The sequence below is a fragment of the Paracoccus pantotrophus genome (assembly GCF_008824185.1).
Taxonomy (GTDB): Bacteria; Pseudomonadota; Alphaproteobacteria; order Rhodobacterales; family Rhodobacteraceae; genus Paracoccus; species Paracoccus pantotrophus.
Window position 1 is genome coordinate 1,138,956 of sequence record NZ_CP044423.1, and the last position, 222,249, is coordinate 1,361,204.

The following is a 222,249-nucleotide window of genomic DNA, read 5'->3' on the forward strand; positions in this document are numbered from 1 at the left end:
CTGTCTGTTGGGTGGCGCCTGATTGGCCTTTCGCCGCCGGCAATGCAAGCCAACAAGGCCGTGACCGCGCCGCGGCCGTCAGGGCTTGGGGCGGTCGTCCCATTCGGAGCTGAGGATCCGCTCGGCATCGCCTTTCGGATCGTCGTATTGCCGGCCGCGCAGCGACCAGATGAAGGCCAGAAGGCCAAGCCCGCCAAGGCCCAGGGAAACCGGAATGAGAAGGCCCAGGATTTCCATGCTTCCTCCCTATCGCAGCCGCAGCGCGTTCAACGTCACGCTGATCGAACTCAGCGACATGGCCAGCGCCGCCATCAGCGGCGTGGCAAAGCCGGCGATGGCGATGGGCACCGCGACGATATTGTAGATCAGCGAGATCGCGAAATTCTCCTTGATCCGGGCGCGGGCGCCGCGGGCCAGTTCCAGCGCCTCGGCCACCGGGGCCAGATCGCTGCCCATCAGCACCATGTCCGAGGCTGTGCGTGCCGCATCCAGCGCCGAAGCGGGTGAGATCGAGACATGCGCCTCGGTCAGGGCGGCGGTGTCGTTCAACCCGTCGCCGACCATCAGCGCATGCAGGCCCTCTTGCCGCAGCTGGCGCAGGGCATCGGCCTTTTCGACGGGCGTGACGCCGGCCCGCCATTCCACGATGCCCAGCCGCTGCGCCAGATCCCGGACCACCGGCGCCGCATCGCCCGAAAGCAGCATCACCCGCCGGCCCGAGGCGAGAATCCGGGCCACGCAGGCCTCGGCCCCCGGCCGCAGCCGGTCCGAAAACTCCAGCCGGATCGGCGCACCCTGCCCCCCCTCATCACCCAGCGACAGCCAGCTTGCCGACAGGGTCGCCTCGCCATGCCGGGCCCCCAGCCAGTCGGCCCGGCCCAGCCGCAACTCGCGCCCCTGCCAGATCCCGGCGATGCCATAGCCCGGCACCTCGCGCAGATCCTGCAATGCGGCAGGTTCGGTGCCGGCCTCGCGCAGCGCCTGGGCCAGCGCCTGCGACAAGGGATGCCCCGATCCCTGCGCCAGCGCCAGCGCCAGGGGCCGCGCCGCAACCGGGATCGGGTCCAGCGAGACCAGTTGCGGCACGCCCATGGTCAGGGTGCCGGTCTTGTCGAAGACCACGGCATCGACCTCGGCCAGGCGCTCCAGCGCGGTGCCGTCCTTGATCAGCATGCCGCGCCGGAACAGCCGCCCCGAGGCAGCCGTGACCACCGCCGGCACCGCCAGGCCCAATGCGCAGGGACAGGTGATGATCAGCACCGCCGCCGCGACGTTCACCGCCAGCCGCAGGTCATGCGTCGCGAAATACCAGCCGAGAAAGCTGCAAAAGGCCAGCAGATGCACCAGCGGCGAATAAAGCCGCGAGGCGCGGTCGGCAAGCCCGGTGTAATGCCCGCGCGCCGATTCCGCCGCCGCGACCAGCGCCGTCAGCCGCGCCAGCGAGCTGTCGCGCCCGGCGGCCGTCACCCGCATGACCAGCGGGCCGGTCAGGTTCACCTCGCCCGCCGAAAGCGCGACGCCCGGACGGGCGGGAACCGGGATGCTTTCTCCGGTCAGCAGCGAGCGGTCGATCTCGCTGCTGCCCTCGGCGATCTCGCCATCGGCGGGGATGCGGGCGCCGGGGCGGATGCGGATCAGGTCGCCGGGGCGCAGCTCGGCCACCGGCACCGGCTCGTCACCCGCAGCAGTGACGCGAAAGGCGCGCGGCACCTCCAGCGCGGTCAGCTCCTCGGCGGCGGAGCGGGCGACGGCGCGGGTGCGATAGTCCAGATAGCGCCCGATCAGCAGGAAGAAGCACAGCATCACCGCCGCGTCGAAATAGGCGTGATGGCCCGATTGCGCCGTCTCATAGACCGAAATCGCACTGGCCAGGACCAGCGCCAGCGAGATCGGCACGTCCATGCCCAGCCGCCCATGCCTGAGCGCCCGCCAGGCGCTGGCAAAGAAGGGCTGGCCGGCGAAGGCCAAGGTCGGCAGGGCGATGGCGCCGGAAATCCAGTGGAACATGTCGCGCGTCGCGGCCTCGGCCCCCGACCAGACCGCAACCGACAGGATCATGATGTTCATCATCGCAAAGCCCGACACGCCGATGCGCATCAGGATGTCGCGGCCCTGGCGGTCGGCGGCGCTGGCCGACAGCGCGGCGGGGTCAAGCTCATGCGCCTCGTAACCGATGCCCTCGACCACCGGGATCAGCTCCTCGGCACTCATGCCGGGCGCGTCCACGGTGACGCGGCGCAGCGTCAGGTTGACCCGCGCATCCCTGACGCCGGGATGGCGGTTCAGCACCCGCTCGACATCGGTGATGCAGGTCGCGCAATGGATCGTCGGCAGGGACAGGACGATGTCCTCCTGCCCGCCCCCACCCGCGGCGATACGCTGCGCCAGCGGCGCCGCGTCGCAGGCCGGACAGGCCGAGAGTCGGGCGTCGTGGTCGTGCAGCGCGGCGTCGGACATCTCAGTTCACCCGGTTGCCGTGGTAATGGTCGATGCGCTGGCGGAAGACCGTGCCGTCCGGCGCGGTCGCGGCCAGATGGATGTTCCAGGTTCCCGGCTCCAGCACCAGCGGCGCGCGGAACAGCCCGCCGGAATAGGTGAACTCGGGCCGCTGGTCGTCGCGCACATGGGTCGGGCGGCCCACCGTCACCTCGAGCCCCTGCACCGGCGCCGGAAGACCCTGCCCGTCCCGGATCGCCAGCACCAGCTCGCGGCCGTCATATTCCGGCGTCACCGTCCAGTTCAGCGCCGCCTGCGCGTCGCGGTCGCGGTCGAAGCTTTGCGAGGCGACATAGCTGTTCTTGACCTCGAGCCCGGGAAAGGTCCCCACGGCCTTGAAAGCCATGAACAGGTTGACGGCGATGATGGTGCCAAAGGCGCCCAGGGTGACGATCAGCACATGGCGGCCGGTCAGTTCGCGGGGCATCTATTCGCTCCTTCCGTGGAAGACGGTGTCGATACGGGACTTCCTCCCATCGGTGGCATCCTCGACCCAAAGCGTCAACTCGCTCTGCGCCGCCTCGGCCAGGGCCGAGCCCTTTTCGGCGGTGATATAGACGCGCTGGGTATGGGTGCTGTCCGCCGCCACATGGACATGGGCATCGGGGAGCCCTTCCAGCGTCAGGTCCACGCCCGCCGGCACGGTGCCGTCGGGACCGACGACCGAGACGGTGAAGTCGCGCTCGGCCCCCTGCTTGTTGCGCAGCCGCAGCGCATAGGTGTTGCGGATCGCGCCATCGGCCATGGTGACGTAAAGCGGGTTCCTGACCGGCGTCACGTTCAGGTCGAAGGGCGAGCGCAGGAACAGCGCCACCACCAGCGCGACGCCGATCCCGGCCCAGAGGGTGAAATACAGCATCGTGCGCGGGCGCAGGATATGCTTGAGCACCGGCTTCGGTGTCTCGCCCGCCCGCTCGGCGGCCTCGTCCTTCAGCGCCATGTAGTCGATCAGCCCGCGCGGCTTGCCGATCTTGTCCATCACCTCGTCGCAGGCGTCGATGCACAGCGCGCAGGTGATGCATTCCAGCTGCTGGCCGTCGCGGATGTCGATACCCATGGGGCAGACGTTCACGCAGGCCATGCAGTCAATGCAATCGCCCTTGGCGCCGCCGTCGGATTTCGTCGCCTCGCCCTTGTGCAACTTGCCGCGCGGCTCGCCGCGCCATTCGCGATAGGCGACGGTCAGCGTGTCCTCGTCCATCATCGCGGCCTGGATGCGCGGCCAGGGGCAGGCATAGACGCAGATCTGCTCGCGCGCGAAGCCGCCGAAGACGAAGGTGGTCGCGGTCAGGATGCCCATGGTGATATAGGCGACCGGATGGGCCTGGCCGCGCAGAAGATTGCCCAGGAGCGTCGGCGCATCGGTGAAATAGAAGATCCAGGCGCCGCCGGTCGCCAGCGCGATAAGCAGCCAGATCGTCCATTTCGTCAGCCGCAGCCGCAGCTTGCGCAAGTCCCAGGACGCGTTCCACAGCCGCAGGCGGGCGTTGCGGTCGCCCTCGACCCAGCGTTCGGTCAGAAGGAAAAGGTCGGTCCAGACCGTCTGCGGGCAGGCATAGCCGCACCAGACCCGCCCCAGGGCCGAGGTGAACAGGAAAAGCCCCAGCCCCGCCATGACCAGAAGGCCGGCGACGAAGTAGAATTCATGCGGCCAGATCTCGATCCAGAAGAAATAGAAGCGGCGGTTGGCCAGGTCGATCAGCACCGCCTGGTCGGGCATGGCCGGACCGCGGTCCCAGCGGATCCAGGGCGTGACGTAATAGATCGCCAGCGTCACCGCCATGATGATCCATTTCAGGTTGCGAAACCAGCCATGGACCCGGCGGGGAAAGATCGGCTCTCGGGCAGCATAAAGGCGTGGCGGGTCGATGTCGGGATGCGACATGATTGGCTCCTGTTGCGCGTGGCTCGGGTATAGAGCCTGGCGGCGGCGACGCATTGATCTGCGTCAAGCGCGGGCTGACCGAGCATAGCGAGACGGGATGCGGGGAACATGGGCCGAATTGTCGCATCCGCATAAGAAAACCGGCCCGGCCGGGCTTGCGCCGGAACCAGGCCCTGCGTTTGATAAGAACACCGGCCCCCCTTGGAAACGCGCGAACAGGACGGGGGGCCGGTGCCACCGGGGCCGGTTTCCCGGCCACGGATCTGAATATCCGTTACTCGCCACCGCCGAGGCTGTGGACATAGGCGGCGACGGCGACAATGTCGGCATCGGACAGGCGCCCGCTCCAGGCCGGCATCACGCCGAAAGGTCCGTCGCGCACGATCCGGGTGATCGTCGCCGGGTCCGAACCATAGAGCCAGACCGCATCGGTCAAGTCCGGCGCGCCCTGCGCGCGGTCGCCGGTGCCGTCCTCGGCATGGCAGGACGAGCAGTTGTCGGCGAACAGCTCCACCCCCTCGGCCGCCAGCGCCGCGTCATGAGGCAGTCCGCCCAGTTCCAGCACGTGATGCACCACCTGGCTGATCTGGGTGTTGTCCAGCAAGTCGTCGGTGCCGAAGCGCGGCATCTCGGAATAGCGGGTATCGCCGTCCTTGGGATCGCGGATGCCATGCATGACGGTGGTGTGGATCTCTTCCAAGGTTCCGCCCCAGAGCCAGTCGTTGTCCAGCAGCGAGGGATAGCCTGCGGCGCCCCCCGCGCCCGAGCCGTGGCATTGCGCGCACCAGGTGCGGAAGATCGCGGCGCCGGCATTGGCAGTATAGTTTGCCAGTTCCGGGTCGGCGGCGATCTCCTCCAGCGGCGTCTCGACCAGCTTGGCCTGGATCGGGGCATTGGCATCGTTGAAACGCTGGATCTCGGCCGCCACGTCGGAGCGGTAGCTTTGGCCCAGAAGGCCGCGGGTCGCACCGTTCACCAGCGGAATGGCGGGATAGGCGATGAAATAGAACACCCCCCAGATGATGGTGGCATAGAAGGTCCACAGCCACCAGCGCGGCAGCGGGTTGTCATATTCCTCGATCCCATCCCAGCTGTGCCCGGTCGAGGGCACTTCGACCACCCTGCGCCCACCCTTGCGGTCGCGCACGACGCGGGTGGCGCCCGGCCGAGGCGTGACCGGAGGATGCAGCGGCCCCTCGGGGCCCTCTGGCGGATGGGCCAGGATCTCGGCCTTGTGGGCCTTGTCGGCGGCCTGGCGTTCCAGCTCGATCCGGTTGTCGGGATTTTGCGGGCTGGTGTGCTCGTCGTCGCTATCGGCCATCACTCGACCTCCTTCTCGCCCGCCGCTGCGGGTGTCGTCTCGTTGCGGAAGATGCTTTCGGCCGCATCGCGATGCAGCGGGCGCGAGCCCGGCCTGAGGGCGAAGACGATCGTCCCCAGGAAGAACAGCACCAGCAGCAGCAGAACCCAGCTGTCGGCCAGTTCGCGCAGGAAGGAATACCTGTCCATGGCCGGCCTCAGCGGTTCGGATCGGGTTCGAAGGTCGAGAAATCGACCATCGTGCCCAAGACCTGGAGATAGGCGATCAGGGCGTCCATCTCGGACACGCCGGGACGGCGGTCGAAATTGCGCTGCTGCGCCCCCGGATAGCGTTCCTCCAGCCCCGAGGCATCGGCATCGGGGTCGGCCTGGGCGGCGAAATCGCTGACCGCCGCGGCGATCATCTCGTCGTCATAGGGCACGCCGACCAGCGCGTCGGTCTTCAGCCGCTGCGCCATGTTCGAGGGGTCGATCTGGCGATCCAGCAGGAAGCCGTATTTCGGCATGATCGATTCCGGCACCACCGCCTGCGGGTTCACCAGGTGGTCGATATGCCATTCGTCCGAATAGCGGCCGCCGACGCGGGCCAGGTCCGGCCCGGTCCGCTTGGAGCCCCATTGGAACGGATGGTCGTACATCGATTCGGCCGCCAGGCTGTAATGGCCGTAACGCTCGACCTCGTCGCGCATCGGGCGGATCATCTGGCTGTGGCAGACATAGCAGCCCTCGCGGACATAGATGTCGCGGCCCTTCAGCTCCAGCGGCGTATAGGGCCGCATGCCCTGCACCTTCTCGATGGTGTTCTGCAGGTAGAACAGCGGCGCGATCTCGACGATGCCGCCGATGGTCACGACAAGGAAGGAAAAGACCAGCAGCAGCGTGGCGTTCTTTTCCAGAACCTTGTGCTTTTCAAGAATGGCCATGATCCGTCCTCACTCTGCCGGGACCGCGACCGTGGTCGCATGGGTCTTGGGTTGCTTGGCGACGGTAGCCCACAGGTTGTAGCACATGATCAGCGCCCCGATCAGGTAAAGCACGCCGCCGGATGCCCGCACCACGTTCATCGGGAATTTCGCGGCCACCGTGTCGGCGAAGGCGTTGACCAGGAAGCCCTGGGCGTCGACCTCACGCCACATCAGCCCCTCCATGATGCCCGAGACCCACATCGAGGCCGCGTAGAGCACCAGCCCGATGGTGGCGAGCCAGAAATGCCAGCTGACCAGGCCCGTCGAGTAAAGCCGCTCACGCCCCCAAAGACGCGGCACCAGATAGTAGAGCGCGCCAAAGGTGATCATGCCGTTCCAGCCGAGCGCGCCGGAATGCACGTGGCCGATGGTCCAGTCGGTGTAATGGCTCAGCGAGTTCACCGCCTTGATCGACATCATCGGCCCTTCGAAGGTCGCCATGCCGTAGAAGCCGACGGCCACCACCATCATGCGGATCACCGGGTCGGTGCGCAGCTTGTCCCAGGCGCCCGACAGCGTCATCAGCCCGTTGATCATGCCGCCCCAGCTGGGCATCCACAGGATGATCGAGAACACCATGCCCAGCGTCGAGGCCCAGTCGGGCAGCGCGGTATAGTGCAGGTGGTGCGGACCGGCCCAGATATAGAGGAAGATCAGCGCCCAGAAGTGGATGATGGACAGCTTGTAGCTGTAGACCGGGCGTTCGGCCTGCTTGGGAATGAAGTAATACATCATGCCCAGGAAGCCCGCCGTCAGGAAGAAGCCCACCGCGTTGTGGCCGTACCACCATTGCGTCATCGCGTCCTGCACGCCCGAGAAGAGCTGCACCGACTTCGAGCCGAAGGGACTGACCGGGATCGCCAGGTTGTTGACGATGTGAAGCATGGCGATGGTGACGATGAAGGACAGGTAGAACCAGTTCGCCACATAGATATGCGGTTCTTTCCGCTTCAGGATCGTGCCCAGGAACACGGCCAGGTAGACGACCCAGACCACGGTCAGCCACCAGTCCACATACCATTCGGGTTCCGCGTATTCCTTGGACTGGGTGGCACCCAGGATATAGCCGGTCGCGGCCAATACGATGAACAGCTGGTAGCCCCAGAACACGAACCAGGCGGCATTGCCACCCCAGAGCCGCGCCGCCGAGGTACGCTGCACCACGTAGAACGAGGTGGCGATCAGCGCGTTGCCGCCGAAGGCGAAGATCACCGCCGAGGTATGCAGCGGCCTGAGCTTGCCGAAATTGGTATAGCCCACGGTAAGGTCGCTGAGATTCAGCGCCGGGAAGGCCAGCTGAAAGGCGATGATCACCCCGACCAGGAAGCCGACCACGCCCCACAGCGCGGTGGCGATCACGCCGGCCCGGACCACGTCGTCCATGTATTGCGTTTCGGGATGCGGCTCGAGCGAGGGTTGCTCGTTGCCCATCTGGCGCAGCACCCGCAGAAACATGATGCCCGCCGCCAGCATGACGATCAGGGCATTCACGAGATAGGCGGGATCATCGGGTCGCGCGTAATTGGCGCCGATCGCGGCCAATACCGCGATCGTGCCAAGCGCGATCAGCTTGATGGTGTCCAACATTAAGTTCGTGTCCTTCATCCTGCGCCGAAGGCGGCCGATTCGCATCGCATGCGACGGGCCGCGGCTTCGACAGCTTTCCTCTTAACGTCACACGGTTTCGTGAGACTTTGATCTGCGTCAATCTGTCCGTTCTGGATAGGTGTAAAATTCCCAAATATCCGGACAGGATGTCGCAGCCGGCCGCCGTCAGCGATTGCGATCCCGCCGGATGCAGGTGAAACTCGCCGCCGAACCCCGAAAGGAGAGGGCCCATGGGCTACAAGACCATCCTGACCGTTCTGACCGATGCCAATCAGCACAAGCAGCTGGATTCGGCCATTGCCATGACCCGGCGCGAGGATGCGCATCTCGACGTGTTCTGCATGGGTGTGGATCACACCCAGAGCGGCTATTACTATGCAGGCGCGTCGGCCTATGTGTTCCAGGAATCCATCGACAAGGCCGTGGCCGCGGCCGGCGAGCTTGAAGAAAGGGTCCGCGACCGGCTCGACCCCGAGGACATCCGCTGGTCCGTCGATTCCGCGGTGGCGCAGGTCGGCGGGCTTTCGACGCTGGTCGGCATGCGCGCGCGCTATTCCGACCTCGTGGTGCTGAACCGCCCCTATGGCGAGGGCGCGCCCGCCGATGCCGAGGCCGTGACCGAAGCGGCGCTGTTCGAGGGCGCGGCCCCGGTGCTGATCGTGCCCGAGGCGCTGAAGGAACCCTTCGGCCGGAAGGTCATGATCGCCTGGAACCAGTCCAACGAGGCCCTGGCCGCCGTGCGCCGCGCCCTGCCGCTGCTGATCGCCGCCGACAGCGTCGAGATCACGGTGATCGACCCTTCGCCCAGCGGCCCCGAGCGATCGGATCCCGGCGGGGCGCTGTGCCAGATGCTGACGCGCCACGGCGTCAGGGCGGAAATCGCGGTCCTGGCCCGCACCCAGCCCCTGGTCAGCGACATCCTGAACCGCCGCGCCACCGAGATCGGCGCCGACATGCTGGTGATGGGCGCCTACGGCCATTCCCGCTTCCGCGAGGCGATCCTGGGCGGCGCGACCCGCAACATGCTGGAAAAGGCGCAGCTGCCGGTGCTGATGGCCCGTTGACCGGCCCGGCCGATGCCCCGGATCCCCTCCGGGGCACAACCCTCGGGGACACGGCCGCGGGCGCCCCCTAGCTCAGCGGCCCACCGTCCGAATCGTCGCCGCTTTCCGTGACCAGCCGCACGAAGGAGGGCACGATCACCCGGCGCTTGCCGTCCAGTTCGATCACGCCTTCGCGCTTCAACGCGCTCATCTGCCGGCTCACGGTCTCCAGCGTCAGGCCCAGGTAATCCGCCATCGCCTCGCGCGTCAGCGGCAGTTCGATGGCGATGCGGCCTTCGGGCCGGCGCTTGATCAGCGCGGCCTCGCGCCGGGCCAGGATCACCAGAAGCGAGGCGATCTTCTCGCGCGCCGACTTGCGGCCCAGCAGCAGCAGCCAGTCGCGGGCGGCGTCCAGTTCGTCCAGCGTCATCTCCAGCAGCCGGCTGGCGATGCGGGGATTGTCGATCAGCAGCTTTTCAAAGGGCTTGCGCCGGAAACAGCACAGCATCAGGTCGCTGGTCGCGGTGACGGTATAGGCCGCCATCTCGCGCCCTGGACGGCCCAGGAAGTCGCTGGGCAACAGCAGGCCGACCATCTGCGTGCGCCCGTCCTCGAGCTGCTGGGTCAGCCCGGCCATGCCGGCGATCACCGAGGCCACGAAATCCAAGCGGTCGCCGGCCCAGACCACGACCTGCCCCGCCTCGTAGCGGCGATAGAATTTCATGCCCTCCAGCTCGGCCAGCTCGTCGCCTTCGCAATGCGCGCAGACGGCCCGATACCGGATGGGGCAGATTTCGCAGGGCTGCTGCGTCGCACAGAGGGCGGCGTCATGTGGCATTTGATTTGGGTCAAGGTTCCGGCGCGTGTTCACGGCTAGGTATAGCAACATGGAACAACAATCGCAACTTGAGCGGCTGGGACTGTTTGACGCGCGCGTGCCGCGTTATACCAGCTATCCGACCGCGCCGCATTTCACCCCCGCCGTGGGCGAGCCGCTCTTCCGCGACTGGATCGCGGCGATCCCCGCCGGCGCCGCAATCTCGCTCTACATGCATGTGCCGTTCTGCCGGCGGCTGTGCTGGTTCTGCGCCTGCCGCACCCAGGGCACGCAATCCGACGAGCCGGTGCGCGCCTATGCCAAGGCATTGCTGGCAGAGCTCGACATGCTGAAATCCGCGCTGGCCCCCGGCGTCCGGTTGTCGCGCCTGCATTGGGGCGGCGGCACGCCCACGCTGATGCCGGCCGAGATGATGCGGCTGGTCGCCGGCGCGGTGCTGAACACCTTCCCGCTGGCCGAGGGCGCCGAGTTCTCGGTCGAGATCGACCCGAACGAGATCGACGAGGCCCGCATGGACGCCCTGGCCGAGGCCGGGCTGACCCGCGCCTCGATCGGGGTGCAGGATTTCGACCCCGAGATCCAGAAGGTCATCGGCCGCGAGCAGAGCTTCGAGGTGACGAAACGCGCCGTGGACATGATCCGCGACCGCGGCATCGCCAGCCTGAACGCCGACATCCTTTACGGGCTGCCGCATCAGGATCCGCACCGCATCGCCGAATCGGTGCAGAAGCTGCTGGCGCTGTCGCCCGACCGGGTGGCGCTTTACGGCTATGCGCATGTGCCCTGGATGGCCAAGCGGCAGGTGATGATCCCGTCCGAGGCCCTGCCCGATCCCCATGGCCGGCTGCGGCTGTTCGAGACGGCGCGCGCGCTGTTCCTGGCCGACGGCTATGACGAGATCGGCATCGACCATTTCGCCCGCCCCGGCGACGGGCTCGCCCGCGCGCAAAAGGCCGGGCTGCTGCGCCGCAACTTCCAGGGCTATACCGACGACCGGGCCGAGGTGCTGGTGGGGCTGGGCGCCTCGTCCATCTCGCGCTTCCCGCAGGGCTATGCGCAGAACGCCCCGGCCACCGGCGCGCATCTGGCCAGGATCCGCGACGGGCGCTTCTCGACCACGCGCGGCCATGCCTTCACGCCCGAGGACCGCTGGCGCTCGCGCATGATCGAGGCGCTGATGTGCGATTTCGAGATCCGGGCCGAGGAATTCATCCGCGACCACGGCTTCGACGCCGAAGGCCTGGCCCAGGTCTTCGCCCCCGTCGCCGCGCATTTCGGCGAGATGGTCGAGGCCGATGCCGCGGGCCTGCGCATCACGCCCAAGGGCCGGCCGCTGACCCGGATGATCGCGCGCATGTTCGACGGCTACGACATGGCGGCCTCGGGCCATTCCGCCGCGATCTAATGCGGATGATGGCCCTGGCCGTCATCCCGGTCGCCGCAGGGCTCGCCCTCGCGCTCGGTCTCGATGGTGGCATGGCCGATGCCGAAGTCGCGCCGCAGCAGCGCCTTGACCCGGCGCACCGCCTTGGCCGGATCGGCCCCCTTGCGCAGCACCAGATGCGCCGATAGCGCGTTGCGCCGCTCGTCGATCTGCCACAGGTGCAGGTGATGGGCACCCGCCACGCCCTCGACCCCGGCCATGGCACGGACCAGCGCCGCGTGATCCACGCCGGCCGGCGCGGCCAGCATCAGCATGCGCATCACCGGCCCGATCTCCTGCCCGATATGCCACAGGATCACCGCAGAAATCAGCAATGTCAGGATCGGGTCGGCGATCTGCCAGCCGAAGGCCCAGATCAGCGCGCCCCCCAGGATCACCGCGACCGAGACCGCGGCATCGGCCAGGTTGTGCAGGAAGGCCGCGCGGATATTCACGCTCTCCTTCGCGGCCCGCCAGACCAGCGCCGCGGTCAGCGCATCCACGACCAGCGCGAAAGCCGCCAGCGCCATGACCAGCCCGCCCGCGACCTGCGGCGGATCGACCAGCCGCGCCAGCGCCTCGATCCCCAGCCAGACCGAGATGGCGATCAGCGCGATGTAGTTGACGAAGGCCGCGACGATCTCGGCTCGGCCCCAGCCATAGCTCATCTCGGGGCTGGCGGGACGCCGCGCTAGGCGCCGGGCGCCAAAGGCCAGCACCAGGGACAGCGCATCGGAAAGGTTATGCACCCCGTCCGCGATCAGCGCCGTGGAATCGGCGACATAGCCGCCCAGGATCTGCGCACCGGTCAGCGCCAGGTTGATCACCACCGCGATCAGGATGGTGCCATCGCCCACCCCGCCCGGCAGGTGCGCATGCCCCTGCCTGCCGTCATGCGCATGCGAATGGCCCATCCCGTTCCCTCGCCGGCTTCTTCGTTCCCCAAATACCCATGCGGCCGCGCAATCCACGCGACCGGCGGCCCTCAATGCGCCTCGGCCCAGTTCAGCCCCTGCCCGGCATCGACGATCAGCGGCACGTCCAGCCGGACCGCGGGATCGGCCGCGCCCTGCATGACGCCGCGCGCCGCCTCGATCAGCTCGGCCACCGCGCCCTCCTCGACCTCGAAGACCAGCTCGTCATGCACCTGCAGCAGCATCCTGGCCGGCAGATGCGCGATGGCCTGCGGCATACGGATCATGGCGCTGCGGATGATGTCGGCGGCCGCACCCTGGATCGGCGCGTTGATCGCCGCGCGCCGCGCCCCGCCCGCCGCCGGTCCCGACTGGTTGATGCCCGGCGTCATGATCCGCCGGCCGAACAGCGTGCGCACGAAACCGTCCTGCTTCGCCTCGGCGACGGTGCGGTCCATATAGGCGCGGATCTCGGGGAAACGCTCGAAATAGGTGTCGATGAAGCTCTGCGCCTCGGCGCGTGGAATGCGCAGATTGCGCGCCAGGCCAAAGCCCGAGATGCCGTAGATCACCCCGAAATTGATCGCCTTGGCGCGGCGGCGGATCATCGGGTCCATGCCCTCGACCGGCACGCCGAACATCTGGCTGGCGGTCATGGCATGGATGTCGATGCCGTCGCGGAAAGCCTGTTTCAGCGCCGGGATCTGCGCCACATGCGCCAGGATCCGCAGCTCGATCTGGCTGTAGTCGAGGCTCACCAGCCGCATCCCCGGCCCGGCGACGAAAGCCTCACGGATGCGCCGCCCCTCCTCGGTCCGCACGGGGATGTTCTGCAGGTTCGGATCGGTCGAGGCCAGCCGCCCGGTCTGTGCCCCGGCGATGGAATAGCTGGTGTGCACGCGCCCGGTCTCGGGGTTCACATGCAGGGGCAGCGCATCGGTATAGGTCGATTTCAGCTTCGAGATCGCCCGCCAGTCCAGCACCCGCGCCGGCAGCTCATGCCCCTCGGCGGCCAGATCCTCCAGCACCTCGGCGCCGGTGGAGAAGGCGCCGGTCTTGCCCTGCTTGCCACCGGCCAGGCCCATGCGCTGGAACAGGATCTCGCCCAGCTGCTTGGGGCTGCCGACGTTGAAGGGACCGCCGGCGAGTTCGTGGATCTCGGCCTCCAGCCCCGCCATCTTCTGGGCAAAGGCGTTGGACATGCGCTTCAGATGCTCGGAATCGATACGGATGCCGGCCATCTCCATATCGGCCAGAACCGCGATCATCGGCCGCTCCAGCCGCTCATAGGCGGTGGTCACATGGTTCGGCGCCAGCTTGGGGCGCAAATGATGCCAGAGCCGCCAGGTCACCTCGGCATCCTCGGCGGCATATTCGCTGGCCTTGTCGATCGCCACCTGCGAGAAATTGATCTGCGCCTTGCCCGAGCCGATCAGATCCTTGATCGGCAGGCAGCGATGGCCCAGATACAGGTCCGCCAACTCGTCCATGCCATGGTTATGCGCCCCCGCGTTCAGCGCATAGGACAGCAGCATGGTGTCGTCCAAAGGCGCCATGCGGATGCCGTGGCGGGCCAGCACCTTCCAGTCATACTTGATGTTCTGGCCGATCTTCAGCACCGAAGGATCCTCCAGCACCGGCTTCAGCATCGCCACCGCCCGGTCCAGGTCCATCTGCCCCTCGGCCCGCGCACCCGAGCCGAAGAGGTCGGCGGCGCCATCGACATGGCCCAGCGGCAGATAGGCCGCCCGCCCCGGCCCGGTGCAAAGCGAGACCCCGACCAGCTCGGCCTGCATCTCGTCCAGCCCGGTGGTCTCGGTGTCGATGGCGACCACGCCCTTTTCGGCGATCTCGGCCAGCCATTCGGCCAGCATGACCTCGTCGCGGATGGTGACGTAAAGGCTGCGGTCGATGGCCGGCAGTTCGACGGCCGGCGCGGCCGCGGCACCGGCGACGGCGGCCGGCACCGGCGCCGCCTCGGCCATGGTCGGCGCCTCGGCGCCGAAACGCTCGGCCACGCGCTTGGTCAGGGTGCGCAGCTCCATCCGGGCCAGGAAGTCCAGCAGCGCCTCGGGATCGGGCTCGCGGATCTCCAGGCTCTCCAGGCTGAAATCCAGCGCCATCCCGCAATCCAGCTCGACCAGCCGCTTCGAGATGCGGATCTGCTCGGCATGGTCGATCAGGGTCTGGCGGCGCTTGGGCTGCCGGATCTCCTCCGCCCGCGCCAGCAGGCTCTCCAGATCGCCATATTCCTCGATCAGCTGCGCGGCGGTCTTGATGCCGATCCCCGGCGCGCCCGGCACGTTGTCGACGGAATCGCCGGCCAGGGCCTGCACGTCCACCACCCGCTCGGGACCGACGCCGAATTTCTCGCGCACCTCCTCGGGGCCGATGGGCTTGCCCTTGATCGGGTCCATCATCTCGACCCCGCCGCCGACCAGCTGCATCAGGTCCTTGTCGCTGCTGATGATCGTCACCCGCCCGCCGGCATCCCGCGCCTGGCAGGCCAGCGTGGCGATGATGTCGTCGGCCTCGAAGCCCTCGGTCTCGATGCAGGCGATGTTGAAGGCGCGCGTCGCCTCGCGGGTCAGCGGGAATTGCGGTCGCAGATCTTCGGGCGGCTCGGGCCGGTTGGCCTTGTAGAGCGGATAGATGTCGTTGCGGAATGTCCGCGCCGAATGATCGAAGATCACCGCCGCATGGGTCGGCTGGTCCGAGCCCTTGCCGTCCTGCAGATACTTCCACACCATGTTGCAAAAGCCGGCCACCGCGCCGATGGGCAGCCCGTCCGAGCGACGGGTCAGCGGCGGCAGCGCGTGATAGGCGCGAAAGATGAAGGCCGAGCCGTCGATCAGATGCAGGTGATGGCCCTTGCCGAATCCGTCCGTCATCTGCGCCTCATCCTTCTGCCAGCGTCCAAGGCCCCTTACTGCCACGAAGCGCCGACCGGGCCAAGACCGCCCCCGCCTTCACTGTTTCACAAATACCCCCGCCGGAGGCGCGGCAACCGCGCCGCCCCCCGAACCAGGCCGCCATGGCGCGCGATCAGTGATCCTCGTGCGCGTGCTCGCGGTCGATGACGAAGCGCTTGTCGCAATAGCCGCATTCGACCCAGCCGGTATCGCGCGGAATGGCCAGCCAGACGCGCGGATGGCCCAGCCCCCGCTTCTCGTCGCCGTCGCAGGCGACCTTCCAGGAGGTGACGGTCTGGATCTCGGGGGCCGGAATGGTCATGGCGGTTCCTTGAGCTCTGACGACAAACGGGGTTAAACCGGCGGCGATCATAATGAACGCGAAGAGCCGATGCCAGCCCCCGAGCAAAGCCCGAACGCCATCGAAATCAGCGGCCTGACCAAGACCTATGCCGCCGCGGGCAAGGCGCCCCCGAAACAGGCGCTGAAGGGGCTGGACCTCGCCATCCCCGCCGGCTCGATCTTCGGCCTGCTCGGACCCAACGGCGCGGGCAAGTCCACCACGATCAACATCCTGGCCGGGCTGGTGCGCAAGACCGCCGGTCAGGTGACGATCTGGGGCTTCGACCAGGATGTGAACCCGCGCCAGTCCCGCGCCGCCATCGGCGTCATGCCTCAGGAACTCAACATCGACCCCTTCCTGACGCCCCGCGCCAGCCTCGAGGTGCAGGCGGGGCTCTACGGTGTGCCCCGCCGCGAACGCTGGACCGACGAGCTTCTGGAACTGGTCGGGCTGACGGATCAGGCGGAAAGCTATTCGCGCCACCTCTCGGGCGGCATGAAGCGGCGGCTGCTGCTGGCCAAGGCGCTGGTGCACCGGCCGCAGATCCTGGTGCTGGACGAACCGACGGCGGGCGTCGACATCCAGCTGCGCGAAATGCTGTGGCGCAACGTGCGGCGGCTGAACGACCAGGGCATGACCATCATCCTGACCACGCATTACCTGCAAGAGGCCGAGGAGATGTGCGACCGCATCGCCATCATCGACCACGGCCAACTGATCCTGTGCGAGGATACCGCCGCCCTGCTCGGCCGGGCCGATTCCAAGACGCTGGTCGTCGATACCGGCCCGGCCCGCACCCTGCCCGCCCTGCCCGAGGGCGTGCGGGCCGAGCGGCGCGGCGACGGCCGGCTCGCGCTCAGCTATGCGCCCTCGCGCATCCCCACCGACGGGCTGATCGACGCGCTGCGCGCCGCGGACCTGCCGATCCGCGACGTGGCGGTCGAAGCGCCGGACCTCGAGGATGTCTTCGTCCAGCTGACCTCGCGCCCGGCGTCTCAGCCCGGCTGAACCATGCGCCCCATCGGCCGGCCGCCCAGGATGTGCATGTGGAAATGCGGCACCTCCTGCACGCCGTCCGGCCCGGCATTGGTGATGGCGCGGAAACCCTGGCCGCCGTCCAGCGCCACACCCAGATCGCGGGTGACTTTCGCCACGGCGCGGTGGAAATCCACGATCTCGGCATCCGAGGCATTGGCGGCGAAATCGTCGTAGCTGATATAGGCGCCCTTGGGGATCGCCAGCACATGCACCGGCGCCTGCGGCCGGATGTCGCGAAAGACCAGCGTATGCTCGGTCTCCAGCACCGTGTCGTTGGGTATCTCGCCGCGCAGGATGCGGGCGAAGATGTTGCTGTCGTCATAGGCGGGCATGGCTCTCTCCTCAGTCGCTGAACAGGTGGTCGGTCCCGGCAAGCGCCAGCGCGGCCTCGGCGGGCAGGTCCAGGAAACGCGCCAGTTGCACGGCATTCTCCGCGGCCGGCCGCCAGGGCGCGATGGAATGGAAGCCGGGAAAATCCATGTCGCGCAACCGCTCGGCCTCGTGTTCCAGGTCGGCGCGCACCATGGGCAGCAGCCGTTCGATCACCTCGGGGGCGGTTTCGCTCCCGGCCAGTCCCACGCGGGCGATATGGCCGCGCAGGTAATCGTCGTCGAATTCGGAATCCACCAGCAGGATGCGGGTATCGGCCTTGTCCGAGGTCAGATCCTGGATCAGATACAGCGCCGAGGGGTCCAGGCACAAGACCAGCCGGTTCGATTCGAAATGCTGGAACAGCAGCCGGATCAGCGCGCGCCGGTGGCGGTCGCGCTTTTCCACCGTGGTCTCGACCCCGCCCAGATCGGGCAGATGCGCCTCGGGCTCGTTGAAGACGTAATCCACCGCCGGAATCGGCGTATGCGCCCGGATCGCCGCGGTCAGCCGCTTGGCGACATGCCATTTCTTGGCCACCACCAGCAGCAGCGTATTGTCACGGCCCAGGCTGCCCTCGGCCTCCCAGAACCGCTGGCCGAAGCGCCGCCCGGCCCGGCCCCGCCCGGTCAGGAAGTGAAAGAGGCCGGTCGCCTCGTTCGAGATCGGGAAATGCACGCCCTTCGCCGCCCAAAGCGCGCCCAGCCGCTCGCGCAGGCGGATCGCCTCGGGGCTGATCTTGCGGGCGAACAGGTAGTTCTGGCCCATGAGCAGGTCGTAATGGTCGTTGTAGAAGGTCACCGGCATGCCGTAATCGGTGAAGATCAGGTAGGTCAGCGTGCGGGTGCGGATCTCCTTCCTGGGCACGACATGGGGCACGACGGTCTGGAAGAAGGTCTCGTCCGGGATCCAGGTGGTCGAGAAAAAGCGCATGACCTCCGGCCGGCTGGCGCAGAAATCCAGCACCTTCTCGACGGTCAGGCGGCGCAGGCACCACCATTGCGACCCGATCATGACCTGGATGTCGGCCGGCACCCTGCGCCTCAGGCCGAATCGCTTCTGCAGGTCGTAGCTGGCATAGAACAGCCATTTCTGCCTGCGCTCGTTGAACCAGTGCCGATAGATCAGCCGCTCTTCCTTGAAACCGGTCTTGATCCAGTCCGATTCGAAGAAATCGAAGCTCTCGATATAGTCGCAATCCTCTGCGTCCAGCAGGCCATGGGCGTATTCGGCCGACTTGATCGGCATGCAATCGCCCGAGAGCATGTAGAAATGCGTGGCCCGCGGAAAGGCGGCGACGGCGGCGCGCACTACCTCCAGCGTGGCGCCGACCAGCGACCATTCGCCCCAGCCGCATTTCCAGCGCCGCTGTGCGAAGGCGACCGAAGGGTTGTCGGCCAGCGCCGCCCGGATCAGCGCGTAATCGCGTGAATCGGCCCGGCCGTCGAAATGGATCGCCACGTAATCGCCCGAGGCGGTCAGCCGGCGGGCCTGCGCCACCACGCTCTCGGGATCCTTGTGGCACAGCAGAATAAAGGCGATACGCGCCATCTCGTTACCCATCCGGCCCGCCTTGCGCGGGCAATGCTCACACTGGTTGAATCTCTGCCGGCGATTTGCATTGTGTCCTTACCGATTTTGGCCGAAGGGGCAAGCCGCCGCGGCCGGCACGGTTCTTGTGAAGGGAAAGAGAGTTATGGGTTTTCCAGGAACGTGGATGACGGAAAGCGAAAGCATGGTCTATCGCGTCGTCCCGAAATGCGCCTGCTCCTCGATCGGGCAGATCATGTTCTACTCCGACCACGGCCGCTATTTCGACGGCGACATCCACGACGCCACCAGCGGGCTGCACAAGTGGAACCAGCCCGACAGCCAGCCGCTGATCGAGGCGAACGTCACGGCCCACAAGGCGCTGGCCTTCACCTGCGTGCGCAACCCCTACGCACGCATCCTGTCCTCGTTCTTCGACAAGATCGCGGGGATCCAGCGGAACGGCAAGCGCTACCGCGGCAACCTGGTGCCCGAGCTGATGCAACGCTACGGCGTCGATGTCGGCAGCCCCGAGAACGGCTTCGAGTTCGACCAGATCGCCAGCTTCCGCCGTTTCCTGCTGTTTGCGCGCGACACCATCCGCTGGCGCCGGCCGATGGAGCCGGACATCCACTGGTCGGCCATGTCAGGCCATATCTCGACCTTCATCGTGAACGGCGGCCGCTACGACCAGATCTTCTTCACCGAGAAATTCAACCAGGGCATGCAGAAGGTGCTGGACGCCGCGCCGACCCCGGTCAGGCTCGACGTGAACGACGTGCCCAAGTTCAACGAATCCGAGGGGCACGGCCCCAAGCGCGCCCACAAGGTCAGCGCCTATTTCGACGACCTGTCGCGCCACCTGATCTGGGAAATCTACAAGAAGGACTTCCAGCTCTTCAAATACGACTTCGACAACCCCGACAACAAGCTGCCGAAGAACGAGATCGACCTGGACGAGATCCACGCCAAGCTCGGCCGCTGAACCCGCCGGGCCCTCCCGGCGCCCGGCTTCTTTCTTGCCCAAATATCCCCGCCGGAGGCAGCGGCGCGCATGCGCCGCTTCTCTTGCAGATTTCCCTTGCGCAATGCGGAAATCCCGCTATTTTGCCGCCTTCATTCGACCGGCGGGGGAATCCCGGACCGCGGCCCCCGCTTTGCGAGCAGTTTTCGTGACTTGCGGCCAACGCTCCAGTGGCCTATGCCCGCCCCAGATACGAAACACCGAATCCGGGGCCGCCCAGCCGGGTTGCCCCCCGAACCACTTGAGGTTGAGACATGGCCGTCCCTCAGAACCGAGTTACCCGCTCCCGCCGCAACATGCGCCGTTCGCATGATGCGCTCGTCGCCGGCAACCCGAACGAATGCCCCAACTGCGGCGAGCTGAAGCGCCCGCATCACGTCTGCCCGTCCTGCGGCCACTACGCCGACCGCGAAGTCGTGGCGCAGGCCAATGAGGTCGACCTGGACGAAGACGCGGCCTGAGCGGACCGACCGCGGATATGGCTTCGGCAGATTCCAGCATTCTGCCTCGTGCCCCTGGCGACGGGGGCGGCGTGGTGATCTCCGTTGACGCGATGGGCGGCGACCGCGGCCCGGCGACGGTGGTCGCCGGCATGGCCGAAAGCGCCGGGAAGAATCCCGACATCCGCTTCATCGTCCACGGCCCGCGGGCCGAGCTGGAACGGCTGATCGCCCGCCGCGGCGATCTGGCGCGGCGTTGCGACATCCGCGACGCGGCCGGCGTCGTGACCATGGACGACAAGCCCAGCCAGGTGCTGCGCAAGGGCGAGGGCACCTCGATGTGGTCCGCCCTCGAATCGGTGCGGCAGGGTGAGGCGACCGCCGCCGTCTCCTGTGGCAATACCGGGGCGCTGATGGCGCTTTCGATGCTGCGGCTGCGCAAGCTGCCCGGCGTGAACCGCCCCGCGATCGCCTGCCTCTGGCCCTCGCGCAATCCGCAGGGCTTCAACGTCATGCTGGATGTGGGCGCCGACATCCGCGCCGATGCGCAGGACTTGCTGACCTATGCGCTGATGGGCGCCTCCTATGCCCGCAACGGTTTCGGGCTGGAACGGCCGCGCGTCGGTCTGCTGAACGTCGGGACCGAGGACCACAAGGGCCGGCCCGAGCTCAAGCAGGCGCATGAACTGATCCCCACCACGGCGCAGGCGGCGAATTTCGACTATGTCGGCTTCGTCGAGGGGGGCGACCTGCCCTCGGCCCGCGTCGATGTGATCGTGACCGACGGCTTCACCGGCAATGTCGCGCTGAAGACCGGCGAGGGCACCGCGAAGCTGGTGGGCGAACTGCTGAAGGAAGCCTTCGGCAAGTCGGTGATGTCGAAATTCGCGGCGCTTCTGGCCATGGGCTCGCTCAAGCGGCTGCAAAAGCGCATCGACCCGCGGCGCGTCAATGGCGGCGTCTTTCTGGGGCTGAACGGGACGGTGGTGAAATCGCACGGCTCGGCCGATGCCACCGGCGTCTCGGCGGCGATCAAGCTGGCCTTCCGGCTGGCGCAATCCGGCTTTCAGGACCGGCTGGCGGCGCGCGTGGCGCAATCCGTCGCGGCGGCCGGCCAAATCAACGGCAGCAAGGAAAGCGAGGCGTCCTGATGCGGCGTGCGATCGTCCGGGGAACCGGCCATTACCTGCCCGAGCGCGTGGTCGAGAACAGCTGGTTCGAGGATAAGCTGGACACCAGCGACGAATGGATCCGCGCCCGCACCGGGATCGAACGGCGCCATTTCGCCGCCGAGGACCAGGGCACCAGCGACCTGGCCATCCGGGCCGCGCAGGCGGCCCTGGCCGATGCCGGCATCGAGGCCGGACAGATCGACGCGGTGATCGTGGCGACCTCGACCCCCGACCTGACCTTCCCCTCGGTCGCGACCATGGTGCAGGCCGGGCTGGGCATGCGCCGGGGCTTCGCCTATGACCTGCAGGCGGTCTGCGCCGGCTTCGTCTATGCGCTGGCCAATGCCGATGCGATGATCCGCGCCGGGCTTGCAGATCGCGTCCTGCTGATCGGGGCCGAGACCTTCAGCCGGATCATGGACTGGAGCGACCGCTCGACCTGCGTGCTCTTCGGCGACGGCGCCGGCGCCATGGTGCTGGAGGCGGCCGAGGGCCAGGGCACCTCCGCCGACCGCGGCATCCTCGCGACCGACCTGAACAGCGACGGGCAATATCGCGACCTGCTCTATGTCGACGGCGGCGTGGCCAGCACCGGCACCGCCGGCCATCTGCGCATGCAGGGCAACCTGGTCTTCCGCCACGCGGTCGAGAAGCTGGCCGACACCGCGCATCGCGCGCTGGACCGGGCCAGCCTGACGCCCGAACAGGTGGACTGGCTGGTGCCGCACCAGGCCAACCTGCGCATCATCGAGGCCACGGCCAAGCGCATGCACCTGCCGATGGAAAAGGTGGTGCTGACGGTGGCCGACCACGGCAATACCTCGGCCGCATCGATCCCGCTGGCGCTTTCGGTGGCCAATGCCGAGGGGCGCTTCAAGCCCGGCGACGTGCTGGTGGCCGAGGCCATCGGCGGCGGCCTCGCCTGGGGCTCGGTCGTGCTGCGCTGGTAGGCAAGCCCCTTATTTCAGCTGCGAATCCTTCGATCCGCGCCGGTTGATCCCGGCGCTGGGTCGCCAGGCCCGGTTGCGGCCCGACTGGCAGTCCACGCACAGCCGGACACCGGGAATCGCCTGCCGCCGCGCCTCGGGGATCGGCTCGTCGCATTCCTCGCAGATGCGGGCGCTTTCCTGCGCGACGCGCTGCGCATTGCGTAGCCGCATCCGCTCGATCGCCTCCTGCGTAGAGACCTCGATCTGCTCGTTCACCGCATCGTCGCGCGCCCAGCCACCGGCCATATCCGCTCCGTCCCGCCTGCCCTTTCCCCTTCAACATAGGCGCGGATTGCCGCGGCTCCAAGCGGGTCGCAGGCGGCCATGCGCGGGGTCTTGCAGGTAAGGCGCGAATAACGCGGAACAAAATCGTCCGATGAGGGAACGGAATCGGGCCGGGGTTGTTGACTCGGCGCCGTAAAGAAATCATCCTTCGCACCATTCAAGAGGTTTCCGAGATGAGCGACTCTACCCTGACCCGCATGGACCTGGCCGAGGCCGTGTTCCGTGAGGTGGGTCTGTCCCGCCACGAATCGGCCCAGCTTGTCGAAAGCGTGCTTGGCCATATCTCCGATGCGCTGGTGCGCGGCGAGCAGGTCAAGATCTCGTCCTTCGGCACGTTCTCGGTCCGCGACAAGAACGAACGCATCGGCCGCAACCCCAAGACCGGCGAGGAAGTGCCGATCACGCCGCGCCGGGTTCTATCCTTCCGGCCATCGCATCTGATGAAGGATCGGGTGGCGGCGGGGAACAGGCGCAAGGGCTGATGAGCAAGTCGCCCGACGCCTTCAGGTCCATCGGAGAGGTCTCGCGCCTCGTCGGCGTCGCGCCGCATGTGCTGCGCTACTGGGAATCGCAATTCACGCAGCTTGCGCCGGTCAAGCGCGCCGACGGGCGCCGCTATTACCGGCCCGAAGACGTGCGGCTGGCAGCCGGCCTCTGCCAGGTCATGCGCGAGGAGGGGCTCAGCATCCGCGGCGCCAAGCGGCTGATCGCCGCGGATCGCGGCGCCGCGCTGCGCGAGATCGGCGCCGCCCGCCTGGGCGAAACCCTGGGCGAGGCCGGCGCGGTGGAACATCCCGGCCCGGCCGTGCGCCTGGCCCTGCCCGAGCGCGACGCCATGCCGAGGGACGCGAAAGCGGTCCTCAGGCCAGCCCGGCCGAACCGCCCCGAACAGCAGGCCGAATCGCTGCCGCTCTTCGCCGCGCTCGATCCGGGGCGCGATCCCGCGCCGGACTGGCTGGGCCGGCTGGTGGCGACCGCGCTGGCCCTGCGCCAGTTCGAACTGCAGGGCAAGCCCCTGCCCGCGCAAGCGAAAACCCTGCGCGACGCGCTGACCGGCGCACGCTGACGCGCATGGCCGCCCGCTTTCCGGCCCCCGCCGGCCGACTATCCACAGCAATCGAGATTCTTGCCGAAATTTCCGCCCCTGGCCCCTTGTGCTGGCCGCCCGCTTCGCTCTATATGCCCCTCGTCGGGCCGTGGCGCAGCCTGGTTAGCGCGTCCGTCTGGGGGGCGGAAGGCCGCGAGTTCGAATCTCGCCGGCCCGACCATTCCGAAAACGCCCATCCCCGTCCGGGGGTGGGCGTTTCCTTTTGCCGAAAGGGTTTCGCGTGAACGGTGTGCTTCCCGATACGTCCCTGCGTCAGCTGATCGCCAGCGGCGCGATCTCGGCCGACCAGCCGATCCGGCCCGAACAGGTCCAGCCTGCCAGCCTTGACCTGCGCCTGGGCGCGACGGCATGGCGGCTGCGCGCCTCGTTCCTGGCCGGGCGCGGGCGCCGGGTCAGCGACCGGCTCAAGGATTTCGAGATGCACCGCATGGATCTCACCGAGGGCGCGGTGCTGGAAAAGGGCTGCGTCTACCTGGTGCCGCTGATGGAACGGCTGTCGCTGCCCCAGGGCCTCGACGCGGTCGCCAATGCCAAAAGCTCGACCGGCCGGCTCGACCTTCTGACCCGGCTGGTCACCGACGAGGGCACCGAATTCGACCGCCTGCCCCAGGGCTATGACGGCCCCATCTATGCCGAGATCTGCCCACGCAGCTTCTCGGTGCTGGTGCGGCCCGGCATGCGGCTGAACCAGCTGCGGCTGCGCCGGGGCCAGGCGGTGCTGACGGATACCGCCTTGCGTGACCTGCACGCATGCGAGCCGCTGGTGACGGGCGAGGCGCTGATCGACGACGGCCTGGGCTTCTCGGTCGATCTGCGGCCCGCGCGCGGCGACCTGGTCGGCTACCGGGCCCGGCCGCATAGCGGGGTCATCGACCTCGACCGCATCGGCGCCTACCAGGCCCGCGACTTCTGGGACGAATTGCGCACCACGGATGGCCAGCTGATCCTCGACCCCGGCGCCTTCTATATCCTGGTCAGCCGCGAATCCGTGGCGATCCCGCCCGATTACGCCGCGGAAATGGCACCCTACCTGGCCATGGTGGGCGAGTTCCGCGTGCATTACGCCGGCTTCTTCGACCCCGGCTTCGGCCATGGCGCCGCCGGGCAAGGCGCGCGCGGCGTCCTCGAGGTGCGCTGCCACGAGGCCCCCTTCGCGCTGGAGCATGGCCAGGTCGTCGGCCGGCTCGTCTACGAACGGATGGCAGCCCGCCCCGAACGGCTCTACGGCAGCGGCATCGCCTCGAACTACCAGGGCCAGGGCCTCAAGCTGGCCAAGCAATTCGCCTGAGCCTGGCCGCCCGGCCAGCGTTCTTCCTGCCCAAATATCCCGGGGGAGTCGCGCGGCAGCGCGACGGGGGCAGAGCCCCCTATCGCATCCGCCGGGTGATGCGCGCCGCCTGGCGGGCGTGCTTGACCGCTTCGCGCATGGTCTTTTCGCGGCCCTGCTGCCGAGACGTCCGGCGCGCGCCCGACTTCGGCGCATGCATCCGCCGGAGGCCCCAGCGCAGCAGCCGGTTGACGGCCACGCGCGTCAGAATAGCAATTAAGCGATTTATATTCATCGGGTTGCAACCCGTTCTTCACTCGTCTTCGAACAAATCCTCGGCCATGGCTTCGGCATCCTCCTCGCCGGCCTCGCCGAACAGGCCGGGCGCCAGCCCCTCGCCCGGCGGGCGCGATTCCAGCAGGCCTGCCGCGCGCAGCTCGGCCAGCCCCGGCAGGTCGCGGGCGCTTTCCAGCCCGAAATGATCCAGGAAGGCTTCGGTCACCACGAAGGTCACCGGCCGGCCGGGGGTCTGGCGGCGGCGGCCGATGCGGACCCAGTCCAGCTCGATCAGCTGGTCCAGCGTGCCGCGGCTGACGGCGACGCCGCGGATCTCCTCGATCTCGGCGCGGGTCACGGGCTGGTGATAGGCGATGATCGCCAGGGTCTCGGTCGCGGCCCGCGACAGGCGGCGGCTTTCGACCACGCTTTCCTGCATCAGGAAGCCCAGGTCGGCGGCGGTGCGAAAGGCCCAGGCATCGCCCACCCGCGCCAGCTGCACCCCCCGCCCCTCATAGCGGGCGCGCAGCGCGCGCAGCGCCTCGGCCGTATCGCAGCCGGCCGGCAGGCGGGCGGCAATCTCGCGCTGGCTCATCGGCTCGGCCGAAGCGAAGAGGATCGCCTCGACCATGCGCTCCTGCTCGGGCAGGGGCGGCGGCGGGAAATGCTGGGAATCAGGGGCGATATGGTCCTGGCTCATTCTGGACGCCTGCGGATGGAGATCGGGGCGAAGGTGCCGGCCTGGCTGATTTCCACCGCACCCTGCCGCGCCAGTTCCAGCGTCGCGGCAAAGGTCGCCGCGGTGGCCGAGCGGCGGCGCTGCGGATCGGCCTCCCAACCCTCGGGCAGAAAGGCCGAAAGCGCGGTCCAGTCCCCGGCATAGCCGATCAGCCCGCGCACCCGGTCCAGCGCCTGCTCCATGCTCAGCACGTCCCGGCGGTCGAAGGCATAGGGGCGAAACTCGTCGCGGGTGCGCAGCCGGGCATAGGCGCGCATCAGGTCGATCAGCCCGGCCTGCCAGGCGACCTGGCGCTGGCGGGCGACGGTTTCGGGCGCGCCGCGGGGGAAGCGGTCCTGTCCCAGCCGGTCGCGGGCCATCAGCCGCGCCGCGGCCTCGCGCATGGCGTTCAGCCGTTCCAGCTGGAAGGCCAGATGCGCCGCCATCTCTTCGGCGCTCGGCCCCTCGGCCTCGGGGTCGGGCGGCAGCAGCAGGCGGGATTTCAGATAGGCAAGCCAGGCGGCCATGACCAGGTAATCGGCGGCCAGCTCGATACGCAGCGCGCGGGCCTCCTCGACGAAGGCCAGATACTGATCGGCAAGCTCCAGCACCGAGACCTGCATCAGATCGACCTTCTGCGTGCGCGACAGCGTGAGCAGCAGGTCCAGCGGCCCCTCGAAGCCCGAGACATCGACGACCAGCATCTCCTCGGCGCGGCGCTCGGCCACGGCTTGCGGGCCCAGCCCCGGCAGATGCGGCGCCGGGTCCGGTTCGGGGTCCGGCACGGGGGTCAGGTAGGGCACCTTGGTCATGTCGCGTCCAGGCAAGGGAACCTGCGCAGAATCCGCGATAGACAGGGCCTAGTCAACCGATCAGGCCGCCAGCCCGCCAAGCGCCGCCAATTCGGCCCGCAGCGCGGCGGTGTCCTGCTGCACCGGCGCGCGGCGCAGGGCCAGCGCCGCCTCGGCCCGCAGGGCGGCGCGGGGGGACATGGCTCCGGCGGCCGCCACGATCTCGTCCATCTGCGCCAGGGTCTCGTTGCAGGACAGCACCAGGTCGCAGCCGGCGGCGATGGCGGCGGCGGCGCGCTCGGCCGGGCTGCCGGACAGCGCCTGCATGCCGATGTCGTCGGACATCAGCAGCCCGTCAAAGCCGATCTCGCGCCGGATCATCTCGATCACCGGGGCCGAGGCGGTGGCGGGCGCATCGTCGATGGCGGTAAAGCGGATATGCGCCGTCATCGCCATGGGCAGGTCGGCCAGCGCACGGAACGGGGCGAAATCGCTGGCGCGAAGCTCGTCGAGCGAAGCCTCGACCACCGGCAGATCCTTGTGGCTGTCCACCCGCGCCCGGCCATGGCCCGGCATGTGCTTGACGACCGGCAGCACCCCGGCGGCCAGCATCGCCTGCGCCGCGGCGCGGCCCAGGCGGATCACCGTTTCGGCATCCGAGCCGAGGCAGCGGTTCTTCAGGAAGGGATGCGTCTCGTCGCGGGCGATGTCCAGGACCGGGGCGCAATCGGCGTCGATGCCGACGGCGCGCAATTCCTGTGCCAGCAGGTGATGGTGCAGCCAGACGGCGCGCTCGCCCCGTCCGGCCTGGTCCAGCGGCGCCGGCCAGTCGGTCCAATGCGGCGCGCGCATGCGCTGGACGCGCCCGCCCTCCTGGTCCACCAGCACCGGGGCGTTGCGGCCCACCGCCTCGCGCAGCTCGGCCGTCAGCCGGCGCAGGCGGTCCGGCGTATCGACATTGCGCGCAAACAGGATGAAGCCCCAGGGGTCGGCGGCGCGGAAGAAATCGCGCTCGGCCCGGCTCAGCTCCGGGCCGGCGATGCCGCCGAGGATGGTGGCGCCTGCCATGTCAGCGGCTCATTTCGCCATGGCGGGGATGCAGTCCACGCCCTCGGCGATCAACGCCGCGCAAAAGCGCCGCGCCTCGTCGCGCGATTCGAAACCGGCGGCGCGCAGGCGCCAGAAGCTGCGGCCATTGGCCTTGTGTTCCTGGACCACCATGCCCTTGCCGGCGAAAAGCGCGCCGAACTTGCCCGAGACGCGGTTCCATTCGCCCCGTGCCAATGCATCGCTGTCGAAGGCGCCGATCTGCACCAGGGGCGCGCCCGAGGCGACCTGCACCGGTGCCGGGGCAGCGGCCGGGCGGCTTTCGGCAGCGGCAGGTGCGGGGGCCGGCGCGGCATCGCTGGCGACCGCCGGCGCGGCGGCGGCGACGCGGCGCGGACGCGGCGCGGGACGCGCCGATTGCGCGATGGCGCCGGGGGCCGGCAGGGCGCCGGCCTCGGCCAGCGCGGTGGTGATGGCCATGTCGCGCGTCTCATTGCCGGCAAGGTCGGTCACGGCCTCGTTCACCGGCGCATCGGCGGCGGGCGCGTCCGAGATCACCGCGCTGGCGACGCTTTCCGCCGCCGTGTCCGGCTGGGCCAGGGTCTCGCCGTCGGGACGGGCGATGACGCGGGCGGCTTCCTCGAACAGCGGCGCATCAACCGGATGCGAGGGCTCTTGCGCCGTGGCGCCCAGTTCGCCCATGGGCACGTCCTGGCCGTCAAGCGGCGTGGCAGCGGGCGCAAGAGCCACGCGGTCCACCGCCCCGGCTTCGGCCCCGGCAGCGACCGAGTTCACCGCAAGGCCGGTGCGCTGGGTCAGCTCGCCGCCCGGATTGTCGGGCGCGGTGCGGGCCTCGCCCTCGATGGCGCGGATCACCGGCACGCCCGAGACGTCGCGCACCACCAGCTTGTAGCCCCAGACCGCCAGGATCACGATCAGCCCGACCGAGACCAGCGCCCCGAGGTAATGCGTCAGCCGCGTGATCCGCCCCAGGAGCGAAGGCGATTCGGCCAGCGATTCGGCATGGGGGTAATGCTGTTCGTCCCAGCCGCCATCCTGCCAGTCGTCCTGATAGCCCTGCTGCCCCTCGGCATGGGCATAGCCCTGCGACAGCCTGTGGGGCTGCGACCCGTCAAACCCGCCCGAAGAGCGGAAATCTACTACCGTCATTCCTGCCTGCCTGCCGGTTGTTCCGACGCTGCTCGTTTATCTGCTCGTCCCCCGGCAGGGCGCCGTTTTTCAGCGCATTTCTTTGGCCGGAGTCACCCCCAAGATACCAAGACCGGCCGAAATGACAACGCCGACGGACCGTGCCAGCGCGATTTTCGCTGCCGTGGCCGCCGCATCGCCCTCTTGCAGGAAGCGCAGGGCGGGCTCGTCATTGCCGCGGTTCCACAGCGAATGCAGTTCCGAGGCAATATCGTAAAGGAAAAACGCGATCCGGTGCGGCTCGTGCGCGCGGGCGGCGATTTCGACCGTGCGTGGCCATTCTGCAACTTTGCGGGCCAGTTCCAGCTCGGCCGGATGCGAAAGCTGCGCCAGATCCGCCTGCGCCAGCGCCGCGTCCGAGGTATCGACCCCCATCGCCGCCGCCTTGCCCAGGACCGAGTTCACCCGCGCGCTGGCATATTGCACGTACCAGACCGGGTTGTCCTTGGATTGCTCCAGCACCTTGTCGAAGTCGAAATCCAGCGCCGCGTCGTTCTTGCGCGTCAGCATGTGAAAGCGGGTGACGTCCGCCCCCGCCTGCTCGACCACGTCGCGCAGGGTGACGAAGGTGCCGGCGCGCTTGGACATCTTGAAGGGCTCGCCGTTCTTGAACAGCTTGACCAGCTGGATCAGCTTGACGTCCAGCGGCACACGGCCGTTCGACAGCGCCTTCACGGCGGCGGTCATGCGCTTGACATAGCCGCCATGGTCGGCGCCGAACACGTCGATCAGTGCATCGAAGCCGCGCTCGATCTTGTCCCAGTGATAGGCGATGTCGGGCGCGAAATAGGTCCAGGAGCCGTCGGATTTCTTCACCGGCCGGTCCACGTCGTCGCCATGGGCGGTGGACCGGAACAGCGTCTGCTCGCGCGGCTCCCAGTCCTCGGGGGTCTTGCCCTTGGGCGGCTCCAGCACGCCTTCATAGATCAGGCCCTGCTGGCGCAGCCGCTCGATCGCGGCCTCGATCCGGCCGGTGCCGTAAAGCGCCTTCTCGCTGGAGAACACGTCCATATGGACGTTGAGCAGCGCCAGATCCTCGCGGATCATGTCCATCATCGCCTCGGTGGCGAAGCTGCGGATCTCGGCCAGCCATTCCGATTCCGGCTTGTCGAGCAGGCTGGTGCCGTATTTCGCCTTCAGCGCCTCGCCCACCGGGATCAGGTAGTCGCCGGGGTAAAGCCCCTCGCGGATCTCGGGCTCCAGCCCGTTGGCCTCTCGATAGCGTTCATAGGCGGACCGCGCCAGCACATCGACCTGCGCGCCGCCGTCGTTGATGTAATATTCGCGGGTGACCTCATGGCCCGAGAAATCCAGAAGCGCCGCCAGCGCATCCCCGAAGACCGCGCCGCGGGTGTGGCCGACATGCATCGGTCCGGTCGGATTGGCGCTGACGAATTCGACGTTGATCCGCTGGCCCTTGCCCATCTCCGAGCGGCCGTAATCCCCGCCCTCGGCCAGCGCGGCGCGCACCACGCCCTGCCATTCGGCGGGCGCCAGGCGCAGGTTCAGAAAGCCCGGCCCCGCCACCTCGGCCGAGGCGATGCGCGGATCGGCGGCCAGGCGGGCGGCCAGCGCCTCGGCGATGTCGCGCGGCTTTTTCCCGGCGGGCTTGGCCAGCACCATGGCGGCATTGGTGGCCATGTCGCCATGCGCGGCGTCCCGCGGCGGCTCGACCGTCACATTGGCGGTGTCGAGACCCGTGGGCAGCGCGCCCGCCTGTTCCATCTGCGCCAGCGCATCAAGGACCAGCGCGCGGATATCCGAGAAAAGGTTCATGGCTTCCATCCGTAAGATCGCCCGGGGATAGCGCCTGCCCGAGGGGGCCGTCAACCGGCCCACGGAACAGCAGACGCGCATCAGATTGACGAAGAGCGGGTTTTCGGCTAGGCCCGCCCTGTCTGCATCCGGCAGGCAAGGCGAGGGGCGTGCGGAAATTGCGTCCCGACCCGCCGCGACAATCCGGTTTCTCCGGAAGCGGCGATGGACGCAAGCACGGCGCGGGCTGTCCCGCGCATTTGATACGAAAGCCCTGAATGACCAAGTTTTCCGATCTGAAGCTGGACCCCAAGGTTCTGAAAGCCATCGCCGAGGCCGGCTATGAGACGCCCACGCCGATCCAGGCCGGGGCGATTCCCCCGGCGCTGGAAGGGCGCGACGTGCTGGGCATCGCCCAGACCGGCACCGGCAAGACCGCCAGCTTCACCCTGCCGATGATCACCCTGCTCGGCCGCGGCCGCGCCCGCGCCCGGATGCCGCGTTCGCTGGTGCTGTGCCCGACGCGCGAACTGGCCGCCCAGGTGGCCGAGAATTTCGACATCTATGCCAAGCACACCCGACTGACCAAGGCGCTGCTGATCGGCGGCGTTTCCTTCGGCGAACAGGACAAGCTGATCGACCGCGGCGTGGACGTGCTGATCGCGACGCCCGGCCGGCTGCTGGATCATTTCGAGCGCGGCAAGCTTCTGCTGACCGGCGTGCAGATCATGGTGGTGGACGAGGCCGACCGGATGCTCGACATGGGCTTCATCCCCGATATCGAGCGCATCTTCCAGCTGACGCCCTTTACCCGGCAGACGCTGTTCTTCAGCGCCACCATGGCGCCCGAGATCGAGCGCATCACCGACACCTTCCTGCATGCGCCCGAGCGCATCGAGGTCGCACGCCAGGCCACCACCAGCGAAACGATCACCCAGAAGCTGATCGAGATCACCCCGACCCGCCGCGACCAGACCGCGAAGCAGAAGCGCGAGTTGCTGCGCGCCCTGATCCGGGCCGAGGGCGAGGGGCTCAAGAACGCCATCATCTTCTGCAACCGCAAGACCGAGGTGGACATCGTCGCCAAGTCGCTCAAGGCGCATGGCTTCGACGCCGCGCCGATCCACGGCGACCTGGACCAGCGCCACCGCATGGCGACGCTGGACGGGTTCCGCGAGGGCACCTTGCGCTTCCTGGTCGCCTCGGACGTGGCGGCGCGCGGGCTCGACATCCCGGCGGTCAGCCATGTGTTCAACTTCGACTTGCCCAGCCATGCCGAGGATTACGTCCACCGCATCGGCCGCACCGGCCGCGCCGGGCGGCTGGGCACCGCGATCTCGATCGCGACGCCCGCGGACGAGAAATACCTGGGCGCCATCGAATCGCTGGTCAAGCAGACCCTGCCCCGCGCGCCGGTGCCCGAGGGCTTTGCCCTTTCCAGCGCCGCCCAGGGCGCGCCGCGTCCGGCGCGCGAGACCGGCCGCAAGGAACGCGGGCGCGACCGCGACCGCCGCGGCCGGCGCGACGACAGCGAACAGCGCGCCCAGGCGCCCATCCAGGCCCACGAGCCGCGCGCCGAGGCCAGGCCCGCCGAACAGGCCGAGCGCCGGCACGACCGGGCGCCCCGCGAGGAGCGCAGGGATGAACGCCGGGACGAGCGCCGCGAACGCCATGGCGAGCGTCACGACCGGCGCGAGGACCGCCGCACCGACCGCCATCCGGTCATGGGCATGGGCGAGCATATGCCCGAGTTCCTGACCCGCAGCTTCCGTCCAGGCTTCCGCGACCCCGTCGAGGAATCCGCCATCGAGGAAACCGCCGCCGAGCCACCGCGCGAGGATGTCGCACCTGAGCAGGCCGCCGAGCGCCCGTCCGCCGAACGCAAGCCCGGCAAGCGCCGCCGGGGGGAATCCGCCCGCACCAAGCCGGCCGCGCAGCCTGCCGAGGCCGCGGCCGCGGAGCCGACCGCCGAGCCCGGCCCCGTGCCCGCCGAGGCTCCGATCCCGGCCCCGGCCGAAGCCTTGGCCGAACCGGCGATCCAGCCCGCGGAACCGGTAGCGGAACCGGCACCTGAACCGGAAACGGCCCCGGAAGCCGCGCCCGGGGAGGCCGCCTCCGCCGAACCGGCGGCCGAGCCCGAAGCCAAGGAAAAGCCTGTGCGCAAGCGCAAGCCGCGCACCCCCAAGGCCAAGGCCGACGCTGCCGCCGACGCCGACGCTGCGGCGATCCCGGCAGAGGCGGAACAGCCCGCGCCCGAACAGCCGGAAGCCGAAGCCGAAGCCAAGCCGGCCCGCAAGGCGGCAAAGAAGCCGGCCAAGCCCCGCGCGCCGCGCAAGCCCAGGGCCAAGGCGGCCGAGGCCGAAGCGATCACCCCCGGCGACGCAGCCGGCACCGATGCGGCGCCGAGCCCGGACGATACCACCGCCGGGGCCTGAGCCGGTTCCATGGCCCCTCCGGCCTGCACATCGCCATCGCGACGCGGGCGCCCGTCCTGGGCGATGCTCGCCCTTGGCGCGGGGCTGGGGGCCATGGCCGCGCTGGGTCAGGCGCCCTGGGATCTCTGGCCGCTGACCCTGCTGGCGCTGGCGCTGCTGTGCCGGCAGGTGGCGCGGGCCGAAACGCCCCGCGCCGCGGCCTGGCACGCCTTTGCCGCCGGGCTGGGCCATTTCGCGCTGGCGATGTCCTGGATCGTCGAGCCCTTCCTGGTCGAGCCCGAGACCTATGGCTGGATGGCCCCCTTCGCGCTGGTGCTGACCGCGGCGGGCGGGGCGCTGTTCTGGACTGCGCCGGCCTGGCTCGCCGCCCGGCTCGCGCCGGGCTTTCCCCGGCAGGGGCTGGGCTTCGCCGCCCTGATGGTGCTGTCGGACTGGATGCGCGGCTGGATCTTTACCGGCCTGCCCTGGGCGCTGACCGGCCATGTCTGGATCGACACCCCCGCCGGGCAGGTCGCGGCCACGCTTGGCGCGATCGGGCTGTCCGGCCTGACCATGCTGGCCGCCGCCCTGCCCCTGTGCTTTCGCCGGCCCGGCCGGTTGCCGGCCCTGCCCGGCACGGTGCTGGCCCTGCTGGTCGTCGCCACCGCCTGGAGCGCGGGGCTGGCGCGGCTGGCCCACCCCCTGCCGCCCGATACCGGCTTGCGGCTGCGGCTGGTCCAGCCCGACGCCACCCAGGCGCTGAAATGGGATCCCTGGTGGTCCGAGGTGTTCTTCCGCCGCCTGCTCGACCTTTCGGCCATCCGCGACCCCGACATGCCGCCGCCGGATGTGGTGATCTGGCCCGAAACGGCGGTGAACTTCCTGCTGGAACAATCCGGCACCGCCCCGCAGGACATCGCCGCCTATGTCGGCGCCCCGGTCGTGTTGGGCATCCAGCGGGTCGAGGGCAGCCGCTATTTCAACAGCCTGGCCGAGTTCTCGGCCCAGGGCATCGGCCCGGTCTATGACAAGTTCCACCTGGTGCCCTTTGGCGAATACACGCCCTGGGGCGATGTGATGGCGCGGTTCGGCATCCGCGCCTTTGCCGCGCAGCACGGCTTCGGCTATTCGGCCGGGCCGGGACCGCAGGTCATGCGCCTGCCCGGCCTGCCGCCGATGCAGCCGCTGATCTGCTACGAGGCGGTGTTCTCCCATCACCTGATCGCCGGGGAAGACCGGCCGGGCTGGCTTTTGCAGGTCACCAACGACGCCTGGTTCGGCCAGCTCTCGGGGCCATGGCAGCATCTGGCGCAGGCCCGGCTGCGCGCCATCGAATCGGGCCTGCCGCTGATGCGGGCGGCCAATACCGGCGTCTCGGCGGTGATCGACGCGCGCGGGGGCTTGCGCGCCACGCTGGGCCTGAACCGCGCCGGGCGCATCGACGCCGCCCTGCCCGGCGCGCTGCCGCCGACGCCCTGGTCGCGGCTGGGCGACTGGCCGGCCGTGGCGCTGGCGCTGGCGGCCTTCCTGCTGGCCGCCCTGGGGCGGCGGCGCAAGTTGCGCAGTTGACGGCGGCGGGCAGGTCCACTAACGCTTCGCCTGACCGTCACAACGGCTTCCTGGCGTGGCGGCGTCATTTCAACGGAGCATCTTCATGGCCAGACAGGACTATGTGTTCACCTCGGAATCCGTCTCCGAGGGCCACCCCGACAAGTTGTGCGACCAGATCTCGGACGCGGTGCTCGACGCGCTGCTGGCCGAGGATCCGGCCGCCCGCGTCGCCTGCGAAACCTTCGCGACGACCGGCACCGTGGTCATCGGGGGCGAGATCGGCCTGACCGACCAGAAGAAGCTGGGCGAATACATGGGCCGCATCAGCGAGATCGCCCGCGAGACGATCCGCGACATCGGCTACGAGCAGGAAAAGTTCCACTGGAACACCTGCCATGTCCACAACTACCTGCACGAGCAATCCGCCCATATCAGCCAGGGCGTCGACCGCGACGGCGCCGGCGACCAGGGCATCATGTTCGGCTATGCCGTGGACGAGACGCCGGAACTGATGCCCGCGCCGATCCAATATGCCCACGCGATCCTGCGCCGCCTGGCCGAGGCGCGCAAATCCGGCGCCGAGCCGACGCTGGGCCCGGATGCGAAGTCGCAGCTGAGCCTGCGCTACGAGAACGGCAAGCCGGTCGAGATCACCAGCCTGGTGCTGTCGCACCAGCACAAGGACGAAAGCCAGAGCTCGGATGACATCCGCGCCATCGTCGAGCCCTATATCCGCGAGGTGCTGCCCGCGGAATGGCTGACCGAGAGCACGGAATGGTGGGTGAACCCGACCGGCACCTTCGTGATCGGCGGGCCGGATGGCGACGCCGGGCTGACCGGGCGCAAGATCATCGTCGATACCTATGGCGGCGCGGCACCGCATGGCGGCGGCGCCTTCTCGGGCAAGGATCCGACCAAGGTGGACCGCTCGGCCGCCTATGCCGCGCGCTACCTGGCCAAGAATGTCGTCGCGGCCGGCCTGGCGAAACGTTGCGTGATCCAGCTGTCCTATGCCATCGGCGTGGCAAAACCCCTGTCGATCTATGCCGACACCTTCGGCACCAGCGAGATCCCCGAGGCCGAGATCGAGCGCGCCGTCTCGCGGGTCATGGACCTGACGCCGCGCGGCATCCGCGAACATCTGGCGCTTTGCCGCCCGATCTATCGCCGCACCGCCGCCTATGGCCATTTCGGCCGCAGGCCCGATGCGGATGGCGGCTTCTCCTGGGAGCGGACCGATCTTGTCGAGGCCCTGAAGCGCGAGTTGTAAGGCCGCAGGGGGGGCTTTGCCCCCGCCGCGCCGGCGCGCGGCTCCCCCAGGATATTTGGACAAGAAAGAAGCCCAGGCCCCGGCTGCTTCTTCCTTGGGCAAATATCCTGCGGGGGAAGCTCGCCGGGCCTGCCCGGCGGGCGCGGGGGCGCAAAGCCCCCGTCCTTCAGTCCTTGAAGCTGCGGCTGTCCTTGATCTGGTCCCAGGCCCAGACCACCTCTTGCAGCCGATCTTCGTCCGAGCGGTCGCCGCCATTCATGTCGGGATGAAGATCCTTGACCAGGGACTTGTATTGCTTGCGGATCTCGGCGCGGGTCCAGCTGTCCTTGGCCTCGAGGATCTCCAGCGCCCGGCGCTCGGTCGGCGGCAGCTTGCGCGCGCTGCGGGTGCGCAGTTCGGGATTGGTGCCGTTCGCCCCCAGGATCTCCAGCGGATCGTCGATGCCGTGGCGCGCCCATTTCTGTTCCTGCGCGGCGCGGCCGAAGGGCTTGGTCGGGCGCTCCCAGACCGTGGCATTGTCCAGGAATTCCTGGAACTCGGCCTCGGACTGGCCCTGGAAATAGTTCCAGTTCAGGTTGTATTCGCGCACGTGCTCCTTGCAGAACCAATAGTATTCGTCCAGCGCGCGCGGCGATTTCGGCGCGCGGTACTGGCCGGGCTGGTCGCAGCCCTCCTTGTCGCATTGCCGCGTCGAGGTTTCGAAGGCGCCGGACATGCCGCGCCGGCCCTTGGCCCGGCGTTTCTTGTCCGAGGCCGCGGAAATGTCGAATCCGAACGGGTCGCTGTTGCTCATCTGCCTGCCTTGTCCTGAACGGGACAGGCAGTTTAGGCTATTTCGCGGGACATGAAAGGGGGCAAGCGCATGATTGCCGACGAGATGCGGAAAAGACTGGCCGAGCTTCAGCCGTCGCGGCTGGACATCATCGACGAAAGCGAAAGCCATCGCGGCCATGGCGGCTGGCGCGAGGGGGGCGAGACGCATTTCCGCATCCGCATGGCCAGCGCCCGCTTTGCCGGGCTGGGCCATGTCGCGCGGCACCGGCTGGTGCATGCCGCATTGGGCGACATCGTGCCGCGCATCCATGCGCTTGCGCTGGAACTGGCGGAAAACTGACCCGTTAGCGCGCGCAGGCTTGCCGGGCCGAGGCCCCGGGCGTAGAAGCCCGGAAAGCCGGTAAGCACAAGGAATTTCCCGATGACCTCGCCCAAGGATTTCAACGATCGCATGCTGTCGCTCGGCCTTGCCCGTGTCAGCGAGGCCGCCGCCCATGCCTCGGCGCGGCTGATCGGCCGCGGCGACGAGAAGGCCGCCGACCAGGCGGCCGTCAACGCGATGCGCGACCAACTGAACATGCTCGACATCAAGGGCGTCGTCGTCATCGGCGAGGGCGAGCGGGACGAGGCGCCCATGCTGTTCATCGGCGAGGAGGTCGGCACCGGCCAGGGCCCGGCGGTCGACATCGCGCTGGACCCGCTGGAAGGCACCACGCTGACCGCCAAGGACATGCCCAACGCCCTGACCGTCATCGCCATGGCGCCGCGCGGCACGCTGCTGCATGCGCCCGACGTCTACATGGAAAAGCTGGCCATCGGCCCCGGCTATCCCAAGGACGTGGTCAGCCTGGACATGACCCCGTCCGAGCGGGTGCGGGCGCTGGCCAAGGCCGGCGGCGTCAAGGACAGCGACATCACCGTCTGCATCCTGGAACGGCCCCGGCACGAGGATCTGGTGGCCGAGGTGCGCTCGACCGGCGCGGCGATCCGGCTGATCACCGATGGCGACGTGGCCGGCGTGATCCATTGCGCCGAGGCCGAACTGACCGGCATCGACATGTACATGGGATCGGGCGGCGCGCCCGAGGGGGTGCTGGCCGCCTCGGCGCTGAAATGCATGGGCGGGCAGATGTGGGGCAAGCTGCTGTTCCGCAACGACGATGAAAGGGCGCGCGCCGCCAAGGCCGGCATCACCGACCTGGACCGCGTCTATTCGCGCGACGAAATGGTCACCGCCGACGTGATCTTTGCCGCGACCGGGGTGACGAACGGCTCGATCGTGGCCGGCGTCAAGCGCGAGCCGCATTACCTGCAGACCGAAACCATCCTGATGCGTTCGAAGACCGGCTCGGTGCGGCGGATGATCTATCGCAACCCGATCAGGTAAGCCTTGGCGGACGGGGTTGAACCGCGGGCGGTCATGGGGGATGAAGCCCGCATGACCGCCTTTCTTTCCGTAGAATCTTCGCTGACCGGCCGCCTCTGGCGCGGTCCCGATGCCATGCTGGAACGCGCCGCCGAGGCGCTGGCCCAGGACAGCCGCCTGCCGCTGCCCGTCAGCCGTGTGTTGGCCGCGCGCGGCGTGCCCGCGCATGAGGCGCCGCTTTACCTCGATCCCAAGCTGCGCGACCTGCTGCCCGACCCCTCGGACCTGCGCGACATGGACAAGGCCGCCGAGCGGCTGGTCGCCGCGGTGCTGGCCGGCCAGCGCATCGCCATCTTCGCCGATTACGACGTGGATGGCGGCGCCTCGGCCGCATTGCTGCTGGACTGGCTGCGCCGGCAGGGGCGCGACGCCACGCTCTATATTCCCGACCGCATCGACGAAGGTTACGGCCCGAACGCCCCGGCCATCGCGGCGCTGTCGCGAGATCACGACCTGATCGTTTGCGTCGATTGCGGCACGCTCAGCTTTGATGCCTTGGCGGCCTCGACCTGCGACGTGATCGTGCTGGACCACCACCAGGGCGGCGAAACCCTGCCGCCGGTACTGGCGGTGGTGAACCCGAATCGCGCCGACGAGGATGGCAGCCTGGGCCATCTCTGTGCCGCCGGCGTGGTGTTCCTGACGCTGGTGCGCTGCAACGGCCTGCTGCGGCGGGGCGGCCATGCGCAGCCCGACCTGATCCCGCTGCTCGACCTGGTGGCGCTGGCGACGGTGGCCGACGTGGCGCCGCTGGTGGGGGTGAACCGCGCCTTCGTGCGGCAGGGGCTGCTGATCATGGCCCGGCGCGAGCGCCCCGGCCTGGTGGCGCTGTCGGACGTGGCGCGGCTCGATTCGGCGCCGAATGCCTTTCACCTGGGCTTCCTTTTGGGGCCGCGCATCAATGCGGGCGGCCGTGTCGGCCGCGCCGACCTGGGGGCGCTGTGCCTGTCCTGCACCGACAGCCGGCAGGCCGAGCGGCTGGCGGCCGAGCTGGACGCGCTGAACCGCGACCGCCGCGCCATCGAAGCCGCCGTGCGCGACGAGGCGCTGGCCCAGGTCGAGGCCCGCGTCAGCGACGGCCTGGTCGCCTGGGCGGCGGGCGAGGGCTGGCATCCCGGCGTCGTCGGCATCGTCGCCGCGCGGCTGAAAGAGGCGACCGGCTTGCCCGCGGTGGTGATCGGGGTGGATGGCGGCATCGGCAAGGGCTCGGCCCGCTCGGTGCCCGGCGTGGACCTGGGCCGCGCCATCCAGCGCCTTTCGGCCGAGGGGCTGCTGCTGAAGGGCGGCGGGCATGCCATGGCGGCCGGGCTGACCGTCGAGGAGGCCAGGATCCCCGCGGCCATGGAGCGCCTGTCGCAACTGCTCTCGCGCGAGATGGCCGAGCGTCCCGGCGCGGGCGAGCTGCGTATCTCGGGGCTTCTGGATCCCGCGGGCGCCACGGTCGAGCTGATGCAGATGCTGGAGCGCGCCGGCCCCTTCGGCCAGGCCGCGCCGGCACCGCGCTTTGCCTTCGCCGAGCAGCTGATCGACAGCACCGGGGCGATGGGCGACAGCCACCTGCGCCTGCGCTTCCGCAGCCCCGGCAGCCCGGTCCTGGAGGCGGTAGCCTGGGGCGCGATGAACGGCCCGCTGGGCCCCGCTCTGCTGGGCGCGAGGGGGCGTCGCTTCCACCTGGCGGGCAAGCTGGAACTCACGCAATGGGGCGGGCGCGAGCGGGTGCGGCTGCGCCTGGATGACGCCGCGCCGGTGGGCTGAGCCCCCGCCGCCGGCCAGGAAAAAACTTTGGCATGATGTGATTTTTCCGCTTGCAGCCCCGCGGCAGAGAACCTAAATACCGCCCCACGCCGCAGGGCAAGACCCGGCGGATACAGAAAAAGTGGCCCGTTCGTCTATCGGTTAGGACGTCAGGTTTTCAACCTGAAAAGAGGGGTTCGACTCCCCTACGGGCTGCCACTTCCTCTTTTCATCAGCATGGCTTTCCAACCCTGGGGCGGACAAGGCGCCGCGCCGCGACCGCGATGAGCGTTCGGTCGTGCACAGGCCCTGCCAAAACTGCGATCCCAAATCCCAGGGCCCTGCTGCGCGTTCCCGCGACGGCAGGTCCATACGGCCCCTCCAACAGGTTGCCGACAAAGGATCTTGCGCCCGTTCGGTGAGGGAATTGGTCCCCAATCTGGCCCAACTCGGCCGGAAATTCGGGTTTTCCGGGCCATTTGGAGGCGCGTTTCCCGGCTTCCAAAGCCAGGTCGCGATACTCGGGCGATTTTTCAGCGGCCTGTCAAACCGCCAGGTTGCGGATCGTCCGCGCGGGCGGCCGCGGCGACCGTATCAGGCAATGGATGCCCAGGCCGAAGGTTTGCCACCCCTGCCGATCCGGCCTGGACGAACGCGCGATCCCGCATCTGTGCTGCGGAGCCGCGCATGATCCCGCTCGGCAAGCTGGCCGAGTGGCCACCGGCACTCCTGCCCGGAAAGGCCGGGCAGCGGTCGTGTTAGGGAACCGGGGGCAGCATGAGGCCCCCGAACAACCCCATCCCGGCGCTAGGCCTGAAGCGACCTCACCCCGACTTCGCCTTCGCCGCGCGACTTGATCGCCGCGACCGCGGCGATGCTGCCGGCGGCGGTCGTGTAATAGGGGATCTTGTCGTTCAGCGCGACCGCGCGGATCTCGCGCGAATCGGCGATGGCCTGGGCGCCCTCGGTGGTGTTCAGCACCATGGCGATCTCGCCGTTCTTCAGCCGGTCCACGATGTTCGGGCGGCCCTCATAGACCTTGTTCACCAATTCGGTCTCGACCCCCGCACCGCGCAGGAACTCGGCCGTGCCGCGGGTCGCGACCAGCTTGAAGCCCATGGCGGTCAGCTCGCGCGCCGCTTCGGCCAGTTCGGCGGTCTTGTCGGCATCGCGGACCGAGACGAAGACCAGCCCGGCCTCGGGCAGCTGCGTCCCCGCCCCCATCTGCGCCTTGAGGAAGGCGCGCGGGAAGCTGCGGTCCCAGCCCATGACCTCGCCGGTCGAACGCATTTCCGGGCCAAGCAGCGTATCGACGCCGGGGAAACGGGCAAAGGGCAGCACCGCCTCCTTGACCGAGAACCAGGGCGTGTTCGGATCGGCCAGCGTCAGCGGATCGGCAAAGGGCAGCGGATCGTCGGGGCCGACGCCCTCGGGATAGGCCGCGCGGGCGGGGAAGTTCGACATCGGCTCGCCCGCCATCAACCGCGCGGCGATGGACGCAATCGCGCTGTCGGTGGCCTTGGCGACGAAGGGCACGGTGCGCGAGGCGCGCGGGTTCACTTCCAGCACATAGATCGCGCCGTCCTTCAGCGCGAATTGCACGTTCATCAGCCCGACGACGTTCAGCGCGCGGGCCATCGCCTCGGTCTGGACCTTCAGCTCGGCGATGGTCTCGGCATCCAGCGTATGCGGCGGCAGCGAGCAGGCCGAGTCGCCGGAATGCACGCCCGCTTCCTCGATATGCTCCATGATGCCGGCGACATGCACGGTCTTGCCGTCGGACAGCGCATCGACATCGACCTCGATGGCGCCCGAGAGATAGCTGTCCAGAAGCACCGGGCTGTCGCCGGAAACCTGCACCGCCTCGCGGATATAGCGGTTGAGCTGGTCCATGTCGCGCACGATCTCCATCGCGCGGCCGCCAAGCACATAGGACGGGCGGATGACCAGCGGGAAGCCGATGCGCTGCGCGATCTCGATGGCCTCGGCGTCGGAATGGGCGATGCCGTTGATCGGCTGCTTCAGCCCCAGGTCGTTGAGCAGCTTCTGGAAGCGCTCGCGGTCCTCGGCCAGGTCGATGGCGTCGGGCGTGGTGCCGAGGATCGGGATGCCCTCCTCCTCCAGCGCATTGGCCAGCTTCAGCGGCGTCTGGCCGCCGAACTGGACGATGACGCCGTGCAGCGTGCCGTTCTCCTGCTCGACCGCCAGGATTTCCAGCACATGCTCCAGCGTCAGCGGCTCGAAATACAGCCGGTCCGAGGTGTCGTAATCGGTCGAGACCGTCTCGGGGTTGCAGTTGACCATGATCGTCTCGTAGCCGGCCTTGGTCAGCGCGAAACAGGCATGGCAGCAGCAATAGTCGAACTCGATGCCCTGGCCGATGCGGTTCGGGCCACCGCCCAGGATCACCACCTTCTTGCGGTCGCTGGGCCGGGCCTCGTTTTCCACGTCGCCCATCGCCGGGGCTTCGTAGGTCGAATACATATAGGGGGTCTGGGCCTCGAACTCGGCCGCGCAGGTGTCGATGCGCTTGAAGACCGGGTGCAGGTCATGGGCGCGGCGGGCCTGGCGCACCTCGGCCTCGGCCTTGCCGGAAAGCTTCGCCAGCCGGGCATCCGTAAAGCCCATCATCTTCAGCCGCCGCAGGCCCTCGGCATCCTCGGGCAGGCCCTCGGCACGGACCCCGGCCTCGGCATCGACGATCTCGCGCAGCCGGGCCAGGAACCAGGGGTCGAAACTGGTCGCGTGCTGGATCTCGTCGTCGGAAAGCCCGTGGCGCATGGCCTGGGCGATCAGGCGCAGCCGGTCGGGGGTCTGCTGGCTGATCGCCTTGACGATGGCCGCCTTGTCGGGCGCGCCGGGGATCTCGATCTCGTCGAGCCCGGTCAGCCCGTTCTCCATCGAGGTCAGCGCCTTTTGCAGCGATTCGTGGAAGCTGCGACCGACGGCCATGACCTCGCCCACCGATTTCATCGCCGTGGTCAGCTCGGGCTTGGAGCCGGGAAACTTCTCGAAGGCGAAGCGCGGGATCTTGGTCACGACATAGTCGATCGAGGGCTCGAAGCTCGCCGGCGTGACCTTGGTGATGTCGTTGTCCAGCTCGTCCAGCGTATAGCCCACCGCCAGCTTGGCGGCGATCTTGGCGATGGGGAAGCCGGTGGCCTTCGAGGCCAGCGCCGAGGACCGCGACACGCGCGGGTTCATCTCGATCACCACCATGCGGCCGTCCTTGGGATTGATCGCCCATTGCACGTTCGAGCCGCCGGTCTCGACCCCGATCTCGCGCAACACGGCGATGGAACCGTTGCGCATGCGCTGGTATTCGCGGTCGGTCAGGGTCAGCGCCGGGGCGACGGTGATCGAATCGCCGGTATGCACGCCCATCGGATCGACGTTCTCGATGGAACAGACGATGATGGCATTGTCGGCGCGGTCGCGCACGACCTCCATCTCGTATTCCTTCCAGCCCAGCAGGCTCTCGTCCACCAGCACCTGCGCCACCGGCGAGGCCTCCAGCCCCGAGCGCACGATGCGCTCGTAATCGTCGCGGTTATAGGCGACGCCGCCGCCGGTGCCGCCCAGGGTGAAGGCGGGGCGGATGATGGCGGGCAGGCCGATCTCCTCCAGCGCCTCCATGGCCATCGAAACCCCGGCCGCGATGTCATAGCGGCCGTTCGGATGCTTGGGCGCGGCGACGATGGTGGCGCGCGGGTTCTCCAGGCCGATGCGGTCCATGGCCTCGCGGAACAGCTTGCGGTCCTCGGCCATCTCGATGGCGGCGCGCTGCGCGCCGATCAGCTCGACGCCGTAGCGGTTCAGCACGCCCATGTCGGCCAGCGCCAGTGCGGTGTTCAGCCCGGTCTGCCCGCCCATGGTCGGCAAGAGCGCGTCCGGCCGCTCCTTGGCGATGATCTTCTCGACCACCTCGGGGGTGATCGGCTCGATATAGGTCGCATCCGCCATCTCGGGATCGGTCATGATCGTGGCGGGGTTCGAGTTCACCAGGATGACCCGGTAGCCCTCTTCACGCAGCGCCTTGCAGGCCTGGGCGCCGGAATAGTCGAATTCGCAGGCCTGGCCGATGACGATGGGACCGGCACCGATGATCAGGATGGATTTGATATCGGTTCTTTTCGGCATGGCGGTCCCCAGGGCTAGCGGCTGATAAATCGTCCGGGGTTATAGCCATGGCGGGCGAAGTCGCAAGGGTCCGCGCCGCCCGCCCGGCCAAAAATCCGCGGCCATGGCAAGGGGCAGCGCCGATCCTGCGCCGCCCTGCCCTTCTTCGTTCCCCCAATACCCATGCGGCCGCGCAGCCGGCCCAAGGGTTCAGGCCTGGGACGCCTTGGCCTTCTTCAGCGTCTTGCCATGGCTCGCGATCCAGTCCATCGCCGCCAGCAGCACGCCCGAGACCACGAAGACCAGGTGGATCACCACCATCCAGCGGATCTGTTCAGGGGCATATTTGCCGACATCCATGAACACCTTCAGCAGGTGGATGCCCGAAATCGCCACGATCGAGGCCACCAGCTTCAGCTTCAGCGCCGAGAAATCCACCTCGCCCTGCCACTCCGGCCGGTCCTCGTGTTCGCTCAGGTCCATGCGGCTGACGAAATTCTCGTAGCCGGAAAAGATCACGATCAGCAGAAGGTTCGCCGCCAGGCTCAGGTCGATCAGCGCCAGCACCCCCAGCACCGCATCGTTGACCGTCATCACCGGCAGGATGCCGATCAGATGCCAAAGCTCCAGCGCAAAGACCCAAAGCAGGATGAGCAGCGACAGCGCCAGACCGACATAGATCGGCGCCATCATCCAGCGGCTGGCGAAAAGGCTGCGTTCGAGAAGGCGTTCCATGAATGCTCCTGAATGGATGGTCGGCCCGCGCTATACAGCCAGGACCGCACCGGCCAAAAGGGGGCACGGGCGCGCACCCCGGCCCCGAGCCCGCCGTTTCACCGTTTCTGAATATCCTCCGCACTCGGCGGGGCCGGCGCTCAATCCGCCAGCTGGTCTTCGGCCTTCTGCGCCAAGGCCTCGGCCCGCGCGGCAAGTTCGGCCATGGCCTCGCCCAGGCTTTCGGGCACTACCGGCACCTCGACGCGCTGCGGATTGGCCTTCAGCCGCGCCAGTTCGCGCTCCAGCGAGGCCAGGCGATCCTCCAGCGCCGAGGTCCGATCGGCCAGCATCAGCCCCGACAGCAGCAGAAGCCGCGGCTCGGGCATCCGGCCTGCCTGCTCCAGAATCACCCGCGCCTCGGCATCCAGCAGGCCGGCGGCGCGCTTGAGCAGCCGCTCCTCGCCCTCCTGGCAGGCCAGGGTATAGGACTTGTGCCCGATCGAGAAATCCACTTCCGCCATGGTTCAGCCCCTTTCTCCGTCCAGCCCCGCATCGGCATGCTCGGCCATTCCGGTCGGGCCCGGCGCCGGCGTATCCCCCGAAACGCCCGCGTCGGAGGCGGGGGCTTCGATCATGCGGTCCAGCGCATCGACGATCTCGCCCATCTGCGCGACCTCGGCAGCGCGGGCGGCGCGCAGCGATTCGATCTCAGCCTCCAGCGCGCGGCGGGCCTCGTCCGGTGCCCCGTCCCCCTGCCGCGCCGCGATCAGCGCGCGGTTTGCCTCGGTCAGCGCCTCGTTGGCGGCCGAGAGCCGCGCGGCCTCCTCGCCCGCCTCGACCAGGCGCCGATGCGCCTCGGCCAGCCTCTGCTCGCAGGTGGAAAGCGTGTCGGACTGGCGCGCGTGCAGGGCGGCAAGCTCTTGCGAAAGGCGGCGGTTTTCGGCCTGGAGCTCGTGCAGCTGCAAGGCGGCATCCGCATCCGCCGGAACGGGCTGCGGGGCTTGCCGGGCCGCGGCGCGGTCCAGGAACTGGTCGATCCGGTCCAGCGCCGCGATCAGCCGCTTTTCGCTGAGGTTCAGGTCATCTCTCATCGGCCAGGATCCTTTCGGGTCGCTTGTCCTCGGGGCTCGCCTTCCACTTTTCGCATTGCCCCGGCCATATGACAAGAACGGGCGGGAGGCGGCGGGGTTTCCCGCCGGGGCCTGCGGCGCCGCATCGGCTTTTCAGCCGCCGGAACGGACCCTATAAGGCGGCAAGCCTGCATGAGGAGAGGACGCGATGCGCCGCGCAAAGATCACCCGCGAGACGGCCGAGACGCAGATCGAGGTCGAACTGGACCTTGACGGCAGCGGCCGCTACGACAACCGGACCGGCGTCGGGTTCTTCGACCACATGCTGGACCAGCTGGCCCGGCATTCGCTGATCGACCTGGCCGTGCGCGCCCAGGGCGACCTGCATGTCGACGACCACCACACGGTCGAGGATACCGGCATCGCCATCGGCCAGGCGCTGACCCAGGCTCTTGGCGACAAGCGGGGCATCCGGCGCTACGGCGCCTTCCACCTGGCCATGGACGATGCGCTGGTGCGCGCGGCGCTGGACCTGTCTGCGCGGCCCTATCTGGTGTGGAACGTGGATTTCCCGGCGCAGAAGATCGGCAGCTTCGACACCGAGCTGGTGCGCGAGTTCTTCCAGGCGCTTTCGACCCATGGCGGCATCACCCTGCATGTGGACCGGCTGCACGGGCTCAACGCCCATCACATCGCCGAGGCCAGCTTCAAGGCCGTGGCCCGCGCCCTGCGCGAGGCGGTCGAGCCCGACCCGCGCATGGCCGGCGTGCTGCCCTCGACCAAGGGGGCGCTGTGATGCGGGTGGCGCTGGTCGATTACGACAGCGGCAACCTGCATTCGGCCGAGAAGGCCTTTGCGCTGATGGGACGCGAGGCGGGGGCCGAGGTGATGGTGACCTCCGACCCCGAGACGGTGGCCCGCGCCGAGCGCATCGTGCTGCCGGGCGACGGCGCCTTTCCGGCCTGCCGGGCGGCGCTGGACGCCGTGCCCGGCATGGTCGAGGCGCTGCACGAGGCGGTGATCGCCCGCGCCGTGCCCTTCATGGGCATCTGTGTCGGCATGCAGATGCTGGCCGAGGTCGGGCATGAGTATCGCGACACGGCCGGCCTGGGCTGGATCGGCGGCGAGATCGACGCCATCGACGCCCCCGGACTGAAGGTGCCGCATATGGGCTGGAACGACCTCAGGGTGCTGCGCCCGCACCCGCTGCTGGACGGCATCGCCACCGGCGATCACGCCTATTTCGTGCATGGCTGGCAGTTCCGCGTCGCCGATCCCGCGCATCTGCTGGCCACCGCCGATTACGGCGGGCCGGTGACGGCGGTGGTCGGGCGGGACAATATCGTCGGCACCCAGTTCCATCCCGAAAAATCGCAAGCCGTGGGGCTGCGCATCATCGGCAATTTCCTGCGCTGGCGCCCCTGAGCCGCCTTGGCGCCGGGGGCTGTCTGCCCCCGGACCCCCGAGGATATTTGGACAAGAAAGAAGCCGGGACCGCTATTTGACCTTGATCCAGCGTTGCGTCTTGCAGAACACCGCCACGCAGCCCGAGACGTTCAGCGTCTTGCCGTCGAGCTGCATCTTCGACTTGTAGGTCTTGTCGGCGCCGGGATCCCAGATCGTGCCGCCCGAGAACTTGCCGCCGCCCTCGTCGGTCATGCCGGCGACGATGTTCTTGCCCTCATGGGGCGACTTGATCTGCTTGCCCGCCTTGTCGAAGCTTCTGACCAGCCGGCCGCAATACTTGCCGCCGCAGTCGTAGAACTCGACCATGCCGACATTGCCGTCGTCATTGGCCTGGGTCTGGAAGATGCCGCCGATGCCCTGGGCCTGCGCGGTGGTGCCCGCAAGCGCGAGCAGCGTGGCAAGAGCCAATGTCCTCATGGTGATTCCCCCCTCCCCAGGGTTATGGTCCGGGCCGCAGGATGGGCGCGCCCCGGGCCGTCGATCAAGCCTGACGTGAGGTCGCAGCGGCCGGCGCGGGGCCTTTCGGATCGGCGCGGCCTGTGGCAAAGGGGCGCCACGCTATCAGGAGAGATGCGATGATCCTTTATCCCGCGATCGACCTCAAGGACGGCAATTGCGTGCGCCTGCTGCGCGGCGACATGGAGGCGGCGACCGTCTTCGGCACCGACCCCGCCGCGCAGGCCCGCGCATTCCAGGATGCCGGGGCGGAATGGCTGCATCTGGTCGACCTGAACGGCGCATTTGCCGGCAAGCCGGTGAATGCCGCCGCGGTCGAGGCGATCCTGGCCGCCGTCGCGGTGCCGGCCCAGCTGGGCGGCGGCATCCGCGACATGGCGACCATCGAGGCCTGGCTGAAGCGCGGCCTGGCGCGGGTGATCCTGGGCACCGTGGCGGTCGAGCAGCCCGGCCTGGTGCGCGAGGCGGCAATGGCCTTTCCCGGCCAGATCGCGGTCGGCATCGACGCGCGCGGCGGCCGGGTGGCAACGCGCGGCTGGGCCGAGGAGACCGACGTGATGGCCGTCGACCTGGCGCATCGCTTCGAGGACGCCGGCGTCGCCGCGATCATCTATACCGATATCGACCGCGACGGCGCCATGGCCGGCCCCAACATCGCCGCGACCGAGGCCTTGGCGCGGGCGGTCAACATTCCGGTCATCGCCTCGGGCGGGGTGTCCTCGATGCAGGATCTGATGGCGCTGCGCGCCACCGGGGTCATCGCCGGGGCGATCTCGGGCCGGGCGCTTTACGACGGCGCCATCGACCTTCACGCGGCGCTGAAGGCGCTGGCCTGAGCGCGGCGGGCGAGGTAACAAGGCATATGCTGAAGACCCGTGTGATCCCCTGCCTGGATGTCGCCGATGGCCGCGTGGTCAAGGGCGTGAATTTCGTCGATCTGATCGATGCCGGCGACCCGGTCGAGGCGGCGCGCGCCTATGACGCCGCCGGCGCGGACGAGATCTGTTTCCTCGACATCCATGCCACGCATGAGAATCGCGGCACCATGTACGACCTGGTGACGCGCACCGCCGAGGCCTGCTTCGTGCCGCTGACCGTCGGCGGCGGCGTGCGCAGCCACCAGGACGTGCGGGCGCTGCTGCTGGCGGGTGCCGACAAGGTCAGCTTCAACTCGGCCGCCGTCGCCGACCCCGACGTGATCGCCGAGGCTGCCGACCGTTTCGGCAGTCAGTGCATCGTCTGCGCCATCGACGCCAAGACCGTGGCCCCGGGAAAGTGGGAGATCTTCACCCATGGCGGCCGCAAGCCGACCGGCATCGACGCGGTGGAATTCGCCCGCACCGTCGCCGCCAAGGGCGCGGGCGAGATCCTGCTGACCAGCATGGACCGCGACGGCACCAAGTCGGGCTTCAACATCCCGCTGACCCGCGCCGTCGCCGATGCGGTGAGCGTGCCGGTCATCGCCTCGGGCGGGGTCGGGATGCTGGAGCACCTGGCCGAGGGCGTGCTGGAAGGCCATGCCTCGGCGGTGCTGGCGGCCTCGATCTTTCATTTCGGCACCTTCACCGTGCGCGAGGCCAAGGAACACCTGGCCGCCGCCGGCATCCCGGTGCGGCTGACATGAGCGGCCCCGCGCAGACCGGCCTGCACCGCCTGGCCGAGACCATCGCGGCGCGCAGGGGCACCGATCCCGAGACCAGCTGGACCGCCAGGCTGCTGGCCAAGGGCCCCGAAAAATGCGCCGAGAAATTCGGCGAGGAGGCCGTCGAAGCGATCATCGAGGCGGTCAAGGGCGACCGCGAGCGGCTGATCTCCGAGGCTGCCGATACGCTTTATCACCTGCTGGTCATGCTGGCAGCGCGCGACGTGACGCTTGCGGACGTGGAAAATGAACTCGACCGGCGCGAGGGGCGTTCGGGGATCGAGGAAAAAGCGTCTCGAAAGTGACAATATGCTGGACATGCTGGCGGGCGAGTTCTCGCGCCCCATGAGCCTGCCCGCCGGCGTGGTCGCCCTGCGGCTGACCATGGCGGTTCTGCTGGGCGGGGTGATCGGCTGGGAGCGCGAGGTGAAATCCCGCGCCGCCGGGCTGCGCACCCATATGCTGATCGCCTTGGCTGCGGCCTGCTTCACGCTGGTCGCGCTGGAGCTGGTCGATTTCAGCCCGGCAAGCGAGGGCCAGCAGCGCACCGACCCCTTGCGGCTGATCGAGGCGGTGACGGCGGGCGTGGCCTTCCTGGCCGCGGGCTCGATCGTCATCAACAAGGGCAATGTGCGCGGCATCACCACCGGCGCCTCGATGTGGCTTTGCGGCGCCGTCGGGCTGTGCTGCGGCACCGGCGACTTGCGCCTGGCGCTGATGGCCACCGCCATGGCGCTGGTGGTGCTGTATCTGGTCCGGATCGTGGTCAGCCCCGCCGCCCGCAAAGCGGCGGAGGCGGACGAGAATTAAGGGGCCACCGGCACCACCTTGACCGCACCGCCCTGGGCGGAAAGCGCGATCTCGCCCGCCGCCAGCCGCAGCGCGTCGCGGCCGAAGACCTCGGCCCGCCAGCCATGCAGCGCCGGCAGGTCGCGTGCGCCCGAGGCAATGGCGTCCAGGTCCGAGGCCGAGGCGATCAGCCGCGGCGCCACCCCGGCCGCATCGGCCTTGGCCTTCAGCAGCACCCGCAGCAGATCCGCCAACGCGGCATTGCCCGGACGGCCCGGCTCCTCGGGGGCGGGCTTGGGCAGGTCGCGCGCCTCGACCCCGGCCTTGACCGCGGCCAGGATGCCGCTTGCGATCTCGCCCCGGCGGGCGTCGCGCAGAAGCAGCCGCGACTTGGCCAGATCGGCCTCGGAGAGCGGCTTGGTCGAGGCCAGCTCGATCAGCGCATCGTCCTTGAACACGCGGGCGCGGGGGATGTCGCGTTCCTGGGCAAAGCTTTCGCGGAAGCGCGCGAGTTCGCGCACCACGGCCAGGAAGCGCGGCGAGCCGGAGCGGGTGCGCACCCGCTCCCAGGCCTCCTCGGGGCGGGTGATATAGGTTTCGGGGTCCAGCAGCACCGCGACCTCCTCGGCCAGCCAGGGCGCGCGCCCGGTCTTGTCGAGCTGGGCCGAGAGGAACTCGTAGATCGCGCGCAGATGCGTCACGTCGGCCAGCGCATAGGCGGCCTGGGCATCCGAAAGCGGCCGGTGCGACCAGTCGGTGAAACGCGAGGACTTGTCCAAGGGCTGGCGGGCGATCTTCTTGACCAGCGTCTCGTAGCCGACCTGCTCGCCGAAGCCGCAGACCATGGCGGCGATCTGGGTGTCGAACAGCGGGTCAGGCATCACGCCCGCGTCGTGGAAGAAGATCTCCAGATCCTGCCGCGCGGCGTGGAAGACCTTGACCGTCGCCTTGTGGCGGAAAAGGTCGTAGAGCGGTTCGAGCGACAGCCCCTCGACCAGCGGGTCGATCAGCACGGCAGAGCCGCCCGGCGCCTTCGCGGCCGAGGCCGGCGGCAACGCCGCCTGGATCAGGCATAGCCGGGAATAATAGGTCCGCTCGCGCAGGAACTCGGTGTCGAGCGTGACATAGGGCTGGGCCTTGGCCAGGGCGCAGAACTCGGCCAGTTCGGCCGTGGTGGTCAGGGTGCGGATCTCGGGCTTTTGATCGTTCGTGGCTTTTGCGGGCATAGGGTTCCTTCGGGGGGCGGTCCTTCCGCCGGCGATTCCCTTGGGGATTATCGAAGGTTCGCCGAAATTCAAGGCACGACCCGGCGTTTCAGAGCGGTTCGATGTCGCCCTGTGCCCGCATTGCCTCGAATCGGGCAACGAAACCGGCCAGGGTGCCGCTCGCGATGGCGTCACGCAGCCCGGCCATCAGTTCCTGGAAGTAATGCAGGTTGTGCCAGGTCAGCAGCATGCCCGAGATCATTTCGCCGGCGCGGAAGACGTGGTGCAGATAGGCGCGGCTGTAGCCGGCGCAGGCCGGGCAGGTGCAATGCTCGTCCAGCGGACGCGGATCGTCGGCATGGCGCGCGTTCTTGATGTTGACCTGCCCGCGCCGGGTCCAGGCCTGCCCCGTGCGACCCGAGCGCGAGGGCAGCACGCAATCCATCATGTCCACGCCGCGCAGGACCGCGCCGACGATGTCGTCGGGCTTGCCCACGCCCATCAGGTAGCGCGGCCTGTCCTGCGGCAGAAAGCCGGGCGCATAGTCCAGCACGCCGAACATCGCCTCCTGCCCCTCGCCCACGGCCAGCCCGCCGATGGCATAGCCGTCGAAGCCGATCGCCTTCAGCGCCTCGGCCGATTCCTCGCGCAGCTCGCGGGTGACGCCGCCCTGCATGATGCCGAACAGCGCGTGGCCGGGCCGGTCGCCGAAGGCGTCGCGGCTGCGCTGCGCCCAGCGCATCGACATGCGCATGGATTTCGCCACCACCTCCTCGGAGGCGGGCAGCGCCGGGCATTCGTCGAAGGCCATGACGATGTCCGAGCCCAGCAGGCGCTGGATCTCCATGCTGGTCTCGGGCGAGAGGTGGTGCTTGGAGCCGTCGACATGGCTGGAGAAGGTCACGCCTTCCTCGGTCAGCTTGCGCAGGCTGGACAGCGACATGACCTGGAAACCGCCCGAATCGGTCAGGATCGGCCGCGGCCAGTTCATGAACCTGTGCAGCCCGCCCAGCCGGGCGATGCGCTCGGCACCCGGCCGCAGCATCAGGTGATAGGTATTGCCCAAGAGGATGTCGGCACCGGTGGCGCGCACCGATTCGGGCAGCATGGCCTTGACCGTGGCGGCGGTGCCCACCGGCATGAAGGCGGGGGTGCGGATCTCGCCCCGCGGCGTCTGGATCACGCCGCTGCGGGCGCGGCCGTCGGTGGCCTGGACGGTGAAATGGAATCTGTCGCTCATGCCTGCGCAGATAGGGGGTTTCGCCGGCGGATGCAAAGCCGCCCTTACGCCCCGGCCGCGCGCAACAGTTTCGCCCGTTCCGGGGGAATGGCCCCGATCTCCAGCCCGGTGAAGACATGCAAGGTATCCATCTGCCGGTCCACCACCGCATGATCGCTGACCCAGCCCCCCATGGCGAGGTAGGAGCGCAAAAGCGGCGGCATCGCCGCCATCGCCCGGCGCGGATCCGCCTGGCGCAGCCGCAGCGCGCGGGCAAAGCGAAAGACCTGCGGTGCCTTGACCCGCGGCAGCCAGCGTTTCGGCGCCAGGTGCCGCTCGCGCAGCATGGCGAAGGCATCCTCGTAGCCGTGGATGTCGGTGCCGGCAAAGCTGGAGCAGCCGAACAGCATCTCGATGCGCGCGTCGTCGACATGCCGGGCCAGCGCGCCCCAGGCCAGGCGTAGGATGTCGGAGTCGCGCCATTGCGGGTGGATGCAGAAGCGGCCGATCTCGACCATCGGGCCGCGGAAATCGCGCAGCCGCGACAGGTTATAGTAGCGCGCCGAATAGCTGTCGCCGATCTCGGCCCCGCCGGACAGGGTGAGCATGCGGAAGCAGGCGACCAGCCCGCCGCCGGCCTTGTCGCGAATCAGCACATGGCTGCAACGGTCGTCGTAATCGTCGGCATCCAGCAGCGATGCGCCCCCGCCATCGCCGCGCCGGCCCAGAAAGCAAAGCCAGCGCAGGCGCTGCGCCTCGCGGATCTCGGCTGCGCCTTCGGCAAAGCCGACCTGGTAGCGGCCCTTGTTGAGTAACATCATGGCGTTCCCGCCCGGCCCGTGAACCGGCCCCGCTCCGACTTGTTAACAACCGTTCTGCGCCTATCTTGTAACAGCAGCATGGCAGGATTGAAGGGCCAAGATGTCGGAACGGATCATCAAGAGCGACGCGGAGTGGCAGGCAGAGCTGGACCCCGAAACCTATCGCGTGACCCGGCAGGCAGGGACCGAGCGGCCGTTCTCGCATCCGGGCTTTCCGCAGGGACCGGGGCATTACGAATGCACCTGCTGCGGCGCGCGGCTGTTCGAGGGCGACGCCAAGTTCGAAAGCCATTGCGGCTGGCCCAGCTTTTCCCGCCCCAGCCCGGCGGGCCAGATCGACGAGCATCGCGACACCAGCCACGGCATGATCCGCACCGAGGTGCGCTGCCACCGCTGCGACGCGCATCTGGGCCATGTCTTTCCCGACGGTCCGCCGCCGACGGGGCTGCGCTATTGCATCAACGGCGTGGCGCTGCGCTTCGTACCGGAACCCGGCTGAAACGGAAAAGGGCGCCGGTGGGCGCCCGGTTCCTGTCAATCGCCCAGGAAATCCCCAGCCTGCACGCGGCCGACATTGCCCAGAAGCTGGCGGATCAGGCCCAGGCTGGTCACACCGGTATCGGTCACGCGGCGCGACAGCACCACCACCTGTCCCCGCTCCAGCCCGAAGCGCTCGATATTGCTGACCACGCCGCTGTCGGAAAAGCTGATGGCGACCACCTGGCGGTCGACCTCGCGCGGCTCGCGCGGGCCATAGAACTGCCAGCGCGACCCCACGTAATACCAGGCCGAGCCGGTCAGAAGCCCCTGCGCCGAGGGCCGGCCGATCAGCCCCTCGAGATCGGATTGCGAGGTCTGGCCGACGACCACTTGGGCCAATTGCTCCTGGGGCGGGATATAGCCGTGGTTGCGATAGGTGGCCTGGCAGGCGGAAAGGCCCAGAGATGCGGTCAGTGCAAAAGCCATAAGCTGCCGCCGGGAAATCTTCATCTTCTCTCTGCCCTCTTACGCGCCTGTTGACGCCGCGCGACCGGCTTAGCAAACTCATGCCCCACGCTCAAGAATATCCAGACCAAGGGCGGTTTTGCCCGCGAAAGGCCTCCGATGACCGATTCCAAAGCCCCGCAGACCCGGTTCCGGGTGGCCCATCTGAACCCGCGCCAGCCGACCGATTTCGCGCTGGCCCCCGCCGCGCCCGCCCGCCGGGCGCTGGCGGCGGAACTGGGGCTGATCGCCCTGCCCCGGCTGGGTTTTTCCGGCCGCATCCGCGCCGTGGCCAGCGACGCCTGGGAGGTGACGGGGACGCTTTCGGCCCGCGTCGTGCAGCCCTGCGTGGTGACGCTGGCCCCGGTCGAGACCGAATTGCGCGAAACCCTGCACCGCGTCTTCTCGCCCCATGCCGGCACCCCCGAAGGCGACGAGGTCGAGATGCCCGACGAGGATCTGGAGCCCCTGGGCCAGTTCATCGACATCGAGGCGATCATGACCGAGGCGCTGGCCCTGGCGCTGCCGCTTTACCCGCGCGCCGAGGGGGCGGCGCTCGACGCCCCCGAAACCGCGCCCGAGGAGGGGATCCGCAAGCCCTTCGCCGGGCTTGCCGACCTGCTGAAAACCCCGAGGAAGCCCTGAACTAGGCGGAACGCTGGGCGATCTGCCAATCCGGCGCCATTTCCGGGCCCAGGTTCAGCGGCGCCAGCATGCCCTGGCCCAGGATATGATCGGCGGCCTTCTCGCCGGTCATGATCGAGGGCGCGTTCAGGTTGCCATTGGTGATGCGCGGAAAGACCGAGCTGTCGGCGACGCGCAGCCCCTCGACCCCGATCACCCGCAGTTCCGGGTCCACCACCGCCAAGGGGTCGTCCACCGCGCCCATCCGCGCCGTGCCGCAGGGGTGAAAGGCCGATTCGGCATGGTCGCGGACGAAGGCGTCGATCTGATCGTCGCTTACGACGCCCTCGCCGGGCTGGATCTCGTGGCCCTTGTAGGCGGCAAAGGCCGGCTGGGCGAAGATCTCGCGCGTCAGCCGCACGCAGGCGCGGAACTCGGCCCAGTCATCCGGGTGCGACATGTAGTTGAAGCGGATCTCGGGCGCCTGCTTGGGATCGGCGGATTGCAGCCGCACCGTGCCGCGCGATTTCGAGCGCATCGGCCCGACATGGACCTGGAAGCCATGCCCCTCGGCCGCCGCCCGGCCGTCATAGCGCACGGCCAAGGGCAGGAAGTGATACTGGATGTCGGGATATTCCACGCCCGCGGCCGAGCGGATGAAGCCGCAACTCTCGAACTGGTTCGAGGCGCCCAGGCCCGTCCCGGTCGCCAGCCATTGCGCCCCGATCGAGCCCTTTCCCCACAGGTTCCAGTGCTTGTAAAGCGTGACCGGCTGGGTCGCGGTATATTGCATGTAGATCTCCAGGTGGTCCTGGAGATTGGCGCCCACGCCAGGCCGGTCCGCCCGGACCTCGATGCCATGTTCGCGCAGATGGTCCGCCGGGCCGATCCCCGAGAGCATCAGCAGCTTCGGCGTGTTGATCGAGCTTGCCGAAAGAATCACCTCATGTTTCGCTCGGAACACGTTGACGCCACGGGTATTTCGAACCTCGACGCCGACCGCGCGGCCATCCTCGAAGACCACGCGCCGCGCCAGTCCGCGGCGCAGCCGCAGCCGGCCGGTCGCCTGGGCCGGGCGCAGATAGGCATTGGCGGCCGACCAGCGCCGGCCTTCCCAGATCGTCGCCTCCATGGCGCCGAAACCCTCCTGCCGGGCGCCGTTGTAATCCTCGGTGGTCGGATAGCCGGCCTCGCGCCCGGCCCGGATAAAGGCGTTGAACAGCGGGTTCTTGCGCGAGCCGCGGGTCACATGCAGCGGCCCCTCGGTGCCGCGATAGTCGCTGACCGCGCCATGCGAGGTCTCCATGCGCTTGAAATAGGGCAGCACGTCGGCATAGGCCCAGCCGTCGGCGCCGCTTTCCGCCCAGAAGTCGAAATCCCGGGCATGGCCGCGCACGAAGACCATGCCGTTGATCGAGGACGAGCCGCCGACCACCTTGCCACGCGGCGTCACCAGCCGCCGACCGCCCAGATGCGGCTCGGGCTCGGACGAAAACCCCCAGTCATAGCGGCGCATGTTCATCGGATAGGACAGCGCCGCCGGCATCTGGATGAAGGGCCCGACATCGCTGCCGCCATATTCGACGATGTCCACCCGCTTGCCGGCCATCACCAGCCGGTAAGCCAGCGCGCAACCGGCCGAGCCGGCGCCCACGATCACATAATCCGGGATCACGCCTGCCCCCCCTGCGCCGCCGCCGCGGCTCTTTCCGTTTTCCCAATACCCATGCCCACCGCGCCGCGGGCGCCACGCCGATCAATAGGGTGCATCGACCCCTCCCATGCCGACATAGACCGATTTCAGCTGCGAATAATGCTCGATGGCCGCGGCCGAGTTCTCGCGCCCGATCCCCGACAGCTTGACGCCGCCGAAGGGCGCCTCGACCGGGGTCAGGTTATAGGCATTGATCCAGGTGGTGCCGGCCTGCAGGGCGGCCGCGACCCGGTGGCCGCGCGCCAGGTCGCGGGTGAACACCCCCGCCGCCAGCCCGTAGGGCGAGGCATTGGCGCGCTCGACCGCCTCCTTTTCGGTCGCGAAGCCCAGCACCGACATGACCGGGCCGAAGATCTCCTCGCGCACGATCCACATGTCATCCGAGGCATCGGCAAAGACCGTGGGCGGGACAAAGGCGCCCTCGCCCGGCCCGCCGCAGACCAGCCGCGCGCCCTCGGCGCAGCCGCGGGCGATGGCCTCGCGGATCTTCGCCGCCTGGCCCGGGCTGACGATGGGACCGTGCTGGGTCGCCTCGTCCAGCGGATCGCCGATCCTGATCCGGGCCACCCGCTCGGCCAGCCGGTCGAGGAAGGCGGGCAGGATGCCCTGCTGCACGAAGACACGGGTGCCGTTCGAGCAGATCTGCCCCGAGGAATAGAAATTCGCCAGCATCGCCGCGCCGACCGCATCGTCCAGCGAGGCATCGTCGAAGACGATCAGCGGCGATTTGCCGCCCAGTTCCATGGTGACATGCCGCATGCCCTCGGCCGCCGCGGCATAGACCCTTTGCCCGGTCGCGACCGAGCCGGTCAGCGAGACCTTGGCGACCCGCGGATCCGTGACCAGCGCCGCGCCGACCTCGGCCCGCCCCTGCACCACGTTGAAGATGCCCGGCGGCAGCCCGGCCTCGGCCAGGATCTCGGCCAGCTTCAGCGCGCCCAGCGGGGTTTCCTCGCTGGGCTTGAAGACCATGGCATTGCCCATGGCCAAGGCCGGCGCCGCCTTCCAGCAGGCGATCTGGCTGGGATAGTTCCAGGCACCGATGCCGGCGCAGACCCCCAGTGCCTCGCGGATGGTATAGACGAAATCGCCGCCCAGCGGGATCGCCTGCCCGGTGACGGTCGGCGCCAGCCCGCCGAAATATTCCAATGCATCAGCGCCCGAGGGCCAGTCGGCCACCCGCGTCTCCTGGATCGGCTTGCCGGTATCCAGAGTTTCGAGCCGCGCCAGTTCCTCGGCCCGCTCGCGGATGATCTGCGCCGCCCGGACCAGCACCCGGCCGCGCTCGACCGGTCGAGCTGCCGCCCAGGCGGGTTGCGCGGCGGCGGCGGCGGCGGTGGCGCGCGTCACCTGGTCGCGGGCCGCCGCGCGCAGATGCGCGATGACCTCGCCGGTATAGGGGTAATGCACCGGCAAGGACTCGCCCTCGCCCTCGACGAAGGCGCCGTCGATGTAAAGGCTCGCCTGCGGTTGCGCGTCATGGCTCATGGCAGCACCTTCTCCAGATAATCCAGCGTGGTTCGTTCGGCGGCGGCGGCATCGGCCTCGTTGGACAGCGCCGCGCGCAGGTAAAGCCCGTCGATCAGCGCCCCCAGCGTGCGGGCGATGCGCTCGGCCCCCGCCCCGGCCAGCGGCCGCAGGGCCGTCAGCAGGTTCGAGGCGAGCCGGCGGTGATAGACCCGCAGCAGCCGCGCCGCCTCGGGCTCGACCAGCGCCAGCGCATAGAAGTTCAGCCAGGCGGCGATGGTATCATGTTCGAAATTCGCACCGTCGAAACTGGCGGCGATGATGGCGCTGAGCCGCTCCTGCGGCGTTTCCGCGCCCCGCAGCGCGGCGCGGGTCGAGGCACCGTATTGTGCCAGGATATGCCGCATCGCCGCCAGGAAGATCCGCTCCTTCGAGCCGAAATAGTGATGCGCGAGCGCCGAGGACATGCCCGCCTCGCGCGCAATCTGCGCCACGGTCACGTCCAGCGAGCCCGCCCGGCCCACTGTGGCAATCGCGGCGTTGATCAGCGCCGCTTTTCGGATAGGTTCAGCGCCAAGCTTGGGCATGACAGGACACCATGGTGCAATTCCGTTGGAAAATTTCGTGCAAGAGACCCGTATCTGGCAGATCATTGATTGACTCGTCAATCAATGAAAGCCTTAATCAACGCACCCGTCAACGAACCAGGGAGATAAAGATGACATTTCGCCGCACCGCTGCAGCTCTTGCCGCCGGGCTGGTCGCCTCGCTCGCCACGGCCAGCATCGCTGCGGCACAAGAGCCGATGGAGTGCCGCAAGGTCGTCTTTTCGGATGTGGGCTGGTCCGACATCAGCGCCACCACCGCGCTGGCCTCGACCGTGCTGGGGGCGCTGGGATACCAGACCGAAACCAAGATCCTGTCGGTGCCGGTGACCTATACCGCGCTTTCCACCGACGACGTGGACGTGTTCCTGGGCAACTGGATGCCGACGATGGAGGCCGACATCGCCCCCTATCGCGAGGCGGGCACCGTGGACATCCTGCGCACCAACCTGACCGGGGCGAAATACACGCTGGCGACGAACAAGGCCGGCGCCGAGCTGGGCATCGACGATTTCGGCAAGATCGCCGGGCACAAGGATGCACTGGAGGGCAAGATCTACGGCATCGAGCCGGGCAATGACGGCAACCGCCTGCTCCTGGAGATGGTGGCCGAGAACAAGTTCGACCTCGGCACCTTCGAGGTCGTGGAAAGCAGCGAACAGGGCATGCTTGCGCAGGTCGCGCGCGCCGACGCCGCCGGCAAGCCGGTGGTCTTCCTGGGCTGGGAGCCGCATCCGATGAACAGCCAGTTCCAAATGACCTACCTGGCCGGCGGCGACGAGGTCTTTGGCCCCGATTTCGGCGGCGCGCGCGTCGATACCAATACCCGCGCCGGCTATGCCGAGGCCTGCCCGAATGTCGGCAAGTTCCTGCAAAACCTGGAATTCAGCCTGCCCATGGAGAACGAGGTCATGGGCCTGATCCTGAACGACGGCATGCAGCCGGCCGATGCGGCGCTGAAATGGCTCCGCACCAACCCGGAAGCGGCCCAGCCCTGGATCGCGGGCGTCACCGCCGCCGATGGCGGCGATGCGCAGGCTGCGCTGGACAAGGTGCTGTCCGAATAGGGGCCGAACAAGCGCCGGGCGGGCGGGGACGCCCCTGCCCGCACCGCCTAGCTCATGGGACGGTTTTCTCTACCCTGGCCGGGACGGCATGTCCGGGCCGTGCCGCGCTCCGACCCTTCGGCGCAAGGCCGCCCCACAGACCCGACGATCCCGCACGGCAGAAAGAAAGGGACGCATGGACCAACTGACCGCATTCCTGACGGGGACCAAGATCCCGGTGGGCCGGACCGCCAAGGCGATCTTCGACTGGCTCAACGCCCATGCCGCCGTGGTCTTCAACGCCATCTCGCGGCTGATGGAGGGGCTGATCGGCGGCATTCTGAAGCTGCTGGAATTCCCGCATCCGCTGGTCTTCACCCTGCTGGCCGTGGCCCTGACCTGGGCCTTGCAGCGCAGCTGGAAGACCTGCCTGCTGGTCGCGCTGGGTTTCCTGTTCATCCTCAACCAGGGCTATTGGAAAGAGACCATGCAGTCCCTGACCCTGGTGCTTGCCGCCTGCGTCGTCTGCATGGCGATCGGCGTGCCCATGGGCATCGCCGCCGCGCACCGGCCGCGGCTTTACGCCTGGATGCGGCCGGTGCTGGACCTGATGCAGACGCTGCCGACCTTCGTCTACCTGATCCCGGCCATCGTCTTTTTCGGCATCGGCATGGTGCCCGGCCTGATCGCCACGGTGATCTTCGTGCTGCCGGCGCCGATCCGGCTGACGCATCTGGGCATCTCCTCGACGCCCCGGGCGCTGGTCGAGGCCGCCACCGCCTTCGGCGCCACCCCGCGCCAACTGCTGTGGAAGGTCGAACTGCCAAGCGCCACGCCGCAGATCATGGCCGGGCTGAACCAGACCATCATGCTGTCGCTGTCCATGGTCGTCATCGCGGCGCTGGTCGGCGCCTCGGGGCTGGGCGTGCCGGTGGTGCGGGCGCTGAACAGCGTGAACACGGCGCTGGGATTCGAAAGCGGCTTCATCATCGTGGTGGTCGCCATCATGCTGGACCGGATGCTGCGGGTCAGGGGGCGCCATGACTGAGGCCAGGCAAGCCGCGCATAACGCGGTCGAGTTCGACAAGGTGAACATCGTCTTCGGCGACGCGCCCCAGGCCGCGCTGCCGCTGATGGACCAGGGCCTGGAGCGCGGCCCGATCAAGGCCGAGACCGGCCAGGTTCTGGGCGTCCACGACTGCTCGCTGACCGTGCGCGAGGGCGAGATCCTGGTGCTGATGGGCCTTTCCGGCTCGGGCAAGTCCACGCTCTTGCGGGCGGTGAACGGGCTCAACCCGGTCTGCCGGGGCGAGGTGCGGATCTGGGACGGCAAGGCCATGGCCTCGGTGACCAAGGCCTCGGGCACCGAGCTGCGCCGGCTGCGCCGCGAATGCATCGCCATGGTTTTCCAGCAATTCGGCCTGCTGCCCTGGCGCTCGGTGCGCGAGAACGTCGGGCTGGGACTGGAACTGGCCGGCATTCCCGCGGCCGAACGGCGCCGCCGCGTCGACGCGCAGCTGGCCACCGTCGGCCTGGCCGATTGGGCCGAGCGCAAGGTGGGCGACCTGTCGGGCGGCATGCAGCAGCGCGTGGGCCTGGCGCGCGCCTTCGCCACCGAGGCGCCGATCCTCTTGATGGACGAGCCCTTCTCGGCGCTGGACCCGCTGATCCGCAACCGGCTGCAGGACGAACTGCTGGAATTGCAGCAGCGGTTCCGCCGCACCATCATCTTCGTCAGCCACGACCTCGACGAGGCGTTCCGCATCGGCAACCGCATCGCGCTGATGGAGGGCGGCCGCATCGTCCAGGTCGGCACCGCGCGCGAGATCATCGCCCATCCGGCGAATGCCTATGTCGAGGATTTCGTCGCCCACATGAACCCGCTGGCGGTGCTGCGGGCCGAGGACATGGCCGAACCGGGCGAGGCCGCGGGCCTCCCCATCGACCGCCAGACCCCGGTGCGCGAGGTCATCCGGGCCATGACCGAAACCGGCGCCGAGATGCTGCCCCTGCAGGGCGGCGGCCGGGTGACGCGCCAGGGCATCATGTCGCGCCTGGTGGTGCGGCGCGGCCAGGCCGGCGGCGCGCTGGAACAGCCGGCCTAGCTTTCCCGCGTCGCCTCGGCCGGCGGGGTGATGGTGGGGCGCCGCAGCCGCGCCTCGCGCCAGGTGATATAGCTGATCGCGCCGATCATGATGGCGCCGCCAATCAGCACCCACAGGTCGACCGGCTCGGCAAAGACCAGCGCGCCCAGCAGGCTGGCCCAGATCAGCTGCAGCAGGGTGACGGGCTGCGTCACCGTCAGGGGCGCGGCGGCAAAGGCACGCGTCATCGCGTAATGCCCCGCGGTGGCGAAAAAGGCGGTGCAGGCCAGCACCGCGCATTGCGCCAGCGTCGGCGGCACCCAGACCAGCGCCGCGACCGGCGCCAGGCCGATGCAGACCGTCAGCGACATCATCGCCACCACGACCGAGGCCGGCACCAGCTCCGACAGCCGCTTGGCCACCAGGTAGGAGCCGCCAAAGATCACCGCGGCGCCCAGCTGCGCCAGGTGGCCCGGCTCCAGCGCGCGGATGCCGGGCCGCAGCACGATCATCGCCCCCGCCAGCGCCACGGCGATGGCCAGCCCGCGCCGCCACGAGATCCGCTCACCCATCAGCAGTGCCGCGCCCAGCGTAACCACGACCGGGTTGAGAAAGCCGATGGCGGTGACCTCGGCCACGGTGATGCGGGCCATGGCATAGAACCACAGGATCACCGCCAGCACATGCAGCCCGCCGCGCAGCGCGAAAAGCGCCCAGATGCGCGGGGCGAAGCCCTGCCGCAGCGCCGGCGCCAGCGCCGGGACCAGGAACAGCAAGCCAAAGGCGAAGCGGATGAAGGCGCCCTCCGCCGCCGGCAGCGCCTGCCCCAGCCAGCGCACCGTGCCGTTGACCGCGACGAAGCACAGCCCCGCCGTCAGCATCCACAGGATGCCCGGCAGGTCGCCGCGCGCAAGGGAATGGGTTGTCCTGCTCATCCCACAGCCATGCCCTGCCGGCACGGGCAGCGCAAGGCTCAGCCGCCCAGCAGCAGGCCCAGGGCGATCGACCACATCACCAGGCCCACCAGCCCGTCCAGCACCCGCCAGGCCGCCGGCCGCGCGAATAGCGGCGACAGCCAGCGCGCCCCGTAACCCAGCGCGAAAAAGAACAGCACCGAGCCCGAGACCGCGCCGGCGACGAAGCCCGGCTTGTTCTCCCAAGCCGCCGAGACCGAACCGATCAGCACCACCGTATCCAGCCAGACATGCGGGTTGAGCCAGGTCAGCCCCGCCAGCACCAGAAGCGTCGCGCCCAGCCCCGCCGCATGGCCCGGCCCGGCCCGCAGCGCCTCGCCGCCGCGCCAGGCGGCGCGAAAGGCGCGCGCGCCATAGGCCAGCAGGAAGGCCGCCCCGCCCCAGCGCATCGCCGCCAGGAACCACGGCGCCTGCGCGGCGATGGCGCCGGCGCCCAGCACCCCCGCGGTGATCAGCACCGCATCCGAGATGGCGCAAAAGGCACAGGTCGCCAGCACATGCCGGCGCATCAACCCCTGCCTCAGCACGAAGGCGTTCTGCGCCCCGATGGCGACGATCAACGACAGGGCGGTGCCAAGACCGGCGAAATAGGCCTGCATGCGGTTCTCCTTTGCCCGCGTCTTGCCCCGGCGCGTTCCTTCAGGCAAATTCAAAATCATTACGTGACTTAAGGTTGCCTTAATGCTCGATTATGCCGCCCTGGCCGTGCTGGCCGAGATCATCCGCCGCGGCAGTTTCGAGGCGGCTGCGGCGGCGCTCGGCGTCACCCCCTCGGCGGTGTCGCAGCGCATCAAGGGGCTCGAGGAGCGGCTGGGTCAGGTGCTGGTCCATCGCGGCCCGCCGGCCCGCGGCACGGAAACCGGGCTGCGGCTGACGCAGCATCTCGACCAGGTGCGGCTGCTGGAAACCACGCTCGCCGCCGGCCTGCGCCCGCCCGGACCGGCGGTGCTGCGGCTCGCGGTCAATGCCGACAGCCTGGCGACCTGGTTCCTGCCGGTGATGGCGGCGCTGCCGGCGCTCTACGACCTGGTGCTGGACGACCAGGACCATGCCCGCGACTGGCTGCGCCAGGGCCAGGTCTCTGCCGCGATCAGCTCCGACCCCGACCCGGTGCCGGGCTGCGACGCGCTGCCCCTGGGCGCCATGCGCTACCTGGCGCTGGCCGCGCCCGGTTTCCGCGCCCGGCATTTCCCCGACGGCGTGACCGAGGCCAGCCTGCGCGCCGCCCCGGCGATCATCTTCAACGCCAAGGACGCGCTGCAATCCCGCTGGGCCGAACAGGCCACCGGCAAACGGCTGCACCTGCCGGGCCACCGGATCCCGGCCTCGGAACCCTTCGCCCGCGCAGTCGAACTCGGCCTCGGCTGGGGCATGATCCCCGAGGCCATGGCCGCCCCGGCCCTGGCGCAGGGCCGGCTGCGACCGCTGCTCCCCGACATGCCGCTGGACGTGGCGCTCTACTGGCACGTCCAGCGCGCCATGGCGCCCGCCCTCGCCCCCCTGACCGCCGCGATCAGAAAAAGGGCCGCAGCCGAACTGCGACCCTGATTTCTCTGTTCCTTAAATACCCCCGCCGGAGGCAGGCAATCAAAGCTGCGCCGCCACATCCTCGGGAATGTCGAAATTCCCGGTGACGTTCTGCACGTCGTCGTCCTCTTCCAGCGCGTCGATCAGCTTCATCAGCTTCTGCGCCGTCTCCAGGTCGATCTCGGTCGGCGCCTGCGGCTTCCAGATCAGCTTGGCATGTTCGGATTCGCCCAGGGACGCCTCCAGCGCGTTCGAGACCTCGGCCAGGTCGGTGTCCGCGGTATAGATCCAGTGCCCGTCCTCGTCGCTCTCGACATCCTCGGCCCCGGCCTCGATGGCGGCCATCATCACCGTGTCGGCATCGCCGGCGCTGGCGGGATACATGATCTCGCCCTTGCGGTCGAACATGAAACTGACCGAGCCGGTCTGGCCCAGGTCGCCGCCGTATTTGGTGAAATAGCTGCGCACGTTGGACGCGGTGCGGTTGCGGTTGTCGGTCATCGCCTCGACGATGATGGCAATGCCGTTCGGGCCATAGCCCTCGTAGCGGATCTCGTCATAGCTCTCGGCATCGCCGCCCTGCGATTTCTTGATGGCGCGGTCGATCACGTCCTTCGGCATCGAGTTCGACTTGGCTTCCTTCACCGCAAGGCGCAGGCGCGGGTTCTTGTCGGGGTCAGGGTCGCCCATCTTGGCGGCGACGGTGATTTCTTTGGCCAGTTTCGAAAACAGCTTCGAGCGCAGCTTGTCCTGCTTGCCCTTGCGATGCTGGATATTGGCCCATTTGGAATGGCCTGCCATGGTATTTCCCGAAAATTTGGATATGTGCTGCGGCTTTTAGTCAGCCAGGGCCCAGGCCGCAAGCATTACGCCCGATTCTTGACGATCTCGGCCAGCACATAGAGCCGCAGGGCGGTGGCCAGCCCCACCTCGGGCGGGCGGGCGGCGTCGATCTGGGCGATCAGCGCGGCGGTGGTGCGTCCCCCGGCACGGGCCAGGTCGCGCAGCTCGCGCCAGAAGGCGTCTTCGAGGCTGACCGAGGTGCGATGCCCGCCGATGGTGATCGAGCGCTTCACCGGCGCGGACATCGGCGGCAGCGGCAGATCAGTCATCGCCCGGCTCCGGTCCCTTGCGATGCTGGTCCAGGTGCCGGGCAGCGCGGGCGGCGGCGTCCTGCTCGGCAAGCTTCTGGGCCTTGCTGCGGCCGAATTTCGCCGCATTCTCGTCGCCCTGCCGGCGGGCGGCATCGCGGGCGGCGGATTTGCGCACCGCCCGCAGGTTCACGACCTTGCCTGAACCAGACCCGGCCAAGATCAGTCTTCCGGGCCGATCATCTGCTCGGGGCGGACGATGCGGTCGAAGGTCTCGCCATCGACGAAGCCCAGCGCGATCGCCTCCTCGCGCAGCGTGGTGCCGTTCTTATGCGCGGTCTTGGCCACCTTGGTCGCGTTGTCATAGCCGATGGTCGGCGCCAGCGCCGTCACCAGCATCAGCGATTCCTTCATCAGCTTCTCGATGCGGGGGATGTTCGCCTGGGTGCCCACGACCATGTTGTCGGTGAACGAGCCCGCCGCGTCGCCCAGAAGCTGCATGGATTGCAGCACGTTGTAGCTCATCATCGGGTTGTAGACGTTCAGTTCGAAATGGCCCTGCGAGCCGGCAAAGCCGATGGCGGCGTCGTTGCCCATGACATGGGCGCAAACCATGGTCAGCGCCTCGGCCTGGGTCGGGTTCACCTTACCCGGCATGATCGACGAGCCCGGCTCGTTCTCCGGCAGGATCAGCTCGCCCAGACCCGAGCGCGGGCCCGAACCCAGCAGGCGCATGTCATTGGCGATCTTGAACAGCGCGGCGGCCACGGTCTTCAGCGCGCCCGAGAAGAACACCATCGCGTCATGCGCGGCCAGCGCCTCGAACTTGTTCGGCGCGGTGACAAAGGGCAGGCCGGTGATCTCGGCGATCTGGGCGGCAATCGCCGTGTCCCAGCCCTTCTTGGTATTCAGCCCGGTGCCGACCGCGGTACCGCCCTGCGCCAGCTCGTAGATGTCGCCGAGCGCCAGCTTGACCCGCTCGATGCCCTTGGCGACCTGATGCGCATAGCCGCCGAATTCCTGGCCCAGCGTCAGCGGCGTCGCGTCCTGGGTATGGGTGCGGCCGATCTTGATGATGTCCTTGAACTCCTCGGACTTCGCGACCAGGGCCTTGTGCAGCTTTTCCAGCCCCGGCAGCAGCACGTCGCGCGCCTGCATGGCGATGGCGACATGCATCGCGGTCGGGAATGTGTCGTTCGAGCTTTGACCCATATTCACATGGTCGTTCGGATGGACCGGCTTCTTCGAGCCCATCTCGCCGCCCAGGATCTCGATGGCGCGGTTCGAGATCACCTCGTTGGCGTTCATGTTCGACTGCGTGCCCGAGCCGGTCTGCCAGACCACCAGCGGGAAATTGTCGTCGAACCGGCCGGCGACGACTTCCGAGGCCGCCTGCACCATCGCCTTGCCGATCGCCGGGTCCAGCTTGCCGCTGGCCATGTTCACCTCGGCCGCGGCCTGCTTGATCACGCCCAGGGCGCGGATGATCGCCACCGGCTGGCGCTCCCAGCCGATGGGGAAGTTCTGGATCGAGCGCTGGGTCTGGGCGCCCCAATACTTGTCGGCGGGCACCTCCAGCGGGCCGAAGCTGTCGGTCTCGGTGCGGGTGGTCTTGGTCATGGCATGCTCCCTCACGGTGTTGCGGGGGTTCTAGGCCCGATGGCGCGGATTGGCAATCGGCATGCCGTGGTATGCCATGCGCTAACAGCGCCTCACTTGCGCCATTTGTCCAGGCTGACCACCTCGGCGCCGCCCTTCGCGCCCTCCTCGCCCGGCGCCTCGGCCATGGGCGGCTCGTTCTCTTCGGGCTCGTCCTCCTCCTCGTGGTTCTCGAAGCGCAGGCCGAACTCGACCGAGGGATCCACGAAGGTGCGCAGCGCGTCGAAGGGGATATAGAGCGGTTCGGGCGAATTGCCGAAATTCAGCGTGATGTGAAAGCCCTCGGGCGTGACCGAGAGATCCTCGAACCAATGCTGGATGACGATGGTCATCTCGTCGGGATAGCGCTCGCGCAGCCAGTCGGCCATCTGCACCTGCGAATCGCGGGTGTCGAAGGTGATGAAGAAATGATGCTCGCCCGGCAGCCCCTCGGTGGCCACCGTTTGCAGCACATCCGCGATCAGCCGCTGCATGGCCCGGTGCATCATTCCGCCGTAATCTATTCCGCGTGCCATGGCGTCCTCCGTCGTGTTGGGGGCCAGCATAGGGAAATGAGACGGCTTGAAAAGCCCCTAGCGCCGCTTGGAAGCACGACCGGCGGCCGGCTTCTCCGTTCCCCAAATACCCAAGGAACCGCGCCACAGGCGCAGCCGCGAAGCCATGGAGGATCAAGGGGAAAGATGGCGCGGTTGACGGGGCTCGAACCCGCGACCCCCGGCGTGACAGGCCGGTACTCTAACCAACTGAGCTACAACCGCGCATCTTTTCGGCGATATATGGTGGTGGTGGCGCGGTTGACGGGGCTCGAACCCGCGACCCCCGGCGTGACAGGCCGGTACTCTAACCAACTGAGCTACAACCGCGCAGACCACTTCCCCCGGATCGCCGTCCGGGGTGCGAGGGGGTTTACGCATGGCGGCGGATGCCGTCAAGGCCGATCTTGTGCAAAAAACGCAAGGGCGCCCCGAAAGGCGCCCTCGTCCGGTCCGGCAAGGGCCGGAAACCTTATTTCCGCACGGTCTTCTCGTCGAAATCCGGCAGGGCCTGCAGCTCGGCCTTGGTGTAATTGGTGGCGAAGAAGGTGTCGTTGCCGATGCTCACCAGGTGGATCGCATCCACGCCCAGCAGCACCTTCTTGGCACCGATGCCCAAAAAGCCGCCGATATCGGCGACATAGCCGACGACCTGGCCCGAATCATCCAGCACGATGTCGTTCACCTTGGCGATGTCCTGCCATTCGGCCGGGCGCTCCTCGAGCGCGGGATCGGTCCATTCGGTGGTCGAGGGCTGGTTGGTGGTCCAGATCCGGCGGCTGGTCAGCCAGCTCGACAGCACGCCCGGCTCAGCCTCCGAGATCGCCGGCGGGTTGACGTCGGGCGGCGTGACCGGTGCCTCGGCCGCCGCATCCGCGGCGGCATCGGCAGCGTCGCTTGCGGCATCGGCGGCTTCCTCGGCAGCGCCGGCAGCCTCCTCGGCAGCGCCCTCGGCCGCTTCGGGCACCGCATCTCCGGCGGGTGCATCGGGGGCGACGCCCATCTCCGCCGCGGCGCCGGCGGCGTCATTGGCCGCGTCGCTCGCCGCATCGGCGGCGTCGGCAGCGTCACCGGCAGCATCAGCCGCGGCCTCGCCGGCTTCCTCGGCCGCCTGGTCGGCAGCCTGTTCTGCTTGGTCTGCGGCCTGCTCGGCCTGCTCGGCAGCATTCTCGGCCGCGGTTGCGGCGTCCTCGACCTGTTCGGCCGGGATCTCGGCCGGCGGCATGGTCTCGGTCTGCGCAAAGGCAGGACCGGCAAGCGCCAGGGTGGTGGCAGCGATGACAAGAGGTTTCATGGACGATGTCCTTTCCGATTGTCGTTGTCACGGACGGCGGGTGCCGCCATATGCCCGTCCAACGTCACCATCCTCCGCATCGTTCCCGCGAAATGGTGCCGAAACAATCACAAGGCGGAAATCCGCCTGTGATCGCGGCCCCGGCTGGCAACCGCCTCAGCGCCGCGGCGGATGGCTGATGCGCCCGCCGCAGACCGGCCCCGGCGCGCCGGTGGTGCCGGGCCCCGAGGTCGGCAACCCGCGCAGCACCCGCACCGCCAGCCAGCCGAAGGCCTGCGCTTCCAGCATGTCGCCGTCGAGCCCGGCTTCCTCGACCGGCGCGACGCGGGCCGCCAGCCGCGCCGCCAGCGCCGCCATCAGCGCGGCATTGTGACGGCCGCCGCCGCAGACCAGCACCAGGCCGGGCACCGGGTCCAGGGCCGCCATGCCCGCCGCCACCGCCGCCGCCGCCGCATGGGTCAGCGTCGCGGCCGCATCGGCATCCGATAGCCCTACCACCTCGGCCGCAAGCGCGGGAAAGGCGTCGCGGTCCAGCGATTTCGGCACGGGTCGGGCGAAATGCGGATGTTCCAGGAAACGGGCGATGACGCGCTCGTCCGGGTTGCCCTGCAAGGCCAGCCGCCCGCCCTCATCGCGGGCCAGGCCGCGGCGGGCGCGCATCAGGTCGTTCAGCGGCGCATTGGCCGGGCCGGTATCGAAGGCGATGCAGGCGCCCGGCGCCTCGGGCGCATCGGCGGCCGGATCGACAAAGGTCAGGTTGCCCACCCCGCCCAGGTTCAGGAAAGCGACGGGCGCGCGCGGCAAATGCCCCTGCCCCATCGCCCATTCCGCACAGGCCCAGTGGAAGAAGGGCGCAAGCGGCGCGCCCTCGCCGCCCTGCCGCACGTCCTCGGAGCGGAAATCCCAGACCACCGGCCGGCCCAGCCGGCGCGCCAGCGCCGCGCCGTCGCCCGCCTGATGCGTGCCCCGCCCCGCCGGGTCATGGGCCAGCGTCTGGCCGTGATAGCCGACCAGTTCCGCCTCGGGGAAACCTTCGGCCAGCGCGGCATGGGCGGCGACCGAGAGCGCCGCCGCATCCGCCACGTCCGGCCCGCCCGGCCATTGCCCCAGCGCCGCGTGCAGCAGCCCCGATTCGTTGCCGGAATAGGCGCGCCAGGCGCTGCGGCCGAACCCGGCGATGCGCCGCCCGTCGGTCTCGATCATCGCCGCGTCCACCCCATCGAGCGAGGTGCCCGACATCATCCCCAGCGCATGGATCATCCTGCTTTCCCTTCGGCCCTTCCCCCGGTATATCCGCGCCAGTCGAAAGGAACAGCCCATGACCTACCGTGCCAAATCCGATTTCCTGAACGTGATGATCGAGCGTGGCTACCTGGCGGACTGCACCGACATGCAGGCGCTGGACGAAGCCCTGATCCTCGGCCCGGTGACGGCATATATCGGCTATGACGCGACGGCGGCCAGCCTGCATGTCGGGCACCTCCTGAACATCATGATGCTGCGCTGGTTCCAGAAGACCGGCAACCGACCGATCACGCTGATGGGCGGCGGCACCACCAAGGTCGGCGACCCCAGCTTCCGCAGCGAGGAGCGTCCGCTGCTGACCCCGGACGCGATCCAGACGAATATCGACGGCATGCAGCAGGTCTTTGCCCGCTACCTCGACTATGCCGACGGCCGCGCGATGATGCTCAACAACGCCGAATGGCTGGACGGCCTGAACTACCTCGATTTTCTGCGCGACATCGGCCGGCATTTCTCGGTCAACCGGATGCTGTCGTTCGAATCGGTCAAGTCGCGGCTGGACCGCGAGCAGTCGCTGAGCTTCCTCGAATTCAACTACATGATCCTGCAGGCCTATGACTTCCTGGAACTGTATCGCCGCTACGGCTGCCGGCTGCAGATGGGCGGCTCGGACCAGTGGGGCAATATCGTCAACGGCATCGACCTGACCCGCCGGGTGCTGGATGCCGAGATCTGGGGCCTGACCTCGCCCTTGCTGACCACCTCGGACGGGCGCAAGATGGGCAAGTCGGCCGGCGGCGCGGTCTGGCTCAACGGCGCGATGCTGTCGCCCTACGAGTTCTGGCAGTTCTGGCGCAACACCACCGACGCCGATGTCGGCCGCTTCCTGAAACTCTATACCGAGCTGCCGGTCGAGGAATGCGACCGGCTGGGCGCGCTTTCGGGCTCCGAGATCAACGCGGCCAAGATCATCCTGGCCAATGAGGTCACGACGCTGCTGCACGGGGCCGAGGCGGCGGCCTCGGCCGAGGCGACCGCGCGCGAGGTCTTCGAGCAGGGCGGCGCCGGCGGCGATCTCGAGGTGGTGACGGTCAGCGCCGATGCCCTGGCCTCGGGCCTGACCGTGGTGCAGCTGCTGGCGCAGACCGGCATCACCGCCTCGGGCAAGGAGGCCAAGCGCCTGATCGCCGAAGGGGGACTGCGGCTCAACAACGAAGCCGTCAGCGACCCGCAGCTGGCCGTCGACGCGGCGCTGATCGGCGACGGGCTGAAGGTTTCGGTCGGCAAGAAAAAGCACCGCATGGTGCAATTGGGATAAGCCAAACGCCGGGGCTCCCCGCCGGCCCGCTCCTCCGGCCGGCCCGGTGGCCGGGGCCGCCCTCCCGAACCGCCCCGCCTGCCCGAATCGCGGCTCCGGCGCCGCCCGCGCGCCGGACCGCCTGCCCCCTCACGGCCTCGTGCTTCGCAGGCCCGCGCGCCGCCCTTGCCCGGTGCTTCCCTTGCCCCCGCATCTCGCCTAACCTGCGGCGCAAAGGAAAGGCCCATGCATGAGCAGCTATGAATACACCGTCATCCCCGCTCCCGCCCGCGGCGAAAAGGCCAGGGGGGCGCGCAGCGGCATCGAGCGTTTCGCCGCCACCCTCGCCGATGTCCTCAACGAGATGGCCCGCGACGGCTGGGACTATGTCCGCGCCGAAACCCTGCCGGCCGAAGAACGCTCGGGCCTGACCAGCCGCACCACGGTCTATCACAACCTGCTGATCTTCCGCCGCGCGCTTGCGGGGTCCGCAGACCAGCCGGTCGCCGTGGCGCAGCCGCAACCCGCCGCAGCCGCCCCCCAGCCGGAACCCGAGCCTGCCGCCCGCGGCCCGTTCAGCCAACCGATGCGGGCGGCGCCGAAACCGGCAGCCCCTGCCGCGCCGACCGCTGCCGCGCGCGTCGCGGAACCGCCGCTGACCGCGCCGCCGGCCCCGGCCCCCGCGGGCCCGCGCCTCGGCCCGGCCAGCCGCTGATTTCTCCGTTTTCCAAATACCCCGGGGTGAGCCCCCGGCACGGGGGCGAGGGGCAGCGCCCCTCACCCCTTCACCAATGCGGCGGCCGCTGGTCCGCCAGCGGCACCGTGCCCGCCTCGGCCTCGCGCTCCGCCTCGCGCTCCATCAGCATGCCGACATGGCGCGCCAGCCGGGCGATCTCGCCCTCCTGCCGGGCCACGATACCCGACAGATCCTCGACGGTCCGCGCCAGATAGGCCGCGGCTTCCTCCAGCCGCTCGATCCGTTCCTGCGTCTGCTTGTCCATCCATCCTCCATCCGCTAGACCGCCGCATGGAAAAGCCCGAGGCAAACCATGGCGAAAGATCAGAAGAAACAGCCCCGTCCCAAGGCCGAGACGCCCAAGGGGTTCCGCGACTATTTCGGCGCGGACGTGACCGAGCGCAAGCAGATGCTGGACCGTATCGCCGAGATCTATCATCGCCACGGCTTCGAGCCGCTCGAAACCAGTGCCGTGGAAACCGTCGAGGCGCTGGGAAAGTTCCTGCCCGACGTGGACCGCCCCAATGCCGGCGTCTTCGCCTGGCAGGAATCGGACGTCCCCGGCGGCGGCTCCGGCGACTGGCTGGCGCTGCGCTATGACCTGACCGCGCCCTTGGCCCGCGTCGCGGCGCAGTTCCGCAACGACCTGCCCAGCCCCTATCGCCGCTATGCCATGGGCCCGGTCTGGCGCAATGAAAAGCCCGGCCCCGGCCGCTTCCGCCAGTTCTACCAATGCGATGCCGATACCGTGGGTTCTGCCTCGGTTGCCGCGGATGCCGAGATCTGCGCCATGCTGGCGGCGGCGCTGGAACATGCCGGGATCGCGCGCGGCGACTACCTGATCCGCATCAACAACCGCAAGGTGCTGAACGGCATCCTGGAATCCACGGGCGTGGCCGAGGGCAAGCCTGCCGACGACGTGCTGCGCACCATCGACAAGTTCGACAAGGTCGGCGAGGAGGGCGTGCGCCAGCTGCTCACCACCGGCCGCAAGGACGATAGCGGCGCCTTCATCGAGGGCGTGGGGCTGGCCCCCGAACAGGCCGGTCCGGTGCTGGCCTTCCTGACCTCGAAGGGCGCGGACAACGCCGCGACGCTGCAAAACCTGCGCGCCGCCGTCGGCGCCTCGGCCGCGGGGGCCGAGGGGGTCGCGGAACTGGCGCAGATTGCCCAGATGCTCGCCGCCATGGGCGTGGGCGAGGATCGCGCCGTCATCGACCCGTCGATCGTGCGCGGCCTGGGCTATTACACCGGCCCGGTCTTCGAGGCCGAGCTGACCTTCGAGATCCTCGACGACAAGGGCCGCAAGCGTCAGTTCGGCTCGGTCGCCGGCGGCGGGCGCTATGACGGGCTGGTGGAACGCTTCACCGGCCAGAAGGTGCCGGCGACCGGCGTCTCCATCGGCGTGGACCGGCTGCTGGCCGCCCTGCGCGCCAAGGGGCTGATGGGCGGGGCCGAGCCGGGCCCGGTCGTCGTCACCGTCATGGACCGCGAGCGCATGGCCGATTACCAGGCCATGGCGGCGGAACTGCGCGCGGCCGGCATCCGCGCCGAGGTCTATCTGGGCAACCCGAAGAACTTCGGCAACCAGCTGAAATATGCCGACAAGCGCAATGCCCCGGTCGCGATCATCCAGGGCGGCGACGAGGCGGCGCGCGGCGTGGTGCAGGTCAAGGACTTGGTCCTTGGGGCGAAGATCGCGGCCGAGGCCAGCCACGAGGAATGGAAGGCCCAGCCCGCCCAGACCGAAGTGGCCCGCGCCGATCTGGTCGCCGAAGTCCGGCGCATCCTGGGATGAGCAAGCGCGAGAAACAGGCCATCGGCCAGCGGATCCTCGCCGCCTTCCGCGCCGCAGGGGCCGAGGAAGTGGCGCCCGACCTGCTGCTGCCGGCCGAGACGCTCTTGGACCTCTATGGCGAGGACATCCGCGCCCGCGCCTATGTGACCCAGGATCCGATCCGCGGCGAGATGATGCTGCGCCCCGACTTCACCGTGCCGGTGGTGCAGATGCACATGGCCAGCGGCGCCGAGCCCGCCCGCTATTGCTACCTGGGCGAGGTGTTCCGCAAGCAGGACCATGGCGAGACGCGCCCCGAGCATCCGCGCGACAACGAATACCTGCAGGCCGGCTTCGAGCTTTTCGCCCGCGACCCGGATGCCGATGCCGAGGTTTTCGCCCTGTTCCACGACATCCTGGCGCCCCTGAAGCTGCAGGCCAGCATGGGCGACATGGACCTGCTGATAGACGCGGTGCGCGCCTTGCCGCTGTCGGGTGCGCGTCGTGCCGCGCTTTTGCACCACATCTGGCGGCCGCGGCGCTTTGCCAAGGCGCTGGCGCGCTTCGCCGCCCCGGCCGAGGCCCGCGGCTTTCCCGAAACCGCCGCGCCCTGGACCGGGCTGCGTTCGCCGGCCGAGATGCAGGCCCGCATCGACCGGCTGCGCAGCGACGCCGCCGAGGCGCCGCTGCCGCCGCAATGGGTCGAGCGGCTGGAGCGGCTGTTCTCCATCCAGGCCCCGGCCCCCGAGGCGCTGCGGCAGCTGCGCGCGCTGGCGGCCGAGATCCCCGACATCGCCGAGGCGGTGGACCGGCTGGAGCGCAATCTCGCGGCGCTGTCGGCGCGCGGCATCGACGTGGGCCGGGTGCATTTCGACGCCAGCCACGGCCGGCACACAATGGAATATTACGACGGCATGACTTTCAGCTTTGCCGCGCCGGGCCGCACGGACTGGCCGCCCGTCGCCTCGGGCGGGCGCTACGACGCGCTGGCGGCGGTGCTGGGCCAGGCGCAGGGCCGCTCGATCCCGGCGGTGGGCGGCATCATCCGGCCGGGGCTGGTCTACGAATTGGGGGGCCAGGTCTTGGGGAAAGCAGCATGATCCGGCTGGGCGTGCCGTCCAAGGGGCGGCTGATGGAGCAGACATTCGACTGGTTCGCCACCCGCGGCGTGACCCTGTCGCGCGCCGGCTCGGATCGCGAATATGCCGGCCGGGTCGAGGGGGCGGACAATGTCGCGCTGGTGCTGCTGTCGGCGGGCGAGATCCCGCGCGAGTTGATGGCCGGGCGCATCCACCTGGGCGTGACCGGCACCGACCTGATCCGCGAGAAGCTGCCCGGCTGGCGCAGCCATGTCGAGGAACTGGCGCCGATGGGCTTCGGCCATGCCGACCTGATCCTGGCCGTGCCCGCTTGCTGGAGCGATTGCGAGACGCTGGACGATTTCGCCACCATCGCCCGCGATTTCCGCGCCGAGCACGGCTTCCGCCTGCGCATCGCCACCAAGTATCATCGGCTGGTGCGCGCCTGGCTCTCGGCGCAGGAGGTCGCGGATTACCAGCTGGTCGACAGCCAGGGCGCGACCGAGGGCACGGTGGCCAACCTGACCGCCGAGGCCATCGCCGACATCACCTCCTCGGGCGAGACGCTGCGCGCCAACCACCTGAAGATCATCGGCGAGGAGCCGATCCTGCGCTCGCAGGCGACGCTCTTGCGCTCGCTGGCGGCGGGGGACGAGGCCGAGGTGCGGGATTTCTCAGCGCGACTCGGGCTCTAGAAACCCGCGGCCGGGCAGCGGCGTTGTTTTCCTGCACCGCCAAGGGAGAATGACCATGCGCCTGGCCGCCCTGATGCTGATCCTGTCCGCCAGCCCCGTGCTGGCCTCGTCCGAAGCGGCCTGGGAGCAGTTCCGCCAGGATGTCGAGGCGGCCTGCACCGCGCTGGCCCCCGAGGCGGGCGAGACGGCGATCGAGATCAACCCCTTCGGCTCGGAAAGCTACGGCGCGGCGCTCTTGATCACCACGCTCGCCGATGGCGGGGTGGATCGCTACGTCTGCATCTATGACAAGCAGGCCGGAACCGCCGAGCTGACCGCGCCCTTCACGCCACCGCAGGATGTGGTCGAGCCGATGGCCGATGCGGCGGGCAATGTCGCGCCGGCCGAGGACACAAGGACCGACGCGCATCTCGTCAAGCCGTGACCTCCGCTCCGGTTGCGCCGCCGCAGGGGTATTTGGAAAACGGAAAGCCGCGGGGTCAGTCCCCGAGACCGACCAGGGCGCGGGCGAAGTCGCGGGCGTCGAAGGCATCGAGATCGTCGATCTGCTCGCCCACGCCGATGGCATGGATCGGCAGGCCGAAGCGGTCGGCCAGCGCAACCAGCACGCCGCCGCGCGCGGTGCCGTCCAGCTTGGTCATGACCAGGCCCGAGACATCGGCGAGCTTCCGGAAGGTCTCGACCTGGCTCAACGCGTTCTGCCCGGTGGTCGCGTCCAGCACCAGCAAGGTGTTGTGCGGCGCCGACGGATCCTTCTTGCGGATGACGCGGACGATCTTCGCGAGTTCCTCCATCAGATCCTGGCGGTTCTGCAGGCGGCCGGCGGTGTCGATCATCAGAAGATCCGCGCCCTCAGCCTCGGCCCGCACCATGGCGTCGAAGGCGAGGCTCGCGGGGTCGGCGCCCTCGGGCGCGGTCATCACCGGCACCCCGGCGCGGCTTCCCCAGACCTGCAATTGCTCGACGGCGGCGGCGCGGAAGGTGTCGCCGGCCGCGATCACCACCTTCTTGCCTGCCGCCTTGAACTGGCTCGCGAGCTTGCCGATGGTCGTGGTCTTGCCCGAGCCGTTCACCCCCACCACCAGCACCACCTGCGGCCGCTTGGGATAGAGCGGCAAGGGCTTGGCGACGGGCGTCATGATGCGGGCGATCTCCTCGGCCAGCAGCTCTTTCAGCTCGGTGGACGAGATGCGCCGCCCCATGCGGCCCTCGGCGATATTGGCGGTGACGCGCAAGGCCGTCTCGACGCCCATGTCGGCCTGGATCAGCATCTCCTCGAGCTGCTCCAGCATCTCGTCATCCAGCTCGCGGCGCGGCTCGGCCGTGGCGGCCTGGCCGAAGATGCGGCCGAAAAGCCCGGGTTTGGCGGGCGTGTCAGGGATCGGGGCTTGCGGGGCTGGGGCAGCGGGCTGCACCGGCGCGGCGCTTTCCGGTTCGGCACCTTCGGACACGATGTCATCCAGCCCCGCGCCGATCTTCGACGAGGACCGCGTCAGCCGCTCGCGCAGTTTCGAGAAAAACGCCATGCACCCATCCTTCTGCCTGTGGCGCAAGAGACTAGGCGTTCCGCGGCCAAAGGAAAAGGGCGCCTGCGCAGCGCCCTTCTTTCTTGCCGAAATATCCCGGGGGTGTGGGGGCAGCGCCCCCACGGCGCTCAGGCCTTGCCCAGATAGATGTCCACCAGCTTGCCCAGCATCTCCAGCGCATCCTCGCGCGAACGCTGGAAGCTGTTGCGGCCGATGATCGAGCCGTTGCCACCGCCGTCGCGGATGGCGCGCGCGTCGTCGAAGACCGCATCCGCGCCCTTGGCCGCCCCGCCCGAGAACACCACGATGCGGCGGCCGTTGAAGGCCGACTGCATGCAATGCGCCACGCGCTTGGCCTGGGTCGAGATGTCGATGCCCTTGGCCTCGTAGACCTTTTTCGCCTCGCCCAGTTCCAGGTGGTCGGTCGAGAGCTTGATCTTGATGATATGCGCCCCGATCAGCGCCGCGATCTGCGCGGCATAGGCGGCGATGTCGATGGCGGTCTCGCCGTCCTTGCTGATCGCCTCGCCGCGCGGATAGGACCAGATCACCGTCGCCACGCCCTTGGCGGCGGCTTCCTTGCGCATCTCGACGATCTCCTCGATCATGTCGAGCGCCATGTCCGAGCCCGGATAGATGGTGAAGCCGATGGCCGAGCAGCCCAGCCGCAGCGCGTCGTCGACCGAGGCGGTGATCGCCTGGTTCTTGCCGGCGGTGTCCGACATCAGCGAATTGGCCGAGTTCACCTTGAGGATGGTCGGGATCTGGCCGGCAAAGGTGTCGGCGCCCGCCTCGATCATGCCCAGGGGCGCGGCATAGGCGTTGAGCCCGGCGTCGATCGCCAGCTGGTAATGGTAATGCGGGTCATAGCCGGCCGGGTTCGGCGCGAAGCTGCGCGCCGGGCCATGCTCGAAACCCTGGTCCACGGGCAGGATGATCATCTTGCCGGTGCCGGCCAGCTTGCCGGTCATCAGCATGCGGGCCAGCTGTGCCTTCACACCCGGCGCTTCGCCCTCGTAATTGGCGAGGATCTTGCGGACGGTATCGGTCATCTGCATCGGGAACTCCATGTCTGAATGCCGGCTGATTAACAGACCAGCCGGCAAGGGCAATCGCGATTGCGCTAACGGAACACATGGCCGCCTTTCGGCGTTATTCCGCTGTCAGAATTGGGAGGAATTCCAATGGCGAACGAAGATCCCGACGGCATTCCCGAACAGATCCGCCAGAACCGGCCCTTCTTCCTGGTGCTGGGACTGGCCTTTGCGATCGCGATCGGGGCCTTTCTCTATATCCTGTTCCTCGACACCGACTCGCGCGACGTGACGCGCAACGCGCCGCCCGCCGCGACGACACCGGCCATGCCGGCAGGCGAAGCCGCGCCGGAAGCCGCACCGGCCGAGGGGAACTGACCGCAGCCGGCAGGGGACACCAGGGCGTCCCCTGCCGCCCTTTCGCTTGCGCCGATGCGCCGATCCGGCATCAGACGGAACAGCCCCCCGCGAGGGGCTCCTCCGCCTGCCGGGCGGCAGGCCTCAGCGTTTCTGCAGGGCCGCGACGCCGGGCAGTTCCTTGCCCTCCATCCATTCCAGGAAGGCGCCGCCGGCAGTCGAGATGAAGGTGAAATCGCCCGACACCCCGGCCTTGTTCAGCGCCGCCACCGTGTCGCCGCCGCCGGCGACCGAGATCAGCTTGCCCTCGCGCGTCAGCCGCGCGGCCTCTTGCGCGGCGGCATTGGTCGCGGCGTCGAAGGGCGCGATCTCGAAGGCGCCAAGCGGGCCGTTCCAGATCAGCGTGCGGCTGGCCTCGAAGACCTCGCGGATCTTCGCCACCGTGGCGGGGCCGGCGTCCAGGATCATCGCATCGGCCGGGCAGGCATCCGCCGCCACCGTCTCGTTGTCGGCGCCGGCCTTGAACTCGCGCGCCACCACCACGTCCACCGGCAGGTGGATGGTGCAGCCGGTCTGTTCCGCCTTGGCCAGGATCTCGCGCGCCGTATCGGCCATGTCGCGCTCGGCCAGCGACTTGCCGACCTCGATGCCCTGGGCGACCAGGAAGGTGTTGGCCATGCCACCGCCGATGACCAGATGATCGACCTTCTCGATCAGGTTGCCAAGCAGGTCGAGCTTGGTCGAGACCTTGGCGCCGCCGACCACCGCCACCACCGGGCGCTGCGGATTGCCAAGCGCGGCGTCCAGCGCCTTGAGCTCCGCCTCCATCAGCCGGCCGGCGGCGGCAGGAAGCAGCCGCGCGATGCCCTCGGTCGAGGCATGGGCGCGATGGGCGGCCGAGAAGGCGTCGTTGACGTAGACCTGGCCCAGGGCGGCCAGCGAGGCGGCGCAGGTCGCGTCATTGGTTTCCTCGCCCGGATAGAAGCGGGTGTTCTCCAGCAGCAGGACATCGCCCGGCTTCAGGTCGGCCACAGCCCGCTTGGCGGGGCCGCCGATGGCCTCGTCCGCAAACCTGACCTCCTGGCCCAGGGCGCGCTGCAGCGCCGGCAGAACGACCTTGAGGCTCATGCTGTCCACGCGCTTGCCCTTGGGGCGGTCGAAATGCGCCAGCAGCACCGGGATGCCGCCCTTGGCCTGGATGTCCTTGACGGTGGGCACGATCTTTTCGATTCGCGTGGCATCGGTGACCTGGCCGTTTTCGACCGGGACGTTCACGTCCACGCGGACAAGCACCACCTTGCCGTCAAGCTCCAGGTCGTCGATCGTGTTGAAATCCGCCATGCTCATGTCCCTTTCATGTTGGGCTGACCGTCCCCCGCCGGGGTTTTCCCGCATCATGACATTTTCGTCAACCGGCGCCGGAGGCCGGGCATGCGGCGAAACGCACGGCGCCGGCGGGCGTTGTCTGGGCGGGGCGAAACGCTTATGCCTTTGCCCAAGCCATCAGAAGGAGACCCCCATGGCCGAGATCAAGGATCCCGAGAACACGGTCATCATCGAGCTGAAGGACGGCCCGGTGGTGATCGAACTGCTGCCCGACGTGGCGCCGAAACATGCCGAGCGCATGAAGGAACTGGCCCGCGCCGGGAAATACGACAACGTGGCCTTCCACCGCGTGATCGAGGGCTTCATGGCCCAGACCGGCGATGTGGAACATGCCAACATGGAAAACAACTACAATCCGGGCCGCGCTGGCACCGGCGGCTCGGACCTGCCGGACCTGCCGGCCGAGTTCTCGCGCCTGCCGCATGACCGCGGCACGCTGGGCGCGGCGCGCTCGATGAACCCGAACTCGGCCAACAGCCAGTTCTTCATCAATTTCAAGGACAACCACTTCCTGAACGGCCAGTATACCGTCTATGGCCGGGTCATCGAGGGCATGGAGCATGTCGACAAGATCGCCCGCGGCGAGCCGCCGGCGAATCCCGACCGGATGATCTCGGTGAGGGTGGCGGCCGATGTGGAATAAGCTGCTGCTTCCCGCCCTGGTGCTGGGCGCCGGCGCGGCCGCCCATCCGGTCCTGGCCGAGGGCCTGCCGGGCGTCACCGACGGGCCGGGTCCGAACCTGGTGATCGAGGTGGCCGATTCCAAGGGCACGGCCAAGGGCCGGATCGTGCTGGACCTTTACAACGACAAGGCGCCGAACCATGTCGAGCGCCTGGTGACGCTGGCGAAATCGGGCGCCTATGACGGGGTGGTGTTCCACCGCGTGATCGACGGCTTCATGGCTCAGACCGGCGATGTCGAATTCGGCAAGCACGGCAGCGATACCGCGCGGGCGGGCATGGGCGGCTCGAACATGCCGGACCTGGCGGCCGAGTTCAACGATGTCAGCTTCCAGGCCGGCACCGTGGGCATGGCGCGGGCGCAGGATCCCAACAGCGCCAACAGCCAGTTCTTCATCGACCTGGCGCCGGCGACTTTCCTGGACGGGCAATATACCGTTGTCGGCCAGCTGGTCGACGGCTGGGACGTGCTGAACGCGATCAAGAAGGGCGACCCGGCCGCCAATGGCGCCGTGGTCGAGCCCGACTACATGGTCAAGGTGACGGTCGAGGAGTGATCCCCGGCCCCGCCTGACCAAGGCCCCGCGTTCCGGCGCGGGGTCTTTTTTATCGGGCAGGTGTCAAGGTCATCCGAGGAGGAGCCATCGGCATGCAGGACCAAGCGATCATGCGCGAAACGGCTCGGGTATCTGGAGAAGCCGCTGGCCCGGATGCCGATCAGATGGCGTGCCTATCGGGCCGCACCAGGTCGCCGCTCGTGCCAGCCATCCCGAACGATAGCGCGGGACGCCCTCCGAGGTTTGATCTTCATGACCAAAACTCGATGCCGCAGCACGGGCATATTTCCCATGATGGACAATCTCCCGCCGGCCGCCGTTGAGCGGCGGGCTGCGGCGGAAAGCCGCGAGCTTATTTCATTCATGCCGGGCCGGAATGGCGAAGGCTTGCCGACAGGCCGGGCCGCGCAGCGGAAAACGGCCGAAGGGCTTGCCCTGGCGCGGCTGGGCGGGGCCGGAAAGGCCCCTTGCCCTGCCGCGCGCAAGCCGCGCCGCGGTATCGCGGGATGAACGCCGGCTGTCCGTGGCGGATCAGGCCAGGGCGAGCTTCTTGGCCACCAGTTCGTTCACCGCCGCCGGGTTGGCCTTGCCGCCGGTGGCCTTCAGCACCTGGCCCACGAACCAGCCGGCCAGCTTCGGGTTGGCCTTGGCCTTTTCCACCTGCGCCGGATTGGCGGCGATGATCTCGTCCACCGCCGCCTCGATGGCGCCGAGGTCGGTGACCTGCTTCATGCCGCGCGCCTCGACGATCTCGGCCGGATCGCCGCCCTCGGTCCACAGGATCTCGAACAGTTCCTTGGCGATCTTGCCCGAGATCGCGCCCGAGCCGATCAGGTCGATCACCCCGCCAAGCTGGGCGGCCGAGACGGGCGAGGTCTCGACGCTCAGCCCTTCCTTGTTCAGCCGTCCGAACAGCTCGTTGATGACCCAGTTCGCCGCCATCTTGCCGTCGCGCCCGGCGGCGACCTGCTCGAAGTAATCGGCGCTTTCGACCTCGGCGGTCAGCACACCGGCATCGTATTCGGACAGGCCCAGTTCGGTGACGAAACGCGCCTTCTTCTCGTCCGGCAGTTCCGGCATCGCGCCGGCGATCTCGTCCACCCAGGCCTGCTCGATCTCCAGCGGCAGCAGGTCGGGATCGGGGAAATAGCGGTAGTCATGCGCCTCTTCCTTGGAGCGCATCGAGCGGGTCTCGCCCCGGTCGGGGTCATAGAGCCGGGTTTCCTGCACCACCTTGCCGCCATCCTCGATGATGGCGATCTGGCGGCGTGCCTCGTATTCGATGGCGGCCTGGATGAAGCGCAGCGAGTTCATGTTCTTGATCTCGCAGCGGGTGCCGAGATGGCTGAAATCGCCGGTCTCCTGGTAGCGTTCGTAGGCGCCGGGCGCGCAGACCGAGACGTTCACGTCGGCGCGCAGGTTGCCGTTCTGCATGTTGCCGTCGCAGGTGCCGAGGTAGCGCATGATCTGGCGCAGCTTGGCGACATAGGCCGCCGCCTCCTCGGGGCCGCGGATGTCGGGGCGGCTGACGATCTCCATCAGCGCGACGCCGGTGCGGTTCAGGTCGACGAAGGACATGTTCGGGTCCATGTCGTGGATCGACTTGCCGGCATCCTGTTCCAGGTGAATGCGCTCGATCCTGACGCGGCGGGCGACGCCGGGGGCCATGTCCACGATCACCTCGCCCTCGCCCACGATCGGGTGGTAAAGCTGGCTGATCTGGTAGCCCTGCGGCAGGTCGGGATAGAAATAGTTCTTGCGGTCGAAGGCCGAGACCAGGTTGATCGCCGCCTTCAGGCCCAGCCCGGTCTTGACCGCCTGCGCCACGCAGAACTCGTTGATCACCGGCAGCATGCCCGGCATGGCAGCGTCGACGAAGGCGACATGGCTGTTCGGCTCGGCCCCGAAGCCGGTCGAGGCACCGGAAAACAGCTTGGCGTTCGAGGCGACCTGGGCGTGGACCTCCAGCCCGATGACCAGTTCCCAATCCTGCTTCGCACCCTGAATGATCTTCGGTTCGGGGGCGGTATAGGTCAGATGGTCGAGCATGGCATTTTCCCTGGCAAGGCTGCGCCCCGCCTTCTAGGCGCTTGGCGCGCGGCTCGCAAGGGTTGCGCGGGCGGTGCCGCATCGGGCCGCTCCGTGCCGGGCGGCAGGGAGCAAAACCGCGGCTCGCAGGTTGGCCCCGGATGAGCGGCCCGATGACCGGGATGAAGGCCATGGGGTTTTCCCCGCCGCCCGGCGTTGCATGCCCTGTCCCGATCCTGCTGCCCTGCCCCGCATGTCTTGCGGCTTGCATGGGCCATGGCCTTTCGTCCTGCACCTTTGGCGTCAGATGGCCTCAACCGCGCAGGCAGTGCAATGTTCCCTGGCGCGGCCGGATTGACGAATCCTTGGACAAGGGATAGGAACAAATCAGGAACATACTGACTGAACCATGTCCGCTCGCCCTTTCCCTTCCGGGGTGGCGCCTTTCGGACGGGCGCCAGTCCCCGCGGCGCCGCAACCGAGCGCGCCGACCCTGTCCGAAGCCTTCGGCGCCCGTCCCCTGGCGGGGGCGGCGCCCGGATTCGTCCTGGCCGCCCTGCCGCCGGGGCTGGTGCTTTGGGCGCAGGACCGGCTAAGCCGGACCGAATTCGGCGCCCCCTTCCTGCCCGGCATGGGCCGCGACCTGCTGCGGCTGGACCTGACGCGCCCCGCCGATGTGCTGGCGGCGCTGGAGGACGGGCTGCAAAGCCGCGCCCTGGCCGCCGTGGTGGGCGAGATCCATGGCGCCGCTGCGGCGCTGAGCTTCACCGCCAGCCGCCGCCTGGCGCTTCGGGCCGAGGCGGCGGGCCTGCCCTGCTGGCTGATCCGCCACGCCGCGCCGCCCGAACCCAGCGCGGCGCGGATGCGCTGGCGGGTGACGCCGCTGCCCTCTGCCCCCGACCCGGACGATCCGCAGGCGCCGGGCGAGCCGCGCTGGCTGGCGGAACTGTTCCGGGTCCGCGGCCAGCCGCCCTCGACCTGGGTGGTGCGCCATGACCGGGCGGCGGATCGTCTCGATTTCTCTGCCCCGCCTGGCGATCGAGAGCTGGCTGAACCGCGCCGCGCGCCGGGGCGACGCCTGGCCTGAGGAGATCCCGCTGGCGCTGGCCGCGCCCGGTCCGCACGGGCCCGTCATCCATGCCGCGAACCGCGCCGCCGAACGGGCCGGGGCCCGCATCGGCGCCCGCGCCGTGGACAGCCGCGCCATCTGCCCCGAATTGCGCATCGAGCCGGCCGAGCCCCGACGCGATGCCGCAAAACTGGCGCGGCTGGCCTTCTGGGCCCGGCGCTGGGGCCCCTTCAGCACGCCCGACGACAAGGACGGCATCATTCTCGACACCACCGGCGCCGCGCATCTGTTCGGCGGCGAGGCGGCGATGCTGGCCGAGATCCAGGCCGGCTTCGCCCGGGCCGGGCTGACCGCGCGGCTGGCGCTGGCGCCGACGCGCGGCGCGGCCTGGGCGCTGGCCCGCTTCGGCCCCGAGCGCACGATCTGCGCCGATCCCCTGCCCGCGCTGGCGCCGCTGCCGGTGGCCGGGTTGCGGCTGTCGGGGGAAACCCTGCTGCTCTTGCGCCGGCTGGGGCTCAGGACCATCGGCGACCTCGCCGCCCTTCCGCGCCTGTCACTGATGCGCCGCTTTGCCCGGGCCGAGCCGCAGGACAATCCGTTGATCCGCCTCGACCAGGCGCTGGGGCGGGCGGCCGAGCCGCTGGATGCGCCCGAGCCCGCACCCGAATACGCCGCCGAGGCCCGGCTGGCCGAGCCGGTGATGGACCCCTCGGACTGGCTGCCCGGATTGCTGGCCGATCTTTGCGCGCAGATGGCGGCGGCGGATCGCGGCTGCCGGCGGCTGTGCCTGTCGGTGTTTCGCGTGGATGGCGAGCGGCGCGACATCCGCGTCGCCCTGGCCGCGCCCACGCGCGACCCCGGCCATTTGCTGCGCCTGTTCGACGGCCGGCTCGAACGGCTGGACCCTGGCTATGGCTTCGACCTGATCCGGCTTGCGGCCGAGGCGGTCGAGCCGCTGGCCCAGACCCAGCCCGGCCTCGACGGTGCCGCGCCCGCAGGGCTGGCACTGGCGCGGCTGGTGGACCGGCTGGCGGCGCGCTTCGGCGCGGCGGCGATCAGCCGGCCGCTGCCGCGCGAAAGCCATGTCCCCGAACGCGCCGAGACACCCGGCCCGCCGCTGGCCACCATTCCCGCCCCGGTCGCGCGCGCCGACCGGCCGATCCGCCTGCTCAACCCGCCCGAGGAGATCCGCGTGCTCTACGCCATCCCCGAAGGCCCGCCGGCGCAATTCGTCTGGCGCCGGCAGACCCTGCGCGTCGCCCGCCATGCCGGGCCCGAGCGCATCGCTCCGGAATGGTGGCACGACCGCCCCGGCACCCGGCTGCGCGACTATTTCCGCATCGAGGACGACAGCGGCCTGCGCCTGTGGATCTATCGCGAGGGGCTGGTCCATGACGGCCGCGGCGGCGCGCCGCGCTGGTTCCTGCACGGGATCTTCGCCTGATGCCCGACCATCATGCCCGCCCCCAGATCCCGCTGCCCCCGGCCGAGCACCCGAACCCGCCCGCGGATTACGTCGAACTGGCAGTGACCAGCGCCTTCAGTTTCCTGCACGGCGCCTCGCAGCCGCGCGAGCTGGCGTTGGCGGCGCATCTGATGGGCTATGACGCGCTGGGGATCGCCGACCTCAACAGCCTGGCCGGGGTGGTGCGGCTGCATGCCGCGGCGAAGAAGCTGCAACTGCGCCCGGTGATCGGGGCGCGGATCGTGCTGGCGGAGGGCAGCGCCTTCCTGGCCTATCCCACCGACCGCGCCGCCTATGGCCGGCTCGCCTCGCTGATCACCAAGGGCCGGCGGCACGACCTGGACGGGAACTGGCAGAAGAAGGGGCGCTGCGACCTGAGCCTGGACGACCTGGCCGCCCATGCCGAAGGCATGCGGCTGATCTGGCTGCCGGGCGACGACCTTGCACCCCTGCCCGGCCTGGCCCGCCGCCTGCCGCAGCTGTCCCATGTCGCGGCCAGCTGGCTTTATCGCGGCGACGACCGGGCGCGGATCAACCGCCTCGACCGGGCGGCGCGGGCGGCGGGGCTGTCGATCGTCGCGGTGAACGACGTGCATTACCACGCCCCCGACCGCCGGCCGCTGCAGGACGTGATGACCTGCATCCGCGCGGGCACCACCATCGCCCGGGCCGGCCTGCTGCTGGCGCAGAATGCCGAGCGTCACCTGAAGCCTCCGGCCGAGATGGTCCGCCTGTTCGCCGACTGGCCCCATGCCATCCGCGCCACGCGCGAGATCGCCGACAGCTGCCGCTTCTCGCTGGACGAGCTGCAATACGAATATCCCCGCGAAAGCGTGCCGCCCGGCCTGACCCCGCAGCAGCATCTGGAAAACCTGACCTGGCAGGGCGCGGCCTGGCGCTATCCTGCCGGCGTGCCCGAGAAGGTCCACGCCACGCTGGTCAAGGAACTGGCGCTGATCCGCCGGAAGGAGATCGCCCAATATTTCCTGACCATCCACGACATCGTCCGCTATGCCGAAGATCAGGGCATCCTGAACCAGGGCCGCGGCTCGGCGGCGAATTCGGCGGTCTGCTACGTCCTCGGCATCACTCCGGTCGATCCCGCCAAGCATGAACTGCTGTTCGAGCGATTCATCAGCGAAAACCGCAAGGAGCCGCCCGATATCGACGTGGATTTCGAGCATGAGCGGCGCGAGGAGGTCATCCAGCACATCTATGACGCTTATGGCCGCGACCGCGCCGGGCTCTGCGCCACGGTGATCCATTACCGCCCGCGCAGCGCCATCCGCGAGGTCGGCAAGGTCATGGGCCTGTCCGAGGACGTGACCTCGGCGCTGGCCGACACGGTCTGGGGCAGCTGGGGCAAGGACATGTCGGCGGCCTCGACCGACCAGGCCGGGCTCGACCTGGGCGACCCGCTGCTGCGGCGCACGGTCAGGCTGGCCGAGGAGATGATCGGCATGCCGCGCCACCTGTCGCAGCATGTCGGCGGCTTCGTGCTGACCGAGGGGCCGCTGTCGGAAACCGTGCCCATCGGCAATGCCGCCATGCCGGAGCGCAGCTTCATCGAATGGGACAAGGACGACATCGACGAATTGCGCATCCTCAAGGTCGATGTGCTGGCGCTGGGGATGCTGACCTGCATCCGCAAATGCTTCGAACTGGTCCGGGTGCATTACGGCAAGGCGCTGACGCTTTCGGATTTCGACCGGGACGATCCGGAGACCTATGCCATGCTGCAAAGAGGCGACAGCATCGGCACCTTCCAGGTCGAAAGCCGGGCGCAGATGGCCATGCTGCCGCGGCTGAAGCCCAAGGAGTTCTACGACCTGGTGATCCAGGTCGCCATCGTCCGCCCCGGCCCGATCCAGGGCAACATGGTCCATCCCTATCTGCGCCGCCGGGCGGGATTGGAGACGGTGGATTACCCCGCCCCCTCGCCCGAATGCGGCCCCCCGGACGAACTGTTCAAGATCCTGAACCGCACCGAAGGCGTGCCGATCTTTCAGGAGCAGGCGATGAAGATTGCCATGGTCGCCGCCGAGTTCTCACCCGCCGAGGTGGACGATCTGCGCAAGGCCATGGCCACCTTTCGCTCGCGCGGGACCATCGAGCGGTTGCAGGACCGGATGGTCGGCCGCATGGTCGAACGCGGCTACGACCGCGACTTCGCCGAGCGTTGCTTCAACCAGATCAAGGGCTTCGGCGATTACGGCTTTCCCGAAAGCCATGCCGCGGCCTTCGCGCATCTGGCCTATGTCTCGGCCTGGCTGAAATGCCATCACCCGGCCGCCTTCGCGGCGGCGCTGCTCAACAGCCAGCCGATGGGCTTCTACGCGCCCGCCCAGATCGTGCGCGACGCGCGCGACCACGGCGTCATCGTGCTGCCGGTGGATGTGAACATCAGCGAATGGGACAACATGCTGGAGCCCTGCGACGGCGCCTTCGCGCTGCGCCTCGGCCTGCGCCAGGTCGAAGGGCTGTCCAAACCGCTGGCCGAACGCATCAAGGCTGCGCGGGACGCGCCCTATGCCGACCTGGCCGATCTCAAGGCCCGCGCCGGGCTCGATGCCCGCGCCATCCGGCTGATCGCGGCGGCCGACGGCTTGCGCTCGATGGGGCTCGACCGGCGGGCTGGGCTGTGGCAGGCACGCGCCCTGCGCGACGCGCCGGACCTGCCGCTGTTCGGGGCCCGGGACGAGGGCGCCGAGCCCGCCGTTGCCCTGCCCGCCATGCCGCTTTGCGAGCATGTCACCGCCGATTACCAGACCCTGCGCCTGTCGCTGAAGGCCCATCCCATGGCCTTCCTGCGCCGCAGCCTGGCAGCACAGGGCTATGCCTCGGCGGCGGACCTTGCCGCCCTGCCGAATCGCGGCCGCCTGCGCATGGCCGGCATCGTGCTGGTGCGCCAGCGCCCCGGCAGCGCCAACGGCACCTGCTTCGTCACGCTGGAGGACGAAACCGGCGTGGCGAATCTGGTGATCTGGGAAAAGACCTTCGCGCGATTCCGCAAGGTGGTGATGACCGCCCGCCTGCTGGAGGTCCACGGCCAGCTCCAGCGTGCCGAGGGCGTGACCCATATCGTCGCGCATTGGCTGGGCGACCGCTCCGACGCGCTGCTGCGCCTGGCCGGAGAGCCATGCCCGGCCCTGCCGGCCCCGCGCGCCGGCCATCCGCGCCAGGTCAGGATAATGCCGAAATCGCGGGATTTTCACTAAGGGTCGGCCTGTTCAGGCGGCGGGCCATCCTCTAGCCTGCGGGCGAATCCGGGCTGGAGGAACGCCATGCGATGGTCGGCCACGCAATATGCGAAATTCCTGGACGACCGCACCCGACCGGCGCGCGACCTGCTGGCGGCGCTGCCGCTGGAGGCGCCGGACCTCGTGGTGGACATCGGCTGCGGCCCGGGCAATTCGACCGCCCTGCTGGCCGAGCGTTTCCCCGGCGCGCAGGTCGTCGGCCTTGATCCCGATGCCGACATGATCCGCACCGCCCAGGCCGCCCTGCCCGGCTGCTGCTTCGTGCAGGGGAATGTCGAAAGCTGGCGTCCCGAGACGCCGCCCGACCTGATCTTTGCCAATGCCTCGCTGCAATGGGTGCCCGATCACCGGGTGCTGCTGCCGCATCTGGTCGGGCTGCTGCGCCCCGGCGGCGCGCTGGCGGTGCAGATGCCCGACAACCTGGACGAGCCGAGCCATGTGGCCATGCGCCGCAGTGCCGCCGATCCGCGCTGGTCGGCCCGGCTGGCGGCGGCGGCCGGACAGCGCCAGCCGCTGCTGTCGCCGGTGGCACTGCATGCGCTGCTGCGCCCCCTCTGCGCGCGGGTCGATGTCTGGCGCACGACCTATCATGTCGAACTGGACGGGCTGGAGGGCATCGTGGGCTGGTTCCTCGGCTCGGCGCTGCGGCCCTATCTGGACCGGCTGGACAAGGCCGAGCGGCCGGCATTCCTGGCCGCCTATCGCCGCGAGATCGCGCCGCATTACCCCGAGGTCGCGGGGCGGGTGCTGCTGCCTTTCCCGCGCAGCTTCCTGGTCGCCACGGCCCTTTGACGGGCCAGGCCGGCAGGTCCAAAGGGCAGCAACCCAAAGGGAAAGACCGCGCCCTTGCGGGGCGCGGCCTTGCATGATCCCGTCGAAAGGGCAGATCTTACTTGATCTTGCCTTCCTTGTACTCGACATGCTTGCGGGCAACCGGGTCGTATTTGTTGACCGTCATCTTTTCGGTCATCGTGCGGGCATTCTTCTTGGTGACATAGAAATGCCCGGTCCCGGCGCTCGAGTTCAGACGGATCTTGATCGTCGTCGGCTTCGCCATCTGTTTCGCTCCTGCTGCGGGGCAAAATGCGTCTCGCCAACCCCGTGAAATTCTCTTGAAGCCCGCCTTTTAGCGGCGAAGCCGGCGAAGTCAACCGGGAATCAACCAGGAATCGACCGTCTCGACTTGCCATCGGTTGAAGAGACAACCGTAAAGGCGAGCCTTTTACTGCAAACTCGACTGACAATTCTCTGAACTGATTTGCGCGGACGGCCTGTAAGCCGGATCCTGTTCCGGGGTTGCCCCCTTCGATGACCATTCCTCTGGTCCCGCCATTGCTGACGGGATCTAGCTGCCAACCCGGACCTGCTGGGGCAAAGGCGGCCCTGTCTTGCGACGCGCGGTCCCTATTCGGCATTGCTCCCGGTGGGGCTTGCCGTGCCGGGGCTGTTGCCAGCCCCGCGGTGGGCTCTTACCCCACCGTTTCACCCTTGCCCATGCATGCATGGGCGGTCTCTTCTCTGTGGCGCTTTCCCTGGGGTTGCCCCCGCCGGGCGTTACCCGGCACCGTGCCTTCATGGAGTCCGGACTTTCCTCGACGTTGCCGCCGCGGTCATCCGGCCATCCGCGCAAGGGTCAGATAGGGCCCCGCGCCTTCGGGGTCAAGCGCCGTGCCGGTCGCGCCGCCGCATGGGTACTTGGACAACGCAGAAAGGGTCAGGCCCGCGTCCAGCCACGCGCGATCCGGGGCAGCGAATCCTCGATCCAGCCCAAAAGCGCGCCGACCCGCAGCGCCGCCTCGTGTCCGAGCGGGGTCAGGGCATATTCCACATGCGGCGGCACGGTCTGGAAATCGCGGCGCAGCACCATGCCGTCCGCCTCCAGCCCCTGAAGCGTCTGGGCCAGCATCCGCTCGCTGATGCCGCCGATGCGCCGGCGCAGGGCGGAAAAGCGATGCGGCCCCTCGGCCAGCACGCGCAGCACCAGCATGCCCCAGCGCCCGGTCAGCCGGCGCAGCACATCGCGCGAGGGGCATTCCGCCGCCATCAGGTTGCCTCGGTCGAAGGGATCGGAATTTTTCACACTAACATCTCCGTCAGTACTTACGATCAGTAAGTTAGATATCTACCTTTCGCCGCACAAGCCATTCACGAAAGGAAAGACAGATGACCGTCGCCGTCACCGGAGCCACCGGCCAGCTTGGCCGCCTGACCATCGCCCGGCTGAAGAGCCTGCTGCCAGCGGGCGGGATCGTCGCGCTGGCCCGCAATCCCGGAAAGGCCGCCGACCTTGGCGTCGAGGCCCGCGCCTTCGACTACGACCGGCCCGAGACGCTGGCCGCCGCATTGCCGGGCGTGGAGCGGCTGCTGCTGATCTCGTCGAGCGAACTCGGCAAGCGCGCCGGCCAGCACCGCGCGGTGATCGAGGCCGCGAAGGCTGCCGGAGTCGGGCAGATCGTCTATACCAGCCTGCTGCATGCCGACCGCTCGCCGCTGTCTCTGGCCGAGGAACATGTGGCGACCGAGGCCATGCTGGCCGAATCGGGCATTCCCTACGCCGTCCTGCGCAATGGCTGGTATGCCGAGAACTATACCGGCGCGATCCCGGCGGCGCTGGCGCATGGCGCGCTGATCGGCGCGGCGGGCGAGGGCCGGATCTCGGCTGCCGCGCGCGCGGATTATGCCGAGGCCGCCGCCCTGGTGCTGGCCGGCGAGGGCCATTTGGGCAAGGCCTATGAACTGGCCGGCGACGAGGGCTGGACCCTGGCAGGGCTTGCCGCCGAGCTTTCGGCGCAAAGCGGCAGGGCGATCCCCTATCGCGACCTGTCGCAGGCCGATTACGCCGCGGCGCTGACGGGCGCGGGCCTGCCCGAGGGGCTGGCCGCAGCGATCGCAAGCTGGGATGCCGGCGCCGCGCAAGGCGCGCTGTTCGACGACAGCCGCACGCTGTCGCGGCTGATCGGACGCCCGACCGCGACGCTGGCCGAAGTGGTGGCCGAAGTGGTGGCCGAGGCGGTGCGCGACGCGCTTTAGAACGGCACGTCGTCCAGTGCGCCGCCCCCCTGGGCGGGCTGCGAGGCGGGCTGCACATAGCCCGCCTTCACCGTCTTGAAACCGGTGGGGAACTGGATGGTCAGCGTGTCCTCGGCAATGCCCATGATCGTGCCATTGCCGAATTTCTGGTGAAACACCCGGTCGCCCACCGAAAACCGCGCCGCCGGCTCGGCGTCGATCACTACCGGGGTGCGGTGGACGGGCTGGGCCCGCTGGGCGGAGCGTTCCTGCATGCGTTTCCAGCCGGGCGAATTGTAGACATCCGCCCGCGCCGCGCGTTCGTGCATCACCGATTGCGCGAAGGGCTGCCCGAAGGACTGCGCCGCCGCGCCATAGCCGCCGCCGTAAAGGCCGGGCGGCGTCAGCACCTCGACATGATCCTCGGGCAGTTCGTCGATGAAGCGCGAGGGCAGCGAGGACTGCCATTGCCCATACATGCGGCGGTTGCCGGCGAAGCTGATCGTCACCAGCTCCTCGCCGCGGGTGATGCCGACATAGGCCAGGCGCCGCTCCTCCTCGAGCCCCTTCATGCCGCTTTCGTCCATGCTGCGCTGGCTGGGGAACAGCCCGTCCTCCCATCCGGGCAGGAAGACGATGGGGTATTCCAGCCCCTTGGCGGCGTGAAGGGTCATGATGCTGACCTCCTCGGACTGCTCGCCCTTGTCATTGTCCATGACCAGCGCGACATGCTCGAGGAAACCCTGGAGGTTTTCGAATTCCTCCAGCGCCTTCATCAATTCCTTCAGGTTGTCCAGCCGCCCCGGCGCGTCGGGCGACTTGTCGTTCTGCCACATCGCGGTATAGCCGGATTCGTCCAGGATGCGCTCGGCCAGCTCGACATGGTTCACCGAGGCGTCCAGCGCATCGGCATGCCAGCGGCCCATCGCCTCGGTGAACTGCCGCAGCGCCCCTGCCCCCTTGCCGCCAAGCGCGCCGGTGGCGACGGCCGAGGCGGCGCCTTCCAAGAGCGACAGGCCGCGTTCCCGCGCCTCGATCTGGATCTTCTGCACCGCCTTGTCGCCCAAGCCGCGCTTGGGCACGTTCACGATGCGCTCGAAGGCCAGGTCGTCGGTGGGGCTGACCGCCAGCCGGAAATAGGCCATGGCGTCGCGGATCTCGGCCCGCTCGTAGAAGCGCGGACCGCCGATCACCCGATAGGGCAGGCCGATAGTCATGAAGCGGTCCTCGAAGGCCCGCATCTGGTGGCTGGCGCGCACGAGGATGGCGATGTCGTTCAGGCTGCGCCGGCCGATGCTGTGGCGATGCCCGCCGTGGAAGGCCTCGATCTCCTCGCCGATCCAGCGCGCCTCGGCCTCGCTGTCCCAATGGCCGATCAGGCGGACGCGCTCGCCCTCCTCGGCCTCGGTCCACAGCGTCTTGCCGAGCCGGCCCTTGTTCGCCGCGATCAGCCCGGAGGCGGCGGCGAGGATATGCGGGGTCGAGCGATAGTTCTGTTCCAGCCGGATCACCTGCGCGCCGGGGAAATCGCTTTCGAAGCGCAGGATATTGCCGACCTCGGCGCCGCGCCAGCCATAGATCGACTGGTCGTCGTCGCCCACGCAGCAGATGTTGCGATGCCCGGACGCCAGCAGCCGCAGCCACATGTATTGCGCGACGTTGGTGTCCTGGTATTCGTCCACGAGGATATAGCGGAAACGGTCCTGCCAGGTCCGCAGCACGTCGGGATGCGCCTGGAACAGGTTGACGCAATGCATCAGCAGGTCGCCGAAATCGACCGCGTTCAGTTCCAGCAGCCGGCGCTGATAGGCGGCGTAAAGCCGCCCGCCCCAGCCGTCGAAGGCGCGTTCCTCGCCCTTGGGCAGCTTTGCCGGGGACAGGCAGCGGTTCTTCCAGCCGTCGATCAGATGCGCCAGCTGCCGCGCCGGCCAACGCTTTTCGTCGATATTCTCGGCCTGGATCAGTTGCTTCAGCAGCCGGATCTGGTCGTCGGTGTCCAGGATGGTGAAGCTGGGCTTCAGGTGCAACTCGCCGTCGCCGATCAGTTCAGCATGGCGGCGCAGGATCTTGACGCTGATCGAGTGGAAGGTGCCGAGCCAGGGCATGCCCTCGACCATCTCGCCCAGAAGCCGGCCGACGCGGTCCTTCATCTCGCGCGCGGCCTTGTTGGTGAAGGTCACGGCCAGGATCTGCCCCGGTCGCGCGCGGCCGAGATTCAGCAGATGCGCGATGCGCGTGGTCAGGGCGCGGGTCTTGCCGGTGCCGGCGCCGGCCAGCAGCAGCACCGGCCCGTCCAGCGCCTCGACCGCGGCGCGCTGCGCCGGGTTCAGCCCGTCCAGATAGGGCGCCGGCCGCGCGCCCATGGCACGCTGGGAAAGCGGCACCGGGGCGGCTGCGGCCTCGAAAGCGTCCGAGTCGTCGAAATTGCTCATGCCCGCACCATAGCCCCGCATCCGCGCTCGGGAAAGCCTGTCGTTCCCATTTCGTTCACATGCCGCCTACCGCGGCGGCGAGTCCCCAGAAAACCAGAAGGGCCGGGGCGAGAAAAACCGCACCCACCGCGTAAAGCCGGATGCGTTCGCGGCGGTTGCGCGGGTGGTGCCAATCCAGAAACCCCTGACCGTCGAACAGCGGATTGGCGTGGAGCATCCCGAACGCGAGGGGACCGGACGACCGCCCCTCGGTCAGCCGCCGCAGGCGCCATTCAGGATAGCGATGGCTCAGGCAAAGCCAGATTGCCGCCAGCCGGGCCGCCAGGAGACAGGCCATTCCGCTGGACAACCATAGCATTACGCCCTGAGGCCGGCGAAGATCGCGGGGTCCAGGCTGGCATGGGCGAAGGTCTCGCCCTGGGTCAGCACCGAGACCGCGTCATGGGAATGCAGCGATTCCTGGTGACTGGCGACGACGCGGAAATCGGCGATGCGCGGCTCGGCCATCAGTTCGGCGGCAAAGGCGCGCACCGCATCCTCGACGAAGATCGGGTTAGCGGCGTTCAGCTCGGCAAAGGCCTGCTCGTCCTCGCGCTTGACCATGACCTGGGTTTCGGTGGCGACGGCGCGGCGGCACAGCGCCACCATGTCCTCGAACCACAGCGTGTCGCCCTGCATCACCGCCGAAATGCGCGCCACCGACCGCTGCGAATGCGGCGTCGCCAGCTGGCCGCGCATCTGGCGGGCATGCTCGCTGAGTTCCAGCGAGCAGGGGCAGGTCGAGGAATACACATAGTCGAAATGCATGATCCGCAGCCGCTGCCCGGCCCGTTCGGCCAGTTCCAGCGCGATGTCGTAATACTGCCAGCCCGACAGGCCCGAGCGCAGCGATTCGACCCGCATCGGATAGCTGAGCCGCATCATGATGCGGGCATCGAAACTGCCGAGGTCGGATTTGTAATCCTCCAGCGCCGCCTCGAGCACGCCCATCGAGAACTGCTTTTCCGCATGGGCGTAGAACGAGCGCATGATGCGGCTCATGTTGATGCCCTTGCGGTCGGCTTCCAGGCTGACGGTGCCGGTGACGCTGGTTTCCAGCGCGATTTCGCCGCCCTCCTGCGTCTGGTAGCGGATCGGCAGGCGGAAATTCGAGATACCGACATGCTGGATCGGCGCGCGGGCGCCGACGATCAGGCTGGCCGGGCCGTTCTGCAGGTCCGGCAGGCTGGCCTTGTAGCTGTCGTCCACGCGGAAATCGGCCGGGTATTCGCGGCTCAACGCCGGATAGGCGCGTTCGGTGGCGACGGGGCGGGCCTCGGTCATGGTCGTCTCCCTGGCAGGACGGCTCCTATCTGGGGGCTCGGCACCGGAAAAGAAAGGGGGCTCCGGCACGTCCGCCCGGCACTCAGCCCAGCGACCGGCGGATGTCCGCGATCAGGTCGCCCGCATCCTCCAGGCCGATCGACAGGCGCAAGAGGCCGGGAGTGATGCCCAGCGTGGCGCGCACTTCTTCGGACAGGCGCTGATGCGTGGTGGTCGAGGGGTGGGTGACGATGGATTTCGCATCGCCCAGGTTGTTCGAGATCTGGAAGATCCGCATCCGGTCCATCGCCGCGAAGGCCGCCTGCTTGGAGCCCAGGTCCAGGGCGACCATGGTGCCGCCCGCACCCATCTGCCGCATGGCCAGGTCGTGCTGCGGATGGTCGGGCAGGCCGGGATAGATGACGCGGGCGATCCCCGGCTCGTCCCTGAGCGCGGCAGCAAGCTGCAAGGCGCTGTCGGCCTGGGCGCGCACGCGCAGCTCCATGGTGGCCAGCCCGCCCAGCATCATCCAGGCATTGAAGGGGCTGATCGCGCCGCCGGTATGTTTCAGATAGGGCTCGGCCACCTCGCGCACGAATTGGCGCGTGCCGCAGATCACCCCGCCCAGGCAGCGGCCCGAGCCGTCGATATGCTTGGTCGCGGAATAAACCACCACATCGGCGCCCTGCCGGGCCGCGCGGGAATAGACCGGGGTGGCAAAGACATTGTCCACCACCACCAGCGCGCCCACCGCATGGGCCAGTTCCGCGACGGCGGCGATGTCCACCACCTCCAGCGTCGGATTCGACACCGATTCGAAGAACACCGCGCGGGTCGTCGGCCGGATCGCGGCGCGCCATTGCTCAAGGTCGGTGCCGTCGACATAGGTCACTTCGACCCCGAACCGGGCCAGCAGGTCCAGCACATAGAGGCAGGAGCCGAACAGCGCCCGCGACGAGACGATATGGTCGCCCGGCTTGGCAAAGCACATCAGCGCCCCGTTGACCGCCGCCATGCCGCTGGCGGTCGCAAATGCGTCCTCGGTCCCTTCCAGGTCGGCGATGCGGTCCTCGAACATGCGCGAGGTCGGGTTGCCGTAGCGGGCATAGATGAACTCGTCCGGCCCGGTCCCCAGGAAACGCGCCTCGGCCTGTTCGGCACTGTCATAGGAAAAGCCCTGGGTCATGAACAGGGCCTCGGCCATCTCGCCATACTGGCTGCGGCGGATGCCGTGATGGACGGCGCGGGTGCGCGGATGCAGAGGCTGGTTCGGCTCCTGGGGTTTCGACTCCGGGGACATGGCTCGCTCCTGATGCTCAGGGATTGGGGTTAACCCCGCCCGGCCAGCCATGCAAGGGTGCAGCCGGCGCTATTCGCCGTCGCGGGGCTGGGCGTGACGCTCGAACAGGCGGGCGTTGGCGATGAAGAAGACCACCATGATCGCCGGCAGGCCGAAGGTCTTGAAATTCACCCAGGCGGTTTCCGACATCAGCCGCCAGACCGCCTCGTTGGCCGCGGCAAGGCACAGGAACAGCAGCGCCATGCGCAGGGTCAGGATGCGCCAGCCCTCGGCGTTCATCGGCAGCGCCTCGGACAGGACCAGTTCCAGCCAGTTGCGGCGCAAGGCCAGGCTGGTGCCCAGAAGGCCGGCGAAGATCAGGTAGATGATCGTCGGCTTCATCTTGAAGAATTTCGGATCGTTCAGCCAGACCGACAGCCCGCCGAAGACCACGACCAGCACCAGCGTCGCGATCTGCATGGGCGACAGCCTGCCCGTCAGCCGCCACAGCGCCAGCGTGCTGAGCGCCAGCACCGGCACGAAGACCAGCGTGGCCAGGATGAAACCGGAATAGTCCCGCCCCGCCAGGCTGACGGTCTGGTCGCGAAACCGCATGAAGACCAGGAAGAACAGGATCAGCGGGCCGAATTCCAATGCGGCCTTGAGCCAGGGGGCGATCTTGCGCGATTCGGTCAAGGGGGGCTCCTGTCTGGGATGATCATCTGCGGCACGGGCCGGGTTTTGCCCCGGCGCCTGCGCCGGCGCAAGCGGGCGGCGTCCGGCGGCGCGGTTCAATCCAGCCGGATCGCGGCCAGGATCGGTCCGCTGGCCGAGCGCGCATCGCCCCGGCCCAGTTCCTGCGCCAGGATGGCATGGCGGGTATCGGCGGGGAAATCGGCGCTGTTCTGGCTGTCGCGGCGGACGGTCATGCGCAGGGGTGTGCGGCCGTCCCATTCGGCGATGCGCTCGGCCGCCAGCACCACGTTGCGGTATTCCAGCGCGATGCCACGGTTCTCGCCGGCCTTGATCGCCACCCGCCGCTGCGGCGCATAGCGCACCAGGATGATCGCCACCCGGTCGGCGATGGCGCCGCGCGGCGTCAGCTCGATGCGATAGCCGTCCTTGCCCTGGCTGGACGAGACCATGACCGGCGCCGGCCGCGCCATCTGCGTCTGCAGCAGGCCCATCAGTTCGGCCGGGCGCAGCGCGATCAGCGTATCGGTGCCCCCGACGACGATCTGCGGCGTATAGATCGCGCGCTCGCCGGCCTGGTGGGCATAGACCTGCTGGCGGCGGGTGAACTCGGGGCGGGCGAATTCATCGGCCCAGCCCAGATAATCCCAGTAGTCGACATGCCAGGACAGCGCCAGGACGTCCTCGCGATCGGCCAGATCGGCCAGCAATTCGTCGGCGGGCGGGCATGACGAACAGCCCTGCGAGGTGAAAAGCTCGACCACCACCGGCGGGTGGCCCACCGGCCCCATCATGCCGGCCCGCGGTTGCACCTCGGCAAAGGAAACCATGGCCGAGGCGGCCAGCGCACCGGGGTCGATGACCGGCGGCATGCCCTCGGCGGGCACGCCCGGCGCGCCTTCGGGGGCCTCGATCAGGCCGATGATGCCATCATCATCCTCTTCCTCGGTGGCGACGGCGGACGGGGCCGGGGGCGCAAAGGCCGCCGCATCGCCGCCTGTCCCCGAGAGCGCCGGCGAAGCTTCCGGCGCGGCTGCGGCTGCGGGCTCGGTGGCCGCCGCGACCCCCGCGTCCTGCGCCAGGGCCGGCGCGGCAAATCCGCCCAGCAACACCCACAGGGCGCAGGCCAGCCCCGGCAGGATCGCCGCGCTTCGTCCCTGCCCCCAAGCCGTCCTCTTGATGCGCCTTGCCGTCATATCGCCCGTTTTCCCGGCCCTTCCGATCCGCAACAGCTAAACCGCCGGGCAGGGGAACGACAAATCAATGCTTTGTTAGTGCCGCGTTCCCTCCGCGTGACCGTGATGCAAAACCCACATCTTGCCGCCGCAGCAGAAATTTGGCATACAATGGCATACAAAGTCTGCCCCGCCCCCTTGAACCCCATGCCGAAAAGGGGCAAATGGCAGGCAGCACCGCCATTCAGCCACCTTTTTCAAGGATAGGGAGCCGAGTCCATGCCCATCGAAACCGGAACCGATACCGCCAAGACGCGCCGCCAGCTTCAGGTGGGCTCTCGGAGCTATGCCTATTACTCGATCGACGCCGCCACCCAGGCCGGCCTGGGCGATTTCTCGAAGCTGCCGGCCTCGCTCAAGGTGGTGCTGGAAAACCTGCTGCGCTTCGAGGACGGCGGCCGCACGGTCAGCGTCGAGGACATCAAGGCCTTCGCCGAATGGGCGCGGCAGGGCGGCCAGAACCCGCGCGAGATCGCCTATCGCCCGGCCCGCGTGCTGATGCAGGACTTCACCGGCGTCCCGGCGGTAGTGGACCTGGCCGCGATGCGCGACGGCATCAAGGCGCTTGGCGGCGACGCGCAGAAGATCAACCCGCTGAACCCGGTGGACCTGGTCATCGACCACTCGGTGATGATCGACGATTTCGGCAACCCACGCGCCTTCCAGCGCAACGTCGAGTTGGAATATGAGCGCAACCTGGAACGCTATACCTTCCTGAAATGGGGGCAAAAGGCGTTCAACAACTTCCGCGTGGTGCCGCCCGGCACCGGCATCTGCCACCAGGTGAACCTGGAATACCTGGCCCAGACCGTCTGGACCGATGCCGACCAGGCGGGCGAGACCGTCGCCTATCCCGACACGCTGGTCGGCACCGACAGCCACACCACCATGGTCAACGGCCTGGCCGTGCTGGGCTGGGGCGTCGGCGGGATCGAGGCCGAGGCGGCGATGCTGGGCCAGCCCGTCTCGATGCTGATCCCCGAGGTCGTGGGCTTCAAGCTGACCGGCAAGATGATGGAAGGCACCACGGCAACCGACCTGGTGCTGAAGGTCGTGGCCATGCTGCGCAAGAAGGGCGTGGTGGGCAAGTTCGTCGAATTCTACGGCGAGGGGCTAGACCACCTGCCGCTGGCGGACCGCGCCACCATCGCCAACATGGCGCCCGAATACGGCGCGACCTGCGGCTTCTTCCCCATCGACGCCGAGACGCTGCGCTACCTGCGCAACACCGGCCGCGACGAGGAGCGCATCGCGCTCGTCGAGGCCTATGCCAAGCAGAACGGCTTCTGGCGCGGCGCGGATTACGAGCCGGTCTATACCGACACGCTGCACCTTGACATGAGCGATATCGTCCCCGCGATCTCGGGTCCGAAGCGCCCGCAGGACTACACGCCGCTGAACCTGGCCGCCCGCGCCTTCTACAAGACCGTGGCGGAATATCGCGGCGTGGACATGTCGGCCGCGGCCGAGGAAATGGTCGAGGAAGGCGGCGGCGTGGTCGCCACTTCGGGCACCGACGTGCGCAAGTCCGTGGCGGTCGAGGGCAAGGACTACACCATCCGCGACGGTTCGGTGGTGATCGCGGCGATCACCTCCTGCACCAATACCTCGAACCCCTATGTGATGATCGGCGCCGGCCTGGTGGCGCGCAAGGCGCGCGCGCTCGGCCTGACCCGCAAGCCCTGGGTCAAGACCTCGCTCGCGCCCGGCTCGCAGGTGGTGGGCGAATACCTGGAGGCGGCCGGGTTGCAGGAGGATCTGGACGCCATCGGCTTCAACCTGGTCGGCTATGGCTGCACCACCTGCATCGGCAACTCGGGGCCGCTGGGCGATGCGGCGATCTCCAAGGCGATCCATGACAACGACCTGGTCGCCACCGCCGTGCTGTCGGGCAACCGCAACTTCGAGGGCCGCATCTCGCCCGACGTGCGCGCGAACTACCTGGCCTCGCCGCCGCTGGTCGTGGCCTATGCCATCGCCGGCGACGTGAACATCAACCTGACCAAGGATCCGATCGGCCAGACCCCCGAGGGCAAGGATGTCTACCTCAAGGACATCTGGCCGACCTCGCAGGAGGTCGCGGAACTGGTCGAGGCCACCGTCACCCGCGAGGCCTTCCAAAAGAAATATGCCGACGTGTTCAAGGGCGACGAGCGCTGGCAGGCGGTCGAGATCACCGACAGCGAGACCTATGACTGGCCGCCGACCTCGACCTATATCCAGAACCCGCCCTATTTCCGCGGCATGTCCAAGGAGCCGGGCCAGATCAGCAATATCGACGGCGCCCGCATCCTGGCGATCCTGGGCGACATGATCACCACCGACCACATCTCGCCCGCGGGTTCGTTCAAGCCGACCACCCCGGCCGGCAAATACCTGACCGAGCGCCAGGTCGCGCCCAAGGACTTCAACAGCTACGGCTCGCGCCGCGGCAACCACGAAGTGATGATGCGCGGCACCTTCGCCAATATCCGCATCCGCAACGAGATGCTGGACGGGGTCGAGGGCGGCTATACCCTGGGCCCGGACGGGCAGCAGACCTCGATCTTCGACGCCTCGATGGAATATCAGGCGCAGGGCACGCCGCTGGTCATCTTCGGCGGCGTCGAATACGGCGCCGGCTCGTCGCGCGACTGGGCGGCCAAGGGCACCAACCTGCTGGGCGTCAAGGCGGTCATCGCCGAGAGCTTCGAGCGCATCCACCGCTCGAACCTGGTCGGCATGGGCGTGATCCCCTTCGAGTTCACCGGCGGCGAGAACCGCAAGACGCTGGGGCTCAAGGGCGACGAGGTGATCTCGATCGACGGGCTGGCGGGCGAGTTCAAGCCGCTGTCTCAGGTCGCCTGCACCATCCGCTATGCCGATGGCAGCGAGAAGGTGATCCAGCTCAAGGCCCGCGTCGATACCGAGGTCGAGATCGAATACCTGGAGAACGGCGGCGTGCTGCATTACGTGCTGCGCAACCTGGCGAAAGCCTGATCCAGCGCCATCGGACAAGAATGACGGGCCGTCCCTTCGGGGGCGGCCTTCGCTTTTCCGGCGCCGTCCCAGGGGTATTTTAGGAACGAAGAAGCCAGGCTGCCGGAAGAGTATTTGCAAAACGGTGAAACGCAGCGCCGTTCACAATCGGGCAAGCGTAGAGCGAGCGGCTTGCATGGCGGCGGAGCATTCTGGCAAATCGGCACGCAGGGACTGATAAGGGGAAAGCGATGCGCGGGCTGGCGGTGGCTTTGATCGGAGCGATGGGATTGTCGGCGCCGGCAGGCGCACAAGAGAATCCGGCCGGGAACGAGCGGCTCTGGACCTGCGAGACCTCGATCGCCGGCGAGCAGACGGCGATCAACTATGTCCGCGATGACGCGTTTCGCGCGAATGTCGGCCGGCTGGAGAAGAATTTCTCCGGCTGGGGGCGGATCTCCTGTCCCGGCTACGTCACCCTGCGCGAGATCCTGCGGCGCAACCAGATGGCGGACGACGGCAGCTATTGCCTGCTCTGGGACAAGCAGCACGACACCTATATCGGCGCGCAGAAGGGGCCGCGCAAAGGGAATGCGCTATGTCGCAAGACCTTTTGCGAACGGGTGAACACGGCGCGGCAGGCAACCTTCCGCAATGCCAATGCGCTGGCGGTCGCCGGCTATGACGCGGTGACGCAGCGGCCCGGCGCCACGATCCTGGCCGCAACCTCGGGGCAGATGGTCGGCACGCTCGAGGCGGCGGGGGCGGCGGCCATGGGCATGGCGGCCTCGCCGGTGGCAGTGGGCTCGCTGGTGATCGGTTCGGCCGCCGTGGGTGGAAGCCTGTGGTATTGCGCCGAGGAATAGCGCCCCGCCGCCGGCGCTGCGTTTCACCGTTTTGCAAATACTCTTCCGGCACCCCGGCTTCTTCGTTCCTAAAATACCCCTGGGACGGCGCCGGAAAAGCGAAGGCCGCCCCCGAAGGGACGGCCCTGAAATCCTGTGATCCCGGAAGGATCAGTTCTTGGCGTAGAATTCGACGACCAGGTTCGGCTCCATCTGCACGGCATAGGGCACATCGCCCAGGGCCGGAGTGCGCACGAAGGTGGCGGTCATCTTGTTGTGGTCCACTTCCAGGTAGTCCGGCACGTCGCGCTCGGCCAGGCCGACCGATTCCAGCACGATGGCCAGCTGGCGCGACCGCTCGCGGACCGAGATCACGTCGCCTTCCTTGACGCGGTAGGAGGCGATGTTCACGCGCTTGCCGTTCACCTCGACATGGCCGTGGTTCACGAACTGGCGGGCGGCGAAGATGGTCGGCACGAATTTGGCGCGATAGACCACCGCGTCCAGGCGGCGCTCCAAGAGGCCGATCAGGTTCTCGCCGGTGTCGCCCCGGACGCGCTCGGCCTCGGCATAGATGCGGCGGAACTGCTTCTCGGTCAGGTCGCCGTAATAGCCCTTCAGCTTCTGCTTGGCGCGCAGCTGGGTGCCGAAATCCGACAGCTTGCCCTTGCGGCGCTGGCCGTGCTGGCCGGGACCGTATTCGCGGCGGTTGAGCGGCGACTTGGCGCGGCCCCAGATGTTCTCGCCCATGCGGCGGTCGATCTTGTACTTGGCAGCGGTGCGTTTGGTCATCGCTGATCTCCTTCTTTATGTTCTGTTCTCGAAGGGCGTTGTCCTTTGGCATATTGCCCGACAGGATTCCCCTTGCGGGGTCCACCAACACCAATGAAGCGGCGCTTATAGCCGCCCGGCGCCCGGTGTCAAGCACCCCTTGAGCCGCGGCCCCGATGCTCCTAAATGAAAGGCAGCGAACAGAAAAGGGCCCGAGATGTTTTCGATCCCCGGCAAATCCCCCGTGACCATCACCCAGGCGGCCGAGCGGCAGATCGCCCGGCTGATGGCGCAGAAATCCGCCAGCGGCCTGCGCATCGGCCTGAAGAAGGGCGGCTGCGCCGGCATGGAATACACCATGGAGCTGGCCGAGACCGCCTCGCCCGGCGACGAGGTGGTCGAACAGGGCGAAGCGCGGGTTCTGATCGCCCCCACCGCGCAGATGTTCCTGTTCGGGACCGAGATCGATTATGAATCCGGCCTGCTGGAATCCGGCTTCAGGTTCCGCAACCCCAATGTCACCGACAGTTGCGGCTGCGGCGAATCGGTCAACTTCGCTCCGCTGGAAGGTTCGCGCGCCAAGGTTTGAACCTTTTTGCCGCAAGTTAGCGCCCACATCGCCCTGCCGGCTTGATCGCGCGAAATCCCCGGCCTAATCCCCTGCCAGATCATGAAAAGGGAGAGAGGCAGATGGCCCCGCGCAAACTTGCCGCCGGCAACTGGAAGATGAACGGAACCCTGGCCTCACTGGCCGAGATCGGCCGGCTGCTCGCCGATCACCCGGCGCCGGGCTGCGACGTGCTGATCTGCCCGCCTGCCACCCTGCTCCATGCCATGGCCGCCAGCGCGCAGGGCAAGATCGCCATCGGCGGCCAAGACTGCCACGCCAAGACCGCGGGTGCCCATACCGGCGACATCGCCGCCGCGCAGCTCAGGGACGCGGGCGCGAGCCATGTGATCCTTGGCCATTCCGAGCGTCGCACCGACCATGCCGAGACCGACGCCCAGGTCGCCGCCAAATCCGTCGCCGCGCATGAGGCGGGCCTCGTCGCGGTGATCTGCGTCGGCGAGACCGAGGCGCAGCGCGACGCCGGCCAGACGCTCGACGTGATCTCGGCCCAGCTTGCCGGCTCGGTTCCCGATGGTGCCACGGCCGCCAACACGGTGATCGCCTATGAACCGGTCTGGGCCATCGGCACCGGCCGCACGCCCACCTCCGACCAGATCGCCGAGGTCCATGCCCTGATGCGCGAGCGCCTCTCGGCGCGCTTCGCCGACGGTGCCGACATGGCGCTGCTCTATGGCGGCTCGGTCAAGCCCGGCAATGCGGCCGAGATCTTTGCCATTCCGCATGTGAACGGCGCGCTGGTCGGCGGCGCCAGCCTCAAGGCCGAGGATTTCGGCCCGATCATCGCCGCGCTTTCCGCAGCGTAACGCCGGCGAAAGGAACGCCATTCCATCCGAACCCTCCGGTTTGGAATGGCGTTGCCCTTTTGCCGGGCGCCTGCCCCTTGCCAAGCCCGGCCCGGCGGGCATAGGTCTCGCCTGACATTCAAGGCAGGGGCGATGACAGAGCCGGCAATCTCATTCCAGGGCGTGACGCGCCGCTATCCGCAAAAGGGCGGCGGCGACGTGGTGGCGCTGCACGACATCTGGCTGGACGTGCCGCAGGGCGCGATCACCGGCATCATCGGCCGGTCCGGCGCCGGCAAATCGACGCTGTTGCGCATGGTGAACGGGCTGGAACGCCCCAGCGCCGGCAAGGTGATCGTGAACGAGCGCGACGTGGGCGCCGCCTCGGACGCGAGCCTGCGCCGCATCCGGCGCGAGGTCGGCATGATCTTCCAGCATTTCAACCTGCTGGCCAGCCGCACCGTGGCCGAGAACATCGCCCTGCCGCTGGAGATCGCCGGAGAGGACCGCGCGAAGATCGCCCCCCGCGTCACGGAGCTGATCGAGCGCGTCGGCCTGACCGCCCAGGCCGGCCGCTACCCGGCCGAGCTTTCCGGCGGGCAGAAGCAGCGGGTCGGCATCGCCCGGGCCTTGGCCACCGGGCCGCGCGTGCTGCTGTCGGACGAGGCGACCTCGGCCCTCGACCCCGACACCACCCGGCAGGTGCTGGAGCTTCTGCAGCGCATCAACCGCGAGCTTGGCCTGACCATCCTGCTCATCACCCATGAGATGGCGGTGGTGCGCGACATCTGCAGCCATGTCGCGGTGATCGAGGGCGGCCGCATCGTCGAGGCGGGCGAGACCTACGCGGTCTTCTCGAAACCCGCCCATCCCACCACGCGCTCGTTCCTGACCGGCGTGACCGGCGTCGCGGTGCCGCAATTCGTCGCCGGCCAGATGCGGGACGCGCCGCAGGGCCCCGAGGCCGAGGCGGTGGTGCAGATCACCTTCATCGGCAGCCATGCCACCGACCCGATGCTGGCGCGGCTGACCTCGGAACGCGGGGTCAGCGTCAACATCCTGGCCGGCGCCATCGAGGAGATCGGCACCAGGCCCTTCGGCAGCCTGATCGTCGCCCTGCCCGCCCAGCGGCTGGAGGAATCGCGCCGCTTCCTGGAAGAACACGGGCTTCTGACCGAGGTGCTTGGCTATGTCGGCTAACCTGATCCCGATCCTCTGGCAGGCAACGCTGCAGACGCTCTACATGGTCGCCCTGTCCACGCTGCTCGGCACGCTGATCGGCGGGCCGCTGGGCGTGTTCCTGGCCACCTCGCGCCGGGGCGAGCTGCTCTCGGCGCCTTGGCTGAACACCGTGCTGGGGCTGATCGTGAACGCGGCGCGCTCGACGCCCTTCATCATCCTGGTGGTGGCGATCATCCCCTTCACGCGGCTGATCGCCGGCACCTCGATCGGCACCACCGCCGCCATCGTGCCACTGACCATCGCGGCCGCGCCCTTCATCGCCCGCCTGATCGAGACCGCCATCCGCGAGGTCGATGCCGGGCTGATCGAGGCCGCCCGCGCCATGGGCGCCACGCCCGGCCAGATCGTGCGCAAGGTGCTGATCCCCGAGGCCATGCCCGGCATCATCCTGGGCCTGACGCTCGCCGTGGTCAGCCTGATCGGCTATTCGGCCATGGTCGGCGCGGTCGGCGGCGAGGGCCTGGGCGATCTCGGCATCCGCTACGGCTACCAGCGCTTCATGCCCGAGGTGATGCTGGCGGTGGTGGTGATCCTGATCGTGCTGGTGCAACTGGTGCAATCGGCCGGCGAATGGATCGCCGCCCGTTTCGACAAGCGCGCGCCCCGCAACCGGGGCCGATAACCGGAAAGGACATCCCATGCGCAAATTCAGCCTTGCCGCCCTGACCTCGGCACTCGCCCTCGCCGCCGGCATGGCCGCGGCCGAGGAGATCAAGGTCGGCGTCTCGCCGGGCGAACATGGCGAGATCATGGAGGAAGTCGCCAAGGTCGCCAAGGACAAGGGCCTGACCATCGACATCGTCGAATTCACCGATTACGTGGTGCCGAACCAGGCGCTGGCCGATGGCGATCTGCAAGCCAACAGCTTCCAGCACCAGCCCTATCTGGACAACCAGATCAAGGACCGCGGCTTCGCGCTGGTCAGCATCGCCAAGACCATCACCACGCCGATGGGCGTCTATTCGCAAAAGCTGAAATCGCTGGACGAGCTGCCCGAGGGCGCCGGGGTCGCGATCCCGAACGACCCGACCAATGGCGGCCGCGCGCTGCTGCTTTTGCAGGACAAGGGCATCGTCACGCTGGCCGAGGACACCGGCCTCACCCCCTCGCCGCTCGACGTGACCGGCAACCCGAAGAACCTCAAGTTCCTGGAACTCGACGCCGCCCAGCTGCCGCGCGCACTGGCCGATACCGACATCGCCGTGATCAACACCAACTACGCGCTGGATGCCGGCCTCAACCCGAACGAAGACGCCATCGCCATGGAAAAACCCGACAGCCCCTATGCCAACATCATCGTGGTGCGCCAGGGCGACGAGGACGCCCCATGGGCCAGGCAACTGGTCGAAGCCTATCACGACCCGGCGGTGAAGCAGTTCATCGAGGAGAAATACCAGGGTGCCGTCATCCCTGCCTGGTGACCTTCTCTGTTTCCTAAATACCCCGGGGGAGTCGCGGCACGCGACGGGGGCGGAGCCCCCATCCCCCGCGCCACAAGGAAACGCCCCGCCGGTCAAGCGGGGCGTTTGCTCATTCCGGCCGCATGCTGCCGGTGCGGCGCAGCCGGTCGTGCCAGCTGAGCGCCTCCTCGATCAGATGCGGCGTATGGCCGCCCCGCGCCAGCGCCCGGTCGTGGTAATCCGCCAGCGCATCCCGCCATTCCGGGGCCACGCAGTTTTGCAGGACCACCCGCGCCCGCTCGCGCGGCGCAAGGCCACGCAGATCGGCCAGCCCCTGCTCGGTGACCAGGATGTCCACGTCATGCTCGGTATGGTCGACATGGCTGACCATCGGCACCACCGAGGAGATCCGCCCATCCTTGGCCATGGATTTCGTCACGAAAACCGACAGATAGGCGTTGCGTGCGAAATCGCCCGAGCCGCCGATGCCGTTCATCATCTGCGTGCCCATGACATGGGTCGAGTTCACGTTGCCGTAAAGGTCGAATTCCAGCGCCGTGTTGATGCAGATCAGCCCCAGCCGCCGCACCACCTCGGGGTGGTTGGAAATCTCCTGCGGGCGCAGCACCAGCCGGGGCTTGAACTCGTGGAACCGCGCCATCACGTCGCGGTATTTCGGCGCCGACAGCGTGATCGAGGAACCCGAGGCAAAGACCATCTTGCCGGCATCCATCAGGTCGAAGGTCGAATCCTGCAGGACTTCCGAATACATGGTCAGGTCGTGGAACGGGCTGTCGATGAAACCGTGCAGCACCGCATTGGCGATGGTGCCGATGCCGGCCTGCAGCGGGTGCAGGTGGCCCGGCAGCCGGGAATGCGCCACCTCGTTCTTCAGGAATTCGGTCAGGTGGCCGGCGATGGCCCGGGTCTCGGCATCCGGCGCCTCGATGGTCGAGGACGAGTCGAGCTTGGTCGAGACCACGATGGCCGCGATGCGCTCGGGCGGCACCGGGATGAAGGGAAAGCCGACCCGGCTTTCCGGCGTCACCACCGGGATCGGCGTCCGGGTGGGGCGATAGGTGGGGATATAGATGTCGTGCAGCCCCTCCAGCGCCTCGGGCTGGCTCAGGTTGATCTCGACGATCACCTTCTCGGCCAGCAGCGCGAAGCTTGCCGAATTGCCGACCGAGGTGGTGGGGACGATGCCGCCGGTCTCGGTGATCGCCACCGCCTCGACGATGGCGATGTCCACCGGCGGCAGCTGGCCGGTGCGCAGTTGTTCGACCGTCTCGGAGAGGTGCTGGTCGATATACATCACCTCGCCGGCGTTGATCGCGCGGCGCAACGCCGGGTCGGACATGAAGGGGATGCGGCGCGACAGCACCTTGGCCTCGGCCAGTGTCTTGTCGAGGTCGTTGCCGAGCGACGCCCCGGTCATCAGCGTCACCTTCAGCGGCTGGGCCTTGGCGCGTTCGGCCAGCGCCAGCGGCACCGCCTTGGCCTCGCCGGCGCGGGTAAATCCCGACATGCCCAGCACCATGCCGTCGCGGATCAGGCTCGCGGCCTCTTCGGCGCTGACCACGCGCTCGCGCAGGGGCTTGTGGCGGATGCGGTGAAGGTGATCCTCGGTCATAGCAGCCTCCCTGAAACTCGGGCGATGATTAGAGCCATCGCGCAGGACTGACAAATCAACCCAGCCATGCACGCAAGGAAAGGCCGGCCCGAAGGCCAGCCTGGGCAAGATCGTTTCGCGCCGGGCTCAGCGGCGAGGGCTCAGCGGCGAGGGCTCAGCGACGCCGGCCCAGCGACCAGGCCCCGTCGCCCAGCAGCGCCAGCGCCACCATGGTCACGGCCCAGAGCAGCGGATATTCCCAGCCGCCGCCCGGATTACTGAAGGTGAAGCCCGCACCGCCATGGCCGAACCAGGCCGCACCCAGCAGCACGGCGGCCAGCGCCAGCGCGACCTGCCGGGTGAAGATGCCGGCGATCAGCGCCAGCCCGCCCAGGATCTCGGCCAGTATGGTCAGCGGGCCCAGGATGCCCGGCAGGCCGATGGACTGGAAATAGCCGGCTGTGCCCGAGGGGGTGAAGACCAGCAGCTTGATCAGCCCATGGACCAGGAACCAGATCCCGGTCGAGACCCGCAGGACAAAAGCGGCGATGTCGGCATTGCGCTCGGCCAGGGCCGGGGCGCTTTGGCTAAGGTCGGTCATGATGTGTTTCCTTGCAACTGTTCGCGTATCCGTTGCCCGACAGATAGACCTTGGCGATTGTCGCGAAAATTGCCATATTCATGGAAATATTGTCGCCGATGCGGGGATGGAATGGACAGGATCGACGGCATCCGCGCCTTTGTCGCCGTGGTCGATGCCGGCTCGTTCACCCGGGCGGGCGAGCGGCTGGGGATCTCGAACAAGCTGGTCAGCAAATATGTCGCGGCGCTGGAGGGGCAGCAGGGCGTCACGCTTCTGAACCGCACCACCCGCGCCCTGTCGCTGACCCCCGCGGGCGAGCGTTATCTGGCGGCGGCCCGCCGGGTGCTGGCGGCGGTCGAGGAACTGGACGCGCAGGCCCATGCCGAGGACGGCGTCCTGACCGGGCGGCTGCGCATCAGCGCCCCGGTGGCCTTCGGCGAGATGTTCGCCACCACCCTGACCCGCGACTTCACCGCCGGCCATCCGGGGATCGAGATCGACCTGAACCTGACAGACCGCTATGTCGACCTGGCGGCCGAGGGCTTCGACCTGGCGCTGCGCATCGGCCAGCTTGCCGATTCCAGCCTGATCGCCCGCCGCATCGGCCAGGCCGAGGCCTGGGCGGTGGCAAGCCCCGCCTATCTGAACCGGCATCCGCGCCCCGCCCGCCCCGAGGATCTGCGCGAGCATGCGAATATCCGCGACAGCAATACGCAGAATCCCGGCCGGGCGATCTTCCTGATCGAGGGCAAGGCGGTCAGCATCCCCCTGCCCGGCCGCATTACCGTGAACAGCGCCCAGGCAGTGCGGAAGCTGGTGCTGGAGGGCGAGGGCGTGGCGCTGATCCCCAGCTTCGTCGTGGCGCAGGACGTGGCCCAGGGCCGGCTGCAGCGGCTTCTGCCGGATTTCCAGCGGCCGCAGCTGGACATCCAGGCACTGTATCTGCCGCAGCCCTTCATGCCGCCGCGGCTTTCGGCCTATCTGGACCACCTTCGGGCGCGGCTTACGCCTCTGCTGAAAGCACCGCGCCCGGATTCATGATGCCCAGCGGGTCCAGCGTGGCCTTGATCGCCCGCATGGCCTTGAGGCGCGCCGGATCGCCCCAGCGTTCCAGGTCGCCGACCTTCAGCCGCCCGACCCCGTGTTCGGCCGAGAAGGAGCCGCCGCGATCCACCACCATCTGATGCACCAGAAGCGATAGCGCCTTGCGCCGGTCGTCGTAATCCGCGCGATTGCGGCCGGGCGCCGGGAACAGGTTGTAATGCAGGTTGCCGTCGCCCAGATGCCCGAAGCAGTTGATGCGCAGCCCCTCGCCCGCAAGCCGCGCGCCGGCCTCGCGGATGAAGCCGGCGATTTCCGACAGCGGCAGGCTGATATCGTGGCTGGCGACGGCGCCGATGCGGCGGTTCGCCTCGGGGATATGTTCGCGCAGATGCCAGAAACCGGCCGCATGCGCCCCCGATTGCGCGATCACCCCGTCGGAGACCAGGCCGCGCTCCATCGCGTCGACCAGCAGCCCCTCCAGCGCCGCCTCGGGGGCCAGCCCCTCGGGCAGGCCGACCTCGATCAGCACCGACCATTCGGCGCCGGGCAGCGGCTGGCGGATCTCGGGCAGCACCTCGGCCAGGAAGGCCAGCCCCTGCCCGCCGATCAGCTCGAAGGCGGTGACGCCGCCGGCCATGCGCCCCTCGGCCAGCGACAAGAGCGTCAGCGCCGCCTCGGGCGAGGGTACCTGCAGCATGGCGGTGCCGATCCCCGGCGGCGGCACCACCAGCTTCAGGCTGGCGGCGGTGACGATGCCCAGCGTGCCCTCGGCCCCGATCAAGAGGTCGCGCAGGTCATAGCCGGTATTGTCCTTGCGCAGCCGCTTCAGGTCGTGGACGACCGAACCGTCGGGCAGCACCGCCTCGATCCCCAGGCAAAGCGCCCGCGCCGTGCCATAGCGCAGCGCGGTGACGCCGCCGGCATTGGTCGCAAGGCAGCCGCCGATGGCCGCGGTGCCTTGGCTCGCCAGCGACAGCGGGAACAGCCGCCCCGCCGCCTCGGCCGCGTCGCGCACGGCCTGCAGGGTCATGCCGGCCTCGGCCACCAGCACGTTCTCTTCGGGCCAGATGCCGCGCAGCGCGGTCATCCGCTCCAGCGACAGGATCAGTGGCGCCGGCCCCTCGGGCATCACCTGGCCCGAGACCAGGCCGGTGCCACCGCCGCGCGGCACGATGGCGACGCGAGCCTCGGCGCAGGCGCGGACCACGGCGCCAACCTCATCGGTATTGCGCGGCGCGGCGACCAGCCCCGCCTGTCCCCGCCAGCGGCCGCGCGGCTCCTCCAGATAGGCGGGCGCGACCTCGCGCAGCACGCCCTCGGGCAGCGTCGCAGCCAGCGTCTCGTCGGCAGGGTTCAGCATCAGCGCACCTCGGTCTTACCACGCCGGTCGTGGCGCAGGTTGGCGTAAAGCACATGGTTGCGCCAGCGGCCGTTGATCTGCAGGTAGCTTTGCGCCACCCCCTCGTATTTGAAGCCGGAACGTTCCAGCACGCCGCGCGACGGGGTGTTTTCCGGCAGGCAGGCGGCCTCGATCCGGCTCAGGTCCATCTCGGTGAAGGCATGCTGGACCAGCGCACCGATGGCCTCGCGCATGTAACCCTGCCGGGCGAAGGGCTGGCCGATCCAGTAGCCGATGGTCGCCGATTGCGCCGGGCCGCGGCGGATATTGTCCAGCGTGATCGCCCCCAAGAGCGCCCCGTCGCGCCGGATCAGGAACAGGGGCAGAGCCGTGCCGTTGCGGCTGGCGCGCTGCGCCCAATAGACCCGGTTGGTGAAGCCGCGCTTGGTCAGGTGGTCGGGCGCCCAGACCGGCTCCCACGGGGTCAGGAAGGCGCGGCTTTCGGCCCGCAGCGCGGCCCATGGGGCGAAATCCGCATGGGCAGGCAGGCGCAGCACCATCCGCTCGGTTTCCAGGCGCGGCGGACGGCGGCGCGAGAACATCAGGCGGCGAGCCTTTCGGCCAGCACCTCGCGCGTGGGCGCGCCCGCGACCGGCCCGTAAAGCGCCAGTGCCGGGCGGGCATGGGCAATCAGACGCTCGGCATGGGCGCGGATGTCGGCCACGGTCACGGCGTCGATGCGCTCGGCCACCTCGGCCGGGTCCGGCACCCGGCCCCAGATCGCCAGCGACCGCGCCATGCGCTCGGCCTGGCCGGTCGGGCTTTCCAGCCCCATCAGCAGCCCGGCCTTGAGCTGGGCGCGCGCGCGGGCCACCTCGGCCTCGGTCATGTCCTCGGCCGAGCGCTTCAACTCGTCCACGGTCAGCGTCGCCAGGTCGGCGATCTGCTCGCCCGAGGTGCCGGCATAGATCGTCACCATGCCGGTATCGTCGTGGAAACCGGACTGCGCGAAGATCGAATAGCACAGGCCCTTTTCCTCGCGCAGCTTCTGGAACAGGCGCGAGGACATGCCGCCCCCCAGCGCCGAGGTCCAGATCTGCGCGGCATAGAAATCCGGCGCCTGATAGCCCGGCCCCTCGAAGGCCAGCGCGAAATGCGCCTGCTCCAGCCCCTTGACGCGGCGCGCCTCGGCGCCCTGCCAGCGGGCGGGCTCGCGCGTGGTCAGCTTGCGGGCCGGCAGATGGCCGAAGATCGCCTCGACCTGGCGCAGGATGCGGTCATGGTCCACCGCACCGGCGGCGGCGACGATCATGCGCTCGGGACCGTAATGCTCGGTGATGAAGCCCGACAGGTCGGCGCGGTCGAAGCGGCTGACCCGCTCGGCCGGGCCCAGGATGGTGCGGCCCATGGGCTGGTCGGGATAGGCCGCCTCTTGCAGCCAGTCGAAGATCACGTCGTCGGGCGTGTCCAGCGCCTGGCCGATCTCTTGCAGGATCACGCCGCGCTCGACCTCGATCTCGCGCTGGTCGAACACCGGGTTCATCACGATGTCCGAGATCACGTCCAGCGCCAGCTCCACGTCCCCCGCCAGCACCCGCGCGTAATAGGAGGTCACGTCGCGCGAGGTATAGGCGTTGATATAGCCGCCGACATTCTCGATCGACTCGACGATTTCCAGCGCGCTGCGCCGCGCCGTGCCCTTGAAGGCCATGTGTTCCAGGAAATGGGCGATGCCGTTCTGCTCGGCGCGCTCGTCGCGGCAGCCGGCATTGACCCAGATGCCGATGGCGGCGGAATGCAGGCCGGGCATGTCGCGGCTGACGACGCGCAGCCCGTTGGGCAGGGTGCTGATGCGGATCTGATTCAAGCTGTTCTCCGTTCAAGGATCAGCGATTTAATGGCCTCGGCGTCGTTTGCAATCCGGGTGATGCGCTCGTCGCGGTCGAAAAGGTCGGCCATATGCGGCGGCAGGGGCGGGCGGATGCCCACGGCCGCCTCGACCGCGTCGGGGAATTTCGCCGGATGCGCGGTGGAAAGCGAGATCATCGGCACGCCCGGCCGCAGATGCTCGCGCGCCACCTTCACCGCAACGGCGGTATGCGGGCAGATCACCTCGCCCGTCTCCTCGCGGATGGTGGCGATCATCGCCATCGTCTCCTCTTCGGAGGCACGGCCCGAGACATAGGTCTCGCGCAGCGCCTGAAGTGCGCCCTGGCTGATGACGAAGCCGCCGGATTTCAGCTCTTCCATCAGCCGCGACACGGCATTGCCGTCGTGGTCATAGGCCAGCCACAGCGCGCGTTCGAAATTCGAGCTGACCTGGATGTCCATCGAGGGGCTGATCGAGGGCCGGGCGGTGCCGACGCGGTATTCGCCGCTGGTCATCGCCCGGTGCAGGATGTCGTTCTGGTTGGTGGCGACGACCAGCTTGCCGATGGGCAGGCCCATGGCCTTGGCGATGGAACCGGCGAAGACATCGCCGAAATTCCCGGTCGGCACGGTGAAGTCCACCTCGCGCCGCGGCGCGCCCAGGCTGACGGCGGCGGTGAAGTAATAGACGATCTGCGCCAGCACCCGCGCCCAGTTGATCGAGTTGACGCCGGCAAGCCCGACCGCATCGCGGAAATCGTGGTCGTTGAACAGATCCTTGAGCCGCGCCTGGCAATCGTCGAAGGTGCCGTCCACCGCCAGCGCATGGACGTTGGCGTCGGCGGGTGTGGACATCTGGCGGCGCTGCACTTCGCTGACGCGGCCATGCGGATACATGATGAACACATCGACGTTCGACAGGCCGCGGAACGCCTCGATCGCGGCCGAGCCGGTATCGCCCGAGGTCGCGCCCAGGATCGTGACCCGCTGCCCCGAACGCGCCAGCGCCAGCTGGAACAGCTGGCCGATCAGCTGCATGGCGAAATCCTTGAAGGCCAGCGTGGGGCCGTGGAACAGCTCGAGCAGGTGATGGCCCGGCGCAAGCTGGACCAAGGGCGCGCGGGCGACATGGTCGAAGCCATGATAGGCCCGCGCGATGGCATCGCGCAGTTCCGCATCGCTGAAGCTTTCGCCGACGAAGGGGCTGGTGACGCGGCGCGCGACCTCTTCATAGGGCAGGCCCTCGAAGCGGGCGATCTCGTCGGCCGAGAACATCGGGATCGCCTCGGGCAGGTACAGCCCGCCGTCGCGCGCCAGCCCGGTCATCATCGCCTGTTCGAAGTCCAGGACCGGAGCCCGGCCCCGTGTCGAAACGTAACGCATCGCGTCCCCCTAGTATTGCCGCTGCCTGATACGCCAGATCAGCGCCACTGTCATCCCTGCCCAAACCGCAGCGATCATGAACCATTGCACGGCATAGCTCAGGTGGTTGTTCGGAATGCCCTCGACCGCCACCGGGATCGGCCGCACCCCCTGGGCATCGCCGCGGACCTCGGCCGCGACCACCAGGATCGGCTCGGTCCCCAGCTGCGCGGCCATGGCCGGCACGTCGCGGGCGAACCAGACGTTCTCGGCCAGGTTGGGCGCGGGCGTGGCGCTGCCCTTTTCGTCGGGCCAATGCAGGTTGCCTGCCACCTCCAGCCGCACCGGCGGGCGCGGGTCGCGCTTGTGGTCCTGATCGACGAAGCCGCGGTCGAGCAGGATCCGGCGCCCGTCATCGGTCAGGAAGCCCGAGACGATCTGATAGCCGCCGCCCGCCTCGCGCGTGCCCGACAGCACGTCGATCTCCTCGCCCGTGGTCTGGCCCGAGACCAGCACCGGCAGGTATTTCATCGACGGGTCCACCGCCGCCGGCAGGGGCACGGGGGCGCCCTCGATCCTTTGCTGGATCTGCGCGATCAGCCCCTCTTTCCAGTCCAGCCGCTGAAGTTGCCATATGCCCAGCGAGATCAGGATGGCGCAGCCCAGCACGCCGACGATCAGCGGGAACAGGTAACGGCGCATGGGCGGGCCTCCAAAGCAAACGGCGCGGGAACATCTGCCCCGCGCCGTGGAAATGTCAGTCGGGATCAGCGGCCCCAGATATAGATCACGACAAAGAGGAACAGCCAGACCACATCGACGAAGTGCCAGTACCAGGCGGCGGCCTCGAAGCCGACGTGCTGCTGCTGGGTCATCTGGCCCTTGAGCAGGCGGATCAGGCAGACGAACAGGAAGATCGTGCCGATGATGACATGCGCACCGTGAAAGCCGGTGGCCATGAAGAAGGTGCCGGCATAGACCGTGTCGGCCAGGCCGAAGGCGGCATGGCTGTATTCATAGGCCTGCAGCCCGGTGAAGCAGATGCCCAGGATCACCGCGACGATCAGCCCGTTGATCGTGGTCTTGCGGTCGCCGTCATGCACGAAGGCATGGTGCGCCCAGGTCACGGCGACGCCCGAAAGCAGCAGGATCAGCGTGTTGATCAGCGGCAGGTGCCAGGGATCGAAGGTGACGATGCCCTCCGGCGGCCAGACGCCGTCCTTGATCGGGCTGTCCGGCCCCATCGGATACATGGCGTTCTTGATGAAGGCCCAGAACCAGGCGACGAAGAACATCACCTCGGACATGATGAACAGGATGAAGCCGTATTGCAGGCCGATGCGCACCACCGGGGTATGCTCGCCCGACTCGCCCTCGTTGACGACATCGACCCACCAGCCGAACATGGTGTAAAGAACGGCAGCCAGGCCGATCAGGAACATCCACGGCCCCTCGACCGGCAGCCCCAAGACCGTGATTCCCTTCATCCAGGCGACCGCGCCAGTCAGCATCACGAAGGCGCCGATCGCGCCGAGGAAGGGCCAGATCGAGGGCGGCAGGATCTGATAATCGTGGTTCTTTACATGGGCCATGGCTGCGTTCCCGGCTGTTGCTGGTTCTTGTTGCTCAGTTTACGGTCGGTTCCGTTTTCGCGTCCAGCGCCGCCTGTCTGGGCGCGGGAGGATCGGTCCGGTGGAAGGTATAGGACAGGGTGATGTCGCGGATCCGGCCCGCGTCACGATCGTTGACCAGGTCGGCATCGACGAAGAAGCTGACCGGCATCTCGACCCGCTCACCCGGTTGCAGGGTCTGCTCGGTAAAGCAGAAGCATTCGATCTTGTTGAAGAAATAGCCGGCGGCATCGGGCGCCACGTTATAGCTGGCGGTGCCGGTGACCGGCTGGTCGGTATTGTTGATCGCCTCGTAGAAGGCAATGGCGTTCTCGCCGATCCGCAGTTCCATTTCCCGCTGCATGGGGCGGAAGGTCCAGCCGAGGTTGCTGTCGGCATTGGCGTCGAAGCGCACGCGGATCTTTTCCTCCAGCACGGTGTCCGAGGCGGACTCGGCCACGTTGGTCGTGCCGGCAAAGCCCGTCACCTGGCAAAACCAGGAATAAAACGGCACCGCCGCCCAGGACAGCGCGCCCATCACCACGACGACGCCGGCCAGCATGGCCACGGTGCGCCCGTTCGACCTCGGTTTCCCGCTCATTGGCTTGCCTCCTGATGGGCCGCCGGCGTGCCCGGCGCTGCGACCGGGGCGGCATTGGGGGCCGGCGGATCGGGATCGGGCGGCAGCATCGAGGCGCGCGGGCGGTGGTCATAGCCCTGCATCATGTCGCCCTGGGTGATCTTGACCACCGAAAGGCCAAAGACCAGCGCCACGAAACCCAGCAGCACGACCAGAAGCCCGATGTTGCGGCTGCGGCGGCGCTTGTGCAACTCGTGTTCGACCTGGGGCAGCATCACCACCCCCCGATCCAATGCTGCACCAGCAGCGCCAGGAAATGCAGGAAAGTGTAATAGAGCGACAGGCGGAAATAGCGTTTCTCGACCCGGTAGCCATCGGCCTGTGCCTGGTCCTCGCTGCGGCGCAGGATCTGCCAGCCGCCGGCGATGAACAGCAGGTTCAGCACCGCCGAGACCGCCAGGTAGAGCGGCCCGCCGACCGAGGTGAAGCCCAGCCAGATCGCAAAGGGCGCCAGTACCAGCGTATAGGCGAAGATATGGCAGCGCGTCACCTTGCGACCATGAGTCACGGTCAGCATGGGCACGCCGGCCTTGGAATAGTCGTCCTTCATGAACAGCGCCAAGGCCCAGAAATGCGGCGGCGTCCAGAAGAAGATCAGCGCGAACATCAAGAGCGACTCGAGGCCGATGCCGCCGGTGGCGCAGGCCCAGCCGATCATCGGCGGAAAGGCCCCCGCGGCACCGCCGATGACGATGTTCTGCGGCGTCGAGCGTTTCAGCCAGATCGTGTAGACCACGGCATAGAAGAAGATGGTGAAGGCCAGGAACCCGGCCGCGAACCAGTTCGCCGCCAGCCCCAGCATCATCACCGACAGGCCCGAGAGCGCGATGCCGACCGCCAGCGCCTCGCCCGAGGAGACGCGGCCCGAGGGCACGGGACGGCCCGCGGTGCGGCGCATCACCGCGTCGATGTCGGCGTCATACCACATGTTGAGGGCACCCGAGGCCCCGCCCCCCAGCGCGATGAACAGCACCGCGCAGAAGGCAACGAAAGGGTTGACCGGCTGCGGGGCGATCCACAGCCCGACGAAGGCCGTGAACACCACCAGCGACATGACGCGCGGCTTCAGCAGCGCCACATAATCGCCGAAGCCCGCCTCGGCGGGCCCCTCGTATGCGTTGATATCGGCCACGGCCCGGCCTTACTCTGCCGAGGCCAGCTTGACGGGGCTGGCGGGCAGGTAGTCCGAGGCGTCGGCGGCGAATTCCTCTTGCGCGCCGGCAAGCCAGGCGTCGTATTTCTCCTGGCTGACCGCCTTGACCACGATGGGCATATAGGCGTGGTTGATGCCGCAAAGCTCGGAGCACTGGCCGAAATAGACGCCTTCCTGGTCGACCGAGAACCACAGCTGCGCGATGCGGCCCGGCACGGCGTCCTGCTTGACGGCAAAGGCGGGCACGGTCCAGGCGTGGATCACGTCGGTCGCCGTCACCTGCACCAGAACCTTCTTGCCGACCGGAACCACGACGGCATTGTCGGTGGCCAGCAGGTATTCGTCCTCGGAATAACCGGCATCGGCCAGGGCTTCCTTCTCCAGCATCAGCGCATCGAAGGCGACGCCGTCGTTGGGATATTCATAGGACCAGTACCACTGGTGGCCGATGGCCTTGATGACCAGGTCGGGATCGTTCGGCATCTCCTGGCTGCGGAACAGGATCGGCAGCGAGAAGGCGCCGATGGCGACCAGGATCAGCACCGGGACCAGGGTCCAGATCACCTCGATCGGGGTGTTGTGGGTAAAGCGCGCCGGCACCGGATTCGCCCGGCGGTTGAAGCGCACGATGCAGATCAGCAGCAGCAGGCAGACGAAGATCGTCACGGCCGTGATGATGTAGAGTACGAAATGATCCAGCCATTGCTGATCCTGCGCCAGCGGGCTCGACGCCGGCTGGAAGTTCATCCCGCCATTCACCGGCTTGCCGATCACCGGCAGATCGCCCAGCACGTCCTGCGCCAGGGCCGGAACGGCCGCCAGTGTCGCAACTCCCAGGCTCATCACCGCCGCCACCCCGCGGCGCTTGGTCGCAATTGCCATCATCCCATCCCGTTGCCTATCATGCCACCGGCAGGCCCCTGTCCCGGAGCCACCAGCATTCGGTCCTGCACCAGAACCATATCTTACCCCGACGGGCAAGCCATACCTATCGACTTCTTGCCAAAAAAGCCCTAGGCCGGTCCGCATGACAAGGACCGGTTCCATGACAGACGCTGCCTTTTCACCCTTTCGGACGCATCTCGATCAGGACCGCGCGCTGCGTATCCTGCGCGACGCCCTGGCGGGGGCGGATGACGGCGAGCTTTTTCTGGAACGCGCCCGGTCCGAGGCGCTGGTCTTCGACGACGGAAGGCTGCGCACCGCCAGTTATGACGCCGAACAGGGTTTTGGCCTGCGCGCGGTGCGCGGCGAGGTGACGGGTTACGCCCATTCGACCGAGATCGACGAAGCCGCGCTGAAGAAGGCGGCCGAAACCGTGCGCCTGGCCGTCGGCGCCGGCGGCGGCACGCTGGCCCTGCCACCGCAAGGCGAAATCCGGCCGCTTTATGCCGCCATCGACCCGGCCGAAGAGGTGCCCTTTGCCGCCCGCGTCGCATTACTGCGGCAAATCGACGCATTCGCCCGAGACCTGGACCCGCGGGTGGTCCAGGTCTCGGCCAGCATCGCGACTTCGGTGCAGGAGGTGGCGATCCTGCGCCCCGAGGGCGGGCTGGCCACCGACATCCGCCCCATGGCGCGGCTGAACGTCTCGGTCATCGTCGAATCGAACGCGCGGCGCGAAACCGGGACCGCGGGCGGCGGCGGGCGCATCGGCCTTTCCGGCCTGGTCGCGCCCGAGCATTGGCAGGGGCTGGTGCGCGAGGCGCTGCGCATCGCGCTGGTCAACCTGCGCTCGGTGCCCGCGCCCGCGGGCGTGATGGATGTGGTGCTGGGCCCCGGCTGGCCCGGCATCCTGCTGCACGAGGCGGTGGGCCACGGGCTCGAGGGCGATTTCAACCGCAAGGGGCATTCCGCCTTTGCTGGGCTGATGGGCAGGCGCGTCGCCGCGCCCGGCGTGACCGTGGTCGACGACGGCACCATTCCCGACCGGCGCGGCTCGATCTCGGTCGATGACGAGGGCACGCCCCCCGGCCGCAACGTGCTGATCGAGGACGGGATCCTGGTCGGCTACATGCAGGACCGGCAGAATGCCCGGCTGATGGGGGTCGCCGCCACCGGCAACGGGCGCCGGCAGAGCCACGCCCATGCCCCCATGCCGCGCATGACCAACACCTTCATGCTGGCGGGGTCCGAGGATCCGGCCTCGATCCTGGCCGGACTGGAGGACGGGATCTATGCGGTCGGCTTCGGCGGCGGGCAGGTGGACATCACCAACGGCAAGTTCGTGTTCTCCTGCACCGAGGCCTATCGGGTCAAAAACGGCCAGGTGGGCGATCCGATCCGCGGCGCGACGCTGATCGGCGACGGCGCGACCGCGTTGCAGCAGATCCGCGCCATCGGCAACGACCTGTCGCTGGATCCGGGAATCGGCAATTGCGGCAAGCAGGGACAATGGGTTCCGGTCGGCGTCGGCCTGCCCACGCTGCGCATCGGCGGGCTGACCATCGGCGGATCGGCCGCCTGAATCGCCTTGATTCCAATGGGTTGAAGAAATTCTTCGCCGGCTAACCCATTCTTAACCTTTGCCATGCGATGTTTCGGCCTGCGGATCAGGCAGAGGCATGGAACATGATGGCAAGGCAGCTTTCCTTGGACCCCCACCACGGACCCCGCCCAAAAGGGGAGGGGCTTGCCGCCTTGCGCCTCATCCGTTCCCGCAAGGTGGGGCCGGCGACCTTTCACCGGCTGCTGGGCGAACATGGCAGCGCCCAGGCGGCGCTGGCCGCCCTGCCCGCCATGGCGCAGGCCGCGGGGATCCAGGATTACACCCCTTGCCCCCTTTCGGTCGCCGAGGCCGAGATCGCGGCCGGCCGGCGCGCCGGCGCCCGGCTCGTGACCTGGGGCGACCGGGATTATCCCGCCCTGCTGCGCGAGGTGGCCGAGGCGCCGCCGGTGCTGTGGCTGCGCGGCGACATGGCGGTGCTGGACCGCGTGCCGGTGGCGGTGATCGGGGCGCGCAACGCCTCTTCCCTTGGCCTGCGCATGGCGCGCGGCATGGCCGCAGGCCTGTCGCAATCGGGCGCGGCGGTGATCGCGGGACTGGCGCGCGGCATCGACACCGTCGCGCATGAAGCCGCGCTGCACGGCGGCACCATCGCCGTCATGGCCGGCGGCATCGACATGATCTATCCCGGCGAAAACGCGGCCCTGGCCGAGGCGATCTGCGAAACCGGCCTGCTGATGACCGAACAGCCGCCCGGTACCGAACCGGTGGCCCGGCATTTCCCCGCCCGCAACCGCATCATCTCGGGCCTGTCGCGCGCCGTGGTGGTGATCGAGGCGGCGCATCGCTCGGGCAGCCTGATCACCGCGCGCTGCGCGCTGGACCAGGGGCGCGAGGTGATGGCGGTGCCGGGGCATCCGATGGATGCGCGGGCCGCCGGCTGCAATGCGCTGATCCGCGACGGTGCGCTTCTGGTGCGCAATTCGGCCGATGTGTTGGCGGCGCTGCAATCGAACGGCCCCAGGGTCGCCCAGCCGGCGGCGGCAGAGCAACCCGCGGCAGCAACCCCTGCCCCCGTCCCTGTCGCCCCGTCGGCCGGGCGGGTCACGCAACCCGCCGCCGTCACCCGCCGGCTTGCGGAACTGGGTCATGGCATCCCGCGCCAGGTCGTCACGGGCCGGCCGCGCGACGCCGGCGGGCCGGTGGACCTGGAGCGGCGGATACTGGCGCGGCTGAGCCCCAGCCCGACCGAGGAAAACATGCTGATCCGCGACCTGGGAGTCCCGGCCGCCATCCTCGCCCCCGCGATCCTGGCGCTGGAACTGTCGGGCCGGGTGCAGCGCATGGCAGGCGGCCGGCTGGCGCTGAGCGGCGGCTGAGGCCCTCGCCGCTCCGATCACGGGGCAGTCACGCGCTTGTTGGGGAACCGCACCGATCGCCGCCGGTTGATCCGGGATCAAGCGACCATCGGAAAAGAGGACCGACATGCGCCGCATCTACAAGACCACGACCGCGATGGTGACCTGCCTGTCCCTGATCGCCCCGCAGCTGGCGGTGGCACAGGACCAGCAGACCCAAGGCGCCGACGAGCAGGTCATCCTGCCTCCGGACCAGCAGCAGGAGGCCGAGGCGGGGCAGGCGCAAGAGCCGCAATCCGCGCCCGAACCCGCGGCAGAGCCGGTTCCGGCGCCGGCCGAACAGCCGCAGGCCCAACCGCAGGCCGAGGCCCCGAGCCCCGGCGATCCGCAGGTGCAGGGCGCCAGTTCGGCAAGCGAATCCCCCGCGCAGGAATCCGCCGCGGAACCCGCTGCAGAACCGCAAACCCAGGACGAGCCCGCCCCCCCGCAAGGCGAGGCCGCTGCGCAGGACCAGCCCACGCCTGCCCCCGCGCCCAAGCCCGATGTGACCCAGGCCGAGGAGCCGCAGCCCAAGCCCGCAGTGGTCGAGGCGGCCGAGCCCCCGATGGCGCAGCCCGACCCGTCGGTCCAGCAGGGCGAGCCCGCGCCCAAGCCGGACACGCCCGCAGCCGTGAGCCCGGCCGATCCGGCCCCGGCGCAGAAACCGCAGCAGGATGCAGCCACGCCGCAGGATACCGGCCAGGCCGGGCAGCCGGCGGCGGTCCCGGACGCCGAGGCGCTGAAGGAGGCCCTGGAAGCCGAGGCCACGCCCGAAAAGCCGCAATCCGCCCAAGAGGCCGAGCCGCAGGCAGAGACGCATGGTGCCGCGCAACCGCAGGTCGATCCGGCCCGCGCGGACGAGACCCAGCCGTCTCAGACCCCCGACGCGCAGGAACTGGAGCGCCGCCTGCAAGAACAGGCGCAACAAAGCGGGTCCGAATCGGGCGGGCCCTCGGAACAGCCTTCGGACCAGGCCTTGCCCGACGAGCAGGCCGCGGGCGAAGAACCGCGCCCCGATGCACAAGAGCTGGAGCGCCGCTTGCAGGAACAGGCCGACGGCCAGCCCGAACAGACCGCGCCGGAGCAAGCCCAATCCGAACAAGCCCCGGCAGAACAGGCCGCCGAGGTGCAGGCGCCCGAAGCCCAGGCCCAGCCCAACGCCGTCGCGCAGCGCGCCGCCGAGGAAACGGCCCCCGCGGCAGCAGCCGCCCTGGCCGCCGGCGATGCCGAGCCGGCGCAGGGCCAGTTGAACGAGGTGCAGATCACCGAGGAAAACGCCCGCAGCTCGGCCGAGGAATTCGCCACCTCGGTCATGCAGGGCATGCAGCAGCAACAGCAGCAGCCGGCCGGCGATCCGCAAGCCCAGGAGGCCCGCCGCGACGATGACGACGACACCGTCAAGGACATCGCCAAGCTGCTGCTGGCCGGGGCGGCCGGCATGGCGGTCGGCAAGATGCTGTCCAACGACCGCCAGGTGGCGCTGAACACCGGCGACCGGGTGGTCGTCACCCTGCCCGACGGCAGCCAGCAGGTGATCAAGGACGACAACGCCCTGCTTTACCGTCCGGGATCGAACGTGCAGACGGAAACCTTCGACGACGGCTCGACCCGCACCACGGTGCTGCGCGCCGACGGCAGCCGGGTGGTCACCATCCGCGACGCGAACATGAACATCCTGCGCCGCACCCTGCTGCGCGCCGATGGCACGGAGACCCGGCTGATCGACGATACCCAGGCGCAGCCGGTGCAGATCTCGACCCTGCCCGCGCCGCCGCCGGTGCGCATCAACCGCGAGCGGCTGGACGAGGCCGCGCTGCGCGAGGCGCTCAGCCGCGAGGCGGCGGTGGATCGCCGCTTCAGCCTGGGCCAGATCCGCAATATCCCCGAGGTGCGCGCGCTGGTCGCGCCGGTGAACGTGCCCGAGATCACCTTCGACACCGGATCCTCGGCCATCACCCCGGATCAGGCGCAGCAACTGGCGACCCTGGGCAAGGTGATCCGCGACAGCATCGACCGGAACCCGCGCGAGATCTACATGATCGAGGGCTATACCGATGCCGTCGGCTCGGACGCCGCGAACCTGGCCCTGTCGGATCGCCGGGCGGAATCGGTGGCGCTGGCGCTGACCGAATATTTCCAGGTGCCGCCCGAAAACATGGTGGTGCAGGGCTATGGCGAGCAGTTCCTGCTGGTGCCGACCGACGGGCCCGAGCGGCAGAACCGCCGTGTCGCCGTGCGCCGCATCACGCAGCTGCTGGCGCAGAACTGAGCGCGGGAAGGCCGCGGGCAGATGCCCGCGGCCTTTGGCAATCCCGCGAGGGCCGGATCGGATAGCCCAACGCGGCCGGCACGGACGGCTTCACTCGCCAAACCCGCTGGAATCCTGGCACCGCGGCCTGCCCGCGGCGCAGGCGCAAGTACGGGACCGATGCAAGGCCGGTTCTGACTGGTCCGACGACCGCCCCCTCGGCCCCCTCTGCCTGTGGCCGCGAATGCGACAATGTGATGGCGAACGCATTTTTCCCAGCAAACATGGCGGTATTCGCGCGCCGCGGATACGACAGGTCATGGTGCAATCCCATGGGATGCGCGTTCAAGGACGGTATTCGTGCGCGCGGGTGCGATCCATGACCATGGCCCGGGGGGGGGGCGAGACGACCCGCGATATTCGCGCACGCGCGGGTGCATGTCGAGGCCTCCCCGGCCAACACCATCATACAGCGATATTCGCGTGCGCGAGTGCGGCGCAGGCGGGCGTCTCATTCGGCCGCCTTGCTCGCGATATTCGCGCCCGCGGGTGCGACAGGAAGCCAGGCGGCCCAAGCCCCCAGCGGACCGGGGGAGCCTGAAGCGCGCCCCTGGCCAAAGGCAGCAAGCCGTGCCGGCGACACGCCCGCCAAGCCGGGCCAACCCGAACGGACTCTGGAAAACACGACGCTGCGGGGGAAGCACCGCCAACAGTTCTGCATCCCGCCCTTGGGGTTTACCGCAATCCTTGATATGCGGCACGCGCACGCCGGCCGGGACGATGCCGGGCAAGCCGACCCCATGAACGGGCCCATCGTCCCCGTCGCCTGCACGCATGCCGGCGGCGGCGCGCATGGTGCCGTATTCTGCCTCAGCCCAGCGAATAGCCGGTGCCGCGCACCGTGCGCACCGGGTTGTCGCCGCCATGGGCCATCAGCGCCTTGCGCAAACGCCCGACATGGACATCGATGGTGCGGGTGTCGACATAGATATCGCGGCCCCAGACCCGGTCCAGCAATTGCTCGCGCGTCCAGACCCGGCCCGGCTTTTCCATCAGCGTGGACAGCAGGCGGAACTCGGTCGGGCCCAGGTGCAGCGGCTGGCCGGCGCGAAAGACCCGATGCTCGGCCGCGTCCAGGATGATGTCGCCGAAGCTGAGCCTTTCACCCATCGAGGCCGGGCGGGTGCGGCGCAGCTGGGTGCGCAGCCGCGCCATCAGCTCGACCACGGAATAGGGCTTGACCACGTAATCGTCGGCGCCGGTTTCCAGCCCGCGCACCCGGTCCACCTCCTCCGAGCGCGCCGACAGCATGATGATCGGGATCTGGCGCGTCGAGGGATCGGCCTTGACCCGGCGGCAGACCTCGATGCCCGAGACGTTGGGCAGCATCCAGTCCAGCACGATCAGGTCGGGCTGTTCCTCGGCCACCAGCAGCATCGCCTCGTCGCCGTTCTCGGCCAGCACCACGTCGAAGCCCTCGGCCTCAAGGTTGTATTTCAGCACCTCGCGCTGTGCGCCCTCGTCCTCGACGACCAGAACACAGGGTTGGGTCTGCGCCATGGATCAGGCCCCCTCCATGCGCGGAACGCTTTCGCCCTTGGGCCGCGGATCCTCGGGCAGCTCGCCGGTGGCCAGATAGATCACCTGCTCGGCGATGCCGGTGGCGTGGTCGCCCATGCGCTCGATATTCTTGGCGATGAAATGCAGGTGCATGCAGGCGGTGATGTTGCGCGGATCCTCCATCATATGGGTCAGGAACTCGCGGAACAGCGCGTTATACATCTGGTCCACTTCCAGGTCGCGCTTGCGCACGTCGGCGGCCAGCGCCGCGTCGCGCTGGATATAGCTGTCCAGCGCGTCCTTCATCATCGCCTCGACCGTGGCGGACATGCGGCGCAGCGCCATGCCGGCGCCGTCGATGGCGGGCATGTCGGCCAGCACGTTGCTGCGCTTGGCGATATTCTTGGCGTAATCGCCCACCCGCTCCAGGATATGCGAGATCTTGATGACGGACAGCACCATGCGCAGGTCGGTGGCCCGCGGCGCGCGCAGCGCGATCAGCCGCGCGGCCTCCTCGTTGATCTGGACTTCCAGTTCGTCGATGGCCTTGTCGCGGCGGCGGATGTCGTCGGCCAGTTCGCCGTCGCGGGTTTCCAGCGCGATGGCGGCGTCGTGGATGGCGCTTTCGACCATGCCGCCCATCTTGACGACCAGCGCCTGCACGGTTTCCAGATCGCGGTCGAAGGCCGAGAGGATATGGCGTTCGTTGTTCATGTCAGCTCCCTTTCCGGCCTAGCCGATGCGGCCCGAGATATAGCTTTCGGTGCGCGGATCGCGCGGATTGGTGAAGATGTCGTCGGTATTGCCGTATTCCACCAGGTTGCCGAGGTGGAAGAAGGCGGTCTTCTGGCTGACGCGGGCCGCCTGCTGCATGGAATGGGTCACGATCACCACCGAGAACTGGGCGCGCAGCTGGTCGATCAGTTCCTCGACCTGGCTGGTGGCGATGGGGTCCAGCGCCGAGCAGGGCTCGTCCATCAGCAGAACCTCGGGCTGGGTCGCCACGGCGCGGGCGATGCAAAGCCGCTGCTGCTGGCCGCCCGAAAGCCCGGTACCGGGATCGTTCAGCCGGTCCTTGACCTCGTTCCACAGCGCCGCACCGCGCAGCGATTTCTCGACGATCTCATCCAGCTCGGCGCGGTTGCGGGCCAGGCCGTGGATGCGCGGGCCATAGGCCACGTTGTCATAGATCGACTTGGGGAAGGGGTTCGGCTTCTGGAACACCATGCCGACGCGGGCGCGCAGCTGCACCGGGTCCACGCGCTTGTCATAGATGTCCTCGCCGTCGAGCGTGATCTTGCCCTCGACCCGGCTGATGTCGATGGTGTCGTTCATGCGGTTCAGGCAGCGCAGGAAGGTGGACTTGCCGCAGCCCGAAGGACCGATGAAGGCGGTCACGGTCTTGTCCAAGAGGTCGACGTTCACGTCCTTGATCGCGTGCTTTTCGCCATACCAGACCTGCACGTCCCGCGCCGAGATCTTGATTTCCGACTGGTCCACGCTGCGCTCCAGAAGTCTCATGTCGTTCATATCGGGTCTCCTTCCCGAGATTACCACCGGCGCTCGAACTTGCGGCGCAGGAGAATGGCAAGCAGGTTCATGCAAAGCAGGAACACCAGCAGCACGATGATCGCCCCCGAGGCACGCTCGATGAAGGCCGGGTCGGCGCGCTGGGTCCAGTTATAGACCTGGACCGGCAAGGCCGAGGCGGGTTCGAACAGCCCGTCCGGCGGGGCCGAGGGATAGTTCTTGACGAAGGCCACCATGCCGATCAGCAGAAGCGGCGCGGTTTCGCCCAGGGCCTGGGCCAGGCCGATGATGGTGCCGGTCAGGATGCCCGGCATGGCCAGCGGCAGGACGTGGTGGAACACCGACTGCATCTTGGACGCCCCCACCCCCAGCGCCGCGTCGCGGATCGAGGGCGGCACCGCCTTCAGCGCCGCGCGGGTGGCGATGATGATCGTCGGCAGCGTCATCAGCGTCAGCACCAGGCCGCCGACGATGGGCGCCGATTGCGGCAGCCCGCCGAAGTTGATGAAGGCGGCAAGTCCGAGGATGCCGAAGACGATCGAGGGCACCGCGGCCAGGTTCGAGATATTGACCTCGATGATGTCGGTCCAGCGGTTCTTGGGCGCGAATTCCTCGAGATAGATCGAGGCGGCCACGCCGATCGGCACCGACAGCACCAGCACCACCAGCATCATGTAGAGCGAGCCGAGGATGGCGATGCCGACGCCCGCCGCCTCGGGGCGCTGGTCCGAGGCATCGGGGCTGGTCAGGAAGGACCAGTTCCACTGGGTCGCCAACATGCCCTGCGCCTTCAGCGCGTCGGCAAGCTGCAGCTGCGCCGGCGAGGTATTGGCGTCGCGCGCCGCGCTCTCCATGCTGACGCGGCCCTTGTAATAGCCGTCCACCCGGCCGTTCACCAGCACGCGCGCCTCGACGGTCTGGCCGATCAGCTCGGGATCGGCCAGCACGCGGTTGCGCAGCTGCGCCGAGGCCTCTTTCGAGATCAGGTTCGAGACATCCTTGTCCGACAGCTCGGCGATGGCGATGCCCTTGTCGGCGATGGCCTGTTGCAGCGACTGCTCCAGGATCTTGCCATAGGTCAGGGTCAGCACCTTGCGCAGGTCGTCCGGGTCGCGGTTGCCGTTCTTGTCCAGCTGCGCCGCGTCCAGCGCGACCGGGATCTCCAGGTAGGTCTGGCGGAAGGCGCCGATGCCGCCGGTGATGATGGTGAACAGCAGGATCACCAGCATCACCATCGAGACCAGGATGGCGCCCAGCCCATAGGCGCGGAACCGCGCCTCGGCGGCGTTGCGCTTGCGGGTGCGCGGATCGGCGACCAGCAGCGAGGGCCGGGGCTGCGCGCCTTGCAGGGTTGCGTCGCTCATTCGTATTGCTCCCGGTATTTGCGCACGACGTAGAGGGCGACGATGTTCAGCCCCAGCGTGATGACGAAAAGGGTCAGGCCCAGGGCAAAGGCCACCAGCGTCTCGGGCGCGGCGAAATCGTTGTCGCCAGTCAGCTGGCTGACGATCTTGACGGTGATCGTCGTCATGGCCTCGAACGGGTTCAGGTCCATGCGGGCGGCGGCCCCCGCGCCCAGCACGACGATCATCGTCTCGCCGATGGCGCGCGAGGCGGCCAGCAGCACGGCGCCGACGATGCCCGGCAGGGCGGCGGGCAGCACCACCTTGCGCACGGTTTCCGATTGCGTCGAGCCAAGTCCCAGCGCGCCGTCGCGCAAGCTTTGCGGCACGGCGTTGATGATGTCATCCGACAGCGAACTGACGAAGGGGATCAGCATGATGCCCATGACCAGCCCCGCCGTCATCACCGACGAGCCGGAATTGCCCAGGCCCAGCGGCTGGGCGAACCAGTCGCGCAGCATCGGGCCGACGGTGATCAGCGCGAAAAGGCCATAGACGATGGTCGGGATGCCGGCCAGCACCTCGATCATCGGCTTGGCCACGCTGCGCAGCCTGGCCGAGGCGTATTCGGACATGTAGATCGCCGCGAACAGCCCGATCGGCACCGACACCGCCAGCGCGATCAGCGAGATGTAGAGCGTGCCCCACAGCAGCGGCAGGATGCCCAGCTGCGAGCCGCCGCCGAAGCGCGGCGACCAGGTGGTGCCGAAGAAGAAATCCTGCCAGGGATATTTCTGGAAGAAATGCCCGGTCTCGAACAGCATCGAAAAGACGATCCCGGCGGTGGTCAGGATGGCGATGCTGGAACACAGGATCAGCAGGCCCTTGACCATGGCCTCGACCGCGTTGCGGGCGCGAAAATCCGGTGCGTTGCGGACAAGCGCCAAGGCCAGCCCGGCGGCGGCCAGCACCAGCGCCAGGATGGCGACGGGCGTCGCATTCGCGGCCGGCTGCACGAAGCGCCAGATGGCGATCAGGAACAGTGCCGGCAGCGCCGTCAGCAAGGCGGCGTTCCAGCCGTGATAGCTGGGCCGCGAATGCAGCCGCCGCACATCGCCCCCGGCCAGCGCGACGACGCGCGCGCGGGTGACGAAATAGCCCGCGCCGGCAAGGGCAAGGACGATCAGCAAGGTCCATGAGACAGGCATGTGAGCCCTCAAGCCAGGGAAACGGAAGGGGCGCGGGGCAACAGCATGCCCCGCGCCCGGCAGATCATTGGGCGAGCGTCGCTTCGTCGGCGACGGCCGCCTGGGTCGCCGCCAGTTCCGGATCGGCCACCAGGCCATAGGCGGCCAGCGGCCCTTCCGGCCCGGCCAGCTCATCCGAGACGAAGAATTCCGCGAACTCCTTCAGCCCCGGCACGGTGCCGATATGCTGTTTCTTGACATAGAAGAACAGCGGCCGCGAAACCGGGTATTCGCCCGCGGCGATGGTCTCGGTCGAGGGGGTGACGCCGGCGATGGTCGCGACCTTCAGCTTGTCGGTATTGTTCTCATAAAAGGACAGGCCGAAGACGCCGATGCCGTTCTTGGCCGACTGGATGCGGGCCAGGGTCTCGGTATAGTCGCCGTCGATGTCGATGGACTTGCCATCGGTGCGCAGCGCCATGCAGGCCGCTTCGCCCTCGTCCTCGCCCTTCTCGGCCTTCAGCACCTCGGCGGCGCCCGATTCCTCGCAGCCCGCGGCGATCACCTTCTCCTCGAAGACCTCGCGGGTGCCGTGCTTGGTGCCGGGCACGAAGGCCAGGATCTCCTGGTCGGGCAGCTCGGCGCGGATGTCGCTCCACTTGGTATGGGGGTTCGGAACGACCTTGCCGTCGACCACGACTTCGGCAGCCAGCGCATTGAACCAGTCGGCCGGAGTGAAGGCGAAGTCGTTGCCGGCGATGTCGCTGGCAAAGACGATGCCGTCATAGCCGATGCGGACCTCCATGATCTCGGTCACGCCGGCGGCCTTGCAGGCCTCGATCTCGCTATCCTTGATCGGGCGGCTGGCATTGGCGATGTCGATGGTGTTCTCGCCCACGCCCTCGCAGAATTTCTTCAGCCCGGCCGAGGAGCCGCCCGATTCGACCACCGGGGTCGGGAAATCGGTGTTCTCGCCAAAGGCCTCGGCCACGATGGTCGAATAGGGCAGCACCGTGGACGAGCCCGAGACCTGGATCTGGTCGCGCGCGGTGGCGGCGGTGGCCGAGGCGGCGATCAGGGCCAGCGCCGACACGGTGAATTTCGCGGATTTCATAGGATCACTCCTGACATTTCCATGGGGCCGTTGCGGCCTGCCCGCTCTCTAGAACGGCGATGCGACGGTTATGCGAAAGGAATGTGTCAGTTTCGTAACAATCAGGGGGGAGTATTTGCAAAACAATGAAAGGCGCAGCCCGCCACGATCCGGCTTTCTCCGTTTTCCAAATACCCCATGGGGTGAATTGGCCCGCGCAGCGGGACAAGAGGGGAACGGCGTTCCCCTTGCCTGCCCCGCGCATCCGCGCCCTGCCTAGCCGATGCGGCCGCGCTGGCCGCCGGTCTGCGCCCGGTCGAGCAGCAGGTGGTCCAGGATCACGCAGGCGGCCATGGCCTCGGCGATGGGCACGGCGCGGATGCCGACGCAGGGATCGTGGCGGCCCTTGGTGATCAGCTCGATCTCCTCGCCCTTCTGGTTGATGGTGCGGCGCGGGGTCAGGATCGAACTGGTCGGCTTGACGGCGAATCGCACCACGATGTCCTGCCCGGTCGAGATGCCGCCCAGGATGCCCCCGGCATGGTTCGACAGGAAACGCGGCCCGTCGTTGCCCATGCGGATCTCGTCGGCATTGGCGGTTCCGGTCAGCGCGGCCGCCGCCATGCCCTCGCCGATCTCGACCCCCTTCACCGCATTGATCGACATCATCGCGGCGGCCAGGTCGGTGTCCAGCTTGGCATAGACCGGCGCGCCGAGGCCGGGCGGGCAGCCCTGGACCAGCACCTCGACGGCGGCGCCGACGCTGTCCTGCGCCTTGCGGGTGGCGTTGAGGTAATCCTCCCAGGCCGGCACGGCCGCGGCATCGGGCAGGAAGAACGGGTTCCTGCCGATCTCGGCCGCGTCGAAATTCGCCCGCTCCAGGTGCAATTCGCCCATCTGCACCATGTAGCCGGTGATCCGCAGCCCCGGCGCCAGTTCGCGCAGCACCGCCTGCGCGACGCCGCCCGCCGCGACCCGCGCCGCCGTCTCGCGCGCGCTGGAACGCCCGCCGCCGCGATAGTCGCGGATGCCGTATTTCAGGTGATAGGCGATATCGGCATGGCCGGGGCGGAAGGCCTGGGCGATCTCGCCGTAATCCTTGCTGCGCTGGTCGGTGTTCTCGATCATCAGCTGGATCGGCGTGCCGGTGGTCTTGCCCTCGAACACCCCCGACAGGATGCGCACCCGGTCCGGCTCCTGCCGCTGGGTGGTGAATTTCGAGCTGCCGGGCCGGCGGCGGTCCAGGAATTGCTGGATCCAGCCCTCGTCCAGCGCCACGCCGGGCGGGCAGCCGTCCACCGTGACGCCCAGCGCCGGGCCATGGCTTTCGCCCCAGGTGGTGAAGGTGAAGACGCGACCGAAGGTGTTGAAGCTCATGATTGCCGGACCCCTTTTTGCCTGCGATAGCCGCAGGCCGGGCAAGGGGCAATCCCCAGCTCGGCCCGCCGCCGGCCCGACCGGCAAGGGCGACAGCGAAAACCCGGCTGCAAGGCGAAAAATTATCCTTTCCTTTCAAGGAAAGGGCGGGTGCAGCACCGCAAATCGCCAAACCGGCGGCAAGGATCGGCCTGCCGCGCCGCCGGCCCTAGTTCTCGCGGAAGGCCCGCGACAGGCTGTCTTCGATCGGCTTGACCAGATATTGCGCAAAGGTCCGGGCCGAGGTCTCGATCATGACCTCCGCCGGCATCCCCGGCGTCGGCCGGAAGCCATGCACCCGCCCAAGCTCCGAGGGCGGCAGGTCGATGCGCACCACATAGACCTCGCGCTGGATGCCTTCGGCCTGCGTGGTCAGCGCATCGGCCGAGACATAGACCAGGTGGCCCTGAAGCACCGGGGTGGTGCGCTGGTTCAGCGAGGTCAGCCGCACCGCCGCCTTCTGGCCGATCTCGATCTCGTCGATGTCGGTGCGCGCGACATAGGTCTCGATGATCAGCGGCGCATCCTGCGGCAGGATTTCCAGGATCGGCTTGCCCGCCTCGATCACGCCGCCGGGCGTATGGTAATGCATGCGCACGATGGTGCCCGACACCGGCGCGGTGATATAGGCGCGCTCCAGCACGTCCTGCGCCTTCATCGATTGCTCGCGGACGCTGTCCAGCTCGGCCTCGATGCCCTGGCTTTCGTTCAGCGCGGCCTGCTTGTGCTGGGTCAGGGCCTGCTCGATCTCGCTTTCGGCCTTGCGCATGGCCTCTTCCGTCTCGGCGATCAGCGCCGTGATGCGGCCGGCCTCGCCCACGGCATCGGCGATGGCCCGTGCCAGGACGTTGACATCGCTGCGCCGCACCAGCCCGCGCTGCAAGAGCGTGTCTCGGGCGCCGTGGTCCTCGCGCAGCAAGGCAAGCTGGGTCTCGATGGCGGCCAGCTGCCCCTCGTAGCCCTGGATGCGCGAACGGCTGGCAGCGATGTTGCTTTGCAGCAGGATGATCTCGCCATCCAGCCGGGCGCGGGCGGCGCGAAAGGCTGCCTGCTGCTCGGCCATGATGGCGGCAAAGCTGGGCTCGTCCTGATGTTCCTGCAGGAAGCCGTCGAAGACCAGCACCTCGGCCCCTTCATATTCCGCCCGCAGCCGGGCGCTGATCGCCTCGAGCCGGGCGCGGCGCAATTCCAGCTCGCGCCGGTTGGCGATGGCGGCGGTACGGTCGAGCTGGATCAGCACCTGGCCCTCGACCACCTCCTCGCCCTCGTCGACCAGGATCTCGCGGATAATGCCGCCTTCCAGGTGCTGGACGATCTTGTTGCGGCCGGTGGCGACGAAACTGCCCGGCGCCATCACCGCCGCCGCAAGCGGCGCCCGGAACGCCCAGGTGCCGAACCCGCCCAGGGACAGCACCAGCAGGGCGATGCCAAAGACCAGGTGCCGCGTCACCGAGCGGGGCACCCGGTCATAGAGGCCATCGGGGTCGGATCTGCTGGTCATTGGCCTGCCTCCGGCGCAGGGGGGGTCGCGGCCCGATTGCCCGGCGCGGCCTGCGGCTGCGGCTGGGCTGCCTGCGGCTGCGGGGCCATGGCGGGGGGCTGGTTGCCCGGCGGCTTGCGGCTCGCCAGCCGCTCCAGCATCTGATCGCGCGCACCGAAGGCGGCGATCTGCCCGTCGGCCAGCAGCATGATATTGTCCACGTCCTGGAGCAGCTGGTATTTCTGGGTCACGACGATCATGGTGATCCCGTCCTTCTTGGCCAGCGCCATCGCCCTGGACAGCGCGCGGTCCCCCGCCGTGTCCAGGTTCGAGTTCGGCTCGTCCAGCACCACCAGGCGGGGGCTGCCGAAAAACGCCCGCGCCAGGCCGATGCGCTGCTTCTGCCCGCCCGACAGCGGCGATCCGTCGGCGGCCACGATGGTCTCATAGCCTTCGGGCAACTTGGCGATCATGTCATGGACATCGGCCAGCACCGCGGCCTGGTAGATTTCTTCGTCGCGGGCGTCGGGCCGCATGCGGGCGATATTGTCCTTGATGGTGCCGGGGAACAGCTGCACGTCCTGCGGCAGATAGCCGATGCACTGGCCCAGCTGGCGCTGGTCCCAGTTGCGCAGGTCCATCAGGTCCAGCCGCACGCTGCCCGAAGTGGGCAGGATCGAGCCGACCAGCATCTTGCCCAGCGTCGTCTTGCCGGCGCCGGAATTGCCGACGATGGCCAGCGAGGCGCCGGGGTTCAGCGAAAAGGTGATGGCGTTCAGCACCACCCGCTTGGTCCCGTTCGGCACGTAAAGCAGCCGCTCGACATCCAGGCGGCCCTCGGGATGGGGCAGCCTCAGCCGCTGCTGGTTCAGCGGCGAGGATTTCAGCAGCGCCGAGATGCGGCCATAGGCGGCGCGCGACAGAAGCACGTGGTTCCAGCCCTCGATGGCGCCCTCGATGGGGGCCAGCGCGCGGCCGGCGATGATCGAGGCGGCAATGACCATGCCGCCGGTGATCTCGCCGCGCAGCGCCAGATAGGCGCCCCAGCCCAGCAGTCCCACCTGCGTCAGCAGCCGCACCGCGCGCGAGGCACCGGCGAAGGCGATGTTGCGGTCCTGGGCCCGCACCTGCGCCGTCATCGAGCTGGCGGCGTCGCGGCCCCAGATGGTCACGGCCTCGGGGATCATCGCCAACGCGTTGATGATCTGCGAATTGCGCATCATCGAATCCAGGTGCAGGTTGGCGCGGCTGAGATGCCGGTTCGCCTCGGCAAAGGATTTCGCGGTGGCGCGCTGGTTCATCATCGCGATGGCCATCAGCAGCACGGCCGTGGTCAGCACCATCAGGCCCAGATGCGGATGGACCAGGAAGATCGCCAGGATGAACAGCGGCGCAAAGGGCAGGTCCAGCAGCGACAGCAGCGTCCCCGAGACCAGGAAGCTGCGCACCTGCTGCAGATCGCCCAGCGTCTGGTATTCCTGCCCGGCGCTTTGCAGCGAGGCCCGCGCCGCCGCCGACAGGATCGGCGCGCCCAGCCGGGCCGAGATGTCGACCGAGCTGCGCAGCAGCATGCCGCGCCGGATGGCGTCGAACACCACCTGCAGCAGCACGGCGCCGATGATCACCACCGTCAGCATGACCAGCGTGTCGATCGAGCGGCTGGTCAGCACCCGGTCCGAGATCTGGAACAGATAGATCGGGATTGCCAGCACCAGCATGTTCGAGACGCCGCTGAACAGCAGCACCCCCAGGATATTGGCCCAGATCCGGCGGATCGTCGCCCCCAGCGCCCCGGCGATATCGGGCTCGGACACCCGCTTGTGGAAGGCAGAGCCGCCCTTTGGCTGCGCCGTGGCGGGCGCCGGGGGAATGCGCCCGGCCTGCCGCTCGATGGTGGGGCCGGTGCCCATGGGCTTGGATGCCGGCGGGCGGGACTTGCCCTTCCCCTGCCAATCGACGCACATCTCGGGTTCGAGCACCAGCCGCTCGCTGGTCTTGTCGGATCGGATCATGCCAGCACCGTTTGCATGATGTCGGCGGGCACATCGGCATTCGTGCCGATCGGCACGAAATCACCGTCGCCGGCATCGTCGCCGAGCATCCCCTCGGCCAGGAAAAGCACCGCCTCGCTGGCCAGGCCGGGCGGCGGGGTGGGCATCAGCGGATCGTGGGTTGCGACCAGTTCGGCCTGGTGCAGCAGCGCGTCGGAATAATGCTCGCCGCCGGAATAGATCGTGGCATCGACGCCGAACTCGGCGATCACCGCCGCGTTCACCAGCAGGTTCGAGCCGGTGACGACGCTGATCTCGCCCCCTGCCTGCAAAAGGTCGTCGCGATAGACCTCGATCTGGTCGGCATCGCCCAGCACGTTGGTCTGCCGCACCAGGTTCAACGAAACCATGTCGCCCTTGATATGCAGCACCCGCACCAGGTCCAGGCCCTGGAAGGCGGGGTCGTTCAGCACCGATTGCGGCAGGCTGACATCGCCCGCCGCCGCCCCCGCCAGCATCGCGGCATGGTCCGCGCCGGCCGCGACCACCCCCGCCAGGCCGACCTGATGGATGGTCGCATCGTTGATCAGCAGATTGTCGCCCGAGCTGATCCTGCCGCCATGGCCATCGCTGACCATGATGCGGTCGTCGTCCAGCAGCACGTTGGTCTGCAGGATCGCGTTCAGGTTGATGACCTGCCCATCGACGATGATGAGATCGTAGCTCATCCCCAGTTCCAGCAGCGAGACGTGGTTCAGCGCGCCGTTCTCGCCCATCAGCAGCAGGGTCTTGTTCGCCTGAAGCGTGATCGAGGCGATGTCGTTATCCGACATCAGATTGAACTGCTCGATCCAGTTCATGCTGATGAGGCTGCCCTCCAGCGTCGCCGTCACCCAGTATTGCGGCGCATCGTCGTCGCCCTGCGGCACCAGCATCGGGTTCGAGAAGCTGGTGTAGCTGGCGAAGTTCAGCCCCAGCGTCGGACTTGTGGCCTGGCCCTGCGCGGCGGCCGAGAGGCCGCCCAGCACGTCCGAATCGCTCCAGACATTGGTCTGGCTGATGAGGTTGTAGCTATAGACGCCCCCCGCCACGGCGACCACCGGCGCCGTCACCGCGGCGGAATGGATCGTGACCTGGTTGATCAGCGTGTTGTTGCCCAGGACCAGGTCATGGCCTTGCCCGGTCACGCCGGGGCCGGAAACGTTGGTGGGGCCGGCCGAGCTCGGCCCGTCGCGGCTTGTGACCGGGGCGCCTTCCTGCGCCTCGCGCGCCTGCTCGGCCGCCACCTCCTTGCGATAGGCGGGCATGAGCGCGTCGATGTCGGGGCGGGCATCGACCTTGACGCCGTTCTGGTACTGGCCCTCGACATCGGCGCCCTGGCGCGCATGGATCTCGGCGCCGGCAAGCTCGGTTTCGGGCAGGTCGGTCTGGCGGAAGGTCTCGGCGATCAGGCGGAAGGCGGGCTCGTCGGCGGGCATCGCCACCGGCAGGGCAAGGCCCAGCTGCTCGGCCTGCGCCGCCAGCGCCTCCAGCCGCGCCGCCAGCAGGTGCTGATCGACCAGCCCCTCGCGCATGGTATCGGCATTCACCCGGTCGCCATCGGCCAGCCGCGTCTTCTGGACCACGATGACGGCGACGGAACCGGGCACGGGCAGAACCCATTCCGGCACCGGCGTCACCACCCCGCCCGGCGGCTTGGCAGTCCAGGGCACCGCGGCATCGGGCCTGTTGGCGGACATCCCCTCGGGCGAGACCGAGGACCGCGGGAAATGGTGGTCCAGCGCCAGGACGGGCGGCGCCGGATCGGCCGAAAGCCCCTCGCCGGGGCGATAGGGGGGCACATAGCGGATATCGGGCTGGTAATCGAGCGGCTGATAGGGATGGCCGGCCCATTGCTGGATCGCATCGACCGGACCAAGGTCGGGAGCGACCTTCTTGGCCGTCAGCCGATCATATTCGATCCGCATCCGTCCATGTTCTTCCGCGAGGTGAAAAACTCCGATGAAGTGCCAGATCGCTTCTTCTGTCGCGTCGATCACCAGCATGTCTGCCACCTTCCTCGATAAAACAATTCCGGCTAGGCCGAGGGAAATCAATTAAACGGAAACCTGCGCAGGAAGACCCTGCGCAGGCAGTTCGTCACGGGGCCCGTCAGCCCAGGTCGTCCTGGCCGACCACGGTCGAGCTGAGATCGCCGCCGACCACGGTCATGTCGACGGTGTTGCCCAGCACGTTCGCGCCCATCACGATGCTCTGGTTGAACGCCGTGGTATCCAGGATCGAGTCGGCCGAGGCGGTCGAGTAGCCGTTGACATAGCCGTCATCGCCATTGTTCGACCCCCAGGTGCCGGCATGAGCATAGCCACCGTCGCCCGACATCACCTGGCCGCCGGCACCGCCATTGCCGCTGCTGGTGTTCATGCCGTTGCCGCCCAGGGCATAGCCGCCGGTCGAGCTGGCCGCGCCGCCGGCGCCGCCGGTGGTGCCATTGGCCGCGCCGCCCATGCCGTTGCCGCCAGTGGCATCGCCATAGCCTTCGCCCGTGCCATCCGCACGGCCGCCGTTGCCGGCCGCCGACAGGGCCGCGCCGAAGCCCGCGCCGCCGGCATCGCCCGAGGTCGCGTCGCCGGCCATGGCCGCCGCTGCGGAAAGCGCCGCACCGATACCGGCACCGATGCCGCCCGCGCCGCCCGCGCCACCGTCGGCACCGTCGCCGCCGTTGCCGGTGTCGCCGCCATTGCCGCTGTCGTTGTTGACGCCCACGCCGACCAGGCCCAGGCCAAGCGCGCCGGTCGGACCGGCATCGGCCGAGCCGGTGCCGCCGCCCGCGCCGCCGGCGCCGCCAGAGCCGCCGGGCCCGCCGGCACCGGCACCCAGCGCAGCTGCCAGACTGCCGGCCCCGGCATCGCCGCCGCTTGCGTCACCGCTGAGCCCGGCACCGATGCCGGCACCCAGGCCCGCCGCGTCGCCGCCATCGGCCGAACCGCCCTTGCCGGCGCCTACGCCAAGCCCAAGCGCCCCGCCGCCGTCGCCGTCGCCGCCCCAGGCCGCGGCCTTGCCGCCGTTGCCGCCATCGGAATGGCTGCCCGAGGCCATGGCCTTGCCGCCATCGGCATCCGCATCGCCCGAACCGCCGTCGGCGCTGCCGCCGCTGCCGCCCCGGCCACCTTCGCTGCCGGCATCAATGCCGCGCTCGGCCGTGGCCGTGCCGCCATAGACGCTGCCGTTCTGGTTGAAGTCGGCATTGTTGGAGACATTGGCATCGCTCAGGTCATCCTGGTCGTTCATCGTCCCGGATTGCGGGATGATGATGCCCACGTCGGCGCCGCCGCCGTTCAAGGCATGGTTCAGCACGTTCTCGATATTGATGTCATCGGTGCCGATGCTGATATTGCCGTCGCGATTGACCAGAAGATCGCCCATGCTGCCATGCGCGTTGTTCAGGTCGATGTCGGCATAATCGTTGTCGGTCGGCTGCCATCCATTCAGATCAAGGCCCACGCTGACATTGGTCGAGACGTTGGTCTCGACATCGGTGTTGTTATAGGCCGTGTTCACCGCCTTGTTGTAGGCGTCGTTCGTCGCATCGTTGCGCGCGTCGTTGTTGGCGTCGTTGCGCGCATCGTTGCTGGCATCGTTGTCGGCCTTGTTCTTGGCGGCATTGCCGGCCAGGTTGCCTGCCACGTTGCCGGCAGCGTTATAGGCAAGCGTCTCCGAGGCGCTGCTGTTCGCATTGGCATTGGCATTCGCGTTTTCGTTCGCGTTGCTCTGGCTCTGATGCTGCCCCTGGCCTTGGTCCTGACCCTGATCCTGGCCTTGACCCTGGTCCTGATCCTGGCCCTGGGCCTGCTTGTTCAACTGGCCCTGACCCTGGCCCTGACCTTGATCCTGGCCTTGATCCTGGTCCTGGTCCTGATCCTGGTTGTTGATCGGCCAGGCGAAGAGATTCATGTTGCGGCTGCCAACCATCGTCATTTCCTCCTCTAGAGGCGGGGGAGATGCGGCCAGATCCTTCACAAGCACGCCTGCCCGCCCGGTTGCGGTGGATGAAGGCAAGCCGGTTGCGGTCGCCGGGCGAATGCCCACCGTCACGACGGCACGACCGTTTCCGTCCTGCTGCTGATACGGACAACCGCACACCACCTTGCGCGGCCCCGTCCGACCGGCCCCGGAACTGCCCCGGATCGCCGACCTTGAAGAAGGCTACGCCTCGCTCAGCGATTCGGCCTAGCTGCACGAAAAGGCTAGCGGGGGGCTGGCCGAATACCCGAAGAATCCGCTTTGGGCCTATGGCCAGGCGGCACCGCATCCTCTCCGGATCGCCCGAACGGGTTAATCCCTTTCGCCAGGGGCACGGCACCCGGCCCCGGCTGTCCTCACCAAAGGGACAGGTGCGGATGCGGGCCTCTACCCTGGATGGAGCGGCCCGATGAACTTACAACTAAGTTGTGGTGATTCTTGAACTTATCCCTCGCTCTTCCCTTTGAGGACGGGCGAAAACTTGCTAGGCTGAACTGTCCGGTCGGCCTGGGAGGGCTGGCCGGGACGGGGGAGTAAAACCATACGCAAGAAGGTAGGAATGACATGAACATGGCATCTTGCGATGGCGTATCCAGTGAAATCCGTACGCTGTCTGACCGGCCTGCGCGTGGAACGGCAGAGGTTCTCTTTGTCGGAACACAATGCAATTTTTCCCACAGCCTGATTTCGGTGACCAGCCAGGAGCTGGGACATATCACCGTGGCGGCTGCACTATCCTTCGACGACTTTCGCAGCCTGTCCGAACTGACCGGCGAATGGCCGACGCTGCTGGTTCTGGACGAACCGACGATGCGCGGATTGTCAGAGGAGGATCGCACCTATCTGCTGGGCCTGAACGACGTGGCGCTGGCCATCGCCTTTTGCACCGGCGCCTTCGGCCGGGCCTGCTACGAGGATGCCACGCTGCGGCGGCGCGCAGCCAGCATCCTGCCGCTGAACGTCCGGCTGGACGTATGGCTTTCCGTGATCAAGCTGGTCGCCCATGGCGGCAATTACATCTTTCCCGAGATCATTTCCTCGGCCGGGGTCGCGATGCCGGCCGCGGTCCCGGACGAGCTTGGCCTGACCCAGCGCCAGCAGGACGTGCTGCGCCTGGTCGCCGACGGCCAGTCCAACAAACGGATCGCATCCAGCCTTGGCCTGTCGGTCCATACGGTCAAGCTGCACCTGCGCAATGCCAGCCTGCGGCTGGGCGCCCACAACCGCACCGAAGCCGCCATGCGTTATCGCGCATTGGGATCATGACCGCGCCGGGGGCGCCCGCCGGGACCGGCGCGGCCGAGCCCGACCTCGATGCGGTGTTGCTGCGGGTCGGGCGGCTCAACTACGCCTGGAGCAATACCGAAAGCCTGCTGATCCACATGCTCGCCGGGCTGACCGGGATGGACAAGAGCGCGGCGGTGGTGGTCTTTCTGTCGGTCTCCTCGACGCGCGGCCGCATCGAGATGGTCGAGCGTCTTGCGAAACTGCGCCTGCCCGCCGGGCAGGAGCAGCAGGAACTGCTGGAGCTGACAGCCCGCTTTGCCAGGCTGTCCGCCGTCCGGCACCGCTACAACCACAGCATCTGGTCGTTTCAAGAGGACGGCTCGGTCTCGACCATCCTGATGCGGATCGCCGACCGGCGCGACCGCATCCACATGGGCCGCAAGCAGACCCTGGGCAACGACGAGATGCTGCGGCTGGACCAGGATCTGGAGTTGCTGTCGCAGCTGAACCGCAACATCTGGCGCTTCCTGCGGCAATACGAATACCCGATCGACTAAGGGCGCGCACGCCGCATCGCCGCGTCAGGCGTCGATGAACTCGCGCACGAAGGGCGTCGCCGGGCGGGCGCGGATGTCCTGCGGGCGGCCGACCTGCTCGATCCGGCCCATCGACATCACCACCACCAGGTCCGCCAGTTCCATCGCCTCGTCCTGGTCGTGGGTGACGAAAACCGTGGTCAGGCCGGTGCTGTCGTGGATCTCGCGCAGGCCTTGGCGCAGTTCCTTGCGCACGCGGGCATCCAGCGCGCCGAAGGGCTCGTCCAAGAGCAGCATCCGCGGCTCGATGGCCAGCGCGCGGGCCAATGCCACGCGCTGGCGCTGGCCACCCGACAGCTGGCTGGGAAAGCGCCCGCCGATCTGCGGCAACTGGATCAGGTCCAGAAGCCGGGTCACGCGGCGCCCGATCTCGGCCCGGTTGGGGCGCGAGCGGCGGGGCCGGGCGCGCAGCCCATAGGCGATGTTCTCGAACACGGTCATGTGCCTAAACAGCGCATAGCTCTGGAAGACGAAGCCGGCGCGGCGTTCCTGCACCGTCAGCCCGGTCGCATCCTGCCCGTCGAAAAGCACCCGGCCCGAAGTCGGGAACTCCAGCCCGCCCAGGATGCGCAGAAGCGTGGTCTTGCCCGAGCCGGAGGGCCCCAAGAGCGCCACCAGCGCCCCCGAGGGGATGGCCAGGCTGACCGGGTGCAGCGCGGTGGTTGCACCGAAGCTCTTGGCGATTTCGTCGATCTCGATATGCATGGGACACCTCAATGGCGGCGCGTTGCGGCAAGCTGGTCGGCATGGCGCCATTCCAGCACGGTCTTGAGCGCCAGCGTCAGCAGGCCAAGCAGGGCCAGCACCGCGGCCAAGCTGAAGGCGGCGACCGAAAGATATTCGTTGTAGAGCATCTCGATGGTGATCGGCATGGTGGCGGTCTGGCCGCGGATCTTGCCCGAGACCACCGCGACGGCGCCGAACTCGCCCATGGCGCGGGCATTGCACAGCAGCACGCCGTAAAGCAGCGCCCATTTGATATTGGGCAGCGTCACGGTCAGGAAGATGCGCCAGCCCGAGGCACCCAGCGTCAGCGCCGCCTCTTCCTCGGCGCGGCCCTGTTCGATCATCACCGGGATCAGCTCGCGCGCCACGAAGGGGAAGGTGACGAAGATCGAGGCCAGCACGATCCCCGGCAGGGCGAAGATGACAGGCAGGCCGCTGGCGACCAGCCAGCCGCCGATCAGGCTGTTGGTGCCGAACAAGAGCACCAGCGCCAGCCCCGCCACCACCGGCGAGACGGAAAACGGCAGGTCGATCAGGGTGATGAGGAAAGCCTTGCCGCGAAAGTCGAACTTGGTGATCGTCCAGGCGGCGGCGATGCCGAAGACCGCATTCACCGGCACCGAGATCGCCGCGACGATCAGCGTCAGCCGGATGGCCGAGGTCGCCTCGGGCCGGGCCAGAGAGGCGAGCGCCTGTCCCGCGCCGCGTGCAAGGGCCTCGGCAAAGACCACGGCCAACGGCGCCACCACCAGGACGGCCAGCCCGCCGAGTGCCAGGGCGATCAGCAGGATGCGTACCGGCCGGCTTTCCTCGGCCACCGGGCGCCATTGCGCGGTTTTCTCGCCGCCGGCGGCGTGCAGGGCGTTGTCAAACATGGCCGATCCTCCGCCGGCTCCAGATCTGGATCAGGTTGATCGCCAGCAGCATGGCGAAGGAGATCAGCAGCATGGCGATGCCGATGGCAGCCGCGCCGTCATAGTCGAACTCTTCAAGCTTGATGACGATCAAGAGCGGCGCGATCTCGGTCTTCATCGGCAGGTTGCCGGCGATGAAGATGACCGAGCCGTATTCGCCGACCGCGCGCGCCAGCGACAGCGCGAATCCGGTCAGCGCCGCAGGCAGCAGCAGGGGCAGGATCACCCGGCGCAGGGTGTGGAACCGCCCCGCCCCCAGCGTGGCCGAGGCTTCCTCGACCTCCTGCTCGATCTCGGCGATCACCGGCTGCACGGTGCGGGTGACGAAGGGCAGGCCGACGAAGATCAGCGCGATCAGGATGCCCCATTGCGTATAGGCGATCTTGCCGCCCAGATCGCGGACGATGCTGCCGAAGACGCCGTTCGGCGCGTAAAGCGCGGTCAGCGCGATGCCCGCCACCGCCGTCGGCAGGGCAAAGGGCAGGTCGACCAGCGCATCGACCAGCCGCCGGCCCGGAAAGTCATAGCGCGCCAGCACCCAGGCCAGCAGCGTGCCGAAGACCAGGTTGACCAGCGCGGCCAGGAAGGCCAGGCGGAAGGACAGATACAGCGCCGCCCAGACCCGCGGCGTGTTGATCGTGGCCCAGACCGCCTCGGGCCCATAGCTGATGCCGCGGGCCAGCAGCGCGCCGACCGGCAGGATGACGATCAGCGACAGCATGGCCAGGGTGATGCCCATGCCGAGGCCGAAGCCCGGCATGGGGGATTTCTGCAAGCGGAACGCCAGCGCCATCGGTCATTGCCCCGAATAGATCTGGTCGAAGGTGCCGCCATCGCCGAAATGTTCGGGCTGGGCCTGTTTCCAGCCGCCGAAATCGGCGATGGTCACCAGATCGAGTTGCGGAAAGCGCGCCACGTCCTCGGGATTGGCGGCGCTGTCGTCCCAGGCGCGGTAATAGTGCTTGTAGGCCAGCGCCTGCCCCTCGGGCGAATAGAGGAAGGCCAGATAGGCATCGGCCAGCGCCTTCTGCTCGTCATCGGCGATGTTCTTGTCCACGATGGCGACCGGCGGCTCGGCCAGGATCGAGACCGAGGGCACGACGATGTCGAACCGGTCCTCGCCCAGCTCGTTCAGCGCCAGATAGGCCTCGTTCTCCCAGGCCAGCAGCACGTCGCCGATCTCGCGCTGGGTGAAGGTGGTGGTCGAGCCGCGCGCGCCGCTGTCGAGCACCGGGACATGCTTGAACAGTTCGGTCACGAAACCCTTGGGGTCCTGGCCGTTCTTCTGCGCCCAGGCCCAGGCAGCCAGATAGTTCCAGCGCGCCCCGCCGCTGGTCTTGGGGTTCGGGGTGATGACCTCGACGCCCTCCTTGACCAGGTCGCCCCAATCCTGGATGCCCTTGGGATTGCCCTCGCGCACCAGGAAGACGATGGTCGAGGTATAGGGCGCGCTGTTATGGGGCAGGCGCGACTGCCAATCCTCGGGCAACAGGCCGCGGGACGCGATCTGGTCGATATCCGAGGCCAGCGCCAGCGTCACCACCTGCGCCTTGAGCCCGTCGATCACCGAGCGCGCCTGCGCGCCCGAACCGCCATGCGAGGTCTCGATGGTCGGCGCGGCATGCCCTTCGGCCTGCCATTTCGCGGCGAAGGCGGCGTTCACCTCGCGGTAAAGCTCGCGCGTCGGGTCATAGCTGACATTCAGCAGGCTGTTGTCGGCATGGCCCGGACCGGCCAGTCCCAGCCCGACCAGGCTGACCACGATCGCCGCGATGCGCCGCAATCCCGGCGCCGCCGGACCTGCCCTCCTGCACCGGGAGCCCTGCGCGCCGCGAGCGCAAATCGACCGGCCACCGGCCGTCGGATTGTCGGTTGCGGGAACGATGCGGGTCATGATGCTTGTCCTCCTTGCTCTGCTTGCGGGAGCCTCATGACCGTAATTACGACAGAGTTTATCGTTTATTGCAAGATAAAGACGTGTTTATCCATCGTTTTTATTATTGCATAATATCAATGTTTTAGCAAATTTTCGGAAAACTTTCCGCGACCGGCCCTCATGCAGCGGGGGCGTTGACGAGACAAGGCCGGCCCATCCGGGGCCGGCCTTGCCTGCGGATCGGGCGGGCTCGCCCCCTCCTCAATCGTCGTCGTCATCGTCATCGTCGTCGCGACCCCGCCGCCGCCGCGGGCGATCATCGTCGTCGTCATCGTCCCATGCGCGATGGCGGAAGGTGCGCCGGTCGTCGTCGTCGCGCCACCAGCCGCGATAGGCCCAGCCGTCTGGGCCACGCAGCAGCCGTTCGATCCCGTCGCGGTGGAAATAGCGGGGAAAGTCGTCGTCATCCGCCAGAGCCGCGGCCGGAAGGGCCGCCGCGAACGCGGTCGCCGTCAGAATCATGCGAAATGGTGCCATGCACTTTATCCTTTCATCCAGGGCAACGTCAGATGGTTGCAAGGGGATTACGCGCCGCGCCGCGGTTCATTCCCGCCGAAGGGCGATTTTTCCGGGCAAGGCAGCACCGGGAACCCTCGCCCGCCGGTCGCGTTCCGCTTACGGCCAGCAAGGGAGAAAATAATGAAAGGCATCATCGCCTGGCTTCTGGGCGTTCCGATCTTCGTCATCATCCTGCTTTACCTGACCGGCATCTTCTGAGCGAAAGCGCCGGCCCCGCGGACGGCTGGACGCCCCGGACCTGCAAGGCTAAGCATGGGCGCCCACCACGAACAGGAGCCGTCCGGCATGACCGAAACCTTGCTGATGCTCGCCGCCGGTTTTCTCGGCGGGATGCTGAACGCCGTCGCCGGGGGCGGCACCTTCATCACCTTCCCGGCGCTGGTCGCCAGCGGCGTGCCGGTGGTTTCGGCCAATGCCACCAGCACGGTCGCCGCCCTGCCCGGCTATCTGTCCGCCGCGCTGGGATTCCGCCGCGAGATCGCGCAGATCGAGCGGGCGCTGGTGCTGCGCCTGACCTTCTGGACGCTGGCCGGAGGCATCGTCGGCTCCTGCCTGCTGCTGGTTTCCTCGAACAAGGCCTTCGCGGTGCTGGTACCCTTCCTGCTGCTGGCGGCGACCTCGGTCTTCATCTGGGGGGCGCAGGTGCGGGAATGGGCGGCGCAGCACCGCAATGCGGTCGCGCCCTTCGGCGCCGGGACCATGGTGCCGGTCGCCATCTATGGCGGCTATTTCAACGGCGGGCTGGGCATCGTGCTGCTGGCGCTGTTCGCGCTTTGGGGCATGACGCAGCTGAACCAGATGAACGGGCTGAAGAACTGGCTGTCCTTCGCGCTGTCGGTGATCTCGCTGGCGATCTTCGCGGCCGGCGGGCAGGTCGCCTGGTGGCCGGCTGCGGTCATGAGCCTGGGCACCATCCTGGGCGGCTATCTGGGTGCGCCGGTGGCGCGGCGTATCCCGGTTCCGGCGCTGCGGGCATTGATCGCGGCCATCGGCTTTGGCATGACGGCGCTGTTCTTCTGGCGGCTCTTCTGACGCCAGCCCAACCCGAAAGGATTTTCCATGTCCGCGATCAAACGCATCGAGACCGGCCCCCGCATGAGCCAGGCGGTCATCCATAACGGCACCGTCTACCTGGCCGGCCAGGTCGGCAAGCCCGGCGAGCCCGTAGCCGAGCAGACCCGCGAGGTACTGGCCCAGATCGACCGGCTGCTGGCGGAATGCGGCTCGGACAAGACCCGCATCCTCTCGGCGCAGGTCTGGCTGGCCGACATGGCCGATTTCGCCGAAATGAATGCCGTCTGGGACGCCTGGGTGGCCCCCGGCCACGCCCCGGCCCGCGCCACCGGCGAATCGGCGCTGGCGACGCCCGACTACAAGGTCGAGATCATCGTGACCGCGGCGCAGAACTGATCGCCGCCAGGACCGAACGCGCGGCGCGCAGGCCCGGAGCCTCGCCGCCGCGCCCCAGCCGCTGCATGGTCAGCGCCATCGCCGCCAGTTGCTCGGCCCGCTCACCGCCATTCTCGATGAGCCGAAACAGCGCCTGAGACATCGGCCCCGGCTGGCAGTTGCGGCCCAGGTATTCCGGCACGGCGCGGGTCTCGCTGACCAGGTTGACCAGCGTCACCGTGTCGGTGCGCAGCAGCAGCCCGATGATCATCCGGCTGAGCGGCGCCACGTCATAGCCGATCACCATGGGCACGTCGTTGGCCGCCAGGTCCAGGCTGACCGTGCCCGAGGCCGCCAGCGCCAGGTCGGCAGCGGCGAAGGCCGCGCGCTTCTCCTCGGGACGCTCGACCACCACCGGCGCGGTCGGCCAGCGCCGCGCCATGTCGCGCACCAGCCCCGAAACGCCGCGCACGGTCGGGATCACCACGCGAATCTCGGGCACCCGGTCGCGCAGCCGGATCAGCGCCTCGTCGAAGCGCGGGCCCAGGCGCCCCACTTCGGTCCGGCGCGAGCCCGGCAAGCACAGGACCAGCGGCGCATCCGGCGCGATGCCGTTCGCGGCGCGAAACCCCGCCGCCTCGGCCTCGCCCGCCACCGGCTCGGCGGCGATGGGGTGGCCGACGAAATCGCAGCTCATGCCGGCGGCCTGCATCAAGGGCGGCTCGAAGGGCAGGATCGCCAGCACATGGTCGATCACCTCGGCCATCTTCCGGGCCCGTCCCGCCCGCCAGGCCCAGACCGAGGGCGCAACGTAATGGATGGTGCGCAGATCGGGGTTCAGCGCCCGCGCCTGGCGCGCCACGCGCAGGCAGAAATCCGGGCTGTCGATGGTGATCAGCGCATCGGGCCGGGCCTCGGCAACGGCGCGGGCGGTCTCGGCGATCCGGGTCTTGAGCGCGCGGTATTTCGGTAGCACCTCCCAGATGCCCATCAGGCTCAGTTCTTCCATTGGGAAACGGCTCTCGAGCCCCTGCGCCGCCATGGCGGACCCGCCGACGCCCAGGAACGCAGCCCCCGGATCGAGCTGCTTCAAGCCAGCCATCAGGGCGCCGCCCAGATTGTCGCCCGAAGGCTCGCCCGCGATCAGGAAGAATTTCATCGCGCCGCTCCGCTTGCCATGCCCCGACATGGGTATTTGAAGAACAGAGAAATCCCCCGGTCTTCTTCGTTCCCCAAATACCCTCCTGCCGCTTTCGCGGCACCGTCACGTGAGTATTTGGGCAACGGTGAAAGAGGCTCGCTTCACCGTTGCCCAAATACTCATGTCATCCGCGCCCCCAGAGAAACAGTCCCGCCGCCTGGGCGCGGCGCATTGCCTCGGCCCTGTCCAGCAGGATGACGCTGCCCGCCTCCCAGGCGATCCCCGCAAGCCCGGCCTCGGCGGCCTGGGTCACGGTGTCGGGGCCGATGGTCGGCAGGTCGATGCGCCGGTCCTGGCCGGGTTTCGGCGCCTTGTAGAGCACGCCGCCCGGCCCGTTGGGATCGGGCTTCAGGCCCGCGTGCAGCCGCGCGAATTCCAGCATGGCCTGGGTGCCCGGCAGCGCCTCGACGGCAAGGCAGAGCCCTTGCGCCACCACCGCGCCCTGGCCGATATCCAGCGCGCCGAGGCCGGAGACGATCTCGGCGGCGCGGGCGGCATCCTTCTGGTCGCGCGGGCTCGGCTCGCCCGTCAGAACACCTTCGCCCGGCACGAGATCGGGAAGGATCTGATCGACGGAGCAAATGGATATGCCGGCTTCCTCGAAAACGTCCAGGACCGCGCGCAGCGCCGCGTCGTCGCCCGACTGCATCCCCATCAGGATGCGCGGCACGATGGTCAGGGTCCGGGGGTCGAAAAGCTCGGGCTCGATCCTGGGGCGTCGGATGGCGCCGGCGAATACCGCCTGGGTCACGCCCTGCTCGGCCAGTTCGTCCAGAAAGGGCACCAGCCGTTCGAGGCGAAAGGGCCTAGCCTCGACCTGCGGCTTCAGGTTGTCCAGCGCATAGACCAGCGGCCGGTCCAGTGCCGCGGCAATGGCGGGGGCGAGGTTGCCCTCGCCGGCGATCAGGGCGATGCGGCTCATGGATGGGGCGCCAGGAAGCTGCGGTCCGAGGGGCCGAGGATAAAATCCAGCACCTCGCGCACCATCGGGCCGTTCTCGGACTCGGCAAGGTGCCGGGCGGTGTCGCGGAAACTGCCCCGGCCCAGATGCGCCAGCATGTCGCGCAGCGCGTGGATTTCCTCGCGCGAGGCGCCGCGGCGCTTCAGCCCCACCAGGTTCAGCCCGTCCAGGTGGCCGCGCGGCCCCTGCACCAGGCCGAAGGGGATCACGTCGGCCGTCACCATCGTCACCGCGCCGATCATCGCGCCGCGGCCGATGCGCACCCATTGATGCACGCCAGAGAGCCCGCCGACGATCACGTCGTCCTCCAGCACGCAATGCCCGGCGACCGAGGCATTGTTGACCAGGATCACCCGGTCGCCGAGCCGGCAATCATGCGCGACATGGCTGCCGGCCATGAACAGCCCGTCGTCGCCGATGCGGGTCACGCCGCCGCCGCCCTCGGTGCCGGGATTCATCGTCACATATTCGCGGATACGGTTGCGGGCGCCGATTTCCAGCCGCGTGCGCTCGCCGCGGAACTTCAGATCCTGCGGCACCTCGCCCAGCGAGGCGAAGGGGAAGACCGTGGTCTCGTCGCCGATCGCGGTCTCGCCCGCCACCACGACATGCGATTTCAGCACCACGCCCCGGCCCAGGCTGACCTCGGGGCCGAGAACGCAGAACGGGCCGATCTCGCATCCCTCGCCGATCCTCGCGGCGGGATCCACGACGGCCGAGGGATGGATGCGGGTCTCAGCCATTCTCGCCACGGTTCAGCATGGCCATGACCTCGGCCTCGGCGGCAAGCTGGCCGTTGACCAGGGCGCGGCCCTCGAACTTCCAGATCTTGCCGCCGCCGCGCAGGGTCTTCATGTGCAGTTCCAGCACGTCGCCCGGCACGACCTTCTGGCGGAAACGGCACTTGTCGATCGACATGAAATAGGTGCCCATGCCCTTGTCGGCGAGATCCAGCGTGACGCCGACCAGCACCGCGGCCGATTGCGCCATGGCCTCGATGATCAGCACGCCGGGCATCACCGGCTCCTGCGGGAAATGCCCCTCGAAATGCGGCTCGTTCGAGGTCACGTTCTTGACGCCGACGCAGCTTTCGCCCGGCACGATGTCGCGGACGCGGTCCACCAGCAGGAAGGGATAGCGATGCGGCAAGATGCGCTTGATCATCGCCAGATCGACTTCGGTCGGCGGGATGTAGGCGGTCTGGTCATCGTTGGGGGCGGCGGCCATGCGGTCCTCTTGGAATGTTTTCATTTGCCTAGCAACGGGGCGCGGACTTGGCAAGTTTCGCCGTGTCAGGCCCTGCGCAGCCCGCCGCGGCCCTCGGCCAGCCAGCCCGCCAGCGCCAGCCCGGCAATCAGCGCCAGCCAGGCCCAGCCGGGCAGCAGCGGGCGATGCGTCATGCCGCTGACCGAGGCCGCCTCGCGCGGCGTGATGGCGATCCAGGGCCCCGCGACACCCCGGCCATGCGCCGGCCGTCCTTCGCGCACCGTGCGCAGGCCGGGCATGCCCTCGGAAAACCGCAGCACCCCGCCCCGCGTCGCCTCGGCCAGCGGGCCCAGCACGGCGCCCGAGGCCACGGTTTCCTCGAACTCCCGCGGCGCGGCGGGGCCAAGCGCCAGCACCCGGCCGATCTCGCCCTCGGCCAGCCGGTAGAGCCCCGGCCCCGGCGCCGTCCAGCGCGCGGTGAAGCGGCCCGGCCCGGCTTCGGTCAGCGCGACCTCCTCGGTCTGGCCATCGGGGCGGGTGATGCGCACCGGGCCGGCGGTCACGTTCATGGTGCGGCGGGTGATCGTCACCGTCAGGCCGGGGCCGACATCAGCCAGCAGCGCCTCCTCCTCCAGTTCCGGCTCCTGCATCGACCAATGCGCGATGCGGCGCAGCAGTTCCAGCTGCGGCCCGCCGCCCTCGAAGCCGCGGCCCCAGAGCCAGACCTGGTCCGAGGTCAGCATCGCCACCCGCCCCTCGCCCACCCGGCTGAGCAGCAAGAGCGGCTCGTCCCGCGCGCCGCTCAACACCACCTGGGCGCGCGGGCCGGGAATGACCTGGGACATGCGCAGCCAGCGGCCCCAATGGCTTTGCGCACCCTCGGCCGGGGCGCCGGGCAGGCCGGCGGTGACGGGATGGCGCTGGCCCTCGTCGGTCAGGCGCGGCAGGAAGGGCTCGTCATGGATCCGGCCGGTGGGGCGCGCGGGCAGGATCGCGCCCAGGGGCGACAGGTTCAGGCTTTCGACCGAGGACATCTCGGGGCCCGCCGAGACCAGGATGGCGCCGCCCTCTTCGACATAGCGCCGGATGTTGTCGTAATATTGCGGCAGCAGGATGCCGCGCACCCGGTAGCGGTCGAAGATGATCAGGTCGAAATCCCGGATCCGCTCCATGAACAGCTCCTGGGTCGGAAAGGCGATCAGCGACATTTCCTCGACGGGAACCGCGTCCATCTTGTCCGGCGGCCGCAGGATGGTGAAATGGATCAGGTCCACGTTCGCATCCGATTTCAGCAGGTTGCGCCAGGTCCGTTCGCCCGCGTGCGGCGCGCCGGAGACCAGCAGCACCCGCAGCCGGTCGCGCACGCCCTGGATCTGCAGGGCGGCCGAATTGTTGCGGTCGGTCAGTTCCGGTACCTCGGCCTCGGGCGCGTCGAATGCGATCGAAACCACGTTCTGCCCGGCATGCTCCGGCACCACCGGCAGATCCAGCGTCACACCCGGCGGCAGGTCGAGCGCGCGCATCTCCTCTCCGTCCAGCAGGATGCGCAGCCGGGCGGGGGTCTGCGCCACCTCGGGCGGGACCGCGCCCTGGTCCTCGACGCGCAGGCGGATGGTGACGGGCTTGCCGATCAGCCCATAGGCCGGGGCCTCCTCGATCACCAGCCGGCGGTCCCAGTCCTGCGCCTGCCCGGTCAGCAGCACATGCACCGGCGCGGGGGCCGAAGCCGGGACCATCGGCGCGTCATGGGCCAGCCCGTCGGTGACGGCGATCACGCCGGCGACGCGGGCCTGCGGCTCGGCGGCCAGCGCGCGGGTCAGGGCGGTGCCGATCTGGGTGCCGTCCGGGTCGTCGCCCACGGTCACGCGGCGGATCTCGGTATCGGGCAGCGCGGAAAGCTGGCGGGTCAGTTCCTCGACGGCGGCATCGGTCTGTCCGGCGCGGCCCGGCAGGGACTGGCTGGCGCTGCGGTCGTCGAGCAAGACCACGATGTCCGACAGCTTGTGGCGGATGCCCGATTCCAGCGCCGGCCCGGCCAGCGCCGCCGCCGCCGCCAGCCCGGCGATGCCGCGCCAGGCCCAGCCGCGCAGGCCGCGCCACAGCGACCACAGTGCCACCAGGAACGCCAACGCCGCCAGCCCGCCCACCAGCGGCCAGGGCAGCAGCGGATCGAAGACAAGGCCACTCATTGCACGACCTCCTCCTGCCGCAGCCGCTCGAGCAGGGCGGGCACGTGTACCTGGTCGGATTTGTAGTTCCCGGTCAGCACATACATCACCAGGTTGACGCCGAAACGATAGGCCATCTCGCGCTGGCGCTCGCCCTCGAAGCCCGAGCCGATGCTGAACATGGGCAGGCCGTTCTCATCCACCGCCCAGGCCTCGGCCCAGGCGTTGCCGCCGATGATGACCGGCGAGACGCCGTCGTTGAGATTGCGGAAGGGCACGCCCTCGGCCGCCTGGGCATCGGCGGGGGGCGCCTCGGCCCAGACCTCGCGGCCCTGGTAGCGGCCGGGAAAATCCCTGAGCAGGTAGAAGCTGCGGGTGATGACGTGATCGGCGGGGATCGGCGCCAGCGGCGGGATGTCCAGGGGCGCCGCCAGCGCCTGAAGCGCGGCGCCGCCGTCGGGCCCGCCCAGGCCCGCGATATCGCCGTCGCGGGTGTCGAAAAGGATCATCCCGCCCGAGCGCAGGAAATGGTTCAGCCGGACATAGGCCTGGGGCGAGGGCGGGGCCTGCGCCTCGGTCACCGGCCAGTAAAGAAAGGTCAGCAGCGACAGGTCGTCCCGTTCCGGGTCGATGCCGATGGGCGCGCCCGGCTCGACCGTGGTGCGGGCGGTCAGGACATGGGACAGGCCGCGCAGCCCGGCCTCGGAGGCGGCATCGACCTCGGCATCGCCGGTCACGACATAGGCCAGCGCCACCTCGTCGGCGGCGCGCACCAATTGGGGATCGGGCGGGGCCGCGGGATCGTCCTGGGCCCAAAGCGCGCCGGCCCAGACCAGCGCGGCAAAGGTCAAAAGCCATCTCATGCCATCGCCCCCTGCCTGCCGCGTGCCAGCCAGGCGCTGCCCAGCGCATCCAGCGCAAAAAGGACCGCCGCCAGCGCGACCAGCCAGCCGCGCAGGTCCAGGCCCGGCGCCTGCGCCCCGCGCTCGATACGGGCGCCGGGCCAGTCGGCCGGCGCCATCGGCCCGCCGGCGTTCAGCGCCGCCACCCGCTCGCCGCCGCGATAAAGCCCGGCCGGGGCGCCGGGCGCCGGGCCGCGCGCGAAATCGGCGGCGGCGACCGGCGCCAACCCCTCGGCCTCGGTCGTGCGGCCGAAACCGTCCAGCACCAGTTCCGGCAGCCAGAAGGGCTGTTCGGCGCGGTCCGCCTCGGGCGCGGCGGCGCTGGCCCGTGCGCTGCGCACCAGCCGGTCCAGCATCTCGACGAACAGGCCCGAGATCGCCAGATTCGACCATTCCGCGTTTGCCGTGGTGTGAAACAGGACCAGCTGCCCCTGCCCCAGAACCGTGCGCGTCACCAGCGGCGTGCCGTCCGAAAGCCGGGCGATGCTGCGGTCGGCCAGGTCCGGAGCCGGCTCGGCCAGGAGTTGCGCGCGCACGGTCGTATCGTTCGGCACCGAGAGCCCCGCGAAGGGCCCGTCGGCGGCAAAGGGTGCGACGCTGCGCGGCTCGCCCCAGGCCAGGGCACCGCCGACATCGCGCCCGCCGGCGCGCAGCCGCACCGGCAGCAACGGCTCCTCGGCCAGCCGTTCCGAGGCGGCCATGCGCGGCCCGGCAAAGCGGATCAGCAGCCCGCCGCCCTCGACCCATTCGCGCAGGTCCGGCTCCTCGGCCAGGCCGATCTGGTCGGCCAGCACGATCACGTCGGGCGCGGCCTGCAGAACGTCGCCCAGCCCCCCTCGATCAGGTCGGTGGTCGGCGCCAGGGCCCGGCGCAGGTAATGCAGGGGCGACAGCAGGCGCTGCCCCTCGCCGGCGCGGTCGTCGCCCGCCAGCGCGACCTTGCGCCGGCGCAGGGAATCGTCGGCCAGCAGAACCGCCCCGGCCGAAGCCTGGCCCTCGATCTCGAAGCGGGTGATGCGGTTGCGCAATTCCGAGGGCAGGTCGATGGGCACCAGCCAGCTGGTCACGCCGCGATCCTGCGCGCTCTCGCCGGGCTTCAGCCGCGCCAGTTCGCGCGGCATGCCCTGCGGATCGAGACCGATGGCCAGCACCTCGGGCGCCGCGGTCCCCGTCGAGCGCAGCCGCAGCGCCGGCTGGTCGCCCGCCACCAGTTCCAGCGTCTGCTGCGCGCCTTCGGGCGGCACCACGGTCACGCTGCTGCGCCCGGAAAGCGCCGCCAGCCATTCCGCCCGGCCGGGATGGTCCAGCCCGTCGCTGAGCCACAGCACCGACAGGCCCGCCGGGGCCTCGGCCAGCGCAGCCTGAGGATCGGGGGGATAGCGCGTCTCCCATGCCGCCGGGCGCAGGGCGCGCAGCTGCGCCGCAAGCTCGGTCGCGGGCAGGAAGGGCAGCGCGCCGGTCGCGGTGCCGTTGGCCACGAGCAGCGCCGCCGGCTGTCCCGCCGCCGCGGCGCGGTCCAGCGCCCGCAGGGCGCGGGCCTGGCGCTGCGGCCAGTCGGGCGCCGCCGCCCAGCCGGCATCCATCACGACCAGCAGGGGCCCTTGCCCGGCCTGATCCGGCGAGGGTTTCCACACCGGGCCGGCAAAGCCCAGGATCAAGGCCGCGATCGCCAGCACCCGCAGCAGAAGCAGCCACCATGGCGTGTGCCGCGCCACCGGATGCGGATCCTTGAGCCCCAGCAGCAGCCGCGTGCCTGGAAACCGCACCAGCCTGGGCGAGGGCGGCATGGCGCGCAGGATCAGCCACAGCACCGGCAGCGCCGCCAGCGCCGCCAGGATCCAGGGCGTCAGGAAGCCGATGGGACCGATCAGCAGCATCAGCCCTCCAGCACCGACCAGAGCCACAGCAGCGCCTGCGACGGCGCCGCGCCGGTGTCATGCATGCCGAAATGCCAGCCCGCCATGCGCGCGGCGCCCGTCAGTTGCGCCCGCCGCTCGGCCAGCCGCGCCAGATAGGCCGCGCGCAGTCCGGCCGCGTCGCGCGTATCGTGGCGCAAGGCCCCCGAGGCCGAGCGGAACAGCACCGCGCCGCGCCAGGGAAATCCGTCCTCGTCCGGGTCCAGCACCTGCATCAGCACGCCCTGAACCCCCAGGACGGCGGCACGGGCCAGGTAGTCCAGCACCGGCTGCGGATCGCCCAGGAAATCGTCGAACAGGACGACGCGCTGGCCGGGACGCAGGGCCTCGGCCGGGGGGGCGTCCTCGTCGCGGTCGAGCAGCGGGCGCGCGACCAGCGCCTCGGCCAGGCGCTCGGCCTGAAGCCGGCCGGGGCGCGGCGGCTGGCCGGCCAAGGCGACGCGCTCGCCCCCGGCCAGCAGCGCCATGGCCAGCGCCAGCGCCAGCAGGTTGGCACGGTCGCGCTTGCCGGGCCGGTCCGCGCCGCCCGCATAATCCATGCCCGCCGCGGCCGAGACCCAGATCGCCGCCGATTGCGCCACCTGCGCCTCGCGGTCGCGGACGAATTGCGCATCCGACCGGGCCGAGCGGCGCCAGTCGATGCTGCGCGCCGTGTCGCCCGCGGTGGCGGGACGGTATTGCCAGAAATCCTCGCCCATGCCGGCACGGCGCTGGCCATGCGCGCCGGGCACCAGCGCCGCCGCCAGCCGCTCGGCCGACAGCATCAGCGCAGGCAGGGCGGCCGAGGCTGCCTCGGCGCCGGCGCGCAGCTGATCGGCCTGGGGTTTCACGCCGCCGCCCGCATCCGGTCGCCCAGAAGGCGCGCGATCACGCCCTCGATGGTCTCGCCGCGGGCGCGGGCGGCAAAGCTCAGCGCCATGCGGTGGCGCAGGACCGGGGCGGCCATCGCCTCGACATCGTCGAGCGTCGGCGCAAAGCGGCCGTTCAGCGCCGCCCGCGCCCGCGTGACCAGCGTCAGCGCCTGCGCCGCGCGCGGCCCCGGCCCCCAGACCAGCGTCTCGGCGATCCAGCCCGGCGCCTCGGGCGCGCCGGGACGCGCCGCGCGCACCAGGTCCAGGATCGCGTTCAGTACCGTCTCGCCCACCGGCATGCGCCGGATCAGCCCCTGCGCCGCGACCAGCCCCTCGGCGTCGAAGACGGCATGGGCCCGGCCCTGCTCGACCCCGGTCGTCGCCAGCAGGATGGCGCGTTCGGTGTCGCGGTCGGGATAGTCCACGTCGATCTGCAGCAGGAAACGGTCGAGCTGCGCCTCGGGCAGCGGATAGGTACCCTCCTGCTCGATCGGGTTCTGGGTGGCAAGGACATGGAAGGGCCGGTCCAGCGGCCGGTGTTCGCCGCCGATGGTGACCTCGCCCTCCTGCATGGCCTGCAACAGCGCCGATTGCGTGCGCGGGCTGGCGCGGTTGATCTCGTCGGCCATCAGGAGCCGGGTAAAGACCGGTCCCTCGATGAAGCGGAAAGCGCGGGTGCCGTCGGGCCGGATGTCCAGCACCTCGGAGCCCAGGATGTCGGCCGGCATCAGGTCGGGGGTGAACTGGATGCGCGCCGAGTCGAGCCCCAGCACCGTGGCCAGCGTATCGACCAGCATGGTCTTGCCCAGGCCCGGCTGGCCGACCAGCAGCGCATGGCCGCCCGACAGGATCGCCGCCAGAACCTGTTCGACCACGGCATGCTGGCCGACGAAGCGGCGCTCGACGCTGGCGCGGGCCTGGGCCAGGCGGTCGGTCAGCGTCAGGACTTCGGAAACCAGTTTCTCATTCTCGGCCATGACAATGCCCCGTTTCTGTTCTAGGACAACATAAAGGCAGGGGTGACGGGGTCCACTGGGAATGGAGGAAAAGACTGACAATGCCGTGAGCGATGCGACCGGAATCGCCGCCGCGGCCAGCCGCGCCTCGAAAAAGGGGCCGCCGCCGGTGCATCTGTGGAACCCGCCCTTCTGCGGCGACCTGGACATGGAAATCCGCGCCGACGGCAGTTGGTTCTACAACGGCACGCCTATCGGCCGGCCGGAAATGGTGCGGCTTTTCGCCTCGATCCTGAAGCGAGAGGGGGAGGATTACTTCCTCGTCACCCCGGTCGAAAAAGTCGGCATCCGCGTAATCGACGCGCCCTTCATCGCCGTCGATGCCGAAATCGGCGAAGACATCGTCTTCACCACCAATGTGGGCGACCGGGTGCGCGCCGGACCCGAGCATGCGATCGAGCTGCGCGGGACGGCCGAGGAACCCCGGCCCTATGTCCATATCCGCCGCGGTCTTTGGGCGCTGATCGACCGCAAGACATTCTACCGACTGGCCGATGCGGCTATGCCCGGCGCGAGCGGGCGTATGGAATTGCACTCGGGAGGGACGGTCTTTCCCCTGGAGCCCTGACCATGGCGCGATTCGCCGCCAACCTGACCTATCTGTTCACCGAAATGCCCATGCTGCAGCGCTTCGCCGCCGCAAAACGCGCGGGCTTTCGCGGGGTGGAGATCCTGTTTCCCTATGACCTCGCGGTCAAGGAACTGTCCCAGGCCGCGCAGGCGGCGGGGGTGGAATTCGTGCTGATGAACACGCCACCGCCGAACTGGGCCGGCGGCCCGCGCGGCTTCGCCGCCGAGCCGGGCAACGAATCGCGCTTTCGCGGCGATTTCGACCGCGCCCTGCGCTTTGGCCGCGCGCTGGGGGTCAAGCACCTGCATGTGATGGCCGGCAAGGCCCAGGGCGGGCTGGCGCGGCGCACCTTCGTCGAGAACCTGAAATGGGCCTGCGCCCGCGACGCCCGCACCAGCCTGACCATCGAGCCGATGAACCGCAACGACATGCCGGGCTATTTCCTGGACAGTTTCGAACTGGCAGCCGAGATCCTGGACGAGGTCGGTGCCCCCAACCTGGGGCTGCAATTCGACGTCTACCATGCGCAGATGATCCATCGCGATGCGCTGACCGTCTGGCAGCGCCACGCGCCGCGGGTGCGGCATGTCCAGATCTCCGACTGGCCCAGCCGGCACGAACCCCGGCAGGGGGACATCGACTTCGCCGAGCTGTTCCATGCCATCGACGCCGCGGGCTATCGCGGCTGGGTAAGCGCGGAATACACCCCCCGCAGCTCGACCGAGGCCGGGCTGCGCTGGCTGCGGCTGGCCTGAGGCGGCAGCAGGGAAAGCCGCCCTGGCCCATAGACGCCGGGCCCGGCCGCCTGTCGCCCGTCCGGCAAGCGGCCCGGCCGTGCCCCGACCGGGGGCTTTGCGCCCCCGGACCCCCGCAGGATATTTGGCCAAGGAAGAACCCAAGGAAGGCGCAGGGCGGCTCCCGCTTCTTTCTTGTCCAAATATCCTGGGGGAGCGCGGAACGCGCGGGGGCAAGGCCCCCATGCTAGCGCACCGCCAGCCTAGGCGGTGTCTTCACTTAGGCGATCGCTGCCATTGCGCAGGCGAGGTCGACGAATGCCTTTAAGGAGGCGACGGTTTTCTCGCATCGGAGCGCGATCCGGCGGAATCGTTTGAGGCGGTTGAAGAAGCACTCCACAAGGTGGCGTTCCCCGGAGAGCGTCCGATCCAGCGGTCGGCTTCCGGCGCGGCTTCGGTTGCGCTTGATCTGTGCGGTGGCGCGCAGGTCGCCGGCGATGAAGCGGCGCAACGCCTCGGTGTCGTATCCGGCGTCGGCGATGACATGGCCGACGCCCGCAAGGCCGTGGATCAGCCCCTCGGCCTGCGGGCTGTCGGCCCAATGGCCCGGCGTGATCGCGAACCGGACCGGGAGGCCAGGCGCGTCCACCGCAGCATGGATCTTGGTCGTCAGCCCACCCCGAGAGCGGCCGGTGGCGTGAGCCTCAAGCCCCCGTTTTACGAGGTCGCATCTGCGTGGACCTTGGAAATGGTGGCATCGACCAGCACATATTCGAAGTCGGGATCGGCGCTCAACTCCCTGAAAAGACGCTCCCAGACCCCGGCGCGGGACCAGCGGCGGAACCGGGTGTAGACGCTCTTCCAGTGCCCCAGTTCCGGCGGCAGGTCGCGCCAGGGCGAAGCACCTCGTGCCAACCACAGGATCGCGTCGATGAACAGCCGATTGTCCGCAGCGCTGCGGCCCCGATCACCAGCCTTGCCGGGCAACAGAGGCCCGATCCGTTCCCATTGCTCGTCTGTCAGCGTCCGCCTGCTCAAGATCGCCTCCGTTTTCGATCTTGAAACAGAACTCAGACAGTATGGGAATCCTTAAATGAAGGCGGCGCCTAGGCGTCCTTTGGCCGCCGCCTTGCCATCGCTTCGGCCATCGCCTCGCGCCCGCTGGCCCGCAGCCCCGCAATGGCCCCGTGATAGTCGGGCGCCTCGCGGTTCTGGCTCAGCTTGGATTTGGCCAGCGTCCGGCGGATCGCGATGCGGAAGGCGACGATTCCGGCCAGCATCTGCTGCATGTAATCGGCCGGTGCATCGGCCATGCGCCAGGCCTCGGCGCCGTTCACCCGCCGTTCGTGGCTGCGGGTCAGCAGGCCGACCGCCGCGCGCTTGGCATGCTCGTCATGCTGGAAGGCGATGCCGCCATGGACATGGACCACCTGGTGGTTCCAGGTCGGGACGTGGCGGTGATGCTCGGGCTTGGTCGGGTAGAAGTTCGGCGAGACATAGCCGTCCTCGCCGCGAAAGATCGCCAGCACCTCCTGGCCCTCGGCGATCAGCCGGTGCATGTCGTTGGCCAGGGCCACATGGCCGATCAGCGTGCCGCCGGGACCGGCCAGCAGCGGGACATGGTTGGCGATCAACCCCTCGGAGGTCTGCGCCACGATGCAGGCCAGGGGCGACGCCTCGATGAGGGCGGCGATCTCCTGCGGGTCGATCTCGTGGAAATGCGGCGGGATATACATGGGCGCTTCCGGTGCTGGGACCGCCCGAGCTTGCCCGCCGGGCGGGCGGATGACAACGCCCTCCGTCCGCCACGGTCGCCCCGCCGGGGCAGGGCCAGCCCGATGACCTAATAGGCCGTGCTGCCGGTGCCGGCGGGAAGCGCGCCATAAGGCAGCCAGATGGTCTTGGTGCGGCTGGCCGCGCGCAGGAAGTCGCGGCCCTGCGCCTGCGGATCGCTCCAGTCGCGCGGCGCGGGGGTCCAGACCGGGATCAGGGTCTCGGCCGCGGCGCGCTGCACCTCGGCCAGCCCCTCGCCCTGGCCGGCATGCCAGATCGCCGAGACGCCGTCATGGCCGGCCAGCGCCCGCGCCAGATCGTCGCGCGGGCCGGTAACGATGTTGACCACGCCGCCCGGCACGTCCGAACAGGCCAGCACCTGCGCCAGCGTCAGGGCCGCCATCGGCCGGTCCTGCGACGGGATCGCCACCACGGCATTGCCCATGGCGATGGCCGGCAGCACCAGCGCCATGAAGCCCGCCAGCGGCGCGGCGGTGGGCGCGACCAGCCCCATGACGCCATGCGGCTCGGGCTGGACATGGCACAGGTGGCCGGGCTTTGCCGAAACCGTCGCGCCGTCGTATTTGTCGGCGAAACCGGCATAGAAGAAGCAGCGGCGGATGGCGGCATCGACCTCGGCCGGGCTGGCGTAACCGGCAAATTCCGCGCGACGCTGCGCCAGGTTCTCGGCCAGGAAATACAGCACCTGCGCCCGGCCGTGCCCGCCCAGGCCCTGCCATTTCGCCAATGCCGATTGCGCCGCCTCGACCGCATTGCGGATGTCCTTGCGGTTGCCCAGCGGCACCAGCTCGTCCTGTGCGAAGTAGCTCGTGCCGCCGTCCGGCCGCTTCTGCGCACCGCCAATATAGAGCTTGACGGTGCGGTCGATCCCCGAGCCCTTGGCCGGGACGATCTCGGACGGCGCCGGGTCGCGCTGCGCGGCGACGGGGACGGCAAGGTAGTCCAGCATCCCCTCGCGCCCACCCTCGCGGCCATAGCCCGAATCGCGCATGCCGCCAAAGGGCGCGGCGGCATCGAAGAGGTTGGCGCAATTCACCCAGACCACGCCGGCCTTGATCCGCGCCGCCATGTCGGTCGCCACCGTGGCGCTTTCCGACCAGACCGAGGCCGCCAGCCCGTAGCGGGTGTTGTTGGCCAGGTCCGCCGCCTCGTCCGGGGTGCGGAAGGTCGAGAGCGTGGCGATGGGGCCGAAGATCTCCTCGACCATGCCGGGATTGGCGGGGGCGATGTTTCGCAGATAGCCCGGCGCGATGAAGCAGCCCGGCGCCGCCGTTCCGCCGACCAGTTCCGCCCCGGCGGCGGTCGCCCGGTCGAGGATGCGCAGGATGCGGTCCTTTTGCACCGGGTCGACGATGGCGCCCACATCGGTGGATTTGTCCAAGGGCGCGCCCAGCCGCAGCTTGCCCATCCGCGCCCGCAACAGCGCCTCGAACCGCGCGGCGACCGATTCCGCGACCAGGATGCGCGAGCCGGCGCAGCAGACCTCGCCCTGGTTGAACCAGACCCCTTCGACCACGCCCTCGACGGCGGCGTCCAGGTCGGCATCCTCCATGACCACGAAGGGCGACTTGCCGCCCAGTTCCAGCACCAGCCGCTTGCCCGAGCCGGCGACGGCGCGGGCGATGCCGCGCCCGACCTCGGTCGAGCCGGTGAAGGCGATCTTGTCCACCGGGGCCGCGACCAGCGCCGCGCCGGTCTCGCCGTCGCCGGTGACGATGTTGACCACCCCGGCGGGCAGGCCGACATGGGCGCAGATCTCGGCAAAGGCCAGCGCGGTCAGCGGCGTGTATTCGGCGGGCTTCAGCACCACGGTATTGCCGGCGGCCAGCGCCGGCGCCACCTTCCAGGCCAGCATCAGCAGCGGGAAATTCCACGGGATGATCTGGCCGCAGACGCCCAAGGGGCCGTGGCCGGGAAACTCGGTCTCGGCCAGTTCGGCCCAGCCGGCATGGTGGTAGAAATGCCGCACCACCAGCGGCACGTCGATGTCGCGGCTTTCGCGGATCGGCTTGCCGTTGTCCAGCGTCTCCAGCACCGCCAGGAACCGCTCGCGCTTCTGGATCGTCCGGGCGATGGCATAGAGGAAGCGCGCCCGCACATGGCCGGGCATGGCGCCCCAACCGCGCTGCGCCCGGCGCGCGGCACGCACCGCCTTCATCACGTCGCGGGCGGTGCCCTGCGTGACCTGCGCCAGTTCCTCGCCGGTCGAGGGATCGCGGCTGGCGAAGGTCTCGCCCGGCCGGGTAAATCGCCCGGCGATGAAATGGCCGAAGCGGCCGCGTTCGCGCAGCCAGTCGCGGACGGCCGAGGCATCCTCGGGCGCGGGGCCGTATTCCATGCTTTCCATGATCTCGCTTACCTTCGGCATCATCACCCCGCGGCCAGACGATGGGCGGCAGCATAGCGCCCGGTGACGTGATGGGAAATCTGCCGCTCGATATCGGCCAGAAGCGAGCTGGCGCCGATGCGGAACAGATCCGCCCGCAGCCAGTCGCGGCCCAGTTCCTCGGCCATCAGCACCTGCCAGTTCAGCGCGTCCCTGGCGGTTTTCAACCCGCCGGCCGGCTTGAAGCCGACGGAAAATCCGGTCCGATCGCGATAGTCTCGGATCGCGCGCAGCATGACCAGCGACACCGGCAGCGTGGCATTCACCGGCTCCTTCCCGGTCGAGGTCTTGATGAAATCGGCGCCGGCCTGCATGGCGACATGGCTGGCCTTGGCGACATTGCCAAGGGTCTTGAGCTCGCCCGTCGCCAGGATCGCCTTCATCCGGGCATGGCCGCAAGCCTCGCGCATCTCGCAGATCTCGTCGTAAAGCGCCGCCCATTCGCCGCGCAGCACCAGCGCGCGGGAAATCACGATGTCGATCTCATCCGCGCCCTGATCCAATGCATAGCGGATCTCGGCCAGCCGCAGGTCCAAGGGCATCAGCCCGGCGGGAAAGCCCGTCGCGACCGAGGCAACGGGGATCGCCGTGCCCTGCAAGGCGCGTTTCGCCGCCGCCACCATGGTCGGATAGACGCAGACTGCACCGGTGGTCAGATGCTCGACCCCCAGCGCCGCCAACTGGCCGGCATCGACCGGCTGGCGCGCCTTGGCGCAAAGCCGCGCCACACGGTCGGGCGTGTCGTCGCCCGCCAGCGTGGTCAGGTCGATGCAGCGCACCGCGTTCAGAAGCCAGGCCGCCTGCCATTCCTTCTTCAGGCTGCGGCGCGCGGTCAGGCTTGCGGCGCGGCGCTCGGCCGCCGGGGTGTTGACCTGGATGGTCTCGAACCAGTCGAGGCTGAAATCCGTGCCGGGGTTCTTGCGCTCCATCGCTCAGCGCCCCCGCAGCCCGTCCCACCAGCGCCGCATGCGCCCGCGCGCCCGGTCGCGGGCCGCGTCCGCCCGGGCGTCGAGCCGGTCCCAGGCCGCGTCGGCAGAGCGCACGGCAGGGTCGATCGTCCGCTCGCGGAACTGGTTCCACATGCGCCAGAGCAGGAACAAGAGCGCCCCCAGGATCAGCAGGATGATCTGCGCCGCCCAGTTGAAGGGCTTCACCTCGGGCCCCGCCACCGGCTTGATCGAGATGGCGTTGGGATAGACCGAGAGCCAGGCGATGCGCCAGCCGTAAGAGGTCACGCTGACCCATTCCGGGCTGGTCGCGGTCGAGCGCAGATCGGTCGCCTGCGCATGCAGGTTCGAGCTGTCGTATTTGAAATAGGGCGGCCAGATCCAGCCGGTATCCTCGTTGCGATAGACATAGGGCTTGCCGTTCGGCCGTACCGTGTCGATGAAGCGCACGTCGCGCTGGCCCTGGGCGTTCTGCACCGTGCCGGTATCGGGCGAGGCATAGAAAAAGGCATTCGCGCCGATATCCGTCAGCCGGTTGTAGGTGTTGGTGATGCGGACCGTCTGCTTCGAGGGCAGCGTGTAATCCAGGAACAGGAAGACCACGATCCCGAAGATCACCCCAAGGACGGTCAGGAACCAGCGCATCGGCGCCCCCTCAATTGTAGTTCACGATCACGATGATCACGATGATCGCGACCACCGGCAGGACCAGCACCAGCCCGACGAGCCGCGCCCGCAGGGTCTTGCTGAAGCCCACCATCGAACGCCGCACGAACTCGGCGCGTTCCGGGCTTGGCCCCGCGCGCTCGGGGTGGCGGCGATCCCATTCCTTTTCAAGCTCTTCCCGGCGCAGGCTGCGGATATAGATCCAGATCAGCGCGTAAAAGACCAGCTCGACGACCAGGACCATGCCGATCAGGCGAAGAAAGGCGATCATCGGGCAGACCCTGGTTGCGAAAATCCTGCCCCATGGAAGGCCCCCGCGCCGCGACTGTCAATGACCCCATTGCCGCGCCGCCGCGCCCGGCCTAGCCTTGCGCCATGGACGCCCTTGCCCTCGAGATCGAAAACCGCCGCGACGACCTGGTCCGCCTGACCCGGGATCTGATCCGCATTCCGACGCTGAATCCGCCGGGCCGCAACTATCGCGAGATCTGCGAATACCTGCAGGCGCGGCTGGCGCCGCAGGGCTGGGCCTGCGAACTGATCCGCGCCCATGGCGCGCCGGGCGACAGCGAGGCCTTTCCGCGCTGGAACCTGGTCGCCCGGCATCGGGGCGGCCCGCCCGGCGACTGCGTGCATTTCAACAGCCATCACGACGTGGTCGAGGTTGGCCACGGCTGGAGCCGCGATCCCTTCGCCGCCGAACTGGAGGGCGGACGCATCTATGGCCGCGGCGCCTGCGACATGAAGGGGGGCTTGGCCGCCAGCATCATCGCGGCCGAGGCTTTCGTCGCGCTTTACCCCGACCATCCCGGCCAGATCGAGATCAGCGCCACCGCGGACGAGGAATCGGGCGGCTTCGGCGGCGTGGCCTACCTGGCGAGCCAGGGCGCCTTTGCCCATGTCGGCCATGTCATCATCCCCGAGCCGCTGCACAAGGACCGCATCTGCCTGGGCCATCGCGGCGTCTGGTGGGCCGAGATCGAGACGCATGGCCGCATCGCCCATGGCTCGATGCCCTTCCTGGGCGACAGCGCCATCCGCCACATGGGCGCGGTGCTGGAAGAAATGGAGCGCACGCTGTTCCCCCTGCTGATGAGCAAGCACACGGAAATGCCGGTGATCCCCGAAGGCGCGCGGAACTCGACCCTGAACATCAACTCGATCCACGGCGGCGAGCCGGATCACGGCCCGGACTTCACCGGCCTGCCGGCGCCCTGCGTCGCCGACCGCTGCCGCATCGTGATCGACCGCCGCTTCCTGATCGAGGAGGAACTGTCCGAGGTCAAGCGCGAGGTCACGGCGCTGCTGGAAAAGGTCAAGGCGGCGCGCCCCGGTTTCACCTACGAGATCCGCGACCTCTTCGAGGTGATCCCCAGCATGACCGACCGCGAGGCGCCGGTGGTGCGCTCGACCGCCGCCGCCATCGAACGGGTGCTGGGCCGCGAAGCCGGCTACGTGGTCAGCCCCGGCACCTACGACCAGAAGCATATCGACCGCATCGGCAAGCTGAAAAACTGCATCGCCTACGGGCCCGGCGTGTTGGACCTGGCGCACCAGCCCGACGAATGGGTAGGGGTGGACGATATGCGGGATTCCGCCCGGGTCATGGCCCTGGTGCTCGACGACATCCTGCGCGGCGCTTAGGGGATTCCCCCGACGGGCCGCCTGTGGCATGATCGCCCGAAACAGCCGAGCAGCCCTATGATCCGTGCATGACCCAACGCCTGTCGATCAGCGCCATCATCTTCTTCGTCGTGATGATCCTTCTGGGCGTCTATTTCGCCTATGCGGCGGTGCAGGGCCCATCCGGCATCCTGCGCCGGGTGCAGTTGCAGGCCGAAACGCAGGAACTGGTCCAGCAGCGCGATAAGCTGCAGACCGAGGTGGACCGGATGCGCAACCTGGCGCGGCGCCTGTCGGACGAATATCTCGACCTCGACCTGCTGGACGAACGCGCCCGCGACGTGCTGGGCCTGGTGCGCGCCGACGAGATCATCATCCGCTGAATGCCAGGCCACCAGGCCCGGCCCCGTCATTCACCGTTTCCCAAATACCCATGCACCCGCGCCCCAGGACGCGGCGACGCCCCCTTGCGCGCCTCGACTATTTCCCCAGCGCAGGCGGCTTTCCGCATCTGCCCTCTGGACGGATGCACGAGTCCGGTTTACTTCCCCCGAAAGCTTCGCCTAGAATTAGTTTAACGCTGAACTATCCCCGCCCCGAGGAGGAGGCCCATGGTCAGAAAGCCCGCAGCCAAGCAAAGCACGCCCAACGTGTCCAAGGATGAGCTGCTTCAATACTACCGCGACATGCTGCTGATCCGGCGATTCGAGGAAAAGGCCGGCCAGCTTTACGGCATGGGCCTGATCGGCGGCTTCTGCCACCTCTATATCGGCCAGGAGGCCGTCGTCGTCGGCCTTGAAGCCACGGCGAAGGAAGGCGACAAGCGCATCACCTCCTATCGCGACCACGGCCATATGCTGGCCTGCGGCATGGAAGCCCGCGGCGTGATGGCCGAGCTGACCGGACGCATCGGCGGCTATTCCAAGGGCAAGGGCGGCTCGATGCACATGTTCAGCCGCGAGAAGCATTTCTACGGCGGCCACGGCATCGTCGCGGCGCAGGTGCCGCTGGGCGCCGGCCTCGCCTTCGCCGACAAGTACCTGGGCAACGACAACGTCACCTTCGTCTATTTCGGCGACGGCGCCTCGAACCAGGGCCAGGTCTACGAGACCTACAACATGGCCGAGCTGTGGAGCCTGCCCGTCGTCTTCGTCATCGAGAACAACCAATATGCCATGGGCACCTCGATGAAGCGCTCGACCAAGTCGACCACGCTCTTCGGCCGGGGCGAGGCCTTCGGCATCAAGGGCGAGCAGGTGGACGGCATGGACGTGCTGGCGGTCAAGGCCGCGGGCGAAAAGGCGGTGGCGCATTGCCGCGCCGGCAAGGGGCCCTACATCCTGGAAGTCATGACCTATCGCTATCGCGGCCATTCGATGTCCGACCCGGCGAAATACCGCACCCGCGAGGAAGTGCAGAAGATGCGCGACGAGCGCGACGCGATCGAGCACGTCCGCGAGCTGCTGCTGCAAGGCCAGCATGCCTCCGAGGAAGACCTCAAGGCCATCGACAAGGAGATCAAGGACATCGTGAACGATTCCGCCGAGTTCGCCAAGGACAGCCCCGAGCCGCCGCTGGAGGAGCTCTGGAGCGACATCTATGCCCAGGAAGTGCCGCAGGGCGGCGCGGAACAGAACGCCTGAGGGGAGGGAACCATGGCAACCGAAATCCTGATGCCCGCCCTGTCGCCGACCATGGAGGAAGGCACGCTGGCCAAATGGCTGGTCAAGGAAGGCGATAGCGTGAAATCCGGCGACATCATCGCCGAGATCGAGACCGACAAGGCCACGATGGAGTTCGAGGCCGTGGACGAGGGCATCCTCGGCCGGCTGCTCATTGCCGAGGGCACCCAGGGGGTCAAGGTGAACACCCCCATTGCGGTCCTGGTCGAAGAGGGCGAATCCGCCGATGCCGCCCCGGCACCGAAAGCCGAGCCCGCACCCGCCGAGGCCAGGGCCGAGGCTCCGTCCGCTCCGGCGCAGGCGGCCGCCCCTGCCCCGACCCCGGTCGCGGACCAGTCGCCCGACTGGCCGGAAGGCACGCCGATGAAGATCATGACCGTGCGCGAGGCCCTGCGCGAGGCCATGGAAGAGGAAATGACCCGCGACGAGACCGTCTTCCTGATGGGCGAGGAAGTCGGCGAATACCAGGGCGCCTACAAGATCAGCCAGGGCCTTCTGGACAAGTTCGGCCCGCGCCGCGTCGTCGATACGCCGATCTCGGAAATCGGCTTCGCCGGCATCGGCACCGGTGCGGCGCTGGCCGGGCTGCGTCCCATCGTCGAGTTCATGACCTTCAACTTCGCCATGCAGGCCATCGACCATATCATCAACTCGGCCGCCAAGACGCTTTACATGTCCGGCGGCCAGATGGGCTGCCCGATCGTCTTCCGCGGCCCGAACGGCGCCGCCGCCCGCGTGGCGGCCCAGCACAGCCAGGACTACGCCGCCTGGTATGCGCAGATCCCCGGCCTCAAGGTGGTGATGCCCTATTCGGCGGCCGACGCCAAGGGCCTGCTGAAACAGGCGATCCGCGACCCGAACCCGGTGATCTTCCTGGAAAACGAGATCCTCTACGGCCGCAGCTTCGAGGTGCCGGATCTTCAGGATTTCACCATTCCCTTCGGCAAGGCCAAGATCGTGCGTCCCGGCCGCGACGTGACCCTGGTCAGCTTCGGCATCGGCATGGTCCATGCGCTCGAAGCCGCCGAGAAGCTGGCGTCGGAAGGCATCGAGGCCGAGGTGATCGACCTGCGCACCCTGCGCCCCATCGACTACGCCACGCTGATCGAATCGGTCAAGCGCACCAACCGCTGCGTGACGGTGGAGGAGGGCTTCCCGGTCGCTTCGATCGGCAACCACCTCTCGGCCCATATCATGGAAAACGCCTTCGACTATCTCGACGCGCCGGTGATCAACTGCACCGGCAAGGACGTGCCCATGCCCTATGCCGCGAACCTTGAAAAGCACGCGCTGATCACCTCCGACGAGGTGGTAGCGGCGGTCAAGAAAGTCACCTACCGTTAAGGAGCGAGCGAGATGCCGACAGAAATCCTGATGCCCGCGCTTTCTCCGACCATGGAAGAGGGCACGCTGGCCAAATGGCTGGTCAAAGAGGGCGACGAGGTCAAATCCGGCGACATCATCGCCGAGATCGAGACCGACAAGGCCACGATGGAGTTCGAGGCCGTGGACGAAGGCAAGCTGGGCAAGATCCTGGTGGCCGAGGGTACGGCGGGGGTCAAGGTGAACACCCCCATCGCCGTGCTGCTGGAAGAGGGCGAATCCGCCGATGACATCGGCGCCGCCCCGGCGGCCAAGGCGGAAGCCAGGCCCGAGGCGGCGACAGCCGAAGCCGCCCCGGCAGCGACGGCCGCCGCCGTCGCCCCTGCCCCGGCCGCGCCGAAATCGGCGGCGGGCGGGCGCATCTTCGCCTCGCCGCTCGCCCGGCGCATCGCGGCGGAAAAAGGCATCGACCTTGCCGGCGTGACGGGTTCCGGCCCGCATGGCCGCATCGTCAAGGCGGATGTCGAAGGCGCCAAGCCCGGCGCGGCCAGACCCGCCGCCACTGATGCCCCGAAAGCCGCCGCTCCTGCCCCGGCGGCCGCAGCCCCCGCCAGTCCCTCCGCGGAAACCATCCTCAAGCTCTATGCCGACCGCGAGACCGAGGAGGTGGCGCTGGACGGCATGCGCCGCACCATCGCCGCCCGCCTGTCGGAAGCCAAGCAGACCATCCCGCATTTCTACCTGCGCCGGTCCGCGAAGCTCGACGAGTTGATGAAGTTCCGCGCCATGCTGAACAAGCAGCTGGAATCGCGGGGCGTGAAGCTGTCGGTGAACGACTTCATCATCAAGGCCTGCGCCTTGGCCCTGCAAGAGGTGCCGGATGCGAACGCGGTCTGGGCCGGCGACCGCATCCTCAAGCTGAAACCGTCGGATGTGGCCGTCGCCGTGGCCATTGAGGGCGGGCTCTTCACCCCGGTCCTGAAGGACGCGCAGCAAAAGACGCTGTCCGCCCTCTCGGCCGAGATGAAGGATCTGGCCAACCGCGCCAAGACCAAGAAGCTCGCGCCCCACGAGTACCAGGGCGGCAGCTTCGCCATCTCCAACCTCGGCATGTTCGGGATCGAGAATTTCGACGCGGTGATCAACCCGCCGCATGGCGCGATCCTCGCCGTCGGTGCCGGCATCCAGACCCCGGTGGTCGAGAATGGCGAGGTGGTGGTCCGCAACGTCATGTCGATGACCCTCTCGGTCGACCACCGGGTGATCGACGGCGCGCTCGGCGCCCAGCTGCTGGAGGCCATCGTCAGGCACCTGGAAAATCCCATGGGCATGCTGGCCTGAACCCGGCCGCCAGGAACGAAGAAAAGGGGGCCCCCACCGGCCCCCTTTTTCTTTCTTGTCCAAATATCCCGCGGGGGTCCGGGGGCGCGAAGCCCCCGGCAGCGGCCTCACTCGCCGGCCGGCTCCGGTGCCGCGTTCAGCCCGATCCGCCGCCGCAGCCAGCCTGCCACCCGCACCTGCCCGCCATGGATAACCGAGAACAGCGAAGGCACGAACAGCAGCGACAGCAGCGTGGACAGCAGCAGGCCCCCGATCACCGCGATGGCCATGGGCGAACTGAACTCGGCCCCCTCACCGGTGCCAAGGGCCGAGGGCACCATGCCCGCGGTCATGGCGATGGTGGTCATCACGATGGGCCGGGCGCGCTTGTGCACCGCATCCAGGATCGCCTCGCGCTTCTCCACGCCGCGGTCTATGGCGCTGACCGCGAATTCCACCAGCATGATGGCGTTCTTGGTCACGATGCCCATCAGCATCAGGAAGCCGATCACCACCGCCATGCTGATGGAATTGCCGGTCAGGAACAGCGCCAGGATCGCGCCGCCGATGGCCAGCGGCAGCGACATCAGGATCGAGACCGGGGTGACGAAATTGTGAAACAAGAGCACCAGCACCACATAGGTCAGCAGCACGCCCGAGATCATCGCCACGGTGAAGGCCTGGAACACCTCGGCCATGATCTCGGCATCGCCCGAGGGCTGGATCTCGGTCCCGGCCGGCAGCTCGACCCGGTCCTGCAGGGCCGTGACCTGGGCATTGACCGGCCCCAGCAGCGCGCCGCCGGCCAGATTCGCCGAAACCGTCGTGCGATAGCGCCGGTCGTAGCGCCCGATCTCGGTCGCCCCGGCCGAGATCGACACATCCGCCACCGCCTCCAGCGGCACCTGCCCGGCCGAGCTTGGCACCCGCAGGTTGCGCACCGTCATCAGGTCGCGCCGGGCGGACTCGTCCAGCCGCACCATGATCGGGATCTGCTTGTCGCCGGTGTTGAACTTGGCCAGGTTCGATTCCGTGTCCCCCAGCGTCGCCACCCGCAGCGTCGTCGCCAGCGCGCTTGCCGTCACGCCCAGCTGGGCCGCGACCTCGGGGCGGGGATGGACCTGGATCTCGGGCCGTAGCAGGCTGGCCGAGGATGTCACCCCCTCCAGCGTGGACAGGGTCTTCATCGCCGCCATCAGCCGCTCGGCCGCCTCGGCCGCGCCTGCCTCGGTATCGCCCAGCACCGAAATGGACAGGTCGGCATTGCCCTCCTCGTTCTGGAAATTGATCCGCAGGTCGGGGATCTGCGACAGGTCGCGCTTCAACTCGTCCTCGATGGCGAAGCTCGATCGCTCGCGCTCTTCCTTGGGGCCGTAATTGACCATCAGCTTGGCCTTGGCCACGTCGTCCTCGCCGCCATTGACGAAGACCGAGCGCACTTCGGGCACCGCCTTGATGCGCGCCGAGATCATCCTTGCCACGGCTTCGGTTTCCGACACCGTGGCGCCCGGCGGCAATTCGATGCTGATCTGGCTGCGCCCGACATCCGAGGCCGGGATGAACTCGGTCGGCAACAGCGTGGCGGAAAAGATCGAGCCGGCAAAGACCCCCAGCCCCATCAGCAACGTCAGCCCGCGATGGCGCAGCGTCCAGCGCAGCACCGCCATCAGCCTCCGCAGCACCGGTCCGTCGCGCTCCTCGGCCAGCCGCGTGTTGTCGCGCAGGAAATAGGCCGCCAGCATCGGCGTGATCAGCCGCGCCACCAGGAGCGAGAACAGCACCGAAACCGCGACGGTCAAGCCGAACTGCTTGAAATACTGGCCCGGAATCCCGCCCATGAAGCTGACCGGGGCAAAGACCGCGACGATCGAGAAGCTGATGGCGATGACGGTCAGGCCGATCTCGTTCGCGGCCTCCATGCTGGCCTCATAAGCGGGAACGCCCATGTTGATGTGCCGCACGATGTTCTCGATCTCGACGATGGCGTCGTCGACCAGGATGCCGGTGACAAGGGTGATCGCGAGCAGGCTGATGCCGTTCAGCGTGAAGCCCAGCCAATGCATGACGAAGAAGGTCGGGATGATCGACAGGGGCAGCGCCACGGCGGCGATCAGCGTCGCGCGCCAGTTCCTCAGGAACAGGAACACCACCACCACCGCCAGCGCCGCGCCCTCGTAGAGCGTCTCCATGGTCGAGTGATAGCTGCCCGAGGTATAGGTCGTCGCATCGTCGATCAGGGTGATGCGGGTGCCGGGGTTGCGGGCCTCGATCTCGGCGATGCGGGCCTTGGTGCCGTCGCCGGCCTCCAGGTCCGATTCGCCGCTGGCGCGGAAGACGCCGAAGGCCACCACCGGCTGGCCGTCGAGCAGGGCGAACTTGCGTTCCTCGCTGGCGCCGTCGGTGACGCTGCCCAGCTGGTCCAGCCGCACCGTGCGCCCGCCCCCGATCAGGATCGGCGTCGCGGCCAGCCGGGCCACGTCGCCCGCCGATCCCAGCGCACGGATGGAATATTCCGTGCCGGCCAGGTCGCCGCGCCCGCCGCCCATGTCGATGTTCTTGGCCCGCAGCTGCTCCGAGATCTCGGCCGCCGTCAGCCCGAAGGCCAAGATGCGATGCGGGTCCAGATCCACGTTGATCTGCCGGTCGGCGCCCCCGATGCGGGTGATGCTGGCCACGCCCGGCACGGTGGAGAGATCGCGCGACACCACGTCGTCGACGAAATCCGACAGTTCCTCGATGCTCATGCCGGGATTGCTGACGGCATAGGTCAGGATCGCCATGCCGCTGATATCGATGCGGTGGATCAGCGGCTCGACGATGGATTCGGGCAGGTCGGCGCGGACATTGGCCACCGCGTCCTTGACATCGTTGACGGCGCGGTCGGTATCGGTCTCCAGCTCGAACTCGACATAGATGCGGGCCGAACTGTCGGTCGCAGAGGAGGTGATGTGCCGCACGCCGGTGATCGAGGCGATGGAATCCTCGATGGGCTGGATCACCTGCCGGGTCAGTTCCGAGGGCGCGGCACCCGGCTGGCTGACCACCACGCTGACCAGCGGCAGGTCGATGTTCGGCATGGCCGTCACCGCCAGCCGGCTGAAGCTGTAAAACCCCATCAGCATCAGCACCAGGAAGATCGCGATGGGTGGCACCGGATGGCGTATGGACCAGGCCGAGAAGTTCATGGCGCCGCCCGCACCTGGTCGCCGCTGCGGAAGAAGGCGCCGGCGCGGGCCACGACCGTCTCGCCCGGCGCGACGCCTTCCAGGATCTCGCGCCGGCCCTGCCAGATCAGCCCGCCGCGGACCTCGCGCGTCTCGATCCGGCCGTCCTTGACCACCTGCACCCGCTCGCCCGAGGCATCGGCCAGGACGGCTGACGCAGGCACCGTCACCGCCTGCCGCCGGTCGGTGATGATCCAGCCGCTGGCGAAAAGCCCGGTCCGCAACCGCGGATCGGGGTCCAGCGCGATGCGCGCCGGCCCCAGCCGCGTCACCGGATCGACGGCGGCCGGCACCAGGCGCAGCTGGCCCTGGACGCGGCCAAGGCCCGCGACCTCGATCTCGGCGGCATCGCCGGGGTGTAGCTGGCTCAGCGCGGTCTCGATCACATCGGCCTCCAGCTCGACCTCGCCGCCGGCAATCAGGGTGAAAAGCGGCTCGGCCCCGCCGCCGGGAATGGCGCCCAGCCGCACGGTGCGGGCCACCACCAGCCCGTCGACCGGGGCGATGATGCGGGCATGGTCCAGGTTCAGCTGCGCGATGCGCCGCGCCGCATCGGCCTGCGCCAGGGCGGCACGCGCCACGCCCAGCCCGTCCGAGGCCGAGGCCGCAGCCGCGCGCGCCGAGGCCTCGGTGGCGACGGCCTGGTCCAGCACCGCCTGGCTGGCATTGCCGCTTTGCCGCAGGCTGCGGGTGCGCTCCAGCGCCGCAACCGCCTGGGTCAGGCTGGCCTGGGCGCTGGCGATCTGGCTTTCGGCCTGGCTGATCCCGGCCTCGGCGCGCTGATATTCCGCCTCGGCCTGGGCCAGTTGCGCCGACAGCACCTTATCGGACAGCCGCGCCAGCACCTGCCCGGCCTGGACGCGGTCGCCGACCTCGGCCTCGATGCCGGTGATCTCGTGTCCCGAGACGAGGGCATGGACCTGCACCTCCTGCCGGGCGACCAGTGAACCCGAGACCGGCACCCGCGCCTCGATCCAGTCCTGCCGGGCGGTGGCCAGCGTGACCACCGGCAATTCGGGTTGCTCGACGGCACCCGCCGTCTCGGCCATGACCTTGCCGCCCGGCCCCAGGGCCAGGGCCAGGGCCAGCACCGCGATTCGGGTGATCCGGCAGGCTGCCGTCATCGTCCCCTCCAATCCAATCTGCCGCGCAACATAATGGCGCCGGCCATCGGCAACAATGCCGGCCGGGTTTCAGAAGGAAACGCTGACGCCGGGTAGGTTCAGCTCGCCGATCAGCTCGCGCAGTTCCTGCCGGGCGGCGATGTTGGACATGTTGAGCTGTTCCGTGCCGATGTCCTTGAGATCCAAGAGCGTCAATCCGCGCGGAAACAGCTCGCGGAAGATCACCCGCTCGGAGAAGCCCGGCGCCACGCGAAAGCCGATGCGCTTGGACAGCGTGGTCAGCGCGCCACCGACCTTGCGCTTGTTGTGCATGGCCTGCGTGCCCAGCCGGTTGCGCAGCACCAGCCAGTCGATCGGCCCGGCCCCCGCCTCGCCGCGCAGCTGGCGGGCGGACCAGACCATCTCGGCATAGATCGAAGGGCCGAGGATCCTGCCCTCGGGCGACAGGCGCGCCAGAAGGTCGAAATCGACGAAACTGTCGTTCATCGGCGTGATCAGCGTATCGGCCAGCGTATGCGCCATCTGGCTGAGCCGGGTATGCGAGCCGGGACAGTCCAGCAGGATGAAGTCGCATTCCGCCTCGAGCGCGGCCACCGCCTGCGACAAGGGGTCCGGGCCGCCCTGCGTCTCGGGCTCCAGCCGGCCCAGCAGCGGCGTGGGCAGGTCCAGCCCCTCGCGTTGGGCGAAGGCGGCCCGGTTCTCCAGGTAGCGGCCGAAGCTGCGCTGGCGCACGTCCAGGTCCAGCGCACCGACCCGGTGGCCCATGCGCGCCAATGCGGTCGCCACATGCATCGAGGTCGTGGACTTGCCCGAACCGCCCTTTTCGTTCCCGACGACGATGATATGCGCCACGAATCCCCCTGCGATGCCGGCCCGCGTCGCGCCGGACAATAGGCCGCGCCCGGCACGATGAAAAGCGCCGAGACCGGCCGAATCGCGGCCCGGCGCACGCTTTTCGCAGCGGGACAGCCCTGCCCCGCCGGCCGTTCAACCGTTTGTTCCAGCTTCATTCTTTCATCACGACAAAGCCGGTAGATATTTATCTTGAAAAACACGATCAACTATGTCGTTATATAGCGGTGCCGGAAGCCCCGGCCGGGTCAGTCAAGGGAAGGAGCCAAAGATGACCATGCTGAACCATCTGTCGGCCTTTGCCGATCGCGCGCTGCAGGCCGCCATGCCTGCCTCGCCCCGCTATGCCGTCAGCCTGATCGACCGGCGCACGGGCAAGCCGCATCGCATTTCCGGCATTCCGCTGCGGCTGATCACCTGCGACCCCTTCGAGACCGCGCGCGACCTGATGCGCCACCGTGATCCGGCGCGCTGGGATACCGCCATCCATCGCCTCGACCGGAAAGGAGCGATCCAATGATCCACGCCGTTTTCTCTAGGCCGAACCGCGGCTATGCCACCATCGCGCTGTCGCCCTATCAAAGCGCGCAGGGCCCGGTGCTGCGCGAATATCGCGACGGCCGTGTGGTGATCGATACCGGCCGGGGCGAGCTGACCGGCCTGGCGCTGAACCGCACCCCGAGCATGCCGGCCTGGATGCCGATCTTCGGCCTGGCCTATTGAGCCGCCGATCCGTCGCGGCCGGCCTTGCGCCACCGCACGCGCCAGGGCCGCCCACCGCCCGCCGCAACGAGAAACGCCGCCCCCAAGGGGGCGGCGTTCGCAATTCCGGTCGGCAGCGGGATCAGAAGCCCAGGCCGGCGTATTTGTTCTTGAACTTCGACACGCGGCCGCCGGTGTCCATCAGCTTGGCCGAGCCGCCGGTCCAGGCGGGGTGCGAGTTCGGGTCGATGTCCAGCGACATGGTGTCGCCTTCCTTGCCCCAGGTCGAGCGCACCTGATAGGTGGTCCCGTCGGTCATCTTGACCTCGATCAGGTGGTAGTCGGGATGGATGTCTGCTTTCATGGCGCGTCTCCTCAGGCCTTGGCTTCGGCTTTGGGCTTGTAGTTGCTGACCTCGGCGATGCGGGCGGACTTGCCGCGGCGATCGCGCAGGTAATACAGCTTGGCGCGGCGGACGCGGCCACGGCGCACGACAGTGATCGAGTCGATGTTGGTCGAATAAAGCGGGAAGACGCGCTCGACCCCCTCGCCGAACGAGATCTTGCGCACGGTGAACGAGGCGCCGATGCCGCCGCCCTTGCGCGAGATGACCACGCCTTCGTACATCTGCACGCGGGTGCGGGTGCCTTCCGTCACCTTGTAGCCGACGCGAACGGTGTCGCCGGCCTTGAAATCGGGGATGTCCTTGCCGAGCGCGGCGATCTGCTCGGCTTCCAGTTGGGCGATCAGGTTCATCGCTTTGGTTCCTTCGGTTGCTCGCGGTAGTCCCGCGATTGGTCTGATGCGCCCGAGAGCTGTCGGTCCTTTGCCGGGTCCATATGAGCCTGCTCATATGCCCGCCACAGGTCGGGGCGGCGTTCCTTGGTCAGCCTTTCGGCCATGTCGTGCCGCCAATTGGCAATAGCCGCGTGATTGCCGGACAAAAGCACCTCCGGGATCGCGCGGCCTTCCCAAAGGGCGGGCTTCGTGTACTGCGGATGTTCCAGCAGGCCGCCATGGTCCGGGGAAAAGGATTCCTCGGCCAGAGAGTCCTGATTCCCCAGCACGCGCGGTATAAGGCGAACCGTCGCGTCGATCAAGACCTGAGCGGCCAGCTCGCCGCCGGTCAGGACATAGTCGCCGATGCTGATCTCTTCGACGCCATGGGCGTCCAGCACACGCTGGTCCACGCCCTCGAACCGGCCGCAGATCAGGGTCATGCCGGGGCCCTGCGCCAGTTCGCGGGCGCGGGCCTGGGTAAAGGGCTTGCCGCGCGGCGAAAGATAGATCACCGGCAGGTCGGCCCCCGCCTCGCGCAGCGCCGCGTCCATGACATCCGGGCGGATCACCATGCCGGCGCCGCCGCCGGCGGGCGTGTCGTCCACGTTGCGGTGCCGGCCAATGCCAAAGGGACGCAGGTCGATGCTGCGCAGGTTCCACAGCCCCTCGGTCAACGCCCTGCCGGTCAGGGAAAGGCCCAGAACCCCCGGAAAGGCCTCGGGGAACAGCGTGACGACCTGGGCGGTCCAGGCGCCCCTGACCTGCGGCTCGGCCATCAGGTCGCGCGGCTGCAGGCTGGCGCGGATCGACAGCCGGCCGTGGGATCTCGGCGCATCGCTCATTCCTGCTCGTCCGGCGGGTCGGCGACGATGCGGCCGGCGGCCAGGTCCACCGTGGGCACGAAGGCGCGGGTAAAGGGCAAAAGCAGCACCCGCCGCCGGCCGGGCCCGTGGATCTCCAGGATGTCGCCCGCGCCATGGTCATAGATCGCGCGGACCTTGCCGAGCAGCGCCCCGCCGGTGTCATGGACCGACAGGCCGATCAGGTCGGCATGGTAGAATTCGTCGTCCGGCAGCGCCGGAAGCTTGTCGCGGTCGGCCCAGAGCGTGACGCCCTTCAGCGCCTCGGCCTGTTCCCGCGTCTCGACGCCCGACAGCCGGGCGCCAAGCCCGCCCGTCACCGGCCGCGTCAGGCGGACGGTGAACGAGCGGCTGCCGTCTTCGGTATAAAGCGGGGCATAGGCGGCAATATCATTGGGCTGCGAGGTAAAGCTTTTCAGCCTCACCTCGCCCCGGACGCCGAAGGCGCCCGCGATCGCACCGACGCAGACCCGCTCGGTCATTATTCCGAAGCGGCTTCTTCGGCCGGGGCGTTGGCGGCGGCTTCACGCGCGGCGCGCTTTTCGGCGCGTTCCTTGGCGGCCTTGCCGGGCTCGCCCTTCTTCAGGTTCTTGCGCTCGGTCTTTTCCTTGACGCCGGCGGCCTCCAGGAAGCGGGCGACGCGGTCGGTCGGCTGGGCGCCCTGCGACAGCCAGTATTGCACGCGCTCGAGGTTCATCTTGATACGATCCTCGGAATCCTTGGGCAGGAGCGGGTTGTAGGTGCCCAGCTTTTCAAGGAAGCGGCCGTCGCGCGGCATGCGCGAATCGGACGCGACGATGGCGTAATGGGGGCGTTTCTTCGAGCCACCACGGGCCAGGCGGATTTTCATTGCCATTGCGTTTTCTCCTTTGGAATGGCGGGGTTGGCGGGAAGATCCCGCCTCAGGGAAGGAAGGTCTCGTGATGCCGGATCACTTCGGCGATCACGAAGTTCAGGAATTTGCGCGCGAATTCCGGGTCCAGGTCGGCCTCGCGCGCGAGGCGTTCCAGCCGCTCGATCTGGCTCGCCTCGCGGGCGGGATCGGACGGAGGAAGGTCGTGTTCGGCCTTGAGGCGGCCGACGGATTGGGTGTGCTTGAACCGCTCGGCCAGCGTATAGACCAGGATCGCGTCCAGCCGGTCGATGCTGGCGCGATGCTCTTTCAGCAGGGTCGCGGCGCGGGCGGTCGGATCACTCATTCGGGTCTCCAGCGATTGCAATGCGCGGCGCCGCATCTGGACGGGACGCGCCATTCATGCCGCACCTGTGGCGGGATGGCGAAAGACATGCGGCGGCGCGCGGTCGTCGCCGAAATGCGGCGACTCCGCCAAGGGGTCATGCGCGGCACCAAGCCGACGGGCCAGCGCGACCGAACGCACATTCGCCGGGTCGATATAGCTCACCGGCCGCGCCCAGCCGAGCCTGCGGACCGCGAAATCGCGCGCCGCCAGGGCCGCCTCATGCGCATAGCCCCTGCCCTCCAGCCCGCCGGACCACAGCGTCCAGCCGATCTCATGTTCGGGCCAGCCGTCGGGAAACCACGGCCCGACCGCCCCCAGCGCCCGGTCCGATCCGCGCTCGGTCAGCACGAACATGCCATAGCCGCGCAGCACCCAATGGCCGATGAAATGGCCAAAGGCGCGCCAGGACTGGCCGGGCTGCGCCATCGGCCCGCCGACGAAGCCGGCGCGGTCGCTTTCGAAGAAATCGCGCCATGCCGGCCAGTCGCCGGCCTGCGGGGCGCGCAGGACCAGCCGCTCGGTCGTCAGCACGGGCGTGTCGGCAAGCCGGATCATGCGCTCACTTCTTCCCGAACAGGCCGGAAAGCCCGCCCGGCAGGCCCATGCCGCCCAGCTGGCCGCCCAGCCCCTTGGGGTCTTGCAGCATCCGGGTGGCCTCGGCCATCTTCTCGGGATCAACATTGGCCATGTCGGGCAGCCCGCCGCCCTTGCCGGTCATGGCCCGCATGGCCTGTTTCAGCATGCCGCCCTTGCCCATCTTGCCCAGCTTCTTCATCGTGTCGGCCATCTGCTTCTGCATCTTCAGAAGCTTGTTGAGCTCCGACACCTCCATGCCCGCCCCGGCGGCGATACGCTTCTTGCGGCTGGCCTGCAGCAGGTCGGGATTGGCGCGTTCCCTTTTCGTCATCGAGTTGATCAGCGCGATCTGGCGCTTGATCGCCTTGTCGTCGAAGCCGGCGGCCTCGGCCTGCTTGGCCATCTTGCCCATGCCGGGCATCATGCCCATGATCGACTGCATGCCGCCCATCTTGAGCATCTGCTCAAGCTGGCCCCGCAGGTCGTTCATGTTGAACATGCCCTTCTGGAAGCGCTTCATCATGCGCTCGGCCTGCTCGACCTCCAGCACCTCCTGCGCCTTCTCGACCAGCGCCACGATGTCGCCCATGCCGAGGATGCGGCCGGCGATGCGCTGCGCGTCGAAGGCCTCCAGCGCGTCCATCTTTTCGCCCAGGCCCACGAAGCGGATCGGCTTGCCGGTCACGGCGCGCATCGACAGCGCCGCGCCGCCGCGGCCGTCGCCGTCCATCCGGGTCAGCACCACACCCGAGATGCCGACCTTGCCGTCGAACTCGCTGGCGACGTTCACCGCGTCCTGACCGGTCAAGCCGTCCACGACCAAGAGCGTCTCGCGCGGGCTGGCCACGTCGCGGACGGCCTGCACCTCGTCCATCAGCACTTCGTCGATATGCAGCCGGCCGGCGGTGTCGAGCATGTAGACGTCATAACCGCCCAGCGTCGCCTGCTGCTTGGCGCGCCTGGCGATCTGCACCGCATTCTCGCCCGGCACGATGGGCAGGGTGTCGACACCGATCTGCTGGCCCAGGATCGCCAGCTGCTCCATCGCGGCCGGGCGGTTGGTGTCGAGCGAGGCCATCAGCACCCGCTTCTTCTCGCGGTCCTTCAGGCGCTTCGCCAGCTTCGCCGTGGTGGTGGTCTTGCCCGAGCCCTGAAGCCCGACCATCAGGATCGGCGCCGGGGGATTGTCGATCCTCAGCGCATCGGGCGCGCCCTCGCCCTGCAAGACCTTGATCAGTTCGTCATGGACGATCTTGACGACCTGCTGGCCGGGGGTGATCGACTTGGTGACGGCGCTTCCGGTGGCCTTCTGCGTCACCGCCTTGACGAAGCTGCGCGCCACGGGCAGCGAGACATCGGCCTCCAGCAGCGCGACGCGGACCTCGCGCATGGCGGCGGCGACGTCCTCCTCGGACAGCGCGCCCTGCTTGGTCAGCCGGTCGAAGACGCCGCCAAGGCGGTCGGACAGGTTTTCAAACATCGGCGGCCCTCCAATGGTTGCCGTTTGCCCGAAAAGCACGGGCGCGAATAAACAGATGCGCCCCCGTGGGCGCAACGCGCTGACGGGGGGCGATCCCCGGCAAGACGGGGACCGGAAGGACGGACCTTCCGGGAATCCCGGCGTGGATAGGGCCAATACCCGTCAAAGTCAAGCGCGCGCCGGCGGGGCCCGCCCCGGCCGTGGGGAATCCTCGCACTTCGGGAACCGGGCCATGCCCCGTCCCGTCAGCCACTTCCCGGTGCCCTCGTTCGACGCGACGTGCAAGACTTCGCGCTGCACCACCGCAGGGTTGCCTGGGGCCGGGCCCTGCATCCCGCGCAAGCGTTCCGCGCGCCCCGGCGCCATCCGGTCCTGAGCAGACACGTCGCTGCCCGTTTCGCAGCGATGTCCGAGGGGTCGCGAACGCCGAGGCCGGACCCAACCGCAACGGCATCCATGCCGCCGCCGATATCGGCAGGCCGCGGCCGCCCGGCCCATCACATGCCTCCGCCCCTCGTGGCGCCCGTCGTGTGTGTGGGGGGGGCCATCGCCGCGCTTCTTCTGCCGGCGAAGGGCTGACGGCATGGCTGCGATGCGAGTATTTGTGAAACGGTGAAGGATGAAGCCGCGGCCTCTCCTTTCACCGTTTTCCAAATACTCATGAGACCGGGCAACCGGATCAGGCCGCGGCCTCCCTCGGCTCGACCAGAGCGACAATATCCATCATGATGCGGTTGAGTTCGAAATCCTTGGGCGTGTAGACCCGCGCCACGCCCATGCCGAGCAGCCTCTCCGCGTCTTCGTCGGGGATGATGCCGCCGACCACGACCGGGACATGCGAAAGGCCAGCTGCACGCATGCGCTCCATCAGTTCCTCGATCAGCGGCAGGTGGCTGCCCGACAGGATCGACAGGCCGACGACATGGGCATTGTCCTCGGCGGCGCGGGTCACGATCTGCTCGGGGGTCAGGCGGATGCCTTCATAGGTGATGTCCATGCCGCAGTCGCGGGCGCGGAAGGCGATCTGCTCGGCGCCGTTGGAATGGCCGTCGAGGCCGGGCTTGCCGACCAGGAACTTCAGCCGCCGGCCCAGGCGGCGGCTGACGGCATCCACGGCCTCGCGGATCGGCTCGAGCCCCTCGGTGCGGTTCGAGGGGCTGGTCGAGACCCCGGTCGGGCCGCGATATTCGCCATGCACCTGGCGCATCACCGCCGCCCATTCGCCGGTGGTCGCCCCGGCCCTGGCCGCGGCGATCGAGGGCGGCATCACGTTCTGCCCCCCCTGCGCGGCATCGCGCAGCGCGGCGAGGGCGGCCTCGACGGCCGGCTCGTCGCGCGCTTCGCGCCAGGCACGCAGCCGGGCGACCTGATCCTGCTCGACCGCCGGGTCCACGACCATAATGCCGCCATCGCCCGCGGTCAGCGGCGAGGGCTCGCCCTGCTGCCAGCGGTTGACGCCCACCACCACCGTCTCGTTCGCCTCGATCCGGTTCAGCCGCTCGGCATTCGATTCGACCAGCCGTGACTTCATGTATTCGATGGCGGCGATGGCACCGCCCATCTCGTCCAGCGTCGCCAGTTCGGCGCGGGCGCCGGATTTCAGCTCCTCGACCTTGGCGGCAATCACCGGGTTGCCGTCGAAAAGGTCGCCGTATTCCAGCAGGTCCGTCTCATAGGCGACGATCTGCTGCATGCGCAGCGACCATTGCTGGTCCCAGGGCCGCGGCAGGCCCAGGGCCTCGTTCCAGGCCGGCAATTGCACGGCGCGGGCGCGGGCGTTCTTCGACAGCGTGACCGCCAGCATCTCCAGCAGGATGCGGTAGACGTTGTTTTCCGGCTGCTGCTCGGTCAGGCCCAGGCTGTTCACCTGCACGCCATAGCGGAAGCGGCGGTATTTCTCGTCCTCGATGCCATAGCGGGTGCGGCAGATTTCGTCCCAGAGCTCGGTGAAGGCGCGCATCTTGCACAGCTCGGTCACGAAGCGGATGCCGGCATTGACGAAGAAGCTGATGCGCCCGACCATGGCCGGGAAATCCTGCGGCTCGACCTTGGTCTTCAGGTCGTCCAGCACCGCGATGCCGGTGGCCAGAGCATAGGCCAGTTCCTGCTCGGGCGTCGCCCCCGCCTCCTGCAGGTGGTAGGAACAGACGTTCATCGGGTTCCATTTCGGCAGGTGCTTGGCCGTATAGGCCGCGACGTCGGTGATCATGCGCAGCGAGGGTTTCGGCGGGCAGATATAGGTGCCGCGCGACAGGTATTCCTTGATGATGTCGTTCTGCACCGTGCCTTGCAGCCTGGCGATGTCGGCGCCCTGCTCCTCGGCCACGGCGATATAGAGCGACAGGAGCCAGGGCGCCGTCGCATTGATCGTCATCGAGGTGTTCATCTGCTCAAGCGGGATCTGGTCGAAGAGCATGCGCATGTCGCCCAGGTGGCAGATCGGCACGCCGACCTTGCCGACCTCGCCCCGCGCCAGGACATGGTCGCTGTCATAACCGGTCTGGGTCGGCAGGTCGAAGGCCACCGAAAGCCCGGTCTGCCCCTTGGCGAGGTTGCCTCGATAGAGTGCGTTGGATTTCTCGGCGGTCGAATGGCCCGCATAGGTGCGGAAGAGCCAGGGTTTGTCTTTCTCGGCCACGATTGCCCTCGCAACAATATTACGACTGGCCAAGCGATAGCGTAACAATCCTGCCCGGTCAATTCGCCGCAGCGCAGAGAGAGTTTTTTGCCGCGATCATCGGCGGGCTACTGAATCGGCAGGCGGTTAAGGCCCATTTCTGGGGTTTCGGCACCCATTTCCCAGGTCATTAGCGCCCATCCGATCGGTTCGATCAGTTATTTTATTTTATTACAATCACTTACCAGACCGGCCTGAAACCGGCAGTTCGGATCGCTCATCGCTCTGCCTGACGACCGCCCTTCGGCTCCTCCCGTTGACGAAACAGCCGCTGCCGAAGATGGTCGCAACACGCCCTCCGGGGCTGGCGACCATGCAGATGCAGAAGACCGCCGCTCTGGACCCCACCCGTTCCGCCCTTCTCCACCGGCAAGGCACCGCTCTCGCGACCGATGCGGGCTTGGCCTTGAAAGCCGGCCGTCATGCCTGCCGATTCCGCCCCTGCCATGACCCGCATCCCTTTCGCCGAGACCCGCTTTCCGCTTGCAGGCCGGCCCCAGGCCGAGATCCGGTTGCGCCTGAGGCGGCCTTGCCGAGAGATCCGGACATTTTGTCTGTATTTTTTGGACAAACTGTCTGTTGATCTTTTGTTCTGGATTGCGCGGAATGCTTGCCAGGGAGCGGTTCCCGGTGCGACTGTCCGGGCAGGGAGCGCAGCATGGCAGGCGAGAACGACCCCCGTGCCGTGCCGGCCGCCGCCGATGGCGGGGCGCTGGCGCAGGCGACGATCCTGGTGATCGAGGACGAACCGGGGATGCGCCATTTCCTGGAACGGATCCTGGCGCCCAAATGCCGCGGCCTCCGGCTGGCGGCGAATACGGCCGAGGCCAGCAGGCTGATCGCCGAGACCGATTTCGACCTGGTGATCCTCGACAACATGATGGAGGGGCAGCGCGGCGTGGAATGGCTGCGCGACCAGCGGGCCCTGGGCTTCTTTCCGCCCGCGATCATGACCACCGGCCATGCCGACCTGGAAACGGCGATCCGGGCCGTGCAGGCCGGCGCCTCGGATTTCCTGCTGAAGCCGTTTCGCACCAACCAGCTGCTGGCGGCGGCGGCGCGCTGCCTGGACCGCGAAAGGCTGCGGCGCGAGAACCTGGTGCTGCAGCAGGAGCTGCGCAACAATGTCGACCTGGGCCGGATGCGCGAGGAGCTGATCGGCAGCTCGCCCGCCATCGAGCGGGTGCGCCAGCTGATCGCGCGCGTCGCGGCGGCGCCCAGCTCGGTGCTGGTCACCGGCGATTCCGGCACCGGCAAGGAGGTCGCGGCGCGAATGATCCACGCGCTGTCGGACCGGGCCGAGATGCCCTTCGTCGCGGTGAACTGCGCCGCGATCCCGCCCGACATGCTGGAGGACGAGCTGTTCGGCCATGTCCGGGGCGCCTTTCCCGGCGCCGACCGCGACCGCGAGGGGCTGTTCGCCTCGGCCCGCGGCGGCACGCTGTTCCTGGACGGGGTCGCCGAACTGCCGGTCGGCCTGCAGGCCAAGCTGCTGCATGCCATCGACGACCGCCGCATCCGGCCGCTGGGCTCCGAGCGCGAGACCGTGGTGGACCTGCGGCTGGTCTTTGCCGCCAGCACCGACCTGGACCGTGCCGTGGCCGAGGGGCGGCTGCGGGCCGACCTGCTTTACCGCATCAACGTGCTGCATATCGCGATGCCGCGACTGGCGGAACGCGGCGGCGACATGTTCGACCTGGCCGCGCTGTTCATGGAGGGGCTGTCGCGCAAGCTGGGGCTGCCGGCGGTGCCGATCACCCCCGAGGTGCGGGCGAACATGGCCGCCTATGACTGGCCCGGCAATGTGCGCGAATTGCGCAACGCCGTCGAGCGGGCGCTGATCCTGGGCCGGTTCACGCCGCTGACCGCCACCCTCGGCGGCCGCGACGGCCCGACCCTGGCCGAGATCGAGCGCCGCGCCATCCTGGGCACGGTGGCCGCCTTCGACGGCGACCGCGAGGCGGCGGCGGCGCGGCTGGGCATCTCGCGCAAGACCATCGACCGCAGGCTGGCGGACTGGAATGGCTGAGGCGGCGCGGCCAATCCGCCATTCCGTCCGCCACAAGCTGCTGGCCATCGCCCTGCTGCCGGTGCTGGTGATCCTGCCGGTCCTGCTGGGGCTGACCATGTATCAATGGTCGCTGAAATTCGACCGGCTGCTGCTGGTCAAGGTCAACAGCGACCTGACCGTGGCCAGGCAATACCTGGACCATATCCTGGACACGACCGGCGAGCGGATCGAGATGCTGGCGCGCTCGGCGGAATTTTCCCGCACGACCGACATGGCGGCGCTGCTGGACAGGCAGCGCCGGCGGCTGGGGCTGGACTACCTTTACCTGGCCGGGCCGGACGGGCGGATCCTGGCCGCCAGCCCCGCCGGGGCCCGGCCCGGCCCGCCGGCAGGGCCGGCCCCGGCGCGGGGGGCGCGCAGCACGCTTGCCCTGCTCGAGCGGGAGCAGCTGCGCGCCATTGCCCCTGCCCTTGCCGCCCGGGCCGAGATGAGCCGGCCGCGCGACGCTGTCGCGGGCGGCTCGGCGGCGGAAACCCGGGGCCTGGTCGCGCAATCCGTCGTCGCGGCCAGGCTGCCCGGCTCCGGCAGCGACCCCGGCGGCGGCACTGGCGGCGGCGGGGCGGTGATGGTCGCGGGCCTGCTTCTGAACGGCAACCTTTCCGTCGTGGACAGCATCAACGCGCTGGTCTACCCGCCCGGCAGCCTGCCCGAGCAAAGCCGCGGCACCACCTCGCTGTTCCTGGGCGACCTGCGGATCGCGACCAATGTCACCGATGCCGGCGGCGCCCGGGCCCTGGGCACCCGCGCCTCGGCCGCGGTGCGCGAGCGGGTGATCGGCCGGGGCGAGGTCTGGCTGGACCGGGCGCTGGTGCTGGAGCAATGGTATGTCTCGGCCTATGCGCCGCTGCGCGACGGGGCCGGCAAGGCCATCGGCATGATCTATGTCGGCATCCTCGAGCAGCCCTTTGCCGAGGCCAAGCGCCGTACCCTGGCCTGGGTGCTGGCCGGCTTCCTGCTGGCGGCGCTGGTGACGGTGCCGGTGTTCCTGCTTTGGGCGCGCAGCATCTTCCGGCCGCTGGAGCGGATCGGCGCGACCTTCGACAGGGTCCGGGCCGGCGACCTGGCGGCACGCACCGGCGTCACCCGCGGCGATGACGAGATCGGCGCGCTTGCCCTGGCACTCGACGGGGTGCTGGCGCGGCTGCAGGAACACGACCGGCGGCTGCGCGCCTGGAACAGCACCCTGAACCGGCGCGTCGAGGCGCGCACCGCGGCCCTGCACCGGGCCGCGCGCGAGCTGGAGGCCGCGACCTACCAGCTGGTGCAATCCGAAAAGCTGGCCGCCCTGGGCGAGATCTCGGCCGGGATCGCGCATGAGGTGAACAATCCGCTCGCGGTGATCCAGGGCAACCTGGACGTGCTGCGCGAGACCCTGGGCCCGGCCGCCGCCCCGGCCGAGACCGAGCTGCGGCTGATCGACGAACAGGTGCAGCGCATCTCGCAGATCGTGACCCAGCTGCTGGACTTCGCGCGGGCAGACCAGCCCGGCACCGATCCCGCCGCCGATCCTGGCACCGATCCGGCCCGGGCCCTGGCCGATTGCCTGCCGCTGGTGGGGCATATGCTTGCGCGCTCCTCGGTCGCGCTGCGCCAGGACATCCGCGCGACCCGGGCGGTCCGCATCGGCCGCATCGCCTTGCAGCAGGTGCTGGTCAACCTGATCGTCAACGCGGTCCATGCCATGCCGGAGGGCGGCGAGATCCGCATCCTCGGGCGGAACGAGGATCGCGGCGGCGCGCCGGGGGTGCTGCTGGAGGTCGCCGACGATGGCGAGGGCATCCCGGCGGCGCTTCAGGAGCGCCTGTTCGACCCCTTCGTCACTGGCCGCGCGGGCCGCGGCGGCACCGGCCTGGGCCTGTCGATCTGCCGCAGGCTGATCGAGCGGCAGGGCGGCAGCATCGCCGTCAGCAGCGGCAGCGGCGGCGGCAGCAGCTTCCGCATCTGGCTGCCCGCGGCGTGACCGGCAAGAGCCCCTGCGGCCATGCCGGCGCCATGGCCGCCGATGCCGGGCGGCCGGTTCATCCGAACAGCGCCGCCGTCTTCATCGCGGTCATCCACACGCCCCAGGCCAGCGGGATGCAGACCGCCGCCCAGGCCAGCAGCGCAGCAAGGTCGAAACGCCCGCGGTCGATGCCGAACGACCCGCTCTGGACAGGGCCGGCCGTGGCGGCGCTGGCCTGCAGGGCCGCGACCGCTTCGGGCTTCATGAACCATTTCTCGTCCAGCGGCCGCACCAGGGCGTTGCAGACGAGGCCCAGGGCAAGAAAGCCCGCGAGAATGTACATGGTATAGTCATAGGCCTGCGCCCGCGGCACGCCGGCCGCGATCTGCGCCTCGCGCAAATAGTTGACCACCACCGGACCGACGATCCCCGCCGTGGCCCAGGCGGTCAGCAGCCGGCCATGGATCGCGCCCACGAACTGCGTGCCGAAGACATCCGCCAGATAGGCCGGCACGGTCGAAAACCCGCCGCCATACATCGAGATGATGACGCAGATCATCGCCACGAACAGCACCTGGTTGCCCGAATGCGCCGCGCTTGGCGCCAGGGTGTAAAGTACGATCCCCAGCCCGAAGAAGATGAAATAGGTGGTCTTGCGCCCCAGCCGGTCCGAGGCCGAGGCCCAGCACAGCCGCCCGGCGATATTGAACAGCGACAGCAGCCCCGCGAAGCCGGCGGCAATCGCCGCGACCGCCGCCTTCTGGCCCGCATCCAGCTGGGTGAAGCCCAGATCGGGCCGTCCGACCAGGCGGCCGGCAAAGATCTCCTGCAGCATCGGCGACGCCATGCCGATCACCCCGATCCCGGCCGAGACATTCAGGCACAGCACCAGCCAGATCAGCCAGAATTGCCGCGTCTTGTGCGCATCCCCCACATGCACATGATGCTGGGTGATCATCTCGCCCCGAGGCGCGCGCGCCTTGGGCTGCCAGCCTTCGGGCTTCCATCCCGCGGGCGGCACGCGATAGCCGAACGACCCGGCCATCATGAACACGAAGTAAATCGCGGCCATGACGAAGAAGGCCTGCCAGACGCCGACCTCGGTCGGGGACTGGAAATGGTTCATCAGCCGGTCCGCCAGCGGCGCCCCGATCATCGCGCCGCCGCCAAAGCCCATGATCGCCATTCCCGTCGCCAGGCCGCGCCGGTCCGGGAACCACTTGATCAGCGTCGAGACCGGGGAGATATAGCCAAGCCCCAGCCCGATCCCGCCGATAAAGCCCGAGCCGAGCCACATGAGCCAAAGCTGATGGCTCATCACCCCGATGCCCGAAATGACCATGCCGCCGCACCAGCAGAATGCCGCGACGACCCCGGCCTTGCGCGGCCCCGCCGTTTCCAGCCACCCGCCCCACAGCGCCGCCGAGGAGCCCAGCAGAACGAAGAACAGCGTATAGATCCAGCCCAGATCCGCGATGCGCCAGTCGCAACTGGTCGTCACCAGCGCCGCAAGGACGCTCATCCCTTCGCAGACAACAGGCGCGCTGAGGCCGATGGCCCGCGACAGGGGCAGCCAGAACACCGAAAAGCCGTAGGCCATGCCGATACACAGATGAATCGCCAGCGCGGTTGGCGGCACCAGCCACCGGTTGAAGCCAGGCTGCGCAATCGTGCGCTCGCGAGACAGTAATGGCGTTCGGAATCCCGTAGCGTCTTCTATGGCTGTCATCGCTTCCCTCCCCTGAAATAGACTGCGTGTGGCATCCGGAGTGGATCGCAAGATCCGTGTCGCCCCGCCCCTTCCTGAGGATCAAGGCCCGTCGCAAGACCCTCCCCCTTGGGTCGCGCAGGCAGTTTCTGAATTGAAGATATTGATTTCAATGGACAATATGTCCATCCGGCCGGACAAGTTGTCCAAGCCCGTCATAAAGCCGAGCGATGACGCGCCCTGGCGAGCTAAATGAATGAATTATTCCATTGCCGCGGCGGACATCGGTTTTCCGCTCGGCCGGACACCGGCGCGGGAAGCCCGGCCCTGCACCGTCCGGCTGCTGGCCAAGGCCCGACCGGGGTGGCAGCGGGACGATCGACAAGGCCTTGGAAATGCCCGCGCAAGGGACGAGGCGCGGGTCTCCGCTGCATCGCGGCGGTTCGCAGATTCGTTACGACAGATTATTACAATTTCCGCGTCAGGAATATTGCAATGTTGCGCAGACCCTCTTACAACCGGCTCTGCAACCCGCACTGATTCTGCGCCGCGGCGGAAGCCCGGCGGAAAGCGGCAAAAGAGGACTCTGAGATGGCCCTGGACCAACCCACCCCGATCGCGCCCTATGACGCACCGGAAAAGGATCTCTACGAGATCGGCGAGATGCCGCCTCTGGGCTATGTGCCCAAGCAGATGTACGCCTGGGCCATCCGCCGCGAACGTCACGGCGAGCCCGACAAGGCGATGCAGGTCGAGGTGGTGGAAACTCCCGCCATCGACAGCAATGAGGTGCTGGTCCTGGTGATGGCGGCGGGCGTCAACTACAACGGCATCTGGGCCGGCCTCGGGGTGCCGATCAGCCCCTTCGACGGCCATGGCGCGCCCTATCACATCGCGGGCTCGGACGCCTCGGGCATCGTCTGGGCGGTGGGCGACAAGGTCAAGAACTGGAAGGTCGGCGACGAGGTCGTCATCCATTGCAACCAGGACGACGGCAATGACGAGGAATGCAACGGCGGCGACCCGATGTATTCGCCCAGCCAGCGCATCTGGGGCTACGAGACGCCGGACGGCAGCTTCGCCCAGTTCACCCGCGTGCAGGCCCAGCAGCTGATGAAGCGCCCGCGCCACCTGACCTGGGAGGAATCGGCCTGCTACACGCTGACGCTGGCCACCGCCTACCGGATGCTGTTCGGGCACGAGCCGCATGAGCTGAAGCCGGGCATGAACGTGCTGGTCTGGGGCGCCTCGGGCGGGCTTGGCAGCTTCGCGATCCAGCTCATCAACGCCGCCGGCGCCAATGCGGTCGGCGTCATCAGCGACGAGGACAAGCGCGACTTCGTCATGTCGCTGGGCGCCAAGGGCGTCATCAACCGCAAGGACTTCAAGTGCTGGGGGCAACTGCCCAAGGTGAACACGCCCGAATACAAGGAGTGGTTCAACGAGGTGCGCAAGTTCGGTAAGGCGATCTGGGACATCACCGGCAAGGGCAACAATGTCGACATCGTCTTCGAACATCCCGGCGAGGCGACCTTCCCGGTCTCGACCTTCGTCTGCAAGAAGGGCGGCATGGTGGTGATCTGCGCCGGCACCTCGGGCTTCAACTGCACCTTCGACGTGCGCTACATGTGGATGCACCAGAAGCGCCTGCAGGGCAGCCATTTCGCGCATCTGAAACAGGCCAGCGCCGCCAACAAGCTGATGCTGGAACGCCGCATCGACCCCTGCATGTCCGAGGTCTTTCCCTGGGCCGAGATCCCGGCCGCGCATCTGAAGATGCTGCGCAACGAACACAAGCCCGGCAACATGGCGGTGCTGGTGCAGGCCCCCGTGACCGGGCTGCGCACCTTCGAGGACGCGCTGGAGGCGGGGCGCCGCTGACCCCGATCCCGGCGCATGCGGACCGCCCGGCGCGAGAAGGCGCCGGGCGGTCTTTTCCTTGCCAAGGCCGCGACAAAAAGCCGCTGCCTTGGCAACGGGCAGAAGGCAATCGCGCTAACCACTGATATTCATGGGATTATTCCCAACGCCCGCCGACGTTACGCCAAAAAAACGGGCATTTTGCCCGAATATTGCTCTTGCCCCATTCAAACTGCCCGCACCTTGGGCTAAGGAGCCCTCCGACCCCAAGGGAAAGGATTCCGCGACATGCCGCAGATCGACGACAAGCTTGCCCCCATCTATGAGGAGGTGGTCCGCCGCAACGCGGGCGAGCCCGAATTCCACCAGGCCGTGCGCGAGGTTCTGGAAAGCCTTGGCCGCGTCGTCGCCAAGCGCCCCGACTACCTGGAAGACGCGCTGATCGAGCGCATCTGCGAACCCGAACGCCAGATCATCTTCCGCGTGCCGTGGACCGACGACAAGGGCCGCGTGCAGATCAACCGCGGCTTCCGGGTGCAGTTCTCCTCGGCCATGGGCCCCTACAAGGGCGGGCTGCGCTTCCACCCCTCGGTGAACGTGGGCATCATCAAGTTCCTGGGCTTCGAGCAGATCTTCAAGAACGCGCTGACCGGCCTGCCCATCGGCGGCGGCAAGGGCGGCTCGGACTTCGACCCCAAGGGCCGCTCGGACGGCGAGATCATGCGCTTTTGCCAAAGCTTCATGACCGAGCTTTACCGCCACCTGGGCGAATATACCGACGTGCCCGCCGGCGACATCGGCGTGGGCGCGCGCGAGATCGGCTACATGTTCGGGCAATACAAACGCCTGACCAACCGCTACGAGGCGGGCGTGCTGACCGGCAAGGGCCTGTTCTACGGCGGCTCGCTGGCGCGCAAAGAGGCGACCGGCTACGGCAACACCTATTTCACCCAGGCCATGCTGAAGACCGGCGGCACCGATTTCGACGGCAAGACGGTCGTGGTCTCGGGCTCGGGCAATGTCGCGATCTACACCATCGAGAAGGTGCAGGAATTCGGCGGCAAGGTCATCGCCTGCTCGGACAGCTCGGGCTATATCGTGGACGAGGGCGGCATCGACCTCGGCCTCCTCAAGGAAATCAAGGAAGTGCGCCGCGGCCGCATCTCGCAATACGTGCGGATGAAGGGCGAAGGCAACGGCGCCTATTTCGTGAAATCCGGCGAGGGCTCGATCTGGGACGTGGCCTGCGAGGTCGCCATGCCTTCGGCCACGCAGAACGAGCTGACCGGCAAGGATGCCGCGAAGCTGGTCAAGAACGGCGTGACCGCGGTCGGCGAGGGCGCGAACATGCCCTGCACCCCCGAGGCGATCCGCACCTTCCAGCAGGCCGGCGTCAAGTTCGGGCCCGGCAAGGCGGCAAATGCGGGCGGCGTCGCCACCTCGGCGCTGGAGATGCAGCAGAACGCCTCGCGCGACCGCTGGACCTTCGAGAAAACCGAGGCCAAGCTGGCCGAGATCATGCGCGACATCCATGACAGCTGCTACAGCACGGCCGAGGAATTCGGCGCGCCGGGCGATTACGTCATCGGCGCCAACATCGCCGGCTTCATCCGCGTGGCCGAGCCGATGCGCGCCTTCGGCGTGATCTGATGCCGCAGCGGGCGGGCCGTATCCCGGCCCGCCTTGCCAGCACCGGCCGGGACCGCTAAGCGGCGGCATGGCCGTGTTCATGTCCCTCTCATGCTGATCTTTCTCCAGCCCCGCCTCGTGCTTCTGTCGGTGCCCAAGACCGGGACGACGGCGCTGGAACAGGCGCTGGCGCCCAGGGCCGAGATCGTCTTTCGCAGCCGCCCCGAGATCAAGCACCTGAACCTGCGGCACTATCTGGCCCGCATCCGGCCGCTGCTCGAGCCGCTGGGCGAGCCCGCGTTCGAAACCGTCGCGGTGATCCGCGAGCCGCTCGACTGGCTGCGCAGCTGGTATCGCTTTCGCGCCCGCGACGAGCTGATCGGCCATCCGAACAGCACCGCCCTTGTCAGCTTCCAGCGTTTCGTGGACGATTACCTGCGCCCCGGCGAACGCCCCGCCCATGCCCGGCTGGGCCGGCAATCCGATTTTCTGGTGGACGATGACGGCCAGATCGCAGTCGATCACATCTTCCGCTACGAGGCGATGCCGGCACTGACGCAATTCCTGACACAACGCCTGGGCAAGCCGATCGAGTTGCGGCGCAGCAATGTCTCGCCCCCCGCCGTCACCGACCTGCCGCCCGAGGCCGAGGCGCGGCTGCGCACCGCCCTGGCCGCCGACCACGCCATCTGGCAAAACGCGCGTCAGGCGCCGTAAAGCGCCTTGGCGCGATCCTCGAAGGCGCGCACGATGCGCATCATCGCCTCGCCGAAGACCACGCCGATCACCTTGCCGAGGATGGCGTTGCGGAACTCGAAATCGACGAAGAACTCGACCTTGCAGCCGCCCTCCGGCAGGTCGGCGAAGCTCCAGCCGCTGCGCAGGTACTTGAAGGGCCCGTCCAGATATTCGGTGTCGATCCGCTTCGTCTCGGGCCACAGCGTCACGCGCGAGCCGAAGCGTTCGCGAAACACCTTGAAGCTGATGACCAGGTCGGCCTCGACCACCTCGCTGCCCGAGGCGCCGGGCCGACGCGCCCGGATACGCGCGGCGGTGTTCCAGGGCAGGAACTCGGGGTATCTTTCGATATCGGCCACCAGCGCATACATCTGGTCGGCGGTATAGGGCAGGATTCGGCTGTCGCTATGCTGAGGCAAGAGGGCGTCCCGGCGCATTTTCGGTTTCCGGGGGCAGCACTAGCAAAGGAACGGGCGCATGAACAACCTCATCTGGCTGATCCGGGCCTCTCGCTGGGCACGAAACCCGCCAAGCGCGCAAAGGGTCAAGCTGGTTCTTGCCGTCATCGCGGCCGGCCTGCTGCTTGCCGGGCTCGAACATGTCGGGCTCTGGCCCGATTGGGCCACCACCGAACGCCCGCGCGGCATCCAGCTGCAGCGCCCCTGACCTGGCCCCAGACCCCGCCGCGACAGGTTGGCGCACCCCGCCGCGGCACCGTCTTTCACCGTTTCCCCGAATATTCCGGCGGCCACCCCGCCAAGGGCATTGCCCTACGCTTCTTCGTTCTGCAAATACCCCTGCGGCCGCGCCACCCGCGCCGCCGCCCTAGTTCCCCACGGCCGCGAAACTGTCGCATTGTCCCATCTGTCCCGAGGCGAAGCCGCGCTTGAACCAGGCCTGGCGCTCGGCGGCCGAACCATGGGTGAAGGCATCGGGCACCACTGCCCGGCCGGCACTTTCCATCAGCGTGTCGTCGCCCACCGCGGCGGCGGCATTGATCGCCTCGTCTATGTCGCCCTCCTCGATGCTGCCGAACTGCTCGCTGGCCTGGCGCGCCCAGATCCCGGCATAGCAATCCGCCTGCAATTCGGTGGCGACCGACAGCCGGTTCGCATCGCGCTCGCCCAGCCGCGCGCGCAGCCCGTTCACCTCGGAAAGCGTACCCAGCAGGTTCTGCACATGATGGCCAACCTCATGCGCGATGACATAGGCATAGGCGAAATCGCCGCCCGCCCCCATCTTGCCGGCCATGACGCGAAAGAAATCCGTGTCCAGATAGACCTTGCGGTCGCCGGGGCAATAGAACGGCCCCATCGCCGCCGAGGCGCCGCCGCAGGCCGATTGCACCGCGCCCGAGAACAGCACCAGTCCCGGATCCTGATAGGACACGCCGGCCTGGTCGGGCAGCACGCCGGCCCAGACCTCCTCGGTATCGGCCAGCACCACCGAGACGAACTGGCCGATCTCGCGCTCCTCCTGCGTCAGTTCGCGCGGCTCGCCGGTCCGGCCGCCCTCGTCCAGCGCGCCGACGATGGGCGAGATGTCGATGCCGAAGAAATACCCCACCGCCAGCACCACCAGAACCCCGACGACGCCCATGCCGCCGGCGCCCGCCGCCCGGCCCATGCCGCGACGATCCTCGACATTCCGGCTGCCGCGCCTGCCCCGCCATTCCATCGCGCCGTCCTCCCTGCCGCTGGTCCCGCCTGCCAAGGTTATCGCAACCCCGCCATGGCGCAACACGCGCGCGGGCTTGACAGTTCCGGCCCCAGCCCGCAGCACGTCCCGAAACGAAAGGGGCAGCCATGTTCGACTGGGTGGTTTCGACGATCGAGAGCTGGGGCTATCTCGGCGTGCTGATGCTCATGGTGGCCGAGAACGTCTTCCCGCCCATCCCCTCCGAGGTGATCATGCCGCTGGCCGGTTTCCTGGCCGGCAGCGGCCGCATGTCGCTGACCCTGACCATCCTGGTCGGCACCATCGGCTCGGTGCTGGGCACCTTGATGTGGTATTACATCGGCCTGTGGTTCGGCGAGGAGCGGCTGAAGCGTTTCGCCGCCCGTCATGGCCGGCTGCTGACGCTCTCACCCGCGGATATCGACGCGGCGCATGACTGGTTTCAGCGCCACGGCGCCATGGCGGTGTTCTTCGGCCGCATGATCCCGGCCATTCGGACACTGATCTCGGTTCCCGCCGGGCTGGCGCGCATGCCGATGTGGAAATTCCTGCTCTATACCGTGATCGGCAGCGCGCTCTGGACCGGGGTGCTGACATTCGCCGGGCTGATGCTGCATGAAAACTATGCGCTGGTCGCGGATTGGGTCGATCCGCTGTCCAAGCTGGTGGTGGTGGCCGTGGTGGCGATCTATCTTTACCGCGTCGTCACCTGGAAGCCGCATTGAGTTCACGCGATTGGCATTTGCAGGCCGCCGCGCGCGGTCCTAACCGGAAGCCATGAACGGATTTTCGAGCAAGCATATCGCCGTCACCGCCGGCGCCGGTTCCGCCGCGCTGCTGGCCGCCGCGCTGACCTTCCAGGGCCTGGGCTATGCGCCCTGCGAGCTCTGCATCCTGCAACGCTGGCCGCATCTGGTGGCCGCGATCATCGGCGGGCTGATCTGGTTCTTCGGCTGGAAACGCTGGCTGGCGGCGCTGGGGCTGATCGCCGCGCTTTGCGCCACCGGCCTTGCCATCTATCACGCCGGGGTCGAGCTGCAGGTCTGGCAAGGGCCGCAGCATTGCTCGGGCGGCGTGTCAGGCCTGGCCAGCATGTCCACGCAGGATCTGATGGCGGCGCTGGAAAAAGCGCCGGTCGTGCGCTGCGACGAGGTGGCCTGGAGCCTGTTCGGCATTTCCATGGCCGGCTGGAACGCCATCTTCTCGGCCGGGCTTTCGGCGCTGTGGCTGGCCTCGGTCCGCGGCCGCAGGCGCGAGGCCGGGCTGGCCTGAGCCGCAATTCCCGCGCCGGGGCGGCCCGTCAAGATTGCACCCAAGGCGGGTATGGGATAGACCCATGCCCAACAAGATCTTGAGGTTTCCCCCGTGGCTGACATCCCTGAAAACGACGACGATACCCCCGAGAACGGCGGATCGGAGCGCGCCGTGATGCATCACGACGGCCCGGTGATCGACATCGCGCACGAGATGCGCTCCTCCTATCTCGACTATGCCATGTCGGTGATCGTCAGCCGGGCGATTCCCGACCTGCGCGACGGGCTGAAGCCGGTGCATCGCCGCGTGCTCTTCGCCATGCACGAGACCGGCAACACCCATGACAAGCCCTATCGCAAGTCGGCCCGCCCGGTCGGCGACACCATGGGTAAGTATCACCCGCATGGCGACGCCTCGATCTATGACGCGCTGGTGCGGATGGCGCAGGACTTTTCCATGTCGCTGCCGCTTTTGGACGGCCAGGGCAATTTCGGCAGCATGGACGGCGACAGCCCGGCGGCCATGCGCTATACCGAGGTGCGGATGGACAAGCCCTCGGCCTATCTGCTGATGGATATCGACAAGGACACCGTCGATTTCCAGGACAACTACGACGGCAAGGACCGCGAGCCGACCGTCCTGCCGGCGCGCTTCCCGAACATGCTGGTCAACGGCGCCGGCGGCATCGCCGTCGGCATGGCCACGAACATCCCGCCGCACAACCTGGGCGAGGTCGTGGACGCCACGCTGGCGCTGATCGAGAACCCGGACCTGCCGACCGAGCGGCTGCTGGAGATCGTGCCCGGCCCGGATTTCCCCACCGGCGGCATCATCCTGGGCCGCTCGGGCGCGCGCAAGGCCTATCTGGAAGGGCGCGGCAGCATCGTGCTGCGCGCCAAGACCCGGATCGAGGAGACCCGCGCCGGCCGCCAGGCCATCATCCTGGACGAGATCCCCTTCCAGGTGAACAAGGCCAGCCTGATCGAGAAGATCGCCGAACTGGCCAAGGAAAAGCGCATCGAGGGCATCGCCCATGTCCAGGACGAATCCGACCGCGTCGGCGTGCGGGTGGTGATCGAGCTGAAACGCGACGCCACCGCCGAGGTGGTGCTGAACCAGCTGTTCCGCTTTACCCCGATGCAGACCAGCTTCGGCGCCAACATGCTGGCGCTGAACGGCGGCCGGCCCGAGCAGCTGACGCTGCGCGACTTCCTGACCCATTTCCTGACCTTCCGCGAGGAGGTGGTGGCGCGCCGCACCGCCTACGAATTGCGCAAGGCGCGCGAGCGCGCGCATGTGCTGTGCGGCCTCGCCGTGGCGGTCAGCAATGTCGACGAGGTGGTGGCGACCATCCGCTCCTCGGCCGATGCCGCCGAGGCGCGCGAGCGGCTGATGACCCGGCGCTGGCCGGCGCATGAGATCGTGGAATATCTGAAGCTGATCGACGATCCGCTGCATCCGGTCAACGAGGACGGCACCTACAACCTGTCCGAGACCCAGGCCCGCGCCATCCTGGAACTGCGCCTGCAGCGCCTGACCCAGCTGGGCGTGCAGGAAGTCACCGACGAACTGAAGACGCTGGCCGATTCCATCCGGGAATACCTGGCCATCCTCGCCTCGCGCGAGCGGATCATGGGCATCATCTCGGACGAGCTGCGCGAGGTGAAAAGCCAGTTCGCCGTGCCGCGCCGGACCGAGATCACCGACTGGGCGGGCGATCTGGACGACGAGGATCTGATCGAGCGCGAGGACATGGTCGTCACCATCACCTCGGGCGGCTATATCAAGCGCACGGCCCTGGCCGAGTTCCGCGCCCAGCGGCGCGGCGGCAAGGGCCTGTCCGGCATGGCCACGAAGGAAGACGACGTGGTCACTACCCTGTTCGTCGCCAATACCCACACGGAGCTCTTGTTCTTCACCACCGACGGCATGGTCTATCGGATGAAGACCTGGCGGCTGCCGCTGGGCGGGCGCACCGCCAAGGGCAAGGCCATCGTCAACATCCTGCCGATCCAGCCCGGTGTCTCTATCGCCGCGCTGATGCCGGTCGATGCGCCGCAAAGCGAATGGGACGACTACCAGGTGGTCTTCGCCACCTCGGAAGGCGACGTGCGCCGCAACGCGCTGTCGGATTTCGCCAATGTCATGCGCAACGGCAAGATCGCCATGAAGCTGCCCGAGGGGGTGGAATTGATCGGCGCCCGCATGGCGACCGAGAATGACGACGTGATGCTGGTCACCGCCGCCGGCCGGGCGATCCGCTTCCCGACCACGGATGTGCGGGTGTTCAAGGGCCGCGATTCGACCGGGGTGCGCGGCATTCGCCTGGCGCCCGGCGACCGCGTGGTCAGCATGTCGGTGATCCGGCATTTCGAGGCCGATCCGGCCGAACGCGCCGCCTATCTGAAGATGCGCCGCGCCGTCGAGGGCGCGCTGGACGACGGCGCCGAGGCCGACGAGGATGAGGATGCCGTCGCCGAGACCGCGATCAGCCAGGAACGCTATGCCGAGATGTCGGCGGCCGAGGATCTGATCCTGACCATCACCGCGCGCGGTGCCGGCAAGATCAGCTCGTCGCATGACTATTCGGTGCGCGGCCGCGGCGGCCAGGGCGTCATGGCCATGGACAAGGCGATGCGCGGCGGACCGCTGGTCGCCAGCTTCCCGGTGGACCGCGACGACCAGATCATGCTGGCCACCTCGACCGGCCAGTCGATCCGGGTACCGGTGGACGGCATCAGCTTCCGCTCGCGCTCCGCCGGCGGCGTGCGCGTCTTCAACACGGCGCCGGGCGAGGAAGTGGTTTCTGTTGCCCGCATCGCCGAGAATGGCGAGGATGAGGCCGAAACCTGAGACATGGCCGGGGCGCGCACGCAGGCCGCGCCCCGGCACCGGAAAGCATGAGGGGACGCGATTGGACGGGCGGGACTCGCATCTGAGCGAGCGGTTGCAGACCGGCTTTCTGGGCGTGATCGCCTTTGGCCTGATCCTGTTCCTGCTGGTGCAGGCGCGCTTCATCCTGATCTGCCTGGTGCTGGCGATCATCATCTTCTCGCTGACCAGCGACGCGATTTCGGCCTTTGCCCGGCTGAAGGTGCCGAACTGGCTGGCCACCACCCTGGCGCTGATCGCCATTGCCGTGGGCCTGCTCTGGGCCGCGACGGCGGTGGTGGCGCAGGTGAACGAGGTGGTCTCGACCTCGATCGTCTATGCCGACCGGGCGCAGGCGGCGCTGGCGCGGCTTAGCCAGCGCTGGGGGCCGAACGTGCAGGAGGCGATCGGCACCTTCATGGGCAGCATCGATTTCGCCGGCTGGATACGCTCGGCGGCGGCGCAGGCCTCGAACCTGATCTCGGGCTCGGTGCTGATCCTGACCTTCGTCGGCTTCATGTTCAGCGAGCGGATCTGGTTCCCAATTAAGATCGAGCGCCTGACCGGCGACCCGGACCAGGCCCGGCAGGTGCTTGAGACGGTCCACAAGATCATGCGCCGGGTGAACCGCTACCTGGTGGTCAAGGCGGCGATCAGCGCGGTCACGGCGGCACTGATCTGGACGATCTTCCGGGTGCAGGGGCTGGACCTGGCCGGGGCGGTGGCCATGCTGACCTTCATCCTGAACTTCATCCCGACCCTGGGCTCGATCGCCGCCACGGTCATCACCATCGCCATGGTGCTGGCGCAGACCGGCGACCCGGCGGTGACGCTGACCGTGGGCGGGCTGACCGTGGCGGTGCAGTTCATCATCGGCAATGTCTTCGACCCGATGCTGCTGGGCCAGACGCTGCGGCTGTCCTCGTTCGGGATCGTGCTGTCTCTGGCCTTCTGGGGCGTGGTCTGGGGCATCGCCGGCACCTTCCTGGCCGTGCCGATCATGGTGGCGATCATGATCGTCTGCGCCCAGATCCCCTGGCTGCGCCCGGTGGCGATCATGCTGTCGCAAGAGGGCCTGCCCGAACAGGAACCGCCCAGCGGCCTGCGCCGTTAGGCGCCAGGGGTATTTGGCGAACGAAGAAGCGCAAGGCGCGGCGCGCGCTTCTCAACTAGCTGCGATCCTGCTGGTCCTGCGGGCCGGCAAGGGAAAGGGCGGCGGGCGCCTCTCCCTCGGCCTGGTGCAGGTAGACGTCCTGCGCGCCACGCACGCTGCCGGGCAGGACGATCCCCGCCGCGGCAAAGCGTTCCAGGATCTGGTGATTGATCTCGGAGACGATCGAGGCGCCGCCGTTGATGTCGGAAAGCACGGCGCGCAGTTCGAAATTCTGCCCCGTCGGCGTGATGCTGCGCAACAGGACCGCAGGAGGCGGGTTCACCAGCACTGTCGGCTGGTCCTCGGCGATCTCGCGCAGAAGCGCGGCCACCTGCCGGCTGTCGGCCGTCACCCCCACCGTGATCGGCACGATGATGCGCCCCGCCAGGCTGCCGCGCGTCCAGTTCGTCACCGGCTGGGTGATCAGGTTCGAATTCGGCACGATCACCTGGGTGCGGTCGAAGGTCTGGATCTGCGTGGCCCGCACCGCCATCTTCTTGACGATGCCCTGCTGGCCGCCAACCTCGATCCAGTCGCCGACGGCGATCGGCCGCTCGACCAGCAGGATGATGCCCGAGACGAAATTCGACACCACCTGCTGCATGCCGAAACCGATGCCGACAGACAGCGCACCGGCAACGAAGGCCAGCGAGGTCAGGTCGATCCCGGCCGAGGTCACGGCAAAGACCGCCGCCAGTGCCACGCCGACATAGCCGATCATCGAGGTGACGGCGTTCTGCCCGCCCGCATCCAGTTTCGTCTTGGGCAGGATCGAGCTGCGGAAGGCACCCTGCACGAAATTGGTCAGGAAATAGCCGATGGCAAAGACGATCAGGAAGGTCAGCAGCGCCATCGGCGACAGCCGCACGCCGCCCAGCGAGAAACCCTGCTGCGCCCTGGTCCATGCCTCTGCCAGGTCGCTGGCCCGCGCACCCCAGATCAGCGCGAAAACCGGCAGCGACAGCAGGATCAGCGCAAAGCCGATCAGCACCGGCATCAGCGCATCGCGCGCCGAACGGTCGCCGCCCTTGGCCAGGGCGTAGAGATCGGCGATGAAATCCTGCAGGATGATCAGCAGCCCGACCAGCGCCAGCGTCATGACCGAGGACCAAAGCAGCGCATTGCCCGCGGTGACATAGCCGACCGCCACCAGCGCCGGCGCGGCCACCGCCACCAGCCGTCCCATCATCGCCAGGAAATTCACCACCCGGATGCGGTAATCGGGCGTATCGGCCGGTTCGGGCTGGCGCAGGCCGCGCAGCATGTTGCACAGCCGCAAGAGGCAGAAGGCGCCGAACAGCACCAGCAGGAAATGCCACACCCCGGCCGAGGCCTCGCTGAGCCGCTGCGGAACGGTGTCGCTGTCATTCTGGCTGTGAAAGCCCGAAAGCGGCAGGATCGAGCGCGAGAAAAGCTGATGCAGCGCCAGGGCAGCGGCCAGAAGCGTCGCCCGGAAGCGCGCCTTGGCGCGGCGCTCCTCGCTCATCGGCAAGGGCGGCTCGACGGCGGTGTCGGGCGCCGGGAACAGCCGCCGCGCCAGCCACAGCCCGGCAAAGAAGGACACGCCCGCCCCCACCAGCGACATCACCAGCGGCAGGCCCCATTCGTCGAACAGGCCCGAGAGCACCAACGCCGAGGCGAACAGGATCAGCCCGAACATCGGGATGGCGATCTGGCCCAGAGAGACGCCGAAGACCAGCGCCGCGCGCGACCGTTCGCTGGCGCGGGCCGAAAGCCGCGAGGGCAGCGAATCGACCCAGCGCCGGCCGCGCGACAACAGCAGCAGCGCCACCAGAAGCACCACGGCAACGACCAGCCGCTCGGCACGGTCCGACGAGACGGCGGTGCTGTCCCAGCGCCCCCGCGCCTCGGCATAGATGCGGCTTGCGACATGGCCGGCCTCGGCCACGGCCGGCCCCCAATGCGCCGGGTTCAGCGGCGAGGGGGTCTTGCGGATCAGCGCGAAAGTCTGGCGGGCGCGCAGGGTCTGGTCGATCTGCGCCACGATGCCGTCGGCCCGGCCATAGGCCTCGACCGCCTGCAGCCCCGGTGCCTGCAGCGTGGCAAGCTGTTCGCCCAGTTCCTTGCGACGGGCAGCGATCTCCTCGGGCTCGGTCTGGCCTTCGGCCGGGGCCGGCCCCAGCGCCGCGATCTGGTCCTTGAGCGTGGCGATGCGGGTGGCGTTGACGCTTTGGCCCGCCTTCAGCCGCTCGCGCCATTTCACCACCTCGTCGCGGATGGTCTGCAACCGGACATCGTTGGCCGAGCCGGATTCCAGGATCTGCTCGGCCTGGTCGGCCAGCTTGTTCCAGGCGGTCAGATTCGGCGCCTCCTGCTCGGGCTGGGCCAGAACGGGCTGGCCGAGCGCCAGGAACAGCGCAAGGATCAGCAAGGCAAGCCGGGGCAGCGCGGCAAATCGGGGCATGGTTCGCTTCAGTCCTGATAGACCTCGGGCAGGTCGGCCGGCCTGCGGGCCATCCATTCCGGCACCGGCAGGCCCTTGGCGCGCAGGAATTCGGGGTTGAACAGCTTGGTCTGGTAACGCGTGCCATAGTCGCAAAGCACCGTCACGATGGTGTGGCCCGGCCCCATGTCCTTTGCCATGCGGATCGCGCCGGCCACGTTCACCCCCGACGAGCCGCCAAGGCAGAGCCCTTCATATTCCAGCAGGTCGAAGATCACCGGCAGCGCCTCGGCATCCGGGATGCGATAGGCGAAATCGGGCGTGAAGCCTTCCAGGTTCGCGGTGATGCGGCCCTGGCCGATGCCCTCGGTGATCGACGAGCCGGGCGCGTCGAACTTGCCCTCGGTATAGAAGCTGTAAAGCGCCGCGCCCTCGGGATCGGCCAGGCCCATCTTCACGCCCCTGGATTGCAGCGCCATGGCGACGCCGGCCAGCGTGCCGCCCGAACCGACCGCGCAGATGAAACCGTCCACGCGGCCGCCGGTCTGTTCCCAGATCTCGGGGCCGGTGGTTTCCAGATGCGCCTGGCGGTTGGCGACATTGTCGAACTGGTTGGCCCAGATGGCGCCGTTCGGCTCGGTCCGCGCCAGTTCCTCGGCCAGGCGGCCGGAATAGCGCACGTAGTTGTTGGGATTCTTGTAGGGCGCCGCCGGCACCTCGACCAGTTCGGCACCGGCCAGGCGCAGCATGTCCTTTTTCTCCTGGCTCTGCGTCTCGGGGATGACGATGACCGAGCGGAAGCCCATCGAGGCGCCGACCAGCGCCAGCCCGATGCCGGTATTGCCCGCCGTGCCCTCGACGATGGTGCCGCCCGGCTTCAGCTCGCCGCGCGCCACCGCCTCCTTGATGATGTAGAGCGCGGCCCGATCCTTGACCGACTGGCCCGGATTCATGAACTCGGCCTTGCCCAGGATCTCGCAGCCGGTCTCTTCCGAGGCGCGACGCAGCCGGATCAGGGGAGTGTTGCCGATGGCAGAGGCGAGGTCGGGGCAGATGCGCATGGGCTTGGCCTTTCGCAGGATGTTCTCGCCCGGTTTACACGTCGCCCCATGACGGCGGCAACCCCGCGGGAACCGTCTTGCCTTCCTGCACCAGTTCGCGGCGAATGTCCTGGTGGCGCAATTCCAGCCACAGCGCCAGGTTCAGCAGCGGCCCGTTGCGGATCTCGCCCGCCAGCGCCATGCGCGTCAGCTCGGCGCGCGGGACAAGGTGCGAGCGGATATCCTCGTCCTCGGTCGCAAGCCCGCCAAGGCCGGCACTGCCGTCGGGCAGGTCGGCAATGCCGACATAGAGATACAGGTATTCCGCCACCGCGCCGGGGCTGGGATAGTTGTGCGGCGCGGCGAAAAGGCGGGAAATCGCGATGCCGGTTTCTTCCACCGCCTCGCGCCGGGCGGCCTGCTGTGGCGTCTCGCCGGCATCGACGCGGCCGGCCACGGTCTCGTAGAGCCAGGGCTGGGCATCGCCGCGCGCCAAGGGCCCGGCGCGCAGCTGGTCGATCAGCATCACCCGGTCGCGCAGCGGATCCCAGGGCAGCACCACCGTCGCATCGCCCGAGACGAAGACGGCGCGCGCCAGCGGATCGGTCCAGCCGCCATCATTGCGGTGCTGGCTCAGCCGGATCGCCTCGACCGAGAAATATTCGGCATAGGGTTCCTCGACCGGCTCCATCCTGACCCGTTCGGATGCGGCCGGGCCGACATGCGGCAGATCCGCGGTTTCGGCCGCGGCGCGCCGGCGCGAGGCGAGCCAGGTCGCGATCATCGGCAGGCGCTTGCGGATCGCCCCGGCCGGGCGATCCGCGGGCAGGGCCAGCAGCCGGTCCGCCATGGCAGCGGCCAGCTCCGGCTGCCATTCGGGCGCATCGCTTGCCGCCTCGCCCAGGCCCAGCAGTTCCCGGCCATGATGGCTCTGCGGCACCAGTCCGAAGATCTCGGCATAGCGGCGCAGGGCGGGCGTCCAGTCGGCCTGCCACAGCGGCAGGTCTTCGTCGCCGGCGGCAAACCGCGGCCAGCCATCGGCGGCGATCCCGGCCAGCCCGCCGCCTTCCAGCCGGCCTTGCAGCGAACCGGCCTCGGCCGCCTGCGGGGCCAGGCGGGCGCGCAGAAGCGGATGGGCCAGCGGTCCGATCAGCAGCGGCATGGCTGCGGCTTCCTGGAGCTGGCGATCCTCCCGGCCCTGCGCATTCCGCCCATGATTCCCCCGCAAGACAAATTTTTCGCGGTTTTGACGCGAAGGCCCTTGCGCTTCAACCCCCGCCCGTCTAAATCGCCGCCACCACCCGAAAGCGCGGAGAGGTGCCGGAGTGGTCGAACGGGGCGGTCTCGAAAACCGTTGAGCCTTCACGGGTTCCGTGGGTTCGAATCCCACCCTCTCCGCCATTACTCTTTGAAATATCTTAGTAATTTCAGGACCGGACAAAACATCGCCGCCGGTTCCGGCCCCTGGCTGCGACAAGCGCGCCCGGCACCGCCGCCATGCGCCAGAAGTCGCGCCGATACAAGCCGGGCGACGTCAGAAGGGCCGATAGACCGCAATCAGCGCGATCATCACCCAAAGCGCCACCGCCGCAGCCATACCGCCAAGCCCAAAGGCCAGCAGACGGATTGCGCCCTTGCGGTCGATACCGACAAGAAACGCGGCAAGCGCCGTCATGGACAAAAAAAGCGTCGTTCCCATGCCTGCAAGCTTAGCGCGCCGGCCGCGCCAGCGGCAGCCGGCCGGGAATCGAACGGCCCGTTCCTGCCCAAACGGCCCGGGCAGATGCGCAAGGTTTTGCTCGGGCCGGCAACGCCAGCTTGATGGACGAATGGTCCCGAAGCAGGGTTTCCCGGAACGCCGATTCCCAGGACGCCATGACCGACGACCCCCTCATCCTCAGGCAGATTTCCGAAGGGCGTGACCGCACAAGGGCTTATCTGCACATCGGCAAGACCGGCGGGACGACCTTCCGGGCGGCCGCCGAAAGGGTGGCTTCGACCGAACCGTCCCGCGTCCCGCTGATCTTTCACCACGACTGGACCGTCCCCAGGATCAGGGCGGCGTTTCCCGGCATCAGGATATCCCTGGTCCTGCGCGACCCGCTGGAGCGCATCATCAGCGGGTTCATGTCGCGCCTGCGGCAAGGGCGCCCGACCTACCAGAGCCCCTGGACCGTCGAGGAGGCCACCGCCTTCCTGCATTTCCGGGACGCGCGCGCCTATCTCGACGCCATATTGTCGGACGGGGAATACGAAACCTCGGCCGTCGATTTCGCCACCAGGTCGATCGCCCATATCCGGCGCGGCTATCGCTTTCACATCCCCAACACCGCCACCGCGTCGAAATGGCTCGGTTCCGTCGGAACCCTGGCGAGCCTGGAGGGCTTCGCGCAAAGGCTTCTTGGCGGCCCGGTGGAGCTGGGGCATGCGCATGTCAACCCGGTTCCGGCCGGGAATATCCTGAAGCACTACGACGCAGACGAGCTCGACCGGCTGCGACGGTATTTCGCCGATGAATACCAGGTGTTCAACGATGTGATGCAGGCTGCCGGCCCCTGACAGGGGATCGGCGCCGCCGCGCATGATACGGCCGCCATGGAGCTTTCCCAAGCGGAACGGGCAAGGGGCACCGCAGGGGTGCCCCCGAGGCGCTCAGAAATCCCAGCTGATGCCCATGGAGATCTCGTCCTGCTCCATGAACAGGGTGGTCTGCTGGCCAAGGCCCGGCGTCCGGTTGGCGCCGGATTCCGTTTCGTGGAAGGCATGGGTATAGCTGCCGGTCAGCGTGGCCCGCTCGCTGAGCCTGTAGCTATACCCGATCGAGGCATGCCAGCGCGGCGTGGCCGGGGCCAGGATGTTCAGCAGCACCTCGCCATCGTCGTCGATGAAGCTCGAGGCGTGGCTGATGCCGCCGCGAAGCGTCAGCCTGTCGTTCACTTTCTGGGCGGCGGCGATGCGGATGACATCCATGTCCTGCCAGCCGAATCCGGGTCCACCGGCGCTGCCGAGCGGCGCGGCCAGCATCGCCCCGCTATTGGCCAGCGATTCGACCGAACCATAGAAGATGCGCTGATATTCGGCGGTCAGCGTCAGGCCGGGATTGCCGGAGGGGCGAAAGGCCACGCCCAGCGTCGCCACCGCCGGAATGTCGAAATCGCCGCCATCGGCAAAAAGGCCCGCGTAATCCTCGAATGGCCGCATGTCGATGTGGCTGCGCCACGACGCACCCAGGCTCCATTGGCTGTCCAGCCGGTAAATCAGGCCCAGCGACATCCCCAGGCCGGTCGACCAATCGTCACCGCCATGGGTCAGGGCGCCGGGCTGGACGGACATGCCGGCGAAGGGTTCGAGCCCCGTTGCGCTGAACCGCTGCACCGCAAGCACCGGCCCCAGGCCCACCGACAGCCGGGGGGTCAGCCTGCGGGCATAGTTCAGGCTGATGAAGGCCTGTTCGAGATTGATCCCCAGCGGGTCGGTGGTCACCTTCGGGGCAAGGCCGGCAAAAGGGTTGGTGCCGTATTCCACGTTCATGCCGCCATTGCCGAACATGAAGACGGCGACCGAACTCTGCTCGTCCAGATTGTAGTTGAACCCGCCGCAGGGGATCCAGAAAAGGCTGTTGTCGCTGGTCTGGCGACCCTCGGCCAACGGCCCGCCCGGCGCGATGCTGAAGCCGCGCTCGGGTTGAAAGCCGGTCAGGCAAATCCCTGCCTGCGTCGGCAAGGCGGTACCCGTGGCCGGGTTCTGGGCCAGGCCCAGCACGCCGGTGGGGATCGCGACGCCCGCCCCGGCCATCCCCTTCGAGGTGCCGCCATAGCCATTGGCAAAATAGCCATTCGTAGCCTTGGCAGGCTGTGCGCCAAGGATTGCCGTCAGCATCACGCCTCCGGCCAGAGCCGCAAGGCGGCCTGGTTCTGTTCTGTTCATCTTTCCCTCCCTTGTCCGGGGCCTCGTTTCCACCCCGCTTGCCTCTGCCGCCCCGCTCTCCCCCGGGAATGATAGAGATGCATACATTCGTATGTAACGATATAGCCAAGCGTCAAGCAAATGTCGCGAGAGCCGGATCAAGGACGATCCGGGCCGATGCCGGACCTGGAGCAGCGCGGCCAAGACTTGATCACCGGGCCGGCCTTGGGCGCGCAGGGATGCGCCCTTCCGAGGCGGCCTTCATCCGCTCGGCGGCGATGACGATGCGGCGGCGCTTCGTCCCGATGCGCGGCAGCGGGCGTCCATGACCGGACCGGTCAGCGCAGCAGCCTTCGCTGGAACGCCGGGTCCGGGATGGCGCACATGTCCGACCTGCCGAACAGGTGATAGCGATTGCGCGCGAAGCGGCGGTAGAGCCAGTTGCGCAGCCCGCGTGGCAGGATCCGCAACGGCGCGGCCAGCCTGCCGAGACCGCCAAGCCGCCGCCCGGCCTGGACGAGCGCATCGCAATCGGAATGCGCGATGCCGTCCTCGATGAACAGCCAGCTCGGGGGATCTTCCGCCTCCAGCCCGTAATGCCGCAAAAGCGCCTTGCCCAGTGGCGTCTGCACCGGGCATATCCGCACCGTCCCCGAGCGATCGAGCCGGTGGATCATCCGCGCGCCCCAGCTGCAGACGGCGCATTCCCCATCCATGACGGCCAGCGGCACGGAATCGTCGAATCGCGGGACCAGGGGATCGTTCCGAAAGGAATAGGGCGCGGTCATGCTGCCAGCATCGGACAATGGCGGCGGCCGGACAAGGCTGATCGGGCTGATCGTCGGGCCATCAAGCCTGTCGAACCTGGCACGCCGCGCCCGAAAAGCCCGGATCACGCGCCTCTTTCCCGGCGGGCTTCCTGTCGCCTTGACGGCCGCAAGGCCCCTGCGACAAGGACGGCCCGGGCACGTGACCCGCAAGATGCAAGCTCGCCGACTGCCCGCTGGCGGGTCGCGCGGCCCAGGGCGAAAGGCGGGGCGCGACGGGCATGGCCCGCCCCGCGCCCGCCTTTGGCTCAGCTCTTGATGGCGATGCGCCGGACCTGCGACTGCGCCTTTTCCGTCTTGGGCAGGGTCACGGTCAGCACGCCGTTCCTGAAATGCGCATCGACCCCGTCTTCGCGGATCTCGGCGCCCAGCGGGATGCGGCGCTCGAAGCGACCATAGTAGCGTTCCGAGAATTGCCGGTCCTTGTCCTCGGTCTCCGAGCGTTTCTCGCCCTTCAAGGTCAGCACGCCGTCATTCAGCAGGACTTCGATGTCCTTTTCCTCGAGGCCCGGCACATCGGCGGTCACGGTGATCTCCCTTTCGTTGTCAGAGATCTCGACACTCGGCCAGCCGCCGCCAAAGGCGGGGACCGCACCGGCGGATGGCAGGCCGAAGCCACGGAAGACATCGTCGAACAGCCGGTTCACTTCGCGATGCAGCGACAGGAAGGGATCGCGGTCGCCCTCGCGGAAGCTGGCGGGAAGCTGGCTGTCATTGCGGTTCCAGGGAATCAGGTCACGGACATTCATGGTTTTCCTCCTTCATTGGCAACAGGTCGCCATCGGCGCCGGACCATGCCGGCGCCAGGCGCGGATCGCGGGAATGAAAGGCCTCAGGCGGCCTGCTTGCCGCCCTCGACCAGCTTCGGATCGGGTTCGGCCGGAATCCTGGCCGTCGCGATCTCGATCCGCCGCGGCTTCATTTCCTCGGGAAGCTCATGGCGCAGGTCGATCGTCAGCAGCCCGTTCGCCAGATCGGCACCGATCACCTTCACATGATCGGCCAACTGGAAACGCCGCCGGAAACTGCGCTCGGCGATGCCGCGATGCAGGTACTGGCCCTTGTCCTCGCCCGCCTTCTGGCCAGTGACCACCAGCATGTTGCGCTCCTGGGTGACGGTCAGCTCATCCGGCGCAAAGCCCGCCACCGCCATGGCGATGCGGTAGTCGTTCTCGTCGGTCTTGGTGATGTCATAGGGCGGCCAGTTGTCGATGGTCTCGACCCGGCTTGCCGCTTCCAGCGCGTTCAGCATCCGGTCGAAGCCGATGCTCGACCGATAGAGGGGGGAAAAGTCGAAAGTGGTTCTCATAGCCACATCCTCCGTTGAGCAACATGGGTACAAGTTTTCCGCCGTGGGACGCCTTGGCGTCCGCCCGGCCTTGCCGGACCCGTCAAAGGCTTCCGGCGATTCACGATTTAGGGTGGCGAAACGACGCTTCAAGGGGCCCGCGCGCCCTTCTCCCTGCCCGCAAGATCCCTATCTATCGGATGCAGGCCGCAAGAAGATCACGGGAAGCAACCATGCGACTTGATGACATCAGGGCCGTTCTGGGTCCGGTCGACGAGACGCTGATCGCCCAGATCAGCCGGACGGATGCCACGGTCGAGGAACTGGCCGAGGCCTGGGGCTGGCTCAATGCCGACGAGGCCATGATCAACGAGGGGCGCCCCCTGCCCAGGGGCCGCGTCGCCGAACTGGTCGCCATCCTCGAGGCAGCCGAGCCGGACCCCGAGGAATAGCGCCGGGCTCAGTGCCGGAACCTCGGCGCCAGAAGCAGGATCCTGGGTTCCTGCTCGGCCTCGCCGTCCCTGGACGGCAGGGGGCGTTCTTCCACATGCGGGCTGCTGGCTTGCAGCACGTCCAGCATGTCGGGAAAGCCATGGGCCACATCCGGCATCCCGGCGATCTCATAGGCGCTCTGCCCCAGGCCGGCATAATGGACGATGGAGCCGCCCTGCCGCGTCAGCCGCGCCGCGAAGAAGGCGCAGGAGATCAGGCATTCGTCCCCGATCCGGCGCGACTCGCCCTTTCTCGCCCGCCGCTGCGCCGCGTCCATCAACCGAAGCGTCAGGCGGTCGGGGGCGATGGGACGATGCATGTAATGTGCCAGCGTCGAGGCAAGGTGATACTCCAGCTCCGACGACAAGGCGACCTGGCTTTCGCGCATCCCCTCGATCACCAGATCGCGGGCGGCAGAGAGATACGTGTCCGTCATGAAACCCTCGGCATCAGTCTGAACGAACCATTCCCACTAGGAAAAGTTTGGCGCGGTCCCGGCGCAGGTCAAGCCCCTGCATCGGGCCGAGGCAACTGGAATCACACAATATTGCACGCAGGCATCAGTCTGTTGGCAGCCGATGTCAGCGAGTGCCAAAAATATTTCGCGCCACCCCTTGAAACCGCCGGCTTGCGTGCCAATTCCTGTGTCGCGCGATGCCAGCAGGGTCGCGTGAACCCCGTGCCGGACGCTTGGCCGGCGCGGAGGAACCTCTCGCAATCTGTTTGTCCATGAGGAGAACGATATGACGTTCCGTCCACTCCATGACCGTATTCTGGTCCGCCGCATCGATGCCGAGGAAAAGACGGCCGGCGGCCTGATCATCCCCGACAGCGCCAAGGAAAAGCCGCAGGAAGGCGAGGTTCTGGCCGCGGGTCCGGGTGCGCGCAGCGAAAACGGCACGCTGACGCCCCTGGACGTCAAGCCCGGCGACCGCATCCTGTTCGGCAAGTGGTCGGGCACCGAGATCCGGCTTGATGGCGAGGATCTGGTGATCATGAAGGAAAGCGACGTGCTGGGCGTGATCGAGGCCCCGGCCAGCGCCAAGAAGGCCGCCTGACGGCCATTTCCCAGGATCCAACCAAAGAATGCTGCTCAGGAAGGAGTGAGCCACATGGCTGCGAAAGAAGTTAAGTTCAACAGCGACGCGCGCGACCGGATGCTGAAGGGCGTGAACATCCTGGCCGATGCGGTCAAGGTGACGCTTGGCCCGAAGGGTCGCAACGTGGTGATCGACAAGTCCTTCGGGGCGCCGCGGATCACCAAGGACGGGGTCTCGGTCGCGAAAGAGATCGAGCTTTCCGACAAGTTCGAGAACATGGGCGCGCAGATGGTGCGCGAAGTCGCCTCGCGCACCAATGACGAGGCCGGCGACGGCACCACCACCGCCACGGTGCTGGCCCAGGCCATCGTGCGCGAGGGCATGAAGGCGGTCGCCGCCGGCATGAACCCGATGGATCTCAAGCGCGGCATCGACATGGCCACCGCCAAGGTCGTGGAAGCGATCAAATCCGCCGCCCGCCCGGTCAACGACAGCTCGGAAGTGGCGCAGGTCGGCACCATCTCGGCCAATGGCGAGGCCTTCATCGGCCAGCAGATCGCCGAGGCGATGCAGCGCGTCGGCAACGAGGGCGTGATCACCGTCGAAGAGAACAAGGGCATGGAGACCGAGGTCGAGGTCGTCGAGGGCATGCAGTTCGACCGCGGCTATCTCTCGCCCTATTTCGTCACCAATGCCGACAAGATGATCGCCGAGCTGGAGGATGCCTATATCCTGCTGCACGAGAAGAAGCTGTCGTCGCTGCAGCCGATGGTCCCGCTGCTGGAATCGGTGATCCAGTCGCAAAAGCCGCTCTTGATCGTGGCCGAGGACGTGGAAGGCGAGGCCCTGGCCACGCTGGTCGTCAACAAGCTGCGCGGCGGGCTGAAGATCGCCGCCGTCAAGGCGCCGGGCTTCGGCGACCGCCGCAAGGCCATGCTGCAGGACATCGCGATCCTGACCGGCGGCCAGGTGATCTCGGAAGACCTGGGCATGAAGCTGGAGAATGTCACCATCGACATGCTCGGCCGCGCCAAGAAGATCTCGATCAACAAGGACAACACCACCATCGTCGACGGTGCCGGCGAGAAGGCCGAGATCGAGGCGCGGGTGTCGCAGATCCGCCAGCAGATCGAGGAGACCACCTCGGATTACGACCGCGAGAAGCTGCAGGAGCGTGTGGCCAAGCTGGCCGGCGGCGTCGCCGTCATCCGCGTCGGCGGCATGACCGAGATCGAGGTCAAGGAGCGCAAGGACCGCGTCGACGACGCGCTGAACGCGACCCGCGCCGCGGTGCAGGAAGGCATCGTGGTCGGCGGCGGCGTGGCGCTGGTGCAGGGCGCCAAGGCGCTGGAAGGCCTGGCCGGCGCGAACTCGGACCAGGAAGCCGGCATCGCCATCATCCGCCGCGCGCTGGAGGCGCCGATGCGCCAGATCGCCGAGAATGCCGGCGTCGACGGCGCCGTGGTGGCCGGCAAGGTGCGCGAATCCTCGGACAAGGCCTTCGGCTTCAACGCCCAGACCGAGGAATATGGCGACATGTTCAAGTTCGGGGTGATCGACCCGGCCAAGGTGGTGCGCACCGCGCTGGAGGACGCCGCGTCGGTGGCCGGCCTCTTGATCACCACCGAGGCGATGATCGCCGAGAAGCCCGAGCCCAAGGCCCCGGCCGGCGGCATGCCCGACATGGGCGGCATGGGCGGCATGATGTAAGCCGACGACCCGCCTTTGGCGAAGCATTGGGCCGTCCCGAAAGGGGCGGCCTTCTCGCATCCCCCGGCAGCCAGCGCCGGCCAAGCGCGGGGAGCGTCGGGCCATGGGCCGCACCGCGCAGAGGCCGGATCTGCCGCGGCAATGCGGGGCCTGGCCGCGCTGCGAGCCCGTCCGCCGGCAACCGGCCGGCCCGCGGCCCCCTCAGGCCGTCCGCGTGCCCAGCACCCAGATCAGTTCGGCATCGACATCCCCCTGCGAGGTCCAGCAATGCTCGGTCGAGGCGTCGTAATACATGCTGTCGCCGGGATAGAGCACCAGGGGCTCGTAGATCCGGCTGTGGATGACCAGTTCCCCCTTCAGCACGGTCAGGAAGATCTCGCCGTCCGAAACGCCCCAGGCCTCGTAATCCTCGGGCGAGCGGGCCTTGACCACGGTACGGATGGGCGTGAAGCACTTGTCCTTGATATCCGCGCAAAGCAGCTTGTTGTTGCAGGTGGCATTGTTGAGATTGTCGCCCTGCCCAGCGCGGGCGATGGAGCGCCGGCCGGTGGTCGGCGCATGGCTGGGCTCGTCACCCAGCAAGGCCGACAGTTCGACCTGAAGGCCGCTGGCGATGCGCTGCAAGGTGGTCAGCGTCGGCGAAAGGTCGTTGCGCTCGATCTTGGACAGGGCCGAGGTGGATACGCCGGTCAGGCGCGCGACCTCCTGCAAGGTCAGTTGCTGACCCTTGCGCAGCGCCTTCAGCCGCGGGCCGAGTTCCAGCGGCCGTTCGCCGCGCGGACGGGCCGTGCGGCGCTGCCTCATTGCGATGTCACCAATCTGGTTCACGATCGGCATGTCTCTCCAGCCTTGCATTCCCGACGTCACGTTATCCGTTGCGCGGCATCCCTGTCCCGCGCGAATTCCCCCTGCCCCGAACTTTCCCGCGCCCTGATGCCCTGCAAACATAGGGCAGCGGCGCGGCCTCGATAAGGCGCGGGCAAGACCGGCCCGGCACCTATCGCCCCAGGGCGACCGAGCGGTCACGGGCCGCCTCTGCGGCACCCGCGACCAGTTCGGACAGGCCGTCCGGCCGCATCAGAACGGCAAGGCCGGCTGCGGTGGTGCCGCCCGGGCTCGTCACCTCGTGGCGCAGCTCGGCCGCATCCCGGCCGCTGGCCACCATCAGTTCAGCCGCGCCGCCGACCGTGCCGCGGGCAAGCCGTCGCGCCAGCGCCTCGGGCAGGCCCAGGCCGCGCGCCGCCTGTTCCAGCGCCTCGGCAAACAGGAACAGATAGGCCGGGCCCGAGCCCGAAATCGCCGTCACCGCGTCGATCTGGACTTCAGCCTCAAGGGCGACGACCTCGCCCACCGCCGAGAACATCCGCACCGCCAGCGCCAGGTGCCCAGGCCCGGCATGGGCATTGCCGATGATCGCCGTCATGCCGCGACCGACCAGCGCGGGCGTGTTGGGCATCGCCCGGATGATCGGGCGGTCGCCAAGCACCGCGCCATATTGCTGCAACGAGACCCCGGCCGCGACCGACAGCACCGGCACATCCGCGGGCAGCGCCGCAAGGCCCGCCAGCACCCCCGCCATCATCTGCGGCTTGACCGCCAGCAGCACGACCGCGGGCCGCGCAGGCCGGGGGGCGTTGACATGCGCGCCCTGCGCGGCAAGCGCCAGCAACCTGTCGCCGGGATGCGGATCCTCGATCCACAGGCTGGCGGGCCGCAAGCCCTGCGCGATCCATCCGTCCAGCAGCGCCCCGCCCATCCTGCCGCAACCGACCACCAGCACGCCGCCATCGTTCAGATCTTTCATCGGGATCGCTCCTTTGCTGCGGCCGTCAAAGCCCCTGCCCTCTGTCTAGCGGATAAAGTTTCTCCACTAAAGTACTTAATTTTTCCTATACGATAAATTTTTCTATCATTGCTCGAGAATTTAAGCTAGGAGAACGGAAGGAACGATTCTGCGGACGAAGCATCGCGAAGATGTCGCCCCAAAGGGTCTGGAGGAAATCATATGACATCTGCGATCCGGCACGAGACCTCGCGCACGCTTCTGATGGACGAGATCCGCGCCTTGCTCGGCCCCGGCGCCGTGCTGGAAAGTCCGGCCGAGATCCAGGGCTATTGCACCGATGCAAGGCGCAAGTTCCAGGCGCCCGCGCTTTGCGTCTGCAAGCCGCGCGACACGGCCGAGGTCGCGGCGCTGGCCAAGCTGCTGCATGCGCATGGCTGGCCGATGCTGCCGCAGGGCGGCAATACCGGCCTGTGCGGCGGGGCGACACCCGACGACCGCCTGCCGGTGATCGTCTCGACCGAACGACTGAACAAGCTGCGCGCCATCGACCCCTTCGGGATGACCATCGCCGCCGATGCGGGCTGCACCATCGCCCAGTTGCAAGAGGCGGCCAGGGCCGAGGGGTTGCTTTACCCGGTCAGCCTCGGCTCGGAGGGCAGCTGCCAGCTGGGCGGCACCATCGCCACCAATGCCGGCGGCACGGCGGTGCTGCGCTATGGCACGACGCGCGCGAATACGCTGGGGCTGGAGGTCGTGCTGCCCGACGGCCGGGTGCTGGACATGATGCGGGCGCTGCACAAGGACACCGCCGGCTATGACCTCAAGCAGCTTTTCATCGGCGCCGAGGGCACATTGGGCATCGTCACCGGCGCGGTCATGCGGCTTTATCCCGCCACCCCGGCGATCGGCATGTGCTGGCTGCGCATCGCCGGGCCGGCCGAGGCGCTGGAGCTTTTGCAGCTGTTCCGCCGCCATGCCGGGCGCAGCCTGACCGCCTTTGAGCTGATGAACGCCCAGCAGCTGGCCAATGTGCTGGATCACGGCAACCACACCGCGCCGGTCGAGGGGCGCGAGGGCTGGCACCTGATGGTCGAACTGGCCGATACCGCCGCAGCCGATCTCGACACGCTGATGGTCGGGATCCTGGAACAGGCCTTCGAGGCCGGGCTGGTCCTGGACGGCAGCATCGCGCAGAACCTGACGCAGGCCGAGGCGATGTGGGCGATCCGCCACAGCGTGACGGAATCGAATGCGCGGGTCGGCGTCAGCATCACCTCGGACACGGCGGTCCCGGTGGCCCGCGTCCCCGAATTCATCGCCCGCGCCACGGAAGCGGTGATGCAGGTCCATCCCGGCATCCTCGTGACTGTTGTGGGCCATGTCGGCGACGGCAACATCCATTTCATCGCGCTGTTTGCGCATGACCTCTGGGCGGCGCTGCCCGACCGCCAGGCGGTCGAGGCGCAGCTGCGCAACGCGGTCAACGACATCGCCATCGCGCTTGGCGGCACCTTCAGCGCCGAGCACGGCGTTGGCCAGACCATGATCGGGCTGATGGAACGCTACAAGGCCGGCCCCGAACTCGACCTGATGCGGGCGCTGAAACGCTGCATCGACCCCGACGGGCTGATGAACCGCGACCGCGTCATCGGCCCGACCGCCTGACCACCCGACAAGACCAACCAACAGGAGAGACGTGACATGACGAAACCCACCATGCCGACGATCAAGCGTCGGACCCTTCTGCTGGGGGCGGCCGCAGGGCTGGCCGCGCCGGCGATCTGGCGCCCCTCGGGTGCGCGCGCCCAGTCCACCCGCATCGTGGTGCGCGACGACGGCGGCATCTATACCCAGGCCTATACCGAGATCTTCTATCGCCCCTTCACCGAGGCGACCGGGATCGAGGTCGTGCCCGCCCAGGCCCAGGCCGAGCCGACCGCGCAGATCCGCTCGATGGTGGAAACCGGAACCTATACCTGGGACATGGGCAAGATCTCGGTCCCGGCGGTGCTGCAACTGACCACGGGCGAGACCAAGTATCTGGAACCCGTGGGCCTGGATGCCGAGGCGGTGATCCAGTCGATCCCGGCGCATTTCCGCAACGAATACCAGGTCGGCACCAACGTCTATACCACCGTGCTGGCCTATCGCCGCGACGCCTTCGAGGGGCGCGAGGCGCCGGCCTCCTGGGCGGACCTGATGGACCCCGAGAGGTTCCCCGGCCGCCGCGCCCTGCGCCGCCACCCCTATGACACGCTGGAACAGGCGCTGATGGCCGACGGCGTGCCGGCGGACCAGGTCTATCCGCTGGACCTGGACCGCGCCTTCGCCCGGCTCGACAAGGTGCAGCCCGCCACCGACATCTGGTGGACCAGCGGCGCGCAGGCCGAACAGCTGCTGATCTCGGGCGAGGTCGACCTGCTTTCGACCTGGGTGTCGCGCGCGCAATCGGCGCAAGCGGCCGGCGCCCCGGTCGAGATCGTCTGGAACCAGAACATCTGGGGCTGCGACGGCTGGTCGATCCTGAAGGGCACGCCCAATGCCGATGCCTGCCGCGAGCTAATCAAGTTCGCCTCGGACCCGGCGCGCATGGCGCAGCTGGTCAAGTTCTTCCCGGCCGGCATCGTCCAGCCGGCGGCCTTCGAGACCATCCCGGCGGACGTGGCCAAGAACTGCCCGACCTATCCGGCGAATATCGAGACCGGGCTGCAGATCGACGCCGCCTATTGGCTGGAGAACGCCGACCCGGTGATCGAGCGGTTCAACAGCTGGTTCATCGGCTAGGCCCCCGGGGAAACGGATCGCGACATGAGCACTTTGGAAACGCAGGGCCTGGGCAAGGTCTATGGCGACTTCGTCGCCCTGGCACCGACCGACCTGAAGGTCGAGAAGGGCGAGTTCCTGACGCTGCTGGGGCCCTCCGGCTCGGGCAAGACCACGCTGCTGAGCCTGATCGCCGGGCTGGCCGAGGCCGACAGCGGGCGCATCCTGATGAACGACCGGGACGTGACCTATGCCGCGCCCTATCAGCGCGACATCGGCATGATGTTCCAGAACTATGCGCTGTTCCCGCACATGACCATCGCCGAGAACATCGCCTTTCCGCTGAAGATGCGCGGCACGCCTGCGGCCGAGATCAGGCGGCTTGTGCAGGAGGCGCTGGACATGGTGCGCCTGCCCCATATCGCCGACCGTTTCCCCAAGGAGCTGTCCGGCGGACAGCAGCAGCGCGTGGCCCTTGCGCGCTGCACCATCTATCGCCCCTCGGTCATCCTGATGGACGAGCCGCTGGGCGCGCTGGACAAGAAGCTGCGCGACCAGATGCAGTTCGAGATCCTGCGCATCCACAAGGAGATCGGCGGCACCATCGTCTATGTCACCCACGACCAGGAAGAGGCGATGACCATGTCGGACCGCATCTGCCTGATGAACGGCGGCAGGATCGCGCAGCTGGGCAGCCCGGCCGACCTGTATTTCCGCCCGCAATCGCTGTTCGTCGCCGATTTCCTGGGCGAGGCGAACCTGCTGGAGGGCCGTCTCGTCTCGGGCGCGGACGGCGAGGGCGTGGTGCGGCTGGGCGATGCCAGCGAGATCCGAGTCACCCTGCCCCGGCCGCTGGGCCAGGGCGCTGCGGTCAAGGTCATGTTGCGGCCGCAGAACATCCGCCTGGAGGATACGCCCGGCGAGGGGCTGAACGCCAGGCTGCGCAGCTGGAGCGTGACCGGCGCCAGCACCAAGTTCTTCCTCGAGGCGCCGGCGCTGGCGTCTGACCCGCTGATCGCCACCCGCGCCACCGCGATGAGCGCCCGCGCCCCCGAGCCCGGCCGCGACTATCGCCTGAGCTTCGATCCGCGCGACGCCGTCGCCATCCCCGCCGACGAGGCCGCGTGATGGCCGCCATCCCCGCCCCGGCCCGTCCCCCGGCCGCGACCCGCCGGCCGATGAGCCGCAGAAGCAGGCAGCTTCTGATGGCGGCGCCGATGGTGCTGCTGCTGGTGACATTCCTGATCTACCCTTCGGCACAGCTTTTCCTGCTGTCCTTCCAGAAGGGCGACGGCTTCTCGCTGGAAAACTACCAGCGCCTGCTCGGCACGCCGGTCTATCTGACAGTGATGATGCTGACGCTGAAGATCTCGGTCGTGACCACGATCTTTGCGGTCATTGCCGGTTATCCGGTGGCCTATCTGATCTCGATCCTGCCGAAGGCGAAAAAGGGCCGGATCCTGTTCTGGATCCTGCTGTCCTTCTGGACCTCGTTCCTGGTGCGCGCCTTCGCCTGGATCATCCTCTTGGGCCGCAACGGCGTGGTGAACAAGCTGCTGCAGACGCTGGGCATCAGCGATGCACCCATCGCGCTGATGTATAATTTCTCGGCCGTGGTCATCGGCATGGTCCATGCCCTGCTGCCGCTGGCGGTGCTGACCATGCTGTCGGTGATGGAGAATATCGACCGAAACCTGACCCGCGCCGCCTCGACCCTTGGCGCCAGGCCCGGCATGGCCTTCTGGAAGATCTACTTCCCGCTGTCCTTTCCCGGCGTGACCTCGGGGGCGCTGATGGTCTTCGTCACCGCCATCGGCTTCTTCATCTTCCCGGCCCTGCTGGGCGGGCGGCGCGAGACGATGATCACCCAGATCATCATCGAGCAGATCATCCAGACCATGAACTGGGGCTTTGCCAGCGCCGTCGCCGTGCTGCTGCTGGCGGTCGTGCTGCTGGTCTTCGTGCTTTACGACCGCGCCGTCGGGCTTTCGACCATGACCGGCGAATCCGCGGCCAGGAAAGGCCGACCCGGCCGCAAGGGGATCTTCTCGCGCATCGGAGACGCGATCCTGACCGGGCTGGGCCATGCCTCGGACGCGATCATCGGGCTGTTTCCGCGCCGCCGCGCCCGCGAAGGTGCGCCGCGCCCGCTGCTGGGCTTCGTCACCGTGCTGCTGGCGGTGATGACGCTGCCGGTGCTGCTGATGATCCCGCTGTCCTTCGCGGAAAGCGGGCTGAACTGGCCGCCGCAGGGCTTTACCCTGAAATGGTACCAGCAGATCTTCGACTCGCCGATCTGGATGAGCGCGCTGACCCGCTCGCTGGTCGTCGGCTTCAGCACCGCGGTCCTGGCGCTGCTGATCGGCACGCCCGTCGCCTTCCTGATGGTGCGCGGCAGGATGCGGGGCAAGACGGCGCTTCTGGCCTTTACCCTGATGCCGGTGGTGATGCCGAACATGATCCTGTCGGTGGGGCTGTTCTACCTTTACGCCAAGATCGGGCTGGTCGGCACCAACCTGGGCCTGATCATCGGCCACACGGTCATCGCCGTGCCCTATGTGGTGCTGACGGTCATGTCGGTCTTGCGCAACTACGACACCCGGCTGGACCTGGCCGCGCAAAGCCTGGGCGCGACGCCGATCCGCACGCTGCGGCTGGTCACGCTGCCGATCATCGGCGCGGGCATGATCTCGGCCTTCCTTTTCGCCTTCACCATCAGCTTCGACGAGCTGACCATCGCGCTTTTCACCTCGGGCGGCATGTCCGCGACCCTGCCCAAGCAGCTTTGGGACGAGGTCTCGCTGTCGATTTCGCCGCTGCTGGCGGCGGTCTCGACCTGCCTGTTCCTGTTCGTGACGGCGCTGATCGTCGCGGTGGGGCTGCTGAACCGACGCCAGAAATAACCTTGAACGGATAGACAATGCTGACTTCGAAAGACCTTCGCGGGATCATCCCCGCCCTGCCGACCCTTGTGAACGGCGACGACAGCCTGGCGCGCGGCGACATGGCGAAACTCGTCGATCACGTCCATGCCGGCGGCTGCACCGGCGTGCTGCCCATCGGCGGCACCGGCGAATACGGCGCGCTGCCGCATGCGACGCGGGTCGATGCCGTGGCCGTCTGCGCTGAGCGCAGCCAGGGCGGGCAGACCGTCATGGCCGGCGTGCTGGATACGGGCTATTACGACGCCATCAGGGCGGGCAAGGATTATGCCGCGGCCGGCGCCGATTGCCTGCTGGTGCTGACGCCCTATTACACCAACCCGA

212 protein-coding genes, 5 tRNA genes, 1 other RNA gene, 2 pseudogenes and 1 riboswitch (1 of these 221 cut by a window edge) are annotated in these 222,249 nt (G+C 68.3%); of the genes and pseudogenes, 90 read left to right on the forward strand and 130 right to left on the reverse strand.

Annotation, left to right across the window (positions count from 1 at the left end; genetic code table 11):
• Nucleotides 1–78: 78 nt before the first annotated feature.
• The 8 genes from ccoS to ccoN form a co-directional block, all read right to left on the reverse strand.
• Entirely contained in the window at nt 79–237 is a 159-nt protein-coding gene (gene ccoS, locus ESD82_RS05485; RefSeq protein WP_024843239.1) for a cbb3-type cytochrome oxidase assembly protein CcoS, read from the reverse strand.
• Nucleotides 238–246: 9 nt separating this feature from the next.
• A complete protein-coding gene (locus ESD82_RS05490; RefSeq protein WP_147428806.1) occupies nt 247–2,457 on the reverse strand; it encodes a heavy metal translocating P-type ATPase in 2,211 nt (736 codons plus the stop codon).
• A 1-nt stretch (nt 2,458) separates the two neighbouring features.
• A complete protein-coding gene (locus ESD82_RS05495) occupies nt 2,459–2,923 on the reverse strand; it encodes a FixH family protein (RefSeq protein ID WP_024843241.1) in 465 nt (154 codons plus the stop codon).
• Complete coding sequence (gene ccoG / locus ESD82_RS05500) at nt 2,924–4,381, reverse strand: cytochrome c oxidase accessory protein CcoG (protein WP_147428805.1); 1,458 nt, start codon at nt 4,379–4,381, stop codon at nt 2,924–2,926. It abuts the gene before it with no gap.
• Nucleotides 4,382–4,655: 274 nt separating this feature from the next.
• A complete protein-coding gene (gene ccoP, locus ESD82_RS05505) occupies nt 4,656–5,702 on the reverse strand; it encodes a cytochrome-c oxidase, cbb3-type subunit III (RefSeq protein WP_024843243.1) in 1,047 nt (348 codons plus the stop codon).
• Complete coding sequence (locus tag ESD82_RS05510) at nt 5,702–5,890, reverse strand: CcoQ/FixQ family Cbb3-type cytochrome c oxidase assembly chaperone (RefSeq protein ID WP_024843244.1); 189 nt, start codon at nt 5,888–5,890, stop codon at nt 5,702–5,704. The genes ccoP and ESD82_RS05510 overlap by 1 nt, the downstream gene beginning before the upstream one ends.
• An 8-nt stretch (nt 5,891–5,898) precedes the next feature.
• Complete coding sequence (gene ccoO, locus ESD82_RS05515; protein ID WP_147428804.1) at nt 5,899–6,624, reverse strand: cytochrome-c oxidase, cbb3-type subunit II; 726 nt, start codon at nt 6,622–6,624, stop codon at nt 5,899–5,901.
• Between the two features lie 9 nt (nt 6,625–6,633).
• The gene (ccoN, locus tag ESD82_RS05520; RefSeq protein ID WP_024843246.1) at nt 6,634–8,253 is read right to left on the reverse strand and encodes a cytochrome-c oxidase, cbb3-type subunit I; all 1,620 of its coding nucleotides are present in this window, start codon (nt 8,251–8,253) and stop codon (nt 6,634–6,636) included.
• A gap of 251 nt (nt 8,254–8,504) precedes the next feature.
• Between ccoN and ESD82_RS05525 the strand changes: the two genes are divergently transcribed.
• Nucleotides 8,505–9,338, forward strand: a complete 834-nt coding sequence (locus tag ESD82_RS05525) for a universal stress protein (protein WP_024843247.1) — start codon at nt 8,505–8,507, stop codon at nt 9,336–9,338.
• 67 nt (nt 9,339–9,405) lie between these two features.
• Here the strand turns inward: ESD82_RS05525 and fnrL are convergent, their stop codons facing one another.
• Nucleotides 9,406–10,155 (reverse strand): transcriptional regulator FnrL, encoded by a 750-nt coding sequence (fnrL, locus tag ESD82_RS05530; RefSeq protein WP_024843248.1) that lies wholly within the window; start codon nt 10,153–10,155, stop codon nt 9,406–9,408.
• 49 nt (nt 10,156–10,204) lie between these two features.
• On the opposite strand from fnrL, the gene hemN reads away from it, so the two are divergent.
• On the forward strand, nt 10,205–11,560 hold the full coding sequence (gene hemN, locus ESD82_RS05535; protein ID WP_147428803.1) for an oxygen-independent coproporphyrinogen III oxidase: 1,356 nt from the start codon (nt 10,205–10,207) through the stop codon (nt 11,558–11,560).
• On the opposite strand, the gene ESD82_RS05540 is transcribed toward hemN, so the two are convergent.
• From ESD82_RS05540 to ESD82_RS05550, 3 genes are all read right to left on the reverse strand, one after another.
• Entirely contained in the window at nt 11,557–12,492 is a 936-nt protein-coding gene (locus ESD82_RS05540) for a cation diffusion facilitator family transporter (RefSeq protein ID WP_147428802.1), read from the reverse strand. The genes hemN and ESD82_RS05540 overlap by 4 nt on opposite strands.
• A 71-nt stretch (nt 12,493–12,563) precedes the next feature.
• Nucleotides 12,564–15,383, reverse strand: a complete 2,820-nt coding sequence (gene polA / locus ESD82_RS05545) for a DNA polymerase I (protein ID WP_147428801.1) — start codon at nt 15,381–15,383, stop codon at nt 12,564–12,566.
• Between the two features lie 154 nt (nt 15,384–15,537).
• The gene (locus ESD82_RS05550) at nt 15,538–15,726 is read right to left on the reverse strand and encodes a zinc-finger domain-containing protein (protein ID WP_024843252.1); all 189 of its coding nucleotides are present in this window, start codon (nt 15,724–15,726) and stop codon (nt 15,538–15,540) included.
• Between the two features lie 69 nt (nt 15,727–15,795).
• Here ESD82_RS05550 and ESD82_RS05555 point away from each other — a divergent pair, with 69 nt between their 5' ends.
• Nucleotides 15,796–16,755, forward strand: a complete 960-nt coding sequence (locus ESD82_RS05555; protein ID WP_147428800.1) for an ABC transporter ATP-binding protein — start codon at nt 15,796–15,798, stop codon at nt 16,753–16,755.
• On the opposite strand, the gene ESD82_RS05560 is transcribed toward ESD82_RS05555, so the two are convergent.
• Together ESD82_RS05560 and ESD82_RS05565 are read right to left on the reverse strand one after the other, a co-directional pair.
• Nucleotides 16,743–17,117: an HIT domain-containing protein gene (locus ESD82_RS05560; RefSeq protein ID WP_024843254.1), complete on the reverse strand. Its 375-nt coding sequence runs from the start codon at nt 17,115–17,117 to the stop codon at nt 16,743–16,745. The genes ESD82_RS05555 and ESD82_RS05560 overlap by 13 nt on opposite strands.
• 10 nt (nt 17,118–17,127) lie before the next feature.
• On the reverse strand, nt 17,128–18,705 hold the full coding sequence (locus ESD82_RS05565) for a DUF5928 domain-containing protein (RefSeq protein ID WP_024843255.1): 1,578 nt from the start codon (nt 18,703–18,705) through the stop codon (nt 17,128–17,130).
• A gap of 145 nt (nt 18,706–18,850) precedes the next feature.
• On the opposite strand from ESD82_RS05565, the gene ESD82_RS05570 reads away from it, so the two are divergent.
• The 4 genes from ESD82_RS05570 (at nt 18,851) to ESD82_RS05585 (ending at nt 22,270) form a co-directional block, all read left to right on the forward strand.
• On the forward strand, nt 18,851–19,669 hold the full coding sequence (locus ESD82_RS05570) for a sulfotransferase family protein (protein WP_147428799.1): 819 nt from the start codon (nt 18,851–18,853) through the stop codon (nt 19,667–19,669).
• Between the two features lie 293 nt (nt 19,670–19,962).
• Complete coding sequence (gene rpmF / locus ESD82_RS05575) at nt 19,963–20,169, forward strand: 50S ribosomal protein L32 (protein ID WP_010392407.1); 207 nt, start codon at nt 19,963–19,965, stop codon at nt 20,167–20,169.
• Between the two features lie 17 nt (nt 20,170–20,186).
• The gene (plsX, locus tag ESD82_RS05580; RefSeq protein WP_024843257.1) at nt 20,187–21,299 is read left to right on the forward strand and encodes a phosphate acyltransferase PlsX; all 1,113 of its coding nucleotides are present in this window, start codon (nt 20,187–20,189) and stop codon (nt 21,297–21,299) included.
• Complete coding sequence (locus ESD82_RS05585) at nt 21,299–22,270, forward strand: beta-ketoacyl-ACP synthase III (RefSeq protein ID WP_036747224.1); 972 nt, start codon at nt 21,299–21,301, stop codon at nt 22,268–22,270. The genes plsX and ESD82_RS05585 overlap by 1 nt, the downstream gene beginning before the upstream one ends.
• A 9-nt stretch (nt 22,271–22,279) precedes the next feature.
• Here the strand turns inward: ESD82_RS05585 and ESD82_RS05590 are convergent, their stop codons facing one another.
• The gene (locus ESD82_RS05590; RefSeq protein ID WP_147428798.1) at nt 22,280–22,555 is read right to left on the reverse strand and encodes a DksA/TraR family C4-type zinc finger protein; all 276 of its coding nucleotides are present in this window, start codon (nt 22,553–22,555) and stop codon (nt 22,280–22,282) included.
• Nucleotides 22,556–22,767: 212 nt separating this feature from the next.
• Between ESD82_RS05590 and ihfA the strand changes: the two genes are divergently transcribed.
• The 4 genes from ihfA to ESD82_RS05610 all read left to right on the forward strand — a co-directional run bounded on the left by ihfA (nt 22,768) and on the right by ESD82_RS05610 (nt 24,990).
• The gene (gene ihfA / locus ESD82_RS05595; protein WP_011748157.1) at nt 22,768–23,076 is read left to right on the forward strand and encodes an integration host factor subunit alpha; all 309 of its coding nucleotides are present in this window, start codon (nt 22,768–22,770) and stop codon (nt 23,074–23,076) included.
• Complete coding sequence (locus tag ESD82_RS05600; protein ID WP_147428797.1) at nt 23,076–23,660, forward strand: MerR family transcriptional regulator; 585 nt, start codon at nt 23,076–23,078, stop codon at nt 23,658–23,660. The genes ihfA and ESD82_RS05600 overlap by 1 nt, the downstream gene beginning before the upstream one ends.
• Nucleotides 23,661–23,784: 124 nt before the next feature.
• Nucleotides 23,785–23,862: transfer RNA gene (locus ESD82_RS05605), tRNA-Pro, on the forward strand.
• A gap of 60 nt (nt 23,863–23,922) precedes the next feature.
• On the forward strand, nt 23,923–24,990 hold the full coding sequence (locus ESD82_RS05610; RefSeq protein ID WP_114668999.1) for a 2'-deoxycytidine 5'-triphosphate deaminase: 1,068 nt from the start codon (nt 23,923–23,925) through the stop codon (nt 24,988–24,990).
• A gap of 79 nt (nt 24,991–25,069) precedes the next feature.
• On the opposite strand, the gene ESD82_RS05615 is transcribed toward ESD82_RS05610, so the two are convergent.
• The 6 genes from ESD82_RS05615 to argS form a co-directional block, all read right to left on the reverse strand.
• Nucleotides 25,070–25,264, reverse strand: a complete 195-nt coding sequence (locus ESD82_RS05615) for a hypothetical protein (RefSeq protein ID WP_147428796.1) — start codon at nt 25,262–25,264, stop codon at nt 25,070–25,072.
• 18 nt (nt 25,265–25,282) lie between these two features.
• Nucleotides 25,283–25,945 carry an SMC-Scp complex subunit ScpB gene (scpB, locus tag ESD82_RS05620; RefSeq protein ID WP_114668998.1) on the reverse strand — a complete coding sequence of 221 codons (663 nt, stop codon included), beginning with the start codon at nt 25,943–25,945 and terminating at the stop codon, nt 25,283–25,285.
• Nucleotides 25,942–26,775, reverse strand: a complete 834-nt coding sequence (locus tag ESD82_RS05625; protein ID WP_208852030.1) for a segregation and condensation protein A — start codon at nt 26,773–26,775, stop codon at nt 25,942–25,944. Before ESD82_RS05625 ends, scpB begins: the two co-directional genes overlap by 4 nt.
• Nucleotides 26,776–26,835: 60 nt before the next feature.
• Nucleotides 26,836–27,822 (reverse strand): beta-N-acetylhexosaminidase, encoded by a 987-nt coding sequence (gene nagZ, locus ESD82_RS05630; RefSeq protein ID WP_147428795.1) that lies wholly within the window; start codon nt 27,820–27,822, stop codon nt 26,836–26,838.
• 9 nt (nt 27,823–27,831) lie between these two features.
• Complete coding sequence (locus ESD82_RS05635) at nt 27,832–28,971, reverse strand: SPOR domain-containing protein (protein WP_024843266.1); 1,140 nt, start codon at nt 28,969–28,971, stop codon at nt 27,832–27,834.
• Between the two features lie 69 nt (nt 28,972–29,040).
• Nucleotides 29,041–30,786: an arginine--tRNA ligase gene (gene argS / locus ESD82_RS05640; RefSeq protein ID WP_147428794.1), complete on the reverse strand. Its 1,746-nt coding sequence runs from the start codon at nt 30,784–30,786 to the stop codon at nt 29,041–29,043.
• Nucleotides 30,787–31,043: 257 nt separating this feature from the next.
• Between argS and ESD82_RS05645 the strand changes: the two are divergent.
• From ESD82_RS05645 to metK, 3 genes and pseudogenes are all read left to right on the forward strand, one after another.
• Nucleotides 31,044–32,591 (forward strand): annotated as a pseudogene (locus ESD82_RS05645) (DEAD/DEAH box helicase); the annotation flags it as partial.
• Between the two features lie 702 nt (nt 32,592–33,293).
• Nucleotides 33,294–34,748, forward strand: a complete 1,455-nt coding sequence (gene lnt, locus ESD82_RS05650; protein WP_231486619.1) for an apolipoprotein N-acyltransferase — start codon at nt 33,294–33,296, stop codon at nt 34,746–34,748.
• Nucleotides 34,749–34,779: 31 nt separating this feature from the next.
• A riboswitch (SAM-SAH riboswitch) is annotated at nt 34,780–34,828 on the forward strand.
• 5 nt (nt 34,829–34,833) lie between these two features.
• On the forward strand, nt 34,834–36,000 hold the full coding sequence (metK, locus tag ESD82_RS05655; RefSeq protein WP_024843270.1) for a methionine adenosyltransferase: 1,167 nt from the start codon (nt 34,834–34,836) through the stop codon (nt 35,998–36,000).
• Between the two features lie 166 nt (nt 36,001–36,166).
• Here metK and ESD82_RS05660 read toward each other — a convergent pair whose 3' ends face one another.
• Nucleotides 36,167–36,793, reverse strand: coding sequence for a J domain-containing protein (locus ESD82_RS05660; RefSeq protein ID WP_024843271.1), 627 nt, complete (start codon nt 36,791–36,793; stop codon nt 36,167–36,169).
• Nucleotides 36,794–36,862: 69 nt separating this feature from the next.
• Between ESD82_RS05660 and ESD82_RS05665 the strand changes: the two genes are divergently transcribed.
• From ESD82_RS05665 to ESD82_RS05680, 4 genes are all read left to right on the forward strand, one after another.
• On the forward strand, nt 36,863–37,114 hold the full coding sequence (locus ESD82_RS05665) for a BolA family protein (RefSeq protein ID WP_024843272.1): 252 nt from the start codon (nt 36,863–36,865) through the stop codon (nt 37,112–37,114).
• Between the two features lie 81 nt (nt 37,115–37,195).
• Nucleotides 37,196–38,161, forward strand: a complete 966-nt coding sequence (glpX, locus tag ESD82_RS05670; protein WP_024843273.1) for a class II fructose-bisphosphatase — start codon at nt 37,196–37,198, stop codon at nt 38,159–38,161.
• Between the two features lie 51 nt (nt 38,162–38,212).
• Complete coding sequence (gene recJ / locus ESD82_RS05675) at nt 38,213–39,955, forward strand: single-stranded-DNA-specific exonuclease RecJ (protein WP_147428792.1); 1,743 nt, start codon at nt 38,213–38,215, stop codon at nt 39,953–39,955.
• 123 nt (nt 39,956–40,078) lie between these two features.
• A tRNA-Glu gene (locus tag ESD82_RS05680) sits at nt 40,079–40,153 on the forward strand.
• Between the two features lie 588 nt (nt 40,154–40,741).
• Here ESD82_RS05680 and carB read toward each other — a convergent pair.
• The 4 genes from carB to ESD82_RS05700 form a co-directional block, all read right to left on the reverse strand.
• A complete protein-coding gene (gene carB, locus ESD82_RS05685) occupies nt 40,742–44,074 on the reverse strand; it encodes a carbamoyl-phosphate synthase large subunit (RefSeq protein WP_147428791.1) in 3,333 nt (1,110 codons plus the stop codon).
• 189 nt (nt 44,075–44,263) lie between these two features.
• Nucleotides 44,264–44,788 carry a TIGR00645 family protein gene (locus ESD82_RS05690; protein ID WP_024843276.1) on the reverse strand — a complete coding sequence of 175 codons (525 nt, stop codon included), beginning with the start codon at nt 44,786–44,788 and terminating at the stop codon, nt 44,264–44,266.
• Nucleotides 44,789–44,928: 140 nt separating this feature from the next.
• Nucleotides 44,929–45,291: a cell division protein ZapA gene (locus tag ESD82_RS05695; RefSeq protein ID WP_024843277.1), complete on the reverse strand. Its 363-nt coding sequence runs from the start codon at nt 45,289–45,291 to the stop codon at nt 44,929–44,931.
• A 3-nt stretch (nt 45,292–45,294) separates the two neighbouring features.
• Complete coding sequence (locus ESD82_RS05700) at nt 45,295–45,861, reverse strand: hypothetical protein (protein WP_244314463.1); 567 nt, start codon at nt 45,859–45,861, stop codon at nt 45,295–45,297.
• A 187-nt stretch (nt 45,862–46,048) separates the two neighbouring features.
• On the opposite strand from ESD82_RS05700, the gene hisB reads away from it, so the two are divergent.
• Nucleotides 46,049–46,636, forward strand: a complete 588-nt coding sequence (hisB, locus tag ESD82_RS05705) for an imidazoleglycerol-phosphate dehydratase HisB (RefSeq protein ID WP_024843279.1) — start codon at nt 46,049–46,051, stop codon at nt 46,634–46,636.
• The gene (gene hisH / locus ESD82_RS05710; RefSeq protein ID WP_147428790.1) at nt 46,636–47,265 is read left to right on the forward strand and encodes an imidazole glycerol phosphate synthase subunit HisH; all 630 of its coding nucleotides are present in this window, start codon (nt 46,636–46,638) and stop codon (nt 47,263–47,265) included. Before hisB ends, hisH begins: the two co-directional genes overlap by 1 nt.
• Nucleotides 47,266–47,337: 72 nt before the next feature.
• Here the strand turns inward: hisH and ESD82_RS05715 are convergent, their stop codons facing one another.
• Complete coding sequence (locus ESD82_RS05715) at nt 47,338–47,724, reverse strand: DUF2147 domain-containing protein (RefSeq protein ID WP_024843281.1); 387 nt, start codon at nt 47,722–47,724, stop codon at nt 47,338–47,340.
• Nucleotides 47,725–47,882: 158 nt separating this feature from the next.
• On the opposite strand from ESD82_RS05715, the gene hisA reads away from it, so the two are divergent.
• Genes hisA through ESD82_RS05735 form a run of 4 tightly spaced genes read left to right on the forward strand, consistent with a single transcriptional unit; the run spans nt 47,883 to nt 50,215 of the window.
• A complete protein-coding gene (hisA, locus tag ESD82_RS05720; protein ID WP_024843282.1) occupies nt 47,883–48,599 on the forward strand; it encodes a 1-(5-phosphoribosyl)-5-[(5-phosphoribosylamino)methylideneamino]imidazole-4-carboxamide isomerase in 717 nt (238 codons plus the stop codon).
• Nucleotides 48,600–48,625: 26 nt separating this feature from the next.
• A complete protein-coding gene (gene hisF / locus ESD82_RS05725) occupies nt 48,626–49,387 on the forward strand; it encodes an imidazole glycerol phosphate synthase subunit HisF (protein WP_147428789.1) in 762 nt (253 codons plus the stop codon).
• On the forward strand, nt 49,384–49,710 hold the full coding sequence (locus ESD82_RS05730; RefSeq protein ID WP_024843284.1) for a phosphoribosyl-ATP diphosphatase: 327 nt from the start codon (nt 49,384–49,386) through the stop codon (nt 49,708–49,710). The genes hisF and ESD82_RS05730 overlap by 4 nt, the downstream gene beginning before the upstream one ends.
• A 4-nt stretch (nt 49,711–49,714) precedes the next feature.
• A complete protein-coding gene (locus ESD82_RS05735; protein WP_147428788.1) occupies nt 49,715–50,215 on the forward strand; it encodes an MgtC/SapB family protein in 501 nt (166 codons plus the stop codon).
• On the opposite strand, the gene rnd is transcribed toward ESD82_RS05735, so the two are convergent.
• The 3 genes from rnd to ESD82_RS05750 form a co-directional block, all read right to left on the reverse strand.
• Nucleotides 50,212–51,384, reverse strand: coding sequence for a ribonuclease D (gene rnd / locus ESD82_RS05740; RefSeq protein WP_024843286.1), 1,173 nt, complete (start codon nt 51,382–51,384; stop codon nt 50,212–50,214). The genes ESD82_RS05735 and rnd overlap by 4 nt on opposite strands.
• Nucleotides 51,385–51,508: 124 nt before the next feature.
• Nucleotides 51,509–52,639 (reverse strand): tRNA guanosine(34) transglycosylase Tgt, encoded by a 1,131-nt coding sequence (gene tgt / locus ESD82_RS05745; protein WP_147428787.1) that lies wholly within the window; start codon nt 52,637–52,639, stop codon nt 51,509–51,511.
• 44 nt (nt 52,640–52,683) lie between these two features.
• Complete coding sequence (locus tag ESD82_RS05750; RefSeq protein WP_147428786.1) at nt 52,684–53,439, reverse strand: GNAT family N-acetyltransferase; 756 nt, start codon at nt 53,437–53,439, stop codon at nt 52,684–52,686.
• A gap of 100 nt (nt 53,440–53,539) precedes the next feature.
• On the opposite strand from ESD82_RS05750, the gene msrB reads away from it, so the two are divergent.
• A complete protein-coding gene (gene msrB / locus ESD82_RS05755) occupies nt 53,540–53,938 on the forward strand; it encodes a peptide-methionine (R)-S-oxide reductase MsrB (RefSeq protein ID WP_024843289.1) in 399 nt (132 codons plus the stop codon).
• A 35-nt stretch (nt 53,939–53,973) separates the two neighbouring features.
• Here the strand turns inward: msrB and ESD82_RS05760 are convergent, their stop codons facing one another.
• Nucleotides 53,974–54,405, reverse strand: a complete 432-nt coding sequence (locus ESD82_RS05760) for an outer membrane protein assembly factor BamE (protein WP_024843290.1) — start codon at nt 54,403–54,405, stop codon at nt 53,974–53,976.
• A 138-nt stretch (nt 54,406–54,543) separates the two neighbouring features.
• On the opposite strand from ESD82_RS05760, the gene ESD82_RS05765 reads away from it, so the two are divergent.
• Nucleotides 54,544–55,068 carry a YceD family protein gene (locus ESD82_RS05765; protein WP_147428785.1) on the forward strand — a complete coding sequence of 175 codons (525 nt, stop codon included), beginning with the start codon at nt 54,544–54,546 and terminating at the stop codon, nt 55,066–55,068.
• A 1-nt stretch (nt 55,069) separates the two neighbouring features.
• On the opposite strand, the gene betA is transcribed toward ESD82_RS05765, so the two are convergent.
• The 3 genes from betA to betI all read right to left on the reverse strand — a co-directional run bounded on the left by betA (nt 55,070) and on the right by betI (nt 58,815).
• Nucleotides 55,070–56,722 carry a choline dehydrogenase gene (gene betA / locus ESD82_RS05770; protein WP_036764619.1) on the reverse strand — a complete coding sequence of 551 codons (1,653 nt, stop codon included), beginning with the start codon at nt 56,720–56,722 and terminating at the stop codon, nt 55,070–55,072.
• Nucleotides 56,723–56,803: 81 nt separating this feature from the next.
• On the reverse strand, nt 56,804–58,249 hold the full coding sequence (betB, locus tag ESD82_RS05775) for a betaine-aldehyde dehydrogenase (protein ID WP_147428784.1): 1,446 nt from the start codon (nt 58,247–58,249) through the stop codon (nt 56,804–56,806).
• Complete coding sequence (gene betI / locus ESD82_RS05780; protein WP_024843294.1) at nt 58,246–58,815, reverse strand: transcriptional regulator BetI; 570 nt, start codon at nt 58,813–58,815, stop codon at nt 58,246–58,248. The genes betB and betI overlap by 4 nt, the downstream gene beginning before the upstream one ends.
• A 131-nt stretch (nt 58,816–58,946) precedes the next feature.
• Between betI and choX the strand changes: the two genes are divergently transcribed.
• From choX to choV, 3 genes are all read left to right on the forward strand, one after another.
• Nucleotides 58,947–59,900 carry a choline ABC transporter substrate-binding protein gene (gene choX, locus ESD82_RS05785; protein WP_147428783.1) on the forward strand — a complete coding sequence of 318 codons (954 nt, stop codon included), beginning with the start codon at nt 58,947–58,949 and terminating at the stop codon, nt 59,898–59,900.
• 175 nt (nt 59,901–60,075) lie between these two features.
• The gene (choW, locus tag ESD82_RS05790) at nt 60,076–60,927 is read left to right on the forward strand and encodes a choline ABC transporter permease subunit (protein ID WP_147428782.1); all 852 of its coding nucleotides are present in this window, start codon (nt 60,076–60,078) and stop codon (nt 60,925–60,927) included.
• Nucleotides 60,920–61,984, forward strand: a complete 1,065-nt coding sequence (gene choV, locus ESD82_RS05795; RefSeq protein WP_024843297.1) for a choline ABC transporter ATP-binding protein — start codon at nt 60,920–60,922, stop codon at nt 61,982–61,984. Before choW ends, choV begins: the two co-directional genes overlap by 8 nt.
• On the opposite strand, the gene ESD82_RS05800 is transcribed toward choV, so the two are convergent.
• Nucleotides 61,981–62,898, reverse strand: coding sequence for a DMT family transporter (locus tag ESD82_RS05800; RefSeq protein WP_244314464.1), 918 nt, complete (start codon nt 62,896–62,898; stop codon nt 61,981–61,983). The genes choV and ESD82_RS05800 overlap by 4 nt on opposite strands.
• A 38-nt stretch (nt 62,899–62,936) precedes the next feature.
• Entirely contained in the window at nt 62,937–63,536 is a 600-nt protein-coding gene (locus ESD82_RS05805; protein ID WP_024843299.1) for a LysE/ArgO family amino acid transporter, read from the reverse strand.
• 82 nt (nt 63,537–63,618) lie between these two features.
• Here ESD82_RS05805 and ESD82_RS05810 point away from each other — a divergent pair, with 82 nt between their 5' ends.
• Nucleotides 63,619–64,485: a LysR family transcriptional regulator ArgP gene (locus ESD82_RS05810; RefSeq protein ID WP_147428781.1), complete on the forward strand. Its 867-nt coding sequence runs from the start codon at nt 63,619–63,621 to the stop codon at nt 64,483–64,485.
• A 39-nt stretch (nt 64,486–64,524) separates the two neighbouring features.
• On the opposite strand, the gene ESD82_RS05815 is transcribed toward ESD82_RS05810, so the two are convergent.
• The 9 genes from ESD82_RS05815 to ESD82_RS05855 form a co-directional block, all read right to left on the reverse strand.
• The gene (locus tag ESD82_RS05815) at nt 64,525–65,265 is read right to left on the reverse strand and encodes a YebC/PmpR family DNA-binding transcriptional regulator (protein ID WP_024843301.1); all 741 of its coding nucleotides are present in this window, start codon (nt 65,263–65,265) and stop codon (nt 64,525–64,527) included.
• 65 nt (nt 65,266–65,330) lie between these two features.
• Nucleotides 65,331–65,576, reverse strand: coding sequence for a ribbon-helix-helix domain-containing protein (locus ESD82_RS05820; protein WP_231486621.1), 246 nt, complete (start codon nt 65,574–65,576; stop codon nt 65,331–65,333).
• Nucleotides 65,569–65,748: a DUF4169 family protein gene (locus ESD82_RS05825; RefSeq protein WP_231486623.1), complete on the reverse strand. Its 180-nt coding sequence runs from the start codon at nt 65,746–65,748 to the stop codon at nt 65,569–65,571. The genes ESD82_RS05820 and ESD82_RS05825 overlap by 8 nt, the downstream gene beginning before the upstream one ends.
• A 29-nt stretch (nt 65,749–65,777) precedes the next feature.
• Nucleotides 65,778–67,175, reverse strand: coding sequence for a class II fumarate hydratase (fumC, locus tag ESD82_RS05830; RefSeq protein WP_024843304.1), 1,398 nt, complete (start codon nt 67,173–67,175; stop codon nt 65,778–65,780).
• A 92-nt stretch (nt 67,176–67,267) separates the two neighbouring features.
• Entirely contained in the window at nt 67,268–67,729 is a 462-nt protein-coding gene (locus ESD82_RS05835; RefSeq protein WP_024843305.1) for an SspB family protein, read from the reverse strand.
• A gap of 166 nt (nt 67,730–67,895) precedes the next feature.
• A tRNA-Asp gene (locus ESD82_RS05840) sits at nt 67,896–67,972 on the reverse strand.
• 28 nt (nt 67,973–68,000) lie between these two features.
• Nucleotides 68,001–68,077 (reverse strand) — tRNA-Asp (locus ESD82_RS05845).
• Between the two features lie 142 nt (nt 68,078–68,219).
• Nucleotides 68,220–69,041 (reverse strand): PRC-barrel domain-containing protein, encoded by an 822-nt coding sequence (locus tag ESD82_RS05850; protein ID WP_147428780.1) that lies wholly within the window; start codon nt 69,039–69,041, stop codon nt 68,220–68,222.
• 156 nt (nt 69,042–69,197) lie between these two features.
• Nucleotides 69,198–70,301, reverse strand: coding sequence for an anhydro-N-acetylmuramic acid kinase (locus ESD82_RS05855; RefSeq protein ID WP_147428779.1), 1,104 nt, complete (start codon nt 70,299–70,301; stop codon nt 69,198–69,200).
• Between the two features lie 58 nt (nt 70,302–70,359).
• Between ESD82_RS05855 and tyrS the strand changes: the two genes are divergently transcribed.
• Together tyrS and ESD82_RS05865 are read left to right on the forward strand one after the other, a co-directional pair.
• Nucleotides 70,360–71,604, forward strand: a complete 1,245-nt coding sequence (gene tyrS / locus ESD82_RS05860; protein WP_147428778.1) for a tyrosine--tRNA ligase — start codon at nt 70,360–70,362, stop codon at nt 71,602–71,604.
• 229 nt (nt 71,605–71,833) lie between these two features.
• Entirely contained in the window at nt 71,834–72,298 is a 465-nt protein-coding gene (locus ESD82_RS05865; protein ID WP_024843309.1) for a DUF4177 domain-containing protein, read from the forward strand.
• Nucleotides 72,299–72,368: 70 nt separating this feature from the next.
• On the opposite strand, the gene ESD82_RS05870 is transcribed toward ESD82_RS05865, so the two are convergent.
• Nucleotides 72,369–72,584 carry a SlyX family protein gene (locus ESD82_RS05870; protein WP_024843310.1) on the reverse strand — a complete coding sequence of 72 codons (216 nt, stop codon included), beginning with the start codon at nt 72,582–72,584 and terminating at the stop codon, nt 72,369–72,371.
• Between the two features lie 48 nt (nt 72,585–72,632).
• Here ESD82_RS05870 and hisS point away from each other — a divergent pair, with 48 nt between their 5' ends.
• Genes hisS through ESD82_RS05890 form a run of 4 tightly spaced genes read left to right on the forward strand, consistent with a single transcriptional unit; the run spans nt 72,633 to nt 76,294 of the window.
• The gene (hisS, locus tag ESD82_RS05875; protein ID WP_028709866.1) at nt 72,633–74,117 is read left to right on the forward strand and encodes a histidine--tRNA ligase; all 1,485 of its coding nucleotides are present in this window, start codon (nt 72,633–72,635) and stop codon (nt 74,115–74,117) included.
• The gene (locus ESD82_RS05880; RefSeq protein ID WP_147428777.1) at nt 74,114–75,196 is read left to right on the forward strand and encodes an ATP phosphoribosyltransferase regulatory subunit; all 1,083 of its coding nucleotides are present in this window, start codon (nt 74,114–74,116) and stop codon (nt 75,194–75,196) included. The genes hisS and ESD82_RS05880 overlap by 4 nt, the downstream gene beginning before the upstream one ends.
• Nucleotides 75,193–75,870: an ATP phosphoribosyltransferase gene (gene hisG / locus ESD82_RS05885; RefSeq protein WP_147428776.1), complete on the forward strand. Its 678-nt coding sequence runs from the start codon at nt 75,193–75,195 to the stop codon at nt 75,868–75,870. The genes ESD82_RS05880 and hisG overlap by 4 nt, the downstream gene beginning before the upstream one ends.
• 55 nt (nt 75,871–75,925) lie before the next feature.
• Nucleotides 75,926–76,294: a hypothetical protein gene (locus ESD82_RS05890; protein WP_024843314.1), complete on the forward strand. Its 369-nt coding sequence runs from the start codon at nt 75,926–75,928 to the stop codon at nt 76,292–76,294.
• Between the two features lie 55 nt (nt 76,295–76,349).
• Here ESD82_RS05890 and ftsY read toward each other — a convergent pair whose 3' ends face one another.
• Nucleotides 76,350–77,396, reverse strand: coding sequence for a signal recognition particle-docking protein FtsY (ftsY, locus tag ESD82_RS05895; RefSeq protein ID WP_024843315.1), 1,047 nt, complete (start codon nt 77,394–77,396; stop codon nt 76,350–76,352).
• A 128-nt stretch (nt 77,397–77,524) separates the two neighbouring features.
• The gene (locus ESD82_RS05900) at nt 77,525–78,454 is read right to left on the reverse strand and encodes a class I fructose-bisphosphate aldolase (RefSeq protein ID WP_024843316.1); all 930 of its coding nucleotides are present in this window, start codon (nt 78,452–78,454) and stop codon (nt 77,525–77,527) included.
• Nucleotides 78,455–78,580: 126 nt separating this feature from the next.
• On the opposite strand from ESD82_RS05900, the gene ESD82_RS05905 reads away from it, so the two are divergent.
• Nucleotides 78,581–78,808, forward strand: coding sequence for a hypothetical protein (locus ESD82_RS05905; protein ID WP_147428775.1), 228 nt, complete (start codon nt 78,581–78,583; stop codon nt 78,806–78,808).
• A 123-nt stretch (nt 78,809–78,931) separates the two neighbouring features.
• On the opposite strand, the gene ESD82_RS05910 is transcribed toward ESD82_RS05905, so the two are convergent.
• Nucleotides 78,932–80,128: a phosphoglycerate kinase gene (locus ESD82_RS05910; RefSeq protein WP_024843318.1), complete on the reverse strand. Its 1,197-nt coding sequence runs from the start codon at nt 80,126–80,128 to the stop codon at nt 78,932–78,934.
• A gap of 178 nt (nt 80,129–80,306) precedes the next feature.
• Between ESD82_RS05910 and ESD82_RS05915 the strand changes: the two genes are divergently transcribed.
• From ESD82_RS05915 to ESD82_RS05925, 3 genes are all read left to right on the forward strand, one after another.
• Nucleotides 80,307–80,816, forward strand: a complete 510-nt coding sequence (locus ESD82_RS05915; protein ID WP_024843319.1) for a peptidylprolyl isomerase — start codon at nt 80,307–80,309, stop codon at nt 80,814–80,816.
• A complete protein-coding gene (locus ESD82_RS05920) occupies nt 80,806–81,411 on the forward strand; it encodes a peptidylprolyl isomerase (RefSeq protein ID WP_147428774.1) in 606 nt (201 codons plus the stop codon). The genes ESD82_RS05915 and ESD82_RS05920 overlap by 11 nt, the downstream gene beginning before the upstream one ends.
• Nucleotides 81,412–81,702: 291 nt before the next feature.
• Nucleotides 81,703–81,921, forward strand: a complete 219-nt coding sequence (locus ESD82_RS05925; RefSeq protein WP_147428773.1) for a hypothetical protein — start codon at nt 81,703–81,705, stop codon at nt 81,919–81,921.
• A gap of 21 nt (nt 81,922–81,942) precedes the next feature.
• Here the strand turns inward: ESD82_RS05925 and gatB are convergent, their stop codons facing one another.
• Entirely contained in the window at nt 81,943–83,460 is a 1,518-nt protein-coding gene (gene gatB / locus ESD82_RS05930; RefSeq protein ID WP_147428772.1) for an Asp-tRNA(Asn)/Glu-tRNA(Gln) amidotransferase subunit GatB, read from the reverse strand.
• Between the two features lie 388 nt (nt 83,461–83,848).
• Between gatB and ESD82_RS05935 the strand changes: the two genes are divergently transcribed.
• From ESD82_RS05935 to tam, 4 genes are all read left to right on the forward strand, one after another.
• The gene (locus ESD82_RS05935) at nt 83,849–84,526 is read left to right on the forward strand and encodes an ImuA family protein (protein ID WP_147428771.1); all 678 of its coding nucleotides are present in this window, start codon (nt 83,849–83,851) and stop codon (nt 84,524–84,526) included.
• Nucleotides 84,432–85,952: a Y-family DNA polymerase gene (locus tag ESD82_RS05940; RefSeq protein ID WP_147428770.1), complete on the forward strand. Its 1,521-nt coding sequence runs from the start codon at nt 84,432–84,434 to the stop codon at nt 85,950–85,952. Before ESD82_RS05935 ends, ESD82_RS05940 begins: the two co-directional genes overlap by 95 nt.
• Entirely contained in the window at nt 85,952–89,191 is a 3,240-nt protein-coding gene (locus tag ESD82_RS05945; RefSeq protein WP_147428769.1) for an error-prone DNA polymerase, read from the forward strand. The genes ESD82_RS05940 and ESD82_RS05945 overlap by 1 nt, the downstream gene beginning before the upstream one ends.
• A 66-nt stretch (nt 89,192–89,257) precedes the next feature.
• The gene (gene tam / locus ESD82_RS05950) at nt 89,258–90,025 is read left to right on the forward strand and encodes a trans-aconitate 2-methyltransferase (protein ID WP_147428768.1); all 768 of its coding nucleotides are present in this window, start codon (nt 89,258–89,260) and stop codon (nt 90,023–90,025) included.
• A 97-nt stretch (nt 90,026–90,122) separates the two neighbouring features.
• Here the strand turns inward: tam and rpmG are convergent, their stop codons facing one another.
• The 3 genes from rpmG to ESD82_RS05965 all read right to left on the reverse strand — a co-directional run bounded on the left by rpmG (nt 90,123) and on the right by ESD82_RS05965 (nt 91,313).
• Nucleotides 90,123–90,290 (reverse strand): 50S ribosomal protein L33, encoded by a 168-nt coding sequence (gene rpmG / locus ESD82_RS05955; RefSeq protein WP_017999830.1) that lies wholly within the window; start codon nt 90,288–90,290, stop codon nt 90,123–90,125.
• 201 nt (nt 90,291–90,491) lie between these two features.
• Nucleotides 90,492–90,859, reverse strand: an RNA gene (gene rnpB / locus ESD82_RS05960) — RNase P RNA component class A.
• An 88-nt stretch (nt 90,860–90,947) separates the two neighbouring features.
• The gene (locus ESD82_RS05965) at nt 90,948–91,313 is read right to left on the reverse strand and encodes a winged helix-turn-helix transcriptional regulator (RefSeq protein ID WP_024843326.1); all 366 of its coding nucleotides are present in this window, start codon (nt 91,311–91,313) and stop codon (nt 90,948–90,950) included.
• Between the two features lie 83 nt (nt 91,314–91,396).
• Here ESD82_RS05965 and ESD82_RS05970 point away from each other — a divergent pair, with 83 nt between their 5' ends.
• Complete coding sequence (locus ESD82_RS05970; RefSeq protein ID WP_147428767.1) at nt 91,397–92,263, forward strand: SDR family oxidoreductase; 867 nt, start codon at nt 91,397–91,399, stop codon at nt 92,261–92,263.
• Here ESD82_RS05970 and ESD82_RS05975 read toward each other — a convergent pair.
• The 6 genes and pseudogenes from ESD82_RS05975 to ESD82_RS06000 all read right to left on the reverse strand — a co-directional run bounded on the left by ESD82_RS05975 (nt 92,260) and on the right by ESD82_RS06000 (nt 99,144).
• Nucleotides 92,260–94,674: an ATP-dependent helicase gene (locus ESD82_RS05975; RefSeq protein WP_147428766.1), complete on the reverse strand. Its 2,415-nt coding sequence runs from the start codon at nt 94,672–94,674 to the stop codon at nt 92,260–92,262. The two genes, ESD82_RS05970 and ESD82_RS05975, sit on opposite strands and share 4 nt — an antisense overlap.
• Nucleotides 94,675–94,729: 55 nt before the next feature.
• The gene (locus tag ESD82_RS05980) at nt 94,730–95,011 is read right to left on the reverse strand and encodes a hypothetical protein (protein ID WP_147428765.1); all 282 of its coding nucleotides are present in this window, start codon (nt 95,009–95,011) and stop codon (nt 94,730–94,732) included.
• Nucleotides 95,012–95,031: 20 nt separating this feature from the next.
• Nucleotides 95,032–95,961 (reverse strand): annotated as a pseudogene (gene folE2 / locus ESD82_RS05985) (GTP cyclohydrolase FolE2); the annotation flags it as partial.
• A 118-nt stretch (nt 95,962–96,079) separates the two neighbouring features.
• Entirely contained in the window at nt 96,080–97,276 is a 1,197-nt protein-coding gene (gene metZ / locus ESD82_RS05990; RefSeq protein WP_147428764.1) for an O-succinylhomoserine sulfhydrylase, read from the reverse strand.
• Nucleotides 97,277–97,345: 69 nt separating this feature from the next.
• Nucleotides 97,346–97,951: an inner membrane-spanning protein YciB gene (locus ESD82_RS05995; RefSeq protein WP_024843331.1), complete on the reverse strand. Its 606-nt coding sequence runs from the start codon at nt 97,949–97,951 to the stop codon at nt 97,346–97,348.
• A gap of 95 nt (nt 97,952–98,046) precedes the next feature.
• Nucleotides 98,047–99,144 carry a DUF1223 domain-containing protein gene (locus ESD82_RS06000; protein WP_147428763.1) on the reverse strand — a complete coding sequence of 366 codons (1,098 nt, stop codon included), beginning with the start codon at nt 99,142–99,144 and terminating at the stop codon, nt 98,047–98,049.
• Between the two features lie 258 nt (nt 99,145–99,402).
• Between ESD82_RS06000 and acnA the strand changes: the two genes are divergently transcribed.
• Nucleotides 99,403–102,162: an aconitate hydratase AcnA gene (gene acnA, locus ESD82_RS06005; RefSeq protein WP_147428762.1), complete on the forward strand. Its 2,760-nt coding sequence runs from the start codon at nt 99,403–99,405 to the stop codon at nt 102,160–102,162.
• Nucleotides 102,163–102,392: 230 nt separating this feature from the next.
• Nucleotides 102,393–103,007 (forward strand): hypothetical protein, encoded by a 615-nt coding sequence (locus ESD82_RS06010; RefSeq protein ID WP_024843334.1) that lies wholly within the window; start codon nt 102,393–102,395, stop codon nt 103,005–103,007.
• Nucleotides 103,008–103,157: 150 nt separating this feature from the next.
• Here the strand turns inward: ESD82_RS06010 and rpsD are convergent, their stop codons facing one another.
• Entirely contained in the window at nt 103,158–103,778 is a 621-nt protein-coding gene (gene rpsD / locus ESD82_RS06015) for a 30S ribosomal protein S4 (RefSeq protein ID WP_024843335.1), read from the reverse strand.
• 196 nt (nt 103,779–103,974) lie between these two features.
• On the opposite strand from rpsD, the gene ESD82_RS06020 reads away from it, so the two are divergent.
• From ESD82_RS06020 to ESD82_RS06040, 5 genes are all read left to right on the forward strand, one after another.
• Nucleotides 103,975–104,346, forward strand: coding sequence for a HesB/IscA family protein (locus ESD82_RS06020; protein ID WP_024843336.1), 372 nt, complete (start codon nt 103,975–103,977; stop codon nt 104,344–104,346).
• 101 nt (nt 104,347–104,447) lie between these two features.
• Nucleotides 104,448–105,191 (forward strand): triose-phosphate isomerase, encoded by a 744-nt coding sequence (gene tpiA, locus ESD82_RS06025; protein ID WP_147428761.1) that lies wholly within the window; start codon nt 104,448–104,450, stop codon nt 105,189–105,191.
• Between the two features lie 132 nt (nt 105,192–105,323).
• Nucleotides 105,324–106,370 carry a methionine ABC transporter ATP-binding protein gene (locus tag ESD82_RS06030; protein WP_024843338.1) on the forward strand — a complete coding sequence of 349 codons (1,047 nt, stop codon included), beginning with the start codon at nt 105,324–105,326 and terminating at the stop codon, nt 106,368–106,370.
• Nucleotides 106,360–107,034 (forward strand): methionine ABC transporter permease, encoded by a 675-nt coding sequence (locus tag ESD82_RS06035; RefSeq protein WP_024843339.1) that lies wholly within the window; start codon nt 106,360–106,362, stop codon nt 107,032–107,034. Before ESD82_RS06030 ends, ESD82_RS06035 begins: the two co-directional genes overlap by 11 nt.
• Nucleotides 107,035–107,050: 16 nt before the next feature.
• Nucleotides 107,051–107,833 carry a MetQ/NlpA family ABC transporter substrate-binding protein gene (locus ESD82_RS06040; RefSeq protein WP_147428760.1) on the forward strand — a complete coding sequence of 261 codons (783 nt, stop codon included), beginning with the start codon at nt 107,051–107,053 and terminating at the stop codon, nt 107,831–107,833.
• A 109-nt stretch (nt 107,834–107,942) separates the two neighbouring features.
• Here the strand turns inward: ESD82_RS06040 and ESD82_RS06045 are convergent, their stop codons facing one another.
• A complete protein-coding gene (locus ESD82_RS06045) occupies nt 107,943–109,445 on the reverse strand; it encodes an acetyl-CoA hydrolase/transferase family protein (protein WP_024843341.1) in 1,503 nt (500 codons plus the stop codon).
• Nucleotides 109,446–109,599: 154 nt separating this feature from the next.
• A complete protein-coding gene (locus ESD82_RS06050) occupies nt 109,600–110,025 on the reverse strand; it encodes a DoxX family protein (protein WP_147428759.1) in 426 nt (141 codons plus the stop codon).
• A 111-nt stretch (nt 110,026–110,136) separates the two neighbouring features.
• Here ESD82_RS06050 and ESD82_RS06055 point away from each other — a divergent pair, with 111 nt between their 5' ends.
• A complete protein-coding gene (locus ESD82_RS06055; protein WP_147428758.1) occupies nt 110,137–111,048 on the forward strand; it encodes a LysR family transcriptional regulator in 912 nt (303 codons plus the stop codon).
• Here ESD82_RS06055 and ESD82_RS06060 read toward each other — a convergent pair.
• From ESD82_RS06060 to coxB, 10 genes are all read right to left on the reverse strand, one after another.
• A complete protein-coding gene (locus ESD82_RS06060; protein ID WP_147428757.1) occupies nt 111,011–112,411 on the reverse strand; it encodes an FAD-binding oxidoreductase in 1,401 nt (466 codons plus the stop codon). The two genes, ESD82_RS06055 and ESD82_RS06060, sit on opposite strands and share 38 nt — an antisense overlap.
• Nucleotides 112,411–112,992 (reverse strand): GNAT family N-acetyltransferase, encoded by a 582-nt coding sequence (locus ESD82_RS06065; protein ID WP_024843345.1) that lies wholly within the window; start codon nt 112,990–112,992, stop codon nt 112,411–112,413. Before ESD82_RS06065 ends, ESD82_RS06060 begins: the two co-directional genes overlap by 1 nt.
• The gene (locus ESD82_RS06070) at nt 112,992–114,200 is read right to left on the reverse strand and encodes a M16 family metallopeptidase (RefSeq protein ID WP_051419456.1); all 1,209 of its coding nucleotides are present in this window, start codon (nt 114,198–114,200) and stop codon (nt 112,992–112,994) included. The genes ESD82_RS06065 and ESD82_RS06070 overlap by 1 nt, the downstream gene beginning before the upstream one ends.
• Before the next feature lie 53 nt (nt 114,201–114,253).
• The gene (gene thrC / locus ESD82_RS06075; RefSeq protein ID WP_147428756.1) at nt 114,254–115,642 is read right to left on the reverse strand and encodes a threonine synthase; all 1,389 of its coding nucleotides are present in this window, start codon (nt 115,640–115,642) and stop codon (nt 114,254–114,256) included.
• 9 nt (nt 115,643–115,651) lie between these two features.
• Entirely contained in the window at nt 115,652–116,323 is a 672-nt protein-coding gene (locus ESD82_RS06080; protein ID WP_147428755.1) for an SURF1 family protein, read from the reverse strand.
• A 65-nt stretch (nt 116,324–116,388) separates the two neighbouring features.
• Nucleotides 116,389–117,213 (reverse strand): cytochrome c oxidase subunit 3, encoded by an 825-nt coding sequence (locus ESD82_RS06085; protein WP_024843349.1) that lies wholly within the window; start codon nt 117,211–117,213, stop codon nt 116,389–116,391.
• 34 nt (nt 117,214–117,247) lie between these two features.
• Nucleotides 117,248–117,832 carry a cytochrome c oxidase assembly protein gene (locus tag ESD82_RS06090; protein ID WP_024843350.1) on the reverse strand — a complete coding sequence of 195 codons (585 nt, stop codon included), beginning with the start codon at nt 117,830–117,832 and terminating at the stop codon, nt 117,248–117,250.
• Nucleotides 117,829–118,086 carry a hypothetical protein gene (locus ESD82_RS06095; protein ID WP_024843351.1) on the reverse strand — a complete coding sequence of 86 codons (258 nt, stop codon included), beginning with the start codon at nt 118,084–118,086 and terminating at the stop codon, nt 117,829–117,831. The genes ESD82_RS06090 and ESD82_RS06095 overlap by 4 nt, the downstream gene beginning before the upstream one ends.
• Nucleotides 118,086–119,003: a heme o synthase gene (gene cyoE / locus ESD82_RS06100; protein WP_024843352.1), complete on the reverse strand. Its 918-nt coding sequence runs from the start codon at nt 119,001–119,003 to the stop codon at nt 118,086–118,088. Before cyoE ends, ESD82_RS06095 begins: the two co-directional genes overlap by 1 nt.
• Nucleotides 119,004–119,012: 9 nt before the next feature.
• On the reverse strand, nt 119,013–119,909 hold the full coding sequence (gene coxB / locus ESD82_RS06105; RefSeq protein ID WP_024843353.1) for a cytochrome c oxidase subunit II: 897 nt from the start codon (nt 119,907–119,909) through the stop codon (nt 119,013–119,015).
• A 160-nt stretch (nt 119,910–120,069) separates the two neighbouring features.
• Between coxB and tldD the strand changes: the two genes are divergently transcribed.
• From tldD to ESD82_RS06120, 3 genes are all read left to right on the forward strand, one after another.
• Nucleotides 120,070–121,491: a metalloprotease TldD gene (tldD, locus tag ESD82_RS06110; protein ID WP_147428754.1), complete on the forward strand. Its 1,422-nt coding sequence runs from the start codon at nt 120,070–120,072 to the stop codon at nt 121,489–121,491.
• 107 nt (nt 121,492–121,598) lie between these two features.
• On the forward strand, nt 121,599–122,849 hold the full coding sequence (gene dprA / locus ESD82_RS06115; protein WP_074990325.1) for a DNA-processing protein DprA: 1,251 nt from the start codon (nt 121,599–121,601) through the stop codon (nt 122,847–122,849).
• A 106-nt stretch (nt 122,850–122,955) separates the two neighbouring features.
• Nucleotides 122,956–125,136 (forward strand): OmpA family protein, encoded by a 2,181-nt coding sequence (locus ESD82_RS06120; protein ID WP_147428753.1) that lies wholly within the window; start codon nt 122,956–122,958, stop codon nt 125,134–125,136.
• A gap of 849 nt (nt 125,137–125,985) precedes the next feature.
• Here the strand turns inward: ESD82_RS06120 and phoB are convergent.
• The 11 genes from phoB to ESD82_RS06175 form a co-directional block, all read right to left on the reverse strand.
• Nucleotides 125,986–126,675: a phosphate regulon transcriptional regulator PhoB gene (phoB, locus tag ESD82_RS06125; protein ID WP_024843357.1), complete on the reverse strand. Its 690-nt coding sequence runs from the start codon at nt 126,673–126,675 to the stop codon at nt 125,986–125,988.
• Between the two features lie 3 nt (nt 126,676–126,678).
• Nucleotides 126,679–127,389: a phosphate signaling complex protein PhoU gene (gene phoU, locus ESD82_RS06130; RefSeq protein ID WP_024843358.1), complete on the reverse strand. Its 711-nt coding sequence runs from the start codon at nt 127,387–127,389 to the stop codon at nt 126,679–126,681.
• A gap of 18 nt (nt 127,390–127,407) precedes the next feature.
• Nucleotides 127,408–128,205, reverse strand: coding sequence for a phosphate ABC transporter ATP-binding protein PstB (gene pstB / locus ESD82_RS06135; RefSeq protein ID WP_024843359.1), 798 nt, complete (start codon nt 128,203–128,205; stop codon nt 127,408–127,410).
• Nucleotides 128,206–128,225: 20 nt separating this feature from the next.
• Nucleotides 128,226–129,569, reverse strand: a complete 1,344-nt coding sequence (gene pstA, locus ESD82_RS06140; RefSeq protein ID WP_147428752.1) for a phosphate ABC transporter permease PstA — start codon at nt 129,567–129,569, stop codon at nt 128,226–128,228.
• Nucleotides 129,566–130,756 carry a phosphate ABC transporter permease subunit PstC gene (pstC, locus tag ESD82_RS06145; RefSeq protein ID WP_024843361.1) on the reverse strand — a complete coding sequence of 397 codons (1,191 nt, stop codon included), beginning with the start codon at nt 130,754–130,756 and terminating at the stop codon, nt 129,566–129,568. The genes pstA and pstC overlap by 4 nt, the downstream gene beginning before the upstream one ends.
• A 64-nt stretch (nt 130,757–130,820) precedes the next feature.
• Entirely contained in the window at nt 130,821–131,849 is a 1,029-nt protein-coding gene (locus ESD82_RS06150; RefSeq protein WP_024843362.1) for a substrate-binding domain-containing protein, read from the reverse strand.
• A 255-nt stretch (nt 131,850–132,104) separates the two neighbouring features.
• Nucleotides 132,105–133,205, reverse strand: coding sequence for a chorismate synthase (gene aroC, locus ESD82_RS06155; protein ID WP_024843363.1), 1,101 nt, complete (start codon nt 133,203–133,205; stop codon nt 132,105–132,107).
• Between the two features lie 208 nt (nt 133,206–133,413).
• Nucleotides 133,414–134,745, reverse strand: a complete 1,332-nt coding sequence (locus ESD82_RS06160) for an HlyD family type I secretion periplasmic adaptor subunit (protein ID WP_147428751.1) — start codon at nt 134,743–134,745, stop codon at nt 133,414–133,416.
• Nucleotides 134,742–136,736: a type I secretion system permease/ATPase gene (locus ESD82_RS06165; RefSeq protein WP_024843365.1), complete on the reverse strand. Its 1,995-nt coding sequence runs from the start codon at nt 136,734–136,736 to the stop codon at nt 134,742–134,744. Before ESD82_RS06165 ends, ESD82_RS06160 begins: the two co-directional genes overlap by 4 nt.
• A complete protein-coding gene (locus ESD82_RS06170) occupies nt 136,733–138,760 on the reverse strand; it encodes a hypothetical protein (protein WP_147428750.1) in 2,028 nt (675 codons plus the stop codon). Before ESD82_RS06170 ends, ESD82_RS06165 begins: the two co-directional genes overlap by 4 nt.
• 106 nt (nt 138,761–138,866) lie before the next feature.
• Entirely contained in the window at nt 138,867–140,732 is a 1,866-nt protein-coding gene (locus ESD82_RS06175; RefSeq protein ID WP_167521700.1) for a hypothetical protein, read from the reverse strand.
• Between the two features lie 693 nt (nt 140,733–141,425).
• Between ESD82_RS06175 and ESD82_RS06185 the strand changes: the two genes are divergently transcribed.
• Nucleotides 141,426–142,001: a helix-turn-helix transcriptional regulator gene (locus ESD82_RS06185; protein WP_024843369.1), complete on the forward strand. Its 576-nt coding sequence runs from the start codon at nt 141,426–141,428 to the stop codon at nt 141,999–142,001.
• A complete protein-coding gene (locus ESD82_RS06190) occupies nt 141,998–142,519 on the forward strand; it encodes a hypothetical protein (protein ID WP_024843370.1) in 522 nt (173 codons plus the stop codon). Before ESD82_RS06185 ends, ESD82_RS06190 begins: the two co-directional genes overlap by 4 nt.
• 24 nt (nt 142,520–142,543) lie before the next feature.
• On the opposite strand, the gene ESD82_RS06195 is transcribed toward ESD82_RS06190, so the two are convergent.
• From ESD82_RS06195 to ESD82_RS06215, 5 genes are all read right to left on the reverse strand, one after another.
• Entirely contained in the window at nt 142,544–143,263 is a 720-nt protein-coding gene (locus ESD82_RS06195; protein ID WP_074990321.1) for a sulfate/molybdate ABC transporter ATP-binding protein, read from the reverse strand.
• An 8-nt stretch (nt 143,264–143,271) separates the two neighbouring features.
• On the reverse strand, nt 143,272–144,159 hold the full coding sequence (gene cysW, locus ESD82_RS06200; protein WP_024843371.1) for a sulfate ABC transporter permease subunit CysW: 888 nt from the start codon (nt 144,157–144,159) through the stop codon (nt 143,272–143,274).
• Nucleotides 144,152–144,991 (reverse strand): sulfate ABC transporter permease subunit CysT, encoded by an 840-nt coding sequence (cysT, locus tag ESD82_RS06205; protein WP_024843372.1) that lies wholly within the window; start codon nt 144,989–144,991, stop codon nt 144,152–144,154. The genes cysW and cysT overlap by 8 nt, the downstream gene beginning before the upstream one ends.
• A gap of 3 nt (nt 144,992–144,994) precedes the next feature.
• On the reverse strand, nt 144,995–145,960 hold the full coding sequence (locus ESD82_RS06210; protein ID WP_407672804.1) for a sulfate ABC transporter substrate-binding protein: 966 nt from the start codon (nt 145,958–145,960) through the stop codon (nt 144,995–144,997).
• Between the two features lie 375 nt (nt 145,961–146,335).
• The gene (locus tag ESD82_RS06215; RefSeq protein WP_143091231.1) at nt 146,336–146,611 is read right to left on the reverse strand and encodes a hypothetical protein; all 276 of its coding nucleotides are present in this window, start codon (nt 146,609–146,611) and stop codon (nt 146,336–146,338) included.
• Nucleotides 146,612–146,647: 36 nt separating this feature from the next.
• On the opposite strand from ESD82_RS06215, the gene ESD82_RS06220 reads away from it, so the two are divergent.
• From ESD82_RS06220 to ESD82_RS06230, 3 genes are all read left to right on the forward strand, one after another.
• On the forward strand, nt 146,648–146,851 hold the full coding sequence (locus ESD82_RS06220; protein WP_114669306.1) for a hypothetical protein: 204 nt from the start codon (nt 146,648–146,650) through the stop codon (nt 146,849–146,851).
• An 87-nt stretch (nt 146,852–146,938) separates the two neighbouring features.
• Nucleotides 146,939–147,685, forward strand: a complete 747-nt coding sequence (locus ESD82_RS06225; protein WP_028709851.1) for a sulfite exporter TauE/SafE family protein — start codon at nt 146,939–146,941, stop codon at nt 147,683–147,685.
• 27 nt (nt 147,686–147,712) lie between these two features.
• Nucleotides 147,713–148,063: a RidA family protein gene (locus ESD82_RS06230; protein WP_024843376.1), complete on the forward strand. Its 351-nt coding sequence runs from the start codon at nt 147,713–147,715 to the stop codon at nt 148,061–148,063.
• On the opposite strand, the gene lpxB is transcribed toward ESD82_RS06230, so the two are convergent.
• The 10 genes from lpxB to ESD82_RS06270 form a co-directional block, all read right to left on the reverse strand.
• Complete coding sequence (gene lpxB, locus ESD82_RS06235; RefSeq protein WP_147428748.1) at nt 148,038–149,201, reverse strand: lipid-A-disaccharide synthase; 1,164 nt, start codon at nt 149,199–149,201, stop codon at nt 148,038–148,040. The two genes, ESD82_RS06230 and lpxB, sit on opposite strands and share 26 nt — an antisense overlap.
• Nucleotides 149,202–149,367: 166 nt before the next feature.
• Entirely contained in the window at nt 149,368–150,165 is a 798-nt protein-coding gene (locus ESD82_RS06240) for an LpxI family protein (RefSeq protein WP_147428747.1), read from the reverse strand.
• The gene (lpxA, locus tag ESD82_RS06245) at nt 150,162–150,947 is read right to left on the reverse strand and encodes an acyl-ACP--UDP-N-acetylglucosamine O-acyltransferase (protein WP_024843379.1); all 786 of its coding nucleotides are present in this window, start codon (nt 150,945–150,947) and stop codon (nt 150,162–150,164) included. The genes ESD82_RS06240 and lpxA overlap by 4 nt, the downstream gene beginning before the upstream one ends.
• On the reverse strand, nt 150,940–151,431 hold the full coding sequence (gene fabZ / locus ESD82_RS06250) for a 3-hydroxyacyl-ACP dehydratase FabZ (protein WP_051419448.1): 492 nt from the start codon (nt 151,429–151,431) through the stop codon (nt 150,940–150,942). Before fabZ ends, lpxA begins: the two co-directional genes overlap by 8 nt.
• A gap of 65 nt (nt 151,432–151,496) precedes the next feature.
• Nucleotides 151,497–153,599, reverse strand: coding sequence for a hypothetical protein (locus ESD82_RS06255; protein ID WP_147428746.1), 2,103 nt, complete (start codon nt 153,597–153,599; stop codon nt 151,497–151,499).
• Nucleotides 153,596–154,441 (reverse strand): DUF4159 domain-containing protein, encoded by an 846-nt coding sequence (locus ESD82_RS22560; protein WP_333483977.1) that lies wholly within the window; start codon nt 154,439–154,441, stop codon nt 153,596–153,598. The genes ESD82_RS06255 and ESD82_RS22560 overlap by 4 nt, the downstream gene beginning before the upstream one ends.
• Entirely contained in the window at nt 154,438–155,280 is an 843-nt protein-coding gene (locus ESD82_RS22565) for a type 1 glutamine amidotransferase family protein (protein WP_407672794.1), read from the reverse strand. Before ESD82_RS22565 ends, ESD82_RS22560 begins: the two co-directional genes overlap by 4 nt.
• The gene (locus ESD82_RS22570; protein WP_407672795.1) at nt 155,277–156,356 is read right to left on the reverse strand and encodes a BatA domain-containing protein; all 1,080 of its coding nucleotides are present in this window, start codon (nt 156,354–156,356) and stop codon (nt 155,277–155,279) included. The genes ESD82_RS22565 and ESD82_RS22570 overlap by 4 nt, the downstream gene beginning before the upstream one ends.
• Nucleotides 156,356–157,225, reverse strand: a complete 870-nt coding sequence (locus tag ESD82_RS06265; protein ID WP_024843382.1) for a DUF58 domain-containing protein — start codon at nt 157,223–157,225, stop codon at nt 156,356–156,358. The genes ESD82_RS22570 and ESD82_RS06265 overlap by 1 nt, the downstream gene beginning before the upstream one ends.
• Nucleotides 157,222–158,223, reverse strand: coding sequence for an AAA family ATPase (locus ESD82_RS06270; RefSeq protein WP_147428745.1), 1,002 nt, complete (start codon nt 158,221–158,223; stop codon nt 157,222–157,224). The genes ESD82_RS06265 and ESD82_RS06270 overlap by 4 nt, the downstream gene beginning before the upstream one ends.
• A gap of 61 nt (nt 158,224–158,284) precedes the next feature.
• On the opposite strand from ESD82_RS06270, the gene ESD82_RS06275 reads away from it, so the two are divergent.
• Both ESD82_RS06275 and ESD82_RS06280 read left to right on the forward strand, forming a co-directional pair.
• Nucleotides 158,285–158,830 carry a DUF1285 domain-containing protein gene (locus ESD82_RS06275; RefSeq protein ID WP_024843384.1) on the forward strand — a complete coding sequence of 182 codons (546 nt, stop codon included), beginning with the start codon at nt 158,285–158,287 and terminating at the stop codon, nt 158,828–158,830.
• Nucleotides 158,831–158,832: 2 nt separating this feature from the next.
• Entirely contained in the window at nt 158,833–159,588 is a 756-nt protein-coding gene (locus ESD82_RS06280) for a hydroxypyruvate isomerase family protein (RefSeq protein ID WP_147428744.1), read from the forward strand.
• A gap of 259 nt (nt 159,589–159,847) precedes the next feature.
• On the opposite strand, the gene ESD82_RS06285 is transcribed toward ESD82_RS06280, so the two are convergent.
• The 6 genes from ESD82_RS06285 to ESD82_RS06310 all read right to left on the reverse strand — a co-directional run bounded on the left by ESD82_RS06285 (nt 159,848) and on the right by ESD82_RS06310 (nt 165,631).
• A protein-coding gene (locus ESD82_RS06285) for an IS5 family transposase (protein ID WP_147428743.1) occupies nt 159,848–160,605 on the reverse strand; the annotation gives its coding sequence in 2 pieces (ribosomal slippage) (nt 159,848–160,290 and nt 160,290–160,605; 759 coding nt in all).
• 68 nt (nt 160,606–160,673) lie between these two features.
• Nucleotides 160,674–161,303, reverse strand: a complete 630-nt coding sequence (locus tag ESD82_RS06290; RefSeq protein ID WP_147428742.1) for an FMN-binding negative transcriptional regulator — start codon at nt 161,301–161,303, stop codon at nt 160,674–160,676.
• Nucleotides 161,304–161,410: 107 nt separating this feature from the next.
• Nucleotides 161,411–163,729, reverse strand: coding sequence for an aldehyde dehydrogenase family protein (locus ESD82_RS06295; protein WP_147429176.1), 2,319 nt, complete (start codon nt 163,727–163,729; stop codon nt 161,411–161,413).
• A 2-nt stretch (nt 163,730–163,731) separates the two neighbouring features.
• The gene (gene deoC, locus ESD82_RS06300; RefSeq protein ID WP_147428741.1) at nt 163,732–164,676 is read right to left on the reverse strand and encodes a deoxyribose-phosphate aldolase; all 945 of its coding nucleotides are present in this window, start codon (nt 164,674–164,676) and stop codon (nt 163,732–163,734) included.
• Between the two features lie 3 nt (nt 164,677–164,679).
• A complete protein-coding gene (locus ESD82_RS06305; RefSeq protein WP_147428740.1) occupies nt 164,680–165,339 on the reverse strand; it encodes a DUF1523 family protein in 660 nt (219 codons plus the stop codon).
• 10 nt (nt 165,340–165,349) lie between these two features.
• Nucleotides 165,350–165,631 (reverse strand): hypothetical protein, encoded by a 282-nt coding sequence (locus ESD82_RS06310; protein ID WP_024844922.1) that lies wholly within the window; start codon nt 165,629–165,631, stop codon nt 165,350–165,352.
• Between the two features lie 104 nt (nt 165,632–165,735).
• Between ESD82_RS06310 and ESD82_RS06315 the strand changes: the two genes are divergently transcribed.
• From ESD82_RS06315 to ESD82_RS06335, 5 genes are all read left to right on the forward strand, one after another.
• The gene (locus ESD82_RS06315; RefSeq protein WP_028710481.1) at nt 165,736–167,004 is read left to right on the forward strand and encodes an acetylornithine deacetylase/succinyl-diaminopimelate desuccinylase family protein; all 1,269 of its coding nucleotides are present in this window, start codon (nt 165,736–165,738) and stop codon (nt 167,002–167,004) included.
• A gap of 68 nt (nt 167,005–167,072) precedes the next feature.
• Complete coding sequence (locus ESD82_RS06320) at nt 167,073–167,366, forward strand: FtsB family cell division protein (protein WP_024844923.1); 294 nt, start codon at nt 167,073–167,075, stop codon at nt 167,364–167,366.
• A 228-nt stretch (nt 167,367–167,594) separates the two neighbouring features.
• Entirely contained in the window at nt 167,595–168,626 is a 1,032-nt protein-coding gene (pdhA, locus tag ESD82_RS06325) for a pyruvate dehydrogenase (acetyl-transferring) E1 component subunit alpha (protein ID WP_024844924.1), read from the forward strand.
• Nucleotides 168,627–168,638: 12 nt separating this feature from the next.
• Nucleotides 168,639–170,009, forward strand: a complete 1,371-nt coding sequence (locus ESD82_RS06330; RefSeq protein ID WP_147428739.1) for a pyruvate dehydrogenase complex E1 component subunit beta — start codon at nt 168,639–168,641, stop codon at nt 170,007–170,009.
• 12 nt (nt 170,010–170,021) lie between these two features.
• Complete coding sequence (locus tag ESD82_RS06335) at nt 170,022–171,329, forward strand: pyruvate dehydrogenase complex dihydrolipoamide acetyltransferase (RefSeq protein WP_024844926.1); 1,308 nt, start codon at nt 170,022–170,024, stop codon at nt 171,327–171,329.
• Nucleotides 171,330–171,436: 107 nt separating this feature from the next.
• Here ESD82_RS06335 and ESD82_RS06340 read toward each other — a convergent pair whose 3' ends face one another.
• The 3 genes from ESD82_RS06340 to ESD82_RS06350 all read right to left on the reverse strand — a co-directional run bounded on the left by ESD82_RS06340 (nt 171,437) and on the right by ESD82_RS06350 (nt 176,508).
• Nucleotides 171,437–174,493, reverse strand: a complete 3,057-nt coding sequence (locus tag ESD82_RS06340; protein ID WP_147428738.1) for an efflux RND transporter permease subunit — start codon at nt 174,491–174,493, stop codon at nt 171,437–171,439.
• On the reverse strand, nt 174,490–175,656 hold the full coding sequence (locus ESD82_RS06345) for an efflux RND transporter periplasmic adaptor subunit (RefSeq protein WP_147428737.1): 1,167 nt from the start codon (nt 175,654–175,656) through the stop codon (nt 174,490–174,492). The genes ESD82_RS06340 and ESD82_RS06345 overlap by 4 nt, the downstream gene beginning before the upstream one ends.
• 69 nt (nt 175,657–175,725) lie before the next feature.
• Complete coding sequence (locus ESD82_RS06350) at nt 175,726–176,508, reverse strand: division plane positioning ATPase MipZ (RefSeq protein ID WP_024844929.1); 783 nt, start codon at nt 176,506–176,508, stop codon at nt 175,726–175,728.
• Nucleotides 176,509–176,779: 271 nt separating this feature from the next.
• Between ESD82_RS06350 and ESD82_RS06355 the strand changes: the two genes are divergently transcribed.
• Complete coding sequence (locus tag ESD82_RS06355; protein WP_024844930.1) at nt 176,780–177,028, forward strand: hypothetical protein; 249 nt, start codon at nt 176,780–176,782, stop codon at nt 177,026–177,028.
• Nucleotides 177,025–177,231, forward strand: a complete 207-nt coding sequence (locus ESD82_RS06360) for a hypothetical protein (protein WP_024844931.1) — start codon at nt 177,025–177,027, stop codon at nt 177,229–177,231. The genes ESD82_RS06355 and ESD82_RS06360 overlap by 4 nt, the downstream gene beginning before the upstream one ends.
• A 121-nt stretch (nt 177,232–177,352) precedes the next feature.
• Here the strand turns inward: ESD82_RS06360 and rpmE are convergent, their stop codons facing one another.
• From rpmE to ESD82_RS06405, 9 genes are all read right to left on the reverse strand, one after another.
• The gene (rpmE, locus tag ESD82_RS06365) at nt 177,353–177,574 is read right to left on the reverse strand and encodes a 50S ribosomal protein L31 (RefSeq protein ID WP_011750118.1); all 222 of its coding nucleotides are present in this window, start codon (nt 177,572–177,574) and stop codon (nt 177,353–177,355) included.
• A gap of 11 nt (nt 177,575–177,585) precedes the next feature.
• Nucleotides 177,586–177,966, reverse strand: coding sequence for a 50S ribosomal protein L19 (rplS, locus tag ESD82_RS06370; RefSeq protein ID WP_024844932.1), 381 nt, complete (start codon nt 177,964–177,966; stop codon nt 177,586–177,588).
• Nucleotides 177,963–178,832, reverse strand: a complete 870-nt coding sequence (gene trmD, locus ESD82_RS06375) for a tRNA (guanosine(37)-N1)-methyltransferase TrmD (protein WP_147428736.1) — start codon at nt 178,830–178,832, stop codon at nt 177,963–177,965. Before trmD ends, rplS begins: the two co-directional genes overlap by 4 nt.
• Nucleotides 178,829–179,332, reverse strand: coding sequence for a ribosome maturation factor RimM (gene rimM / locus ESD82_RS06380; RefSeq protein WP_024844934.1), 504 nt, complete (start codon nt 179,330–179,332; stop codon nt 178,829–178,831). Before rimM ends, trmD begins: the two co-directional genes overlap by 4 nt.
• Nucleotides 179,332–179,706, reverse strand: coding sequence for a 30S ribosomal protein S16 (gene rpsP / locus ESD82_RS06385; protein ID WP_024844935.1), 375 nt, complete (start codon nt 179,704–179,706; stop codon nt 179,332–179,334). Before rpsP ends, rimM begins: the two co-directional genes overlap by 1 nt.
• A 46-nt stretch (nt 179,707–179,752) precedes the next feature.
• A complete protein-coding gene (locus ESD82_RS06390) occupies nt 179,753–180,049 on the reverse strand; it encodes a chorismate mutase (RefSeq protein ID WP_024844936.1) in 297 nt (98 codons plus the stop codon).
• Nucleotides 180,050–180,103: 54 nt separating this feature from the next.
• A complete protein-coding gene (locus ESD82_RS06395; RefSeq protein ID WP_147428735.1) occupies nt 180,104–180,646 on the reverse strand; it encodes a GNAT family N-acetyltransferase in 543 nt (180 codons plus the stop codon).
• A gap of 4 nt (nt 180,647–180,650) precedes the next feature.
• Nucleotides 180,651–182,147 (reverse strand): signal recognition particle protein, encoded by a 1,497-nt coding sequence (gene ffh / locus ESD82_RS06400; protein ID WP_024844938.1) that lies wholly within the window; start codon nt 182,145–182,147, stop codon nt 180,651–180,653.
• A gap of 679 nt (nt 182,148–182,826) precedes the next feature.
• Nucleotides 182,827–184,785, reverse strand: coding sequence for a protein meaA (locus ESD82_RS06405; RefSeq protein WP_147428734.1), 1,959 nt, complete (start codon nt 184,783–184,785; stop codon nt 182,827–182,829).
• Between the two features lie 697 nt (nt 184,786–185,482).
• Between ESD82_RS06405 and ESD82_RS06410 the strand changes: the two genes are divergently transcribed.
• Nucleotides 185,483–186,853 (forward strand): sigma-54-dependent transcriptional regulator, encoded by a 1,371-nt coding sequence (locus ESD82_RS06410; protein WP_024844940.1) that lies wholly within the window; start codon nt 185,483–185,485, stop codon nt 186,851–186,853.
• Entirely contained in the window at nt 186,846–188,855 is a 2,010-nt protein-coding gene (locus ESD82_RS06415) for a sensor histidine kinase (RefSeq protein ID WP_024844941.1), read from the forward strand. The genes ESD82_RS06410 and ESD82_RS06415 overlap by 8 nt, the downstream gene beginning before the upstream one ends.
• Before the next feature lie 58 nt (nt 188,856–188,913).
• Here the strand turns inward: ESD82_RS06415 and ESD82_RS06420 are convergent, their stop codons facing one another.
• A complete protein-coding gene (locus ESD82_RS06420) occupies nt 188,914–190,566 on the reverse strand; it encodes an OFA family MFS transporter (RefSeq protein ID WP_024844942.1) in 1,653 nt (550 codons plus the stop codon).
• Between the two features lie 570 nt (nt 190,567–191,136).
• Between ESD82_RS06420 and ccrA the strand changes: the two genes are divergently transcribed.
• From ccrA to ESD82_RS06435, 3 genes are all read left to right on the forward strand, one after another.
• On the forward strand, nt 191,137–192,426 hold the full coding sequence (gene ccrA, locus ESD82_RS06425) for a crotonyl-CoA carboxylase/reductase (protein WP_024844943.1): 1,290 nt from the start codon (nt 191,137–191,139) through the stop codon (nt 192,424–192,426).
• 267 nt (nt 192,427–192,693) lie between these two features.
• Nucleotides 192,694–194,055 carry an NADP-specific glutamate dehydrogenase gene (gene gdhA, locus ESD82_RS06430; RefSeq protein WP_024844944.1) on the forward strand — a complete coding sequence of 454 codons (1,362 nt, stop codon included), beginning with the start codon at nt 192,694–192,696 and terminating at the stop codon, nt 194,053–194,055.
• A gap of 90 nt (nt 194,056–194,145) precedes the next feature.
• Nucleotides 194,146–194,751, forward strand: coding sequence for a gamma-glutamyl kinase (locus ESD82_RS06435; RefSeq protein WP_147428733.1), 606 nt, complete (start codon nt 194,146–194,148; stop codon nt 194,749–194,751).
• On the opposite strand, the gene ESD82_RS06440 is transcribed toward ESD82_RS06435, so the two are convergent.
• Nucleotides 194,739–195,191 (reverse strand): type II toxin-antitoxin system RatA family toxin, encoded by a 453-nt coding sequence (locus ESD82_RS06440; RefSeq protein WP_147429175.1) that lies wholly within the window; start codon nt 195,189–195,191, stop codon nt 194,739–194,741. The genes ESD82_RS06435 and ESD82_RS06440 overlap by 13 nt on opposite strands.
• A 58-nt stretch (nt 195,192–195,249) precedes the next feature.
• Here ESD82_RS06440 and ESD82_RS06445 point away from each other — a divergent pair, with 58 nt between their 5' ends.
• On the forward strand, nt 195,250–195,438 hold the full coding sequence (locus ESD82_RS06445) for a hypothetical protein (protein WP_024844947.1): 189 nt from the start codon (nt 195,250–195,252) through the stop codon (nt 195,436–195,438).
• 159 nt (nt 195,439–195,597) lie between these two features.
• Here ESD82_RS06445 and ypfJ read toward each other — a convergent pair whose 3' ends face one another.
• Complete coding sequence (gene ypfJ, locus ESD82_RS06450; RefSeq protein WP_024844948.1) at nt 195,598–196,449, reverse strand: KPN_02809 family neutral zinc metallopeptidase; 852 nt, start codon at nt 196,447–196,449, stop codon at nt 195,598–195,600.
• A 128-nt stretch (nt 196,450–196,577) separates the two neighbouring features.
• Here ypfJ and ESD82_RS06455 point away from each other — a divergent pair, with 128 nt between their 5' ends.
• The 4 genes from ESD82_RS06455 (at nt 196,578) to ESD82_RS06470 (ending at nt 201,688) form a co-directional block, all read left to right on the forward strand.
• Nucleotides 196,578–197,174 (forward strand): DedA family protein, encoded by a 597-nt coding sequence (locus ESD82_RS06455; RefSeq protein WP_024844949.1) that lies wholly within the window; start codon nt 196,578–196,580, stop codon nt 197,172–197,174.
• Between the two features lie 52 nt (nt 197,175–197,226).
• Complete coding sequence (locus ESD82_RS06460; protein WP_028710478.1) at nt 197,227–197,721, forward strand: disulfide bond formation protein B; 495 nt, start codon at nt 197,227–197,229, stop codon at nt 197,719–197,721.
• A gap of 93 nt (nt 197,722–197,814) precedes the next feature.
• Nucleotides 197,815–200,556, forward strand: a complete 2,742-nt coding sequence (gene gyrA / locus ESD82_RS06465) for a DNA gyrase subunit A (protein WP_208852031.1) — start codon at nt 197,815–197,817, stop codon at nt 200,554–200,556.
• Between the two features lie 61 nt (nt 200,557–200,617).
• Nucleotides 200,618–201,688, forward strand: a complete 1,071-nt coding sequence (locus ESD82_RS06470) for an AI-2E family transporter (protein ID WP_024844952.1) — start codon at nt 200,618–200,620, stop codon at nt 201,686–201,688.
• 55 nt (nt 201,689–201,743) lie between these two features.
• On the opposite strand, the gene ESD82_RS06475 is transcribed toward ESD82_RS06470, so the two are convergent.
• From ESD82_RS06475 to ESD82_RS06485, 3 genes are read right to left on the reverse strand one after another with little or no spacing between them, the layout of a single operon-like run.
• Entirely contained in the window at nt 201,744–204,152 is a 2,409-nt protein-coding gene (locus ESD82_RS06475; RefSeq protein WP_024844953.1) for a DUF3772 domain-containing protein, read from the reverse strand.
• A gap of 8 nt (nt 204,153–204,160) precedes the next feature.
• A complete protein-coding gene (locus ESD82_RS06480; protein WP_024844954.1) occupies nt 204,161–205,192 on the reverse strand; it encodes a cysteine synthase A in 1,032 nt (343 codons plus the stop codon).
• A 34-nt stretch (nt 205,193–205,226) separates the two neighbouring features.
• Entirely contained in the window at nt 205,227–206,333 is a 1,107-nt protein-coding gene (locus ESD82_RS06485) for an NUDIX domain-containing protein (RefSeq protein WP_024844955.1), read from the reverse strand.
• A gap of 149 nt (nt 206,334–206,482) precedes the next feature.
• Between ESD82_RS06485 and ESD82_RS06490 the strand changes: the two genes are divergently transcribed.
• A tRNA-Ser gene (locus ESD82_RS06490) sits at nt 206,483–206,572 on the forward strand.
• Between the two features lie 133 nt (nt 206,573–206,705).
• On the opposite strand, the gene ESD82_RS21730 is transcribed toward ESD82_RS06490, so the two are convergent.
• The gene (locus tag ESD82_RS21730) at nt 206,706–206,846 is read right to left on the reverse strand and encodes a hypothetical protein (RefSeq protein ID WP_155984402.1); all 141 of its coding nucleotides are present in this window, start codon (nt 206,844–206,846) and stop codon (nt 206,706–206,708) included.
• Between the two features lie 143 nt (nt 206,847–206,989).
• Between ESD82_RS21730 and ESD82_RS06495 the strand changes: the two genes are divergently transcribed.
• Nucleotides 206,990–207,730, forward strand: coding sequence for a sulfotransferase (locus ESD82_RS06495; protein WP_147428732.1), 741 nt, complete (start codon nt 206,990–206,992; stop codon nt 207,728–207,730).
• Nucleotides 207,731–207,823: 93 nt separating this feature from the next.
• Here ESD82_RS06495 and ESD82_RS06500 read toward each other — a convergent pair whose 3' ends face one another.
• From ESD82_RS06500 to ESD82_RS06515, 4 genes are all read right to left on the reverse strand, one after another.
• Nucleotides 207,824–209,098, reverse strand: coding sequence for an OmpP1/FadL family transporter (locus ESD82_RS06500; protein WP_167521702.1), 1,275 nt, complete (start codon nt 209,096–209,098; stop codon nt 207,824–207,826).
• 317 nt (nt 209,099–209,415) lie between these two features.
• Entirely contained in the window at nt 209,416–209,865 is a 450-nt protein-coding gene (locus tag ESD82_RS06505) for a thiol-disulfide oxidoreductase DCC family protein (RefSeq protein WP_024846108.1), read from the reverse strand.
• 287 nt (nt 209,866–210,152) lie between these two features.
• Nucleotides 210,153–210,653, reverse strand: coding sequence for an Hsp20/alpha crystallin family protein (locus tag ESD82_RS06510; RefSeq protein ID WP_147428730.1), 501 nt, complete (start codon nt 210,651–210,653; stop codon nt 210,153–210,155).
• A gap of 83 nt (nt 210,654–210,736) precedes the next feature.
• Nucleotides 210,737–211,213 (reverse strand): Hsp20 family protein, encoded by a 477-nt coding sequence (locus ESD82_RS06515; protein ID WP_024846106.1) that lies wholly within the window; start codon nt 211,211–211,213, stop codon nt 210,737–210,739.
• A gap of 212 nt (nt 211,214–211,425) precedes the next feature.
• Between ESD82_RS06515 and ESD82_RS06520 the strand changes: the two genes are divergently transcribed.
• The gene (locus ESD82_RS06520; protein ID WP_147428729.1) at nt 211,426–211,644 is read left to right on the forward strand and encodes a hypothetical protein; all 219 of its coding nucleotides are present in this window, start codon (nt 211,426–211,428) and stop codon (nt 211,642–211,644) included.
• Nucleotides 211,645–211,652: 8 nt separating this feature from the next.
• Here the strand turns inward: ESD82_RS06520 and ESD82_RS06525 are convergent, their stop codons facing one another.
• Nucleotides 211,653–212,120, reverse strand: a complete 468-nt coding sequence (locus tag ESD82_RS06525) for a hypothetical protein (protein WP_024846104.1) — start codon at nt 212,118–212,120, stop codon at nt 211,653–211,655.
• A gap of 307 nt (nt 212,121–212,427) precedes the next feature.
• Between ESD82_RS06525 and ESD82_RS06530 the strand changes: the two genes are divergently transcribed.
• Nucleotides 212,428–212,742 carry a co-chaperone GroES gene (locus ESD82_RS06530; RefSeq protein WP_147428728.1) on the forward strand — a complete coding sequence of 105 codons (315 nt, stop codon included), beginning with the start codon at nt 212,428–212,430 and terminating at the stop codon, nt 212,740–212,742.
• A 54-nt stretch (nt 212,743–212,796) separates the two neighbouring features.
• Complete coding sequence (gene groL, locus ESD82_RS06535; RefSeq protein WP_024845659.1) at nt 212,797–214,434, forward strand: chaperonin GroEL; 1,638 nt, start codon at nt 212,797–212,799, stop codon at nt 214,432–214,434.
• Between the two features lie 201 nt (nt 214,435–214,635).
• On the opposite strand, the gene ESD82_RS06540 is transcribed toward groL, so the two are convergent.
• Both ESD82_RS06540 and proC read right to left on the reverse strand, forming a co-directional pair.
• On the reverse strand, nt 214,636–215,271 hold the full coding sequence (locus ESD82_RS06540) for a helix-turn-helix domain-containing protein (protein ID WP_024845748.1): 636 nt from the start codon (nt 215,269–215,271) through the stop codon (nt 214,636–214,638).
• A gap of 160 nt (nt 215,272–215,431) precedes the next feature.
• Nucleotides 215,432–216,238 carry a pyrroline-5-carboxylate reductase gene (proC, locus tag ESD82_RS06545; protein WP_081750599.1) on the reverse strand — a complete coding sequence of 269 codons (807 nt, stop codon included), beginning with the start codon at nt 216,236–216,238 and terminating at the stop codon, nt 215,432–215,434.
• Between the two features lie 201 nt (nt 216,239–216,439).
• Here proC and ESD82_RS06550 point away from each other — a divergent pair, with 201 nt between their 5' ends.
• The 5 genes in view from ESD82_RS06550 to ESD82_RS06570 are tightly spaced (at most 36 nt apart) and all read left to right on the forward strand, a layout consistent with a single transcriptional unit that may run on beyond the window.
• Entirely contained in the window at nt 216,440–217,885 is a 1,446-nt protein-coding gene (locus ESD82_RS06550; protein WP_147428727.1) for an FAD-binding oxidoreductase, read from the forward strand.
• A 36-nt stretch (nt 217,886–217,921) separates the two neighbouring features.
• A complete protein-coding gene (locus ESD82_RS06555; RefSeq protein ID WP_024845751.1) occupies nt 217,922–219,004 on the forward strand; it encodes an ABC transporter substrate-binding protein in 1,083 nt (360 codons plus the stop codon).
• A 24-nt stretch (nt 219,005–219,028) separates the two neighbouring features.
• On the forward strand, nt 219,029–220,111 hold the full coding sequence (locus tag ESD82_RS06560; RefSeq protein ID WP_024845752.1) for an ABC transporter ATP-binding protein: 1,083 nt from the start codon (nt 219,029–219,031) through the stop codon (nt 220,109–220,111).
• Entirely contained in the window at nt 220,111–221,886 is a 1,776-nt protein-coding gene (locus tag ESD82_RS06565; RefSeq protein ID WP_208852032.1) for an ABC transporter permease subunit, read from the forward strand. Before ESD82_RS06560 ends, ESD82_RS06565 begins: the two co-directional genes overlap by 1 nt.
• Nucleotides 221,887–221,903: 17 nt before the next feature.
• On the forward strand, nt 221,904–222,249 hold the beginning of the coding sequence (locus ESD82_RS06570) for a dihydrodipicolinate synthase family protein (protein WP_024845754.1). Its footprint extends 545 nt past the window's final position; only the first 346 of its 891 coding nucleotides appear in the window; it begins with the start codon at nt 221,904–221,906; its stop codon lies beyond the right edge, outside the window.

What these genes read in the sequence shown, in the direction of transcription:
- ESD82_RS05700 (WP_244314463.1), bottom strand. Translation starts at nt 45,861, where the DNA reads ATGAGAGATGACCTGAACCTCAGCGAAAAGCGGCTGATCGCGGCGCTG.
- ESD82_RS05495 (WP_024843241.1), bottom strand. Translation starts at nt 2,923, where the DNA reads ATGCCCCGCGAACTGACCGGCCGCCATGTGCTGATCGTCACCCTGGGC.
- rpmF (WP_010392407.1), top strand. Translation starts at nt 19,963, where the DNA reads ATGGCCGTCCCTCAGAACCGAGTTACCCGCTCCCGCCGCAACATGCGC.
- ESD82_RS06120 (WP_147428753.1), top strand. Translation starts at nt 122,956, where the DNA reads ATGCGCCGCATCTACAAGACCACGACCGCGATGGTGACCTGCCTGTCC.
- ESD82_RS05665 (WP_024843272.1), top strand. Translation starts at nt 36,863, where the DNA reads ATGATTGCCGACGAGATGCGGAAAAGACTGGCCGAGCTTCAGCCGTCG.
- ESD82_RS06390 (WP_024844936.1), bottom strand. Translation starts at nt 180,049, where the DNA reads ATGAGTGATCCGACCGCCCGCGCCGCGACCCTGCTGAAAGAGCATCGC.
- betI (WP_024843294.1), bottom strand. Translation starts at nt 58,815, where the DNA reads ATGCCCAAGCTTGGCGCTGAACCTATCCGAAAAGCGGCGCTGATCAAC.
- ESD82_RS05870 (WP_024843310.1), bottom strand. Translation starts at nt 72,584, where the DNA reads ATGGACAAGCAGACGCAGGAACGGATCGAGCGGCTGGAGGAAGCCGCG.
- recJ (WP_147428792.1), top strand. Translation starts at nt 38,213, where the DNA reads ATGACCGCCTTTCTTTCCGTAGAATCTTCGCTGACCGGCCGCCTCTGG.
- carB (WP_147428791.1), bottom strand. Translation starts at nt 44,074, where the DNA reads ATGCCGAAAAGAACCGATATCAAATCCATCCTGATCATCGGTGCCGGT.
- ESD82_RS05880 (WP_147428777.1), top strand. Translation starts at nt 74,114, where the DNA reads ATGAGCAAGCGCGAGAAACAGGCCATCGGCCAGCGGATCCTCGCCGCC.
- ESD82_RS06510 (WP_147428730.1), bottom strand. Translation starts at nt 210,653, where the DNA reads ATGAATGTCCGTGACCTGATTCCCTGGAACCGCAATGACAGCCAGCTT.
- ESD82_RS06080 (WP_147428755.1), bottom strand. Translation starts at nt 116,323, where the DNA reads ATGCGCCGTTACCTGTTCCCGCTGATCGTCGGCGTGCTGGGCTGCGCC.
- ESD82_RS05810 (WP_147428781.1), top strand. Translation starts at nt 63,619, where the DNA reads ATGCTCGATTATGCCGCCCTGGCCGTGCTGGCCGAGATCATCCGCCGC.
- lpxA (WP_024843379.1), bottom strand. Translation starts at nt 150,947, where the DNA reads ATGGCTGAGACCCGCATCCATCCCTCGGCCGTCGTGGATCCCGCCGCG.
- betB (WP_147428784.1), bottom strand. Translation starts at nt 58,249, where the DNA reads ATGAGCCATGACGCGCAACCGCAGGCGAGCCTTTACATCGACGGCGCC.
- acnA (WP_147428762.1), top strand. Translation starts at nt 99,403, where the DNA reads ATGCCCATCGAAACCGGAACCGATACCGCCAAGACGCGCCGCCAGCTT.
- ESD82_RS06410 (WP_024844940.1), top strand. Translation starts at nt 185,483, where the DNA reads ATGGCAGGCGAGAACGACCCCCGTGCCGTGCCGGCCGCCGCCGATGGC.
- hisF (WP_147428789.1), top strand. Translation starts at nt 48,626, where the DNA reads ATGCTGAAGACCCGTGTGATCCCCTGCCTGGATGTCGCCGATGGCCGC.
- pdhA (WP_024844924.1), top strand. Translation starts at nt 167,595, where the DNA reads ATGGTCAGAAAGCCCGCAGCCAAGCAAAGCACGCCCAACGTGTCCAAG.
- proC (WP_081750599.1), bottom strand. Translation starts at nt 216,238, where the DNA reads ATGAAAGATCTGAACGATGGCGGCGTGCTGGTGGTCGGTTGCGGCAGG.
- ypfJ (WP_024844948.1), bottom strand. Translation starts at nt 196,449, where the DNA reads ATGGAATGGCGGGGCAGGCGCGGCAGCCGGAATGTCGAGGATCGTCGC.
- ESD82_RS06295 (WP_147429176.1), bottom strand. Translation starts at nt 163,729, where the DNA reads ATGCCGAAGGTAAGCGAGATCATGGAAAGCATGGAATACGGCCCCGCG.
- choV (WP_024843297.1), top strand. Translation starts at nt 60,920, where the DNA reads ATGACTGAGGCCAGGCAAGCCGCGCATAACGCGGTCGAGTTCGACAAG.
- ccoO (WP_147428804.1), bottom strand. Translation starts at nt 6,624, where the DNA reads ATGGCCATTCTTGAAAAGCACAAGGTTCTGGAAAAGAACGCCACGCTG.
- ESD82_RS06160 (WP_147428751.1), bottom strand. Translation starts at nt 134,745, where the DNA reads ATGACCAGCAGATCCGACCCCGATGGCCTCTATGACCGGGTGCCCCGC.
- ESD82_RS06240 (WP_147428747.1), bottom strand. Translation starts at nt 150,165, where the DNA reads ATGAGCCGCATCGCCCTGATCGCCGGCGAGGGCAACCTCGCCCCCGCC.
- ESD82_RS05735 (WP_147428788.1), top strand. Translation starts at nt 49,715, where the DNA reads ATGCTGGACATGCTGGCGGGCGAGTTCTCGCGCCCCATGAGCCTGCCC.
- ESD82_RS06095 (WP_024843351.1), bottom strand. Translation starts at nt 118,086, where the DNA reads ATGCTGCCCCAGGTCGAACACGAGTTGCACAAGCGCCGCCGCAGCCGC.
- ESD82_RS05980 (WP_147428765.1), bottom strand. Translation starts at nt 95,011, where the DNA reads ATGGCCTGTCTCCTGGCGGCCCGGCTGGCGGCAATCTGGCTTTGCCTG.
- ccoP (WP_024843243.1), bottom strand. Translation starts at nt 5,702, where the DNA reads ATGGCCGATAGCGACGACGAGCACACCAGCCCGCAAAATCCCGACAAC.
- hisS (WP_028709866.1), top strand. Translation starts at nt 72,633, where the DNA reads ATGGCGAAAGATCAGAAGAAACAGCCCCGTCCCAAGGCCGAGACGCCC.
- gdhA (WP_024844944.1), top strand. Translation starts at nt 192,694, where the DNA reads ATGCCGCAGATCGACGACAAGCTTGCCCCCATCTATGAGGAGGTGGTC.
- ESD82_RS06485 (WP_024844955.1), bottom strand. Translation starts at nt 206,333, where the DNA reads ATGCCGCTGCTGATCGGACCGCTGGCCCATCCGCTTCTGCGCGCCCGC.
- ESD82_RS06515 (WP_024846106.1), bottom strand. Translation starts at nt 211,213, where the DNA reads ATGAGAACCACTTTCGACTTTTCCCCCCTCTATCGGTCGAGCATCGGC.
- hisB (WP_024843279.1), top strand. Translation starts at nt 46,049, where the DNA reads ATGCGCCGCGCAAAGATCACCCGCGAGACGGCCGAGACGCAGATCGAG.
- hemN (WP_147428803.1), top strand. Translation starts at nt 10,205, where the DNA reads ATGGAACAACAATCGCAACTTGAGCGGCTGGGACTGTTTGACGCGCGC.
- msrB (WP_024843289.1), top strand. Translation starts at nt 53,540, where the DNA reads ATGTCGGAACGGATCATCAAGAGCGACGCGGAGTGGCAGGCAGAGCTG.
- ccoS (WP_024843239.1), bottom strand. Translation starts at nt 237, where the DNA reads ATGGAAATCCTGGGCCTTCTCATTCCGGTTTCCCTGGGCCTTGGCGGG.
- ESD82_RS05590 (WP_147428798.1), bottom strand. Translation starts at nt 22,555, where the DNA reads ATGGCCGGTGGCTGGGCGCGCGACGATGCGGTGAACGAGCAGATCGAG.
- ESD82_RS06280 (WP_147428744.1), top strand. Translation starts at nt 158,833, where the DNA reads ATGGCGCGATTCGCCGCCAACCTGACCTATCTGTTCACCGAAATGCCC.
- coxB (WP_024843353.1), bottom strand. Translation starts at nt 119,909, where the DNA reads ATGATGGCAATTGCGACCAAGCGCCGCGGGGTGGCGGCGGTGATGAGC.
- ESD82_RS06415 (WP_024844941.1), top strand. Translation starts at nt 186,846, where the DNA reads ATGGCTGAGGCGGCGCGGCCAATCCGCCATTCCGTCCGCCACAAGCTG.
- ESD82_RS06090 (WP_024843350.1), bottom strand. Translation starts at nt 117,832, where the DNA reads ATGAGCGGGAAACCGAGGTCGAACGGGCGCACCGTGGCCATGCTGGCC.
- ESD82_RS05600 (WP_147428797.1), top strand. Translation starts at nt 23,076, where the DNA reads ATGAGCAAGTCGCCCGACGCCTTCAGGTCCATCGGAGAGGTCTCGCGC.
- ESD82_RS05660 (WP_024843271.1), bottom strand. Translation starts at nt 36,793, where the DNA reads ATGAGCAACAGCGACCCGTTCGGATTCGACATTTCCGCGGCCTCGGAC.
- phoU (WP_024843358.1), bottom strand. Translation starts at nt 127,389, where the DNA reads ATGAACAACGAACGCCATATCCTCTCGGCCTTCGACCGCGATCTGGAA.
- ffh (WP_024844938.1), bottom strand. Translation starts at nt 182,147, where the DNA reads ATGTTTGAAAACCTGTCCGACCGCCTTGGCGGCGTCTTCGACCGGCTG.
- ESD82_RS05635 (WP_024843266.1), bottom strand. Translation starts at nt 28,971, where the DNA reads ATGACGGTAGTAGATTTCCGCTCTTCGGGCGGGTTTGACGGGTCGCAG.
- ESD82_RS06525 (WP_024846104.1), bottom strand. Translation starts at nt 212,120, where the DNA reads ATGACGGACACGTATCTCTCTGCCGCCCGCGATCTGGTGATCGAGGGG.
- ESD82_RS06215 (WP_143091231.1), bottom strand. Translation starts at nt 146,611, where the DNA reads ATGGCACCATTTCGCATGATTCTGACGGCGACCGCGTTCGCGGCGGCC.
- ESD82_RS06435 (WP_147428733.1), top strand. Translation starts at nt 194,146, where the DNA reads ATGCTGATCTTTCTCCAGCCCCGCCTCGTGCTTCTGTCGGTGCCCAAG.
- ESD82_RS05800 (WP_244314464.1), bottom strand. Translation starts at nt 62,898, where the DNA reads ATGAGCAGGACAACCCATTCCCTTGCGCGCGGCGACCTGCCGGGCATC.
- phoB (WP_024843357.1), bottom strand. Translation starts at nt 126,675, where the DNA reads ATGGCGCAGACCCAACCCTGTGTTCTGGTCGTCGAGGACGAGGGCGCA.
- ESD82_RS06445 (WP_024844947.1), top strand. Translation starts at nt 195,250, where the DNA reads ATGAACAACCTCATCTGGCTGATCCGGGCCTCTCGCTGGGCACGAAAC.
- ESD82_RS06010 (WP_024843334.1), top strand. Translation starts at nt 102,393, where the DNA reads ATGCGCGGGCTGGCGGTGGCTTTGATCGGAGCGATGGGATTGTCGGCG.
- ccoN (WP_024843246.1), bottom strand. Translation starts at nt 8,253, where the DNA reads ATGTTGGACACCATCAAGCTGATCGCGCTTGGCACGATCGCGGTATTG.
- ESD82_RS05625 (WP_208852030.1), bottom strand. Translation starts at nt 26,775, where the DNA reads ATGACCAAGGTGCCCTACCTGACCCCCGTGCCGGACCCCGAACCGGAC.
- ESD82_RS06480 (WP_024844954.1), bottom strand. Translation starts at nt 205,192, where the DNA reads ATGCGCATCTGCCCCGACCTCGCCTCTGCCATCGGCAACACTCCCCTG.
- ESD82_RS05510 (WP_024843244.1), bottom strand. Translation starts at nt 5,890, where the DNA reads ATGGACAGGTATTCCTTCCTGCGCGAACTGGCCGACAGCTGGGTTCTG.
- rpsD (WP_024843335.1), bottom strand. Translation starts at nt 103,778, where the DNA reads ATGACCAAACGCACCGCTGCCAAGTACAAGATCGACCGCCGCATGGGC.
- pstB (WP_024843359.1), bottom strand. Translation starts at nt 128,205, where the DNA reads ATGAACGACATGAGACTTCTGGAGCGCAGCGTGGACCAGTCGGAAATC.
- tldD (WP_147428754.1), top strand. Translation starts at nt 120,070, where the DNA reads ATGACAGACGCTGCCTTTTCACCCTTTCGGACGCATCTCGATCAGGAC.
- ESD82_RS05915 (WP_024843319.1), top strand. Translation starts at nt 80,307, where the DNA reads ATGGCCGAGATCAAGGATCCCGAGAACACGGTCATCATCGAGCTGAAG.
- ESD82_RS06165 (WP_024843365.1), bottom strand. Translation starts at nt 136,736, where the DNA reads ATGATCCGATCCGACAAGACCAGCGAGCGGCTGGTGCTCGAACCCGAG.
- ESD82_RS05820 (WP_231486621.1), bottom strand. Translation starts at nt 65,576, where the DNA reads ATGACTGATCTGCCGCTGCCGCCGATGTCCGCGCCGGTGAAGCGCTCG.
- tgt (WP_147428787.1), bottom strand. Translation starts at nt 52,639, where the DNA reads ATGAGCGACAGATTCCATTTCACCGTCCAGGCCACCGACGGCCGCGCC.
- ESD82_RS06340 (WP_147428738.1), bottom strand. Translation starts at nt 174,493, where the DNA reads ATGAACTTCTCGGCCTGGTCCATACGCCATCCGGTGCCACCCATCGCG.
- ESD82_RS06345 (WP_147428737.1), bottom strand. Translation starts at nt 175,656, where the DNA reads ATGACGGCAGCCTGCCGGATCACCCGAATCGCGGTGCTGGCCCTGGCC.
- ESD82_RS06040 (WP_147428760.1), top strand. Translation starts at nt 107,051, where the DNA reads ATGCGCAAATTCAGCCTTGCCGCCCTGACCTCGGCACTCGCCCTCGCC.
- hisH (WP_147428790.1), top strand. Translation starts at nt 46,636, where the DNA reads ATGCGGGTGGCGCTGGTCGATTACGACAGCGGCAACCTGCATTCGGCC.
- ESD82_RS06065 (WP_024843345.1), bottom strand. Translation starts at nt 112,992, where the DNA reads ATGTTCTCGCGCCGCCGTCCGCCGCGCCTGGAAACCGAGCGGATGGTG.
- ESD82_RS05615 (WP_147428796.1), bottom strand. Translation starts at nt 25,264, where the DNA reads ATGAATATAAATCGCTTAATTGCTATTCTGACGCGCGTGGCCGTCAAC.
- ESD82_RS05560 (WP_024843254.1), bottom strand. Translation starts at nt 17,117, where the DNA reads ATGCCCGCCTATGACGACAGCAACATCTTCGCCCGCATCCTGCGCGGC.
- thrC (WP_147428756.1), bottom strand. Translation starts at nt 115,642, where the DNA reads ATGCGTTACGTTTCGACACGGGGCCGGGCTCCGGTCCTGGACTTCGAA.
- ESD82_RS06045 (WP_024843341.1), bottom strand. Translation starts at nt 109,445, where the DNA reads ATGACCGAGGATCACCTTCACCGCATCCGCCACAAGCCCCTGCGCGAG.
- choW (WP_147428782.1), top strand. Translation starts at nt 60,076, where the DNA reads ATGGACCAACTGACCGCATTCCTGACGGGGACCAAGATCCCGGTGGGC.
- ESD82_RS05540 (WP_147428802.1), bottom strand. Translation starts at nt 12,492, where the DNA reads ATGGGCCATTCGCATGCGCATGACGGCAGGCAGGGGCATGCGCACCTG.
- ESD82_RS05730 (WP_024843284.1), top strand. Translation starts at nt 49,384, where the DNA reads ATGAGCGGCCCCGCGCAGACCGGCCTGCACCGCCTGGCCGAGACCATC.
- ESD82_RS05765 (WP_147428785.1), top strand. Translation starts at nt 54,544, where the DNA reads ATGACCGATTCCAAAGCCCCGCAGACCCGGTTCCGGGTGGCCCATCTG.
- rpsP (WP_024844935.1), bottom strand. Translation starts at nt 179,706, where the DNA reads ATGGCAATGAAAATCCGCCTGGCCCGTGGTGGCTCGAAGAAACGCCCC.
- ESD82_RS06320 (WP_024844923.1), top strand. Translation starts at nt 167,073, where the DNA reads ATGACCCAACGCCTGTCGATCAGCGCCATCATCTTCTTCGTCGTGATG.
- ESD82_RS06500 (WP_167521702.1), bottom strand. Translation starts at nt 209,098, where the DNA reads ATGAACAGAACAGAACCAGGCCGCCTTGCGGCTCTGGCCGGAGGCGTG.
- ccrA (WP_024844943.1), top strand. Translation starts at nt 191,137, where the DNA reads ATGGCCCTGGACCAACCCACCCCGATCGCGCCCTATGACGCACCGGAA.
- ESD82_RS06035 (WP_024843339.1), top strand. Translation starts at nt 106,360, where the DNA reads ATGTCGGCTAACCTGATCCCGATCCTCTGGCAGGCAACGCTGCAGACG.
- rimM (WP_024844934.1), bottom strand. Translation starts at nt 179,332, where the DNA reads ATGACCGAGCGGGTCTGCGTCGGTGCGATCGCGGGCGCCTTCGGCGTC.
- hisA (WP_024843282.1), top strand. Translation starts at nt 47,883, where the DNA reads ATGATCCTTTATCCCGCGATCGACCTCAAGGACGGCAATTGCGTGCGC.
- ESD82_RS05970 (WP_147428767.1), top strand. Translation starts at nt 91,397, where the DNA reads ATGACCGTCGCCGTCACCGGAGCCACCGGCCAGCTTGGCCGCCTGACC.
- ESD82_RS06505 (WP_024846108.1), bottom strand. Translation starts at nt 209,865, where the DNA reads ATGACCGCGCCCTATTCCTTTCGGAACGATCCCCTGGTCCCGCGATTC.
- ESD82_RS06070 (WP_051419456.1), bottom strand. Translation starts at nt 114,200, where the DNA reads ATGCCCGGCCTGCATTCCGCCGCCATCGGCATCTGGGTCAATGCCGGC.
- deoC (WP_147428741.1), bottom strand. Translation starts at nt 164,676, where the DNA reads ATGGAGCGCAAGAACCCCGGCACGGATTTCAGCCTCGACTGGTTCGAG.
- ESD82_RS06555 (WP_024845751.1), top strand. Translation starts at nt 217,922, where the DNA reads ATGACGAAACCCACCATGCCGACGATCAAGCGTCGGACCCTTCTGCTG.
- rpmE (WP_011750118.1), bottom strand. Translation starts at nt 177,574, where the DNA reads ATGAAAGCAGACATCCATCCCGACTACCACCTGATCGAGGTCAAGATG.
- ESD82_RS06560 (WP_024845752.1), top strand. Translation starts at nt 219,029, where the DNA reads ATGAGCACTTTGGAAACGCAGGGCCTGGGCAAGGTCTATGGCGACTTC.
- ESD82_RS06190 (WP_024843370.1), top strand. Translation starts at nt 141,998, where the DNA reads ATGACCGCGCCGGGGGCGCCCGCCGGGACCGGCGCGGCCGAGCCCGAC.
- ESD82_RS05900 (WP_024843316.1), bottom strand. Translation starts at nt 78,454, where the DNA reads ATGCAGATGACCGATACCGTCCGCAAGATCCTCGCCAATTACGAGGGC.
- ESD82_RS05750 (WP_147428786.1), bottom strand. Translation starts at nt 53,439, where the DNA reads ATGATGTTACTCAACAAGGGCCGCTACCAGGTCGGCTTTGCCGAAGGC.
- ESD82_RS05940 (WP_147428770.1), top strand. Translation starts at nt 84,432, where the DNA reads ATGACCGGGCGGCGGATCGTCTCGATTTCTCTGCCCCGCCTGGCGATC.
- pstA (WP_147428752.1), bottom strand. Translation starts at nt 129,569, where the DNA reads ATGAGCGACGCAACCCTGCAAGGCGCGCAGCCCCGGCCCTCGCTGCTG.
- ftsY (WP_024843315.1), bottom strand. Translation starts at nt 77,396, where the DNA reads ATGGCGTTTTTCTCGAAACTGCGCGAGCGGCTGACGCGGTCCTCGTCG.
- ESD82_RS06170 (WP_147428750.1), bottom strand. Translation starts at nt 138,760, where the DNA reads ATGCTGGTGATCGACGCGACAGAAGAAGCGATCTGGCACTTCATCGGA.
- ESD82_RS06290 (WP_147428742.1), bottom strand. Translation starts at nt 161,303, where the DNA reads ATGTATATCCCGCCGCATTTCCACGAGATCGACCCGCAGGAGATCGCC.
- ESD82_RS06050 (WP_147428759.1), bottom strand. Translation starts at nt 110,025, where the DNA reads ATGACCGACCTTAGCCAAAGCGCCCCGGCCCTGGCCGAGCGCAATGCC.
- ESD82_RS06530 (WP_147428728.1), top strand. Translation starts at nt 212,428, where the DNA reads ATGACGTTCCGTCCACTCCATGACCGTATTCTGGTCCGCCGCATCGAT.
- ESD82_RS05585 (WP_036747224.1), top strand. Translation starts at nt 21,299, where the DNA reads ATGCGGCGTGCGATCGTCCGGGGAACCGGCCATTACCTGCCCGAGCGC.
- ihfA (WP_011748157.1), top strand. Translation starts at nt 22,768, where the DNA reads ATGAGCGACTCTACCCTGACCCGCATGGACCTGGCCGAGGCCGTGTTC.
- ESD82_RS05760 (WP_024843290.1), bottom strand. Translation starts at nt 54,405, where the DNA reads ATGGCTTTTGCACTGACCGCATCTCTGGGCCTTTCCGCCTGCCAGGCC.
- fnrL (WP_024843248.1), bottom strand. Translation starts at nt 10,155, where the DNA reads ATGCCACATGACGCCGCCCTCTGTGCGACGCAGCAGCCCTGCGAAATC.
- ESD82_RS05815 (WP_024843301.1), bottom strand. Translation starts at nt 65,265, where the DNA reads ATGGCAGGCCATTCCAAATGGGCCAATATCCAGCATCGCAAGGGCAAG.
- ESD82_RS05905 (WP_147428775.1), top strand. Translation starts at nt 78,581, where the DNA reads ATGGCGAACGAAGATCCCGACGGCATTCCCGAACAGATCCGCCAGAAC.
- ESD82_RS05715 (WP_024843281.1), bottom strand. Translation starts at nt 47,724, where the DNA reads ATGAGGACATTGGCTCTTGCCACGCTGCTCGCGCTTGCGGGCACCACC.
- ESD82_RS06565 (WP_208852032.1), top strand. Translation starts at nt 220,111, where the DNA reads ATGGCCGCCATCCCCGCCCCGGCCCGTCCCCCGGCCGCGACCCGCCGG.
- ESD82_RS22560 (WP_333483977.1), bottom strand. Translation starts at nt 154,441, where the DNA reads ATGAGATGGCTTTTGACCTTTGCCGCGCTGGTCTGGGCCGGCGCGCTT.
- ESD82_RS06420 (WP_024844942.1), bottom strand. Translation starts at nt 190,566, where the DNA reads ATGACAGCCATAGAAGACGCTACGGGATTCCGAACGCCATTACTGTCT.
- ccoG (WP_147428805.1), bottom strand. Translation starts at nt 4,381, where the DNA reads ATGTCGCATCCCGACATCGACCCGCCACGCCTTTATGCTGCCCGAGAG.
- ESD82_RS06330 (WP_147428739.1), top strand. Translation starts at nt 168,639, where the DNA reads ATGGCAACCGAAATCCTGATGCCCGCCCTGTCGCCGACCATGGAGGAA.
- groL (WP_024845659.1), top strand. Translation starts at nt 212,797, where the DNA reads ATGGCTGCGAAAGAAGTTAAGTTCAACAGCGACGCGCGCGACCGGATG.
- aroC (WP_024843363.1), bottom strand. Translation starts at nt 133,205, where the DNA reads ATGAGCTTCAACACCTTCGGTCGCGTCTTCACCTTCACCACCTGGGGC.
- ESD82_RS06550 (WP_147428727.1), top strand. Translation starts at nt 216,440, where the DNA reads ATGACATCTGCGATCCGGCACGAGACCTCGCGCACGCTTCTGATGGAC.
- tyrS (WP_147428778.1), top strand. Translation starts at nt 70,360, where the DNA reads ATGACCTACCGTGCCAAATCCGATTTCCTGAACGTGATGATCGAGCGT.
- ESD82_RS06055 (WP_147428758.1), top strand. Translation starts at nt 110,137, where the DNA reads ATGGACAGGATCGACGGCATCCGCGCCTTTGTCGCCGTGGTCGATGCC.
- ESD82_RS06020 (WP_024843336.1), top strand. Translation starts at nt 103,975, where the DNA reads ATGTTTTCGATCCCCGGCAAATCCCCCGTGACCATCACCCAGGCGGCC.
- cysT (WP_024843372.1), bottom strand. Translation starts at nt 144,991, where the DNA reads ATGGCGCTGGCGTTCCGCTTGCAGAAATCCCCCATGCCGGGCTTCGGC.
- ESD82_RS05805 (WP_024843299.1), bottom strand. Translation starts at nt 63,536, where the DNA reads ATGCAGGCCTATTTCGCCGGTCTTGGCACCGCCCTGTCGTTGATCGTC.
- nagZ (WP_147428795.1), bottom strand. Translation starts at nt 27,822, where the DNA reads ATGGCAGGCGCCACCATCCTCGGCGGCATCGCCGGCCCGGAGCTGAGC.
- ESD82_RS05865 (WP_024843309.1), top strand. Translation starts at nt 71,834, where the DNA reads ATGAGCAGCTATGAATACACCGTCATCCCCGCTCCCGCCCGCGGCGAA.
- metK (WP_024843270.1), top strand. Translation starts at nt 34,834, where the DNA reads ATGGCCAGACAGGACTATGTGTTCACCTCGGAATCCGTCTCCGAGGGC.
- ESD82_RS06395 (WP_147428735.1), bottom strand. Translation starts at nt 180,646, where the DNA reads ATGATCCGGCTTGCCGACACGCCCGTGCTGACGACCGAGCGGCTGGTC.
- ESD82_RS06460 (WP_028710478.1), top strand. Translation starts at nt 197,227, where the DNA reads ATGAACGGATTTTCGAGCAAGCATATCGCCGTCACCGCCGGCGCCGGT.
- ESD82_RS06355 (WP_024844930.1), top strand. Translation starts at nt 176,780, where the DNA reads ATGACCATGCTGAACCATCTGTCGGCCTTTGCCGATCGCGCGCTGCAG.
- ESD82_RS06540 (WP_024845748.1), bottom strand. Translation starts at nt 215,271, where the DNA reads ATGCCGATCGTGAACCAGATTGGTGACATCGCAATGAGGCAGCGCCGC.
- scpB (WP_114668998.1), bottom strand. Translation starts at nt 25,945, where the DNA reads ATGAGCCAGGACCATATCGCCCCTGATTCCCAGCATTTCCCGCCGCCG.
- ESD82_RS05695 (WP_024843277.1), bottom strand. Translation starts at nt 45,291, where the DNA reads ATGGCGGAAGTGGATTTCTCGATCGGGCACAAGTCCTATACCCTGGCC.
- trmD (WP_147428736.1), bottom strand. Translation starts at nt 178,832, where the DNA reads ATGAGCGATGCGCCGAGATCCCACGGCCGGCTGTCGATCCGCGCCAGC.
- ESD82_RS05690 (WP_024843276.1), bottom strand. Translation starts at nt 44,788, where the DNA reads ATGGAACGCCTTCTCGAACGCAGCCTTTTCGCCAGCCGCTGGATGATG.
- ESD82_RS05855 (WP_147428779.1), bottom strand. Translation starts at nt 70,301, where the DNA reads ATGATCCATGCGCTGGGGATGATGTCGGGCACCTCGCTCGATGGGGTG.
- tpiA (WP_147428761.1), top strand. Translation starts at nt 104,448, where the DNA reads ATGGCCCCGCGCAAACTTGCCGCCGGCAACTGGAAGATGAACGGAACC.
- hisG (WP_147428776.1), top strand. Translation starts at nt 75,193, where the DNA reads ATGATCCGGCTGGGCGTGCCGTCCAAGGGGCGGCTGATGGAGCAGACA.
- ESD82_RS06315 (WP_028710481.1), top strand. Translation starts at nt 165,736, where the DNA reads ATGGACGCCCTTGCCCTCGAGATCGAAAACCGCCGCGACGACCTGGTC.
- polA (WP_147428801.1), bottom strand. Translation starts at nt 15,383, where the DNA reads ATGACGGACGGATTCGGCAAGGGCCATCACCTGCATCTGATCGACGGC.
- ESD82_RS05935 (WP_147428771.1), top strand. Translation starts at nt 83,849, where the DNA reads ATGTCCGCTCGCCCTTTCCCTTCCGGGGTGGCGCCTTTCGGACGGGCG.
- rplS (WP_024844932.1), bottom strand. Translation starts at nt 177,966, where the DNA reads ATGAACCTGATCGCCCAACTGGAAGCCGAGCAGATCGCCGCGCTCGGC.
- ESD82_RS05525 (WP_024843247.1), top strand. Translation starts at nt 8,505, where the DNA reads ATGGGCTACAAGACCATCCTGACCGTTCTGACCGATGCCAATCAGCAC.
- ESD82_RS05910 (WP_024843318.1), bottom strand. Translation starts at nt 80,128, where the DNA reads ATGGCGGATTTCAACACGATCGACGACCTGGAGCTTGACGGCAAGGTG.
- metZ (WP_147428764.1), bottom strand. Translation starts at nt 97,276, where the DNA reads ATGTCCCCGGAGTCGAAACCCCAGGAGCCGAACCAGCCTCTGCATCCG.
- plsX (WP_024843257.1), top strand. Translation starts at nt 20,187, where the DNA reads ATGGCTTCGGCAGATTCCAGCATTCTGCCTCGTGCCCCTGGCGACGGG.
- dprA (WP_074990325.1), top strand. Translation starts at nt 121,599, where the DNA reads ATGGCAAGGCAGCTTTCCTTGGACCCCCACCACGGACCCCGCCCAAAA.
- ESD82_RS06455 (WP_024844949.1), top strand. Translation starts at nt 196,578, where the DNA reads ATGTTCGACTGGGTGGTTTCGACGATCGAGAGCTGGGGCTATCTCGGC.
- ESD82_RS06085 (WP_024843349.1), bottom strand. Translation starts at nt 117,213, where the DNA reads ATGGCCCATGTAAAGAACCACGATTATCAGATCCTGCCGCCCTCGATC.
- ESD82_RS05945 (WP_147428769.1), top strand. Translation starts at nt 85,952, where the DNA reads ATGCCCGACCATCATGCCCGCCCCCAGATCCCGCTGCCCCCGGCCGAG.
- pstC (WP_024843361.1), bottom strand. Translation starts at nt 130,756, where the DNA reads ATGCCTGTCTCATGGACCTTGCTGATCGTCCTTGCCCTTGCCGGCGCG.
- tam (WP_147428768.1), top strand. Translation starts at nt 89,258, where the DNA reads ATGCGATGGTCGGCCACGCAATATGCGAAATTCCTGGACGACCGCACC.
- ESD82_RS06195 (WP_074990321.1), bottom strand. Translation starts at nt 143,263, where the DNA reads ATGCATATCGAGATCGACGAAATCGCCAAGAGCTTCGGTGCAACCACC.
- choX (WP_147428783.1), top strand. Translation starts at nt 58,947, where the DNA reads ATGACATTTCGCCGCACCGCTGCAGCTCTTGCCGCCGGGCTGGTCGCC.
- ESD82_RS05835 (WP_024843305.1), bottom strand. Translation starts at nt 67,729, where the DNA reads ATGGCACGCGGAATAGATTACGGCGGAATGATGCACCGGGCCATGCAG.
- ESD82_RS06475 (WP_024844953.1), bottom strand. Translation starts at nt 204,152, where the DNA reads ATGCCCCGATTTGCCGCGCTGCCCCGGCTTGCCTTGCTGATCCTTGCG.
- ESD82_RS06270 (WP_147428745.1), bottom strand. Translation starts at nt 158,223, where the DNA reads ATGGCCGAGAATGAGAAACTGGTTTCCGAAGTCCTGACGCTGACCGAC.
- ESD82_RS22570 (WP_407672795.1), bottom strand. Translation starts at nt 156,356, where the DNA reads ATGCTGCTGATCGGTCCCATCGGCTTCCTGACGCCCTGGATCCTGGCG.
- ESD82_RS06225 (WP_028709851.1), top strand. Translation starts at nt 146,939, where the DNA reads ATGACCGAAACCTTGCTGATGCTCGCCGCCGGTTTTCTCGGCGGGATG.
- ESD82_RS06000 (WP_147428763.1), bottom strand. Translation starts at nt 99,144, where the DNA reads ATGACGGCAAGGCGCATCAAGAGGACGGCTTGGGGGCAGGGACGAAGC.
- fabZ (WP_051419448.1), bottom strand. Translation starts at nt 151,431, where the DNA reads ATGGCCGCCGCCCCCAACGATGACCAGACCGCCTACATCCCGCCGACC.
- glpX (WP_024843273.1), top strand. Translation starts at nt 37,196, where the DNA reads ATGACCTCGCCCAAGGATTTCAACGATCGCATGCTGTCGCTCGGCCTT.
- lpxB (WP_147428748.1), bottom strand. Translation starts at nt 149,201, where the DNA reads ATGAAATTCTTCCTGATCGCGGGCGAGCCTTCGGGCGACAATCTGGGC.
- ESD82_RS06275 (WP_024843384.1), top strand. Translation starts at nt 158,285, where the DNA reads ATGGAGGAAAAGACTGACAATGCCGTGAGCGATGCGACCGGAATCGCC.
- ESD82_RS06230 (WP_024843376.1), top strand. Translation starts at nt 147,713, where the DNA reads ATGTCCGCGATCAAACGCATCGAGACCGGCCCCCGCATGAGCCAGGCG.
- ESD82_RS06060 (WP_147428757.1), bottom strand. Translation starts at nt 112,411, where the DNA reads ATGCTGAACCCTGCCGACGAGACGCTGGCTGCGACGCTGCCCGAGGGC.
- ESD82_RS05890 (WP_024843314.1), top strand. Translation starts at nt 75,926, where the DNA reads ATGCGCCTGGCCGCCCTGATGCTGATCCTGTCCGCCAGCCCCGTGCTG.
- ESD82_RS05550 (WP_024843252.1), bottom strand. Translation starts at nt 15,726, where the DNA reads ATGACCATTCCGGCCCCCGAGATCCAGACCGTCACCTCCTGGAAGGTC.
- fumC (WP_024843304.1), bottom strand. Translation starts at nt 67,175, where the DNA reads ATGACCAAGACCACCCGCACCGAGACCGACAGCTTCGGCCCGCTGGAG.
- ESD82_RS05925 (WP_147428773.1), top strand. Translation starts at nt 81,703, where the DNA reads ATGATGGACAATCTCCCGCCGGCCGCCGTTGAGCGGCGGGCTGCGGCG.
- ESD82_RS06030 (WP_024843338.1), top strand. Translation starts at nt 105,324, where the DNA reads ATGACAGAGCCGGCAATCTCATTCCAGGGCGTGACGCGCCGCTATCCG.
- argS (WP_147428794.1), bottom strand. Translation starts at nt 30,786, where the DNA reads ATGAACCTTTTCTCGGATATCCGCGCGCTGGTCCTTGATGCGCTGGCG.
- ESD82_RS05555 (WP_147428800.1), top strand. Translation starts at nt 15,796, where the DNA reads ATGCCAGCCCCCGAGCAAAGCCCGAACGCCATCGAAATCAGCGGCCTG.
- ESD82_RS05565 (WP_024843255.1), bottom strand. Translation starts at nt 18,705, where the DNA reads ATGGCGCGTATCGCCTTTATTCTGCTGTGCCACAAGGATCCCGAGAGC.
- ESD82_RS06335 (WP_024844926.1), top strand. Translation starts at nt 170,022, where the DNA reads ATGCCGACAGAAATCCTGATGCCCGCGCTTTCTCCGACCATGGAAGAG.
- ESD82_RS06310 (WP_024844922.1), bottom strand. Translation starts at nt 165,631, where the DNA reads ATGATCGCCTTTCTTCGCCTGATCGGCATGGTCCTGGTCGTCGAGCTG.
- ESD82_RS05490 (WP_147428806.1), bottom strand. Translation starts at nt 2,457, where the DNA reads ATGTCCGACGCCGCGCTGCACGACCACGACGCCCGACTCTCGGCCTGT.
- cysW (WP_024843371.1), bottom strand. Translation starts at nt 144,159, where the DNA reads ATGTTTGACAACGCCCTGCACGCCGCCGGCGGCGAGAAAACCGCGCAA.
- ESD82_RS05850 (WP_147428780.1), bottom strand. Translation starts at nt 69,041, where the DNA reads ATGAAACCTCTTGTCATCGCTGCCACCACCCTGGCGCTTGCCGGTCCT.
- rpmG (WP_017999830.1), bottom strand. Translation starts at nt 90,290, where the DNA reads ATGGCGAAGCCGACGACGATCAAGATCCGTCTGAACTCGAGCGCCGGG.
- lnt (WP_231486619.1), top strand. Translation starts at nt 33,294, where the DNA reads ATGGCCGCGCTGGGTCAGGCGCCCTGGGATCTCTGGCCGCTGACCCTG.
- ESD82_RS06305 (WP_147428740.1), bottom strand. Translation starts at nt 165,339, where the DNA reads ATGCGCTGGTTCCTGACCGTCCTTGGGGTGATCTTCGGGATCGTGGTC.
- ESD82_RS21730 (WP_155984402.1), bottom strand. Translation starts at nt 206,846, where the DNA reads ATGACGGCGCTTGCCGCGTTTCTTGTCGGTATCGACCGCAAGGGCGCA.
- ESD82_RS06255 (WP_147428746.1), bottom strand. Translation starts at nt 153,599, where the DNA reads ATGAGTGGCCTTGTCTTCGATCCGCTGCTGCCCTGGCCGCTGGTGGGC.
- ESD82_RS06520 (WP_147428729.1), top strand. Translation starts at nt 211,426, where the DNA reads ATGCGACTTGATGACATCAGGGCCGTTCTGGGTCCGGTCGACGAGACG.
- gatB (WP_147428772.1), bottom strand. Translation starts at nt 83,460, where the DNA reads ATGCTCGACCATCTGACCTATACCGCCCCCGAACCGAAGATCATTCAG.
- ESD82_RS05975 (WP_147428766.1), bottom strand. Translation starts at nt 94,674, where the DNA reads ATGAGCAATTTCGACGACTCGGACGCTTTCGAGGCCGCAGCCGCCCCG.
- ESD82_RS06150 (WP_024843362.1), bottom strand. Translation starts at nt 131,849, where the DNA reads ATGAAATCCGCGAAATTCACCGTGTCGGCGCTGGCCCTGATCGCCGCC.
- ESD82_RS05570 (WP_147428799.1), top strand. Translation starts at nt 18,851, where the DNA reads ATGGGTTTTCCAGGAACGTGGATGACGGAAAGCGAAAGCATGGTCTAT.
- ESD82_RS06360 (WP_024844931.1), top strand. Translation starts at nt 177,025, where the DNA reads ATGATCCACGCCGTTTTCTCTAGGCCGAACCGCGGCTATGCCACCATC.
- ESD82_RS05920 (WP_147428774.1), top strand. Translation starts at nt 80,806, where the DNA reads ATGTGGAATAAGCTGCTGCTTCCCGCCCTGGTGCTGGGCGCCGGCGCG.